The organism is Pseudomonas mucoides (assembly GCF_015461845.1).
GTDB classification, from domain to species: Bacteria; Pseudomonadota; Gammaproteobacteria; order Pseudomonadales; family Pseudomonadaceae; genus Aquipseudomonas; species Aquipseudomonas mucoides.
The window spans coordinates 57,672-288,357 of sequence record NZ_JACOPW010000003.1 but is presented as its reverse complement, the minus strand read 5'-3'; the positions used below and the strand labels follow the sequence as shown (position 1 = coordinate 288,357).

The following is a 230,686-nucleotide window of genomic DNA, read 5'->3' as shown; positions in this document are numbered from 1 at the left end:
CGAACACGGTTTCGACGTAGCGGTTGAGGCCTTCCGCATCACGGGCGGCGGAGTCGTTCTTGAACAGAATGCCGCTTGGCTTGAGCACTTGGGTCAACGCGGCGATCACGTCTTCTTTATGGGCTTCCATGGTCGCCGAGGCGATCTGCACCACGAGGATGTCGCCAAAACGGTCGACCACCAGGCCTGGCAGCAGGTCGGAATCGCCGTAGACCAGGCGATAGAACGGCTTGTCAAACAGGCGATCGCGCAGCGACAGGGCGACGTTGATACGGTGGACGAGCAACGACTTGTCCAGCGGCAACTTGATGTCGCGCGACAGCAGGCGGGCGCAGATCAGGTTGTTCGGGCTCATGGCAACAATGCCCAGCGGTTTGCCGCCGGCGGCTTCGAGGATCGCCTGATCACCGGCCTTGAAGCCGTGCAATGGGGTGGCGGCGACATCGATTTCGTTGCTGTAGACCCACAAGTGGCCGTTTCGCAGGCGACGGTCGGCGTTGGCTTTGAGGCGCAGGCTAGGCAGGGACATGACGTCGCTCCGGAAAAAAGAGCGGGAGTATAGCGTGTTGCGCAAGGCCACGGTTTGGTGGATGGACATGCGGTGAAGGTCGCGCCAAAGATGAAACTTCAGCAGATGCGCCCTCCAAGGTGTCGGATCCAACTTTTAGAAGCTAGAATCTGCGCCTGGCCCAGAGTGTGTACTTATGTCCCAAGAGCTGACTACCGAACAGATCCAACAGTCCCTGCAAGGCATCAGCGTGCCCGCCCAGCCGCAAATCATGGTGGATTTGCAGATGGAGCAGTACATGCCCGACCCGGACCTGGAAGTGATCGCGAAGCTGATCTCCCAAGACCCGGGCCTTTCTGGCGCCTTGCTGAAGATCGTCAACTCGCCGTATTACGGCTTGAGCAACAAGATTGCTTCGATCCAGCGGGCGGTGAACCTGCTGGGCAGCCGTTCAATCATCAACCTGATCAACGCCCAGTCGATCAAGGGCGAGATGAATGACGACACCATCGTCACCTTGAACCGCTTCTGGGACACGGCTCAGGATGTGGCAATGACCTGCCTGACGCTGGCCAAGCGCATTGGTGCCCAGGCCGGCGACGAAGCGTACGCGCTGGGCCTGTTCCACGATTGCGGTGTGCCGCTGATGCTGCAGCGTTTCCCCAACTACATGACGGTTCTGGAAGAGGCATATGCCAACGCCAGCGCCGAATGCCGGGTGGTGGACACCGAGAACCGCGTGTTCAACACCAACCACGCCGTGGTCGGTTATTACACCGCCAAATCCTGGCGCCTGCCGGACCACGTAACCGCCGCAATCGCCAATCACCACAACGCGTTGGCGATTTTCAGCGATGAGTCGTCGCGCAATGCCCAGCTCAAGAACCTGCTGGCGATCCTCAAGATGGCCGAACACATTTGTGCGTCCTATCGAGTGCTGGGCAACCAGAACGAAGACCACGAATGGAACAGCATCGGGCCTCTGGTGCTCGACTATGTCGGCCTCTCGGATTACGACTTCGAGACGCTCAAGCAAACCATTCGCGACCTTGGCGCTCATCGCTGAGAGCCGGATAGCCTGATTCGAGTGCACCATGCCTGAACTGCCGGAAGTCGAAACCACCCGCCGCGGAATTGCGCCGCACCTGGAAGGCCAACGGGTCAGCCGGGTGATCGTGCGTGACCGGCGGCTGCGCTGGCCGATTCCCGAAGACCTTGATGTGCGGTTGTCCGGGCAGCGCATCGTGCTGGTGGAACGGCGCGCCAAGTACCTGTTGATCAATGCCGAAGTCGGCACGTTGATCAGCCATTTGGGCATGTCTGGGAATTTGCGGCTGGTGGAAGCCGGCCTGCCGGCGGCCAAGCATGAGCATGTGGACATCGAGCTGGAATCCGGCCTGGCACTGCGTTACACCGATCCGCGACGGTTTGGCGCGATGCTCTGGAGCCTTGACCCGCTCAACCACGAATTACTGATTCGCCTCGGGCCTGAGCCATTGACCGACCTGTTCGATGGCGAGCGCCTGTTCCAGCAGTCTCGCGGACGCTCCATGGCGGTCAAGCCGTTCATCATGGATAACGCCGTGGTGGTGGGCGTTGGCAATATCTATGCGACCGAAGCGCTGTTCGCCGCCGGCATTGATCCGCGCCGCGAAGCCAAGAGCATTTCCCGGGCGCGTTATTTGAAACTGGCGATCGAGATCAAACGCATCCTCGCCGCCGCCATCGAGCGCGGCGGCACCACGTTGCGCGACTTTATCGGCGGTGACGGCCAGCCGGGTTACTTCCAGCAGGAACTGTTCGTGTATGGCCGGGGCCATGAGCCCTGCAAGGTCTGCGGCACGGAGCTGCGGGATGTGAAACTCGGGCAGCGCGCCAGCGTCTTTTGCCCTCGCTGTCAGAGCTGAAAACTCGCGCGGTCTATAGTCAGTGTTCTCACTGCCTCGCATAAGGACCGTGCCATGAACCTGTTTCGAATCCTTGTCGTTGTCTGCCTGCTGGGCGCCAATGCCGGCGCGTTTGCGGCAGAGAGCGGCAGCGGCGACCCGCTCTACACCCTCCAGAATCCCCCGGCGTACGCCATGATCGGTGATTTGCTGATTGCCCGACCGTTGCTGGTCGTGGCGACGGTGATCGGTGCTGGCGTGTTTGTGGTGTCGTTGCCGTTTACCGCGCTGGGTGGCGGCGTTGGCGATGCGGGGCAGGCGTTGGTGGTTGACCCGGCGAAAGCGGCGTTTGTGCGGTGTCTGGGGTGTGTCGGCGAGGGGTTTGAGCGGCGGAAGTGAAGGCAGTTACGTCTTTGGTGTGGCTGATGGCCTCATCGCGGGCAAGCCCGCTCCACATTGGTTTTGCGTACGACACGAAACACGGTGGGAGCAGGCTTGCCCGCGATGAGGCCCGAACAGGCTCTACAAAACTATCTGACTCAAGCCTTGCCGGTAATCTTCCGGTACTTCTCCATCAACTCGTCTTCAGTCTCCGGATGCGCTTCGTCCAGCGGAATGCAATCCACCGGGCACACTTGCTGGCACTGAGGTTCATCGTAATGGCCGACACACTGCGTGCACAGGTTCGGGTCGATGACGTAGATCTCTTCGCCTTGGGAAATGGCGGCGTTCGGGCACTCGGGTTCGCAGACGTCGCAGTTGATGCAATCGTCGGTGATGATCAGGGACATGCTAACTCCAGCCAGGGCGACAGGCCCGGGCGCAATAAACCAATGCGCGCAATTGTGCCGCATTGGCGCCCGCAGTGCACGCGGGCGCCGCTTGAGCGGTCTTTACTTCTTGAAGCGCTCGGTGAGAGCGTCCGCCACCGCAGGGTGGACGAACTTGGTGATATCACCGCCCAGCGCCGCGATTTCACGGACCAGCGTTGAGGAAATGAACGAATAACGCTCGGAAGGCGTAAGAAACAGGCTCTCCACATCCGGCGCCAGCTGACGGTTCATGTTGGCCAGCTGGAATTCGTATTCGAAATCCGAGACCGCACGCAAACCACGCAGGAACACGTTGGCGTTCTTCTCTTTGGCGAAATGCGCGAGCAGCGTCGAGAAACCGACGACTTCAACGTTCGGCAGATGTTTAGTGACCTCGCGGGCCAGCTCCACACGCTGTTCCAGAGGAAACAACGGATTTTTCTTGGGGCTGGCGGCGACGGCAATGATCACATGATCGAACAGGCGCGCGGCGCGTTCGACCAAGTCGCCATGGCCCTTGGTAATAGGGTCGAAGGTACCTGGGTACAACACTCGGTTCATCGCGTCGTCCTGGCGGGAGTCCGTTGGGGAGTCGGATGGTATCGCAGCCTTCCCGGTCGGCCAAGTCGCCTGTTGGGTAAGAAAGCACTATAGACGATACGAATATTCTCCCTTTTCATGGGTTTTTCAAACGTTCGGCCAGGGCAGTGGCCAGTTGTGCTGTCAGCCCGTACACCGACAATTGTGGGTTTGCGCCAATGCTGGTGGGAAACAGCGAGCCGTCATGGATCGACAGATTGCTCAGCTGGTGATGACGGCCGAGGCTGTCGGTCACGGCGTTTTTCGGGTCTTCGCCCATCGCACAACCACCCATCACGTGGGCGCTGCCCAGGCGTGTGCGATACAACTCAAGGCTCAAGCCATCAATCAGCGTGCGCGCTTCAGCCAGGGTTTTCACGTAGCGGGCATCGGCGTGCATCGGCATCACTGCATTGGCCCCCCCGGCAAACTGGATTTCGGCCATGCTGTGGAAGGCTCGGCGCAAACCGTCCCACGCGTAGGGCGAGACCTGATAGTCGAGCACCGGCGTATTGTCGCCGCGCAGTTCGACGCTGCCGCCGGGGCTGTCCGGGTGGAAACCGTCGCGCAACAACGCGAGCATGGCGTGGGTATGGGGCAGGTGCTCCATGTGCTGGGCGTTTTCCTTGCCGAAGCCGCCCAGCAGGGTCGTCGCCAGCGCCGGGTGCAGCGGCGGGACTTCGAGTTTGTAGGCCATCTTGCCGGTGGTGCCGTCTTGCCATTGGAAATGGTCGGAATAGATCGACTGTGGCGCGCCGTAGAAGGGGTTGATCACCTCGTCGAACAGCCCGGCGGACATGTTCACCAAATGCAGGAACGTGCGCTTGCCCAGACGTTTGTGCGGATCCGGCGCATCAGAACGCAGGAGCAACGCGGGGCTGTTGATCCCGCCGCCGGCCAGTACGTAATGGCGCGCCTTGACCGTGATCGTGCGCCCGGTCGGCGCGACGCAACGGTCGTCCATCGCCACGCATTGCAGGCCAGTGACTTTGCCATCCTTGATCGACAGTTTTTCGGCGCGAGCCAGGTACAGAAGCTCGCCACCTTTCTCCAGCGTCGCCGGAATGGTCGTGACCAGCATCGATTGCTTGGCGTTGGTCGGACAGCCCATGCCGCAGTAGCCGAGGTTCCAGCAGCCGCGCACGTTGCGCGGGATGACGTGCCAGCTGTAGCCGAGTTTTTCACAGCCTTTGCGGATCACGTCGTTGTTGGCGTTGGGCGGCACCCTCCACGGCGCCACGCCGAGGCGTTGTTCCATTTTCTCGAACCACGGCGCCATGTCGGCAGGCGAGTGACCTTTAACATCGTGTTCGCTGGCCCAGTGTTCGAGTGTCGGGGTAGGCGTGCGAAAGCTCGAAGTCCAGTTGATCAGCGTGGTGCCGCCTACTGCGCGGCCCTGGAGGATGGTGATTGCGCCATCCTTGCTCATGCGCCCGATGCCTTCCTGATAGAGGCTGGTGTAAGCCTGGTCTTCGAGCATCTTGAAGTCGCTGCTGGTCTTGAGCGGGCCTTCTTCGATCAGCAGCACTTTGTAGCCGGCCGCGCTGAGGATTTCCGCCGTGGTGCCGCCGCCGGCACCGCTGCCGATGATCGCGACGTCCGCTTCGAGGGTCAGGTCTTGGGTCAATTGCGCGCCGTTGTAGGTTTTCCAGCCACGGGACAGGCCTTCTCGGAACGGGTCGGGTACAGGCATTCTCAGGTTCTCTTGTTGTTTTTATTGGCGGTGATGAGGCGGCTGACGCCATCGCGGGCAAGCTCGGCCCCCACAAGGTTTTGGGTTGTTCACAAAAGGATGGCTCGCCTCAAACCCTGTGGGAGCGTGGCTTGCCCGCGATGGCGTCGACTCGGTCTCAAACTGTAGGCGGCCCGGGATACCCGCAATGCACCCAAGACTCCGCCCGGGTGTACCACGCCATCATCACCAGTTGCTGTAGCGAGCTATGGCCCATGCGCAACAGGCTCAACGAACTGTTTTCCCAGCGATCGAGAAAGTGCCGGATCTCATCAGCACTGGCATTTTCCCAGCTGCCCCAGATCCCGGTCAGCGGTCCGCGCGTCACGGCCATCCCCAGCACATCGAACAGTTGCTGGGTCAGCTTGAGCATTTCCGGCGACAGGTGATTCAGGCTGTTATCCAGGCTGTGCAAGGTCTGGTCGACCGATGCCGGCATTTTCTCGGCAGCGACCGCACCCTCGAGCATCACCGGAGTCAGTGCGCGCAAAAACAGCAGGTCGCCGCTGCGCAGGATCACGAAGCCGTTCGCTGCGGTACTCGACGAGCAGCCGCTGAGGCTTGCGCCCAACCCGGCGGTGGCCAGGAAGGCGCTGGCGCCGAGGCTGAATTTCAGCAGGCCGCGCCGTGACAGCGCGGGTGTATCGGACAGGCTTGGGCTCATTATTGTTGTTACCCGGTGGTGGTGAGCGTTAGCGGATGAACAGCTTCTGGATCAGTTTCTGGATGGATTTTCCGTACGGCGGGTAGATCAGCTTCGCAGCATTGAAGCGCTGCTTGATCAACACCCCTTTGGCCTTGCTGAAGGTCAGGAAGCCTTCATGGCCGTGGTAATGGCCCATGCCCGATGCACCGATACCACCGAATGGCATGTCGTCCTGAGCGACGTGCAGCAGCGTGTCGTTGAGGCAGACGCCGCCGGAGTGGGTTTCGTGGAGCACGCGGTTCTGTTCGCGTTTGTCGTAGCCGAAGTAGTACAGCGCCAATGGGCGAGGGCGTTGGTTGATGTAGGCAAAGGCCTCATCCAGATGCTTGTACGGCACGATCGGCAGCAGCGGGCCGAAAATTTCGTCCTGCATCACGGTCATATCGTCGGTGACGTCAAGCAGCAGGCTGTGGCTCATGCGTCGGCCCTGACCCTGGTCGAACAGCGGAATCAACTGTGCCCCTTTGCTGGTGGCATCGCTGATGTAGCCGTTGAGACGCGCCAGTTGCCGCTCGTTGATGATGGCGGTGTAGTCAGGGTTGTCAGCCAGCGTCGGATAAAACCCGCGAACCACCTGACGATAGGCTTCGACGAAACCATCGACACGGTCTTCGGGCACCAACACGTAGTCCGGAGCCACGCAGGTTTGCCCGGCGTTCAGGGTTTTACCGAAGGCGATGCGTTCGGCGGCGTCTTTCAGCGGCACGTCATGGGACACGATGGCTGGGGACTTGCCGCCGAGTTCGAGGGTTACCGGGGTGAGGTTCTCGGCCGCCGCACGCATCACGTGTTTGCCGATGCTGGTGGCGCCGGTGAACAGCAAGTGATCGAAACGCAGGCGGGAGAACGCGACACCGACATCGGATTCGCCCAACACCACGCACACCAGGTCTTCAGGAAAGACCCGGGCGAGCAATTCCTTGAGCAGCAAACCGGTGGCCGGGGTCGATTCGCTGAGTTTGAGCATCACCCGATTGCCGGCCGACAGCGCGCCCACCAATGGACCGATGGCCAGGTACAGCGGGTAGTTCCAAGGCACGATCACGCCGACCACGCCCAACGGTTGGTAAACGACTTTGGCCGCCGCCGGTTGAAAAGCGATGCCCACCTTGCGCCGCGAGGCCTTCATCCAGCCTTTGAGGTGCTGGCTGGCGTAATGAATGCCGTGCAGGCTGGGCATCAGTTCGGCGAGCAGGGTTTCATCGGCGCTGCGGTGACTGAAATCCTGGCTGATCGCCTCGATCAGTGCCTGGCGCTCGCTGCTCAATAGATCGCGCAAGGCTTTGAGCCATTGCTGGCGCTGGGCGGCCGGCGGCATCGGGTTGGCGGCGTAGGCGGCGCGTTGGGCGTCGAACAGGGCCTGCATTGCTTCCAGAGGCTGATTCAAGTTCTGAAGGTAGGCGATGTCAGCAGTCATTGTCGGCTCCGGATTTATTGTAATGAGTGACTTTTTAGAGTCTATGCTCTAGAAAGTCAAATGGCATCCTGGAACAGCTTTGTTTTATCCACTCGCGGATAGGTCGTAAGATGCCTGTCATCGCACTCTGAATTAAAGCTCAAGCCATGGCCCCTCGGATCAAAACCAGCGAGCGCATCGTGCAGAACAGCCTGGAGCTGTTCAATCAGCAGGGTGAGCGCAGCATCAGCACCAACCACATTGCTGCCCACATGGAAATTTCACCGGGCAACCTGTACTACCACTTCCCCAACAAGCAGGCGATCATCGCCGTGTTGTTCAGTGAGTACGAAAGCCTGGTGGACAGCTTCCTGCGCCCGCCTCAGGGGCGTGCGTCGACGGTGGACGACAAGCGCTTCTACCTTCAGGAGCTGCTGGCGGCGATGTGGCGCTACCGGTTTTTGCATCGCGATCTTGAGCACTTGCTCGACAGCGATCCGGAATTGGCTGCCCGTTACCGACGGTTTTCCCAGCGCTGCCTGATCCATGGCACGCACATCTACGCGGGTTTCGTCGAGGCCGGCATCCTGCAAATGGATAAGGTCCAGATCGAGTCCCTGACGCTGAACGCGTGGATCATCCTGACGTCCTGGGTGCGGTTCCTGTGCACCACGCGGGAAAACTCCAATCACCTGAGTGAACAAGCCATTAAACGAGGTGTGTATCAGGTGTTGGTGCTTGAAGCCGGTTTCGTCACGGATCAGGCGCGTGATGCGGTGAATGCGCTGTACGAAGAGTTTTACGTGCCGTTGGCCCAAGCCCTTGAAGAAGTGCAGTAGGATCGAACACCGACTTAGTCACAGGAGCCCGCTATGCCCATTGCGCAATTGATCAGCCCGCAAGCACTGGACCTGAAAAAGGACCAGCCGGGGTTGGTGATTCTCGATTGTCGTTTTGCCCTCGAAGACCCGGATTACGGCCAGCGTAGTTATGCCGAAGGGCACATCGCCGGTTCGAAGTTTGCCGATCTCGAGCGTGATTTGAGCGGGGCGGTGGTCAAGGGCGTGACCGGGCGTCATCCGCTGCCTGAAGCGGATGACTTGATCGAGCGCTTGCAAGCCTGGGGCATCAACGCCGACAGCGAAGTGGTTTTGTACGATGACGGCCCCGGTGCTTTTGCGGCGCGGGCCTGGTGGTTGCTGGCATGGCTGGGCAAGCGTGACGGCGTGTTCATTCTGGATGGCGGGCTCAAGGCCTGGCATGCGGCGGGTTTGCCGCTGAGTCTGGATGCGTGCGACACCAAACGGGGCACCTTCAGCGGGACGCCGGATAACGCGTTGATCCTCAGTGCTGAACAGCTTCAGAAACGCCTCGGTCAACCCGCGCTGACGTTACTGGATGCTCGTGCCTTGCCGCGTTTCAAAGGTGAAGTGGAGCCGATTGATCCGATTGCCGGACACATTCCGGGGGCGCAATGTGCGGCGTTTACCGACAACCTCGGCGGCGATGGGCGGTTTTTACCGGCTGATCAGCTCAAGCAGCGTTTTGCCGAGAAACTGGGGGATCGTTCGCCGACCGATCTGGTGGCGTACTGCGGTTCCGGGGTGACGGCTTGCCATAACCTGTTTGCACTGTGCCTGGCGGGTTATCCGTTGGGGGCGTTGTATGCCGGGTCGTGGAGCGAGTGGATCAACGATCCCGCACACGGCATCGCCATCGGCGAATAACCCCGAATCCCTGTGGGAGCAAGCTCGCTCCCACAGGGGTATCAGGCGATTCAAAACAGTCGGGCACTTCGATACGCCCCCGGTCCCACCCCGTAAACCTGCTTGAACTGCCGGCTCAGGTGACTCTGGTCGGCATACCCCAATTGCGTGGCCACTTCCAGCGGCAAACAACCGTTCTGCAACAGCGCCCGGGCCTGGGCGATGCGTTGTTGCATCAGCCAGGTGTGCGGCGGCATGCCGGTGGCTCGGCGAAACACCCGGGCAAAGTGAAAAGGCGAAAGATTCACCGCCGCCGCCAGCTCTTCAAGAGACGGTGGCGCCGCCAATTGCGCATGCAGCAATTCCTTGGCCCGTGTCACGGCGCGGTGCTCCTTGCCGGGTTGGCCGGCAATCGGCACGGCCGCGTGTCGTTGCAGCAACGACAACATCATTTCCCGCCAGACCGTTTGCTGTTGCAGCGCTGTGGACGGACTTTCCAGCAAGCGATGCAGTTGGCAAAAACCCTTCACCAGGTCCGGGTCGCGGTACAGCGTGGCGCCAAACATGGGCAAGTGATGGGTCGGCAATTCCAGTTCGGCCAGCAACGACAGTAACTGCCCGCTGTCGGGATAAAACGCCCGGTACAGCCAACCATCCTCGGTGCCTTTGTGGCCTGTATGCAGTTCATCCGGATTGATCAACACCAAGGTGCCGCTGCCAGCCAGGTGTTCGACGCCGCGATAGCGATAGCGCTGGGCACCGGCCATGATCATGCCGATCACATAACCATCGTGCACATGGGGTGCGAAGCGGTGTTCGATATAGCGCGCGGACAGTAACTCGACCCCGGCCAGCGGCGCGGTTTGCCAGAAGCGGATCGACTCGCCCTGATCGACGTCCATCGGCTACATGCGCCCCACGGCGGCCAGCCACTGCGGGATACGCCGTTCCAGGTAATAACCCGGTTGCCGGAACGAGCCATCGACGAAGCCGACATGCCCGCCCTTGGTTTGTAATTCCAGTTGCGTGCAGGCCGACAATTCGTCGGCCTGCGGCAGGCTGTGGGGGAAGACGAAGGGATCGTCGGCCGCCTGAATGATCAGGGTCGGTGTGCGAATCTCCCCAAGAAAATAACGGCTCGAGGCGCGACGGTAGTAATCCTCGGCATCGATAAAACCATTCAACGGCGCCGTGACCCGGCCATCGAAGTCCCAGAAGGTGCGCATGTTCTCCAGCGAACCCAGTGCCGCCAACGCCGCGAGGCCATCTTCGCGTCCGTCATGCTGGAACTGGCGTTGTTTGTTCTTGATGTAGGCGAGCATCTCGCGCATGAAATGCGCCTGATAGACCCTGGAAAAACCTTGGCCGATACGATCCGCGCACTGGTCGAGGCGAAACGGCACCGACACCGCCACCGCGCCGGTCACGCCGCTGTCACTGCCGGACTCGCCCAAGTGCTTGAGCAAGACGTTGCCGCCCAGGGAATAACCCACCGCATACAGCGGCGCCAACGGACGTTTGGCCCGCAGGTGTCGGATGGTTTCGGCGAGGTCTTCACTGGCGCCGGAATGGTAACTGCGCGCCAACAGATTCGGCTCGCCCGAACAGCCGCGCCAGTTCAACGCGACACTGGCCCAGCCTTGGGTGGCGAGGGCCTTTTGCACGCCGGCCACGTACGGTGAGTTCGACGAACCGGTCAGCCCGTGCAACACCAGCACCAGAGGCGCTGTCGCGCTGTGTGGGCCGTGCCAGTCGAGGTCGAGAAAGTCGCCGTCTTCGAGCCACAAGCGTTCGCGCTCGCGTTCGATGTGCGTGGTTTTGCGCCAAAGCGGTCCCCACAAGGTTTGCAAGTGCGGATTGCCCAGGCCCAAGGCGGGGGTGAAGCGGTCTGGCGGATGGGACACGATTGCTCTCGATGCAGCGGTGCGCAACGGGTGCGCACCTTTTCAGGCCGGTCGATTAACCGGCGATCTCTGCCATACGTTGCCACAACGCGTAGTAAACCCGCCCGGATTTCTGCTCACGGTGCAGGCGCCAGTTGCCTGGCAAACCAAGGGACGACGGCGCGTTTTCGCTTTCAGTGTAGATCCAGGCCTCGTCGGCCAGCCACTGACGCTCTTCCAGCAGCGTGCAGACGCCCGGCAGCAGGTTCTGGTTGAACGGTGGGTCGAGGAACACCAGGTCGTACGCCGTGGCGGTCTGGGTTTCCAGGTAGCGCAGGGCGTCGGCGGTCTGAATCTGGCCCGTGGTGCAACGCAGTGTGCCCAGATGCTCCTTGATGCTGGCGACCGCGATGTTGCTGGCATCCAGCGCTTGGCCCATGGCCGCGCCACGGGACAGGGCTTCGAGGAACAGTGCGCCGCTGCCGGCGAACGGGTCCAGCACCTTGGCGCCCGCGACATACGGCGCGAGCCAGTTGAACAGGGTTTCACGCACCCGGTCCGGGGTCGGGCGCAGGCCTGGGGCATCGGGGAAGCTCAGCTTTCGGCTGCCCCATTCGCCGCCGATGATGCGCAGTTGATTCACGCCGTTATGGACGTTGTGAACAGGTTTTTTAGGACGCGTGGCCATTAATGCTCCGGAACCCCGAGCGGCTGCTCGGCAGGTTTATCAGATGGGGCCGGTAACGGCTTTTGTGGCACGGTCGGGCCAGCGCTGACGATGACCATTTTGTCCGTGCTCAAGTGTTTGTTCAGTGCGGTCTTGACCTGGTCGACGGTCAGGCTCTGGGACTCACGCATGAAGTCATCCAGATAATTGAGCGGCAGGTTGTAAAAACCCATGGCGCCCAACTGGCCGACGATATCGGCGTTGCTGGCGGTGGACAGCGGGAAGCTGCCGGCCAGTTCACGCTTGGCGTCATCGAGTTCTTTCTGCGTTGGGCCGGTTTTAAGGTAGTCGGCCAGCACGTCCTGCACCAGTTTCAGCGTGCCTTCGCTCATCTCGGCGCGGGTCTGCAGGTTGATCATGAACGGGCCACGCGCCTGCATCGGGGTGAAGCCCGAGTACACGCCGTAGGCCAGGCCGCGTTTTTCCCGCACTTCGCTCATCAGACGGGTGCCGAAACCACCGCCGCCAAGGATCTGGTTGCCCATGGACAGTGCGGCGTAGTCCGGATCTTCACGGTCGATGCCCAGTTGGGCGAGCATCAGGTTGGTTTGCTTGGACGGAAACTCGATGTGGCCGACGCTGGCTTTCGGTTCCTGCGGCTGTGCAATTTTCGCCAGTGCCGGGCCTTTTGGCAGTGCACTGGAGACTTGCGCAGCAATCGCTTCGGCCTCGGCGCGGGACAAGTCGCCGACCAGCGCAATTACCACGTTGCCGGCGGCGTAGGCTTTCTCATGGAACGCTTTGAGCTGCGCCAAGGTGATCGCAGGAACGGTTTTCGCCGTGCCATCGCTGGAGTGCGCGTAAGGGTGATCGCCGTACAAACGGTTCATCAACTCCAGGCTCGCCAGTTTGCCGGGGTTCTGTTTCTGGTATTCGAAACCGGCGAGCATCTGGTTCTTGATGCGCGCGAAGGAGTCGGCGGGGAAGGTTGGTTTGCCGATCACTTCGGAAAACAGCTTCAGGGCGGGTTCGCGTTTGTCCTTGGCGCTGAGGCTGCGCAAGGAAGCCAGAGCCATGTCCTTGAACGCGCCGTTGCCGAAGTCAGCGCCCAGGCCTTCGAAGCCCTGAGCGATGGCGCCGACATCTTTGCCGGCCACGCCTTCGTTAAGCATCGCGTTGGTCAGCAAGGCCAGGCCCGGTGCATTGCCGTCCTGGCTGCTGCCGGCGGCGAAAATCAGGCGCATGTCGAACATCGGCAGCTCACGGGCTTCGACGAACATCACCTTGGCGCCTTCTGCGGTGTTCCAGGTCTGTACGTCGAGCGTGCGGTGGCTTGGCGCCTTGCCGTCGAGTTCAGTCAGCGATTGCAGTTTCTGGCTGGATTTGGCTTTGTCCAGGGCCTCGCTGGCGTTGGACTCATCGGTTCTGGACAAGTAGAAAGCCGCGGAGCCGATCAGGGCGACAGTGATCAGACCGATCAGGGCCAGGCGTGGTTTTTTACGCTCACTCATGAGTCGTCTCCAGTGGCAGGACATGGGCGACGCTGAGACGTTCGCGGGTGAAATACAGCTTGGCGGCGTTCTGGATGTCTTGCGGGGTCACGCTTTCCAGGTCGCTGAGTTCGGTGTCCATCAGCTTCCAGGACAGGCCGACGGTTTCGAGTTGGCCGATGGACGTGGCCTGGCTGGTGATCGAATCACGCTCAAAGACCAGACCGGCAATCACTTGAGCTCGCACGCGCTCCAGCTCTTCGGCCGACGGCGCAGTGGTTTTGAGTTGTTCAAGCAGCTTCCACAGGCCGGCTTCGGCCTGGGCCATGGTTTTCTTTTTCTGCGTGTTCGGTGTGGCCGACAAGGTGAACAGGCTGTCGCCGCGGGTATAGGCGTCGTAACTCGACGAACCGCCGGACACCAGCTCTTCGCCGCGTTCCAGCTGCGCCGGAATGCGACCGCTGTAGCCGCCGTCGAGCAGGGCCGAGATCAGGCGCAAGGCATTTACCGAGCGTTTGTCTTCGGCGGTCGCGATGCTGGGCACGTTGAAGCCCAGCATCAGACTCGGCAATTGGGTTTGCACGTGCAGGGTGATCTGGCGCTCGCCTGGCTCGGCCAGTTCCAGCGGGATTTTCGCCGGGGGCACGTCGCGCTTGGCGATAGGACCGAAGTAACGCTGGGCCAGGGCTTTGACCTCGTCCGGGGTTACGTCACCGACCACCACCAGCGTGGCATTGTTCGGCACGTACCAGGATTGGTACCAGTGACGCAGCTCTTCGACTTTCATGCGGTCCAGGTCGGCCATCCAGCCGATGGTCGGCGTGTGGTATCCGCTGGCCGGGTAAGCCATCGCCTTGAAGCGTTCGTAGGCCTTGGACATCGGTTTGTCGTCGGTGCGCAGGCGACGTTCTTCCTTGATGACTTCGATCTCGCGAGTGAACTCGTCAGCCGGCAGGCGCAGGCTGGCCATGCGGTCGGCTTCCAGTTCGAAGGCCACGCCCAGGCGGTCGCGGGCCAGCACCTGGTAGTAGGCGGTGAAATCGTCGCTGGTGAACGCGTTCTCTTCGGCGCCGAGGTCACGCAGGATCAGCGAGGCTTCGCCGGGGCCGACTTTCTCACTGCCCTTGAACATCATGTGTTCCAGCGCATGGGAAAGACCGGTCTGCCCCGGTGTTTCGTAGCTGGAGCCGACCTTGTACCAGACTTGGGACACCACCACCGGCGCACGATGGTCTTCGCGCACGATAACTTTCAAGCCGTTATCGAGGGTGAATTCGTGGGTGGGTTGTGGATCGGCAGCCAAGGCTGACAGTGGCAGACAAACTGTGCTGAGCAGCAGGCCTGCAGCGCGGCGGGCTAGAGCATTCATTCGTTTTTTAAACCTGTTGGGCTGCCCGCTTGGTCTTAGCGTCAGCGGGCGAGAGGGTGCTAGGATAACGGTCCGTTTTACTGGCGGCCACGCCTATCAGGCCTTTGATCGGTTTGCAGGTTGTTTGGGTTCGCGGCGCAAGCTATGAGTTTGACAGCTAAACTCTGCGTTTTCGCCGACGATGCCGTTCCAGTCCTTCGTATTAGTCGACCTTTGGGGTGCGGTTTGCACCTCGACAAAATGTTGCGCGTGAACAAGCTGGATCAATCGCAGTCTGTTCTGCATCGAATATTTATTTGCCGAGGCGCCCTTTGGCGCGTCGCTACCGTGAGATAGCCGTCCTCCATGTTTGGTTCCAACGACGACAAGAAAGCCCCAGCTGCGGCTGGCGAGAAGAAAAGCCTGTTCGGATGGCTGCGCAAAAAGCCGCAGGAACCCGCCGTCGAACAGCCACAGCCACTTTCTGAGCCCACGCCGGCGCCGGTAATAGAAGAAGAGCTCGCGCCGATTGTCTTGCCGATCGCCGAGCCGGTGTTGCAACCGGTGGTCGAGCCGGATCACGTTGCCGAAGCCGTTGCACAACCCACCCTGACCCCGATTGCCGAGCCCTGGCTGACGCTGCCGGTGGCCGAAGAGCCGGTTGCCCTCGTTGAAGACGAGTTGGCACCGCACGTTACGCCGCCGATTCCAGCCCCGACTGCGTTTGTGCCTGAGCCAGTTCAGGTTCCGGTGGTTGAACCGGTTGTGGCGCCAGTGGTTGTGGCCGAGCCTGAACCGGTGGTTGCAGAGCCTGTGGTTCCTGCTTTCGTTGCTCCGGTTGCTCCGGTTGCTCCGGTTGCTCCGGTTGCTCAAGCACCTGCACCCGTCGTCGCGCCCGTCGAAACGTCCGTCGAGCCGCCGCGTACTGAAGAATCCAAAGCCGGTTTCTTCGCCCGCCTCAAGCAAGGCCTGTCCAAGACCAGCGCCAGCATCGGCGAAGGGATGGCCAGCTTGTTTCTGGGCAGAAAGGCCATCGATGACGAACTGCTCGAAGACCTCGAAACCCGCCTGCTGACCGCCGACGTTGGCGTTGAGGCCACCTCGGTGATCATCCAGCGCCTGACCCAAAAGGTCGCGCGCAAGGAACTGGCCGATTCCGATGCCCTGTATAAATCTCTGCAAGCCGAACTGGCCGCCATGCTCAAGCCGGTCGAGCAACCGCTGAAAATCACCTCGCAGAACAAGCCGTTCGTGATTCTGGTGGTGGGCGTCAACGGCGCCGGCAAGACCACCACCATCGGCAAACTGGCGAAGAAACTGCAGCTCGAAGGCAAGAAAGTCATGCTCGCGGCCGGTGACACCTTCCGTGCTGCAGCGGTCGAGCAATTGCAGGTCTGGGGTGAGCGCAACAAGATTCCGGTCATCGCCCAGCACACGGGCGCCGACTCGGCTTCGGTTATCTTCGATGCCGTGCAAGCCGCCAAGGCCCGTGGCATTGATGTGCTGATCGCCGACACCGCCGGTCGTCTGCACACCAAAGACAATTTGATGGAAGAACTGAAGAAGGTTCGCCGGGTGATCAGCAAGCTCGACGCCGATGCGCCGCACGAAGTGCTGTTGGTGCTCGATGCCGGCACCGGCCAGAACGCGATCAGCCAGGCCAAGCAATTCAACCAGACCGTCGAACTGACCGGCCTGGCGCTGACCAAGCTCGACGGCACCGCCAAGGGTGGGGTGATTTTTGCCCTGGCCAAGCAGTTTGGCCTGCCGATTCGCTACATCGGCGTCGGGGAAGGCATCGACGATTTGCGTACTTTTGAAGCAGAACCCTTTGTCCAGGCACTGTTTGCCGAGCGGGAGCGTTCATGATTCGTTTCGAACAGGTCGGTAAACGCTACCCGAACGGTCACGTCGGCTTGCATGAGCTGAGCTTTCGAGTCCGTCGGGGCGAATTCTTGTTTGTGACCGGCCACTCTGGCGCCGGTAAAAGCACCTTGTTGCGCCTGCTGCTGGCGATGGAACGTCCGACCACCGGCAAATTGCTGCTGGCCGGCCAGGACCTCGCCACCATCAGCAACGCGCAGATTCCTTACCTGCGCCGGCAGATCGGCGTGGTGTTCCAGAATCACCAGTTGCTGTTCGATCGGACGGTGTTCAACAACGTCGCGCTGCCCTTGCAGATACTGGGTCTGTCGAAGGCCGAGATCGTCAAGCGCGTGGATTCGGCCCTGGAGCGCGTGGCGCTCTCGGACAAAACCGATTTGTACCCGGGCGACTTGTCCACCGGTCAGCAACAGCGCGTCGGCATCGCCCGCGCCATCGTTCACCGCCCGGCCTTGCTGCTGGCGGACGAACCGACCGGTAACCTCGACCCGCGACTGGCCGCCGAAATCATGGGCGTGTTCGAAGACATCAATCGCTTGGGCACCAGTGTGCTGATCGCCAGTCACGACCTGGCGCTGATCGCCCGTATGCGTCACCGCATGTTGACGCTGCAGCGTGGCCGATTGATCGGCGACGGGGAGGCGGGCGAATGAGTGCGACACGCAGCCCCAAAGTTTCCGAACGGGTAGCCCCGAAGGCCGCCGATCCGCAACCGCAGAAGAAAAAACGCGACGATGACGACGGTCCGGACTTTGCAACGTTGTTCCGTGCCTGGGTTGAAAGTCACCGCGCGAGCCTGCTCGACAGTTTGCGTCGCTTGGGCAAACAGCCGATTGGCAGCTTTTTCACCTGCATGGTGATGGCCGTTGCGCTGAGTTTGCCGATGGGCCTGTCACTTTTGCTAAGTAACGTCGAGCGTCTGGGTGGATCCTGGCAGCGTGCTGCGCAGATTTCCCTGTACCTGCAACTGGAAGCCAGTCCAGAACAGGGTGAGGCGCTGCGTGAACAGATCAAAGGCATGCCGGGCGTAGCTGATGCTGAATATGTCGGTCGCGACCAGGCGCTGGAGGAGTTTCAGCAGCAGTCCGGTTTGGGCGAAGCGCTGAAGGAGTTGCCGGAAAACCCGCTGCCGGGCGTGGTCCTGGTGACGCCGAACGAAGTCGACAAGCCCGCGCTTGAAGCATTAAGACAAAAACTATCCGAGCTGCCGAAGGTACAACAGGCGCAACTTGATCTAGTCTGGGTCGAGCGTCTGGCAGCGATCCTCAAGCTGGGCGACCGTTTTGTCTTCGGTCTGACCGTGCTTCTGGTTTCTGCATTACTTTTGGTGATAGGCAATACCATTCGTCTTCATATTGAAAACCGCCGCACAGAGATAGAAGTGATTAAACTCGTCGGTGGCACTGACAGCTATGTGCGCAGGCCCTTTCTCTATATGGGCGCGTTGTATGGCTTCGGTGCGGGGATGCTGTCTTGGGGCGTGCTGGCGTTTGGCCTGAACTGGCTGAACGACGCTGTGGTTGGACTGGCCGGTTTGTACGGCAGTGATTTCGCGCTGGCCGGAGTGCCAGTTGCCGACGGTCTGTCTCTCTTGCTTGGTGCAGTGCTGTTGGGGTATATCGGTGCATGGATTGCAGTCGCACGCCACCTGAGGGAGCTTGCGCCTAAGTAGTATCATTTTGCTCGTATTGACCTTTCAGCGTTTATGGGAACTTGTCTTTCGGTTTCCGGTCAATTTTCGCAGTGCTGAACTGCACGAGTTTGTAAGTCGGAGGTTTTGTCGTATGACCAATTCTTTGCAACCTGCATATGCTCTGGTCCCGGGTGCGAACCTGGAGGCCTATGTGCACACCGTGAACAGCATTCCATTGCTGACGCCGGAGCAGGAGCGTGAACTGGCCGAGAGTCTCTATTATGAGCAGGATTTGGGGGCGGCTCGGCAGATGGTGCTCGCCCACCTGCGTTTTGTCGTACATATCGCCCGTAGCTATTCCGGCTACGGTCTGGCTCAGGCTGACCTGATCCAGGAAGGCAACGTCGGCCTGATGAAGGCCGTGAAGCGCTTCAACCCGGAAATGGGTGTGCGTCTGGTGTCGTTCGCCGTGCACTGGATCAAGGCGGAAATCCACGAGTTCATCCTGCGCAACTGGCGTATTGTGAAAGTCGCGACCACCAAGGCCCAGCGCAAACTGTTCTTCAACCTGCGCAGCCAGAAGAAACGCCTGGCGTGGCTGAACAACGAGGAAGTCCACCGTGTGGCGGAAAGCCTTGGTGTAGAGCCTCGGGAAGTGCGCGAGATGGAAAGTCGCCTGACCGGCCACGACATGGCCTTCGACCCGGCCGCAGAAGCGGACGACGACAGTGCTTTCCAGTCGCCAGCCAACTATCTGGAAGACCACCGGTATGACCCGGCCCGTCAACTGGAAGACGCCGACTGGAGCGACAACTCCAACCACAACCTGCACGAAGCGCTGGAAGTGCTGGACGACCGCAGCCGTGACATCCTTTATCAGCGCTGGTTGGCTGAAGAGAAAGCCACGCTGCACGACCTGGCGCAGAAGTACAACGTGTCGGCCGAGCGCATCCGTCAGCTTGAGAAAAGCGCGATGAACAAGCTCAAGCTGTCGATCGCGGCATAACCTGCGAACCGGCAATAAAAAACGCCCCGATCATTGATCGGGGCGTTTTTGTTTGGGCCCGGTTTTCTGCTTCACCTCAGCCTCCTACAGAAGAGGGCTTTGAGTGTTCAGAAGAATGTGTTCGGCTACTGGGCCCAAGGCGCCCGCCGTGAATCATTGAGGCCCAACAGATAACTGTCACCCCCCAACTGACTCATCTGCTGCCGAATCCACCCGGCCCGTCGTGCGACGTAGTTGGTCGGATGGCTCGCACTCCACACTCTTGGGTTGGGCAACACGGCAGCCAACAAGCTCGATTGCTGGCGGCTCAGGCTTTTAGCGCTCACGCCAAAGTGATGCCGTGCCGCAGCCTCTGCTCCAAACACCCCGTCATCCCACTCGACGCTGTTGAGGTACACCTCAAGAATCCGCTGCTTGGGCCAGAACACCTCAATCAATCCGGTGAACCAGGCTTCCAGACCCTTACGCAGCCAACTGCGCCCCGACCATAAAAACAGGTTCTTCGACACCTGCTGGCTCAGGGTGCTGGCGCCGCGAATCGAGCCGCCCAACTCGTTATGAGCCAGTGCCGCCTGAATCGCCCCGAAGTCAAAACCCCAGTGCTCCGGGAATTTCTGATCCTCACCAGCAATCACCGCGACTTTCAGGTCGTCGGAGATTTCATCCCACGGCTTCCAGGTCCGTTGCAGGTCGATCGGCTCGCCGTCGAACCAGGATTCGATCTTGCGTTCGACCATCAGCGCGGTTCCCGGCGGCGGCACCACGCGAAAGATCAGCACCAGCAAGACGCTGCCGCCCGCGAACCAGAGCACGGCCTTAGTGAATCGTCGTAAAAATATACGCAGCATAGAGATGGCTTGGCCGAACCCGTTGAGCGGGCCATTATACAGACCCTGTTGATCGAGTCTGACTGGAGTTCTTCATGCTGCGTGGCTTTTTGATGCTGGCCGCTTTCTTTGGCTTCACGGGCGTTGCCCTCGGCGCGTTCGCCGCGCATGGCCTGAAAAACCGTCTGACCCCCGAGTATCTGGCGATTTTCCATACCGGCGTCACCTATCAACTGGTGCACACCCTGGCGTTGCTGGGCGTAGCGCTGCTGGCCACGCAGATTCCCGGGCGTTTGGTTACGTGGGCCGGGGCCTCGTTTGTCATCGGCATCCTGCTGTTTTCCGGCAGCCTGTACCTGCTGACCCTGACCGGTATCAGCAAGCTCGGAATCATTACGCCGTTCGGCGGGCTCGCATTCCTGGTGGGCTGGGCGTGCCTGGGGCTTGCCGCCTGGCGGTTGAGCTGACCGGGTGGTCCATTTCATGACGAATGGCTTGGGTCGCCAAGACTGATCGGGCTAGAATGCCAGCCCCTAAAAATGATGGCGGCTTCCGGCATGCGCATTCAGTTGAACGGCGAATCCCTTGAACTGCCCGACGGTGAAACCGTTGCGGCCCTGCTGACCCGTCTGGAACTGACCGGACGTCGGGTGGCGGTCGAACTCAATCTGGATATCGTCCCGCGCAGTCAGCACGCTGAAACCACACTGAACGACGGCGATTCCGTCGAAGTGGTTCATGCCATCGGCGGCGGCTAGCCGCCCGGCCCGCAAGGGCACAGAATTCTGCAAGAACCTCACCCCAACAGAGGATTTCCCATGAGCATCGTTCGTAGCGACAAGCCCTTCGTCCTGGCCGGTCGTACTTACCAGTCGCGTTTGCTGGTAGGCACCGGCAAGTACCGCGACATGGAAGAAACCCGCCTGGCCATCGAAGCCTCGGGCGCCGAGATCGTCACCTTCGCCGTGCGCCGTACCAACCTCGGCCAGAACCCGGGCGAACCGAACCTGCTCGAAGTCCTGTCGCCGGATCGCTACACCTTCCTGCCGAACACTGCGGGTTGCTTCGACGCTACCGAGGCCGTGCGCACCTGTCGCCTGGCCCGTGAGTTGCTCGGCGGCCACAACCTGGTGAAGCTGGAAGTGCTGGCCGACCAGAAAACCCTGTTCCCCAACGTGATCGAAACCCTCAAGGCCGCCGAAGTGCTGGTCAAGGAAGGTTTCGACGTGATGGTCTACACCAGCGATGACCCGATCATTGCCCGTCAACTGGCGGAAATCGGCGTTATCGCAGTGATGCCGCTGGCCGGTCTGATCGGCACGGGCCTGGGGATCTGCAATCCGTACAACCTGCAGATCATCCTCGAAGAAGCCAAGATTCCTGTGCTGGTGGATGCGGGTGTCGGCACCGCGTCCGACGCCACCATCGCCATGGAACTGGGTTGCGAAGCGGTGCTGATGAACTCGGCCATCGCCCACGCCCAGCAACCGGTCATGATGGCTGAAGCCATGAAACACGCCATCGTTGCAGGTCGCCTGGCCTACCTCGCCGGCCGCATGCCGAAAAAACTCTATGCCAGCGCCTCCTCGCCGCTGGATGGTCTGATCAAGTAAGAGCCATTGATGACTGAATCAAACGAAACGCCTGTCCAGCCGGAAGAAGGCGAAGAGCGCCAACACCGCCGCATCAAGAGCTTTGTGATGCGCGCCGGGCGCATGACCGAAGGCCAGCAAAAAGGTCTGGAGCAGGGCACGCCACTGTTCGTCCTGCCTTTGGCTGACTCGCCGGTGGACTTCGATAAGGTGTTCGGCCGTTCGGCGCCGCGCTCGCTGGAAATCGGTTTTGGCATGGGCCATTCGCTGCTGGAAATGGCCGCGGCCTCGCCGGAACAGGATTTCATTGGTGTGGAAGTTCACCGTCCGGGTGTTGGCGCGCTGCTCAATGGCGTTCTGACGCAGGGCCTGACCAACCTGCGGGTCTACGATTGCGACGCGATTGAAGTGCTCAACCGTTGCATCGCCGACAACAGCCTCGACCGTCTGATGCTGTTTTTCCCAGACCCGTGGCACAAGAGCCGTCACCACAAGCGCCGTATCGTTCAGGCATCGTTCGCTGAACTGGTGCGCAGCAAGTTGAAGGTCGGCGGTGTGCTGCACATGGCCACCGACTGGGAACCGTACGCCGAGTACATGCTGGAAGTGATGAGCGTCGCGCCGGGTTATCGCAACCTCGCCGAAGACGGCAAGTGCGTACCGCGCCCGACCGAACGCCCAATCACCAAGTTCGAACGCCGCGGCGAACGGCTTGGACATGGCGTGTGGGACCTGAAGTTCGAAAAACAGTCCTGAGCTGTAAAACTGTAGGAGCCAAGCTTGCTCGCGATGAGGCCCTGACATTCAACATTTATGCTGACTGTTAAACCGCCATCGCGAGCAAGCTCGGCTCCTACAGTTGTTTTGGGTGTGACCAAAGATCAGCGGCGGTCGGCGACTACACCGATCAGCACCAGCACCACCAACAACACCGGCGCCAGGCTGTAGTTGTTGAACTGGCTCAGGCCGCGCACGACCCACGGCGTGGCGTAGATCAGCGCGGCGCCGCTGCCGATCATGCACAACAGGGCCATCAGCGGGACGCGCAAGGCACCGGCGATGCTACCCAGGCGTTGCTCGACCCAGGTTTTGAAATCCGAACCGAACAGCACCAGCAAGCAGCCCACCAAGGCCAGGGCAATTTCCGACAGGTTACTGCGGCTCCAGCGGGACACGGTGGCGAGCAGGTCGAGTATCAAATCCATTCGTTTTCCCTTAAGGCTGAAATCAGCTCAGAAATGTCTGCAGCAAGTCATTGAGAAACAGCTGTCCGCGCTCGGTGGCCGCCAGACGTGACGGTTCGACCTGCAACAAGCCACTTTGTTCGGCGACCCGGCGGCCTTCGGCGAGGCTTTCCAGGGACATCCCGGTGCGCTCCGGATACAGCCGCGATTCGACGCCCTCGGTCAGGCGCAGCGCGTTCATCAGGAACTCGAACGGCATCTCATCATGGGTCAGCGCTTTCTCGCCGGCCTTGAAGCTTTTCGCCGGGTTGAGGTAATCCTTGGGCAGGCGGGTCTTCCAGGTGCGCACGATGCGCCCGTCCGGATGACTGAGCTTGCCGTGGGCGCCAGCGCCGATGCCGATGAAGTCGCCGAAACTCCAGTAATTGAGGTTATGCCGCGCCGGGCGACCCGGTTGCGCATAGGCCGAGACTTCGTATTGCGCGTAACCGTGTTCAGCAAGCAGCGCCTGACCCGCTTCCTGAATGTCCCACAACGTGTCGTCTTCGGGCAGCGTCGGCGGCTGATTCCAGAACACCGTGTTCGGCTCCAGCGTCAGCTGATACCAGGACAGATGAGTCGGTTTCAGGGCGATGGCTGTACGCAGGTCGTTCAGGGCATCTTCCAGCGACTGATCGGGCAAACCGTGCATCAAGTCCAGGTTGAAGTTATCAAACCCGGCCTGACGGGCCATGCCGGCGGCACGCACCGCTTCGTCACCGTTGTGAATCCGCCCCAGCGCCTTGAGTTTCTCTTCCTGAAAGCTCTGGATGCCGATCGACAGGCGATTGATGCCCAGTGCGCGGTAGGCGACGAATTTCTCTTGCTCGAACGTCCCCGGATTGGCTTCCAGGGTGATTTCGATGTCACTGGCAAACGGAATCCGTTGCTCGACGCCTTTGAGCAAGCGGCCCAAGGCCGCGGCGCTGAACAGGCTAGGCGTGCCACCGCCAAAGAAGATCGAGCTCAGCTCACGGCCGTATACCGCGTGCAGGTCCTGATCGAGGTCAGTGAGCAAGGCGTCGACGTACTCTTCTTCCGGCAGCACCGGGCTGGCGGTGTGGGAGTTGAAGTCGCAATAAGGGCATTTGCGCACACACCACGGGATGTGGATGTACAGCGCCAGAGGCGGCAGCACGGGCAGCGCTGCCCGTGGCGATTGGGCGTCGCCGCCGAAGATCAGCGGTGACGCGGATGAGTCGTGGGTCATTTCAGTCCCAGACGCTGGCGCAGCAGATCCATTGCACGGGCGCGGTGGCTGATCTGGTTCTTGTCGCTCGGGCTCAGCTCGGCGCTGGAGCAATCGCGCTCCGGGACCCAGAACAGCGGGTCGTAACCAAACCCGTGCTCGCCACTGGCGGCCGTCAGGATCCGCCCGTGCCACAGGCCTTCGCAGAGGATCGGCAATGGATCATCGGCGTGGCGAACCAGCGCGAGGACGCAGACGAACTGCGCGCCGCGTTCGGCTTGCGGCACGTCTTTCAAGGCGTCGAGCAGTTTGGCGTTGTTCGCCGCATCGCCCTTGCCGTCAGCATAACGAGCCGAATAGATACCCGGCGCACCGCCTAGGAAATCCACCGCCAGCCCGGAATCGTCAGCCAGCGCCGGCAAACCGGAAATGCGTGCGGCGTTGCGGGCCTTGAGAATGGCGTTCTCGACGAACGACAGGCCGGTTTCTTCAGGCTCGACGCTGCTGAACTCGCCGATCGAGCGCAATTGCACCGAGTCGCCGAGCATGGCCTGGAGTTCCTTGAGTTTGCCGGCGTTATGGCTGGCCAGTACGAGTTGCGTGAAATTGATCATTCGCCGGGGAAAAGCTCTTGGTTGAAATTGATGGTGTTGATTTTGTCGCCGTTCTGCACCTTGATCTCGAAGGTGCGGATTTCCTGCTGGTCCACCGGGTATTGGGCGATGTAGTAGATCGCGCCCTGTTCGGTGATCTGTTTGAAGTTCAACGGCACGCTCTGGCTGGTCAGGTCTTTGACCGAGCCGGTCACTGAAGCTACCAGCGGCTTGCCGTCCTTGATCACGGACACATTGATCACGCCCTGATTCTTGCTGCGAACCAGCTCCGCCGCTTTGGCGATGTCCGGGGTGAGGTACGTGGAGTTGAAGGTGTTGTAGTGCACCGTCACGTCGCCGAAGGTTTCCTGGCGTTCGCCCTTGATGACGTCAGCGGCCATGGCAGTGATACTCAGGCAGGCAGTAAGTACAAACAGCGCTAGACGACCCATGTTCTTTCTCCTTGGAATGTCGTAGTTCAGACCGCGACCTTGTGATCCTGCAGCCCGGGGCTGCTGACGCGGTAAATACCGATCTCACCTAACAGATTAGGCCATAGCTTACTGGCCCACCCGTGCCGATGCTGTTGATCCACGGCAAGCCGATCAATGACCTTGGCTTCACGTTCGCGACACAACGCCTCAAAGTCTTCAAAAGTGCAGAAGTGGATGTTCGGCGTGTTGTACCAGGTGTACGGCAGAAACTCGGAAACCGGCATCCGGCCCTTGCTCGCCAGGTACCAGCGGCAGCGCCAGTGACCGAAGTTGGGGAAGGTGATGATGCACTGGCGGCCGACCCGCAGCATTTCGTCGAGGATCTTGTCCGGGTAATGCACAGCTTGCAGCGCCTGGGTCATGACCACGATGTCGAAGCTGTTGCTGGCAAAGTTGCCAAGGCCCTTGTCCAGGTCCTGCTCGATGACGTTGATGCCCTTGGCCACGCACTCGGCGATGTTGTCCGGGTCGTTTTCCAGGCCGTAACCGGTGACTTGCTTGTTGTCGCGCAGCCAGGTCAGCAGTTCGCCATCACCGCAGCCGAGGTCGAGCACGCGACTGCCAGCGGGGATCCATTCCTGGATGATTTCCAGATCAGCTCTCATGGCTTTCTCACAACTTGATTCGGTTCATGTAGTTGCTGAACGCCTGCAAATAACGCGGGATCGGAATCAGGAAGGCGTCGTGGCCTTGCGGAGCGTCGATCTCGAGGTAGCAGACGTCTTTCTTGGCCGCCATCAGCGCATCCACCAGTTCCCGCGAGCGGGCAGGGGAGAAGCGCCAGTCCGTGGTGAAGGACATCACGCAGAACTTGGCCTGGGCGTTGGCGAAAGTTTTCGCCAGGTCATCGTCGAAGTTCGCTGCCGGGTCGAAGTAGTCCAGCGCCTTGGTCATCAGCAGGTAGGTGTTGGCGTCGAAACGCCCGGAGAACTCTTCACCCTGATAACGCAGGTAGCTTTCGACCTGGAACTCGACGCTGTGGAAGTCGTAGTTGAGCTTCTCACTCTTGAGGCCGCGACCGAATTTTTCACCCATGGAATCGTCGGACAGGTAAGTGATGTGCCCGACCATCCGCGCCAGCATCAAGCCGCGCTTGGGGATCACGCCCGCTTCCTGAAACGAGCCGCCGTGGAAATCGGGGTCGGTGAGGATGGCCTGGCGTGCCACTTCATTGAAGGCGATGTTCTGCGCCGACAGCTTGGGTGCCGAGGCGATGGCCAGGCAGTGGCGAATGCGTTCCGGGTAGGTAATGCTCCATTGCATCGCCTGCATGCCGCCGAGGCTGCCGCCAATCACCGCCGCCCATTGGCTGATGCCGATACGGTCGGCCAGTCGCGCCTGGCTGTGCACCCAGTCTTCCACGGTCAGCACCGGGAAATCGGCGCCAAACGGCTTTCCGGTTTCCGGATTGATGCTGCTCGGGCCCGTGGAACCGTTGCAACCGCCGAGGTTGTTCAGGCTGACCACGAAGAATTTGGTGGTGTCGATCGGCTTGCCGGGACCGATGCAGCTGTCCCACCAACCGGGTTTACGGTCGTCGGCGCTGTGAAAACCGGCAGCGTGATGGTGACCGGACAACGCATGGCAAATCAGCACGGCGTTGCTCGCCGTGGCATTCAGCGTGCCGTAGGTTTCGTAGATCAGGTCATAGGCTGGAAGCGAACGCCCGCAGGCCAGGGCCAGGGGGTCGCTGAAGTGCGCCACTTGCGGCGTCACCAGACCAACAGAATCGGGGGGAAAGGCAGTTGGCATCGACCCTGCTCTCGTTGAAATGAGGCGTAAGTCTAAAGACCGGTGGGGTTAGCGGCAAGCAAAGGGCTGAGCTGATTTTCCCTGTCAGACCGAGGCACGGCCATCGCGGGCAAGCCACGCTCCCACAATGGAATGCGATCCCCTGTGGGAGCGTGGCTTGCCCGCGATGAACGATGACGCGGTCAGTCCGCCGGACGCACCAGATCAGGCAACTCCGGCAGTTTCTTCGGCGAACAAATCCGCACCCGTTTCTGCCGGTTCAACTCACCGCTGATCAAACTGACCTGGCTCTTGGGCACACCAAACGCCTTGGCCAAAAACGCCATCAGATACGCATTGGCCTTGCCTTCAACCGGCGGCGCGGTCAGGCGGATCTTCAGGCGATCGCCGTGCAGCCCGCAGAAATCATCGCTGCGGGCCGCCGGTTGCAGGTGACACTCCAGAATCAGGTCGTCACCTTCCCAGCGAAAGTAGCTCATCAGATCAGGCCGAGCAGCCCCTGCGGCATGAAGGCAAAGTACGCCAGGCGCGGGATCAGCCAGCTTTGCAGCAGTTGGATCACGATGAAGGCGAAGATCGGCGAGATGTCGAGACCGCCCAGGTTCGGGATGATCCGGCGGAACGGCGCGAGCACCGGTTCAGTAATCTGCGCGACCAGCTCGGCGCCAGGGTTATGGCTGCCCGGGGCGACCCAGGACAGGATGACGCTGATGATCATGGCGTAGAACAGTATGTTCAAAAACAGCGAGAACAGCGCAATCAGGGCCCATGGCACCAACAGCAGCCAGTCGACCATGAAGCCTTTGAGCGCGAGGATGACGGCGATCAGCAGCATCTGGATGATCAGCGCCAGCACCAGCGACGACATATCGAGCCCGAACATGCTCGGGATCACCCGACGCAGCGGCTTGAGCAGCGGTTGCGTGGCCTTGACGATGAACTGGCAGAGCGGGTTGTAGAAGTTCGCCCGAACCAGTTGCAGGATGAAACGCATCAGTACGATCAGCAGGTACAGGCTGCCAAGGGTTTTAATGATGAAAATGGCAGCGTCATTGAGTCCGAGCATCGTTGATTCCTTTGTAAGAGCTGATTAGCGACCGAGCTGCTCAGCCATCTCGGCCGAGCGATGCGCGGCGGCGCCGAGTGCTGTTTCGACCAGGGCTTCAAAGCCACCGGCCTGGAACGACTTGATCGCAGCTTCCGTGGTGCCCGCAGGCGACGTGACACGACGACGCAGTTCGGCGGCATCGACATCGCTGGCAACCGCCATGTGCGCGGCGCCCAGCGCGGTTTGCAGGGTCAGTTGTGCGGCGATGTCTGCTGGCAGGCCAAGTTTCACGCCGGCGGCGGTCATGGCTTCGATCAGCAGGAAGAAGTACGCCGGGCCGGAACCGGACACCGCGGTGACTGCGTCCAGTTGCTGCTCTTCGTTCAGCCACAGGGCAATGCCCACGGCCGAGAGCAGTTCTTGAGCTTGCTGGCGTTGATCGGCGTTCACTTCCGCGGTGGCATACAAACCGCTCACGCCCTGACGCAGCAGCGCCGGGGTGTTGGGCATGCAGCGTACGATCGGCTGGGCGCCGAGCCAGTTGTTCATGCTGGCGCAGGTGATGCCCGCGGCAATTGATACCACCAGTTGATTCGGCTTGAGGCTCGGGCGAATCGCTTCGCACACGGCTTTCATCGCCTGAGGTTTGACCGCCAATACGACGACATCGGCGTCCTGGATGGCGTCAGCGTTGTCAGCGAAGACTTCGATGCCGTGTTCGGCGGCCACCTTGGCGCGGGTTTCTGCACCCGGATCGCTGGCGCGGATTTGCGAGGCGTCCAGACCTTTGGCGCGCAGGCCGCCGATCAGGCTGGCGGCCATGTTGCCGGCACCGATAAAGGCAATACGGGTTTTGCTCATGTCAGGTCCTTATAAATAGAAGAGTCGGCCATTGTTCATGGTTGACCGTAGTCGCGGGCGCCGAACAGGGCCGTACCGATGCGGACCCATGTGGCGCCCATGGCGATGGCCGACTCGAGGTCATGGCTCATGCCCATGGAAAGTGTGTCCAGCGGCAGATCCAGGCTGGCTTGCAGGCGTTGTACGGCAGCAAAAGCGGCATCCTGTTCGGCACGATCATCCGTCGGCTCGGGAATCGCCATCAGCCCGCGCAAATTGAGGCGCGGCAATTCGCTGATGGCCTTGGCCAGGGCCGGCAGGTCGGCCGGGGTGCAGCCGGATTTGCTGGCTTCACCGCTGACGTTGACCTGGATGCAGATGTTCAGGGGCGGCAGATCGGCAGGACGTTGTTCGGACAGGCGTTGTGCGATTTTCAATCGATCCACGGAATGCACCCAGGCGAAGTGCTCGGCGATAGCGCGAGTCTTGTTCGATTGAATGGGGCCGATGAAGTGCCAGATCAAGGGCAGGTCGGCCAGTTCGAGCTGTTTGCCCAAAGCCTCCTGCAGGTAGTTCTCGCCAAAGTCACGCAGGCCGGCGGCGTACGCTTCGCGCAGGGCTTGGGCGGGTTTGGTCTTGCTCACGGCCAGGAGCTGAACGCTGTGCTCATCGCGCTGGGCGGCCAGGGCGGCGGCACGGATGCGTGAACTAACCTGAGCAATGTTGTCTGCTATCGTGGACATTCAATGTGCGCCAGCGGTCTGAAGGTTCGCGGCATTCTACTGGAATTGAGGGGCGCTATGGATATCACTGAACTGCTGGCTTTCAGCGCTAAACAGGGCGCATCCGACCTGCACTTGTCCGCCGGCCTGCCACCGATGATCCGTGTCGATGGCGACGTGCGACGCATCAACCTGCCGGCCCTCGACCATAAACAGGTGCAGGCGCTGATCTACGACATCATGAACGACACCCAGCGGGTGGACTTCGAGAAACACCTGGAAACCGATTTTTCCTTTGAAGTGCCCGGCGTGGCGCGTTTTCGGGTTAACGCCTTTAACCAGAATCGTGGCGCAGGCGCAGTGTTCCGGACCATTCCGTCAAAAGTCCTGAGCATGGACGACCTCGGCATGGGTGAGGTATTTCGCAAAATCACCGACGCGCCACGCGGGCTGGTGCTGGTGACGGGGCCGACCGGCTCCGGCAAGTCCACTACGTTGGCGGCGATGATCGATTACCTGAACAACCATCGCCATCACCACATCCTCACCATCGAAGACCCGATCGAGTTCGTCCACGAATCGCGCAAATGCCTGATCAACCAGCGCGAAGTGCATCGCGATACGCGCAGTTTCGCCACGGCGCTACGCTCGGCGCTGCGGGAGGACCCGGACGTGATTCTGGTGGGGGAGATGCGGGACCTGGAGACCATTCGCCTGGCGCTGACCGCCGCCGAGACAGGGCATCTGGTGTTTGGCACGCTGCACACCACCTCAGCGGCGAAAACCATCGACCGGGTGGTGGATGTGTTTCCGGGGGATGAGAAATCGATGGTGCGCTCGATGCTGTCAGAGTCGTTGCTGGCGGTGGTGTCGCAGTCGCTGGTGAAGAAGATCGGCGGCGGGCGAATTGCGGCGCACGAGATCATGCTCGGCACGTCGGCGATTCGTAACCTTATCCGCGAAGACAAGGTTGCACAGATGTACTCGTCGATTCAGACCGGCGGGAACCTGGGGATGCAGACGCTGGATATGTGCTTGAAGGACTTGGTGACCAAAGGCTTGATCAGCCGCGAGCAGGCGCGGGAGAAGGCGCGGTCACCGGATAACTTTTGAGGGGTGAACGCGGACCTGTGGCGAGGGAGCTTGCTCCCGCTGGGCTGCGAAGCAGACCTAAAAACGGGGAGCGCTGCGCACTCCAGCGGGAGCAAGCTCCCTCGCCACAAAAGCCGCGAAGGCGTCAGCAGATCAGCGCTGAACAACCTGAAGTGTGTTCTTCTCTTTCGGCAGGACCCGCTTGGCAACCACGTAGTGGCTTTCCCAGTACGGTTTTTTCAGCGTGTCGATGGTCACCGACTTGCCACGGCGTGGCGCGTGGATGAAGCGGTCGTTGCCCAGGTAGATGGCAACGTGATTGACCCGACGACTCTTGATGTTGAAGAAAATCAGGTCGCCCGGCTTCAAATCGCTGCGATCGACTTTCTCGCCGTGACCACTGGCCATGGCGTTAGAGGTGCGCGGCAGGTCAAACGTGGCGTCGTTAAACGCGTATTTCACCAGGCCACTGCAGTCGAACCCTTTACTTGGGCTGCTGCCGCCCCAACGGTAAGGAGTACCTAGGACGTTTACAGCGCGGCTCAGCACGTTGCTGCTGGTCTTGCTCGCCATCGGCGGAACAAGCTTGCTGTTGTCGCTCAGCTGGGCCGAGTGTTTTGTATTTTGTTTGTTTTTGCTCGAAGGAGCAGAAACATGGGATTTTGGGGTGTAACCATTAACGTTTGGAAGACGTTGCTCACGATTGGTGGCGTGGGCGGCCAGTGGCATCAAAAGGCAAATGGTTAGCCATGTCTTGAAAAATGGACGCATTAGGCAGGGCTCGAATAGGTGAACGCGCAACTTTATAACAGCTTTTTTTGTCCTTCCGAGGCCGTTGGTCGATTCAACCTGGGGGTCAATGGAACCAAACAAGCGGAAAATAGACGCAATTGTCGGACAGAAGTCAGGTGCTATAAGGCTTTGACGGACATCACGGTACCATTTGCCATACGTCGGCAACCTGTAAAAAAGTCACAAAGATTTAAAGAATATTTATCTATCGTGTGAATCGAGGTGCTCCATGAACAGCTATCAACAGTCCGCCGCGCATCAAGATACGCACAGCAAAGTGATCGGATATCTGCTGTGGATTTTCGGTTTTACCGGCGCTCACCGCTTCTATTACGGCAAGCCGGTGACCGGGACGATCTGGTTCTTCACCCTTGGCTTGCTGGGAATTGGCTGGCTGATCGACGTTTTTCTGATTCCGGCAATGGACCGTGAAGCAGACCTTCGGTTCACCGCGGGACCGATCGAATACAACGTGGCGTGGATTCTGCTGACGTTTCTCGGGGTGTTCGGCGTACACCGGATGTATCAGGGGAAGTGGATCAGCGGGTTGCTGTACCTGGTGACGGGCGGGTTGTTCTTTGTCGGGGTGCTGTATGACTTCTGGACGCTCAATGACCAGGTTTCGGTGCGTAACGCCCAGAACAGAGGCGCTTTCCAGTAAGCCATCGCTGGCAAGCCATGCTCCTACAGGGTGTTCATACACAATCCCGTAGGAGCAAAGCCTGCTCACGATTGCAGCGACGCGGTATTACGCCTGGTGGCTAATCCGCCCATCCACCAAGGTGTAACGCACCACACCCGGCAGGCTATGCCCAATGAACGGGCAGTTCTCACCCTTGGACAGCCAGGTTTCACCCGCCACGGTCGACGCTGCAGGGTCGAACAGCACGATATCCGCCGGCCCACCCACTGCCAGCTTACCGGCCGGCAAACGTAGCGCTTCGGCAGGCCCGGCACTCAACCGCGCCAGCAACGTCGGCAGGTCCAGCAAACCATCCTCCACCAGCGTCATTGCCAGCGGCAGCAGCAACTCAACACTGCTGATGCCCGGCTCTGTCGCGCCGAACGGCGCCAGTTTGGCGTCGCGCTCATGCGGTTGGTGGTGGCTGGAGATGGCCGAGATCACCCCCGATTTCACCGCCGCACGCAGGCCGTCGCGGTCGGCGCGGGTGCGCAGCGGCGGCTGGACGTGGTAGAGGCTGCTGAAGTCGATCAAGGCTTCATCGGTCAGGATCAGCTGATACAGCGCCACGTCGGCGGTCACCGGCAGCCCACGGGCCTGGGCCTGGGCGATCAGGGCCACACCGCGAGCGCTGGTGAGCTGGCTGAAGTGCGCACGTACGCCGCTTTGCTCGACCAGCAACAGGTCACGGGCCAGGGCCACGGTTTCAGCGGTTTCCGGAATGCCCGGCAAACCGAGGAAACTCGCGGTCGGACCTTCATGGGCCAGGCCACCTTCGGCCAGGTCGTGGTCCTGCGAGTTGAAAATCACCGTCAGGTCGAACGTCGCTGCGTATTCCAGCGCCCGGCACAGGGTGCGGGTGTTGCGGAAACTGTCCAGGCCGTTGCCGAAGGCCACGCAACCGGCATCGCGCAGGGCAACGAGCTCGGCCAGTTGCTCGCCGTCCAGGCCTTTGCTCAGGGCGCCAATCGGGAAGACTTTGGTGTTGCCGGCTTCACGGGCGCGGTCGAGGATCAGTTCGGCTACGGCCGAGGTGTCCAGCACCGGTTTGGTTTTCGGCGGGCAGCACAGGCTGGTCACGCCACCCGCGGCCGCGGCGCGGGTTTCGCTGATGATCGAGCCTTTGCGGCTGTAGCCCGGCTCGCGCAGGGCGACGTTCAGGTCAACCAGCCCGGGGGCGGCCACCAGGCCTTGGGCGTCAAGGGTGTCGACCGCGACAAAACCGGCTGGCGCGGCGCCCAGGGCGACGATCTTGCAGGCTTCAATGTGGATGTCAGTCACTTTATCCAGGCCAGAGGCTGGATCAATCACGCGTGCGCCGAGAATGCTGAGCTTCACTGGGCGTTCTCCTGCTCGAATTGGCCTTGCTCGAATTGACGTTGCGCAGTCTGCCCGCTCATGGCCATCGACAGCACGGCCATACGAATCGCAATACCGTAGGTGACCTGGTTGAGGATCACCGAGTGCGGACCGTCGGCCACCGCCGACTCAATTTCCACGCCACGGTTGATCGGCCCCGGGTGCATGACGATGCAATCCGGCTTGGCCCCGGCCAGGCGTGCGGTGGTCAGGCCGAACAGGCGGTAGAACTCGCCTTCGCTCGGCAACAGGCCGCCGGCCATGCGCTCGCGTTGCAGGCGCAGCATGATCACCACGTCGACGTCTTTCAGGCCTTCGGTCATGTCGGTGTAGACCTTCACGCCGTATTGCTCGATACCGATCGGCAGCAGGGTTTTCGGCGCGATCACGCGAATGTCCGGGCAACCGAGGGTTTTCAGCGCGAGCATGTTCGAACGTGCCACCCGCGAATGCAGGATGTCGCCGACGATGGCCACCGAGAGGTTTTCGAAGCCGCCCTTGTGGCGACGGATGGTCAGCATGTCGAGCATGCCCTGCGTCGGGTGCGCGTGCCGGCCGTCGCCGCCGTTGATGATCGCCACTTGCGGGCAGACGTGCTCGGCGATGAAGTGCGCCGCGCCGGAATCACCGTGACGCACGACAAACATGTCGGCGGCCATGGCTTCCAGGTTGCGCAGGGTGTCGAGCAGGGTTTCGCCCTTGCTGGCTGACGAGGTCGACACGTTCAGGGTGATCACGTCCGCCGACAGCCGCTGGGCCGCCAGTTCGAAGGTGGTGCGGGTGCGGGTGGAGTTTTCGAAGAACACGTTGCACACGGTCTTGCCGCGCAGCAACGGGACTTTCTTCACCGCCCGGGCACCGACTTCAAGGAACGAGTCGGCGGTGTCGAGGATTTCCGTCAGCAACTCGCGGCGCAAACCGTCGAGCGAGAGGAAGTGGCGCAGCTGGCCCTGATCATTGAGCTGCAGCGGGCGCTTGGTATCTAGAGGCGTCATCGCGAGGGGGACTCTCAATAGGGCGGATTAAAGGGCGAGGTCTTGCAGTTCAAGCTTGAGCTCGGGACCGGACAGCTTGACCCGTTCGTGAGCGGCCAGCGACAGCGTCGCGCCAACCACATCCGGACTGATCGGCAACTCGCCGGCGTCGAGGTCCAGCAGGCAAACCAGCGTTACGCTGGCCGGGCGGCCGTAGTCGAACAGTTCGTTCATGGCGGCGCGGATGGTCCGGCCGCTCATGAGCACGTCGTCGATCAGCACCAGGTGCTGGCCTTCGATCTCGAACGGCAGCGCCGACGGGCGAACTTGTGGGTGCAGGCCGTTCTGGCTGAAGTCGTCACGGTAGAAGGACACGTCCAGGGTGCCGAGCGGCGAGTCGCTGCCCAGTTCTTCGAGCAACGCCTGGGCGACCCAGACGCCGCCGGTACGGATACCGATGTAACGCGGTTCGCTGATGCCACGGTGTTCCAGGTGGGCCTTTAGACGGATCGCCATCTGGCTGATCAGTTCGGCGGGATTGGGCAGGCTCATGGTTGCTCCTTCTTGGGCCCGAGCCGGGTGCTGCTTGATGGGTGGCTCGGGGTGTCGCTATAGAGAGTCGCCTGCGGCGGCTCTTGAGGATTCGTTGCTTCAGGATTCGAACAGCGCGCTGTTCTCGTCGAGCCAGCCTTGCAGCAGCAGGGCGGCGGCGATGGCGTCGACCGGGTTGTCGCGGTAACTGCCTTTTTGCCCGCCGCGATCACGTCGCTCGCCTTTGGCTTCAAACGTGGTCAGGCGTTCATCGTGGGTATAGAAGGGCAGGTTGTAGCGGCCATTCAGGCGGCGGGCGAATTTTTCCGCGCGCAGGCACATGTCGCTCGGGGTGCCGTCCATGTTCAAAGGCAGGCCGACCACCACTGCGTCGGGTTTCCACTCCTTGATCAGGGCTTCGACCTGATTCCAGTCGGGAACGCCGTTCTGCGCCTTCAAGGTGCACAGCTCGCGGGCCTGGCCGGTAATCACCTGGCCGACCGCGACGCCGATCTGTTTGGTGCCGTAGTCAAAACCCAAGATCAGGCGCAGGGCCATCAGGCGTGCCCCGCCTGACTGGTCAGCAGGCTGAGATTGACGCCCAAATGTTTGGCCGCCGCTTCCAGGCGCAGTTCGCTGCTGGTGTTGAACAGGATGTCGGCGTCGTACGGGCAGGTCAGCCAGGCGTTCTGCGCCAGTTCGGCATCCAGTTGCCCGGCTTCCCAGCCGGCGTAACCGAGGGCGATCAGGCTTTTCGCCGGACCCACGCCGTCGGCAATGGCGAACAGCACGTCCTGGGAAGTGGACAGGGACAGATCGTCTTCCAGATCAACGGTCGCCTGATAGCCCTGGCCCTTGGGATGCAGGACAAAACCACGATCGGTCTGCACCGGTCCGCCGATGAAAATCGGCACATGCCGGCACAGCGCTGGCGGCTCGATGTCCGGGCGCAGTTGCTCGAGGATCTCGGCCAGGTTCAGGTCTTGCGGGCGGTTGATCACCAGCCCCATGGCACCATTGGCGGTGTGCTCGACGATGTAGGTCAAGGTGTGCGCAAAGTTCGGGTCGGCCATGTGAGGCATGGCGATCAGGAAGTGATGCTTGAGGTAGCTGGGGCTGACGTTCTTCATGAGCGCTAGTGTGGCGTTGGAGGGGCAAACTGACAAGCTGGGGATGCATAGGAAATGCCGCAAAAAACCGCTAACAACACAGATTCCTGTGGGAGCGGGCGTGTCAGTTACTGGACAGTCTGTCCCCACGCGCAAACTTCCACGTGCGGATGATTTCCAGGCGGTCGATGTCCGAAAGGTCCCCGGTAAACGGCGCAAACGGCGCGGCGAGCCTGACGATCCGCTGCGCCGCCTGATCCAGCAACGGCTGCCCGGACGACTCCAGCACCAACACTTCATACAGCGAGCCATCGCGGTTGATCGAGACCATTAAGCGCAAATTGCCGTAAATCTGTTGGCGGCGAGCTTCATCGGGGTAGTTGAGGTTGCCGATGCGCTCGACCTTCTTGCGCCATTCATCCTTATACCAGGCACCTTTGTCGCGCATGGTCGAGGCCGCGCTCAAGCGGTGGATGCGCGGGCGTTTGGCATACAGCTGTTGTTCGTTGGCCAGTTCCGCTTCGAGGCTGGCGATGTCGCTGGACAGCTGGGAACTGTCAAACGTCGGCGCGGCCACTTCCGCTTTGGTCTGAGGTTTGACCTCTTCGTTCTTGGCCGGGGCTTTTTTCGGCTTCGGTGCGATGGTCGTCACGGCAGCCTTGGGCGGCGCTTCCTGCACTTCAGGCTTGGCGGCGGGCGGTGGCGTGACTTTTTGTACCTTGTTGTCCTGGAACGGCGCGACCTCGGTGGTCTTGGGAATGGCCTTTTTATCCAGGGTGCCGCTGCCTTGCTGATTTTCCTGGGCGAGGAAATCAGCTTTCTCGGGCTTTTTTTCGCTTTTGAAGGTGGCGAGGGTGATTTCCAGGGTTTTGCTGATCTGTTTGGGCTCGACCATCGTAAAGCCGACGCCCAACAGCAAGGCCAGGTGAATCAACGCTGCAAGAAACAGGGTAAAACCGAGGCGATCGGCCGGGCGCACGCCACGATGGGCGAGTTCAGCGGGCAGATCGGACGGGAGTGTCATGGCAGAAAAACCAACATCGCGTTTTTACGGGCTCGGCATGATAACGCAATGTTGGTTTTTAGCTTCAAGCTTCAAGCAGTAAGCGACAAGCTGCCGGCGTGCGTTTCAAACTTGAGGCTTGCGGCTCGCAACTTGAAGCTGCTTCTGTATCGCATCCATCAGCAGACCACCAATGTCGGTGCCGAACGCATTATCAATCTCGCGAATGCACGTCGGGCTGGTGACGTTGATTTCGGTCAAATGTTCGCCGATCACGTCCAGACCCACGAACAGCAGGCCTTTCTCGCGCAGGGTCGGGCCCACTTGTGCGGCGATCCAGCGGTCCTTGTCGGTCAATGGGCGAGCTTCGCCACGACCGCCGGCCGCCAGGTTGCCACGGGTTTCGCCAGCGGCAGGAATGCGCGCCAGGCAGTAATCCACGGGCTCGCCGTCGATCATCAGGATGCGCTTGTCGCCATCGACGATGGCCGGCAGATAACCCTGGATCATGATTTGCTGCTTGCCATGCAGGGTCAGGGTTTCGAGGATCACCGACAGGTTCGGGTGGCCGGCGGTGTGACGGAAAATCGAGGAACCGCCCATGCCGTCCAGCGGTTTGAGAATCACATCGCCATGATGGTCGGCGAATTCGCGCAGCACGTCAGGGCGACGGCTGACGATGGTCGGCGGCGTGCACTGCGGGAACAGCGTGGCGAACAGCTTTTCGTTGCAGTCACGCAGGCTCTGCGGTTTGTTGACCACCAGCACGCCATCACGCTCGGCCTGCTCCAGCAGGTAGGTGGAGTACACAAACTCCATGTCGAACGGCGGATCCTTGCGCATGAGGATCACGTCCAGATCGCTCAGCAGCGCATCGGTCTCGGCTTCCAGTTCGAACCACTTTTGCGGGTTGGCGAAGACTTTCAGCGGTCGCATCCGCGCTCGCGCCTGGCCTTCAGCCTGGTACAAATCACCCTGTTCCATATAGAACAGTTCCCAGCCGCGCTTCTGCGCGGCCAGCAGCATGGCCAGCGAGCTATCCTTTTTATAGGAAATGCTGGCAATAGGATCCATGACAATCCCGACGCGAACGCTCATGGGTTTTTCCTCGAAAATGGATGGTCCGAACGGACATGAAAAAGTGGCGTCAGAGTGGCGCTGAGTGTGTTCCCGGTCAAGGAAAAACCACCGCAAAGACCGGCCGATAGATTGCATTTGGAGACTGTGCTAAAAAGGCTGCCATGCCGTGCTGGCCCTTGAGCATCAAGGGTTTCCAGCCACCAAACGGACAATTTGTTTCGCAAAGGCGACGGTAGAGCATTTATGGATCAGCATTCCAGCGCCTTGAAGGTCATGGTGATCGACGATTCGAAGACGATTCGTCGCACCGCCGAAACGCTGTTGAAGAATGTGGGTTGTGAAGTCATTACGGCCATCGACGGTTTCGATGCGCTGGCCAAGATTGCCGATAATCATCCCGGCATCATCTTTGTCGACATCATGATGCCGCGTCTGGATGGCTATCAGACCTGCGCTTTAATCAAGAACAACAGTGCGTTCAAGTCCACGCCAGTGATTATGCTGTCGTCCAAGGACGGGCTGTTCGACAAGGCCAAGGGGCGCATCGTCGGCTCCGACCAGTTTTTGACCAAGCCTTTCAGCAAGGAAGAACTGCTGAACGCGATCCAGGCCCATGTTCCGGGCTTCGCCGCCGTTTTGCCGCAGTAGGACACGCACAGTGACGCTCGGCCAGCGGGCCCGGCGTCGACAAGAATGGGGAAGACCATGGCACGTATTCTGATCGTCGATGATTCGCCGACCGAAATGTACAAACTGACCGGCATGCTGGAAAAGCACGGTCACGAAGTGTTGAAAGCCGAGAACGGCGCCGACGGCGTGGCCCTGGCCCGTCAGGAAAAACCTGACGCCGTGCTGATGGACATCGTCATGCCTGGCCTCAACGGTTTCCAGGCGACCCGCCAGCTGACCAAAGACCCGGACACCGGGCACATCCCGGTGATTATCATCACCACCAAGGATCAGGAAACCGACAAGGTCTGGGGCACGCGCCAGGGCGCCAAGGACTACCTGACCAAACCCGTCGACGAAGAGACCCTGATCAAAACCCTCAACAACGTACTGGCCGGTTGATCGTCCGGCCATGACCGAGTCGCTGACGGCTTTCGAACTGCTGCTGCAGATCGACCAGCGCTGTCGTCTGCTGGCGGCGGACCTGCCGTCGCAACCGACCCGCCAGGACAGTTGGAGCGGCATCGGTTTTCGCATGGGCGAGGATTGGTACGTCGCGCCGATGGGCGAAGTCAGCGAAGTCCTGCATGAACCGCGTTTCACTCAGTTGCCGGGCGTCAAATCCTGGGTCAAAGGGGTCGCCAACCTGCGTGGGCGATTGCTGCCGGTCATGGATTTGTGCGGTTTCTTTGGCCACGAAGTCTCGGCGCCGCGCAAGCAGCGGCGGGTACTGGTGGTGGACCATAACGAGGTGTTTGCCGGGTTGCTGGTCGACGAAGTCTTCGGCTTGCAACACTTTGCCCAGGACAGCCTGGAGCCGGCAGATCAGGCGAGCGGGCCGATGTCGGCGTTCGTCAAAGGCCGGTTCCAGCGCGAGCAGGCCTGGCAAGTGTTCAGTCCGTTTGCGCTGGCGCAGTCGCCAGGTTTTATGCATGTGGCGCTGTAAACCCCATCCCCTGCTCCTGCAGGGTTTTCGGCAAGCATTAAAGGGTGTTGGTTAACAGGCGAGGACTGATGATAAAAACAAAAACAGGCAAGCCAGAAGGATCGCGCAGTCGCTCGCAGATCATCGTGCTGTTTATCGCGTTGATCGTGTTCATCATGCTGCTGTTCGCCAATTTCGCTTACCTCAACACCCAGGCCACGTACGACAAACAGTACATCGGCCACGCCGGTGAACTGCGCGTGCTGTCCCAGCGCATCGCCAAAAATGCAACCGAAGCCGCCGCCGGCAAAGCGGCGGCGTTCAAGCTGCTCAGCGATGCGCGCAACGACTTCGCCCAGCGCTGGGGCTACCTGAAGAAGGGCGACCCGGCCACCGGCCTGCCACCCGCGCCGTCCACCGTGCGCCCGGAAATGCGCGCCGTGCAGCTCGATTGGGAACGCCTGCTGAAAAACACCGACGCCATTCTCTCCAGCGAACAGACCGTGCTGTCCCTGCATCAAGTCGCCGCAACCCTGGCCGAAACCGTGCCGCAGTTGCAGGTCGAGTACGAGAAAGTCGTCGAGATCCTCTTGCAACGTGGCGCCCCGGCAGCGCAGGTAGCGATGGCCCAGCGTCAATCGCTGCTGGCCGAGCGCATTTTGGGCGCGGTGAACACTGTGCTGTCCGGCGACGAAAACTCGCAGCAAGCCGCGGATGCCTTCGGTCGCGACGCCGCGCGTTTTGGCCAGGTGCTCAACGGCATGCTTCAGGGCAACGTGGCGCTACGCATCAGCCAGGTCGAGGACCGCGATGCGCGCGCCCGTTTGACCGAGATCTCCGAACTGTTCGAATTCGTCTCCGGTTCGGTGGATGAAATCCTCGAAACCTCGCCGGAACTGTTCAAGGTCCGCGAGTCGGCCTCCAACATTTTTACCCTGTCGCAAACCCTGCTCGACGAAGCCTCGCACCTGGCCACCGGTTTCGAAAACCTCGCCGGCGGGCGCAATACCGACACCATCGGCGGCTACGTGCTGGGGTTGCTGGCGCTGACGTCGATCATCCTGATCGGCCTGGTGATGGTTCGCGAAACCAACCGCCAGCTTCAGGAAACCGCCGAGAAGAACGAACGCAACCAGAACGCGATCATGCGCCTGCTGGACGAAATCGAAGACCTGGCCGACGGCGACTTGACCGTCACGGCCTCGGTGACCGAAGACTTCACCGGGACCATCGCCGATTCGATCAACTATTCCGTCGACCAATTGCGCGACCTGGTGGCGACCATCAACCTCACCGCCGGCCAGGTCGCCGCCGCCGTGCAGGAAACCCAGGCCACCGCCATGCACCTGGCGCAGGCCTCGGAGCATCAGGCGCAGCAGATTTCCGAAGCCTCCACGGCTATTAATGACATGGCCCAGTCCATCGATCAGGTCTCGGCCAACGCCGCCGAATCGTCGGCGGTGGCCGAGCGCTCCGTGGAAATTGCCAACAAGGGCAACGAGGTGGTGCACAACACCATCCACGGCATGGACAACATTCGCGAACAGATTCAGGACACCGCCAAACGCATCAAGCGTCTGGGGGAGTCTTCCCAGGAAATTGGCGACATCGTCAGCCTGATCGATGACATTGCCGACCAGACCAACATCCTTGCGCTCAACGCGGCGATTCAGGCGTCGATGGCCGGTGACGCCGGGCGTGGTTTTGCGGTGGTCGCCGATGAGGTGCAGCGCCTGGCCGAGCGCTCGTCCGCCGCCACCCGACAAATTGAAACCCTGGTGCGGGCGATCCAGACGGACACCAACGAAGCGGTGATTTCCATGGAGCAGACCACCACCGAAGTGGTGCGTGGCGCGCGGCTGGCGCAGGATGCCGGTGTGGCCCTGGAAGAAATCGAAGGGGTATCGAAGACCCTCGCCGCGTTGATCCAGAGTATTTCCAACGCGGCGCAGCAACAAACCTCTTCGGCCGGGCAGATTTCCCTGACGATGAACGTGATTCAACAGATCACCTCGCAGACCTCGTCCGGCTCCACCGCCACCGCCGAGAGCATCGGCAACCTGGCGAAAATGGCGAGTCAGCTGCGGCGTTCGGTGTCCGGCTTCACCTTGCCGGCCGCCAAGGCGCAGGCGGCAGACAAAGCGTGAACCGTCCACAGGCGTATGATTTTTGATTGGCGTAGGGACTGGAGTGGTTATGGGTGATCGGCACGACTATGTGGCCCTTGAGTGGGTCAAAGGCGAGATTGCCGAAACGCTGAAGCTGGCTCATCAAGCCATCGAAACCCTGCTTGATGACCCACAGGCGTTGTACGCCTTGAACGATTGCCTGGCGTATATCCATCAGGTTCACGGCAGTTTGCAGATGGTCGAATTCTACGGCGCAGCGTTACTCGCCGAAGAGATGGAACAGTTGACCAGCGCCTTGCAGCAGGACCGCGTCAGCCATCGTGACGAGGCGCTGCACCTGTTGCTGCAAGCCCTCGGGCAACTGCCGATTTACCTCGACCGGGTGCAAAGTGCGCGCCGGGACTTGCCCTTGGTGGTGTTGCCACTGCTCAACGATTTGCGCAGTGCCCGAGGTGAAACCCTGCTCTCGGAAACCAGCCTGTTCAGCCCGCAACTGGCGGATCTGCCGCCGTTGGACGAAGCTTCACTGACACGGCTGGAACCCGCGGACTTCGCCAACGTGTTGCGTAAATTACGGCAGATGCTGCAGGTGGCGCTGGTCGGGTTGCTGCGCGAACAGGATGACCAGACCCACCTCGATTATCTGGCGAGGGTTTTTTCGCGCCTCGAAGGGCTGTGCGCAGGGGCGCCCCTGAGCCCGCTGTGGCAAGTCGCCTCGGCGCTGGTCGAAGGCATGTGCGCCGGTGTGATCGCCAACAGTCCGGCGTTGCGCAGCCTGTTCAAGGAAGCCGACCATGAGCTCAAGCGTCTGCTGGAGCAAGGCTTCCACGGCATCAATCAACCGGCACCGCCGGAGCTGCTCAAGAGTTTGCTGTTCTACATTGCCAAGGCCGACCATCCCACCGGGCAGATGCTGACCATGAAAGATCGCTACTCACTGGACGATGCGTTGCCCGACAGCGCGATGGTCGATGAAGAACGGGCACGGCTGGCCGGCCCCGACCGCGATGCCATGCGTTCGGTGCTGGCTGCGCTTTGCGAAGAACTGGTGCGGGTCAAGGAGCGCCTCGACCTGTTCGTGCGCAGCGACCGCCAGCACACCTCGGACCTCGACAGCCTGCTGGCGCCGCTGCGGCAGATCGCCGACACCCTGGCGGTGCTGGGGTTTGGTCAGCCGCGCAAAGTCATCATCGATCAGCTGGCAGTGGTGCTGAGCCTGGTTCAGGGCCAGCGCGAACCCAACGACGCGATCCTCATGGACGTTGCGGGCGCCTTGCTCTATGTCGAAGCCACCCTGGCCGGCATGGTCGGCACCGTGGAGCCCGAGAGCCGGGAAGAAAGCCGCCTGCCGACCACCGACCTGACGCAGATTCACCAGATCGTCATCCGCGAAGCGCGCATCTGCCTGCAAGAAGCCAAGGACATGATCGTCGACTACATCGACGCCGACTGGGATCGTCAGCATCTGCAGGCATTGCCGGCCTTGCTGACGCAGGTGCGCGGCGCGTTGGCGATGATCCCGTTGAGCCGCGCGGCGAGCCTGATCGAAACCTGCAATCACTTTATCCGCGAGCATCTGCTGCTGGAGCCGGACCAGCCCGGTTGGCAGGAACTGGACAGCCTCGCCGACGTGATTTCCAGCATCGAGTATTACCTGGAACGCCTGAGTGACGACCCCGAATCCCCGGGCGAAAAGCTCCTCGATGTCGCCGAAAAAAGCCTGGCATCGCTCGGGTTTTTCCCCAGCGAAACGCATGTGCCGATGCTCGATGAGGTGCTCAGCCCAAGTGAAGCGCAGGTCATGCAGGACCAGCAGGGGCTCGATGACCCCGAGACCGTGCAGTCGCTGGCCGATGTGCTGGCCAGTCCCGTGTCTTCGGTCAATCCGCCGGCCCTGACCACGCCAGGCAGCCTGTTACCGCCCCCCGTCGGTGAAGAGCCGGTCGACGATGAGCTGCGCGAAGTCTTTCTCGAAGAGACCGATGAGGTCCTCGATATCCTCCAGGAATTCTTGCCGCGCTGGGCCGCCAACCCCGACGACAAGCCTGCCCTGAGTGAGCTGCGCCGCGCCTTTCACACGTTGAAAGGCAGTGGCCGGATGGTTCGGGCGCTGGTCTTGGGCGAGCTGGCATGGGCGGTGGAAAACCTGCTCAACCGCGTGCTGGAAGACAGTGTCGCGCCAGGTGCCGCCGTGCAACAACTGCTCACCGATGTACTGAATTTACTGCCGGAGCTGGTGGCCGAGTTCGCCGGAAATACCCAGCGGCAACGCAACGATGTCGACCAATTGGCGGTGCGAGCGCACGCCCTCGCCAAGGGCGATGCGCCGGCCAGCGATGAAGACACGCAGGACGTCGCGGCCCTCGATCCGCTGTTGCTGGAGATCTTCCGCAAAGAAGCCGAAACCCATCTGGCCAGCCTCAACCGCTTTCTCGATCAGGCCGCCGAGCATGTGCCGCTGCAGGCCAGCGATGAGTTGCAGCGCGCCTTGCACACGCTCAAGGGCAGCGCCTCGATGGCCGGTGTGTTGCCGATTGCCGAACTGGCGACGCCGCTGGATCAACTGGCTCGCGAATACAAGGCGCACCTGATTGCGCTGGACCTCGACGAAGTTGAGCTGTTGCTGGAAGCCGAAGGGCTGTTTCGGCTCGGCTTGCGCCAGCTCAAGACCGATCCGCTGGCCGGGATTCGCGGTGCCCGCTCATTGATCGAACGCACCCAGTCGTTGCTCGCCGAACGTCTGCAATCTCTGCTGAGCACACCCAATACCGCGCTGCGAACCAAGCGTGATCCGCAGTTGATCAACAACTTCCTGGCCCAGGGCATGGACATCCTGCTGGACGCCGAAAGCCTGTTGCAGCGCTGGCAGCAGCACCCCGGCGAACGTCAGGAACTGACCGCGCTGCTTGATGAACTGACCACCCTCGGCGAAGGCGCGCACCTCGCCGACTTGCATCCGGTGGACGCGCTCTGCGAAGCCTTGCTCGACCTGTACGGCGCAGTGGAAGAGAGCAGCCTGGCGGTCAGCGAACGGTTTTTCCATGAGGCGCAAAGTGCTCACGAAGCGCTGATCAACATGCTCGACGAACTGGCCGCCGGCCAGGAGGTCAGCCCGCAGCCGGAACGCATCCGGGCCTTGCGCGGGTTGCTCGATGAAAGTCTGGATCCGTCCTCCATGGGCCTGATCCGCAGTGATGGCAGCCGGACCCTGAGCATTCGGGAACTGAGCAGCGCCACCGCCGAACTGGAGCAGGCCGCAACCCAGGTGGATCTGGACGATGAAATCGTTTCGATCTTCCTCGAAGAAGCCGTGGATATTCTCGAAAGCGCCGGCCAGGCCCTGCAACGCTGGTTGAGTGACCCGGACAACGCCGCGCCGCTGTCGTCCTTGCAGCGCGATTTGCACACGCTCAAGGGCGGGGCGCGGATGGCTGAAGTCGAGCCGGTCGGCGACCTCGCACATGAATTGGAAAGCCTGTACGAAGGCTTGGTGGACCGCCGTTACACCTACAGCGAAACCCTGGCGCAGTTACTGCAAAAGAGCCATGACCGGCTCGCGGTGCTGCTGGAGCAGTTGCAGAATCAGCAATCGCTGGGCAACCCGGGCGAGCTGATCGAGGCGATTCGCGCGTTTCGTCAGGGCAATACGAACACCGCCGAAGTGCCGGAGCCAGCGCCAGCGCCAGCCAAGGATTCGCCGGGGCATGATCCAGAGTTGCTGGAAATCTTCCTTGAGGAAGGTTTCGACATCATCGAAAACTCCGGCGCTGCGCTTGTGCGCTGGCAAGCCGAACCGTCGAACCGGCAGGAAGTAGAAACCCTGCTGCGTGATCTGCACACGCTCAAGGGCGGTGCACGCATGGTCGAAATCGCCCCGATTGGCGATCTGGCCCATGAGCTGGAATTTCTCTACGAAAGCCTCTCGGCGGGCACCCTGCAACCGAGCGCGGCGTTGTTCACCTTGTTGCAAAGCAGTCACGACCGCTTGGCGCAGATGCTCGATGCGACCCGCGCCGACCAGCCATTGCCGCCGGCCGACCGACTGATCGATGCGATCAAGAATTTCAGCCATCCGGCCGTGCTTCAGCCGGCCGCTGTAACGCCTGTTGTCGCCAAGCCCGAGGCGCCCGCGCTGCAAGCCGACGCGGGCGCCGACATGGTCAAGGTCTCGGCGGAGCTGCTCGACGACCTGGTCAATCTGGCCGGTGAAACCTCGATCTTCCGCGGCCGTATCGAACAACAGGTCAACGATGCTCGGGTCACCCTGAGCGAGATGGAAACCACCATCGAGCGGATGCGCGACCAATTGCGCCGGCTCGATACCGAAACCCAGGGGCGGATTCTCAGCCGCCAGCAAGTCGACGCCGAACGCCTGGGCTACGAAGAATTCGACCCGCTGGAAATGGACCGCCACTCGCAATTGCAGCAACTGTCGCGGGCGCTGTTCGAGTCGGCCTCTGACTTGCTCGACCTCAAGGAAACCCTCGACCGGCGCAACCAGGATGCGGAGAACCTGTTGCAACAGCAGGGCCGCATCAATACCGAGTTGCAAGAAGGCCTGATGCGTACGCGCATGGTGCCGTTCGAACGGATGCTGCCGCGCTTGAAACGCATCGTTCGCCAGGTCTCCAGCGAGTTGGGCAAGGACGTGGAATTCATTGTCGGCAACGCCGAAGGCGAGATGGACCGTAACGTCCTCGAGCGCATGGCACCGCCGCTGGAGCACATGCTGCGCAACGCCGTGGACCATGGGCTGGAATCGGCCGAGGTGCGCATCGCTGCCGGCAAACCGGCCAAGGGACGGATCACCCTCGATCTGTCCCGCGAGGGCGGCGACATGATTTTCGACATCCGCGACGACGGTGCCGGCGTGCCGCTGGACGCGGTGCGGCGCAAGGCAATCAAGCGCGGTTTGCTGGCTGCGGACGCTGAGATCAGCGACCGCGACGTGTTGCAGTTCATCCTGCAACCGGGGTTCTCCACGGCCGAGAAGATCACCCAGATTTCCGGACGTGGCGTGGGTATGGACGTGGTTCATGAAGAAGTTCGCCAGCTCGGCGGCACGATGGTCATCGACTCGGTGCCGGGGCAGGGCGTGCATTTTCGCATTCGCCTGCCGTTCACCGTGTCGGTCAACCGCGCGCTGATGGTGCAGTGTTTTGATGATCAATACGCGATCCCGTTGAACACCATCGACGGCATCGTCCGCGTGCTGCCCAACGAGCTGGAAGGGCATTACCGCCTCGATCCTCCGCGGTACAAATACGCTGGGCAGGATTACGAACTGTGCTACCTGGGCGAGCTGCTGAAAACCAGCACCCGCCCGAAACTGTTGGGCCAAAGCCTGCCGTTGCCGGTGTTGCTGGTGCAATGCAACGAGCGGCACATTGCAGTTCAAGTCGACTCCATGGCCGGTACCCGCGAGATCGTGGTGAAAAGCCTCGGCCCGCAGTTCGCCGCGGTGCAGGGATTGTCCGGGGCGACGATTCTGGGCGATGGCCGGGTGGTGCTGATTCTTGATTTGCTGGCGCCGATCCGCGCCATGCAGGTGCCTGCGCCGCAACAGGTGCAGACCCAGGACACCGAAGTCGAGCCACACAAGCCCTTGCTGGTGCTGGTGGTCGATGACTCGGTGACCGTGCGCAAGGTCACCAGTCGTTTGCTCGAACGCCACGGCATGAACGTGCTGACCGCCAAGGACGGAGTCGACGCCATGTTGCTGCTCGCAGAACACATGCCGGACGTGATGCTGCTGGACATCGAAATGCCGCGCATGGACGGCTTCGAAGTCGCGACCCAGGTGCGCGCAGACGAGCGTTTGCAGCACCTGCCGATCATCATGATCACCTCACGCACCGGCCAGAAACACCGCGACCGCGCGATGGCCATCGGCGTCAACGACTACCTCGGCAAGCCGTACCAGGAATCGGTGCTGCTCGAAAGCATCGCCCTGTGGAGCAAATCCCATGCTTGAGCATCGCGCCAGCAACCTCACGGGCCTGTTGCTGCCCTTGGCCGACCGCAACCTGATCGTGCCCAATGTCGCGGTGGCGGAGCTGATCGACTATCAACCGGGGGCGTTCGACCTCGATACACCGCCGTGGTATCTGGGCTTGGTGAAGTGGCGGGACCGGCAGATTCCGTTGCTGAGTTTTGAGTCAGCGTGCGGCCAGAAAATCGTCATCGGCGAGCGGGCGCGGATCGTGATTCTCAATGCCCTCGGTGGACGACCGGAGCTGAAATTCATCGCGCTGCTGGTGCAGGGGATTCCACGCTCCTACAAACTCGACAGCCAGTTGAGCTATGTGGATGTGCCGTTGTGTCCGCTGGAACAGGCGGCGGTGCAGGTGGGGGAGCAAGTGGCCAAGGTGCCGGACTTGCTGGCGCTGGAGGAGTTGCTTGTGAGTGCAGGGTTGATCAATTGATCCTGGATTTGCGTTATTTGTGCTGGCCTCATCGCGGGCAAGCCCGCTCCCACAGGTATTGTGATTGCCTCGGATAGCGGGCTCAGCACGGACCTTGTGGGAGCGGGCTTGCCCGCGAAGACGTCAGCCCAGTCAACCATTACTCCAAGCGTAACGATCCGTCTCTGTGCTTGATTGATGCCGCCGACCCAACACTCCTAAGGTGACTCCCACGACAGCGAACCCGTGGAGTGGTCATGACAACAACAATATCCCCCGACTCGCGATGGACGCGGCGGCGCAGCGAAAAGCAGCGGCGTCTGGCGTTGGTCAAGGATCTTGCCGACGGTGTGGTGTTGCCCACCGACAACATCGTCGCGGCGCTGGAAGCCTTGATCCTGCCCGGCGACCGTGTGGTGCTGGAGGGCAATAACCAGAAGCAGGCGGATTTCCTCTCCCGCTCCCTGGTCAAGGCCGATCCCGCCAAGCTCCACGACTTGCACATGATCATGCCCAGTGTCGGCCGCGCCGAGCATCTGGACCTGTTCGAACGCGGCATCGCCCGTAAGCTCGACTTCTCCTTCGCGGGTACACAAAGCCTGCGCATCAGCCAGTTGCTGGAAGACGGTTTGCTGGAAATCGGCGCAATCCACACCTACATCGAGCTCTATGCGCGGCTGGTGGTCGACCTGATTCCCAACGTGGTGCTCTCGGCCGGTTTCATGGCCGACCGCGCCGGCAACATCTACACCGGGCCGAGCACCGAAGACACCCCTGCATTGATCGAACCGGCGGCGTTCAGCGATGGCATCGTCATCGTTCAGGTCAACCAGTTGGTCGACGATGTCAGCGACTTGCCCCGCGTCGACATCCCCGCCTCGTGGGTCGATTTCGTGGTGGTGGCCGACAAGCCGTTCTACATCGAACCGCTGTTCACCCGCGACCCACGGCACATCAAGCCTGTGCACATCTTGATGGCGATGATGGCGATCCGTGGCATCTACGAAAAACACAACGTGCAGTCGCTCAATCACGGCATCGGTTTCAACACCGCGGCCATCGAATTGATCCTGCCGACCTACGGCGAATCCCTCGGCCTCAAAGGCAAGATCTGCCGCAACTGGACGCTCAATCCGCACCCGACCTTGATCCCGGCCATCGAAAGCGGCTGGGTCGAAAGCGTGCATTGCTTCGGCACCGAACTGGGCATGGAAAACTATATTGCCGCACGGCCGGACGTGTTCTTCACCGGGCGAGACGGCTCGCTGCGTTCCAACCGGATGTTCAGCCAGCTCGCCGGGCAATACGCGGTGGACCTGTTCATCGGCGCGACCCTGCAAGTCGATGGCGACGGTCATTCCTCCACCGTGACCCGCGGACGCCTCGCCGGTTTTGGCGGTGCGCCGAACATGGGCCACGACCCGCGCGGTCGCCGTCACGGCACGCCCGCCTGGCTCGACATGCGCCACACCGACGTGGCCGAACCGATGCTGGAACGCGGCAAAAAACTCGTGGTGCAAATGGTCGAGACCTTCCAGGAGGGCGGCAAACCGACCTTCGTCGAAACCCTCGACGCGATTGATGTGGCGAAGAAAAGCGGCATGCCGTTGGCGCCGATCATGGTCTACGGCGACGACGTCACTCACCTGCTGACCGAAGAAGGCATCGCCTATTTGTACAAGGCGCGTTCGCTGGAAGAACGCCAGGCGATGATCGCCGCCGTCGCCGGGGTGACCGCCATCGGCCTGCGCCACAACCCGAAAGACACCGCACGCATGCGCCGCGAAGGTCTGATTGCCTTGCCCGAAGACCTCGGCATTCGCCGCACCGACGCCACCCGCGAACTGCTCGCCGCGAAAAGCGTGGCCGATCTGGTCGAGTGGTCCGGTGGCCTCTACAACCCGCCCGCCAAGTTCAGGAGCTGGTAATGCACGCACTCAACCTGCAACCGAAAACCCTGACCCTCGCGGAACGGCTGGCCGATTGGGCGGTGGACGCGCTGATCGACGAAGCCGACCTGTCGCCGAAACCGGCACTTGTCGACCGCCGCGGAAACGGCGCGCACACCGACTTGCACCTGGGGCTGATGCACGCTTCGGCGTTGTCACTCTGGTCTGCGTTCAAGGAAATGGCCGAGGCCGCTATCGAGCTTGGCGAAATCGGTTTGCCGCTGCGCGAAGCGGTGGGGCGGATTGGCCGGGAAGGGGAGCAAGCGATGCTCGCTACCACGGAAGGGGTGAATACCCATCGCGGGGCGATCTGGGCCTTGGGCCTGTTGGTCACGGCTGCCGCGCTTGAGCCCGAATCCAGCGCCGCCGGTTCCATCACTCTGCGCGCCGCACGCCTGGCGTTGCTCGACGACCGTTATGCACCACGACCTTTCAGCCACGGCGCCCAAGTCGCCCAGCGTTTCGGCGCCCGTGGTGCCCGTGAAGAAGCGCAGCTGGGTTTTCCTTCAGTGGTGCAACGGGCATTGCCGCAACTCAAACACAGCCGCGCCGCCGGCCACGGTGAACAGAACGCCCGGCTCGATGCCTTGCTGGCGATCATGACCCGACTGGCCGACACCTGCGTGCTCTACCGCGCTGGCGAAGCAGGCCTGCAGACCATGCAACTCGGCGCACAAGCCGTGCTCGACGTGGGCGGCAGCGCCAGCCTTGCCGGTCGCCGCCGTTTGCATGAGTTGGATGAACAATTAATCGCGTTGAATGCCTCGCCCGGCGGCGCCGCCGACTTGCTCGCCGCCTGCCTGTTTATCGACCGCCTCGAGTCCGGAGCTTTCTGATGGAAACCTTATCCTTTGAATTCCCCGCCGGGCAGCCGCCACGCGGTCGCACGCTGGTGGGTTGTGTCGGCTCGGGCGATCTGGAAGTGCTGATCGAACCGGGTCAGGCCGGCAAGCTGACCATCAACGTACAGACCTCGGTCAATGGCGCGCAGCAGCGCTGGCAGCATTTGTTCTCGCGGATGTTCGACGGTCAGACACCGCCGGCGATGGACATCGCCATCCACGATTTCGGCGCGACACCGGGCGTGGTGCGCTTGCGTCTGGAACAAGGCTTTGAGGAGATCGGTCATGACTGATAACGCAGAACTCCTCCACAAACACAGCTTCATCGAACTCGGTGCCCGGCAACGCGCGAAAGCCTTGCTCGACCCCGGCACCTTCCGCGAATTGCTCGACCCGTTTCAACGCATCATGTCGCCATGGCTTGAGCGCCAGGGCGTGGTGCCGCAAGCCGATGACGGCGTGGTGATCGCCAAGGGCAGCCTCGGTGGTTTGCCGGTGGTGATCGCGGCCATCGAAGGGGCCTTCCAGGGCGGCAGCCTTGGTGAAGTCGGCGGGGCGAAGATGGCGGGCGCGCTGGAACTGGCCGCCGAAGACAACCGCAACGGCATTCCAACCCGCGCCGTGCTGCTGTTGGAAACCGGCGGCGTACGCTTGCAGGAAGCCAACCTCGGGTTGGCGGCGATTGCCGATATTCACGCAGCGATTGTCGACCTGCGCCAATACCAGCCGGTGATTGGTGTGGTGGCCGGCAGCGTCGGCTGCTTTGGCGGGATGTCGATTGCGGCTGGGTTGTGCAGTTATTTAGTGGTCACCCAGGAAGCGCGTCTGGGCCTGAACGGCCCGCAAGTCATCGAACAGGAAGCCGGGCTTGAGGAATACGACTCCCGTGACCGTCCTTTCATCTGGAGCCTGACCGGTGGCGAGCAGCGTTTTGCCAGCGGTCTGGTGGATCGTTATGCCGCCGATGATGTGGCGCAGATTCAACAAAAAGTCAGTGAATTGCTGCAGCAAGGTTTGCCAGCGCACCAACGCAGTCGCCAGGCCGATCTGTACCTGCAACGGCTGGCCCGTCTGGACGCCGCGCCGCAAATCGAAGCGGCGACGGTTCGTGATCTGTATCAAGGAGCGCGCTCATGAACAGCTATTCACTGAGAGGTTTGAACTGGTTCAACGCGTTGAGCGCCGGGGCGAAACCGGTCGAAGGCTTGCCGGCATCATTGAAGGTGGCCGATGGCGTGCTGGATGATCAGCCTGTCCGTTTTATCGCGGTGGTGGCGGATCCAGACAACCGTTTTGTCCGTGCGCGCAACGGTGAAGTCGGTTTGCTGGAAGGTTGGGGGTTGGCCAAGGCGGTGGATGAAGTGATCGCCGCGGATGTGGATAAACCGCACAAGCGCGCCGTGATCGCCCTCGTCGATGTGCCGAGCCAGGCCTATGGTCGACGCGAAGAAGCCCTCGGCATCCATCAGGCATTGGCCGGCGCGGCGGACAGTTATGCCCGCGCCCGGTTGGCGGGCCACGCGGTGATTGGTTTGCTGGTGGGCAAGGCGATGTCCGGCGCGTTTCTGGCCCACGGGTATCAGGCCAATCGGCTGATTGCCCTGCGTGATCCGGGAGTGATGGTGCATGCGATGGGCAAGGCGTCGGCGGCGCGGGTGACCTTGCGCAGTGTTGAAGAACTTGAGGCGTTGGCCGCCAGCGTGCCGCCGATGGCCTATGACATCGACAGCTACGCCAGCCTCGGTTTGCTGTGGGAAACCCTGTCGGTGGAACAGATTGAACAGCCGACGGCGGCCGATCTGACGCGGGTGACTGAATGCCTGAATCAGGCGATTGGCGATGTGGCGGCCAGCGGTCGCGACCTGAGCAGCCGCTTGGGTGCGAGCAACCGTGCCGCCTCGAGCAAGGTTCGCCAACTGCTGAGAGCGCAGTGGTGAATACGTTTATGGCCCACGATCTGCTCTGGGGCTTGACCCCGGAGCTGTTGCCTGCGGACGCGCCTGCGTGGGTGACCGAATCCTTGAGCGCGGGCCAGCCCGTGGTGGTTCGGCGTGCGGTGAGTGCGCCGGGTCTGGTCGCGGTTGGTGTGCGTGGACGTTTGCGTGAACAGCGTTTTGCGACGGTGATGCCGGTCGATGGCATTCAGCGTCGGGTCAAGCCGGAAGACCTTTGCCAAGTCTCGATTGGTCGGAATTTGCCGGCCGTGCGTGCCCTCAATCAACTGCGGCCGCTACTCGATGACTGTGGTTGGGTGTGGGGTGTCAGCGGCAGTGCCGGGTTTGAATTGGCCAGCGGGTTTGCAGCGTTGCACGAGAGCAGTGATCTCGACTTGATCCTGCGTACCCCGCATGCGCTGGGCCGTTCTCAAGCGCAGGATCTGGTGAAGATTCTGGAGGCTGCCGAATGCTTGGTGGACATGCAGTTGCAGACACCGTTCGGCGCTGTGGCCCTGCGCGAATGGGCCGGTTCGGCTCGTCGTGTGTTGCTGAAAAATGCCCGTGAAGCCTGTCTGGTGATCGATCCTTGGAACCCACAGGAGCAAGCTGCGTGAGCAGTCTGTTGGTGTTTCCGGGCCAGGGCGCGCAGCAGCCGGGCATGCTCCAGCGTTTGCCTCGCGAAACGCTGAACGAGGCGAGTGAAGTGCTGGGTGAAGACGTTTTACGGCTCGATTCGGCAGAGGCGTTGAAGTCGACTCGTGCGGTTCAGCTTTGCCTGTTGATCGCCGGAGTCGCGGCTTCTCGTCAATTAACCCTGGCGCCGGATTACGTGGCCGGATTGTCCATCGGCGCTTACCCGGCGGCGGTGGTCGCCGGTGCCTTGAGCTTTAGCGATGCGCTGCATCTGGTCAGCCTGCGCGGTGAGTTGATGCAGCAGGCTTATCCACAGGGCTACGGCATGACCGCGATCATCGGTCTGGAGTTGTCCACAGTGGAAAGTTTGCTGGCGCAGGTCCACAGCCTCGATGCGCCGGTTTACCTGGCCAACATCAACGCCGATAACCAGGTGGTGATTGCCGGCAGCGACGAGGCCATGAAAGCGGTGGCGGCGATGGCGAAAGGTCACGGTGCAGGCTTGGCCAAACGGCTGGCGGTCAGCGTGCCTTCGCACTGCCCGTTGCTGGAGGGTCCGGCAAAAATTCTGGCGGAAGCATTCGCCAAGGTGTCACTGAAAACGCCGACTTTGGGTTACCTGAGCGGCAGCCGCGCCCGCCTCATCATCAATGCCGACGCCTTGCGCGATGACCTCGCGTTCAACATGTGCCGCATCGTTGACTGGCGCGGCACGGTGCAAAGCGCTTATGAGCGCGGCGTAAGACTTCAGATTGAACTGCCGCCCGGTGCGGTGTTGACCGGGCTGGCGCGCCGGGTATTCGAGCAGGGCACCGTGATTGCATTCGACGGTGCGCGGCTCGACACCTTGCAGGCGCTGTTGCGTGAGGAGGGAAGCCGCCAACTCTAGACCCGGACTCAGGCCTTCGAACAACAAAAACAACATTCGACGATGCACTTTGAGGACTACAACAATGATTATTTACGGTGTGGCGCTGTTGGCGATCTGTACGCTGGCAGGGGTGATCATGGGCGATGCGCTTGGCGTGTTGCTGGGCGTCAAATCCAACGTCGGCGGGGTCGGGATCGCGATGATCCTGCTGATTTGCGCGCGGTTGTGGATGCAAAAACGCGGCGGCATGACCAAGGATTGCGAGATGGGCGTCGGCTTCTGGGGCGCCATGTACATTCCGGTGGTGGTCGCAATGGCCGCGCAACAGAACGTCGTCACAGCACTGCACGGCGGCCCGGTGGCGGTGCTCGCGGCGATTGGTTCAGTGGTGATCTGCGGCTGCACGATTGCCTTGATCAGCCGGACCCACAAAGGCGAACCCTTGCCCGATGAACCGGTGGAAGTCACCCCGGTCGGCACACCGGTAGGAGGTCGCTGATATGTGGGAACTCATTGATAAAGGCTTGACCGCCAATGGCCTGGTCACCGCGTTCGCGTTCGTTGGCGTGATCATGTGGGTGTCGGTGGTGTTGTCCAAGCGCCTGACCTACGGGCGGATTCACGGCTCGGCGATTGCCATCGTCATTGGCCTGGTATTGGCCTGGGTCGGCGGCACCATGACTGGCGGGCAGAAAGGCCTGGCGGACCTGACATTATTCTCGGGCATCGGTTTGATGGGCGGCGCGATGCTGCGGGACTTTGCCATCGTTGCCACGGCATTCGAAGTGCAAGCCACGGAAGCGAAAAAGGCCGGGCTGATTGGCGTGATCGCGTTGCTGCTGGGCACGATCCTGCCGTTCATTGTCGGCGCGAGCATGGCCTGGGCGTTTGGTTACCGCGATGCGATCAGCATGACCACGATTGGCGCGGGCGCGGTGACGTACATCGTCGGGCCGGTGACCGGGGCGGCGATTGGTGCCAGTTCCGATGTGGTGGCGCTGTCGATTGCCACCGGGTTGATCAAGGCGATTCTGGTGATGGTCGGCACGCCAATGGCGGCGCGCTGGATGGGCCTGGATAACCCGCGTTCGGCGATGGTGTTCGGCGGGTTGGCCGGGACGGTCAGCGGCGTGACTGCCGGGCTGGCGGCGACGGATCGGCGATTGGTGCCTTATGGCGCGTTGACGGCGACGTTTCACACCGGGCTTGGGTGCTTGCTGGGGCCTTCGCTGCTGTACTTCATTGTTCGCGGGATTGTGGGCTAGACCGCGGGATCCTGGCTGACTGTACCGACGTCATCGCGGGCAAGCCACGCTCCCACAGGGACAGCGCAGTTCCTGTGGGAGCGTGGCTTGCCCGCGATGCAGGCGACGCGGTCTTAAGCCTGGCGATTGGCGTACATCCGGCACTCAGCCAGCAGCGCCAGCAAATTCGGATCACGCTCTTTGGCCTTCAGGAACACCACGCCAATGTGCTGCTGCAACCGATAGCGTTCCTGCAACGGAATCAGCTTCACCCGGTTCTCATACACCGCTGCAATCCTTCCTGGCAGTAAGGCATAACCCACCCCTGAGCTGACCATGCTCAGCAGGGTGAAGATGTCGTTGACTTGCATCGCCACCTTCGGCTCGAACCCCGCCTGCTTGAACACCCGATTACCGTCCTGGTGCGTGGCAAAGCCTTGGGTCAGGGTAATGAACGTCTCGTCGCGCACTTCAGCCAGGTCGACCTCCGTGCGTTGGGCAAACTTCGAATCCGCTGGCGTCGCAAGAAAGATGTCGTCGGAAAACAGCGGGATCTGCTCACAGTCCGGGTCGTTGACGCTCTCGTCCAGCGACACCAGGATCGCGTCGACTTCCATGTTCTTGAGCTTGTACAGCAAGTCGAAATTGGAACCGAGGATCAGGTCGATGTTGAGTTCGCTGCGGCGGATCTTCAGGCCCATGATCAACTGCGGCACGGTCTTCACCGTCAGTGAATACAGTGAGCCCAGCTTGAAGCGTTCCGCAGAAAAGCCGGCGGCTTCGCGGGTCAGACGCACGGTTTCGACCACGTCCTGAATCAGCTTCTGCGCCCGTTCTTCAAGTACGTAAGCGCTCTCCAGCGGTGTGAGGTTGCGGCCCTCATGTTTGAACAACGGGCAACGCAAGGCGCTTTCCAGGGAGTGGATGGCGCGGTGCACGCTGACGTTGCTGGTCTGCAACTCGGCGGCGGCGCGGGCCAGGTTGCCGGTGCGCATGAAGGCCAGGAACACCTCGAGTTTTTTCAGGGTCAATTCTTCGTCGATCAGCATGGCCCGGACTCTTATTCGAATGGCTCGATTGTGCGCGCATGCGACCTTTTGTAGCAGCCGCCGAGTGAAACGAGGCTGCGTTTTTTTTTAGATCAAAAGGTCACTGAGGTAGTCTTGCGCGATGTTGCAACGAATGTTGAGGTGAGCGACGCATGTATCACGGGGAACGATTGAACGCCTGGACGCATTTGGTCGGGGCGGTGGCGGCAATGGTCGGGGTGGTGTGGATGCTGGTGATCGCCAGCATGGACGGCAGCCCATGGAAGATCGTCAGCGTGGCGATTTACGGTTTCACCTTGATGGTGTTGTACAGCGCCTCGACCGTTTACCACAGCGTGCGCGGGCGCAAGAAAGCGATCATGCAGAAGGTGGATCACTTTTCGATCTATCTGCTGATTGCCGGCAGCTACACGCCGTTCTGCCTGGTGACCCTGCGCGGGCCGTGGGGCTGGACGCTGTTCGGGATTGTCTGGGGACTGGCACTGATCGGCATCCTGCAAGAGATCAAGCCGCGTTCGGAAGCGCGGATTCTGTCGATTGTGATTTACGCGGTGATGGGCTGGATCGTGCTGGTCGCGGTCAAACCGCTACTGGCGGCGTTGGGCACTGCGGGGTTTGCGTGGCTGGCGGCGGGCGGGATTTTGTACACCGTGGGGATTATCTTTTTCGCCCTCGATCATCGGCTGCGCCATGCCCACGGAATCTGGCATTTGTTCGTGATTGCCGGGAGCTTGCTGCACTTCGTGGCAATTTTCTTCTACGTCCTTTAAACCACCCCAATCCCCTGTGGGAGTGAGCAGGCTCACTCCCACATTTAAGGTTGCGCAGGGATCAAGCGATCCAGTTGTTCCTGGGCCCTGCGACTGAACACCTGCAATAAGTCATTCAACGTGTGGGGCGGCGGTTCGGTGGCGCGGGTTACCGCGTACAGCGTGATGGGCAGCGGCGGGGTCAACGGGCGAATCGCCGTCGCGGCGGGGGAGGCGCCGAGGGCCGTGAACGGGTCGATCACCGCCAGCCCAGCGCCGGATTCCACCATCGCCCGGGCCAGTGAATAGGTCTGCACCGCGATGCGCACCCGAGGCGGAGGCTCCACCGCTTCGAGGTAACTGTCGAGTCGGGCGGCCAACGGGTCGGCGCTGGACAAACCTATCAGCGGGGCATCTGCCAGCGCCATCAACGGCAACGGTGTGCCGACCTCTGCCGCCGACCAGTAACCGGTGGGCGCCAGCGCCACCAGCACGCCGGACGCCAGCGCCTGGGCCTTGAGCCCAGGATGATCCGGGCGTTGCAGGGTCAGGGCGACATCCACTTCACGCATCAGCAGGTTCTGCACCAGTTCGCGGCTATGGGCGCTGGACAGTTCGCAAGCGATGTCCGGGTAGCGCTCGGTCCACTCGTGAATGGCCGGCGGCAGCAATGACAGGGCTAGCGCCGGAGTGGCGCCAATGCGCAGGCTATGGCCGGGCTCGCGGCGCAAGCTCTGGGCCAGGCGCCGCACCCCTTGCAGGCTTTCGGTGACCTTGTCGACTTCACGCTCCAGTTCCAGCGCTTCCGGCGTTGCCTGCAATTTGCCGCGCACTCGCAGGAACAATGGAAAACCCAATTGCTGTTCGGCGTGCTGTAACACCTTGGTCACCGCCGGCTGGGAGACATGGAGCAATTGCGCGGCCGCACTGATCGAACCGGTCTGGCGAATGGCCTGGAATATCTCGATATGACGAAGACGCATGGCAAGTCCATAACCTTTGTTTATGGGTTCGGCATCTTTATTCATTGTTCGCCGCCTGTCACCTGGCTCTAACCTCGGCCTCGCCTTCACAACGGTTTTAGGGACGGACATGGTTCAGCGTGTGTGCATCATCGGCGGTGGCGTGATTGGCCTGGCAACGGCGTATGCGCTGGTGCGCGACGGCATTGAGGTGACGGTGGTCGAGGCCCGGAATTCGCTGGGCAGCGAAACCAGTTTCGCCAACGGCGGCCAGTTGTCCTATCGCTACGTGGCGCCACTGGCGGACGCCGGTGTGCCGTTGCAGGCCATTGGCTGGATGTTGCGCGGCGACTCGCCGTTGAAACTACGCCCACGGCTCGATCCGGTGCAATGGCGCTGGATGGCGTCGTTCCTCGCCGCGTGCCGCCGCTCGGTCAACCGTGAAAACGCCGCGCACCTGCTGCGCCTGGCGCTGTTCAGCCAGAGCACACTGAAAGCCTGGCGCGAAGACGATGGGCTGAACGATTTCCAATGGCGGCGCAACGGCAAACTGGTGACCTTCCGCAACCCGGCCAGCTTCGGGAAAGCGCGCCAAGGCCTGGCCGATCCGCAGCAACAGCAGGTGTTGTCTGCCGCCGAGTGCATGCGGCTGGAACCAGCGCTGGCGGGTGCGCCTTTTGTCGGCGCGATCTATACGCCGGACGAAGAGGTCGGCGATTGCCATGGTTTTTGCCAGCAACTGGTGGCGCGACTGAAGGCGTCCGGCCGTTGTGAATTTCGCCTCGGCCACGCGGTAACCGCGATTCAACACAGCAATGGCACAGTCACCGGCATTGAATTGGGCGCAGAGGCATTGCCCGTCGAGCAACTGGTGATCGCCGCCGGCCATCGCAGTCCGTTGCTGGCGCTGCCCCGTCTGCGGCTGCCGCTCTATCCCCTGAAGGGTTACAGCCTGACGCTGCCGATTGGTGTCGAACACCGGGCGCCTGAGCTGAGCATCACCGACTACGACCGCAAGATCGTGTACGCGCGCATCGGCGAGCAATTGCGCGTGGCGGCGATGGTCGACATTGTCGGCTTTGACCCGGCCGTCGATCCAGAACGCTTGAACCTGATCAAGCGCCAGGCCCGCGACACGTTTCCGAATGCCGGCGATTACGACGCCGCCGTGGAGTGGGCCGGCATGCGTCCGGCGACCCCCAGCGGCGTGCCGCTGCTGGGCGCTACGGCCTACCGCAATCTGTGGCTGAACCTCGGTCATGGTGCGCTGGGTTTTACCCTGGCCTGTGGCAGTGGCCAGTTGCTCAGTGAGTTGATCAGTCAGCGCCAGACGTCCATTGACCTGCTGGGTTTCAGCCACCCTGGCGCTTGAATTTCCCTCTTGGAAAAGGACCCCGTCATGACCATTAAACGTTTTCACAGCAACCCACGCCTGTCAGGCGCCGTGACCTTCGGCGATCTGGTGTTTCTCTCCGGTCAGGTGCCGGGCGATGCCCTGGATGCGGGCGGTCAGACCCGGGAAGTGCTGGCGAAAATCGACGCTCTGCTGGCCGAGGCCGGCAGCGACAAAGATCATGTGCTCAGCGCGACGATTTATCTGAAAGACATCAATGCCGATTTCGCGGCAATGAATGAAGTCTGGTCAGCCTGGCTGTCACCGGGGCAAGCGCCGAGCCGCACCACGGTGCAGGCCGATCTGGCGCGGCCGCAGGTGCTGGTGGAAATCACCGTCACCGCCGCCCGCATCTGAACCCATCAGGACCCAATACCCACAACGGAGAATAACAATGCAAAAAATCACGTTGCTCGGCTGCACCCTCGGGCTGTTACTGGGCGGTCAGGTTCACGCCAATGAAGCGCCGCTGACCGGCACACTGGACAAGGTTGCCAATGCCAAGAGCATCACGCTGGGCTACCGCGATGCGTCGGTGCCGTTTTCCTACGTGGGTGATCACACGGGTCAGCCGATGGGTTATTCCGTGGATCTGGCGAGCAAGATAGTCGAGCGCATCCGTCAGCAATTGAAGCTGCCTGAGCTGAAAGTGAAATACACCCTGGTGACCTCGCAGACGCGGATTCCACTGGTGCAGAACGGCACCGTCGACCTCGAATGCGGCTCCACTGGAGTAACCGCCGAACGACAGAAGCAAGTGGCGTTTTCCTACGGCTTCATCTACGTCAAAGGCCAGTTGCTGACCGCCAGGGACAGCGGGATCAAGAGCTTCGCCGATCTGCGTGGCAAGAACGTGGTGACCACCGCCGGCACCACCAACGAACGCTTTCTGAAGAGCTACAACGTCGACAACAAGATCGACATGTTCGTGATCAGCGCCAAGGACCACGGCGAAGCGTTCCAGATGCTGCAGTCAGGTCGGGCGGCGGCGTTCTACATGGATGACGCACTGCTCTATGGCGAACGCGCCAAGGCGCATGACCCGCATAAATGGGTGGTGGTCGGGGAGGAGCAATCGCGGGAAATCTACAGCTGCATGGTGCGCAAGGATGATCCGCAATTCCTTGCCCTGGTGAATGGCGCGTTGGCCGATCTGTACAGCTCGGGCGAGATCAACGGCATCTACCAGCGCTGGTTTGAACAGCCGATCCCGCCGAAAGGGTTGAACCTTGAGTTCCCGATGACCAGCGAACTCAAGGCCATCATCGCCCACCCGGTGAGCGATCCGGTTCAGTAGCCGCCAGATCGGTCGCTAGACTGTGTCGCGGCCATTCGCGAGCAGGCTCGCTCCCACCATGGAATGCATTTCCTGTGGGAGCGAGCCTGCTCGCGAAAGGGCCCTAGAAGTCACCCCATAATTGCTGGGCAACCGCCAACGCCACCACCGGCGCAGTCTCTGTGCGCAGCACGCGCGGGCCGAGGCGGGCGGCGTGGAAACCGGCGGCTTTGGCCTGCTCGACTTCAGCGTCGCAGAGCCCGCCCTCCGGGCCGATCAGGAATGCCAGGCTTGAAGGTTTGGCGTGACTGACCAACGGCTCGGCCACCGGGTGCAGCACCAACTTCAGCTCGGCTTCAGTCTGCTTCAACCAATCCGCCAATAGCAGCGGCGGATGAATCACCGGTACCCGCGAACGCCCGCATTGTTCACAGGCGCTGATCGCCACTTGGCGCCAATGCATCAGGCGTTTGTCGGCGCGCTCGTCCTTGAGGCGGACTTCGCAACGGTCGCTGAAGATCGGGGTGATTTCGGTGACGCCCAGTTCGGTGGCTTTCTGAATCGCCCAATCCATGCGCTCGCCACGGGACAGGCCCTGACCGAGATGGATCGCCAGCGGCGACTCGACTTGCCCGGCAAAGCTTCCATCGATCTGCACCACGACGCGCTTCTTCCCAACCTCCACCAGCGTGGCGCGAAACTCGTGGCCCGAGCCGTCGAACAGCTGCAACGCATCGCCCTCGGCCATGCGCAGCACGCGGCTGATGTAATGGGCCTGGGCTTCGGGCAACTCGTGTTCGCCGGTGCTCAGGGGGGCGTCGATAAAGAAGCGGGACAGTCTCATGCGGGTTCTCTTTAATTTGATCGTTCCCACGCTCTGCGTGGGAATGCCTCATCGGACGCTCCGCGTCCGCTTTTGGGACGCGGAGCGTCCCCGGCTGCATTCCCACGCAGAGCGTGGGGACGAGCAGTGCTAGCCCGGATCACGGAAACCGGGGTGGAAGTCCTTCGGCACCGCCACGCTGACGCTGTTACGCGTCGCGATGTCGATCCCTTCGCTGGCCACTTCGGCCAGAAAGTCGATCTGCTCCGGCGTGATCACGTACGGCGGCAGGAAATACACCACGCTGCCCAACGGACGAAGTAAAGCACCCCGGTCCAGTGCGTGCTGGAACACCTTCAAGCCGCGACGTTCCTGCCACGGATAGGCTTCCTTGCTGGCCTTGTCCTTGACCATCTCGATGGCCAGCACCATGCCGGTCTGGCGTACTTCCGAGACGTTCGGATGGTCAGCCAGGTGCGCAGTAGAGGACGCCATGCGCTCGGCCAGGGCCTTGTTGTTCTCGATGACGTTGTCTTCTTCGAAGATATCCAGTGTTGCCAATGCCGCCGCGCACGCCAGCGGGTTGCCGGTGTAGCTGTGCGAATGCAGGAAGGCGCGCAGGGTCGGGTAGTCGTCGTAGAAGGCGCTGTAGACGTCTTCGGTCGTCACACAAGCCGCCAGCGGCAGGTAACCGCCGGTCAGGGCCTTGGACAGGCAGAGGAAGTCCGGGCGGATGCCGGCCTGTTCGCAGGCGAACATCGTGCCGGTGCGGCCGAAGCCGACGGCGATTTCGTCGTGGATAAGGTGCACGCCATAACGGTCGCAGGCATCGCGCAGCAGTTTGAGGTACACCGGGTGGTACATGCGCATGCCGCCAGCACCCTGGATCAGCGGCTCGACGATGACTGCCGCGACAGTGTCATGATGCTCTGCCAGGGTCTGTTCCATGGCCGCGAACATGTTGCACGAATGTTCTTCCCAGCTCATGCCATCCGGGCGCAGGTAGCAATCCGGGCTCGGCACCTTGATGGTGTCCAGCAGCAGGGCCTTGTAGGTTTCGGTGAACAGCGGCACGTCGCCGACCGACATCGCCGCCATGGTTTCGCCGTGGTAGCTGTTGGTCAGGGTGACAAAGCGCTTCTTGTTCGGCTGGCCGCGGTTGAGCCAGTAGTGAAAGCTCATTTTCAGCGCGACTTCGATGCAGGATGAACCGTTATCGGCGTAGAAGCACCGGGTCAAGCCTTCCGGGGTCATCTTCACCAGGCGCTCGGACAGCTCGATCACCGGCTGGTGGCTGAAACCGGCGAGGATCACGTGCTCCAGCTGATCGACCTGGTCCTTGATGCGCTGGTTGATGCGCGGGTTGGCGTGGCCAAACACGTTGACCCACCAGGAGCTGACAGCGTCGAGGTAGCGCTTGCCTTCGAAGTCTTCCAGCCACACGCCTTCACCACGCTTGATCGGGATCAGCGGCAGTTGTTCGTGATCTTTCATCTGGGTGCAGGGATGCCATAACACCGCGAGATCGCGTTCCATCCACTGTTTATTCAGGCCCATTTTATGTCTCCTCGAGGCTACCCGTGACGTAGGCGGGTAAACAATCGCGCAAGCCTATGCAATGCGTCGCGCCGGGACAACCCATTGTGACGATTGAGCTACTTTGTATGGGGCGATAGACGTTGCTGGCGGGCGTCTGAAGCCTGACGTATCCTTCGCGGTTCCTGGAGTCGCCTGACTCGTAAAAACTGCTATTTCCTCATGTATTTCCGGAGTTCGCTGAATGTCTGTCGGTTGGCTGCGCGCCTGTGCGCTGGTGATGTTGGGGCTGTTCAGCGTGTCTGCGCTGGCCAAGGATAAAACCGCGATCGTGATCGGCGGCGGGCTGTCTGGCCTGACGGCGGCTTACGAGCTGCAGAACAAAGGCTGGCAGGTCACCCTGCTGGAAGCCAAACCGAGCCTGGGCGGTCGCTCCGGCATGGCCACCAGTGAGTGGATCGGCAACGACAAGACCCAGCCGGTGCTGAACAAATACGTATCGACCTTCAAGCTGAGCACTGCGCCGGCCCCGGAATTCGTGCGTACCCCAAGTTATCTGATCGACGGTGAGTACTTCTCCGCGGCAGATCTGGCGACCAAGCAACCGGCCACCGCCGACGCGCTCAAGCGCTTCGAAAAAACCCAGGATGATCTGGCGCGCTCGATTGACGATCCGCAGAACCCGCTCGCCACCAGCACTTTGCAAACGCTGGATCAGATCAACGTATCCAACTGGCTCGACAAGCAGAACCTGCCTGCCACTGCGCGTCAGCTGATCAACCAGCAGATTCGTACCCGCTACGACGAACCTTCGCGCCTGTCGCTGCTGTATTACGCGCAGCAAAGCCGTGTTTACCGTGGCACATCCGATCGTGACCTGCGTGCTTCGCGACTGGTGGGCGGCAGTACAGTGCTGGCCCAGGCGTTTGTTAAACAGCTGAAAACCATCAAGACCAACTCCCCGGTCTCGTCGATTACCCAGGACAAGGACGGCGTGACCGTCAAAGTCGGCTCGGTCGGTTATCAGGCAGACTACGTAGTGTTGGCGGTGCCGCTGCGCGCACTGAACAAGATCCAGATGATCCCGTCGCTGGATGCCCAGCACATGGGCGCTATCAAAGGCACCAACTACGGTTGGCGCGACCAGATCATGCTGAAGTTCAAGACGCCGGTATGGGAACCCAAGGCGCGCATGTCCGGCGAGATTTTCAGCAACACCGGCCTCGGCATGTTGTGGATCGAGCCGGCGTTGAAGGGTGGCGCCAATGTGGTGATCAACCTGTCCGGCGACAATGCTCGTGTGATGCAGGCGTTCGGCGACAAGCAGATGGTCGATCAGGTGCTGATTCGCCTGCACGCCTTTTATCCACAGGCGCGCGGTTCGTTCACCGGTTATGAAATCCGCCGCTATAGCACCGATCCTTCGATGGGCGGCGCCTACCTGGCCTTCGGCCCGGGCCAGATCAGCAAGTACTGGCGCCTGTGGGAACGCCCGATCCAGCGCGTAGCCTTTGCTGGCGAACACACCGATACCTTGTACCCAGGCACCCTGGAAGGCGCATTGCGCACCGGCCAGCGTGCGGCCAGTCAGGTAGAAGACCTGGCGGCGGGCAAGTCGTTTGAACCGGCGAAAGTGGTGCCGGCAGCAGCGGCCGGTGCAGTGGCGGCGAAGAAAGGTAACTTCTTCAGCAACCTGTTCGGTGGTTCGGATGACGACAAGAAGGCAGAGCCGGTCAAGGCTCCTGCGCCTTACACGCCACCGGCGCCGGATCCAGCCCCGGTTGTTGCGCCAGCGCCGGTCGAAGCACCGAAGCCTGCAACACCAGTGAAAGCCGAGCCTGCCAAAAAGGCACCGGCTAAAAAGCCTGCCGCCAAAACCGATACCAAAAAGGCTCCAGCCAAGGCCCCGGTGAAGAAAACCGAACCGGCGAAAAAACCAGCCGCCAAACCGGCTGCAACCCCGGCAACGGAGACCAAGGCGCAGTAAGCGTCTGGACTAAAAAACGCGGCAGAGATGCCGCGTTTTTTTATGCCTGAAGAAAAGCCGGTACTAAGAATCGAATAAAACCAGGGGCGAGGGTGTTCTTTAGTTGGGCTTCATCTTTTCTTACGCATGGGTCTTTAATCTTTCCTTAACACGCCTATTTCAAGCTCTTGATCGTATTTCTCGATATTTCAAAGCGAAATTTTCCGCTTTAATTCGATAGATAACTCGATAGTCTTGGGCCAGCACTTACAGGGACTCGGCAATGCAACTACGAAACTCTACCTCTCGCTACGGCTGGGTCAGCATCTTCATGCACTGGGGCGTAGCGCTGGCAGTGTTCGGTTTGTTCGGTCTGGGTCTGTGGATGGTCGGTCTCGGCTACTACGACCCTTGGCGCAAGGCAGGACCTGACCTGCACAAGAGCATCGGTCTGATCCTGCTGGCTGTCATGGTGTTACGCGTGGTGTGGCGCTTCATCAGCCCACCGCCGCCAACGCTGACCAGCTACAGCCGCATGACGCGTCTTGGCGCCAAGTTCGGGCATGCTTTTCTGTATCTCTGTTTGTTCGCTGTGATGATTGCCGGTTACCTGATTTCCACCGCAGAGGGTGTCGGGATTCCGGTGTTTGACTGGTTTGAAGTGCCTGCACTGGTTTCCGGGCTACCGGACCAGGCAGATAACGCAGGTGCGATTCATCTCTACCTGGCATGGGCATTGGTAATTTTTTCCGGTCTCCATGCGTTGGCAGCATTGAAGCACCACTTTATCGACCGTGATGTGACCCTGAAACGAATGCTGGGTCGCAAAGCCTGACGTTCAACTTAGCCCTCAAGGAATACAAGACATGTTGAAAAAGACTCTCGCCGCTCTGGCAATCGGTTCTGCCCTGTTGTCCGCCAACGTAATGGCTGCTGACTACGTCGTCGACAAAACTGGCCAGCACGCCTTCGTCGACTTCAAGATCAGCCACCTGGGTTACAGCTACATCACCGGTACTTTCAAGGACATCGACGGCAAGTTCAGCTTTGATGCTGCCAAGCCAGAAGACAGCAAGATCGAGTTCAACGTGAACACGGCGAGCGTTTTCACCAACAACGCTGAGCGTGACAAGCACATCTCCAGCAAAGACTTCCTGAAAGTGGCTGATTTCCCTAAAGCCACCTTCGTGTCCACCAGCGTTAAAACCACCGGCAAAAACGCCGACGGTAAAGTCACTGCCGACGTGGCCGGCGACCTGACCATTGCGGGTGTCACCAAACCAGTTGTGGTCAAGGCTACTTTCCTGGGTGAAGGCAAGGATCCATGGGGCGGCTACCGTGCCGGCTTCGAAGGCACCACCAGCATCAAGCGTTCTGATTTCGGCAAGATGATGGACCTGGGTCCACAGTCCGACGCGGTTGATCTGTACGTCACCTTTGAAGGTGTGAAAGCGAAGTAATTTTCGCCGCAGACACAAGAACGCCCCCGACCTCACGGTCGGGGGCGTTTTTTATTGCCCACCAAAACCTGTTCAGACAATGCGAAACATTGTGGGAGCGGGCTTGCCCGCGATTACGGTGGATCAGGCAACATAGGTGTTGGCTGGACTGACGCCATCGCGGGCAAGCCCGCTCTCACAGGGTTTTTCATCAGGCTAAAAAAATGCCCCGGATCGTGAGATCAGGGGCATTTTTCATTGCGGCGATAACTTAGCGATTGCGGGTCAGCAACGCTGGTTTTTCGCCACGCGGACGGCCTGGCAGTTGATCAAGTTGCTCGGGAGTCGGGAAACGATCGGTTTTCGACTCCTTGTGAATGATCTTCGGCGCCGGACCGCGCGGGTTTTGCACGGCCGGTTCCGAACGCGGCTGATCGTCACGGGCCGGGCGACGGTTGCGGCCTTCTTCGCGACGGGCCTGACCGTCACGTGGAGCGCCACTGCGTGGACCGCTGCGCTTGGCCGGCGGCGTGCCGGTGGTGGCGCCGTCGCTGCTGCGCGGACCGCTTTGGCGACCCTGAGGCTTGCCGCCGGTGCGCGGAGCACCTGCACCAGCCGTCGTGCCTTGTGCCGGAGCACCCGGACGGCGACCACGGCCCTGAGCCGGTTTGGCTTGAGGGACGTAATCAACGCGGTTACCGAAGTTATCGATATCGTCGTCCAGGAACTCGTCTGGAGCACGGTCAGCCGCGGCAGCGCGTGGCGCCGGACGCTGTTGCTCGCGCGCCGGAGTGCCTTCGCGTGGCTTGTGTTCACGGGCCGGGCGATCGCCACGGCCAGTGGCGGCAGGTTTTTCCTTGCCGCCCTTGTCCTTGCCTTTGTCCTTGCGACCGCCACCACCACCGGTGCCGTTCGGGCCGTCGCCACGCGGGCCACGTGGGTTGCGCGGGTTACGCACATCCGGACGCTCGCGAACTTCAGGTTTCTCGGCTTCTACGGCGCTGGAGTCGAAGCCCATCAGGTTGCCGTCGGCAATCTTCTGCTTGGTCATGCGTTCGATGCTTTTCAGCAGCTTCTCTTCGTCCGGAGCGACCAGCGAGATCGCCTCGCCCGAACGACCGGCACGGCCAGTACGGCCGATACGGTGCACGTAGTCTTCGTCGACGTTCGGCAGTTCGAAGTTGACCACGTGTGGCAACTGGTCGATGTCCAGGCCGCGAGCGGCGATGTCGGTGGCGACCAGGATGCGCACTTCACCGGCCTTGAAGTCGGCCAGGGCTTTGGTGCGGGCGTTCTGGCTCTTGTTGCCGTGGATCGCAACGGCGCTGAGGCCATGTTTGTCCAGGTACTCGGCCAGGCGGTTGGCGCCGTGCTTGGTGCGGGTGAACACCAGCACCTGTTCCCAGGCGCCTGCGGTGATCAGGTGGGCCAGCAGCGAACGCTTGTGGTTGGCTGGCAGGCGGAATACGCGCTGTTCGATACGCTCGACCGTGGTGTTCGGCGGCGTGACTTCGATGCGTTCCGGGTTGTGCAGCAGCTTGCCGGCGAGGTCGGTGATGTCCTTGGAGAACGTCGCCGAGAACAGCAGGTTCTGCCGTTTGGCCGGCAGTCGGGCCAGGACCTTCTTCACGTCATGGACAAAGCCCATGTCGAGCATGCGGTCGGCTTCGTCCAGCACGAGGATTTCCACGTGGGACAAATCGACGCTGCCTTGGCCGGCGAGGTCGAGCAGGCGGCCAGGGCAGGCCACCAGCACGTCAACACCACGGGACATGGCCTGAACCTGCGGGTTCATGCCGACGCCGCCGAAGATGCAGGCGCTGACGAACTTCAGGTCACGGGCATAGACCTTGAAGCTCTCGTGGACTTGAGCCGCGAGTTCGCGAGTAGGGGTCAGGACCAGGACGCGCGGTTGGCGCGGGCCGTGACGCTGGGATTTGTCCGGGTGACCGTTAGGGAACAGCCGTTCCAGGATCGGAAGGGCGAAGCCACCGGTTTTACCAGTACCTGTCTGAGCCGCAACCATCAGGTCGCGACCTTGCAACACGGCGGGAATGGCCCGCTGTTGCACCGGAGTAGGCTCGGTATAGCCCGCTGCCTCGATGGCGCGGACTAAAGCCTCGGAGAGACCGAGGGAAGCAAAGGACATGAGTAATCCTGTTTTAGTTAGGGCTTGGCCCAATGGGAGTCTTGCCTGGCGCGAATGGCGTTTAAGAGGAACGCAATCCCGTCCGGTCCTGCTGGGCCTTGAAAGCTCGTCTGGAGCGCTCGCGCGGGCTGAAAAGCTGCGCTGTAGCGGGATCGAGATGCCTTGAACAAGTCCGAGCGTCCGGGCGTGAGCCTGGCGGGAAGGCCGGAGTATAACAGAGCAATCACTGCGCGCCGCTTTCCTGCTGCTCAACGGTTTTTATGGTGGCCGAAGTGGCGGTGGTGGCTTTCACATCGGGGCCAGGATCGGTGCCATAACGGGCGCTCAACTCCGCGTAGGCGGGCTCGCGTTTGAAACGCTTGAGTTCGGCACCGAAACGCTGCACCAGCAGGTCCATGCCGGCATTTTTGCGTACTGCCAGAAACTGGCTCTGGTGGCTGATAACGGTCGGGTTTTCAGTGATGCTGCCGCGGATACCCAATTCATCGAGCAAATGCTGGCCAACCCGGCGATCAGTGATTAACAGGTCAATCCGTCCACGTACCAGCTTGCCGAAGTTGGCTTCATGGGTCGGCGCCGGCTCGCGGATGAACAGCGTTGAGTCGCTGAAATCCTTGCTATAGAGATAGCCCGGTGAAGTGCCGATGGTCAGGCCTTTCAGGTCGTCGAGGGTACGAAACGGATGGGGCCGGTCATTGGCGTAGAACATCACGAATTCGACTTCCGAGAGCGGTTCCCCGGGGTAGAGCAGCGTCGCGTCACGCTCATCGCTGTGGAAAATGTCCAGCGCGCCGTCTGCCTGACCGGTTTCGAGCATCGACAGGCAGCGTTTCCACGGCAGGAACTGCCAGTCTACTTCGATCCCCAGGCGTTTGAAGACGATGGCGGTGGTTTCGTAATCCAGTCCCAGGGCTTTGCCGTCTTCCTCGTAGACGTAAGGCGCCCACGGTTCGGTGACAATGCGCAGCTTCTCGCCCCGGGCGGCGAAGCTCAGGCAAGTAAAAAGCAGCACGGTCAGACATCGCGAAATCAGGGGCATGGCTTGAGATTACGACGAGAAATCATAAAGAGCCAGAAACTGGATCCAGAAGCTCTGGCGCAAGGCATCTTCCATAAAAAAGGCCCTGGATTTCGCCAGAGCCTTTTCGGGGTTTTGCACTGTTTCAGCGCGGCAACTTCAGGTTGTTCCACACCGCCAGACTCGCTTCAGCCTGATTCAGTGTGTAGAAGTGCAGGCCCGGTGCACCACCTTGCAGCAGGCGTTCGCACATTTCGGTGATGACTTGCTCACCAAAGCCTTGAATGCTTTGGGTGTCGTCGCCGTAGGCTTCCAGCTGTTTACGGATCCAGCGCGGGATTTCTGCGCCACAGGCGTCAGAGAAGCGCGCCAGTTTGCTGTAGTTGGTGATCGGCATGATCCCCGGCACGATCGGGATGTTCACGCCCGCTGCCCGTACACGCTCGACGAAGTAGAAGTAGCTGTCGGCGTTGAAGAAGTACTGGGTGATCGCGCTGTTCGCGCCAGCGTTGGCCTTGCGCACGAAGTTGGCGATATCGTCTTCGAAATTGCGCGCTTGCGGGTGCATTTCCGGGTAAGCGGCGACTTCGATGTGGAAATGATCGCCGGTCTCTTCACGAATGAATTCGACCAGGTCATTGGCGTGGCGCATTTCGCCGCTGGCCATGCCCATGCCCGAAGGCAGGTCACCGCGCAGGGCAACGATACGCTTGATGCCGGCTGCTTTGTATTGAGCCAGCAGGCCGCGCAAGTCGTCCTTGCTGTCGCCGACGCAAGACAGGTGCGGTGCGGCAGGGACTTTGACTTCGCTTTCGAGCTGCAACACGGTGTTGAGGGTGCGATCACGGGTCGAACCGCCAGCGCCATAGGTGCAGGAGAAGAAATCGGGGTTATACGTGGCCAGCTGACGAGCAGTGGCAAGCAGCTTTTCATGCCCAGCGTCGGTCTTCGTAGGGAAGAACTCGAAGCTGTAGCGACGGTCTTGGGACATGGAGGGCACCTCCAGCTACAAGCTGCAAGCTGTGAGCTGCAAGAGAAGCGGAGGTGCGCTGATCTCTTGTGCCTGGAGCCTGCTGCCTGAAACTGTTTTGGAATAGGGGCAGAGCTCTCGAGCTTCGCGCGGCAAGTTCGGCTTTTGACCTTGCTTGCCGCTTGAAGCTTAAAGCTCGCAGCTGCTGTGTCTTAGTAGCGGTAAGCGTGCGGCTTGAACGGACCTTCGACGGTCACGCCGATGTAGTCGGCCTGGGTCTTGGTCAGTTGAGTCACAACGCCGCCGAAACCGCGGACCATTTCCAGGGCCACTTCTTCGTCGAGTTTCTTCGGCAGTACTTCAACCGTCAGGCGCTCGGCTTTCTGGGCTGGCGACAGGTCGGCGTACTTCTGGCCGAACAGGAAGATCTGCGCCAGCACCTGGTTGGCGAACGAACCGTCCATGATGCGGCTTGGGTGACCGGTAGCGTTACCCAGGTTAACCAGACGGCCTTCGGCCAGCAGGATCAGGTAGTCATCGTTCTGAGCGTCGAAAGCGCCCGGGCCGGTGCGGTGGATTTTGTGAACCTGTGGCTTCACTTCTTCCCACGCCCAGTTTTTGCGCATGAAAGCGGTGTCGATTTCGTTGTCGAAGTGACCGATGTTGCAGACAACAGCACGCTTCTTCAGGGCTTTGAGCATGTTCGAGTCGCAAACATTGACGTTACCGGTGGTGGTCACGATCAGGTCGATCTTGCCCAGCAGCGCTTTGTCGATGCTTGCTTCGGTGCCGTCGTTGATGCCGTCGATGAACGGCGAAACCAGCTCGTAGCCATCCATGCAGGCTTGCATGGCGCAGATCGGGTCAACTTCGGAGACTTTAACGATCATGCCTTCCTGACGCAGGGACTGAGCGGAGCCCTTGCCCACGTCACCGTAACCGATGACCAGCGCTTGCTTGCCGGACAGCAGGTGGTCGGTACCGCGCTTGATCGCGTCGTTCAGGCTGTGACGGCAGCCGTACTTGTTGTCGTTCTTGGACTTGGTTACCGAGTCGTTGACGTTGATGGCCGGGATTTTGAGCTCGCCCTTCGCCAGCATGTCCAGCAGGCGGTGAACGCCGGTGGTGGTTTCTTCGGTCACGCCGTGGACGCGGTCCAGAACCTGTGGGTACTTGTCGTGCAGCAGTTGAGTCAGGTCGCCGCCGTCGTCGAGGATCATGTTGGCATCCCAAGGCGCGCCATCTTTGAGGATGGTTTGCTCCAGGCACCACTCGTACTCTTCTTCAGTCTCGCCTTTCCAGGCGAAAACCGGGATACCGGCAGCAGCGATAGCGGCAGCGGCCTGGTCTTGAGTCGAGAAAATGTTGCAGGACGACCAACGTACTTCGGCACCCAGGGCAACCAGGGTTTCGATCAGCACGGCAGTCTGAATGGTCATGTGGATGCAGCCGAGGATTTTCGCGCCTTTGAGTGGCTGCTCACCGACGTATTTACGGCGCAGACCCATCAGGGCAGGCATTTCGGATTCGGCGATGATGGTTTCGCGACGGCCCCAGGCAGCCAGGGACATGTCGGCCACTTTGTAATCGTTAAAATCTGCAGGCGTGATAACAGCGCTCATGATGAGCCTCCATTCGTAATGTATGCGAATGGGCGCCGTTGTGCGTTTAGTGTCTGGTCGATAACGACCAAGCAACGCCCCATCCGAGCCTGACAGGTCGAACCTGCTGCAGCGCCCCTCGGACAGGTGGCGGGAAAACGGCAGTAGCCGTTCTAAATCGGTGGCGATTATAGCTTTCTTTGTCCGGCTAGTGGCAAGTGACAAGCTACAAGCGGCAAGTAACAGCGAATCTGCTTTTACTTGCAGCTTGTCGCTTAAAACTTGAAGCTGGGGGCAGAACCCTAGCGCTCAAACGCCTCGAACCCGGAGCCCCCTATGAATTTCCACACCCGCAAATGGGTTAAACCTGAAGACCTCAACCCCAACGGCACGCTGTTTGGCGGCAGCCTGTTGCGCTGGATCGACGAAGAAGCGGCGATCTATGCCATCGTTCAGCTGGGCAACCAGCGCGTCGTCACCAAGTACATTTCCGAAATCAATTTTGTCAGCGCCTCTCGCCAGGGCGACATCATCGAGCTGGGCATTACCGCCACCGAGTTCGGTCGCACCTCCATCACGCTGACCTGCGAAGTGCGCAACAAAATCACTCGCAAAAGCATCCTGACAGTAGAGAGGATGGTGTTCGTCAACCTGGGCGAAGACGGCTTGCCTGCACCGCACGGGCGTACCGAGATCAAGTACGTCAAAGATCAGTTTCAGGATGATGTGGCGAGCGAGTAATGCGAGCCCTGTAGGAGCCGAGCTTGCTCGCGATCGATTCACGTCGGTTTCGGCGGTGATGCGAATGACGCCATCGCGAGCAAGCTCGGCTCCTGCGGAAATGGCTTCGTTTATTCGAACACTGAACAGCGCCGAATCGCGCGTGTCGTACCTACATGACACGCCACCGGTTCAGGAACGCTATGGACACCCCAAAAGACGGCAAGACCCCGAACCTCTCGGCTGAAGAACAGCACGACGTCGACAAAAACCAGCCGCCCCGTGCGGCCGTACTGCACGAAATCATTCGGACACAGGGTGACCAGGAACTCGAGCGCAGCATCGCTGCGTTGTGGTGGTCGGCGCTGGCCGCCGGCCTGACCATGGGCCTGTCGCTGATGGCCATGGGATTGCTCAACTCGCGGCTGCCGGACGGCGAGCACTTCAAGGTGATCGCCAGTTTTGGCTACTGCGCCGGTTTTCTTGCGGTGATCCTCGCCCGCCAGCAGTTATTCACCGAAAACACCCTGACCGCCGTGTTGCCGGTCATGACCCAACCCACACTGAACAACTTCGGCCGATTACTGCGCCTGTGGACGGTAGTGCTGGGAGGCAACCTGTGCGGCACGTTGCTGGTGGCCTACGTGATGCTGAACCTGCCGATTTTCGACAGCAAAACCGACCTGGCCTTCCTCGAAATCGGCCGCAAAGTCATGGAAAACCACGCCAGCCAGATGTTCGCCAAGGGCATCGTTTCGGGCTGGATGATCGCCACCATGGTCTGGATGATTCCGTCCATGGAGAGCGCGAAAATGTGGATCATCATCCTCATCACCTACCTCATGGCGCTGGGTGACTTCACTCACATCGTGGTCGGTTCGGCCGAGGTGTCGTACCTGGTGTTTGCCGGCGAGTTGCCGTGGAAGGATTTCTGGCTGGTGTTCGCCGGGCCGACGCTGGCGGGGAATATCATCGGCGGCAGCTGCATCTTTGCGCTGATCAGTCATGCGCAGATTCGCAGCGAGAGTGGGCCGCCAAAGAAGGGTGCCGATCAGGCGCCGGATTCACGCGGACGCGAAGAGAAGTAAAGACAGGTGTACCGCGTCAGCTTCATCGCGAGCAGGCTCACTTCTAAAGGGAAGGACGCGGTCCCTGTAGGCGTGAGCCTGCTCGCGATAGCCGTGTGCGAAACGATGCAGCTATTCAGCCGGACACATTCACCGCAGCCGCACTCCGACGCTGCAGGTAAATAAAGAACAACGCCGTCAGCACCGTCAAACCGCTGACCAGCGCGCCGGTCCACGGCAAGTCCGCCAGGTCGGCGCCACTGGCAACTACCAGCCCACCAATCCACGCGCCCGCTGCGTTACCGAGGTTGAACGCGCTCTGATTCAGCGTCGAGCCGAGGTTGGGCGCTTCGTGTGCCTGATCGATGATCAGCAGCTGCAGAATCGGGCACAGGGCGAACGCAAAAACGCCCCACAGCACCAGCGTGATCGCCGCAGGAATCACCGAATGGCTGGTCTGCGTGAATGCCGCCAGCACCACCAGCACAGCGAGCGCCATGCCCACCAGCGAAGGCAGTAAGCGACTGTCCGCCAGTCGACCGCCGAGCATGCTGCCAGCGGTCAGGCCGACGCCAAACAACAGCAACATGATGGTCACGCCATGCGGGCTGACGCCCGTGATGTCTTGCAGGATTGGCGCGATGTAAGTGAACACGCTGAACAGACTGGTCGACGCCAGCACGCTCATGCCCAGCGCCAGCAACACATTGACCTTGCCCAGCACCTTGAACTCGCTGGCCAGATTGGCCTTGTCCATGGCGATGTGTTTCGGCAGCCAGAGCCATTGTGCGATGGCGGCAATCACACCAATCACCGAGACCGCCCAGAAGGTCGAGCGCCAGCCGGCGTACTGCCCAAGCGCGGTGCCCAAGGGCACGCCCAGCACATTGGCCAGCGTCAGGCCGGTGAACATCATCGCAATGGCTTGCGCCCGTTTGTTCGGTGCGACCAGACCGGCCGCGACCACCGAACCGATGCCGAAGAACGCACCGTGGCACAACGCAGTGACCACGCGAGCCGCCATCAAGGTGGCGTAGTTCGGCGCCAGGGCACACAGGACGTTGCCGAGGATGAACATCAGCGTCATCCCCAGCAATGTTGCCTTGCGCGGCATGTTGGCCGTGCCGACCGCAAGGATCGGCGCGCCGAACACCACGCCCAGGGCGTAGCCGGTGATCAGCAGGCCGGCGTGTGGAATGCTGACGGCGAGGTCGCGAGCGACGTCGGGCAGCAGGCCCATGATGACGAATTCAGTGGTGCCGATGCCGAACGCGGCAACAGCGAGGGCAAGCAAGGCGAGTGGCATGCGCAAGGTCTCTGTCGGTAGTCTTGACGCTTTGATCAGGCATACGCATGCCGTTGACCGTTCTCGGTGAGAGCGGGCATGGGCAGAAATTTTTGGAATTAGTCTGTGCGCAACTGAGTGCGGCGTGGTCGCTTGCAGTATAAACAGCTGCTGACATATCGCGAATCAATTATCCGGGCGCGTCCCGCCGGAAATAAAAACAAATGAAGGAGTAGGCCGTGCTTGCAACAGCACTGGTGTTAGTCGCGGCACTGTTGCATGCGGCGTGGAATACCCTGATCAAATTCAGTGCCGAACGTTTGTTGGTGGTGGCCTGCATGGACAGCGTGGCAATGTTGTTTGTCGCCGTGATGCTGCCGTTTGTGAACGTGCCGCCCATCGACATCTGGCCGTGGATTCTAGCCTCGGCGGCGTTCGAATTGCTGTATCGCTATCTGCTGATTCAGGCCTATCGGGTCGGTGATCTGGGGCTGGTCTATCCTTTGATGCGCGGGCTGTCGCCGTTGGTGGTGCTGGCCTTGACACTGATCTTTGCCGGGGAAGTGCTGACGAATCAGCAGATCTTCGGAATCCTGCTGATCCCGTTCGGCATGCTGTGCCTGCTGTGGCAGGGCGGTGGCGGCGCACGTTTGCCGTGGTCGATGCTGCCGGTGGTGGCGCTGATCGGTCTGTGCATCGGCTGCTACACGTTCATTGACGGCCAGGCGTTGCGGCGCTGGTCACACCCGCTGGATTACCTGGTCTGGGTCACGTTGCTGAGTGCCTGGCCATTTCCGTTGCTGGCGCTGGTGCGCAAGCGGCCGGCGTTCATGCTGTTCTGGCGGGAGCAATGGCGGCTGGGGCTGGCGGTCGGGTTTTGCGTGTTGTTCAGTTACGCTTTGGTGCTGTGGGCCATGCAGCTGGGCTCGATTGCCGAAGCGGCGGCGTTGCGTGAGATCAGCGTAATACTGGTGGTGCTGTTCGGCATGCGCTACCTGAAAGAACCTTTCGGCCGGCCACGGCTCTTAGCCTGTGGGCTGGTGCTGATCGGCATCCTGGTGATGAAGTTTTAACCGAAACCCGAATTTCCAAACTGAAGAAAGGACTGCTTTATGACGGTTGCGCTGTGGTGCATTTTGATCGCGATTTTCCTGCCTTATGTCTGCACGGCGATTGCCAAGGCCGGTGGTCGGTATGGGCTGAGAGACAACCATGATCCCCGGGACTTTCTCGAGTCACTCAATGGTTTGGCTCGACGCGCGCATGCTGCGCAACTGAACAGTTTTGAAGTGACCCCGGCGTTCGCGGCAGCGGTGATCGTGGCGCACCTGGCTGGCAATGCCGAGCTGGTGACGATCAATGTGCTGTCGGTGTTGTTCATCACCAGCCGGTTGCTGTACATCATTTGCTACCTGGCGGACTGGGCGGTATTGCGGTCGTTGGTGTGGTTTGTGGGGATGGGGTTGATTGTGAGTTTCTTTGTGGTGTCTGTTTAAAAGTCGGTGATTTTGCTGGCCTCATCGCGAGCAGGCTCACGCCTACAAGGTTTGTGATCACTGAAGATCAATTGTAGGAGTGAGCCTGCTCGCGATAGCTATCTAATTGCCCATGCACATCTCAGGGGTTGGTGTTCGCCGCATCAGCTACCTGAGGCACCTGTGGCAACGCCGCACCTTTAGGCCACAACATCCAGATCTGCCCCTGCTGCTTCATGTCCCCGGCCAATTGCCCGGCCGCCTCGCCTGTGCCCCAGAACAGATCCGCACGTACTTCGCCGGCAATCGCGCCGCCGGTATCCTGAGCCGCCACCGGGCGAACCAGTGCAGTGCCATCCGGTTTGGTGGTGGATAACCACAACAGACTGCCCAGCGGAATGACCTTGCGGTCCACCGCCGCGCTAAAGCCGGCAGTGAGCGGCACATTCAACGAGCCGCGCGGTCCTTCGTTACTGTCCGGGTTACGGGTGAAAAACACATAGCTGGGGTTGCTGCCGAGCAGTTCGGGAATGCGCGTCGGGTTGGCCTTGGCCCAATGGCTGATCGCGCCCATGGTCACGTCTTCTTTCTTCAGCTCGCCTTGCTCCACCAGCCAGCGGCCGATGGGACGGTACGGATGGCCGTTCTGGTCGGCGTAAGCGATGCGCAGCTGGCGACCGTCATCGAGCTGAATACGCCCCGAGCCCTGGATTTGCAGGAATTGCAGGTTCATCGGATCGGTCAGCCAGGCCACCACCGGGGCCTTGACCCCTTTGGTCTCAATAGTTGCCGCATCGTCATAAGGCTTGAGCACTCGCCCTTCCAGTCGACCGCGCAGGCGCTTGCCCTTGAGTTCCGGGTAGAGGCTGTCCAACGAGACAATGATCATGTCTTCGGGTACGCCATACACCGGGATATTTGCTGCTGCGGTTTGGGTCAAGCTGCCGGGGTAGACCGGTTCGTAGTAGCCGGTGATCAAGCCGTTGGGGTTGTCATTGGCGGCACGCAGGCCATAGACGTCCAGATTCTGTTTGAGGAAATCGCGAATATCGGTGGCGGTTTGCGGCACGTTGGCGGAGGCGGTGCAGGTTGCACCCCAGACCGGGTCGGCCTTGAGCCGGGTGCACGCGCTGCGCCACGAACCGAAGCCGGCGACCAGATCGCTGTCGGACACCGCCGGCAGCGCTTCCCAGGTGGCACTGGAATAGGTAGCGAGTGCATGGGTTTTTGGCTTGTTGTTATCGCCGCCGGTGCAGCCGGCGAGGACGGCCACCATTGGAAGAGTCCACGCGAGGTGGTGACGCCATGCCTTGAAACGGCTGTTCATGGAGTAATTCCTTTGCCGGTCGCCTGAGTGCTCCATGCGCTCAAACAACCCGTATTGATAATAGGGCTATTGGTCTTTGTCGATGACGCGAGGATACTGGCGGCCGTTCCCGTGACCTGAAGCCACCATGACTCTTAAAAGACTTTCTGTTGTATTGCTGGCCTGCCTGACGTTGTCCGCTTGCGGCGGTGTCGATCCGAATTCGCCGCTGGGTCAGCGCAAGGCGATTTTCAAGCAGATGCTCAAGACCGGCGAAGACCTGGGCGGCATGTTGCGTGGCCGCATTCCGTTTGATGGTCAGAAATTCGCCGACGGCGCCGTGAAACTCGATGCGCTGTCCCATGAGCCGTGGAAACATTTTCCACAGGTGCGCGAAGAAGATCACACCAGCGCCAAGGACAACGTCTGGCAACAGCAGGCTCGTTTTCAGGAAATGTCCCGCAACCTTGAAGCCGCCACCGGTGAATTGGTGATCGCCAGCCAGGTTCAACCTTACAAGGCCAGCAACCTGGGGCCGGCGGTGCAGAAAGTCGAAGATGCCTGCAGTGCTTGCCATAAACAGTTTCGGGATCATTGATTCTCGCTGGCTAGTTGATCGTTCCCCACGCTCTGCGTGGGAACGATCACTACCGAGCTACTTATCCAGTTCGTCGAGTGCGTCCTGCAATTCCTTGCGGGACTCGGCGAGTTTGTCTTTGCGTTTGTTGATCTTGTCGGGGTCGCCTTTTTTCATGGCGCTGTCGAGGTCGGCCTGACGTTTGCTGACTTCATGCTTGGCGTCGAGGACTTTGTTTTCCCGTTCTTTCTTCAGCGAGGCGTCGGTGCAATGCGCCGTGACTTCGCTCAAGGCGGTTTCCAGGCCAGCTTGCTGATCGGCGTTGCCGTGTGACTTGGCCAGTTCGATCTGGTTGATGATGCCCTGTTTCTTGGCTGCGCAGCCGGTCAGTTCCGGCGCTTCTTCGGCCGCCATCAGTGGAGCGGCCAGCACGCTGCAGAGGGTCAACAGGGCTAGCGGTGAAAGAAATTTCATAAAAGCTCCATGCGCAAAGGCAAGCGGGTCGGTGTGGCAATGGGCGTTGGAGCGCATCGGCCCCTGGGGGTTCCCGGCTGCCGTGGATTGTAGGTCTCTAGAAACCGTCAATCCCGGCAACCCTTAATGTTTCACTCAAGGCCAGGACCTGCGGGTCGCGGAAAAACGCGCTCAATTGCGCCGCACGTCCCGGGCCGATACCGGCTTCAGCCTGCCATCGTTCGGTGTTTCGGTTCGCCATTGCCTGCCATGAATCGGCAAGCTGCGCCTGCCCCATCGGTGGTAAACCCAAGGCTTTCAGCCAACGACTGAAGGGACGCTGTCGAGCACTGTTGAAACTGTTCAAAAGACGAGCGCTGCTGCGTTCGCCGAAGCCGTTAATGGTAGCAAGCTCTTGAGCATCGAAGGTCAACCAATCCAGAAGGCTATTCAGACGGCCTGTTTCTAAAAGTTTCTCCCAGGTGCCGGGGCCGACATGGGGCAAAGCCAGCCCCTGCTTGCCGCTGAGCCAGGTTAGTCGTGCGAGGAATTGGCTTTCACACCCCGGCGTCGGCTGCCAGCAACTCAAATGATGGAAGTCGGCTGCCAGCGGGACGTTTACCTCAGCCCGTTCGGTACTGCGCAGTACAACGCTGTCGAGTCTGGGAATGGTCAGTCCGGCCAGGCTGATGGACACCTGATCGCCGGGGCGGATGTCCAGTTTCTCCCAGCGCTGCAAGGAGCTGACGCTCACGCGTTTGATCTGTCGGTCATCGAGCGTCACCGGTTTCAGGTTCAGTACCGGTGTGATTCGTCCGGTGCGCCCAACCTTGAAGTCGACTGTTCGCACCTCGGCCAGTACCTGCGCGAAAGGGTATTTCCAGGCGACGGCCCAAAAGGGTGATTTCGCCTGCCAGCGTTCGGCCGAGGGGCGCAGGCTTTGGCGCAGGACGACACCGTCGCTGGCAAACGGCAGCGGCGAGCGATACCAGTGATCGCGCCAGCGTTGCGCATCAGCCATTGTCCTGACCGGTTGGCTATAGGGCAAAGTGCCTGGGAACCCCAGCCCATCCAGAGCCGCTATTCGTTCAGGCAAATGGGTCGGACCTTGTGGCCAGTCCCAGACAAACAATCCGATACCGGCGGCTTGTTCAGGCGCGAGTACCTTGCGTGCCATCAGACCGGCTACGGTGGAGCGGGCATTTTGGCTGCCGGCCTTGACTTGTATGTGGTCGGTCAGCTGCCAATAGAGTTCGCCTTGCACCAGTATGTCCACGGGTTGTGCGAGTTGCCGGGGGATACCGGGGATCAGGCGAGCCGAGGCCGTCCAGTCCTGGCCATTGATGCCATCGCCACGGCTGATTGCCTGATGCAGCAAGCCGTTGCGATAGGTCAGTGTCACGGCCACGCCATCGACTTTGGGTTGTACCCAGATGTCTTCGCGACCGCGCAGCCAGTTTTCCACAGTCTGTCCATCGCGGAGTTTGTCGAGGCCGGTGTGGGCGATGGGGTGGGCGATCTTGCCAGCGGCAGTGCGCAAGGGTTCGGGTGCGAGACCCAAGTCAAAGCACTCACGCCATTCAATCAATTGTGCGCGGGACTGATCGTAGATTTCATCGGCGACCAGCGAGCGTCCTCCCCGGTGGTAGTGGTCGTCCCAGAAATCGATTTGTTTTTGCAGGGCGGTGATTTCGTCCAGGGCGCGTGCGGGTGGCCAGTCGGGGCAGTCGGCAGCGTTTGAGCTCAGGCAAAACACGGTCAGGAAGACAGCGGGCATCAGGCGTAGAAGCATCGTGAGCATCCTTGCTCAAGTGGGATGCTGGAAGGCTAGTCAATATTTTCGGGCGGGAAGGGTGGGTGTTTTGCCTGGTGTTTCAGGGGTGACCGGGCGGGCCTGCTCGCGATGGCAGCGACTCGGTGCAAAGCGAAAGACAATAAAAAGCCCCGCACGGCGAACCGTGCAGGGCTTTGGGTACCGCCGGGGAAGTCTTACAGACCGGCAGCCGAACGCAGGTCGTCGGCGCGGTCGGTTTTTTCCCAGGTGAACGTGGTGAAGGTGTCTTCGCCCACGGTCTTGGTCGCCGGGGTGCGACCGAAGTGGCCGTACGCAGCGGTTTCCTGGTACATCGGGTGCAGCAGGTCGAGCATGGTGGTGATTGCGTATGGACGCAGGTCGAATACTTCGCGAACCAGTTTGACGATTTTGTCGTCGCTGATTTTGCCGGTGCCGAAGGTGTTCAACGAGATCGACGTAGGCTGGGCAACACCAATCGCGTAGGAAACCTGAATCTCGCAGCGCTCGGCCAGGCCGGCAGCCACGATGTTCTTGGCCACATAACGACCGGCGTAGGCGGCCGAACGGTCAACCTTCGATGGGTCTTTACCGGAGAACGCGCCGCCACCATGGCGAGCCATGCCGCCGTAGCTGTCGACGATGATCTTGCGACCGGTCAGGCCGCAGTCGCCAACCGGGCCACCGATGATGAACTGGCCAGTCGGGTTGATGTGGAACTGGGTGTCTTTGGTCAGCAGTTCGGCAGGCAGTACGTGCTTGACGATCAGCTCCATCACGCCTTCGCGCAGGTCTTTGTACGACACTTCAGGGTTGTGCTGGGTCGACAGAACAACGGCGTCGATACCGACAACCTTGCCGCCTTCGTAACGGCAAGTCACTTGCGACTTGGCGTCCGGGCGCAGCCAAGGCAGCAGGCCGGATTTACGGGCTTCGGCTTGGCGTTGAACGAGCTGGTGCGAGAAGGTGATCGGTGCTGGCATCAGCACGTCGGTTTCGTTGCTCGCGTAGCCGAACATCAGGCCCTGGTCGCCGGCACCCTGATCTTCAGGCTTGGCACGGTCAACACCCTGGTTGATGTCTGGGGACTGCTTGCCGATGATGTTCATCACACCGCAAGTGGCGCCGTCGAAGCCGACATCGGAGCTGTTGTAGCCGATGTCCAGAATGACGTTACGCACGATTTCTTCCAGATCGACCCAGGCCGACGTGGTCACTTCACCGGCGATGATTGCAACGCCGGTCTTTACCAGAGTCTCGCACGCCACACGGGCGAACTTGTCTTCAGCAATGATGGCGTCCAGCACCGCATCGGAAATCTGGTCGGCGATTTTGTCCGGATGTCCTTCAGACACGGACTCGGAGGTGAAGAGGGAGTATTCGCTCATCTCGATGTTTTCCTGAATTTACCGATGGTGAGTGTCGCCAGCCGGTCGCTGAAAATGGCGGACCTGGATCTGGAAACCATTACGTAAGCCTACATAGAGGCTTTCCCCGGGAACGAGTCCCGCAGCGGTGGCCCAACGGGCCAAATCGTCCTGTTCAAACCCCAACCAGAGATCACCGCAGGCCTCCCTGGCCCAACTCTGGTTGTGGCTACATAACTCTGTCACGAGCAGGCTACCGCCCGGTTGCAGCAAGTCGGCCATGTGCTTGAGCGCTTCGGCCGGCGCGGCGAAATGGTGCAATACCATGTTCAGTACAACGCAATCGGCCTGAAGACTGACACCGTTCAATGCATCGGCCAATTGCAGGCTGACGTTAGCCAGCTTTTCACGTTCGCAGACCTGGCGCGCCAGTTCGAGCATCGCCGGGCTGTTGTCCAGCGCAGTGACTTCAGCGAAACGGCGCGCCAGTTCCGGCAGAAATTCGCCGTCACCGGGGCCGACTTCAATGGCCGTGGCGCCTTTGCCGAAACCCAGCTTGTCGAGCAAGGCCACCACGCTTTCGCGGTATTGCGGCAGGCCGGCGATCAAGTCTTGCTGGGCGCGAAATTTCTCCGCAACCCGTGAGAAAAAGTCCTGGCTGGCCGCCGCTCGTTGCCCGTGCACCTGACCAATCCGCGACTGCACATCAGTCGGCAGGGTCAGGTTGTCCACTTCTTCCAGCAGGGCGGCGTGCAGCTTGCCGCCCAGCAGGTCGGTGTGGGGCAGCGCACGACGGTAGAAAATCGCGTTGCCTTCACGGCGGGTCGCCACCAGGTCGGCCTGGGCCAAGACCTTGAGGTGATGACTCATGCCGGATTGGCCGATGCCGAAGATCTGCGCCAGTTCCAGCACACCGAACGAATCGTTGGCCAGGGCGCGCAATACATTCAGACGCAGAGGGTCGCCGCCGGCCTTGCAGAGGGCCGCCAGCTCGTCGCAATCGTCATGTTGAATGGAAGGCACGCGTAAATTCATAAGGCCAGCAGTCTAGTGACGGGTCGAAATCACTGCAAGAGCAATATCAAAAAGTTTTGATATTGCTCGATAGATGGCACTTCTCGACGTTAGGTTCTGTCAACAAACGGACAGCGGAAAGGTTTCACCCGTCGAAACCGCCGTTATCACATGGAAAAACGCCTCCAGATGACTATCTGTCATTGCCCCGAGGCGGCCCGGTGAGGGAAAATGCTCGCCTTTTTTCCGATTCGTTTTATTCACTCTCGATTCAATATCCGCAGGAGAACAGCGATGCCCAGCCGTCGTGAGCGTGCCAACGCCATTCGTGCCCTCAGCATGGATGCCGTGCAAAAAGCCAACAGCGGCCATCCCGGTGCCCCTATGGGTATGGCGGATATCGCCGAAGTACTTTGGCGTGACTACCTGAAGCACAACCCGAGCAATCCATCGTTCGCCGACCGTGACCGCTTCGTGCTGTCCAACGGCCACGGTTCGATGTTGATCTACTCGCTGCTGCACCTGACCGGCTACGACCTGTCGATCGATGACCTGAAAAACTTCCGCCAGCTGCACAGCCGCACCCCGGGTCACCCGGAATTCGGCTACACGCCAGGCGTTGAAACCACCACCGGTCCACTGGGCCAAGGCCTGGCGAACGCCGTCGGTTTTGCCCTGGCAGAAAAAGTCCTGGCGGCGCAGTTCAACCGTCCGGGCCACAACATTGTCGACCATCACACCTACGTGTTCCTGGGTGATGGTTGCATGATGGAAGGCATTTCCCACGAAGTCGGCTCCCTGGCCGGTACTTTGGGCCTGGGCAAGCTGATCGCTTTCTACGATGACAACGGCATCTCCATCGACGGCGAAGTCGAAGGCTGGTTCACCGACGACACGCCGAAGCGATTCGAAGCCTACAACTGGCAAGTGATCCGCAACGTCGACGGTCATGACCCGGAAGAGATCAAGACCGCGATTGAAACCGCGCGCAAAAGCGATCAGCCAACCCTGATCTGCTGCAAGACCACCATCGGTTTCGGTTCGCCGAACAAGCAAGGCAAAGAAGACTGCCACGGCGCCCCGTTGGGTGACGCGGAAATCGCCCTGACCCGCAAGGCACTGAACTGGAACTACGCACCTTTCGAAATTCCAGCTGACATCTACGCCGAGTGGGACGCCAAGGAAGCCGGTCGCGCGACTGAAGCCGAGTGGGATCAGCGTTTCGCTGCTTACTCCGCTGAATTCCCTGAACTGGCCAACGAACTGGTGCGTCGCCTGAGCGGCGAGCTGCCGGCTGACTTCGCTGAAAACGCCTCGGCTTATATCGCTGAAGTCGCGGCCAAGGGCGAAACCATCGCCAGCCGTAAAGCCAGCCAGAACGCGCTGAATGCCTACGGCCCGCTGTTGCCTGAACTGCTGGGCGGCTCCGCTGACCTCGCCGGTTCCAACCTGACCCTGTGGAAAGGTTGCAAAGGTGTTACGGCTGAAGACGCCAGCGGCAACTACATGTACTACGGCGTTCGCGAATTCGGCATGAGCGCGATCATGAACGGCGTGGCGCTGCACGGTGGTCTGGTGCCTTACGGCGCGACCTTCCTGATGTTCATGGAATACGCGCGCAACGCAGTACGCATGGCTTCGCTGATGAAGAAGCGCGTGGTGTTCGTCTACACCCACGACTCCATCGGTCTGGGCGAAGACGGCCCGACTCACCAGCCAATCGAGCAACTGACCAGCCTGCGCAGCACGCCGAACCTCGACACCTGGCGCCCGGCCGACGCCGTTGAATCGGCCGTGTGCTGGAAGCTGGCACTGGAACGCAAGGACGGCCCTTCGGCGCTGATCTTCTCGCGTCAGAACCTGCAGCACCAGGATCGCAATGCCCTGCAAATCGCCGACATCGCCCGTGGCGGTTACGTGTTGAAGGACTGCGACGGCGAGCCTGAGCTGATCCTGATCTCCACCGGTTCCGAAGTCGGCCTGGCGGTTCAGGCTTACGACAAGCTGACCGAACAGGGTCGCAAAGTGCGCGTTGTCTCGATGCCTTGCACCAGCGTGTTCGATGCTCAGGACGCCGACTACAAGCAAGCGGTTCTGCCGTTGCAAGTCAGCGCCCGTATCGCCATCGAAGCCGCTCACGCGGACTACTGGTACAAGTACGTGGGCCTGGAAGGTCGCGTGATCGGCATGACCACCTACGGCGAGTCGGCGCCTGCGCCTGCCTTGTTCGAAGAGTTCGGTTTCACCCTGGAAAACATCCTGGGTCAGGCTGAAGAGCTGCTGGAAGACTGATCCGGATCAGGTGTCGCCTGAGCGACGCCTTCGCGGGCAAGCCCGCTCCCACAGTGTTTTCGGTTGCTCACACATGTTGTGTACACCAACGAACCTGTGGGAGCGGGCTTGCCCGCGAAAGCGGTGGTTCAGGCAACACCACGCTAACGGTTTCACCACGGTAATCGAGAACCCCATGCCTCAACCGCGTCCTTACAAAGTTGCACTCAACGGCTACGGCCGGATTGGTCGTTGCGTCTTGCGTGCGTTGTTTGAGCGAGGCGAAAAGGCCGGGTTTGAAATTGTCGCGATCAACGATCTGGCTGACATGGCCAGCATCGAATACCTGACACGCTTCGACTCCACTCACGGGCGTTTTCCCGGCGAAGTGCGGGTTGAGGGCGATTGTCTGCATATTAATGGCGACTGCGTGAAGGTCCTGCGCAGTGCTACCCCCGAAGGCATCGATTGGGCGTCGTTGGACGTCGATCTGGTGCTGGAGTGCTCCGGCGCTTATCACACCCGTGAAGACGGCCAGCGGTTCCTCGACGCCGGCGCGCCGCGCGTGCTGTTTTCCCAGCCGATGGCCAGCGAGGCGGATGTCGACGCCACCATTGTCTACGGCGTGAACCAGGATTGCCTGACCGGCGACGAACTGCTGGTGTCCAACGCGTCCTGCACCACCAACTGCGGCGTGCCGCTGTTGCGTCTGCTGGATCAGGCCATCGGCCTGGAATACGTGTCGATCACCACTATTCACTCGGCGATGAACGATCAGCCGGTGATTGACGCCTACCATCACGAAGACCTGCGCCGTACCCGTTCGGCGTTCCAGTCGGTGATCCCGGTGTCCACCGGTCTGGCGCGCGGCATCGAACGCCTGCTGCCGGAACTTGCCGGGCGAATTCAGGCCAAAGCCGTACGAGTGCCGACGGTTAACGTGTCTTGCCTCGACATTACGATGCAGACCGTCAGCGACACCGACGCCACCGAGGTCAACCGGATTCTGCGCGAGGCCGCCACCAGTGGCCCGCTCAAAGGCTTGCTGGCCTATACCGAGTTGCCTCACGCCAGTTGTGATTTTAACCATGACCCACATTCGGCGATCGTCGATGCCAGTCAGACTCGAGTTTCCGGCCCGCGGCTGGTGAACATCCTGGCCTGGTTCGACAACGAATGGGGGTTTGCCAACCGAATGCTGGACGTTGCAGAACACTATCTGCAAACAGCTACTCCAACAGCTTCTCCAAAACAGTAACTCAGGAATTGCGACCCATGACCGTGTTGAAGATGTCCGACCTCGATCTGCAAGGTAAGCGCGTACTGATCCGCGAAGACCTCAACGTCCCAGTCAAGGACGGTGTTGTCACCAGCGATGCGCGAATCCTGGCCTCGCTGCCGACCATCAAGCTGGCCCTGGAGAAAGGCGCGGCCGTGATGGTCTGCTCGCACCTTGGCCGTCCGACCGAAGGCGAATTCTCGGCCGAGAACAGCCTCAAGCCAGTCGCTGACTACCTGAGCAAGGCCCTGGGCCGCGAAGTACCGCTGGTCGCTGATTATCTGGGCGGCGTCGACGTGAAAGCCGGCGACATCGTGCTGTTCGAAAACGTGCGCTTCAACAAAGGCGAGAAAAAGAACGCTGACGAACTGGCCCAGCAATACGCCGCCCTGTGCGACGTATTCGTGATGGACGCCTTCGGCACCGCGCACCGTGCCGAGGGTTCGACCCACGGCGTGGCCAAGTTCGCCAAAGTCGCTGCCGCTGGCCCGTTGCTGGCCGCCGAGCTGGACGCACTGGGCAAAGCCCTCGGCGCCCCGGCCCAGCCAATGGCTGCCATCGTTGCCGGCTCCAAGGTCTCGACCAAACTCGACGTGTTGAACAGCCTGAGCCAGATCTGCAACCAGTTGATCGTTGGCGGCGGCATTGCCAACACCTTCCTGGCCGCTGCCGGTCACCCGGTCGGCAAGTCTCTGTATGAACCGGACCTGCTGGACACCGCTCGCGAAATCGCTGCCAAAGTCAGCGTGCCATTGCCGGTGGACGTTGTGGTTGCCAAGGAATTCGCTGAAAGCGCGACCGCTACCGTCAAGCTGATCGCTGATGTGGCTGCCGACGACATGATCCTGGACATCGGCCCGCAGACCGCAGCGAATTTCGCCGAGCTGCTGAAGTCGTCCAAGACCATTCTGTGGAACGGCCCGGTTGGCGTGTTTGAATTCGACCAGTTCGGCAACGGCACCAAAGTGCTGGCCCAGGCTATCGCCGAAAGCTCGGCGTTCTCCATCGCTGGCGGCGGCGACACCCTGGCGGCCATTGATAAATATGGCGTTGCGGATCAGATCTCCTACATTTCTACCGGCGGCGGCGCTTTCCTCGAGTTCGTCGAAGGCAAAGTGCTGCCAGCCGTTGAAGTCCTGGAAAGCCGGGCGAAGGCCTGAGGCCGCCCATTTGACCAGGCAAAGGAGTGTTTACATGGTCAAGACGTTAACGCTGTTGATCGCAGCGGGCATGCTGGCGGCTTGCGGGAGTAACCCGAAAGCCACGCCGGAGCCTGCGCCGCAGTCGCAGGAAAAAGGCTGCTACCAGGCCGACTGGCAAGCGGAAACCAATCCTGTGCTAAACAAGCGTTCCGGTCCCGATGGCCTGGATAAATACGAGACACAGACACCCGCCAAGGAACATGGTTGTCCTTGACGGGTCTGACTCATTACTCAGGGCTGGCGGCGTGCGCCGTCAGTCGAGGAACATGGATGAAAGGTTTTATCGCCGTTACGGCGTTGGCGTTGCTGGCCGGTTGCGCTCAGTTGAACCTGTTCCAGTCGTCCGCCCCCGTGGATAACTGGACCACCTGGACCTGTGACAGCCAGGCCAAAGTGCTGTGGCGCTACACCGACGACAGCCGCAAGGAAGTCGACGTGCGCCTCGGCGGAGCCGATCAGGTGTACCGCTTGAAGCAGGAGCCGGGCGCCGAAGGTTCGCTGTACAGCAATGACATGCTGGCGTTTCACATAAAAGGTGAGGAAGGCCTGGTTTACTGGGTCGCCACCAATGATTTGATTGGCCGCGGTTGTAAAGCGCAGTAATTGACAGATTCAGGCAACACCCGAATTCGCAGCCCGGGCTTTACCCCCGATCTGCAATAACTTGAATAGCCGCCGCCGCTACGGCAGGCTGGCACGATTAACGACCCAAACCGGGAGAGACACACACAATGGCACTTATCAGCATGCGCCAGATGCTGGACCACGCAGCCGAGTTCGGCTACGGCGTTCCAGCCTTCAACGTCAACAACCTTGAGCAGATGCGCGCCATCATGGAAGCCGCTGACAAGACTGACTCTCCGGTGATCGTCCAGGCCTCGGCCGGTGCTCGCAAATACGCCGGCGCCCCGTTCCTGCGCCACCTGATCCTGGCGGCGATCGAAGAATTCCCGCACATCCCGGTGTGCATGCACCAGGACCACGGCACCAGCCCTGACGTCTGCCAGCGCTCCATCCAACTGGGCTTCAGCTCGGTGATGATGGACGGTTCTCTGGGCGAAGACGGCAAGACTCCGACCGACTACGACTACAACGTCCGTGTTACCCAACAAACCGTGGCCATGGCTCACGCCTGCGGCGTTTCGGTAGAAGGCGAGTTGGGCTGCCTGGGTTCGCTGGAAACCGGCATGGCCGGTGAAGAAGACGGCATCGGCGCCGAAGGCGTTCTGGATCACAGCCAAATGCTGACCGACCCGGAAGAAGCCGCTGACTTCGTCAAACGCACTCAGGTTGATGCCCTGGCCATCGCCATCGGCACCAGCCACGGCGCGTACAAATTCACCAAGCCACCTACCGGCGACGTGCTGGCCATCGACCGCATCAAAGAAATCCACAAGCGCATCCCGAACACCCACCTGGTGATGCACGGTTCCTCTTCGGTTCCGCAAGAGTGGCTGGCGATCATCAACCAGTACGGCGGCGACATCAAAGAAACCTACGGCGTGCCGGTTGAAGAGATCGTTGAAGGCATCAAGCACGGCGTGCGTAAGGTCAACATTGATACTGACCTGCGTTTGGCGTCGACCGGTGCGATGCGTCGCCTGATGGCCACCAACCCGAGTGAATTCGATCCACGTAAATTCTTCGGCGCGACTGTGACTGCGATGCGTGATGTTTGTATTGCTCGTTATGAAGCGTTTGGTACTGCGGGGAATGCTTCGAAGATCAAGCCGATCTCGTTGGAAGCGATGTATCAGCGGTATTTGAAGGGTGAGTTGAACGCTAAGGTGAACTAATTCTTCCGTGTTTCAGTAGTTAAAAAAACCCGCCGATCGGCGGGTTTTTAATGGAGTTACTCTTGGTTTCAAAGAAACAATAGAATGTTTTGTATTTAGTTATATAAGTCAAATTTAATTTGGCACCCAGTCAATACGGGCCCCTTCGCGTCGAAAATCCTCATACGCTGCGTTGAATCCTTCATATTCACCGCTTGCCTTTATTCGCTGTAGAATTTTACCTGCATCTTCTATCTCTGATTCGGTGGGTTGGTTTATATCAAGTCCAAATTGTGCGTTCTTTGCTCTAATGTAATCTATTTGGGAAGCCCCTGTGTTGCGTCCGGATAGTTTTTTATGATGAGTTTTCATCATTTCTTCCGCAGCTTTTTTAGTAGCTTCATTTTCCGCGGATGCAAGTTGCTTAAATGTCTGAAATTGGTTGATATTAGAGAGGGGGTGTAATTTTTTCAATAAGTCGTAAATATGGAGGTGCTGATGGTCATCCTCTTTGGGTAAGCAAAAGTCTAGTTGTTCCTCTGATTGTTCCTCTGATTGTTCCATAGAGCGTAGTTCTTTCTCGGAAATTAATGTTTGTATATCGCCGCGTTCGAGCTGGGACTTGATAAGTGAGGCAACATAAGATTCGTGGTAATACGGCAAGCTGGCCATGGAAGTGTTCCCTCACTAATTAAGTTAGAAAATCAGAAGCTAAGAAAGAGTTGGGTTGGCTTTTTTATTCGTTTTTCTTTAGCAGTGCTGCATGGAAGAGAATAGGTGTCGGTCTCTCTATCCGCACCTGTAAAATCTGACAGTTTTTAATATCCTTTTGCTATAAATAAACCAGCTTGCACTTAGCGGATGGGACGAAAGCGTACGAACAAAAAACCCGCATAAATGCGAGTTTTTATTGCTTGAAAATCGGCTACTTGGCTTTAGGTGTATCTAACCTGCGGATTCCACGCGCATTTGGACACCCATTCCACGAACACTTGGACAGCGATTCCACGCTGACTTGGACACTCATTCCACGGCCACTTGGACACTGATTCCACGAGCACTTGGACAGTGATTTCTCACTGATCCGACCCACGCTCAGGCAGGCGGCAACGTAGGACTATTCACTACACGCTGAAGGGTATAGCGAGCAAGGCGTACATTGTGAGTTTTACCGAGTTCGGTGAAATAGAGATCTTCATCCAGCCAATGATTTTCAGCCGATTCGTTGAGACAGACTAAAAGGGGACAGATTTATTTAATAATCGTCCCCGGCGTTATTTTATTCGAGTTGCTTCGCAGGTCTGCCTTGCGCTCGATGAGATATTCGCAGGCCAGTAATTTTTTCAATCTCGTCTGTGAATCGTGGATTGCCCGTCAATTGTCCGCGCTGAAGGGCTCCTCGGATCAACTGCAACTCCGAGGAGGGAATCCTCTGCTCCATAAAGGAGGTATAGCGAGCAAGTCGCTCGGCGTGAGTATTACCCAATTCGGCAAAGCAAAGATTTTCATCCAGCCAATGATGTCCGGCCGCTTCGTTGAGGCGCAGGTGCAAGCTCGACCAGGGGTAATCCTGTGCACGCTGTACCATTTGCGCTCGTACCGGATTTAGCTCGATGTATCGACTACAAGCCAGCAAATAGGTGTCGGATTGAACCACGCTGGATTTGTATCGACTCTCCCACAAGGTACCGGAGCGTCCCTCCAGCTTGTTGCGATAGCGCGTCATACGGCCCGCCAGGCCTTTCATCAATTGCCCGAGACTCGCGTCTCCTGGTGCGAGGAGTAAGTGGACATGATTGGTCATTAAACAGAAGGCATAGACTTTAACGTCATATAGCGTTTTGAGCTCTCGCAGATCTTCGAGATAGCGCTGGAAGTCGCCCGCTCGGATTTGTTTTCAGTCTCGTCTGCTTTTCAGTTATCTCTGCTATCGCAAAAACGTATGAAAAACTGTCATTTATTACAGGTGATTTAATGCTGGTTGCTGCCTATTGTTTGATATGTAAGTCGAGAGGAAAGGGGAAGAGGTGGATTAAATAATCTGCTCCATTTTTCTTATTGGTCCTTTATTTGTTGTGTGTGAGGTGAGTTATGAAAAAAACTACTGCAATTATGTTTCTAGTTATGAGTCTTTCCGCCGCGTGTGGATTGGCTGTTGCTAAAGATACAACTCAGGGCGCGTCTTATGACGAAACAGGACATTCTTCAAAAAACGTCTTTGCTGCTGAGTGTACCAAGGAGAATTATGATCCTAAAAATGAAAACTGTAAAAAGAAGTAGAGGGCTAAATGGATCTCTCCCTGAGAGATCCCCGCAAATTTACTCTAGATTCTGCGCCTGTTGATGTACTTCGTTTCTTGACGATAATTAAATAAATGTGTCCCCATTGTTCTCATCTTCATATTTTAAGTAAGGGGGTTGCAATATGTATCTGCCAAGAAAAATACTTGTTTTATTCGTCACGTTTTCTTTAATGCTGTTTCTATCTCTCAGCTTGAGAGCTGAAGACTCAGAGTATACGTGTAGTTATAGGTCTCATAATGGGGAGGTTTCTAAAGCCTTTAAAGCTGGCTCAGTTGATGAGGCAAGAGATAAGGCGCATGCGGAATGGGAAACACGAACGAGCCCTTATCTCCTTAAGCGAGAGATTTATTGTGGTAAGAAATAGAGTGTTAAACAGGTCTGTCTGTGGAGCATGTGTAGCAGACTATCACTGTCTATCAGCAGGACGGGGCAGTCGGTGGTGTAATTAAATAAATCTGTCCCCATTGTTGTTCCAGTTGGTCCTCCGTTGAGTAGGCGTTGTTTGAGTGTTGTTGGCGAACTTCGAGTTTTAAGTATTAAGATTTGGTGTTTGTGCCTTTAATAAAAACCCGCTATGCGCGGGTTTTTATTGCGTGAATATTTGCTAGCGAACTTTAGGTAATTCGAACCCTCGCTGCTCGATTACCCCAAACACGTCAGCGATATCCTGGACCAGGATTCGCGCAATGTGGTGACGGTGTTGATATCGTTTTCGGCGTAATCGGGGAGGCTGGTGCAGGCCATCAGGTTCAGGTACTTGAGGACGGCGTTGAGACGTTCACTGACGCAGTTGTGGAGTTCGCGTAGCGGGGCGTCGCTGTCGATGAGAAGGACGGGATAGTCGGTGGACAGCTGGGACATTGGGGTAAAGCGGCGTGGCGGTTGCTGATTGCTCATGGAAAATCCTTAACTCAAAAAAAGAATTTGCCACCGTCTGCTGCGAAACAAATTGGGTGGCAACTGCGCGCGGGTTCGCAGACCGAGGAGTTAAGACCCGGCAGACCAGATGGTCTCCCACGCACAGCCGCCATAAAAAGAGCACAGGCAAAGTTGCCGCGCCGTATTTTGACGGTTGTGGATCTAACTCGCTAGGGCTGCGAAACCCTATCGCCAACAATGGTCAGCGACAGGCCAACTTTAGGCAGCAATTTCGGCATTCACAACCGGGCTGTAGGACGTACATGCGGTCATTGTGGCGAGGGAGCTTGCTCCCGTTCGGCGGTGCAGCTTCCGTAAACCGGGCGGTGTGGCGTGTCTGTGGGAAAGGAGTGGCAGGGTTTGGGGCTGCTTCGCCGCCCAGCGGGAGCAAGCTCCCTCGCCACGGCCGGAGGCGTCCTACAAGTTTTTCGGACGCTCAGTTGGTCGGTAGCAGCTGTCGAGCGTGCAAGACTGAGTTCAGCAGCGCAGCAGTCGTCTATCAGGCAACGTATTCATTCAGGCGGGCGGGGTTTACCGGGATTGCGTGGACTTCGTCCTCGGACGCAGCCTCGCAGGCTCGGCAGCTGCTACAGGGGATGAGGTGTATTTAGGATGGTGAGGGACGCGTTACCACGCCGGAGCGTGGGAACGATCAAAGGATTACTTGTCGTGATCAATATCCAGCTTGCTGAACGTCACTTTCCCGCCTTCGCTGGTGTACCCGGTGTGGTCTTGCACATAGACCCCGGCCTTGAAATACAGCGGCTTGTCGCGCCACGTCGCGCTGATGTTGGTGTCCCACTGGTAGCCAGCCGCGCTGATGCCCAATGCACCGCCGGGGCTCAGGTGGATGAGGTAGGAAAACTCCTGATCAAGTTTCACCCCGGTGGCGATGGTGATCACCCGACCTTCATCGTCATCCGGATGCATGCGCACTTTGGCAACGATGTTGCCGGTGGCGGTGCTGGTCTTGTACTGATACTCGACCTTCACCATCGGTCTTTGGCTTTCATACGCATGGATCTGGCCAATAACGATCTTTCCTGAACTCGGTACCTGATTCACCGCCAGCGTCGCCCGCAGGGAGTTGTCGGCGTCCGGGTAGAGCCAGTTTTTCAGGGTGCCGTTGCTGTAGGTTTCTCGAAGTTCAGTGCGGGGATACTTTGCATTGGCTGTTTTAGAGCCGGTGACGGGTGCCCAGAAAAACAAGGTGCCGGTGTCTGAGTGGAAGTATTGGTCCTTGAAGCCGTCCACCAGTTTGGCGGTTTCAACGGTATACGGCGGATTGCCAACGGGAACGCTGAGGTTCCAGGTTGCGAGATCGATCATAGACAAAGCTTCCACAAATTTTTGCTGCACGCGCGTGCCAGAAGCTCTAGCCCGCGCATCGGGGGGCGGTCTTTATAAGCGTACGAGGCCACTTTGTTAATGCCCATCCGGCAGAGATTTGGCGTCAACGTCCTGTCGAAATGCCATCTTTCCCGGTTTTCGGGGCTTTCAGGACCGACCGTTAGTCGGCAAATGAACGCGTTAGTTAAATGATGGCGCTCTGATGGCTTCTGCTTTTGTGGATCCCGGTCTAGAGTGAAGGCCTAGTATTTGTCCGGTTTTCACGAGAAACCGGCCTGACGTCCCCGAACAAGAGAAGCAGCATGGAATGCGCGCAACCCACGCCAGCCGAAGGCAACTCGGTCCTTTTAATCGTCGATGATTACCCTGAAAACCTGATCAGCATGCGCGCGTTGCTTCAGCGCCAGGACTGGCAGGTGATGACCGCAGCCTCCGGCTTTGAAGCGCTAAACCTTTTGCTCGAACACGATGTCGACCTGGTGCTGCTCGATGTGCAAATGCCGGGCATGGACGGTTTTGAAGTCGCGCGCCTGATGCGCGGCAGCCAGCGAACCCGCCTTACACCAATCATCTTCCTCACCGCCAACGAACAATCCCCGGACGCGGTGATCAAGGGCTACGCCAGCGGCGCGGTGGATTACCTGTTCAAACCGTTCGATCCGCAAATCCTCAAGCCTAAAGTCCAGGCCCTGCTGGAACACCAGCGCAATCGCCGTGCCTTGCAGCGCTTGAGCCACGACCTGGAAGTCGCACGCGCGTTTAATGCCTCGGTGCTGGAGAACGCGGCCGAAGGCATTCTGGTGGTGAGTGAGGACGGGGTTATCCAATTTGCCAACCCGGCGATGTCGCGGCTGCTGAACGCAACGGTGCAGGAGCTGCAAGGCAGGGATTTTCTGGACTTCCTGCAAAAACCGCACATCCCGGTCTGGCTGGAATCCGAAATTTATACCGGTTACCGGCGCGGCGAGACTTTGCGCCTGCATGATGCGCTGTTGCGTACTGCGCCCGGCCAACAGGTGCCGGTGGCGCTGTCATGCGCGCCATTGCCTGCGGAGCAGCACGCGATGGTGGTGACGGTGCTGGACATGTCGGTGGTGCGCCACCTGCATCAGCAGCTGGAGTTCCAGGCCGTGACCGATCCATTGACCGGCCTGCTCAATCGTCGGGGTTTCTACCAGACCGTGGAAAACCTGTTGCTGCGCGGTGAACGCACCGACAGCGCCTGGGTGCTGCTGTACCTGGACCTCGACGGCTTCAAACGGGTCAATGACTCCCTCGGCCACGATGCCGGCGACCGCGTGCTGCGCTGGGTGTCCGAGCAGTTGAAGGCCTGCTTGCGGCCGTTCGACATTCTGGCGCGGATGGGCGGCGATGAATTTACGGCGCTGCTGGACCTGGAGTTTCCCGAGCAGGCGGCGAAGATTGCGGAAAAACTCATCGAGCGGGTATCGATCTGTCAGCAGATCGATGGCCTGGAAATCACTTTGGGCGCCAGCATCGGGATTGCGACGTTTCCGGATTGCGGGGCGAACCTCGACGGTTTGTTGCGGGCCTCGGACATTGCCATGTACGAAGCCAAGCGCGCGGGCCGTCAGCAGTACCGTTTCTACGATCACGAGATGAACGGCCGGGCGCGTTCGCGGCTGATGCTCGAAGAGAGCGTGCGCACGGCCATCGAAAACCGTGATTTCAATTTGGTGTACCAACCTCAAGTGTCCATTGCCAATGGACAGGTTCGCGGGTTCGAGGCGTTGCTGCGCTGGCAGCACCCGAGTGTCGGCGATGTGCCGCCGGGGCTGTTTTTGCCGTTGCTGGAAGAGGCGCGACTGATCAGTCGACTGGGCAGCTGGATTTACCAGCGTGGAGCCGGGCAGCGAAAGGCCTGGGAAACCCTGTTTGCCGAAGATCTGGTGCTCGGCGTCAGTCTGAGCAGCACTCAGTTCGGCATGCCCAACCTGGTCACCGAGTTGCGCCAGGTGCTGGAGCGCCATGGCCTGCAACCGCGTCATCTGGAAGTCGAAGTAACGGAAGAAGCGCTGATGCAAAACCCGGAAGAAACCCATAAGACCCTGCGTCTGCTGCGCAATCTTGGGGTGCGGGTGGCTCTCGATGACTTTGGTTCCGGGCCCTGCTCGCTGGCGCATCTGCGGGACCTGGAACTGGACACGCTCAAGCTCGACCGGCATTTGATCTCCCGGCTGCCCGAGTCCTCCAGGGATGCCGCCCTGGTGCGCACTGTGATCGACCTGTGCAAGCAATATGGAATGCTGGTGATCGCCGAAGGGGTGGAAACCGTTGCGCAGTACCAATGGCTGCAAGCGAATGGCTGTGAGTACGTGCAAGGTTTTCTGGTGGCGCGGCCGATGATGGCCGAGGACGTCGGCGACTTTGTGCAGCCGTTCGACTGGAGCGCACTGAACAGTTGAATTCGCTACACTGGCGACCTTTTCGTGATTCGTGTTGCCGCCCCAATGACCGCGTTGAAATACCTCCAGGCCTATCCTGCTGCATTGCAGGATCAAGTGCGCCAGTTGATCGCCGACGATCGGCTGGGCGATTACCTGACCAAGCGCTACCCGGAAAAGCACGGTGTGCAGAGCGACAAGGCGCTGTACACCTACGCGCTGGATCTCAAGCAGGAATACCTGCGCAATGCTCCAGCCATCGACAAAGTGTTGTTCGATAACCGTCTGGACCTCACGCATCGCGCCCTTGGCTTGCACACCACGATCTCGCGGGTGCAGGGCGGCAAGCTCAAGGCCAAGAAAGAAATCCGTGTGGCCTCGCTGTTCAAGGAAGCGCCTTCGGAGTTTCTGAAAATGATCGTGGTGCATGAGCTGGCGCACTTTAAAGAGTCGGATCACAACAAAGCGTTCTACAAACTCTGCGAACACATGCTGCCGGGCTATCACCAGGTGGAGTTTGACCTGCGGGTGTACCTGACCTGGCGGGACATGCAATAACGGATCAACGGCCGGGAGTGTTTGAATGGAAGTCAGCAAGACCAAGAGCAGTTTTTACCGCCGGTTGTACGTGGCGTACTTGATCGACAGCGGGCTGGCGAGCAGCGTCCCGGCCTTGACCGAAGTCACCGGCATGCCCCGGCGCACGGCGCAGGACACGATTGCGGCGTTGGCGGACCTGGACATCATTTGCGAGTTCGAACAGGAAGAAGGTGCGCGCAATCATGCGGGGCGTTATCGGATTCGTGAGTGGGGGGCGATTGATCGGGGGTGGATCGAGCGGAATTTGCGGCAGATCAAAGAGGTGCTTGAGTACCCCTAGCTTTTGCGGTGTTGCAGCTGATGCCATCGCGAGCAAGCTCGGCTCCTACAGGATTGAGGTGATCCCTGTGGGAGCGAGCTTGCTCGCGATGGGGCCCTTAAGGCCGACGCATCCCAATGTGCGGAATGCCATCCTCGACATACTCCTCACCCGCCACCACAAACCCGTACTTCCCGTAATACCCCTGCAAATGCGCCTGGGCCGACAGGTAAACCGGCATGTCCGGCCAATGTTTCTCAGCCTGCTTCAACGCCTGCGCCATCAGCTCATGCCCAATCCCGGTGCCACGGGCCGTCGGGGCAACGATCACCCGGCCAATCACCACATCTCCTCCTTGTAGCTGCGGATCGAGCAATCGCAGGTAACCCACCAGCCGATTCTCTTCCCATGCCATCAAATGGCAGGTGTCACCTTCCAGGTCCTGGCCATCGATGTCTTGATAGACGCATTTCTGCTCGACGACGAACACCTCTGAGCGCAGTTGCAGAATGGCGTACAGCTGTTCCTTGCCCAAATCGCTGTGGTGTTTGCAGATCCAGTCAATTGTCATATTCACTTTCCTTGAGCATCGTCGCTCGATACTAAGCGTCCTGAGGATCATTGTCTTTATGGCGGGGAAATCTGTGACAAAGGCCAAAATGCCATCATTCATTTCGCGCGGCGCCGTCTTCTTTGTGTAATCTTCGATGACGCGCTGTGCAATGGCTTCAATGAGCTAATGTTGAGTACCTGGCTGCCGGTACACGGGTCTTGGAGTTTGGGCTGAAAAACACGTCGGGCTACCCGCTCGCTAAGGATTTTCTAGCATGCCGCGATTGCATCGAGCTTCTGCTTTGATCGTATTGCTGTGGCTGACACAAGGCGCGGCAGCGGAAAAGCTGCGACTGGTCGCCGACGCCTGGCCGCCCTTTACCGACGCGACGCTGGTCAACGGCGGTTTGGCGACGGACATCGTCACGACCGCGCTGGCACGCGCAGGCTATGCCAGTGATTTCGAGCAGGTGCCCTGGGCCCGAGCGTTATTGGGTGTAGGCGAGGGGCGTTATGACGTGCTGGTCAACGCCTGGTACACCGCTGATCGCACCAAGCTGGGCCAGTTCTCCGGCGAATATCTGGTGAATCGTGTGCGCTTCCTGAAACGCAAAGATTCGCCGATCGAATACAACAACTTGCAGCAACTGCACACCTATCCGATTGCGATCGTGCGCGGCTACGCCTATTCGCCAGAGTTCGATGACGACGCATCACTGCAGAAAGTCCCGGTGCATAACTTTTCCATGGCCGTGCGCATGGTCGCGGCGGACCGGGTCAAGTTGACGCTGGAAGATGAGTACGTCGCCCGTTATTACCTGGCGCGTGAATCATCCAAAGTGCGTAATGCGGTGGAGTTTCTGCCCAAGCCGTTGAGTGAGAACAGCCTGCATATTTTGGTCAGTCTGAAGAACCCGCAGCATGAGCAGATCGTTGCCGGGTTTGACCGTGAGATTGCCGAGATGAAGGCGGATGGCAGTTATCAGCGGTTGATGAAACAGCATGGGATGTGAGGCTGATCCGATGCCTCCGCAAGTCTCAAGCCTCACTGGTGTCTTTGATCAAATGCGCCGCCAATGTTCGCAGCGGCCCCAGTTGCCGACAAATCAACGCCAACTGCGTCTGCACCAACCGTTGCCCTTCATCGATTTCATCGGGCATCTGCTCAAGCGAATTGGCCAGGGCCTCTTCTTCATCACTCTGAATCGCCACCGGCGTTTTGCTCGCCAGGCCTTGGGCGATCTCATCGATGCTCGCTGCCAGGCTCACGCCGGCACCCTCAATCAACTGCTCGCGAACATCCGCCGGTAGCGCCGTTTCACGGTGCGCGCCCAGCCCGGACAAATAGCTGAGCAAGGTGTGCGACAGCACCAGGAAACGAAACCCGACATCCGCTTCTTTTCGGAAGTGCCCAGGCTCCATGAGCATGTTGGCCAGCGTCGTCGACAATGCTGCGTCGGCGTTGTGCGCGTTGCGTCGAGCCAGGCGATACGCCAGGTCGTCACTTTTGCCGGCGGCGTATTGCTGCATGATCTGGCGCAGGTAAATGCTGTTGCAGGTCAGGGTGTTGGCCAGAACTTTGTTCAGGCGTCGGCCCTGCCAGTCCGGCAGGAACAGGAACACCGCCAGCCCGGCGATCAGGCTGCCGAGCAACGTATCGAGCAGTCGTGGCAGGAACAGTCCGTACCCGTCGCCGACCTGATTGAAGCAGAACAGCACCATCAAGGTAATCGCGGCCGTGGCCAAGGTGTAGCGGGTGGTGCGGTTGATAAAGAACACGACGCCAGCGGCGATGGCGAAGCACGACTGAATCAGCGGATTCGGGAACAGATCGAACAGTGCCCAGGCCAAGGTCAGGCCGATCGCCGTGCCGATGATCCGCTGGCCGAGCTTGCGTCGGGTAGCGCCGTAGTTCGGCTGGCACACGAACAGCGTGGTGAGGATGATCCAGTAGCCTTGCGAGGGGTGAATCAAATGCACCATGCCGTAGCCGATGCTCAGCGCCAGGGGCAAACGCAGTGCATGGCGGAACAGCAGCGACGTTGGCGTCAGTTGTGTGCGCAAGCGTATCCACACATCTTTGAGGCTGCGCGGCGAACGGTCGAGCAGGCTGCTGTCGGTGGCATCGGCCAGGGCGTCCGGGTTGCTCGCGTCGCTGAGCAAGCGGTCGAGTGTCGAGAGGTTGGCCGTGAGCGCCCGCAGCGAGCGCAACAGGCCGCGCCAGGCCGGGTTGCTCTGGATGCGCAGGTGTTCGATGGAGGCGTTCAGGTCGCCCAGGGCTTCGGCGAAGCTTGCGTCGTAGACGAACGGCTGACGCATCTGGATCGATTCGGCCAAGGCGCGGCACGCCTTGCCTTGTTGACGCAGCAGGCGCTGACAGCGGAACAGCACGTCGCTGTGGAAAAACGCCTCGGCGAGTGCGTTGTAGGGGTAGTGTGACGAACTGGCGCGCTCGTGGATGTCCTGGGCGAGGAAGTACAGCTTCAGGTAGCGGCTGACTTTCGAGCCCGGCCGTCCGTTGCCGACCCGGTGCAAAATGATTTCCTTGGCGGCGTTCAACGCTGCCACCACCCGACCGTTCTGCTGGGCCAGTTCCAGGCGCCGGGCTTCAACGTCCATCTGCCGGATCGGCTCGAACAGCGACGATTTCAGCTTCAGGTAGAAACCCAGCTCACGGAACAACCGCGCCAGGCTCTGCTGCACTGGCTGGTTGGAAAACATTGCCTGCCACAGCACTGACAGCAAACCGTACCAGGCCGCACCGGCCACTAGCAGCACCGGTTCATGCCAGAAGTCGGTGACGGCGCCACCGCGCTGGTCCACGCCGATCATCGTGTAGACCGACAGAATCAGCGTCGCCGAGGCAATGGCGCCATAGCGTTCGCCGAGGGCGCCAAGCATGGTCAGGCCGAAACTGGCGAGGGCCAGGGCGATGATGAAGAGGTAGGGGTAGGGGAACAGCAGTTCGACGGAGAACGCGGCGACGCTGAAGCACACCAGTGTCACGGCGAGCGCATTGAGGCGGCCCTGCCAACTGTCGTCGGTTTCGGCCAGGGCGCTGGCGATGATCCCCAGGAACAACGGGATCAGCAGGCCCATTTCATCCTGATACCAACAGACCGCCATGCTGCCGGTCAGGGCGATGAACACCCGCACGCTGTAGCTGAATTTATCCAGCGCCCAGAGGCGACGCAGAGACTGACTGAGAGGAGTCGATGACATGAAGTGCGAAGGCCTTCCGAGGCAATGACGCTAAATTGAGCCAGTAATGACGCCGACGCAATGGCGTCGATCACATCTGACAGCAAAATCTGTTCCTTGATATCACACAGGGTCAATGTAGGAGTGAGCCTGCTCGCGATGAGGACGCTACATTCAACATCTCTGTCGACTGTTACACCGCTAGCGCGAGCAGGCTCACTCTTACATGGATTTTGTGTTGCTTCAGGCGTACTGCGCGGCAGCGTAGCCTGAGGCCCAGGCCCACTGGAAGTTGAAGCCGCCCAGATGCCCGGTCACGTCGAGCACTTCGCCGATGAAGTACAGGCCGGGGCTTTTCAGCGATTCCATGGTTTTGGACGACACTTCGTGGGTGTCGACGCCGCCCAGGGTCACTTCCGCCGTGCGATAGCCTTCGGTACCGGCCGGCACCACTTTCCAGCTCGCCAGTTTTTCGGCGATGTCGGCGATTTCCGCGTGGGTGTACTGCTTCATCGGTTTGGACACGAACCAGTTGTCCGCCAGCAGATTGGCCATCTTCTTGGTGAAGATTTCCCCCAGAAGGGTTTTCAGTTCGCTGTTCGGGCGTTCGGCTTGCTGCTGTTGCAGCCACTCATGCGCGTTGTGGTCCGGCATCAGGTTGATCTCGACCGTGTCGCCAGATTCCCAGAACGAAGAAATCTGCAAAATCGCCGGGCCGCTGAGGCCGCGGTGAGTGAACAGGATGTTCTCGCGGAAACTCTGCTCGTTGCAGCTCACCAGGCAATCCACCGACGTGCCTGACAGCTCGGTGCAAAGCTCTTTCAACTGATCGGTAATGGTGAACGGCACAAGGCCGGCGCGGGTTGGCAGCAGTTGGTGGCCGAACTGTTTGGCAACCTGATAACCGAAACCGGTCGCGCCCAGCGTCGGGATCGACAGTCCGCCTGTGGCGATGACCAAAGACTCACAAGTGATCTGGCCCATCGTGGTGTCCAGCAGGTAACCGCTTTCGAGCTTTTCGATGGTCTGGATCGAGGTGTCCAGGTGCAGGCTGACGCCCACCTGATCGCACTCGTTGAGCAGCATCTCGAGGATGTCGCTGGATTTGTTATCGCAAAACAACTGCCCGAGCTTTTTCTCGTGATACGGCACGCCATGTTTGGCGACCATGCCGATGAAATCCCACTGGGTGTAGCGCGCCAGTGCGGATTTGCAGAAGTGTTCGTTCTGCGAGAGGAAATTGCCAGGTTCGGTGTACATGTTGGTGAAATTGCAGCGGCCACCGCCCGACATCAGGATTTTCTTGCCAGCCTTGTTCGCATGGTCGAGCAACATCACCTTGCGCCCGCGCCCGGCGGCGGTCAGCGCACACATCAACCCTGCGGCGCCAGCGCCAATGATCACGACTTCGGTAGAGCGCAAAACGGTGTCCTCTTGGTGTGTCACCACAAAACAAACTGTGGGAGCCGGCGTTGCGCCGGCTCCCACAGGGGAAGTGCGTTGTTCTTACAGGATACGAACGCGCAGCGAACGGCCTTTGATCTTGCCGTCATTCAGGCGTTGCAAGGCCTGCTTGGCGATCCCGCGCTCCACGGCCACATAGGCCTGGAAGTCGAAAATCGCGATCTTGCCAACCTGGGCGCCCGGAATGCCGGCATCGCCAGTCAGTGCGCCCAGGATGTCACCCGGACGAACCTTGTCTTTACGGCCAGCGCCGATGCACAGCGTGCTCATGACCGGCAGCAGTGGACCGCCGCCCTGGGACGTGAGGTTGTCCACCTGGTCCCAGTTCAACGGCGCCTTCTGCAGTTGCTCGATGGCTTGGGCGCGGTGCGCTTCGGACGGTGCAACCAGGCTGATCGCAATGCCTTTCTCGCCAGCGCGGCCGGTACGGCCGACACGGTGAATGTGAATTTCCGAGTCACGGGCCAGCTCGACGTTGATCACCATGTCCAGCGCATCGATGTCCAGACCGCGCGCGGCGACGTCGGTGGCGACCAGTACCGAGGTGCTGCGGTTGGAGAACATGGCCAGCACTTGATCGCGATCACGCTGTTCCAGATCGCCATGCAGGCCGACGGCCGAGATGCCTTTGGACGTCAGGTGATCAACGGTTTCCTGAACCTGCTGCTTGGTGAAGCAGAACGCCACGCAGGACGCCGGGCGGAAGTGGCCAAGGACTTTGGTCACCGCGCTCATGCGGTCATCCGGGGAGATCTCGTAGAAACGCTGCTCGATCTGCGTGTCGTCATGGAACGCCTCGGCCTTCACGATCTGAGGGTTGCGCATGAATTTCGCGGCGAGTTGCTTGATGCCCGACGGGTACGTGGCCGAGAACAACAGGGTCTGGCGACGTTCCGGGGTCTGGGCAATGATTTCTTCGATGGAATCGTAGAAACCCATGTCGAGCATGCGGTCAGCTTCGTCGAGGATCAGCGTGTTCAGGCCATGCAGAACCAGCGAACCTTTGCGCAAATGCTGCTGGATACGGCCCGGGGTGCCGACGATGATGTGCGCGCCGTGTTCCAGCGAGCCGATCTGCGGGCCGAAGGACACGCCGCCGCACAAGGTCAGGATCTTGATGTTGTCTTCGGCGCGGGCCAGACGACGGAGTTCCTTGGCGACCTGGTCCGCCAGCTCGCGCGTCGGGCAGATGACCAGTGCCTGGCAACCGAAGAAGCGCGGATTGATCGGGTTCAGCAGGCCGATACCGAAGGCGGCGGTCTTGCCGCTGCCGGTCTTGGCCTGGGCGATCAGGTCCATCCCCTTGAGGATCACCGGCAAGCTTTGCGCCTGGATCGGCGTCATCTGGGCATAACCGAGGGAGTCGAGGTTAGCCAGCATGGCGGCGGACAGCGGCAAAGTATTAAAAGCGGTGGCGATGGTGGTCACGGGACTGGCCTGCAAAACAAAATGTCGCGCAGTGTACCAGTCTCGCTCTATCTACCTGCAAATTCTGGACGAATAGCCGTAGCAGCTGTCGAGGCACGAGGCTGCGTTGGGCTGCGAAGCGGCCCCTCGAGGGCGGTCCTGCGGAGGCGCAACGCAGCCTCGTGCCTCGTCAGCGGCTACAGGTCAGTGTTCTATATCGTGCTCGCGGGTGACCATCCGTCGGCCGTCCGTTGGTGAGAGCTGGGAAAAGATCGTGGCCGCCAGCATGGCCATGATTCCGACCGTGACAAACGTCAGCTGGAACGCGCCCAACACCGTTTCCACGCCATCGTTTCCGATCTCGGCGGTAAAGCCGCCGAGCAACGCACCGGCGCAGGCAACGCCCAGGCTCAGGGACAATTGCGCGACGACCGACAACAGGCTGTTGCCGCTACTGGCGCTGGCATCGTCGAGGTCGATCAGGGTGACGGTGTTCATCGCGGTGAATTGCAGCGAGTTGATCGCCCCGAGAATCGCCAGCAGGCACAGCAGCAGCCAGTACGGTGTCTGTTCGCTGACCAGGCCCATGCTCGCGAGCATGATGCCCAGCGCCAGGGTGTTGCCGGTCAGCACGATGCGATAGCCCAACCGCTCGATCAGCGGACGTGCGACCCACTTGGCAACCATCGCCGCCGCCGCCAGCGGCAGCATGCTCATCCCCGCCTGTGACGGCGAATACCCCAGCGCCACTTGCAGCAGCAAGGGCACGAGGAAGGGCAGGGCGCCGCTGCCGAGGCGGGCAAACAGGTTGCCGAGGATGCCCACGGCGAAGGTCCGGGTCTTGAACAGTGACGGCGCGAACAGCGGGTTTTCAGTATGCCCGGCGCGTAACCAGTACGCCGCCAGACAGGCCATGCCAGCGAACAACAACAGCATCACGCGCAGGTGGGGCAGGTGCAGCTCGCCCAGACCTTCCATGGCGACGGTGATCAGAATCATCGCCGCGCCGAACAGCACGAACCCAAGGCTATCGAAACGGGTGCGCTCGGTGCCGCGTAGGTCCGGGATGAATTTCCACACGGCGTAGCAACCGACCAACCCGACGGGCAGGTTGATCAGGAAGATCCAGTGCCAGGTCAGGTACTCCACCATCCAGCCGCCCATGGTTGGGCCGATCAAGGGGCCGAGCAAGCCGGGAATGGTGATGAACCCCATGATCCGCACCAGTTCCGAACGCGGGTAAGCGCGCAGCACCACAAGGCGCCCGACCGGCAACATCAATGCACCGCCCAGGCCCTGAATGATCCGGGCACCGATCAGCAGGCTCAGGCTCGTCGAAATGGCGCAAAGCAACGAACCGAGGCTGAACAGAAGGATCGCGCCGAAGAATATTTTCTTGGTGCCGAAACGGTCGGCGATCCAGCCGGAAGCGGGGATCAGCAAGGCGACGGTGAGCATGTAGGCGATGATCACGCCCTGCATCCGCAACGGATCTTCCGCCAGGTCGCGGGCCATGGCGGGCAGTGCGGTGTTGAGGATGGTGCCGTCGAGGGACTGCATGAAAAACGCGATGGCGACGACCCACGGCACCCAGCGGGCGGTGACAGCGTCGAGAGGCGGGCGGTTGGGCATGGGACCTCTTGCGGGTTGGAGTTGTTAATGCAAGGTCATTGCAAGCCAGAATCTCTGTGGGAGCGGGCTTGCCCGCGAAGGCGGTGTGTCAGTCAACATTAATGCTGAGGCTGATGGCCTCTTCGCAGGCAAGCCCGCTCCCACAGAGGTTTTGTGTTTACAGGGTCAAGGTGAGTTTGCTGATGAGTGCGCCCGGCAATAACGCCGAAGCTGTGGCCCGCTGACTGTAGGTACTCGCCGACAGCAACAACTCGCGCTCCTCGGTCAACGCCTCCAACTGCGAACCCAGCAAGCTGTAGGCGCTGTCATCAAAACGCATGGTGCTCACCGGCGACTGAATCTCGCCGTTCTCGACCCAGAACGTCGCAAACCGGGTCATTCCGGTCATGCGTGCCCCCGGTTGGTCGGAGTAGTTCAGGTACCAGAGGTTGCTGATGTACAACCCCGTGCCCAGTTGCTTGAGGATTTCGGCTTCAGGCAACGTCCCGGCCGCCATGTTCAATGCACTGGGCATCTCCCCACCGCCCGCGCCGTTGGCAGTCAAGCCGTATTCCGCCGCGCTGCGGGAACTGACCATTTGCGCGCCGGCCTTGCCTTCGACGATCAACCCCAGATCACTGCGGGGATAACCTTCGCCGGAGAATGCCGGGCTCAACGAGCCACTGACTTTTTCATCAATGGACACCTGCGGGCTGAACGCACTGTCCCCCGCATACAGCTTTTGCAGTGGGCTGGTTTTGCTGGCAATCGACTGCGCTGAAAAACCACCCCAGCCGAGCATGCCCATGATTTCTTCAAGGGCTGCCGGTGCGAGGTAGGCGCGGTACTGACCCGGTGCCAGCGTGCGCAACGGCCGACCGAGAAACGCCAGTTGCTCGCGCGCCAGAGCGAAGCGCTTGGCAAACCCTTCGCTGCTCCAGTCATGTCCGGCATAGCTGGCTTTCACGGCCTGACCATTTTCATGAAACAGGCTGAAGTCGAAGTTGAAACTGTTGGCCTGATGCCAGCCAAACGCACCCGAAGAGCTGGCGAAACCGCGACTGATCGGGCCCGCCGCATAGAAGCCCACCAGGTCCAGCCCTTCCGCGGCCTGAGTGATTTCAGCGACCACCTGCCCGGTGTCCGGCAGTGGATGTTCCTGCACATTCTTGCTCTGCCAGCTGTTGTGGTTGATCAGCAGGTACGGATCCTGCGGCAGCAACGGCAGAATTTCGCGCAACTGTTGCAGACCTTCGGCCAGACGCTGCCGGTCCACTTCCGGGTCGCCAGCCAAGGTGATGTCGAGGTCGGCATGCCGGCCATCGTTGATCAGCTTGAGGCCGATGCTCGCTTGCTGCACCTGCCCGGCCTGGCGCACCTTGGCGTGGTTGAAACGCACGAAGGCCGATGACTCGGCGGCGTAGCTGAGGGTGAATTGTTCCGGCTCGCCAATGGCGTCGCGTAGCCAGTTGACCAAGGCCTTGAAGCCATCGGCCTGATTTTTCGACGTACTCATCAGGCGTCTCCCCCAAACACATCCACGTTGCTGAACACACAGGCTGGCGACGCGTGGCCGACGCGGATCACCTGGTTCGGTTCGCCCTTGCCACAGTTCGGCGTGCCCAGGACCTTGACGGTGTTGGCGTCGCCGACGGCGCTGAGGCTTTTCCAGAACTGCGCGGAAATCGCCCGGTAGTTCGGGTTTTTCACCACGCCCTTGAGTTCGCCGTTTTCGATCAACTGCGCCCATTCGCAGCCGAACTGGAACTTGTTGCGCGCATCGTCGATGGACCAGGAACGGTTGGTGGACATCATGATGCCGTGCTCGATGTTGCCGATCAGTTGCGCCAGCGGTTGATCGCCGGGCTCGATGTTGAGGTTGGCCATGCGGTCGATCGGTGGACGGTTCCAACCACAGGCGCGGCTGTTGGCGACGCCGTTCATGCCCGCGCGAAATTGCGAGAGCGCGCCGCCCAATGGGCGCAGCAACACACCTTCCTTGATCAGGAATTGCTTGCTCGCGGCCGTGCCGTCGTCGTCATGACCGTAGCTGGCGAGCTGCTCGGGGATGTCCGGGTCGAACGTCACGTTGAGCAGTTTCGAGCCGTATTGCAGATGACCGAAGTCTTGTGCCTTGACGAAACTGGTGCCGGCGTAATTGCGCTCATCGCCGAGGATGCGGTCCAGTTCCAGCGGGTGGCCGATGGATTCGTGGATCTGCAGCATCATCTGGTCGGGCATCAGCAGCAGGTCGCGCGGGCCTTGCGGGGTGTTCGGCGCCAGCAGCAATTGCAGCGCCTGATCGGCGACTTGCGGGCCGGCGCCGATCAAGCCGCACCGGCTGATCACATCCGCGCCGCCCTGCTGGCCGAAGTTCTCGCGGCCAAGGCTGCGGGTCTGGCTGTCGCTGCCGTCATAGGCCGTGACGTCGAGGCCCGGGTAGACGAAACGTTGGGCCTGGCGCAGTTCGGCACCGGCGCTGTTGAGGTAGATCTGCTCGACGTGGGTGATGCCGATGCTGACCTGCCAGTTCACCAGCCGCTCGTCCTTGGGCACGGACGCAGATTCGGCGCCGAGCAATTGGTAGCAATCACTCAGGGACGGGAAAGGCTGGTCGAGGTTGGGCGAAAAATAGTCGGCGCGGTCGCTGGAGACGGTTTGGTCGCGCAGGTCGAGCAACGCATGGGGCTTGAGTCGGCGGGCTTGTTGTTCGGCGCGGTCGAGGGCCGATTGCAGGCCGTGTTGCGACAGGTCGTTGGTCGCGGCGTAGGCTTCGACGCCGTTGATGCGCACGGTCAGCATCGCGCCTTCATCACGGCTCAGGCTGGGAGGTTCGGCGACATTCTTGCGCACCGACAGGTATTGGCCGGACTCGCGCACATAACGCAGCGAAAAGAATTCAGCGCCCGTGCGCAAGGCAGCGAAGCGCTGCTTGAGCTGGGGGTGGAAATCGAACATTCGGGAACCTCCTTGGTATGGAGTGGCGGTGTTGCGGTGTTGCGAAGGGGGAGGTGAAACGTTTGCGTGGCGCTAGATTAGGCCTGTGCGGGGAGCGATATCAAGGGTGGAGCGGTGTAGGAAAGGATTACGTCGGTGTGTCAGCCAGGGATGTGTTGTCTGGTAGGACCCATCGCGGGCGAGCCCGCTCCCACAGGTTTTCGGTTTGATCACATATCTGCAATCCAACCGAAAACCTGTGGGAGCGGGCTTGCCCGCGATTGGCCGCGACGCGGTGTAACGGTCTTACTGCGCCGTAGGACTCACATCACGCATCGGCTTGCCACGCACCGGTGCATCACCGGCCACGAAGTAGGCAGCCTTGCTGCGCGGCAGCGGCTGGCGGCCACGGATCTTGTCGGCGATTTTCTCGGCGATCATGATCGTCGGCGCGTTCAGGTTGCCGGTGGTGATGATCGGCATGATCGAGGCATCGACCACACGCAGACCTTGCATGCCATGCACACGGCCTTCGCCATCAACCACGGCCATTTCGTCGGTACCCATCTTGCACGAGCAGGACGGGTGGAACGCGGTTTCGGCGTGTTCGCGGATGAACTTGTCGAGCTGCTCATCGGTTTGCACGTCGATGCCCGGGCTGATTTCGCGGCCACGGAAAGCATCCAGCGCAGGTTGCTGCATGATTTCACGGGTCAGGCGGATGCCGTCGCGGAATTCCTGCCAGTCCTGCTCGGTGGCCATGTAGTTGAAGAGGATGCTCGGGTATTCGCGCGGGTCTTTCGACTTCGCTTGAATACGGCCACGGCTCGGCGAACGCATGGAACCCATGTGCGCCTGGAAGCCGTGCTCTTTCACACCGTTGCTACCGTTGTAGTTAATCGCGACCGGCAGGAAGTGGTACTGGATGTTCGGCCAATCGAATTCCGGACGGGTACGAATGAAACCGCCGGCTTCGAACTGGTTGCTGGCGCCGATGCCGGTGCCGTTGAACAGCCACTCTGCACCGATGGCCGGCTGGTTGTACCAGAGCAGTGACGGGTACAGCGAGACCGGTTGGGTGCAAGCGTATTGCAGGTACAGCTCTAGGTGATCCTGCAGGTTTTCGCCGACGCCTGGCAGGTCATGGACCACCGGGATGTCGAGCTTGTTCAGCAGTTCGGCCGGGCCGACACCGGAGCGTTGCAGGATCTGCGGCGACGCGATGGCGCCGGAGCACAGCAGCACTTCTTTGCGGGCACGGGCTTCAACGCGCTCTTCGGCGGCGCCGATCAGGTAACGCACGCCGACCGCACGCTTGCCTTCGAACAGGATCTTGTCGGTCAGGGCGTGGGTGACGATGGTCAGGGTCGAACGCTTCTTGGCGACGTCCAGATAACCGCGAGCGGTGCTGGCGCGACGGCCGTTCGGCGTCACGGTACGGTCCATCGGGCCGAAGCCTTCCTGCTGGTAACCGTTGAGGTCTTCGGTGCGCGGGTAACCGGCTTGCACGCCGGCTTCAACCATGGCGTGGAACAGCGGATTGTTGCCGGCTTTCGGCGTGGTCACGCTGACCGGGCCGTCGCCACCGTGGTAGTCGTTCGGGCCGATGTCGCGGGTTTCGGCTTTGCGGAAATACGGCAGGCAGTTCAGGTAATCCCAGTCTTCCAGGCCTGGCAACTTGGCCCAGTTGTCGTAGTCCATCGCGTTGCCGCGGATGTAGCACATGCCGTTGATCAGCGAGGAACCACCGAGGCCCTTGCCGCGACCGCATTCCATCCGGCGACCGTCCATGTGTGGCTCTGGATCGGTTTCGTATGCCCAGTTGTAGCGACGGCCTTGCAGCGGGAACGCCAGGGCGGCCGGCATCTGCGTGCGGAAGTCGAAACGGTAGTCCGGTCCGCCGGCTTCGAGCAGCAGGACGGTGACGCCTTCGTCTTCAGTCAGACGGGTCGCCAGGGTGTTACCGGCCGAACCGGCACCGATGATGATGTAATCGAATTCTTGGGACATTGAATGCACCCTCTTTGAAGTTGGTCAGGTCAGCGAGTGCTTCGCACTCGATCGCGGGCAAGCCACGCTCCCACAGGGATCGGGGGGCACCGCAGATTTGGCGAACGACGCCAAACCTGTGGGAGCTGGTTTGCCTGCGATAGCGATCTCGCAGGCGAAGCAAATACCGCCTTAGAAAACCGAGGCGTAATCGCCCAGTTCGACCTGTACCGATTTGATGCGGGTGAAGTTGTTCAGCGAGCTGATGCCGTTCTCACGGCCAACACCCGACTGCTTGTAACCGCCAACTGGCATTTTCGCGTCGGACTCGCCCCAGGCGTTGATCCAGCAGATACCGGCTTCCAGTTGATGAATCACGCGGTGAGCGCGGTTCAGGTCCTTGGTGACGACGCCAGCGGCCAGGCCGAAGTCGGTGTCGTTGGCACGACGGATCACTTCTTCTTCGGTTTCGTAGGTCAGGATGCTCATCACCGGGCCGAAGATTTCTTCGCGCACGATGGTCATCTCGTCGGTGCAGTCGGTGAACACGGTCGGGGCCACGAATGCGCCTTTGGCGAATTCGCCGTCGGTCAGACGAGCGCCGCCGCACAGCACGCGAGCGCCTTCTTCCTTACCTTTGGCGATGTAGCCCAGCACGCTTTCCATGTGGGCGAAGCTGACCAGAGGACCGAAGTTGGTGTTCTCGTCTTCCGGGTTGCCGACGCGGATGCGCGCTACGCGTTCAACGATCTTGGCTTCGAAAGCGGCTTTCAGGTGGCTCGGTACGAACACGCGAGTGCCGTTGGTGCAGACCTGGCCGGAGCTGTAGAAGTTGGCCATCATCGCGGTGTCGGCGGCGCGATCAAGGTCGGCGTCGTCGAAAATGATCAGCGGGGATTTGCCACCCAGTTCCATGGTCACGTCTTTCAGCGACGAGGCAGAAGCGCTGGCCATGACTTTCTTGCCGGTGTCGGTGCCGCCGGTGAAAGAGATTTTTTCGATGCGTGGGTGTTCGGTCAACCAGGTGCCGACTTCACGGCCGCTGCCGGTCAGTACGTTGAACACACCGGCTGGCAAGCCTGCTTCGGTGTAGATCTCGGCCAGTTTCAGGGTCGTCAGGGACGTGACTTCGCTTGGCTTGAAGATCATCGCGTTACCGGCCGCCAGGGCCGGTGCGGATTTCCACAGGGCGATCTGGATCGGGTAGTTCCACGCGCCGATACCGGCCACGACGCCCAGCGGCTCGCGACGGGTGTAGACGAACGAGGTGGTGCGCAGCGGAATCTGCTCGCCTTCGATGGCCGGGACCAGACCTGCGTAGTACTCCAGCACGTCCGCGCCGGTGACGATGTCGACGTACTTGGTTTCGGAGAACGACTTGCCGGTGTCCAGGGTTTCCAGGGCGGCCAGTTCATCGTTGCGCTCGCGCAGGATGTCGACGGCGCGACGCAGGATGCGCGAACGCTCCATGGCGGTCATCGCGGCCCAGATTTTCTGGCCCTTTTCGGCGCTGACCACAGCACGCTCAACGTCTTCCTTGGTCGCGCGTTGTACTGTTGCGAGGACTTCACCGTTAGCCGGGTTGATGGCTTCGAAAGTGGCGTCGCTGCTGGCGTCGGAGTAACCGCCATCGATGTAGAGTTTTTGCAGTTCGAAACGGGCCATAAAGTCCTCGCAAGTGCATAAGTTAGTTGGCGTTAACCACTGGGCGTGCCGTGTTGCGCTGGCACGCGGGTCAGTGGCGGTTCGGGGGTTGAGCGTTTTGTGTGTGCTCTAACTCACCCGCTTGGCCAGTTGGAAATCCATGTATTCGTAAGCGATCCGGTGCGCCTGCTCGGTGTCGAAAGCATCTCCCGACAGCGCGCCGCGCAACCACAAACCGTCAATCAACGCTGCCAGGCCACGGGCTGCACTGCGCGCATCATCGAGCGGCAATACGCGGCGGAACTGGCAGCACAGGTTGGAATACAGACGGTGATCGTTGATCCGCTGCAACCTGTGCAAAGACGGGTGGTGCATGCTGGTGGCCCAGAAGGCCAGCCAGGTTTTCATTGCCGGACCGTTGACCTGGCTGGCGTCGAAGTTGCCTTCGATGATCACCTGCAGATGCGCCCGCGGGCTGTCATCTGTCAGCGCCTGACGGCGTGCGGTGACGTTCTCGCTGAGTACACTCATCAGGTACTGCGCCGTGGCAGCGATCAGGCCGTTCTTGTCCTGAAAATAGTGACTGATGATGCCATTCGAGACACCGGCCAAACGGGCGATCAGCGCAATGCTGGCGTCCCCCATACCGACCTGATCGACGGCCAGCAAGGTGGCTTCGATCAATTGCTGGCGGCGGATGGGTTGCATACCGACCTTGGGCATCTTGCACATCTCCTTAGGCCTTCCGGCGGACGTAAGACGTCCATCGGTTTGAGGGCCAGTCTATTTTGTTTTGATTGAACGTTCAATCAACAAAGAATAAGATCTGCGACAATTCGTCGCTGCTTACAGATTTTTCCTACGTGTAAATGACGATAAACCGACATCCAAAACGGCTCGAAACCCCTACGCCTTGGCGTTCCGGGCTTCGGGCTTTTTTCGGGGTGTCTTTATATCACCCGTCGGTCGGCTGCCCACTAACCGATTAGTCGGGTACCGCGTTGCCTTGTGTTCTTCTCTCGCACTGCCTGGAGCATCTGTGCCATGAGTTCTGCCTCTCTTATAAAGACCCCACCCGATAAGGTGACGGTCAACGGTTGGGTGTTCTACACCTCTACCGCGCTGATCCTGTTGTTGACCGCCATTCTGATCATCGCCCCGCAAGAGGCCGGCAGAGTGCTCGGTATTGCCCAGGCCTGGTTGTCCCGCAGCTTCGGCTGGTACTACATGGTGGTGATCGCCGCTTACCTGGTGTTTGTGGTGGGCCTGGCGTTTTCGTCCTACGGCAAACTGAAACTGGGCAGCAAGGACGATACCCCGGACTTCAGCTACGGCGCCTGGGCGGGGATGCTGTTCTCGTCGGGTATCGGCATTTCGCTCCTGTACTTCGGTGCCTCCGAGCCGCTGGACCACTACTTCAACCCGCCCGAAGGCGTGGCCGCGAGCAACATGGCCGCCCGTCAGGCCGTTCAACTGACGTTCCTGCACTGGGGCCTGCATGGCTGGGCGATCTACGCACTGGTCGGTCTGGCCGTGGCTTACTTTGCCTACCGTCACAACCAGCCGCTGGCGCTGCGTTCGGCGTTGTATCCGCTGGTGGGCGAGCGTTGGGTCAAAGGCGCGGCCGGTCATGCGGTGGACGGCTTTGGCATGTTCGTGACCTTGCTGGGGCTGGTGACGAACCTGGGGATTGGTTCGCTGCAAGTGTCTTCCGGGTTGGAAAACCTGTTCGGCATGGAGCACAGCAACACCAACCTGCTGATCGTGATCATTGTGATGAGCACCGTGGCGACCATCGCCGCCGTGTCCGGTGTGGAAAACGGTATCCGCCGTTTGTCCAACCTGAACATCGTGCTGTTCAGCGGTTTGCTGATTTTCGTCCTGTTGTTCGGCCCGACCCTGCACCTGCTCAACGGCTTCGTGCAGAACATTGGCGACTACCTGAACGGCGTGGTCCTGAAGACCTTCGACCTCTATGTGTACGAAGGCGACAGTGAGAAGTCCGACCGCTGGTTGGGCCTGTGGACCCTGTTCTACTGGGCCTGGTGGATTTCCTGGGCGCCATTTGTGGGCATGTTCATCGCGCGTATTTCCCGTGGTCGCACGGTGCGTGAACTGGTGGCCGGCGTGCTGCTGATTCCGCTGGGCTTCACCCTGGCGTGGCTGTCGATCTTCGGTAACTCGGCCCTCGACCTGGTGATGAACCATGGGGCGGTGGAGCTGGGGAAGACGGCGCTCGAACAGCCGTCCATGGCGATCTACCAGTTGCTTGAGCATTACCCGGCGTCGAAAGTTGTGATCGGCGTGTCGATTTTTGTCGGTTTTGTGCTGTTCCTGACCCCGGCGGATTCCGGCGCGGTGATGATGGCCAACCTTTCGTGCAAGGGCGGTAATGTCGACGAAGATGCGCCGCACTGGCTGCGGATTTTCTGGTCGGCGGTGATTACCCTGGTGACCATCGGCCTGCTGTTCGCCGGTAACTTCGAAGCCATGCAAACCATGGTGGTGCTGGCCGGTTTGCCGTTCTCGGTGGTGCTGGTGTTCTTCATGTTCGGCTTGCACAAGGCCATGCGCCAGGATGTGCAGATCGAGCAGGAGCAAGCGGAGTTGGCTGCGCGCGGTCGTCGTGGTTTCAGCGAGCGTTTGACTCAGTTGGACCTGCAACCGAACCAGTCGATTGTTCAGCGTTTCATGGACAAACAAGTCAGCCCGGCGCTGGAAGATGCGGCGGTGCAATTGCGCGGTCAGGGTCTGGATGTGCAGACGTTGCTGGGCAAGTCGAAACGCTGCATGGGCGTGCGGATCGAGATGGAAGAGGGCAACCCTTTTGTCTACGAAGTGAGCCTGGACGGCTATCTGGCGGCGGCGAGTGACACGGCGTCGGCTGAAAGCGCTGATGAACCGCGCGCACGCTACTACCGCGCCGAGGTGTACCTGCACAACGGCAGCCAGGATTACGACTTGATGGGCTTCACCCAGGATCAGATCACCCGTGATGTGCTCGATCAGTTTGAAAGCCATCGGCAGCTCCTTGGCCGTGTCTATAGCTAAACCTTGATAGGACGCGGTATTTCAGTCTGAAACGCCGCGTCCTATCCATCGCGGGCAAGCCCGCTCCCACAGGATTGTCACCGTCCTTGTGGGAGCGGGCTTGCCCGCGAAGGGGCCATCACTAGCAAAGCAGCTTGACCCGATGTCCCGATAAACAAAAACGCCGCGATCCTCTCGCGGCGTTTTTGTGTCTGCTGCCTTACCCCAGGTTCTTGCCGAGCAGCGCGTGATACAGCTCGCTGTCGCCGAGAATCCCGACCACTTTGTTGTTGTCGTGAAGCACCAGTTTGTTGCCGGTCTGATAACGAATCTGCAACGCATCGCGCATGCCGATGTTCGAGTCCACCAGCGTCGGCCGACGACCCAGACCTTCCACCGCTTGCCCTGGAATCCAGTTCTGCAGGTCCAGGCTCGCGCCGTTCTGGCGGGCGCCCTTGATGGTGTTGCCTTCAGCCAGGTCCAGCCACGAATCGCCGCCCGGATCGAGGCACACCGAACCGTTGATGCGCTTGCAGTTGTCCAGCGTGCGCATCAGGCTGCGGCCGCACAACACGTTCAGCGGGTTGGTGTGCGCGACGAAGGTCCGCACGTAGTCGTCCGCCGGGTTCAGCACGATCTCTTCCGGCTTGCTGTACTGAATGATCCGGCCGTCTTTCATGATCGCAATGCGGCTGCCGAGCTTCAGGGCTTCATCGAGGTCGTGACTCACGAACACGATGGTCTTGCTCAGCTTGCGTTGCAGTTCCAGCAATTCGTCTTGCAGGCCCTGGCGGATCAGCGGGTCGAGTGCCGAGAACGGTTCGTCCATCAGCAGAATGTCGGCGTCCATCGCCAGTGCGCGGGCCAGGCCCACACGTTGCTGCATACCGCCGGAAAGCTCGTTGGGTTTCTTGTTGCGCCATTGGGTCAGGCCCACCAGCTCAAGCTTGTCGTCCACCAATGTGCGGCGTTCCTTCTCGGGACGCCCCTGCATTTCCAGGCCGAAACTGATGTTTTCACGAACGGTCAACCAAGGCATCAGGGCGAACTTCTGGAACACCATCGCAATGCGCTTGGTGCGCATCATTTTCAGTTCTGCCGGGGTGCAGGAGGCGATGTCGATCTGCTTGCCTTCGTGCTCGACGAACAGCTTGCCGCGGCTGACGGTGTTGAGGCCGTTGATGCAGCGCAGCAGGCTGGACTTGCCGGAGCCGGACAGGCCCATCAGTACGCAGATTTCACCTTTTTCGACGTCCAGGCTGGCCTTTTCCACACCAACGATCTGCCCGGTCTTTTTCAGGATCTCGTTACGGGTCATGCCTTGATCCAGCAGTTTGAGTGCCTCGCGTGGATCTTTGGAGAAGATTACGTCGACGTTATCGAAGCGAATAATGCTCATGCGTCACCCCCTACTTTGGCGTCGGGTTGTTTGCAGATACGGTCGAGCATGATCGCCAGCAATACGATCGCCAGGCCCGCTTCGAAGCCCAGGGCGATATCAGCAGTGTTCAGTGCGTTGACCACGGGTTTGCCCAGGCCGTCGGCGCCTACCAGTGCCGCGATCACCACCATCGACAGCGACAGCATGATGCACTGGGTAATGCCGGCCGCGATGCTTGGCATGGCGTGGGGCAATTCAATCCGTGAGAGCAGTTGACGTCGCGAGCAGCCAAAGGCCTTGCCAGCGTCCATCAATTCTTCCGGTACATCGCGAATGCCCAGGTAAGTCAGGCGGATAGGCGCGGCAATCGCGAACACTACCGTCGAGATCAAGCCCGGGACCACACCCAGACCGAAGAGGGTCAGGGTAGGAATGAGGTACACGAAGGTCGGTACGGTCTGCATCAGATCGAGCACCGGACGCATCAATGTGTAGAACATCGGTTTGTGCGCGGCGACGATGCCCAACGGCACGCCGATGACCACGCAGACCAGGGTGGCGAACAGCACCTGGGCGAGGGTTTCCATGGTTTCCTGCCAGTACCCCAGGTTGAGGATCAGCAGGAAGGAGGCGATGACGAAAACCGTCAGTCCCCACTTGCGTTGAATGAAGTGTGCCAGTAGTGCGATGAGGCCGATCAATGCCAGCGGGTTGAACCAGGTCAGCGCAAAAGTCACGCCGTGGATCATCGTTTCCAGTGTCACGGCGATTGCGTCGAAGGTGTTGGCGCCGTGTTGCGTCAACCATTCAACGAAGCCCGCGATGTACTGGCCTAAAGGGATTTTCTGATCAATCAGCATGGTAGTGAACGTCCGCATGCAAGGAAATAAACAGCCCGGACGGCCGAAGCCGTCCGGCGTAAGCGATTACTGCGCGAGCTTGGCTTTCACGGCCTCCAGGCCTGGTTTACCGTCAATGGTGGTCACGCCAGCGAGCCAGGTATCGAGGACCTGTGGATTCTTTTTGAGCCAGGCCTTGGCGGCCGCGTCAGGCTTCATCTTGTCGTCCAGGATGTTGCCCATCAGAGAGCTTTCCATGTCGACGGTGAATTCCAGGTTCTTCAGCAGTTGGCCGACGTTGCTGCATTCCTGGGTGTAACCCTTGCGGGTGTTGGTTGCCACGGTGGCGGCGCCGAAGTCGGGGCCGAAGAAGTCGTCACCACCGGTGAGGTACTGGATCTTGAAGCGCTTGTTCATCGGGTGCGGCGCCCAGCCGAGGAAGACCACGGCGGTGTCGCGCTTCTGCGCGCGATCGACCTGCGACAACATGCCGGCTTCGCTGGACTCGACCACTTTGAAACCAGCGTCTTTAAGGCCGAAGGCGTTCTTGTCGATCATACTCTGGATCAGGCGGTTACCGTCGTTACCTGGCTCGATGCCGTAGATCTTGCCGTCGAGCTCTTTCTTGAATTTAGCGATGTCGGCGAAGTCATGCAGCCCTTTGTCGTACAACGCTTGCGGCACGGCGAGGGTGTACTTGGCGCCGGTCAGGTTGGTGCGCACCACATCGACGGTGCCGGCATCGCGGTAGGCCTTGATGTCGTTTTCCATGGTCGGCATCCAGTTACCCAGGAAGACGTCCATGTTCTTGCCGTCGGCCAGGGACTTGTAGGTCACCGGCACGGAAATCATCGTGGTTTTGGTCTTGTAGCCGAGGGCGTCGAGCACGACGCTGGTGGTAGCGGTTGTCGCGGTAATGTCGGTCCAGCCGACATCGGAGAAGTTTACGGTACTGCACTGAGCGGGTTCTGCAGCGTGAGCCAGTAACGGCAGACTCAGCATGGCGGCCAACAACAACGACGGGGAACCTTTCATGGATGGACTCCTTGGTGTTTTTTTTGGCAGTGTTCCGACTGGACCACCGCACTTATAGGTTGCGGTTGGATGGCGTTTTGGAGACAGCTCTACCACGGCGCCTTGCAATCGAGTCGATACGATCATGTACCAGTGAAAATCTGACGCCTACAGGGTGCGTCGTAACCAGTACAGGGAGGGTCGCATCCAGTGTCGGTGACGTCGTTTACAGCTTTTTTCAGCCCTCTTTTCCCCTCTGATCCGCTAAAAAACGGCGAAAACATTGCGTCGCCGCCCTGCGGCGTTGGTGGGCATGAGTGCGTCGGTGTGAGACGTCGAACGACATGACAAAAGCCTGATGATGCGGCCATCTCGGCGGATTGCAGCTTGAGCGTAGCAGCTCCGCCACTGGGCGCCTTTGCGTCTGGAGTCGGCACATCCAGGAGTTCGGCAGTAATGGCTATCAGTGTTTTCGACCTGTTCAAAATCGGCATCGGTCCTTCCAGTTCGCACACCGTGGGGCCTATGCGGGCCGCCGCGCTGTTTGTCGAGTCGCTTCGGGACAAGCATCTACTGGAGCAGGTGCGACGGGTCGAAGTTCAACTTTATGGTTCGCTGTCGGCCACCGGCATCGGTCACGGCAGCGACAATGCCGTCATCATGGGCCTGATGGGCGAATGGCCGGATGCGATCGATCCGTCGCAAATCGGCATTCGCATCGAAACCCTGCGTGAAACCCACATGTTGCTGCTCGACGGTCGCTTGTCGGTGCCGTTCATTTGGGCGCGGGACATGCGCCTGATCGACGAAAACCTGCCGTTCCACCCCAATGCCATGACCCTGATCGTCGAAGGCGATCACGGTGAGCTGCATCGCGACACCTACTATTCCGTCGGCGGTGGTTTTGTCGTGGATGAGGCCCAGGCGTCCAGCGGCGTGGTCGATCTGGATCGCACCGTGTTGCCGTACGATTTCTCCAGCGCCGTCGAACTGTTGAGCCTGTGCCAGACGCACAACCTGCGCGTGGCTGAATTGATGATGGCGAACGAGAAGGTCTGGCGCAGTGAAGAGGAAATCCGCGCCGGTCTGATGAAGTTGTGGCGTGCCATGCAGGATTGCGTCGACCAGGGCCTCAAGCACGAAGGCATCCTGCCCGGCGGCCTGAATGTGCGCCGTCGCGCGGCGAAGTTGCACCGTAGCCTGCAGGAACTGGGCAAGCCCAATGTGATCGGCTCGACCTTGAGCGCCATGGAGTGGGTCAACCTGTTTGCGCTGGCGGTCAACGAAGAGAACGCCGCGGGTGGGCGCATGGTCACGGCGCCGACCAACGGCGCGGCGGGGATCATTCCGGCGGTGTTGCACTACTTTATGAAGTTCAGCGAGGCGGTGACGGACGCCAACGTGGTCGACTATTTCCTCAGTGCTGCGGCGGTGGGCATTCTGTGCAAGAAGAACGCCTCGATCTCCGGCGCCGAAGTCGGTTGCCAGGGCGAAGTGGGTTCGGCTTGCGCGATGGCGGCAGCGGGGCTGGCGGAGATCCTCGGTGCCACGCCGGAGCAGTTGTGCAATGCGGCGGAAATCGGCCTGGAACACAACCTCGGCCTGACATGCGACCCGGTGGGCGGGCTGGTGCAAGTGCCGTGCATCGAGCGCAACGCGATTGCCGCGGTGAAAGCGATCAACGCGGCGCAGATGGCGCTGCGTGGGGATGGTCAGCACTTTATCTCGCTGGACCGGGTGATCCGCACCATGCGTGATACCGGCGCGGATATGCATGACAAATATAAAGAGACATCGCGGGGTGGGTTGGCGGTGAGCGCGGTGGAGTGTTGAGACCGAGTTGACGCCATCGCGGGCAAGCCCGCTCCCACAGGATTTGTTGTGTATTCAAAAACTGATGCGCACCACAAATCCCTGTGGGAGCGAACTTGCTCGCGATGGCGTCAGACCAGTCAAAACTGCGCGCTAAATGAACACCCGATTCAAAACACGCCACCTTTTAGCGCGTCGCTTACAGATAAGCCCCTTTCCGAATCACAGGGATCCAAACCGGCCCTGACCACTCGTCACCCGTGCTTGCGGTGACACTCTGTCCCGGCACCTCGCAGCCCTGTTCCCACAAGTGCTACCGATTTGCTCACGCCCCGCAAGGCAGGGCGTCTATCGCCGATAATGGCACTTATATCCACCCGTCGCCGCGCGGCTTATATAGACATGTCGCGACGTCGTTTTCAGGAGTTATTGAACGCGCATTCAATTTTAGGCATGGCATTTGCTCTGTCATTACAAAGCCCGTCTCCCACGCGAGAACGATGGCAATAACAAGAGCCTCCGCCTGAGGCCATCACCCGCTTTGTGTGAGGAGATACCGCGATGACGACGTCCAACTCCGGGGCTCAACCCCAGAACCGTGCGCCTCAATCCATCGGCTTTCTGCTGTTGGACAATTTCACGCTTATTTCTCTGGCCTCCGCAGTTGAACCCCTGCGCATGGCCAACCAATTGTCCGGCCGCGAGCTGTATCGCTGGTCCACACTCACCGTCGATGGCGGCCAGGTCTGGGCCAGTGACGGTCTGCAGATCACCCCCGACTGCTCCATGCACAAAGCCCCACCCCTGGACACCATCATCGTCTGCGGCGGTATCGGCATCCAGCGCACCGTTACCCGTGAACACGTGTCGTGGCTGCAAAGCCAGGCGCGTCAGTCCCGTCGCCTCGGCGCGGTCTGCACCGGCAGCTGGGCCCTGGCCTGCGCCGGCCTGCTGGACGGTTTCGATTGCAGCGTGCACTGGGAATGCCTGGCCTCGATGCAGGAAGCTTTCCCGCGTGTGGCCATGAGTACCCGCTTGTTCACCCTCGACCGTAACCGTTTCACCAGCTCCGGCGGCACCGCGCCACTGGACATGATGCTGCACCTGATCAGCCGCGATCACGGCCGTGAACTGTCCGCCGCGATCTCGGAAATGTTTGTCTACGAACGCATCCGCAACGAGCAGGACCATCAGCGTGTGCCACTCAAGCACATGCTCGGGACCAACCAGCCGAAATTGCAGGAAATCGTTGCGCTGATGGAAGCCAATCTGGAAGAGCCGATCGACCTCGACGAACTGGCGGTGTACGTCGCCGTTTCGCGTCGACAGCTTGAGCGCCTGTTCCAGAAATACCTGCACTGCTCGCCGTCGCGCTACTACCTGAAGCTGCGCCTGATCCGCGCCCGGCAGTTGCTCAAGCAAACGCCGATGTCGATCATCGAAGTGGCATCGGTGTGCGGTTTCGTGTCGACGCCGCACTTCTCCAAGTGCTACCGCGAATACTTCGGCATTCCGCCGCGTGACGAGCGCGTAGGTTCCAACACCACGCAACAGGTGGCGATGATGCCGCTGCCGCAAGCACTGGTGCTGTCGCCATTGTCGGGGCCGTTGTCGGCGTTGAGTCAGGCGCGTAACGAGTCGACTTTCGCTAGCGTACGGCTCTAGACCGCGCTGGCTTCATCGCGGGCCAGCCCGGCTTCTACAGGATCACGCTGTACTGTAGGAGCCGGGCTTGCCCGCGATGGCGGTTTATCAGGTTCTAGGGCTCTGTTGATACTCCGCCAACGCTGGCAGCAATTGCCTGTCGATCGCCTGACGCACTGCCGGCAGGATGGTCGCGCTGCTGGTGTACATATCCTTGACCATCTTGCGCAGTTCATATGCCCGGGCATCGTCTAATCCCCTTACCGCACACTCGCAAGCCTGTTCGGCTGTGGCACCGCTCGGCACTTGAAAACCCAACGATTTCAGCTGGCCCAACAGGTCTTCCTGGTCGATCAAATCGGCGTACATCATGACGCAATCCTTCTTCAGGGAACGGTGTCTTGGCTCGATTCTGGTAGGGGGACGAAGTGGCGGCAAGGGTGATTTGTCGCAATGGCCGCAATACCTATGAGCATGTCGTTTTCGGCTAACTTGTGAATCAAGGGAGTGGGCACACTGGACTCAGCTGGCAACACGAAGGTTTGGTCACCCTCGCGCAACGGCTCCTCAACAGTACCCTCCTCAGCTCCGATCCTGTCACGGCTTGATCGGGGTTTTTTTTGCCTGTGAATCAGGGCGGGATGGGGTGTCTGGATTTAAGCCATCGCGAGCAGGCTCACGCCTACACTCAACCGCATTCCTCTGAAAGAACCCGGTCAACGGCAGGAGTGAGCCTGCTCGCGATGAACGATGACGCGGTCTAGCGTTGCAACACCAGGATCCGCGACAACAACTCATCACGGTCGACATAGCACCCCTGAAAATGCCGGGCGCCACTGGCGGGATCAAACGCATTGCGCGCATGCAGCGTACGACGGTTATCAAAACACCACAGCTCGCCCGGATTCAGCCGCGTCATCACCCGAAACCGTGCTTCCCGAGTCATCGCGATGAACCGCCGGTAAGCGTGATACAGCTCGGGCATCTGCTCCACCGACGCATCAAACGGTCCGCGCAGGAAGTTCGCCATGCGGATTTCCGACACCTGCCCCCGTGCATCCAGCGCGATGATCGGCGCCAGGCAACGGTAGTCGCTGTGACGGTCCTTGTTGCGGAACTCCACAGGGATTTCACAGAGACTTTTAAACGCCTCGGGGTCCTCATTGCGCAAGGCATCGGCGATGGCAAAACCGTCGACAAAAATACTCTCGCCACCGTCGGCATCATTGACCAGGCAATGCAGGAATTGCAGCCCTGGTTGCAGCTCCCGGGTCGGCAGATCGCTGTGCAACGGCAGGTTGAAAGCGGTGTAGGCATTGCTGTCGGCATCGGCCTTGGATTGCACGTTGAACAGCACGCCGAAATTGCTCTCGCGGATGAAGGAAATCCGCTGGGCGATCAGCTTCAGCGAGCCCGGTTCAGTGGGTACGCCGCGCACTTGAGTCAGGCCGATATCGCGCACTGCCAGTAGCCATTGCAGCAGGGCGTCGTTGTCATTCATCAATGCCTGGTAATCGAACACCGGCAGCTGCAAATCCTGCTGCCACAGCCTGGCCTTGGGTTTACGCGCCTCCCGTTCGGCGCGGGATTCATCGTCATAGGCATGGGCGCGCAGCCAGCCGGGGTCGAAGCGGCTGAGATGGCCGTCCTGCCAATCGACGCAGAGACAACCTTCAGCATCGACGCGAGAGTCGGAGGGCAACAGGGTTTCGGCGACATCGACGATTTCCAGCACTTGCTCGCGGGTCACGGTATAGACGCATTGCGGGCAGGGGCAGTTGTCGCGCAACCACTGATGATGAAAGGGGCTGACGCGACCGTCCGCCCAGCTCACTTGAATTCGGTCCGCCAGGGTGTGCACGGCGGTCAACGCGCTGATCAACGGGTAGGTACGGAAGTCGGCAAAAGCGGCGGCGGTGTTCAATGGCGATCTCCTTGTTATTTTTTTTGGGGTAAAGCGATCACTCGACCAATGTACTCGGGGGTGGGCAAGTCAGTCTGCTCGGCGACGATGGCTTGCAGCTTGCTCAGCGACAGTTCACTGAAGGGCGCGGATCGCGGCCCGGCAAGGTCGACGTGCAGCAACATTTGCTCGTTGCCGGCCAGCTCCTTGTCGTCACCGACCCGATGCAGGCTGTGGTAGAGGTGCAGGCGTTTGCTGTCGTGACCGATGATTTGCGTGTGCACTTCGACGTCGGCGTCGAGCTTCACTTCGTGCAGGTAATTGAGGTGCAGTTCGAGGGTGAACAGCGAGTGGCCGCTGGCTTCGCGGTTGTTGCTGTCGAGCCCTAAGCGATCCATCAGCGCGTCGGTGGCGTAGCTGAAGATCAGCAGGTAGAAAGCGTCGCGCAGGTGGCCGTTGTAGTCGACCCAGTCGGGGATGATGCGTGTTTGGTAGGTGGTGAGGGTGGGCATGATGAGGATCCAGAATATAGGGTGATCGGGCTGCCGCTATCGCGAGCAAGCTCGCTCCCACAAGGACTGCGCAAAACCTGTGGGAGCGAGCTTGCTCGCGATGGGGCCAGTCCTGCCAGTTCATTACTCGCTGAAGGCCATCCCATGCTTTTCTTTGGTGGTCTTCACCGCTTCCAGCACCGCCAGCAGGCAATCATCACGATAGCGCTCCAGCGCCGAAATGCTGTGCGTGCCCAACTGATCAGTGGTGCCATCCACCACATCATCGATCAATTTGTCGGTCAGCTCCGGCGCTGGCAAATAGGTCCACGGCAACTGCAACGCCGGACCGAACTGCGCCATGAAGTGGCGCATCCCGGCGTCACCGCCGGCCAGCGTGTAGGTCAGGAACGTGCCCATGAATGACCAGCGCAACCCCGCGCCAAACCGAATCGCGTCGTCGATTTCACCGGTGGTTGCCACGCCATCGTTCACCAGGTGCAGCGCCTCACGCCAGAGCGCTTCGAGCAAGCGGTCGGCGATAAAGCCGGGCACTTCCTTGCGCACATGCAGTGGACGCATGCCTAGGGATTCATACACTTTCATCGCCGCTTGAACGGCTTCGGGCGCAGTGTTTTTGCCACCGACCACTTCCACCAGCGGCAGCAGGTAGACCGGGTTGAACGGGTGGCCGACCACACAGCGTTCCGGGTGGGTTGCGCTCTCGTAGAACTCGCTTGGCAACAGGCCAGAAGTACTCGAGCCGATCAAGGCATTGGGCTTGGCGGCGGCGCTGATTTTGCTGTGCAGTTCCAGTTTAAGATCGAGGCGCTCGGGGGCGCTTTCCTGGATGAAATCGGCGTCGCGTACGCATTCTTCAATCGTCGCGACAAAGCGCAGGCGATCCTGAGAAGCACCAGGCGCCAAGCCTTGTTTCTCCAGTGCGCCCCACGCGTTGGCGACGCGTTTGCGCAGGGCGGCTTCGGCACCGGGCGCCGGGTCCCAGGCGATCACGTCAAGGCCATGGGCGAGGGCGCGGGACACCCAGCCGCTGCCGATGACACCGCTGCCCAGGGCTGCGAAGGTTTTGATTTCGGTGATAAAAGTCATGGCGACGTCCTGAAAGAATTCGGTGGTCCCGTAGGAGCCGAGCTTGCTCGCGATGGCGTCGGTAAATCCGGCACATTTTTGCGGCCGGGATACCGCAATCGCGAGCAAGCTCGGCTCCTACAGAGAGAGGGTTTGGGTTAACCGCGCTTGGTCAGGCCCATTTTTTCCCGGCCTTGCGCCGGCGTCAGAACCCGGGCGCCGAGGCGGCTGAGGATTTCGCCGGCGCGTTCGACCAGTTGGCCGTTGGTCGCCAATACACCCTTGTCCAGCCAGATGTTGTCTTCCAGACCCACCCGAACGTTGCCGCCGAGCAGCACCGCTTGCGCTGCCATCGGCATCTGCATGCGACCGATACCAAAGCCTGCCCACACGGCATTGGCCGGCAGGTTGTCGACCATGGCTTTCATGGTGGTGGTGTCGGCCGGTGCGCCCCACGGGATGCCCAGGCACAGCTGGAACAACGGGTCGTCGAGCAGGCCTTCCTTGATCAACTGCTTGGCGAACCACAGGTGACCGGTGTCGAAGATTTCCAGCTCGGCTTTCACGCCCAGCTCTTGAATGCGTTTGGCGCCGGCACGTAGCTGGGCCGGGGTGGACACGTAAATGGTGTCGCCATCGCCGAAGTTCAGGGTGCCGCAATCGAGGGTGCAGATTTCCGGCAGCAGTTCTTCGACGTGGGCCAGGCGGGTCAGCGGCCCGACCAGGTCGGTGTTCGGGCCGAACTCCATCGGGTTCTCGCCGGCACCGATTTCCAGGTCGCCGCCCATGCCGGCGGTGAGGTTGACGATGATGTCAACGTCGGCCTCGCGAATGCGCTCCATCACTTCACGGTACAACGCCACGTCACGGCTGAACTTGCCGGTTTCGGGGTTGCGCACGTGGCAGTGGACCACGGTGGCACCGGCCTTGGCGGCTTCCACGGCGGCGGCGGCGATTTGTTTCGGGGTGACCGGCACGTGTGGGCTCTTGCTGGTCGTGTCGCCAGCACCGGTGAGTGCGCAGGTGATGATGACGTCGTGGTTCATGAGGCGGTTCCTTACAGGCGAGTGTTTTTCAGGAGAAAAGCCGGACGTAATAGTCCCGTTCGCAGCCCGCTCGGGCTGCGAATCGGTGGTTCGGTTCCAGGATTTATTTACTGGTCAGTTGCAGGTTTTCAGCCGCTGGTTTGCCATCGAAGGTGGTCACGCCTTCGAGCCAGCGCTGCTTGTCTTGCGGGTGATCTTTCAGCCATTGCTTGGCCGACTCGAAGGCGTCCTTGTGATCCAGCAGCGGCTGCATCATCCGGCTCTCGTCTTCGGCGGTGTAGGTCAGGTTGCTCAGCAAGCGACCGATGTTCGGGCACTGCTCGGCGTATTTCGGCGCGGTGACGGTCCAGACCGTGGCCATGCCTTCGTTTGGACCGAGGGCGTCGTCACTGCCGGTGAGGTAGGTCATCTTCACGTTGACGTTCATCGGGTGCGGCGCCCAGCCGAAGAACACCACGGCCTCGTTGCGGCGCACGGCGCGATCCACGGCGGCCAGCATGCCGGCTTCGCTGGACTCGACCAGCTGGAATTTGCCGAGGCCGAACTGGTTCTTGGCGATCATCGCCTTGATCTGGGTGTTGGCGCCCGAGCCAGGCTCGATGCCGTAAATCTTGCCGCCCAGTTCCTTCTCGAACTTGGCGATGTCGGCGAAGGTTTTCAGGCCCTTGTCGGCGAGGTACGTCGGTACGGCGAGGGTCGCGCGAGCGTCTTTCAGGCTCGGGGCTTGCAGCACTTTGACCTGGTTGCCATCGACGAACGGGGTGATGGTCTGGGTCATCAGCGGGTTCCAGTAGCCGAGGAACAAGTCCAGGCGCTGGTCGCGGATCCCGGCGAAGATGATTTGCTGGGACGCGCTGGTTTGTTTGGTGTTGTAGCCGAGGCCATCGAGCAGGACCTGGGTCATGGCGCTGGTGGCGATTACATCGGTCCAGTTCACTACGCCCATGCGTACGTTCTGGCACGATGCGGGTTCGGCGGCCATGACGCTGGCGCTCAGCAAAGCGGTACCACTGAGTGCAAGAACACAGCTGCTGATCAGTCGTTTCATCTCAGGTTCCTCGGCAGTTCGTTTATTGTGAGTTCCGGTGTCTGATGCGCCGGTGATGCCAAGTTACGCAGCTAAGCCCCCATGAAAGCGCACCACGGCGACCAGCTCTTGCACTGCAGCGACCTGTCCTCTTGAATGCCGCTTGCAAGTGGCGTATCAACGTCAAACGCTACCCGCCCTGACGTTACCCGCCTATCGAGTGCGCTCCATGTCCCAGGATTTCTACTTCTTGTTGATGCCGGGTTTCTCGGCGATTGGATTTATCTCGGCCATCGAGCCGCTGCGGGTCGCCAATCGCTTTCGCGGCGAGCTGTATCGCTGGCATGTATTGAGCGCCGACGGCGGGGCGGTGCTGGCCAGCAACGGCATGTCGCTCAACGCCGACGCGGCGCTGGAGCCGCTGAAGAAAGGTGCAACCCTGTTGGTGGTCGCCGGTTTCGAACCGCTGAAATTCGCCACCCCGGCGCTGGAACACTGGTTGCGCCGGCTGGACAACGAAGGCGTGACCCTCGGCGCCATCGACACCGGCAGCTTCATTCTCGCCGAGGCCGGCCTGCTCGACGGCCATCGCCTGACGCTGCACTGGGAAGCCATCGACGCGTTCAAGGAATCGTATCCACAGCTGAGCGTCACCCAGGAGCTGTTCGAAATCGACCGCCGCCGCATCACCTCGGCCGGCGGCACCGCCTCCATCGACCTGATGCTCGACCTGATCGCCCAGGCCCATGGCCCGGAACTGGCGATCCAGGTCAGCGAACAATTCGTACTCGGCCGCATTCGCCCGCGCAAAGACCACCAGCGTATGGAGGTCGCCACGCGGTATGGCATCAGCAACAAGAAGCTGGTTCACGTGATTGGGGAGATGGAGCAGCACAGCGAACCGCCGCTGAGTACGCTTGAGTTAGCCGAATCGATCAAGGTGACGCGGCGCCAGTTGGAGCGCCTGTTTCGGTTGCACCTGAACGACACGCCGAGCAATTTCTACCTGCGCTTGCGGCTGGAGAAGGCCCGGCAGTTGCTGCGACAGACGGACATGAGTGTGCTGGAGGTGAGCATTGCGTGCGGTTTTGAATCGCCGTCGTATTTCACCCGCAGCTATCGGGCGAAGTTTGCGCGGTGCCCGCGCGAGGATCGCCGACGGCTAGGGGATGGGCGAGAGCTGGTCTGAGCACAGATTCCAACAACAAGAAAACCTGTGGGAGCGAGGCTGCTCGCGAATGCAATCTGTCAGCCGCCATTGATGTCGACTGACCCACCGCTTTCGCGAGCAGGCTCGCTCCCACAGTTATGATTTGGTGTGGATCTTATTTCTTCATTAAAGCCGAGCAGGCTGCTTTGTAGGCTTCATGCTGATACTTGTTCAGCGTCGCCGGCAGTTCCACGTTGTGCTTCTTGCTCTGCGCATTGATCGTCTGCGGCGACAGCAGCGTCACCTCGCAATTTTCCAGCAGCTGAAACACACCCTCGATCTTGAACGTGGTCGGTCCACCGGCGAACTCGCCTTTCTTGCTGCGCTTCTTGATCGCGATCCGGTCGATGGAGTTCTCGCGTACAAACGACGCCACCTGAGCGGCGAAGACTTTGACGTTCGCGGCTTCGTCGTCATCGTCGAGGGCGATTTTCTTGGTGGGCAGGGCTACGTGACTCAGCGTCTGACCGTCCAGGGACGCGACGGCAATGATCGCTTCGCTGCCTTTGATTTCGATGCCGCAGATTTTCATTTCGATCCCTTTCACAAATGGTTGTGTGCAGCCTACAGCTCAAGTTGATTAGCCGTGATGCCAAACGCCGCGGCAATTTTCTCGCGGGTGGCCTTGCGAGGCTTCGCTACAGTCTCTTGCTGGGCAAAAGCAGGTTGAGAAATGCCCATGCGTTTGGCCACCTCATCCTGTGTAAGGTTCAGGTGCTCACGCCAGGCGCGAATCGGCGTCGCGCCATCGACGATGCGGCTGACCACTTCATGGGGAATCAGATCGGGCTCAATCTTCTGCGCCACATATTGCGCATAGGGAATGACCACAAACGCAGGATTCCCCTCTGCGTCATTGATGATTTGAACGTCAGTAGGTGCGTTCATCGCGTTTTTTGACCTCTTGAATACTGACCACTTTGATTGCGCCATCCCAGTCGAACATGACTCGATAGTTACCCACTCGAAGTCGATAGGCGTAGTCATGACCGACCAGTGCTTTGACATTGCCTATATCAGGCATGTCAGTCAGCACCGTGACGGCATCACGAACCTGGATCTGGTGAACGGAATGCAATTTCAGAAGCTGCTTAACGGCCTTTCGAGTCCAGTGAATGCTGTTCATGGGAGAATATAAGTCTTTTATAAGATTTTCCAATCGTTACTTATATTTCTCTCTCGGCCAATTAACGAAGCATGTCGGGATGTTACCCAGGCAATAGGGTCTGCTGCGAGGTGTAGGGAGTGCTGTAGGTTCAGTCAGCAAGGTTTGTAGGAAACAGCATCTCTTGAGAATCGAAAGCCGGCGAAGGTGCCAGCTTCTGACGGAAATACAGCGTCACTCCTGCCCGATCGACTCCAAAAACTCCGACCGCTCATCACTCATCCGCGCCACGCAATCATTCTGCGCAATGGTGAATGCCTTGCTACCACTGGTCGCCGGAAACGCTTCCACCGCGCAATCCGCATCCCGGGTTTTCAGCCACTGCTGCTGCGCGGCTTTGAGTTTGGCGGTGATGTCGGCCAGTTGTGCCGGGTTCTTGCCGTAGGCCGTTTGCATGCGTTCGGCCAGGCCCTGGTAGTTTTCTTTGAGCAGGTCTTCGGCGGTGGTTCGGCTAAAGGCCGAGCATTCGAGGGTCTGGACGTCGTTTTCGACTTTGTCGCAGGGGTTGTCGTCGGACTCTTCTGCCGCGTGTACGCCGGTCGCTATCAGTGCCAGAGCCAGGAAGATCGATTTCATTGCGTCGCCGCCTCAATCCAATAGTGCATTCAGTAATGCCGCGAATTCTGGCCCATGCGCAGGCCCTTGAACAGGTGGGCAATCGTGCCCCGCGGCGACCCTTTGTCGCGGATTGACGCTTTCGGCAAACCCCCTGTCGTTTTTGCACCCGGCTGCCCCGTCCCTCAGGCATATGCTGGCCCCAAAGCGCCGGCACACGATTCGGCGCATGAATTGCCAATAGGGGACAGCCTGATGAGCCCAGCCGAATTGCACGCCGACAGTATCGTTATCGACGGGCTGATTATCGCCAAGTGGAACCGTGAACTGTTCGAAGACATGCGCAAGGGCGGTCTGACCGCAGCCAACTGCACCGTGTCGGTGTGGGAGGGCTTCCAGGCCACCGTCAATAATATCGCCGCCAGTCAGAAGCTGATCCGCGAGAACAGCGACCTGGTGATTCCGGTGCGCACCACCGCCGACATCCGTAAGGCCAAGGAGCAGGGCAAGACCGGCATCCTGTTCGGCTTCCAGAATGCTCACGCGTTTGAAGACCAGATCGGCTATGTCGAGGTGTTCAAGCAGCTCGGCGTCGGCATTGTGCAGATGTGCTACAACACCCAGAACCTGGTGGGCACCGGTTGCTACGAGCGCGATGGCGGCCTGTCGGGTTTCGGCCGTGAAATCGTCGCCGAGATGAACCGTGTGGGCGTTATGTGCGACCTGTCCCACGTCGGCTCGAAAACCTCCGAAGAAGTCATTCTCGAATCGAAGAAGCCAGTGTGCTACTCGCACTGCCTGCCGTCGGGCCTGAAAATCCACCCGCGCAACAAGTCCGACGAAGAACTGAAGTTCATCGCCGATCACGGCGGTTTCGTCGGCGTGACCATGTTTGCGCCGTTCCTGGCCAAGGGCATCGATTCGACCATCGACGACTACGCCGAAGCCATCGAATACACCATGAACATCGTCGGCGAAGACGCCATCGGCATCGGCACCGACTTCACTCAGGGCCATGGCCAGGACTTCTTCGAATACCTGACCCATGACAAGGGCTACGCCCGCCGCCTGACCAGCTTCGGCAAGATCATCAACCCGCTGGGCATCCGCACCGTCGGCGAGTTCCCGAACCTGACCGAAACCTTGCTCAAGCGCGGTCATTCCGAGCGCGTGGTGCGCAAGATCATGGGCGAGAACTGGGTCAACGTCCTCAAGGATGTCTGGGGCGAGTAAACCCCTTTCAAACAACGATTCCTGTAGCAGCTGCCGAGGTACGAGGCTGCGTTGCGGTCCGCAGGACCGCCCTCGGGGGCCGCTTCGCAGCCCAACGCAGCCTCGCAGGCTCGACAGCTGCTACGGGACAACAGCACAACGAATTTTTCTGGAGTTAAGTTTCCATGGCCAAGATCGCCCCGCAATTGCCAATCGAAGTCGACAGCGAAACCGGTGTCTGGACCTCCGACGCCCTGCCAATGCTGTACGTACCGCGTCACTTCTTTGTGAATAACCATATGGGCATCGAGGAAGTGCTGGGCGCCGAAGCCTACGCCGAAATCCTTTACAAGGCCGGCTACAAATCCGCCTGGCACTGGTGTGAAAAAGAAGCCGAATGCCACGGCCTGGAAGGCGTCGCGGTGTTCGAGCACTACATGAAGCGCCTGTCGCAACGCGGCTGGGGCCTGTTCAAGATCCAGGACATCGACCTCGACAAAGGCACTGCCAGCGTCAAGCTCGAACACTCGGCGTTCGTCTACGTCTATGGCAAGGTCGGGCGCAAGGTCGACTACATGTTCACTGGCTGGTTTGCCGGTGCCATGGACCAGATTCTGCAAGCCCGCGGCAGCAAGATCCGTACGGTTGCCGAGCAAGTCTACGGTGGCTCCGAAGAAGGCCACGACGACGGTTTGTTCACCGTCAAGCCGTTGTAAGTCGAGGACCCTGCCATGGCTTTCGAAGCAATGTTCCAGCCGATCCAGATCGGCAAACTGACCATCCGTAACCGCGTGCTCAGCACCGCGCACGCCGAGGTCTATGCCACCGACGGCGGCATGACCACCGACCGGTACGTCAAGTATTACGAAGAGAAAGCCAAGGGCGGGATCGGCCTGGCGATTTGCGGCGGTTCCTCCAGTGTGGCCATCGACAGCCCGCAAGGCTGGTGGAAGTCGGTCAACCTGGCCGACGACCGGATCATTCCGCATTTCCAGAACCTGGCCGATGCCATGCACAAGCATGGCGCCAAGATCATGATCCAGATTACCCACATGGGCCGTCGTTCGCGCTGGGACGGCGAGCACTGGCCAACCCTGCTGTCGCCATCGGGCATCCGTGAACCGGTGCACCGCGCGACCTGCAAAACCATCGAGCCGGAAGAAATCTGGCGGGTGATCGGCAACTACGCCAGCGCCGCAGCGCGGGCCAAGGCCGGTGGCCTGGATGGCGTCGAACTGTCCGCCGTGCACCAGCACATGATCGACCAGTTCTGGAGCCCACGCGTCAACAAACGTACCGACGAATGGGGCGGCAGCTTCGAGAACCGCATGCGTTTCGGCCTGGAAGTCCTTAAAGCGGTACGCAAGGAAGTCGGTCCGGACTTCTGCGTCGGCATCCGTCTGTGCGGTGATGAATTCCACCCGGACGGCTTGTCCCACGAGGACATGAAACAGATCGCCAAGTACTACGACGACACCGGCATGATCGACTTCATCGGTGTCGTGGGCTCGGGTTGCGACACCCACAACACCTTGGCCAACGTTATCCCCAACATGAGTTATCCACCGGAGCCGTTCCTGCATTTGGCGGCCGGTATCAAGGAAGTGGTCAAGGCCCCGGTCCTGCACGCGCAGAACATCAAGGACCCGAACCAGGCGACCCGTATTCTGGAAGGCGGTTACGTCGACATGGTCGGCATGACCCGTGCCCACATTGCCGACCCGCACTTGATCGCCAAGATCAAAATGGGCCAGGTCGACCAGATCAAACAATGCGTCGGCGCCAACTACTGCATCGACCGTCAGTACCAGGGCCTGGACGTGCTGTGCATCCAGAACGCCGCGACCTCCCGTGAATACATGGGCGTGCCGCACATCATCGAGAAGTCGACCGGTGTGAAGCGCAAAGTCGTGGTGGTCGGTGCCGGTCCTGCCGGGATGGAAGCGGCGCGCGTGTCGGCGGAACGTGGCCACGACGTGACCCTGTTCGAGAAGAAAGAATTCATTGGCGGCCAGATCACCACCGCTTCGAAAGCCCCGCAACGGGACCAGATCGCCGGTATCACCCGCTGGTTCCAGCTGGAGCTGGCACGTTTGAAAGTCGACCTGCGCCTCGGCGTGGCGGCGGATGCGGCGACCATTCTCGACCTGCGTCCGGACGTGGTGGTACTCGCTGTCGGCGGTCATCCGTTCCTGGAGCAGAACGAGCATTGGGGCGCGGCTGAAGGCCTGGTGGTCAGCAGCTGGGACATCCTCGACGGCAAAGTGGCGCCGGGCAAGAACGTGCTGGTCTACGACACCATTTGCGAGTTCACCGGGATGTCGACCGCCGACTTCCTCGCCGACAAGGGCAGCCAGGTTGAGATTGTCACTGACGACATCAAGCCGGGCGTGGCGATTGGCGGCACCTCGTTCCCGACGTACTACCGCAGCATGTACCCCAAAGAAGTGATCATGACCGGGGACATGATGCTGGAGAAGGTCTACCGCGAAGGCGACAAGTTGGTGGCGGTGCTGGAAAACGAATACACCGGCGCCAAAGAGGAGCGGGTGGTGGACCAGGTCGTCGTCGAAAACGGCGTGCGTCCGGACGAAGAAATCTACTATGCCCTGAAGGAAGGCTCGCGCAACAAAGGCCAGATGGACATCGAAGCCCTGTTCGCGATCAAGCCGCAACCTTCGTTGAGCGAGGCGGGCGATGGCTACTTGCTGTTCCGCATCGGCGACTGCGTGGCGCAACGCAACACCCATGCGGCGATCTACGACGCGCTGCGGTTGTGCAAGGATTTCTAACGGCTTGCACATGACCCTGTGGGAGCGGGATTGCCCGCGATAGCGGTGGGTCAGTCAATGCAGATGTGACTGACAAAATGCAATCGCGGGCAAGCCCGCTCCCACAGGAACCGAGTCAGGCATCTCGACCTGCAAGACCCCGAGGTCTTTGGGAGCTCCACCATGTTGAACACCCTTCTTCCAATCCTGTTGTTCGCCGCCCTGGGCCTTGCGGTCCTGGGCGCGTTGCGGCGGGTGGCCATGTGGCGCCGGGGCCGAGCCTCGAAAGTCGACCTGATCGGCGGCCTGTTCGCCATGCCCAAGCGCTACATGGTCGATTTGCACCATGTCGTCGCGCGGGACAAATACATCGCCAACACCCACGTCGCCACGGCCGGTGGTGCGGTGGCGTCCATTGTGCTGGCGATTCTGGTGCACGGTTTCGGCCTGCATAACCGCATCCTCGGTTACGCGCTGCTGTTGATGACGGCCGTGATGTTCGTCGGCGCGATCTTCGTTTACCTGCGTCGACGCAACCCGCCGGCGCGCTTGTCCAAAGGCCCGTGGATGCGCCTGCCGAAAAGCCTGTTGGCGTTCTCGGCATCGTTTTTCCTGTTGACCCTGCCGGTCGCCGGCATCCTTCCGGAAAACTTCGGTGGCTGGCTGGTGACGGCGATCCTCGGTGTCGGCGTGCTGTGGGGCGTTAGCGAACTGTTCTTCGGCATGACCTGGGGCGGGCCGATGAAGCACGCCTTCGCCGGTGCCTTGCACCTGGCCTGGCACCGTCGCGCCGAGCGTTTTAACGGCGGCCGTTCCACCGGTTTGAAACCGCTGGACCTGAACGATCCGACTGCGCCACTGGGCGTGGAAAAACCCAAGGATTTCACCTGGAACCAACTGCTCGGCTTCGACGCCTGCGTGCAGTGCGGTAAATGCGAAGCCGCGTGCCCGGCCTATGCCGCCGGCCAGCCGCTGAACCCGAAAAAACTGATTCAGGACATGGTCGTCGGCCTGGCCGGTGGCACCGATGCGAAATTCGCCGGTAGCCCGTATCCAGGCAAAGCCATTGGTGAGCACGCGGGCAATCCGCATCAACCGATCGTCAACGGTCTGGTGGACGCTGAAACCCTGTGGTCCTGCACCACTTGCCGTGCCTGCGTCGAGGAATGCCCGATGATGATCGAGCACGTCGACGCCATCGTCGACATGCGCCGCCATCTGACTCTGGAAAAAGGCGCGACCCCGAACAAGGGCGCCGAAGTCCTGGAAAACCTGATCGCCACCGACAACCCGGGCGGCTTTGCGCCGGGCGGGCGGATGAACTGGGCGGCGGACCTGAACCTGACGTTGATGAGTGAGAAGGCATCCGTCGATGTGCTGTTCTGGGTCGGCGACGGCGCCTTCGACATGCGCAACCAGCGCACCCTGCGCGCCTTCGTCAAAGTGCTGAAAGCGGCCAAGGTCGACTTCGCGGTGCTCGGCCTGGAAGAGCGCGACAGCGGTGACGTGGCCCGGCGTCTGGGCGACGAAGCAACGTTCCAGCTGTTGGCCAAACGCAACATCCAGACCCTGGCCAAATACAGCTTCAACCGCATCGTCACCTGCGACCCGCACAGTTTCCACGTGCTGAAAAACGAGTACGGTGCCTTCGACGGTAACTACCTCGTGCAACACCACAGCACTTACATGGCCGAAATCATCGGTGCTGGCGCCCTGAACCTTGGTCAGCACAAAGGCAGCAGCGTGACCTATCACGACCCATGCTACCTCGGCCGCTACAACGGCGAATACGAGGCACCGCGTGAAGTGCTGCGTGCCCTCGGCATCGAAGTGAAAGAAATGCAACGCTCCGGTTTCCGCTCGCGCTGCTGCGGCGGCGGTGGCGGCGCGCCGATCACCGACATTCCGGGCAAGCAACGGATCCCCGACATGCGCATGGAAGACATCCGCGAAACCGGCGCCGAGCTGGTGGCCGTGGGTTGCCCACAATGCACCGCGATGCTCGAAGGCGTGGTCGAACCGCGTCCGCTGATCAAGGACATCGCCGAACTGGTGGCCGACGCGTTGCTCGAAGATGCCGCACCAAGCAAACCGGCTGCACCGGCCCAACGTGAACCTGCGGAGGCCCACTGATGAGCGACATTATCCGCCGCGACCCCCGCGCCGAATGGATTGCCCGTAACCGCTTGCACCCGCTGCACGCGGCCATGCAACCGGCGCAACACAGCTGGATGGGGCCCAACGGCGTCATCCGCAAGAATCTGCACGGCATCGGTTTTATCGGTCCCAACGGGATCAAGCGCATTGACCGCAGTGGCGCTCAGCAGGGCGGCGCGACCAAGCGCACGGCTGCTGTTGAAGTGCAATTGCCGCTGCATCAAGTGCCGGCACCGGCGTTCTACATCAGCGTGGTGCCGGACATGGTCGGCGGCCGCCTGAGCAGCCACGACCGCGACTTGCTCGGCCTGGCTCATCAGTTGGCCGGCACGGACGGTGCGGTGTTGGCCGTGGTCTTCGGTGAACACAAGGAAAACGCCTTTGCGACGGCGGGCGTTGATCGCTTGCTGGTGCTGGAAGGCGAAGAATTCAGCGGTTATGCACCGGAACAACGAGTCCAGGGCCTGCGGGCTGTGGATAACCAGTTCAACCCACGTCATTGGTTGTTGCCGGACAGTCGTAGCGGTGGCGGTGAACTCGGTCGGCGCTTTGCCGCCGCACTGGGCGAACGCCCGGCCACGCGGGTCTGGCAGGTCAAGGACGAGGAATGCATCGGCCGCGCCGGTGCGGGGTTGCAAGACCTTGCGCGCCCGGTTGCACGCTTGATTCTGGCGGCGGCCGAATGCGCCGAACCGGTCAGCGAAACCCGTCACGAAGCACTGCCGGTGGAGTTATCCACAGCCGTGGCACGTAGCCTGTCGCGCATCGAAGACTTGGGCGCGGTAGCGGTGGACCCGGCGGCCATTCCCATGGCCGAAGCCGAGTTCATCTTCTCCGGCGGCAACGGGGTCAAGGACTGGGGACTTTTCCACAGGACCGCCGAGGCGCTGGGCGCCACCGAAGGCGCGTCCCGTGTGGCGGTGGACGATGGGTTCATGGCGCGCGACCGTCAGGTCGGCGCGTCCGGCACCTGGGTCACCGCACGGGTTTATGTGGCGGTGGGCATTTCCGGGGCAATCCAGCACCTGCAAGGCATCGGTGCCTGCGACAAGGTGGTGGCGATCAACCTCGACCCTGGCTGCGACATGATCAAACGGGCCGACCTGTCGGTGATCGGCGAGAGCGCCGAGATTCTTCAAGCCTTGATCGATGCGGTAGCGGCTTACCGCAACGACGCCAAGCGCGATGCGGCTTAAGGGAAGGAAAGGGTTATGAGCACGAAAATCATCAGCCTGGTGTCCATCGGCGCCCACCCGACCTCCGGCCGGCCACGTCGCGCGGAGCAGGATGCGCGAGCGGTGGAACTGGGCCTGCAACTGGCTGGGGATCACCTGCAAGTGCTGCATGCCGGCGACGTCGCGGAACCGGCGCTGCGCGCTTATCTGGGTATGGGCCTGGAGCAATTGCATGTGCTGGAACAACCGTCAGGCGCCGATGCCTTGCCGGCGTTGACCGCTTATTTGCGCGATGCCGGGGCGCAAGTCGTGCTGACCGGCAGTCAGGCGGAAACCGGTGAAGGCTCGGGCATGTTGCCGTTCCTGCTGGCGGAAAGCCTCGGCTGGCCGCTGGTGGTCGGTTTGGCGCAGGTGGAATCCATCGACGGCAATTCGGCGCTGGTGCTTCAAGCCTTGCCGCGGGGTCAGCGTCGTCGCTTGAAAGTGCGCCTGCCGTTTCTCGCGACGGTGGATAACGCTGCACCGAAGCCTCGGCAAAGCGCTTACGGCCCGGCGCGACGGGGTGTGCTGCAAGCCGATGAAGTCGAAGTGATCGACGATGAACTGTTGGCGGTCGCCACGTTGCAACCGGCCAAACCCCGGCCTAAGCGCCTCAAGGTGATCAAGGCCAAGAGCGGCGCCGACCGGATGAAAGCGGCGACAGCCAAGGCCAGTGGCGGCGGCGGGCAGGTGCTCAAAGGCGTTACGGCGCAAGCGGGGGCCGAGGCCATTCTCAAGTTACTGATCGAAGAAGGCGTGGTCCGCTAACCGATCACCCCCACACCTTTAAAACTGTAGGAGTGAGCCTGCTCGCGATCGCGGTGCTTCAGTCGACATTTATCTTGAATGTCCGTCCGCCTTCGCGAGCCGGCTCGCTCCCACAAGGAAAAACAATGACTGTTGAATTTCGTTCGGCCCTGCGCGCGGATGCGCGGGAGATTGCTCGCTTGTTCCAGATTTCATCAGAGGGCGCTTCGGATTACATCTGGAGCCAGATGGCAGAGCCTGGCCAGGACCTGTTGGACGTTGGTGCCCTGCGCTATGCCCGCGACGATGTGGACTTCTCCTGGCAAAATTGCCTGATCGCCGAGGCAAACGGGGAGGTCATCGGGATGATGCACAGCTACGTGATGCGCCATGACCCGATGGCGGCGCCCGTCACCGACCCGGTACTGGCGCCGTACGCCACCCTGGAAATCCCCGACACCCTCTACATTTCCAGCCTGGCGCTGCATGAGGGCTGGCGGAACCAGGGTCTGGGCAAACAATTCCTCGCTTACGCCTACGACCGCGCCAACCAGTTGGGCCTCAATGGCCTGAGCCTGATCGACTATGCGGCCAATACCGGCGCCCGGCGGTTTTACGAGCGGCATGGCTTCCGTATCGTCGACACCTGCCAGATCACGCCCCACCCGATGATCCGGGTCACAGGCGAAGCCTATCTGATGTACCGGCCGTAGGGCTGCCTTCCGCCCTACCGCTCGGTGAACTACAGTTTTGCTGTGCGCTGGTTAAGGGTGCAGCACGGTTCACGGAGCTTTCAGACGTTCAGCGCTGAGTCGTAAAACCCGTTTTCAGGCGTGGGTTGAACATGAAGGCGTTGCGTTGGCGTGCGGCCTGGTTGCTCTGTGGGGTGATGTGCGTGCCGGCCGGGTTGATGGCGGCTGCCAACACTGAAGCCGATCAGGATTTTTATCAGTGGCTGGAGTCGGACCAAGGGCAAACAGCCTCCTTGGCCCAACTGCGCCAGCGCTGCGACAAGGTCGTGGACGCTACAAACAATCTCAACTGTTCAGTGTCCGTGTTCGCCCGCATGTTCGAGGCCAAAGCCGCCAATCAATTGCCTGATTACTATCTGGCAATCAAGCGCCGCCATGCTCAGGCCATTGCGAGTGACCCCGAGCTCAACGTCCTGTTCTCCATGTTTGGCCGTCAATCGATCGCGACCCTGCGCGCGGTCGGCGATTTTTCGGTGTCCAGCACCAAACGGCATGAAGTCCTTACGGTTTATCCGCTCCCCAGTGACGGTTACGTCACGGACGAAGTGCTGCCGTACATCGACGTCAAAGCTGCCAATGGCGTCTCTTCACGCTTTATTGTCGATACCGGCGCACCGCAAACCCGGGTCAACGCCGAAACTGCGAAGCGCATGGGCATCACGCTGTTAACCGACTCCCATTACGGCTACAGCACGTTTTATGGCGAACATGACCTGTCGGCCAAGCTCGGGGTTTTTCATTCGTTGACGGTCGGCGGGAGCGAGTTCCGCAACGTCCTGGTGTTTGTCAGTGACCGGGATAACTTGTTAGGACTGGATCTGGTCGGCAAGCTGGGGCGTTTGAAGCTCACGAAAAAAACCCTGGAACTCAACGCGCAACCTCCCGCGCGGTGCGATTCGCCGGTGACCTATTCGCGCGCAGACATCAATCAACGACTGACCATTGCTGCACGGCTGGATCGTCGGGCGACGCTGGCGATTCTTGATACAGGTAATGTGGATTACTTGACGTCGGCCTCCCCCGGTGACTTGCCTGTTCACGTCGCCGAAAACTCGCGACACCAGACGTTCAAAGGCGAGTTGGATTTGTCTGGCGACGTCCGGGCAATCACCTACAAATACTATCCAGGCTTCACCATTCCTCCGTCTTTGGTGTCCGGGCAGTACGTGCCTTCGATTTTGCTCGGGTGGCGGGCATTCAATGACTATGAATTGAACCTGGACCCGCTTTCGGGTCGCTCGTGCCTGAATAAAATCTGATTTACCCACAAAGCCTGTTAGCGCTTCTGTGGATAACGTGTTCGCCCCTCGCTACGACCTATGCAAATCAAGGCCTGTAAGCCTTCGTACAAAAAACAACCAACCTAACGTGCGGTTTTTACAGGCTTTTTGCGGTGGATAAGGTTTCTCACTGTTCAATACTTGCCCCCAATCTCTGTTGGCGCTTCTGTGGATAAGATGTTTGCTAACCGCTACAGGCTATATAAACCGGGCTATTCGGGTGCTTGGTTAAAAAATGATCAAATCATGGGTTTGGACCGCTAAACATGCCGAATACCCCTATTTATCGCGGCTTTCAGCGGTTTTCCACAGATGTGCAGAAGTTGCCCCCAAAGTCTGTTGGCGCTTCTGTGGATAAGGTGTTTGCCATCCTCTGCAGGCCACGTAGAACGTGCCCCACAAGCTTTCGATCAAAAAATAACCAGCGACTGTTAAAAACCAGGCTTCTGGATAAGTCACGGATTTTCTTCGGTTTATGTGGAGAAAGTTTTGTGTAAAACCACACTTGTCCCCAATAGCTGTGGGTGGAGGTGTGGATAACTTGTTTGTGGAAGGCTGGGAGGTGCGTAGGGCATAGCGCTGAACGGAATAGATCATATTTCGTACAGTTCTGAATCGGGGAAAGGGTATCGGGGGCGGGGAAGGATGGGTTGTTGGGGAGGGCGCCATCGCGAGCAGGCTCGCGCCTACATTTGATCTGTGTCGGTCACAAATCCCTGTAGGAGTGAGCCTGCTCGCGATGCTTTTAGCTCTGTCAGCCTTGTACAGGAACACCTTTGAGGTACGGTGCCGGCTCGGCCCCGAGGTTATTCAGCAAACGCTCGCTGTACCAATCCACAAAGTTCACCACGCCAAACTCATAGGTCTTGGAGTAAGGCCCAGGCTGGTACGCCGTGGAGTTGATGCCGCGCTGGTTTTCTTCCGCCAGACGCCGGTCCTGGTTGTTGGTTTCATCCCACACTTTGCGCATGCGTTCTACGTCGTAGTCCACGCCTTCGACTGCGTCTTTGTGCACGATCCACTTGGTGGTGACCATGGTTTCCTGAGCGCTGATCGGCCACACGGTGAAGACGATGATGTGATCGCCCATGCAGTGGTTCCACGAGTGCGGCAGGTGCAGGATGCGCATCGAGCCCAGGTCGGGGTTCTTGATGCGGCCCATGAGCTTGGCGCAGCCCTGTTTGCCGTCCATGGTCATCGACACGGTGCCTTTGAGCAGCGGCATGCGCACGATACGGTTACGCAGGCCGAAACTGGCGTGGGCGTACGGGATCTTCTCGGCTTCCCAGGCAGCGGCGGAGGCGGCGACGTGGTCCTTGAAGGCCTGGTCGGCGCGCGGGTCGGTGACGTCGTCCCATTCCAGCAGGGTTTTCAACAGTTCCGGGTGCGATGCGTTGCAGTGGTAGCACTCGCGGTTGTTTTCCAGCACCAGTTTCCAGTTGGCTTTTTCGTACAGGTTGGTCTGGATCGCCACCTTGGTGTTTTCCATGTCGTACGGTTCCATGTAATGGCTCAACGTCGACAGGAAGTCATCAATGGCCGGCGGGTTCTCCGACAGGCTGATGAAGATGTAACCACCGGCGGTCTTCACGTTCACCGGTTTGAGGCCGTACTGCTTCATGTCGAAGTCGGCGCCCATTTCGGTGCCGGCGAACAGCAGGCGGCCGTCCAGTTCATACGTCCACTGGTGGTAATGGCAGACCAGTTTGGCGACCTTGCCTTTTTCACTGGTGCACAGACGCGAACCGCGGTGGCGGCAGACGTTATGGAACGCATGCACCACGCCGTCGGCGCCGCGAATCACGATGATCGGGTTCTTGCCGACTTGCAGGGTCAGGTAGTTGCCCTTGGTCGGGATCTCGCAGGTCATGCCGGCGATCAACCATTCTTTCTGGAAGATTTCCTGCATGTCGATATCAAACAGCCGCTCGTCAGAGTAAAACGGCTGCGGCAGCGAGAAAGTCCGCTCGCGCTCTTGCAGCATCTGCGCGGTGGCCTTGCGTGCGGGTTCCAGTGGATCGCCCAGGCTCAGGGTAGTGGTGACGTCCATCGTGTATTTCCTCAAGGCCATCTGCGTGGCCGCGAAAGTGGCTGATCAGGTTTGCTACGCAAGGTGTAAAGGATGTGTCTTGGTATGGGGCGAGTGTGGGGCCGGCGTTGCCCGGAACCTTATCTACGAGCGACATGGCCCACTCTGTTCCCGACGCGCAACCCCCGGTAGTTGGGGCTTGGTCGCGATAAGTATGTGAATGTCGCAGATAGGTAAATGGGTGGTTCGCACGTTACGCAGAATCGCCAACATAAGGCCGAGCATCGGCGGTGGAGAACAGCATGTCCAACAGCTTCCTGAATCCGGTAACGACCCAGACCTGGGCCAATGGTCGTCACATCGTCCGTTGCGTCAAAGTCATCCAGGAAACCTGGGATGTGCGCACCTTCTGCTTTATGGCTGACCAGCCGATCCTGTTCTTTTTCAAGCCGGGGCAGTTTGTCACCCTGGAGCTGGAAATCGACGGCGTGCCGATCATGCGCTCCTACACCATTTCCAGCTCGCCATCGGTGCCTTACAGCTTCTCGGTGACGATCAAGCGCGTGCCCGGCGGCAAGGTCTCGAACTGGCTGCACGACACTCTGCATGAAGGTCAGGAGCTGGCGGTGCATGGCCCGGTCGGGCTGTTCAACGCCATGGACTTCACCGCGCCGAAGGTGCTCTACCTCAGCGGTGGTGTCGGCATCACGCCGGTCATGTCCATGACGCGCTGGTTCTATGACACCAACGGCAACGTCGACATGGTGTTTATCCACAGCGCCCGCTCGCCCAAAGACATCATTTACCACCGCGAGCTGGAACACATGGCGTCGCGGATCGACAACTTCAGCCTGCACCTGATCTGCGAGAAGCATGGTCTTGGCGAACCGTGGGCCGGTTATCGCGGTTACCTGAACCACAAGATGCTCGAATTGATGGCGCCGGACTTCCTCGAACGCGAAGTCTTCTGCTGCGGCCCGACGCCCTACATGAATGCGGTGAAACGCATGCTCGAGACCGCCGGTTTCGACATGTCGCGTTACCACGAGGAATCGTTCGGTGCGACGCCACCGGAAGCCCGCGCAGACGCCGTGGAGCAAGCCGAGCAAGCAGCGGATGCACCGGAAATCGACGTGGCAGACCTGCATCAGGTGGAATTCACCGCCTCCGGCAAAAGCATTCGTGTGGCGCCGGGCGAAACGGTGCACGCGGCTGCGGCCAAGCTTGGGCTGTTGATACCGAAAGCGTGCGGGATGGGGATTTGCGGTACGTGCAAGGTGATGAAGCTGGGTGGCGAGGTCGAGATGGACCACAACGGCGGGATTACCGAGGAAGACGAAGCCGAAGGGTTCATCCTGTCGTGCTGCAGCGTGCCGAAGGGCGACGTGCGTATCGAGTTCTAAACCTGTGGGAGCGAGCTGGCTCGCGATAGCGTTGGATCAGTCAATATCAATGTTGAATGTTCCGGCGTCATCGCGAGCAAGCTCGCTCCCACAGTGGTTTGTGTTTCAGTCCACGAATAAGTCGGGCATCAGCTTGTCGTTGGTGCCGGGCTCAAAGCGGTAGTGATCGAATTCGGTCACGCCATGCTCCCGTAGAATCTCCTCATCAATCAGCAATCGCCCGGTGATGCTGCGACCGCTGCTGTCCAGAATGACGTGGGCGGCATCGGCCATGATTTCGGGCGTTCGCGCATGCTTGAACGATTCCCGTGAGCCAAGCTGAAACTCAATAGCGGCGGTGGCGATCATGGTCTGTGGCCACAGCGAATTGACGCTGATGCCGTAATTTTTGAATTCCTCGCTCATGCCAATCGTCAGCATGCTCATGCCGTATTTGGTCACGGTGTAGGGGCTGTACTGGGCAAACCATTGGGTCGCCAGGTTCAGCGGCGGCGACAGGTTGAGAATGTGCCCACCGGTTTTTTTCAGATAGGGCAGGGCAGCCTGGCTGCACAGCAACACGGCGCGGGTGTTGATCTGGTGCATCAGGTCGAAGCGCTTGAGTTCGATGTGTTGAACCCCGGTCAGCTTGATCGCCCCGGCGTTGTTGATCAGCGCATCGATGCCGCCGAAATGTTCGTTGGCCTGGGCGAGCGCGTTGCGCACGGCATCTTCGTCGCGCACATCCACCTGCAAGGCCAGCGCCTTGCCTCCCGCTGCCTCAACTTCCTGCGCCACGCTGAAAATCGTGCCCGGCAACTTCGGGTGCGGCTCGGCGCTTTTGGCCGCAATCACAATGTTGGCCCCATCCCGCGCAGCTCGCAGCGCGATCTCACGACCAATCCCACGGCTGGCACCGGTAATGAACAGGGTTTTGCCTTGTAAGGACATGCGTACGCTCCTGATTATTATTGTCTGAGCGGATAGAAATGGCTCGCCAATCAATGTAGACCAAGAGTTTCAGGGTGAGTGATCAGGGGAGGGGGAAAGGGGTTTTGTGGCGAGGGAGCTTGCTCCCGCTGGGCTGCGAAGCGGCCCCGAATACTGAGAATGCGGTCTGTCTGGCAGACCGCATTGGCTGGTTCTACGACGGCTGCGCCGCCGAGCGGGAGCAAGCTCCCTCGCCACAGGGGATCGGGTTGCTGTTTGAAGGAATCAGTGGGGCATGACTTCGCGGATGTCGGCGGCCAGTTCGCGTACGCGTTCTTCTTCGGTGTCCCACGAGCACATGAAGCGTGCGCCGCCGTTGCCGATGAAGGTGTAGAAGCGCCAGCCCTTGGCGGTCAGTGCGGCGATGGCCGGTTCCGAGAGTTGCAGGAACACGCCGTTGGCCTGCACCGGGAACATCAGTTCCACGCCCGGGATGTCGCTCACCAGTTCGGCCAGCAACTGTGCGCAGCGGTTGGCGTGGTGGGCGTATTTGAGCCAGGCGTCGTTTTCCAGAATCCCGACCCACGGGGCCGAGAGGAAGCGCATCTTCGAGGCCAGTTGACCGGCCTGTTTGCAGCGGTAGTCGAAGTCTTCAGCCAGTTTGTGGTTGAAGAACAGAATCGCCTCGCCGACCGCCATGCCGTTTTTCGTACCGCCGAAGCACAATACGTCTACGCCGGCCTTCCAGGTCAGGTCTGCCGGGGAGCAGCCGAGGAACGCACACGCATTGGAGAACCGCGCGCCGTCCATGTGCAGGTTCAGGCCCAGCTCTTTGCAGGTGGCGCTGATGGCGCGAATTTCTTCCGGGGTGTAGACGCTGCCGACTTCGGTGGCCTGGGTCAGGGTCACGACGCGCGGTTTCGGGTAGTGAATGTCCTGGCGCTTGAGAGCGACTTCGCGGATCGATTCCGGGGTCAGCTTGCCGTTTTCAGTGCGGGCGATCAGCAGTTTGGAGCCGTTGGAGAAGAATTCCGGTGCGCCGCATTCGTCGGTTTCGACGTGGGCGGTTTCCGAGCAGATCACGCTGTGGTAACTCTGGCACAGCGACGACAGGGCCAGCGAGTTGGCGGCGGTGCCGTTGAAGGCGAAGAACACTTCGCAGTCGGTTTCGAACAGTTTGCGGAAATCGTCGGACGCGCGAGCGGTCCATTCATCGTCGCCGTATGCGCGCTGGTGGCCGTGGTTGGCCTGTTCCATGGCCGCCCAGGCTTCAGGGCAGATACCGGAATAGTTGTCGCTGGCGAATTGTTGGCTCTTATCGGTCATGGCCCTGCTTTCCGTGGTCGAGACGCCTATGGTGAAGCGACTCGTGGTCAATGATGGTGCGCACTTTACCGAAGATCATCCGGGGAGCACACGCGATGCGTCTGACAGAAAAATACAAAGACGACGGGCAATTATGCACATGACTCAACGGGATGGGGCACTGGATCTGCTCAAGTGGCTGGCGCTATTGAGCATGGTGCTCGATCACCTGCGATATGTCGGTTATTCCGTCGATCTGCTGTATGTGCCGGGGCGGCTGGCGTTTCCGTGGTTCTGTCTGGCGATGGCGGTGAATGTTTCCCGTGCACGGGAAGTGCCCCATCAGTGGCGTTATCTGGGCTGGTTGCTGCTGTTCAGTGCCATCAGTGAGATCCCTTACAGGTTGTACATTCCTGATCCCGACACCTTGAACGTGTTGCCCACGTTGGCGCTTGGGCTGTTGGTCGCTCGGGGCTGGCAGCACCCGACGCTGCAATCGCGACTGTTGGCGGTCGCCGCTTTGACGCTGGCGGCAGTGTTCCCGGAGCGACTGATGTTTGGTTTCTTCGGGGTGTTGTTGCCGCTGGCGATGTTGCTGGTGATCCGGCGTCCCTGGTATTTCGCGCTGCTGCCGGGGCTGGTGTGCCTGGCGGCCAATGAATGGCGGGTGCTGATTCAAGCCGCGAAGCTGGGCAATAGTGCTGCGGTGCCAGGCATCGCCGCTTGTCTGATTGCGCCACTGTTGGGGACGCTGCTTTTGCGACATGCCAAAGGCATTCATCCACTGCCGATGCGGCGTTGGGCCTATGCCCTCTATCCGCTGCATTTTTTCCTGTTGCTACTCGTCCGCCAAATCGTCACCTGACCGCTGTGGGAGCAGGTTTGCTCGCGATATCGGTTTGTCATTCAACAGGGATATCGACTGACCCGCCGCCATCGCGAGCAAGCTCGCTCCCACAGGGATCTCTGGTGGTTCGGGGACCGTGTCCGGTCAGGCATTTCGGCTCATGTCGTAAACGCACCTTTGCGTGGCGTCCGTAGGCATTTGGCCTGTCTGCGCCGGTCATACCATCGCATCCAAAGGGCACTGTCGAAACACCAGTGCCTTACCGAGACGAATGGCGCATAGATGCCGCTGGGAGAGACGCGATGTTCAGCAAGCAAGACCAGATCCAGGGTTACGACGATGCACTGCTGGCGGCGATGAATGCCGAAGAGCAACGTCAGGAAGATCACATCGAGCTGATCGCGTCAGAGAACTACACCAGCAAACGCGTCATGGAAGCGCAAGGCAGTGGCCTGACCAACAAATACGCCGAAGGCTATCCGGGTAAGCGCTACTACGGTGGCTGCGAGCACGTCGACAAGGTTGAAGCCCTGGCCATCGAACGCGCCAAGCAACTGTTCGGTGCCGACTACGCCAACGTCCAGCCGCACTCCGGCTCTTCGGCCAACAGTGCTGTGTATCTGGCGCTGATCCAGCCAGGCGACACCATCCTCGGCATGAGCCTGGCCCACGGTGGTCACCTGACCCACGGCGCCAAAGTGTCGTCCTCGGGCAAGCTGTACAACGCCGTGCAGTACGGCATCGACACTAAAACCGGGTTGATCGATTACGACGAAGTCGAGCGCCTGGCCGTCGAATGCAAGCCAAAAATGATCGTTGCCGGCTTCTCGGCTTACTCCAAGACTCTGGACTTCCCACGTTTCCGTCAGATCGCCGACAAGGTCGGTGCGCTGCTGTTCGTCGACATGGCGCACGTTGCCGGTCTGGTGGCTGCTGGTCTGTACCCGAATCCGCTGCCGTACGCTGATGTGGTGACTACCACCACTCACAAGACCCTGCGCGGTCCACGTGGCGGCCTGATCCTGGCCAAGGCCAACGAAGAAATCGAGAAGAAGCTCAACGCGGCAGTGTTCCCGGGTGCCCAGGGCGGCCCGCTGATGCACGTGATCGCTGGTAAAGCGGTGTGCTTCAAGGAAGCGCTGGAGCCGAGCTTCAAGGCTTACCAACAACAAGTGATCGACAACGCCCAGGCCATGGCCGGCGTGTTTATCAAACGCGGCTACGATGTAGTGTCCGGCGGTACCGATAACCATCTGTTCCTGGTCAGCCTGATCCGTCAGGGCCTCACCGGCAAAGACGCGGATGCAGCACTCGGTCGCGCCCACATCACTGTGAACAAGAACGCTGTCCCGAATGATCCACAGTCGCCGTTCGTCACCTCCGGCCTGCGCATCGGCACCCCGGCGGTGACCACGCGCGGCTTCAAGGTGACCCAGTGCGTCACGTTGGCCGGCTGGATCTGCGACATCCTCGACAACCTCGGCGATGCCGATGTCGAGGCCAATGTTGCGCAGCAAGTATCGGCCCTGTGCGCGGACTTCCCGGTTTATCGCTGAGCGCGGTTTTGGAGTAAATGACTATGCAACGCTACTCGGGCTTCGGCCTCTTCAAACACTCCCTCAGCCATCACGAAAACTGGCAGAAAATGTGGCGCACGCCGACCCCGAAAAAGGTCTATGACGTAGTCATCGTCGGCGGTGGCGGGCATGGTCTGGCGACCGCCTACTACCTCGCCAAGGAACACGGCATCACCAACGTGGCCGTGGTCGAGAAAGGCTGGCTGGGCGGCGGTAACACCGCGCGCAACACCACCATCGTTCGCTCCAACTACCTGTGGGACGAGTCGGCGCACCTGTACGAACACGCGATGAAACTGTGGGAAGGCCTGTCCCAGGACCTGAACTACAACGTGATGTTCTCCCAGCGCGGCGTTTACAACCTGTGCCACACCCTGCAGGACATTCGTGATTCCGAGCGTCGGGTCAGTGCCAACCGCCTCAACGGCGTGGACGGTGAACTGCTCGATGCCAAACAAGTAGCCGACGAGATTCCGTACCTCGACTGCTCGAAAAACACCCGCTACCCGGTGATGGGCGCGACCGTCCAGCGTCGCGGCGGCGTGGCCCGTCACGATGCCGTGGCCTGGGGCTTTGCCCGTGCCGCCGACGCCTTGGGCGTGGACCTGATCCAGCAGACCGAAGTGATCGGTTTCCGCAAGGAAAACGGCGTGTGCATCGGTGTTGAAACCAACAAGGGCTTCATCGGCGCCAAGCGCGTCGGTGTGGTCACTGCCGGTAACTCCGGGCACATGGCCAAACTCGCCGGTTTCCGTCTGCCGATCGAATCGCACCCGCTGCAAGCGCTGGTGTCCGAGCCGATCAAGCCGATTATCGACAGCGTGATCATGTCCAACGCCGTACACGGTTACATCAGTCAGTCCGACAAGGGCGACCTGGTGATCGGCGCCGGTATCGACGGCTACAACGGCTACGGCCAGCGCGGTTCGTACCCGGTGATCGAACACACCATCCAGGCCATCGTCGAGATGTTCCCGGTGTTGTCGCGCGTCCGCATGAACCGGCAGTGGGGCGGCATCGTCGACACCACGCCGGATGCCTGCCCGATCATTTCGAAAACGCCGGTACCGAACATGTTCTTCAACTGCGGTTGGGGTACCGGTGGCTTCAAGGCGACACCTGGCTCGGGCAACGTGTTTGCCGCGAGTCTGGCCAAGGGTGAAATGCACCCATTGGCTGCACCTTTCTCCATCGACCGTTTCCACAACGGTGCGTTGATCGATGAACACGGCGCTGCTGCGGTTGCCCACTAACAGGAGAAATCCCCATGTTGCATATCTTCTGTCCTCACTGCGGCGAACTGCGCTCCGAAGAGGAATTCCATGCATCCGGCCAGGCGCACATCCCGCGCCCACTGGACCCGACCACCTGCACCGACGAGGAGTGGGGCGACTACATGTTCTTCCGCGATAACCCTCGCGGCCTGCACCACGAGTTGTGGGACCACGTTGCCGGTTGCCGTCAGTACTTCAACGTCACCCGCGACACCGTGACCTACGAGATTCTCGAGACCTACAAGATCGGCACCAAGCCGCAGTTCACCGACAAGACTGAAAGTCCGAAAGCGGCCGCGCAGGCTCTGGGAGCTAAGGTATGAGCCAGATCAATCGCCTGTCCAACGGTGGACGGATCGACCGCAACAAAGTGCTGAACTTCACCTTCAACGGCCAGAGCTACAAAGGCTTTGAAGGCGACTCGCTGGCCGCTGCACTGCTGGCCAACGGCGTCGACATCATCGGTCGCAGCTTCAAGTATTCCCGTCCGCGCGGCATCTTCGCGGCGGGCGCTGAAGAGCCAAACGCCGTGCTGCAGATCGGCGCGACTGAAGCCACGCAGATTCCAAACGTACGCGCCACGCAACAAGCGCTGTATCAAGGCCTGGTCGCCACCAGCACCAACGGCTGGCCAAGCGTGAACAACGACATGATGGGGATTCTCGGCAAGGTCGGCGGCAAGCTGATGCCACCGGGCTTCTACTACAAAACCTTCATGTACCCGCAATCGTTCTGGATGACTTACGAGAAGTACATTCGTAAAGCCGCCGGTCTTGGCCGCTCGCCAACCGAGAACGATCCGGACACCTACGACTACATGAACCAGCACTGCGACGTGCTGATCGTCGGCGCTGGCCCTGCTGGCCTGGCGGCTGCACTGGCTGCTGCGCGCAGCGGTGCCCGAGTGATTCTCGCCGATGAGCAGGAAGAGTTCGGCGGCAGCCTGCTCGACTCCCGCGAAAGCCTCGACGGCAAGCCTGCTGCCGAATGGATCGCCAGCGTCATCGCCGAACTGAAAGACACCCCGGACGTGCTGCTGTTGCCGCGCGCCACGGTCAACGGTTACCACGACCACAACTTCCTGACCATCCACGAGCGCCTGACCGATCACCTCGGCGACCGTGCTCCGATTGGCCAGGTGCGTCAGCGCATCCACCGCGTTCGCGCCAAACGTGTCGTGCTGGCGACCGGCGCTCACGAGCGTCCGCTGGTCTACGGCAACAACGACGTGCCGGGCAACATGCTTGCTGGTGCTGTGTCGACTTACGTGCGCCGCTACGGCGTGGCACCGGGCAAAAAACTGGTGCTGTCGACCAACAACGATCACGCCTACCGCGTTGCTCTGGACTGGCTCGACGCCAGCCTGCAAGTCGTCGCTATCGCCGACGCCCGCAGCAATCCTCGTGGCGCTTTGGTTGAAGAAGCACGTGCCAAAGGCATCCGCATCCTGACCGGCAGCGCCGTGATCGAAGCCCGTGGCAGCAAGCACGTGACGGCGGCTCGTGTGGCGGCGATTGATGTCAAAGCACACGCCGTGACCAGTCCTGGCGAGTGGCTCGAATGCGACTTGGTTGCCAGCTCCGGTGGTTACAGCCCGGTGGTTCACTTGGCGTCGCACTTGGGTGGCAAGCCGATCTGGCGCGAAGACATCCTCGGTTTCGTACCGGGCGAAGCACCGCAAAAACGCGTGTGCGTCGGTGGTATCAACGGTGTCTACGGCCTCGGCGATTCCCTGGCCGACGGTTTTGAAGGGGGCGCTCGCGCCGCTGCCGAAGCCGGGTTCCAAACGGTCGAAGGCGTACTGCCAAAAGCCTTGAGCCGTCTGGAAGAGCCAACGCTGGCGCTGTTCCAGGTGCCCCACGAAAAAGCCACCGCACGGGCGCCGAAGCAATTCGTCGACCTGCAAAACGACGTCACCGCTGCCGCCATCGAACTGGCGACCCGCGAAGGCTTCGAGTCGGTCGAGCACGTCAAACGCTACACCGCACTGGGCTTCGGTACCGACCAGGGCAAGCTCGGCAACGTCAACGGCCTGGCCATCGCTGCCCGTTCGCTGAACGTGACCATCCCGCAGATGGGCACCACCATGTTCCGCCCGAACTACACGCCGGTGACGTTCGGCGCCGTGGCCGGTCGTCACTGTGGGCACATCTTCGAGCCGGTCCGTCACACCGCACTGCATCACTGGCACGTGAAAAACGGCGCTGAGTTTGAAGATGTCGGTCAGTGGAAACGTCCGTGGTACTTCCCGAAAAGCGGTGAAGACATTCATGCCGCGGTGAAACGCGAATGCAAAGCCGTGCGCGACAGTGTTGGTCTGCTGGATGCGTCGACCCTGGGCAAGATCGATATCCAGGGCCCGGATTGCCGTGAGTTCCTCAACCGCATCTACACCAACGCCTGGACCAAGCTCGACGTAGGCAAGGCGCGCTACGGCCTGATGTGCAAAGAAGACGGCATGGTCTTCGACGACGGCGTCACCGCTTGCCTCGCCGACAACCATTTCGTGATGACCACCACCACCGGCGGCGCTGCACGCGTGCTGCAATGGCTGGAAATCTACCACCAGACCGAATGGCCGGAGCTGAAGGTGTACTTCACCTCCGTGACAGATCACTGGGCAACCATGACCCTGTCCGGGCCGAACAGCCGCAAGCTGCTCAGCCACGTCACCGACATCGACCTGAGCAACGAAGCCTTCCCGTTCATGACCTGGAAAGAAGGTCTGGTCGGTGGTGTGCCGGCGCGGGTGTTCCGGATTTCGTTTACCGGTGAGCTGTCGTACGAAGTCAACGTGCAAGCCGACTACGCCATGGGCGTGCTCGAGAAAATCGTCGAGGCCGGCAAGCCATACAACCTGACGCCGTACGGCACCGAGACCATGCACATTCTGCGGGCCGAGAAGGGTTTCATCATTGTCGGCCAGGACACTGACGGCTCGATGACGCCGGATGACTTGAACATGGGCTGGTGCGTCGGTCGCACCAAACCGTTCTCGTGGATCGGTCAGCGTGGCATGAACCGCGAAGACTGCGTGCGTGATCAACGCAAGCAACTGGTGGGCCTGAAGCCGATCGATCCGACCAAATGGCTGCCGGAAGGTGCGCAACTGGTGTTCAACACCAAGCAAGCGATCCCGATGACCATGGTTGGCCACGTGACCTCCAGCTACTTGCACAACTCCCTGGGCTATTCATTTGCCATGGGCGTGGTGAAAGGCGGGTTGAAGCGTATCGGTGAGCGTGTGTTCGCACCGCTGGCGGATGGCAGCGTGATCGAGGCGGAAATTGTTTCTTCGGTGTTCTTCGATCCTAAGGGTGATCGCCAGAACATCTGACACCACAGAACCTGTGGGAGCGTGGCTTGCCCGCGATGAACGATAACGCGGTGCCTCAGGCAGACCGAGTTGCTCCCATCGCGGGCAAGCCCGCTCCCACAGGGAAACGAATTCAGGAAAGGTGCTTTATGACCGCAGCCAATGTTTACCAACAACGCCCAACCACCGGCGCCAAGGCCGAGTCGTCGCTGCATCATGCCGACCTCGCCAGCCTGGCGGGCAAGGGCCGCAAAAACGCCGGCGTGACCGTGCGTGAGAAGAAACTCCTCGGCCACCTGACCATCCGTGGCGATGGCCACGATGCTGCGTTTGCCGCCGGCGTACACAAGGCGCTTGGCATCGAATTGCCGGGTGCGCTGACCGTCGTCATCAAAGGCGAAACCAGCCTGCAATGGATGGGGCCGGATGAGTGGCTGCTGATCGTGCCGACCGGTGAAGAATTTGCCGCCGAGCAAAAACTGCGTGAAGCGCTGGGCGACCTGCACATCGCAATCACCAACGTCAGCGGCGGCCAGCAGATCCTCGAACTGAGCGGCCCGAACGTGCGCCAGGTGCTGATGAAATCCACCAGCTACGACGTGCACCCCAACAGCTTCCCGGTGGGCAAGGCCGTGGGCACGGTGTTCGCCAAGTCGCAACTGGTGATTCGCCATACCGCTGAAGACACTTGGGAACTGCTGATCCGCCGCAGCTTCTCGGATTACTGGTGGTTGTGGTTGCAGGATGCGGCCGCTGAATACGGCCTGAGCGTCCAGGCTTAATGATCGTTCCCCTGTGGCGAGGGAGCTTGCTCCCGCTCGGCTGCGCAGCAGTCGTAAAACCTGAGCCCGCATTCCTCCTGAGTGAATGCGGTCGCTGATTTTGGGGTCGCTTCGCAACCCAGCGGGAGCAAGCTCCCTCGCCACAGGTCTTCGCAGCCGTGTAGGTATTTTCGAACAGGAGTCACCGCACTATGAGCCGCGCCCCAGACACATGGATTCTGACCGCCGACTGCCCCAGCGTCCTCGGCACCGTGGACGCGGTGACCCGCTTTCTGTTCGAGCAGGGCTGCTACGTCACCGAGCACCACTCCTTCGATGACCGGCTCTCGGGCCGCTTCTTCATTCGCGTGGAATTCCGTCAGCCCGAAGGCTTCGACGAGCAAGCCTTCCGCGCCGGACTGGAAGAACGTGGCAAAGCCTTCGGCATGGTCTTCGAACTGACACCACCGAACTACCGGCCAAAAGTGGTGATCATGGTCTCCAAGGCCGATCACTGCCTCAACGACTTGCTCTATCGCCAGCGCATCGGCCAGTTGTCGATGGACGTGGCCGCCGTGGTTTCCAACCACCCCGACCTCAAGCCGCTGGCCGACTGGCACCAGATTCCGTACTACCACTTCCCGCTGGACCCCAACGACAAGCCGTCGCAGGAGCGTCAGGTATGGCAGGTGATCGAAGAGTCCGGCGCCGAACTGGTGATTCTTGCGCGCTACATGCAAGTCCTGTCGCCAGAGCTGTGCCGCAAACTCGACGGCAAGGCGATCAACATCCATCACTCCCTGCTGCCCGGTTTCAAGGGCGCCAAGCCGTATCACCAGGCCTACAACAAGGGCGTGAAACTGGTTGGCGCGACGGCGCATTACATCAACAACGACCTGGACGAGGGGCCGATCATTGCCCAGGGCGTGGAGGCGGTGGACCACAGTCATTACCCGGAAGACCTGATCGCCAAGGGGCGGGATATCGAAGGGCTGACCCTGGCGCGGGCGGTGGGTTATCACATTGAACGACGAGTATTTTTGAACGCCAATCGCACCGTCGTTCTCTAGATTGCTATCGCGAGCAAGCTCGCTCCCACAGGGTTTTGTGTCGTTCACAAGTCTTGTGGTCAAGCGCTGCCACTGTGGGAGCGGGCTTGCCCGCGATGAGGCCCCAACAGACAAAGCAAAGACACACAGGCAATAACCCGAGCAATCAACGCGCCGCCGCTCCATGGCGACGCGACCGCTACATAAAAACAACAGCGAGGTGAAAGCATGTCTGGCAATCGTGGTGTGGTGTATCTCGGCAATGGCAAAGTCGAAATACAGAAAATCGACTATCCGAAAATGCAGGACCCGCGCGGCAGGAAGATTAATCACGCTGTCATCCTGCGTGTGGTTTCCACCAACATCTGTGGTTCCGACCAGCACATGGTGCGCGGCCGTACCACCGCTCAGACCGGTCTGGTGCTCGGCCACGAGATCACCGGCGAAGTCATCGAGAAGGGCAGCGACGTCGAAAACCTGCAAATCGGCGATCTGGTGTCCGTACCGTTCAACGTCGCTTGCGGGCGCTGCCGTTCCTGCAAAGAGATGCACACCGGTGTCTGCCTCAGCGTCAACCCGGCCCGTCCGGGCGGTGCTTATGGTTATGTCGATATGGGCGACTGGACCGGCGGCCAGGCCGAATACGCGATGGTGCCGTACGCCGACTTCAACCTGCTGAAACTGCCGGATCGCGATCGCGCGATGGAAAAAATCCGCGACCTGACCTGCCTCTCCGACATCCTGCCCACCGGTTACCACGGCGCCGTGACGGCGGGTGTTGGCCCAGGCAGCACCGTGTACATCGCGGGTGCCGGTCCGGTCGGTCTGGCAGCCGCCGCTTCCGCTCGCCTGTTGGGCGCGGCAGTGGTGATCATCGGTGACGTCAACACCGTTCGCCTGGCCCACGCCAAGGCGCAAGGTTTCGAAATCGCCGATCTGTCCCTGGACACGCCGCTGCACGAACAAATCGCTGCGCTGCTGGGCGAGCCGGAAGTGGATTGCGCTGTCGACGCCGTAGGCTTCGAAGCGCGCGGTCACGGCCATGACGGCGTGAAACACGAGGCCCCTGCCACCGTGCTCAATTCGCTGATGGGGGTGGTTCGTGTCGCCGGTAAAATCGGTATTCCAGGCCTCTATGTGACTGAAGACCCGGGTGCTGTAGATGCCGCCGCGAAAATGGGCAGCCTGAGCATTCGCTTTGGTCTGGGCTGGGCCAAATCCCACAGCTTCCACACCGGCCAGACGCCGGTGATGAAGTACAACCGCCAACTGATGCAGGCGATCATGTGGGACCGCATTCACATTGCCGACATCGTTGGCGTGGAAGTCATCAGCCTGGATGACGCGCCACGTGGTTACGGCGAGTTCGATGCGGGCGTGCCGAAGAAGTTTGTGATCGATCCGCACAAACTGTTCAGCGCGGCGTAAGCGTTACGCAAGACGGGAGAAGGGCGACAGAGATGTCGCCCTTTTTTATTTATTGCTGCTGTTGAATGAGCACTCGCTGATGGACTTCGTGCAGTGATTTGATTTGTCCCAAACTCCAGGTGCTGGCTTCCAATCTTTCACATTATCGAGAACCATCGCTATTTTCCCGTAGCGACAGCTCATTTGACTGACGGTTATGGGGAGGCCGTCCTCGCCTTCGTCTTCGGTGATGTAGGCCGCGCTTTCGAAGCTGAAAGAGGGGGCTTCGGTCTGCCAGTACTCACCTTTCCAGATCCGGCCCGACTTGTCTTTTGCGGTAAAAACGTTGTCTGCCTGTTTGAAAGTTGATGGATCAGGACAGGTGTCTGCGTAGGCGAAGTTGCTGATGGTCAGAATCGCAAAGGTGCTTGAAATAATAGTTGTGCGCAAAACGCTCTCCTTGTGTGTTTAATGTCCATGCGGCACACAAGTAATGTTGAGTGCTGTGGAGTTGTGAAGTTATAGGCAGGTAGCTAAGTGCCGACTGTCAGAGCTAACTCAAGTTAATTGGGTTTTTTGCGTCTAACTATTTGAATGTTTGTCGCGTAGTACCGGCCGTTATCACCTGGGACGATGTCATACGTTACGGTATCCCCTGCAACTGGGAGATTAAGTTGTGCGATGGTGGTTGGCTACTGTCAGATCTAACAGTTTTTTATGAAGGTTCGGCGTAATAAATAACCTTTTTATAATTTGAGACAGACATTGATGTTTTCATTGCTACTGGTCTTGCTTAGTTACAGCGAAAAAAATGGCAACGCCAGCAGGAACAACACCGCCAAAACCCCGGTCAAACCGGCAGTTTTCCCGTCCGCTCACAGGCGGTTTTCATGGCACAAGAGGATGTCTGGATGAAGATTTCACGCGGTTTTGCACTGGCTTCGCTGATGACCCTTGCGGCCAGCCCGGTCTTCGCAGGCTTCAGCCTGGACGACGTGACTAAAGCGGCCTCAAGCATGCAGGGCGGTAATACAGCCGCCGCCGCGGCGCCGACTTCAGAAACGGCCGGTTTGTTGAGCGCGCTCAGCCAATTGAACGTGACACCACAACAGGCCGTCGGCGGGACTGGGGCGATGCTGGGGCTGGCGAAGAATCAGTTGAGCTCGACCGATTACTCGGAACTGGCCAAAAGCGTTCCGGGCATCGACAAGTTGTCCGGCGGCGGTGAGCTGGGCGCGCTGGCCGGCCTGCTTGGGTCTTCCGGCAAGGCGGCCGGTCTGGACAATGCCTTGGGTGCCGTGAAGAACACCAATGATCTGAACAACGCTTTTAGCGAGTTGGGCATGGACAGCGGCATGATCGGCCAGTTTGCCCCGGTGCTGTTGCAATACCTCGGTCAGCAGGGCGTTGGTGGCTCGTTGCTGGAAAGCCTGGGCGGGATCTGGGGCGCTGGCACCGGCAGTTGATTCAACGGCGCTCGGCGCGCAATGCGTCGATACGCTGGTCTTTTTCGATCCAGAGCTGGTTGACCCAGTTCTGGATTTTTTCGCGAAACAGCGGATCGTTTTCGTAATCGCCTTGCCACAGCGCGGGGTCTAGTTCGCGGGTCTTGATGTCGATGATGACCCTCGGCACATTACCGCTGATCAAATCCCAGAACCCCGGAATCGCCTGTTGCGGATACACCACCGTCACATCGAGCACGGCATCCAGCTGTTCGCCCAATGCCGCCAGCACAAACGCCACGCCGCCTGCCTTGGGCCGAAGCAGGTGAGTGAAGGGTGATTGCTGCTGGGCGCTTTTCGCGGCGGTGTAGCGAGTGCCTTCGAGGTAGTTGACCACCGTCACCGGCTGACGCTTGAACAGCTCGCACGCCGCTTTGGTGATCTCCAGATCCTTGCCGGCCAACTCCGGGTGCCTGGCCAGGTAGGCCTTGGTGTAACGCTTCATGAACGGGTAATCCAGCGCCCACCATGCCAACCCCAGGAACGGCACCCAGATCAGCTCTTTCTTGAGGAAGAACTTGAAGAACGGCGTGCGCCGGTTGAGGGTCTGGATCAACGCCGGGATATCAACCCAGGATTGATGGTTGCTGATCACCAGGTAAGACGTGTCGACGCGCAGGCCTTCGCCGCCGCGGATGTCCCAGCGGGTCGGGATGCATAGACGGAAGATCAGTTTGTCGATCTCGGCCCAGGTCTCGGCGATCCACATCACGGCCCATGAGGCGTAGTCGCGATAGCGACCGGGCAGGACCAGTTTGAGCAGGGCAAATACCATCAGCGGCCCGATCAGGACCAGGGTGTTGAGCAACAGCAGCAGGGTGACGAAACAGCCGGTGAGCAGGCGGCGCATAAGTAACTCTTGGGATCATGTGGGCGCGCCATGATAAGCAGCTTCGGGCGGGAGGCCAAATCGGGGGTGACGAATGTTTCACCTTTGGGGCGTTAATCTTGCGACACGCTCGCTCCCACGCAGAGCGTGGGAACGATCTACTCGACAACGGTCTAAAATCCCGCTGCCCACTCCTTATGGATGCCCATTACGTGAAATCGATCCTCGCACTGCTTTCCCTGATGGCCCTGCCAGTCCTGGCCGCCGAGCCGACCCTGTACGGGCGTTACGAATACATCGCACTGCCGGAAATCGGCGGCGAAGTGCTCAAGGCCAAGATGGACACCGGTGCCCTGACCGCGTCGCTGTCGGCCAAGGACATCGAAACCTTCACCCGCGACGGCGAAGACTGGGTACGTTTTCGCCTTGCCACCAAGGACGCCAGCAACAAGGTCTACGAACACAAGGTCGCGCGGATCAGCAAGATCAAGACCCGTTCCGAAGAAGAGGACGATGACAAGGAGGCGACCGAGCCCACCAAGCGTCCGGTGGTCGATCTGGAGCTGTGCCTGGGCAACGTCAAGCGCACCGTCGAGGTCAACCTGACCGACCGCAGCAGCTTCAACTACCCTTTGCTGATCGGCGCCAAAGCCTTGCGTGAATTCGGCGCGGCGGTGAACCCGGCACGCCGTTTTACCGCCGACAAACCCGATTGCTGAATTCAAGTGGTCTCATTGACGTGACGTGAGCCTTGGGGCACCGTTCGCCCACTTCATAACCGGGCCAGGACGCCATGCCTCATATCTTGATTGTCGAAGACGAAGCGGCGATTGCCGACACCCTGGTTTTCGCGTTACAGGGTGAAGGCTTCACCACGACCTGGCTGAGCCTGGGCGCGGCAGCGCTGGATCATCAGCGTGCCATGCCAGCCGATTTGATCATTCTCGACATTGGTTTGCCCGACATCAGCGGCTTCGAGACCTGCAAGCAATTGCGCCGTTTCAGCGAAGTGCCGGTGATTTTTCTCAGTGCCCGCGATGCCGAAATCGATCGTGTGGTCGGCCTGGAAATCGGTGCCGACGATTACGTGGTCAAGCCGTTCAGCCCGCGGGAAGTCGCCGCGCGGGTCCGGGCCATTCTCAAACGCATGGCGCCAAGGACGGTGGCCGAATCCTCATCGGCGTTGTTTCGGATCGACAACGAACGGGTGCAAATCAATTATCGCGGTCAGCCGCTGAGCCTGACCCGTCACGAATTCCGCCTGCTGCAATGCCTGCTGGAACAACCCGAGCGGGTGTTCAGTCGCGAGCAATTGCTGGATGCGCTGGGCATCGCCGCCGATGCCGGTTACGAGCGCAGCATCGACAGCCACATCAAGAGCGTGCGCGCCAAATTGCGTCTGGTACGGGCAGACGCGGAGCCGATCCAGACCCATCGCGGCCTCGGCTACAGCTACAGCCCGGGGCACAGCTGATGCCGCTGGGGATCCGGATTTTTCTGGTCTATGTGTTGTTCATCGGCCTGACCGGTTACTTCGTGCTCAACACCGTGATGGAAGAAATCCGCCCCGGTGTGCGCCAGTCCACCGAAGAAACCCTGGTCGACACGGCCAACCTGATGGCCGAAATCCTGCGCGACGACTTCAAGGCCGGGACCCTCAACCAGAATCGCTGGCCCGAGTTGCTCAAGGCCTACGGCGAGCGGCAACCGAAAGCCAGCATCTGGGGCTTGTCGAAGAATCAGGTCAATCACCGCATCTACGTCACCGACGCCAAAGGCATCGTGGTGCTGGACTCCAGCGGGGCGGCGGTGGGGCAGGATTACTCGCGCTGGAATGACGTTTACCTGACCCTGCGCGGCGAATACGGCGCTCGCTCCACGCGTAGCGACCCGAACGACGCCCACTCTTCGGTGATGCACGTCGGTGCACCGATCCGCGACAACGGCCAGATCATCGGCGTGGTCACCGTGGCCAAGCCCAACAGCTCGTTGCAGCCTTACGTCGATCGCACCGAACGAAGATTGCTGGCCTATGGCGCCGGGTTGATCGGTCTTGGTCTGTTGTTCGGAGCGTTGTTGTCATGGTGGTTGAGCGCGGCACTGCGCCGGTTGACCGCGTATGCGCAAGCGGTGAGTGACGGCCGTCGGGTCGAGGTGCCGCATTATCGCGGCGGTGAGCTGGAGCAACTGGCGACAGCGGTGGAGCACATGCGCACGCAGCTCGAAGGCAAGGCCTACGTCGAGCGTTATGTGCACACGCTGACCCATGAGTTGAAGAGCCCGTTGGCGGCGATTCGCGGGGCGGCGGAATTGCTGCAAGGCGAGATGCCGTTGGCGCAGCAGCAGCGGTTCGTCAGCAATATCGATAGCGAAAGTGTGCGGATGCAGCAGTTGATTGAGCGGCTGCTGAACCTGGCTCAAGTCGAACAGCGGCAAGGTCTGGAGGAACGGGTAGCGGTGCCGTTGGCCGGGTTGGTGGATGAAGTGTTGAAGGCTCAGGCGGCTCGGATCGAGGGTAAGCAGTTGCGTGTGGAGCAACGGATTTCGGCGGACCTGACGCTAACCGGTGAGCCGTTTCTGTTGCGTCAGGCGTTGGGGAATTTGTTGGAGAATGCGCTGGATTTCACCCCGGTTCAGGGTGTGCTGCGTTTTAGCGCCGAGCGAATTGGGGAGCAGATTGAGTTCAGGCTGTTTAACCAGGCGGAGGCGATTCCTGACTATGCCTTGCCGCGTCTGAGCGAGCGGTTTTACTCATTGCCGCGTCCGGACAGTGGTCGCAAAAGCACTGGGCTGGGGCTTAATTTTGTCGAAGAAGTGGTCCAGTTGCATGGCGGGACATTGAGCATTGGCAATGTCGAAGGTGGTGTTGAGGTCAGGTTGCGCCTGGTTTAGGACCGAGTCGTTGCCATCGCGAGCAGGCTCGCTCCCACAGGGGGCGGTGCAGTCTCCACATAATCTCCACATTCCCCCCATAAATCCCCCACACAGCCCTCCCAGACTCTCCCCATCCAAACAGGGAGAGTCCCATGAACCGCAGCCTGACCCTAAAACTCGGGGCCATTGCCCTTCTGATTTTGTTGCTACTGATTCCGCTCTTGATGATCAACGGCCTCATCCAGGACCGCCAGCAACGGCGTGACGGTGTACTCGAAGACATCGCCCGCAGCGCCAGCTTCAGCCAGCAACTGAGCGGCCCGCTGATGGTGGTGCCGTATCGCAAAGTGGTGCGCACCTGGAAGCTCAACGAGAAAACCAACCAGCGCTACCAGGACATCGGCGAAGAGCGCGGTCGTTTGTACTTCCTGCCAGAGCGTTTCGAGCTCGATGGCCAGATCCAGACCGAGCTGCGCTCGCGAGGCATTTACGAGGCGCGCCTGTTCCACGCGGAAAACCACATCAGCGGGCATTTCTCGGTGCCGGCGCAATGGGGCATCAAGGAAGACTTCGCGGATTACCGGTTCGACCAGCCGTTCCTGGCGGTGGGTATCAGCGACATTCGTGGCATCGAAAATGCGTTGAAGCTGGACCTGAATGGCCAGACGCTGGACTTCGTTCCGGGCAGTCAGGTGGGTTGGCTGGGTGAAGGCGTACACGTGACGCTACCGGCTTTGGACACTAAACGAGTCACGGAACTGGCCTTCGGTTTTGACCTGCGGTTGCAGGGCACCGGGCAGTTGCAAATTTTGCCGGTGGGCAAGACCAGCAAAGTCTCGCTGAGCGCGAACTGGCCGCATCCGAGCTTTATCGGCAACTACCTGCCGGCCCAGCGTGAAGTCACCGATCAAGGTTTTACGGCCAACTGGCAGACCTCGTTTTTCTCCACCAACCTGCAAGAAGCGCTGAGCAGTTGTGTGTCCGGCGGTGGTTGCGAGGCGTACAACGGGCGCAGTTTCGGCGTGAGCTTTATCGATCCGGTGGATCAATATCTGAAGAGTGATCGGGCGATCAAATACGCCTTGCTGTTTATCGTCCTGACCTTCGCTGGGTTCTTCCTGTTCGAAGTGCTGAAAAGCCTGGCGGTGCACCCGGTGCAATACGCGTTGGTCGGCGTGGCTTTGGCGTTCTTCTATCTGTTGTTGCTGTCGCTGTCCGAGCACATTGGTTTTGCCCTGGCGTATCTGTTGTCGTCGGCGGGCTGTGTGTTGTTGATCGGGTTCTATGTCTGCCATGTGCTGCGCAGCGTGCGCCATGGCTTGAGTTTTTCGGCGGGGTTGGCGGCGTTGTACGGCTTGCTCTATGGCTTGCTGAGTGCCGAGGATTACGCGTTGCTGATGGGCTCGTTGTTGCTGTTCGGGTTGCTCGGGGTGTTCATGGTGCTGACCCGCAAGCTGGACTGGTACGGGATCGGGCAGAAAAGCGCCAAGCCGATGGTGTTTGATCTGGGGGCGGTGGAATGAGCCGGTCGATTGGGTTGCGTGAGGATCAGCGTGAAGGGGAGGTATTGGCGACGCTGATTTTTGAGCTGTTTCCGGTGGATTCGGTGTGGTGCCATCGCGAGCAAGCTCGCTCCCACAGGGGATCTCCAGTTAACACAAAATCTGCGCACACCAAAGAACAAATGTGGGAGCGAGCTTGCTCGCGATGAGGCCAGTGCAGTCAGCGAAAATCTAAACCTTAGGCATCGTCGCCAACATCGAAGGCCGCTGACTTACCTCGAAATACCACGCCGCCAACTGCGGATTCGCCTCGCGCCATTCCAGATCCGGATGGCGCAAGTCGATGTAGCCCAGCGCACAGGCCACGCTGATCGCCGCCACATCGAAATGGCTGGTCAGCTCGGCAATCGCGTCTTTTTCGAGCAATGCCAACCCGCGACGAATCTTGTCGCGCTGGGCATCCAGATACTCGTCCCAGTGCTTCTGCGGGTCGCGCAGGACCATTTCGTAACGAACCAACACCGACGCGTCCATGATCCCGTCGGCCAGGGAGGCCAGGGTCAGGCGCCGCCAGCGGGCCGAGCCTTCGCGCGGAATCAGCGGGTTGCCGACGTGCTGGTGATCGAGGTAATCGAGGATCACCCGGCTGTCATGGATGACACTGCCGTCGGCCAGGCGCAGGGCGGGAATTTTGCCCAGCGGGTTGTCTTCGTTGAGTGACTGGTCCGGGTTGACCGGCGTGAGCACACAGTCCTGCAACGCCACGCGGCCGGTCTGACCGGTCTCGTGCAGCAGCACCATGACTTTACGAACGAAGGGCGATAGCGAGTTGTGGTACAGGGTCATGCTGGGGGCGGACATGGCAACGTCTCGGTCGGTGGCAGTGTCGGGCAGCATAGCGCGTTGACCCGATAGCTCAAGCTCGCTCCTACATAGTTCAGTGGCGTTGCAGCAGGCCGCGCAGGGCAAAGAAGGCGGGCACGCCCAGGCCGAGCCAGCTCAGGGCGTCCCACACGCCATCACCCAACAGCGCGGCGAACAATCCGGCGGCGCTGAGCAAGGCGATGAACGCGGGCGTGCCGAAGACCTTCCAGAAGTTCGATTGCCTGCGCTTCATGCATGAGCCTCGGCAGGTTCGAGCACAGGTTTTGCCGCTTTGCGCCGCACCACCCACAGGTAAACCCCGCTGCCGAGCACGATGATGGTCAGCACGTCGAGGGTCGCCCACAGGATCTTCATCGGCAGGCCGCCGTAGTCGCCAAAGTGCAGGGGCTGCGACATGCCCATGGCGTCCATGTACCACGGTCTTTCAGCCACCGCCGTGACTTGCAGGGTGCTGGCGTCGATCAGCACCGGTGTCAGCAAATGCGAAGTCAGGTGGGTGCTGCCTTTCATGAACACGGCGTAATGGTGTTCGCTGGAAAACCGCGTGCCAGGGAAGGCGATGAAATCGGGCGTCATGTCCGGTGCCACCTCCGTGGCAATGTCGAGCAGACGGCTCGCCGGTGCGAGGTGCGTCAGTGGTGGCGCGTCGCGGTACGGCGCGACCATCGCGGTCAGGCTGTCGTTGCGCCAGGCAGCAATCAGCAGGTCGGCACAGGCGCTGATCACGCCGGTGACGCCGACGACCAGCGCCCAGGTCAGTGTGACCACACCAATCAGGTTGTGCAGATCCAGCCAACGCAGGCGGGTGGATTTGTCCTGGCGCACGGTGGCGAACTTCAAACGACGCATAAACGGCAAATACAGCACCGTCCCGGAAATGATGGCCGCCACAAACATCAACCCCATGAACGCCAGCAGCAACTTGCCCGGCAGACCGGCAAACATGTCCACGTGCAGGCGCAGCATCACCATCATGAAACCGCCATTGGCCGAGGGCATTTCCACGGCTTCACCGGTGCGGGCATCGAGCATGAAGGTGTGCGAGGCGTTCGGCTCGGTGCCGGCGGTTGCCGCCATGATCGTAACGGCGCCGTTGGGCTCGTCGTCCTCAAAACCGAAATACTGCATGACTTCGCCGGGGCGGTGCTTTTCAGCCGCCTGCACCAACTGCTGCAAGTCCAGCCTCGGCGTGTCCGCCGGCATCGACTTCAACTCGGCGGCATCGCCCAGCAGATGGTCGATCTCGTGGTGGAAGATCAACGGCAACCCGGTCAATGCCAGCATCAGCAGCAAGACCGTGCAGATCAGGCTGGTCCAGGTGTGGACGAAGGACCAGCGGCGAATTGTTTTACTTTTCATTTCCAGGCCTTCAGAAATACCAAAGCCGTCCTGAAGAGGACGGCCTGGTTGTGGGGCATGTCAGGTCAGACGATTACCACTTGTAGGTTGCACTGGCGACGACGCTGCGCTGGTCACCGTAGTAGCAGTAGAAACTGTCACAAGTCGAGATGTAGTCCTTGTCGAACAGGTTGGTGGCGTTCAGCGCCAGGGACGCACCTTTCAGGGTGTTGTCCAGGCGGCCGAGGTCGTAATGAAGGGCGGCGTCGAACACGGTGTAGGCATCTGCCTTGCCCAGTTCGGTGTTGGCCTGGTCACCGTAGGTATTGCCGGTGTAGCGAACGCCGGCGCCTACGCCGAAGCCGTCCAGCACGCCGTTGTGCCAGGTGTAGTCAGTCCACAGCGAGGCCTGTTGGTTAGGCATCAGCTGCAGGCGATTGCCTTTGAAGTCGCCATCCTGCACTTCGGATTTGGCCAGGGTGTACGCGGCGATGAGCTTGAGGTTTTCGGTCACGTCGGAAACCGCTTCCAGTTCCAGGCCTTTGACTTTGACTTCACCGGTCTGGCTGGTAATTGGCGTGGCGCCGACGGTGGTGGTGACGGAGACGTTTTTCTGGGTCAGGTCGTAGATTGCAGCGGTCAGCAGGGTATTGCTGCCGGGCGGCTGGTACTTGATGCCCAGTTCCCACTGTTTGCCTTCGGTGGGTTTGAACGATTCAGTGGACGAGGCCGCTGCACCGGTGGTCGGCTGGAAGGATTCGGCGTACGACAGGTACGGCACAAAGCCCGAATCAAACACATAGCTGATCGCTGCGTTGCCGCTGAAATTCTTGTCGCGCTCGGTGTTGGTGGCATCGCCCTTGTTGAAGAACTTGGTGCCGGTGTGCACCCAGTCTTCACGGCCGCCGAGGGTCAGGCGCCATTGATCGAGGGCCATTTGGTCCTGCACGTACAGGCCGGTCTGGTAGGTCTTCTGGTCATAGTCGTAGAACGCGGTGGAACGGTCCGGACGCTCGATCGGCAAGCCATGGATCGGGTTGTTGACGTTGATCGGCGGTGCGCTGCCGAAAATGGAGAGGTAGTTGGTGTTGCTGCGCTGGTGGTCGAGACCCAGCAGCACGGTGTGATTCACTTCGCCGGTGGCGAAGTCGGCCTGGAAGTTGTTGTCCACGGCGAACTGGCTGATGTCTTCTTCGACGCTGGTGGTGGAGCGGCCCACGTTGCCGGCGTCATCCACCTGGGTGAACGGATACGAGCCAACGGTGACGGCCTGGAACGACAGGTCCGACTTGGTGTAACGCAGGTTCTGCCGGAATTGCCACACGTCGTTCAGACGATGTTCGAACGCATAGCCCAGCGCGTAGTAGGTGCGGTCGTAGTATTCCCAGTCCGGATCACCGAGGTTCTTGTGATGGGAAATATCGCCGAACGGCATGTCGATTTTGGTGCCTTGCACCGGCAGGAACTGGCTGGTGATGCCGGTATCGTCACGGGTGAACTGGGTCAGCAGGGTGAACCGGGTGTCTTCGTCGATGTTCCAGGTCAGGCTCGGCGCGATGTTGTAGCGCTTGTTCTCGACGTGGTCTATCTGCGTATCGCTGTCGCGCACCACGCCGCTCAATCCGTAGAGAAACTGGCCTTCGTCATCGATCTTGCCGGTGCTGGCGAAGTTGATCTGGCGATGGTTGTCGCTGCCGTATTGCACCTCGATCTCGTGGCTATCCACCGCTGATGGGCGGCGGCTGACCATGTCAAGCAGGCCGCCCGGCGGGGTCTGGCCGTACACTGAAGACGCCGGGCCGCGCAGCACGGCGAGGCGATCGAGGTTCCAGGTTTCCTGTTTCGGGTTGGCGTACACGCCTTTAGGCAGGGGCAGGCCGTCGAGGAACTGGGTCGGTTCGAAACCACGCACGCGCAACCAGTCGGCGCGGGTGTCGCTGCCGTAGCTACTGGCGGTGGTGCCGGGCATGTAGCGTACGGCGTCATCGAGGTTCTGGACGTTGCGGTCGTCCATTTGCTCGCGAGTCACGACGGAAATCGAGCGCGGTGCTTCGACCAGCGCGGTATCGGTCTTGGTGCCAGCGGCGGTGCGTTTGGCGAGGTAGCCGTCTACCGGGCCCCAGGCGCTTTCGGTATTTTCCACACCAATGACCGCGGTTTCCGGCAGGGCCAGTGTGCCCTCGGGAATGGCGACCAGGCTGTACGTGCCGGCGCTGCTCTGTTCCAGTTGCAGACCGGTGCCGCGCAAGGCTTCACGCAGGGCGGCGGCCGCGTCGAACTGCCCCTTCACCGGCGCCGAGGTCTTGCCTGCGGCCAGGGATGGATTCAGCGACAGCGCCAGGCCGGCCTGGCTGGCGATCTGGTTCAGGGTGCTGGCCAATGGCGCGGCCGGCAGGTTGTAGGCGTGAACACTGGAGGCCTGTTCAGCGGCGATCAGCTGAGTGCTGGCCAGAGGGGCGCAAAGGGCAATGGCAATTGCCAGCAGACTGGGGCGCAACAAGGTGTTCAGCGAACGGGACATACGGCGGCTCCTGAATGGAAACATTTCTCAATTGCTTAGGTGCCGGACGAGAATTGAAAAGTGATAGGGCTGGATGAAAATAATTTCGATTCAGAAATCGGGTGCTGATCTGTCGACATGATCGTTCCCACGCAGAGTGTGGAGCGATCATCACTTAAGGCCGGGCGTCAGCCTTCGCCACCGTCACCCACCACGGCGTGTGCTGTTCGATCTGCACCGGCAGGGTCGGCAACAGGGCGCTCAAGGCTTTATCGGTGTCGTGCAGCGGGAAGCTGCCGGTGATCCGCAGGTCGGCAATCTCGGGCGCAACCCCCAGGTGCCCGGGCCGATACCGGCCGAGTTCGTGCACCAGGTCTTTCAGGCGCGCGTTATCGACCACCAGCATGCCGCGAGTCCACGCATCGGCGCCGGCATTCACGGCGACAATCGGTCCCAGGCCATTGCTGCGCATCAGCACTTGCTGACCTTCTTGCAGAATCTGTTCTTCAGCGCTCGACTCGGGATGCGCGGCGACAGCGGACTTCAACACGCTCAGACGTGTGCCTTCTTCCTCGCGCTTGACCAGGAACAACGTCCCGAGGGCGCGCATGCTACCTTCGCGGGTTTCGACGATAAACGGTCGGGCATCGCCATGACCGGTTTCGACGAGGATTTCGCCTTCCTGAAGGATGATCCGCCGCCGCTTCTCATCAAAACGGATGTCCACGGCACTGTGGGTGTTGAGGTTGAGCAGCGTGCCGTCCGCCAGGCGCAGGGTGCGCTGCTCGCCCGTGGCGGTGCGCTGGTCGGCCAGCCAGTAGTCGAGGGGCAGATAACGCTCACCGGCAAACAAGGCCAGCCCGATCACTGCGATAACACTGGCCACGCCGTTGCCCAGTTTGCGCACGCGGCGGCGAATGCTTTCACGTGATTGCAGCAATGCCGTACGGGCCGGGCCGTTGGCGACGCTGAAACGCTGGTCGAGCATGCCCAACTGGCGCCAGGCGCGGGCATGTTCCTCGTGGGCTGCGTGCCACTGGCTGAACGCTTCGCGCTCCACCGGGCTGCCGGAGTCGAGGGACAATTGCCAGGCAATCGCTGCATCCAGCACCTTGGCCGACACGGGTTTGGAACTGACCGGGCTCATACCGGTTCACCGTACAACGCGATGTAGCACTGACGAATCCCCTGGGCCAGGTATTGCCGGACACGCGGCACCGAGACGCCCAGTCGTTCGGCGATTTCGGCATGGGTGAGGCCGTCGAGGCGGTTATAGAGAAACGCGGCGCGAGCCTTGCTCGACAGCTGACCCAGCAAACGGTCGATGGCTTTGAGGTCTTCGAGGATTAACTGCTGCTCCTCGATCGACGGTTGTTCGCCTTCGGGGAGCAGCATCAGTTCGGTGAGGTAGGCCTGTTCCAGCGCGGCGCGGCGGAAGTAGTCGAACAGCAGGCCTTTGGCAATCGCCACCAGAAACGCCCGCGGCTCGCGAGGTTCTTTCAGCTCATCGCGGCCCAGTAACCGTACAAAGGTGTCCTGGCTCAGGTCTTCGGCACGCTGCGGGCACGCCACGTTACGTCGCAGCCAGGCCAATAGCCAACCGCGGTGGTCGCGATATAACGCACCAACGAGCTCACTGTGGGGGCTTTGGATTGACGACACGCAGCATCACCGATTGGGAAGTGTTAACTAACGAGAATTGTTCGCGATTGTGGCAGAGGCGGGGAAGGTAAGCAATTGGCGCTGGTCGGGCGAATTGTGGCGGTAGGCATGCAGTTCGACCGCGTTATCGTTCATCGCGGGCAAGCCACGCTCCCTGTGGGAGCGAGCTTGCTCGCGATGAGGCCAGAAAAGTCACTGCATAGTTAAAAGGACGGCGCATGTTGCCGGCGTTTCCACTGACTCAACCGCTGCTGCAAGTTCAACGGACTATGAATCTGCTGCTGCCGCGCCCGGCTAAACAGGATCAACGCCAGCTCAGCCGTCGCCAACGCGTCGGCACTGGCGTTATGTCGCTCGAACACTTCCAGTTTGAACCAGTCGATCCACTCATCCAGACCGGCCTCGCGAATGTGCGCCTGAGGGCACAGCAGCGGGGCGATGTCTGCCACGTCCAGAAACGGATGAGTCAACTTGTAGCCCAAGTGGTCTTTCAGCGCGCGGCCCAGCATGTGCTGATCGAACGGCGCATGAAACGCCAACACCGGGCTGTCGCCGAGGAACTCCATGAAGTCGAGCAAGGCTTGCGCCGGATCGCTGCCGGCCGCAATGGCGCTGGGGCCGAGGCCATGAATCAGCATGCTGGGCGCGAGCTTCAGGTCGGCGCACTGCAGCGTGCGTTCGAACTGCTGGCTGAAGTCGATGGCGCCGTCCTCGATCACCACGGCACCAATGGACAACACCCGATCTTTGTTCAGGTTGAGCCCGGTGGTTTCCAGGTCGAGCACCACCCAGCGCTGTTCACGCAGGCTGCATTCACCCAGCTCGGTCACCGATGGCAAGCGCTTGAGTCGTTGCTGCAACTCCTCCGTCAGCAGCGGCGTGGCCGGGCGCAGCCATGAAAACAGGCTCATAGCTGATACCGCAGGGCCAGGCTGCTTTGCAGGCGTTGCGCCTGGCGCAGGGATTCCCGCAGGATCCGCCGGTCCAGATGATTGAGGCTGTCCGGATCGACCCGGTTGGAGTAGGGCAAGTTCTCCCGCGTTTGCAGCTGATGTTGCTGCATACGGGTTTGCTGAATGAAGTGGTACGCCTCTTCATAGGCGGCACCGTCCAGCGGCTGAATGATTTCCTTGGCCACCAGTTGGCGAAAACGCTCCAGGGTATTGTTGGTCTCGATCCCGTGGGCCAATGCCAGCAACCGTGCGCCATCGACGAATGGTGTCAGGCCCTGCACCTTGAGGTCCAGCGTGGCTTTTTCACCGTTCTTGCGCGCCAGTACGAACTCACGGAAACGCCCCACGGGCGGACGATTGCGCAAGGCGTTCTCGGCCAGCATCCGCTGGAACAGCCGGTTATCGGCGACCTGCTCGAGGATCCCGCGACGCAGTTGCTCGCACCCTTGTTCGTCGCCCCAGACCACGCGCAGGTCGAAATAGATGCTCGAGCCCAGCAGGTTCTCCGGCGTCGCCTCGCGGATAAACGCCGCAAACCGTCGCGCCCATTCGGCCCGCGACAAGCACAACTCCGGGTTGCCAGCCATGATGTTGCCCTTACACAGCGTGAAGCCGCAGAGCGCCAGGCTCTGGTTGATCTGCTGGGCAATAGGCAACAGCTTGCCGCGAATCTCGGCAGCGTGCGCGGCGTCTCGGGCCTCGAACAGAATGCCGTTGTCCTGATCGGTATGCAGCGTTTGCTCACGGCGGCCTTCGCTGCCGAAGCACAACCAACTGAACGGCACACCGGGGTCACCTTTATCGGCGAGGGTCAGCTCGATCACCCGGCACACGGTGTGGTCGTTGAGCAGCGTAATAATGTGGGTGATCTGCGTCGACGAGGCGCCGTGAGCCAGCATGCGCTCGACCAGTTGGCCGATCTCGCCACGCATCAGCACCAGGTTTTCGATGCGCTGGGCGCTGCGAATCGTCCGTGCCAGGTGTACCAGATCCACCCGTTGCAGGGAAAACAGGTCACGTTCCGAGACCACGCCGCACAGGCGCTGATCTTTCACCAGGCAGACGTGAGCGATGTGCCGCTCGGTCATGGCGATGGCCGCGTCGAAAGCGCTGTGGTCCGGCGACAGGAAAAACGGCGCCTGGGTCATGTGCCGCTCGATCGTTTCATTGAAGTCATTGGTACCGGCCGCCACCACATGGCGCAGGTCGCGCAGGGTGAAGATTCCCAGCGGGGCTTTGTGTTCATCGACCACGACGATGCTGCCGACCTGTTGCTCGTGCATCAGCGTCACCGCTTCACGCAGCGGCGTCGCCGGGCTGCAGGTCACCGGGTGGCGCATGGCCAATTCGCCCAGGCGTGTGTTCAGCGAGTACTGCGTGCCGAGGGTTTCCACGGCTTTTTGCTGGACTTGCTGGTTGACCTGATCCAGCAGACTGCTGACGCCGCGCAGGGCAAAGTCGCGAAAGGTGCTGGAAAGCGCGAACAGTTTGATGAACGCCAGCTTGTTTAGCTGAAGGCAAAAGGTGTCTTCGGCGGCGAGGTGTTCGGTGCGGGTCGCACGTTCACCCAACAACGCGGCGAGGGGGAAGCACTCGCCGGTGGTGATTTCGAACGTGGTTTCGGTGCCGCCTTTGGCCGTGTGCGGGCGCTCACCGACGACGCGGCCCTGTTTGACGATGTAGAAGTATTCAACCGGGCCATCGGCGGGCTTGATAATGCTGTCGCCGGGGGCATAAAAACGCAGCTGGCATTGTTCAACCAGGTACGCCAGGTGAGCGTGTTCCATCTGATTGAAGGGCGGGAACCGCTGAAGGAATTGCAAAGTGCCCTGGATGTTTTGCAATACGGCGGTTTTCCCTGCCTGTGTGAAGGCGTCCGTTTTACTCATAACCATTACCGCAGTCTTTTTTGAATTGTTGTTGTCGGATGACGCTGTCATCGTCCGCCCCTGCGTGCGGGGTGCCCATTGGACGTAAGTCTAGGTAGGCCATGCAGGTGTCGGAAGTTAGGAAATGTCTGACGCAAATGTGGGAAAAACCTCCTACATTGGCTATAGAAATACTTTCCGACGAAGTGCACATTGATGGTCTGCTTAGCGGTGTCTGACGATTGAGCTAGGGGATTGCATTGAAAACGTAGAGAACGCCATGTCCGACCACGATATTTTGAGTGATGCCGAGCGCGAGGCGCTGAGTGCCGTCATGCTCGAACCCGATTTGCCGGCGCAGCGGGTGCTGATCGTTGACGACGATAAAGACGCGCGTGAGCTGTTGTCGGAGATTCTTGCGTTGGACGGTATTCGTTGCATGACCGCCGCCAGTGGCGAAACCGCACTCAAAATGCTGGACGAGAAACCCTCGATCGGCCTGGTGATTACCGATCTGCGCATGGGACACATCGATGGCCTGGACCTGATCCGCCAGGTTCGCCAGTCGGAAAGGGCGGCCATGCCGATCATCATCGTTTCCGGCGACGCCGATGTACAAGACGCGATTGCTGCAATGCACTTGAGCGTGGTCGACTTCCTGCTCAAACCTGTCAATACCGGCAAGCTGTTGGCGCTGGTCAAGCATGAGTTGGGAATGGATGCACCGGAATCTGAAATAAAAAGGCCCTGATCTTTCGATCAGGGCCTTTTTTTTGTCCGGCGTCAGTGCTCAGTTACAGGCCATTGGCAGCCTTGAACTCGCGACGACGACGGTGCAGGACCGGCTCGGTGTAGCCGTTTGGCTGCTTCGTGCCTTCAACCACCAGTTCGACCGCCGCCTGGAAGGCGATGTTGCTGTCGAAGTTCGGGGCCAGCGGACGATACAGCGCGTCATTGGCGTTCTGACGGTCGACTACCGGCGCCATGCGCTTGAGGCTTTCCATGACCTGGTCATGTGTGACGATGCCGTGACGCAGCCAGTTGGCGATGTGCTGGCTGGAAATCCGCAGCGTTGCACGGTCTTCCATCAGGCCGACGTCGTTGATGTCCGGTACTTTCGAGCAACCCACGCCCTGGTCGATCCAGCGCACTACATAACCGAGAATGCCCTGGGCGTTGTTGTCCAGTTCGTTCTTGATCTGTTCTGCGGTCCATTGCGGGTTCACCGCCAATGGGATGGTCAGGATGTCGTCCACCGAAGCACGGGCACGTTTGGCCAGTTCGGCCTGACGGGCGAACACGTCGACCTTGTGGTAGTGCAACGCGTGCAGCGCTGCGGCGGTCGGCGATGGTACCCAGGCAGTGTTTGCGCCGGCCAGCGGGTGGGCGATTTTCTGTTCGAGCATCGCCGCCATCAGGTCGGGCATCGCCCACATGCCTTTACCGATCTGCGCGCGACCTTGCAGGCCGGTGCTCAAACCGATATCGACGTTCCAGTTCTCGTAGGCACCGATCCACTTCTCGGCCTTCATGTCGGCCTTGCGCACCATCGGGCCGGCTTCCATGGAGGTGTGGATTTCATCGCCTGTACGGTCGAGGAAACCGGTGTTGATGAACACCACGCGCTCGCTGGCAGCCTTGATGCAGGCCTTGAGGTTGACCGTGGTGCGGCGCTCCTCGTCCATGATCCCGACTTTCAGCGTGTTGCGCGGCAGACCGAGTACGTCTTCGATGCGACCGAACAACTCGTTGGTGAACGCGGCTTCTTCCGGGCCGTGCATTTTCGGCTTCACGATGTAGACCGACCCGGTGCGGCTGTTCTTGCGCGAGCTGTTGCCATTGAGGCTGTGGATCGCGGCAAGGCTGGTCACCAGACCGTCAAGGATACCTTCCGGCACTTCGTTGCCGTCCTTGTCGAGAATCGCGTCGATGGTCATCAGGTGACCGACGTTGCGCACGAACAACAGCGAACGACCGTGCAGGCTCAGTTCTTTACCATCGACACCGGTGTAAGTGCGATCAGCGTTCATGGTGCGGGTAAAGGTCTGACCGCCCTTGGAGACTTCTTCCGACAGGTCGCCCTTCATCAGGCCGAGCCAGTTGCGGTAGATCACCACTTTGTCATCGGCATCGACAGCGGCGACGGAGTCTTCGCAGTCCATGATGGTGGTCAGTGCGGCTTCCATCAGGATGTCTTTGACGCCGGCAGCATCGGTCTGGCCGACCGGGGTGCTGGCATCGATCTGGATTTCGAAGTGCAGGCCGTTGTTCTTCAGCAGAATCGCGGTCGGTGCGGCCGCATCGCCGTGGAAACCGATCAGCTGAGCGTCGTTGCGCAGGCCGGTGTTGCTGCCGCCTTTAAGGGCGACCACCAGTTTGCCGTCAACGATTTTGTAGCCGGTGGAATCGACGTGGGAGCCGGCTGCCAATGGCGCGGCTTCGTCGAGGAAGGCGCGAGCGAAGGCAATCACCTTGTCGCCGCGAACCTTGTTGTAGCCTTTGCCTTTTTCCGCGCCGTCAGCTTCGCTGATGGCGTCGGTGCCGTAGAGCGCGTCATACAGCGAACCCCAGCGGGCGTTCGAGGCGTTGAGCGCGAAACGGGCGTTCATGACCGGAACCACAAGTTGCGGACCGGCCATGCGGGCGATTTCGTCATCGACGTTTTGCGTCGTTGCCTGGAAATCGGCTGCTTCTGGCAGCAGATAACCGATGTCTTGCAAGAAGGCTTTATAAGCCACAGCGTCGTGTGGTTGACCGGCACGGGATTGGTGCCAGCCATCGATACGAGCCTGGAAATCATCGCGTTTGGCGAGTAGGGCTTTGTTCTTCGGGGCCAGGTCGTGAATGACCTTGTCGGCACCGGCCCAGAACTTATCGGCGGTGAGGCCGGTACCGGGAATGGCTTCGTTGTTCACGAAGTCGAACAGGACTTTGGCGACCTGCAGGCCACCGACTTGAACGTGTTCAGTCATTGCTTGCCTCACTCTGCTCAGCTATTTCGCTTTTCAGCTCTTCAATTTTGACAATGAAGCCTCAGGCCATTTAAACCACAAACCCGTCCGCCAGTACATGCCCTTGCGGGCGGCTGGGTTCGGTCCGATCAACGGCTTGTAGGCCTTGCTGACAGGGCTTTTCAGGGTTGCGAGTGTGCCGGTGGCAGACATCGATCCAACGTTATGTAGTGCGCGCTGCGGCATACTACATGATGAATTGCGCTTGTGAAAATTAGACTAATTACGTCGTTCTGCGACCCCATGACGCATTGCAGTCATGTCGGGGAACGGGATGTTCTCAAAAAACCATTGGATTGTTCCAGTTAAATATAAAAAGTTGTACACGATTTGTTGTTGGCAGGATCTTCAGCGGCGCTCCCATCGCGAGCAGGCTCACTCCTACAGGATCGCGCAAGACGTTGTAGGCGTGAGCCTGCTCGCGATGGCGTCAGACGAATCAACGCAGTATCAGCCCTTGCCTATACTTCTGTTTCTATAACAAAAGAGGGCTGCGCCATGGACCACCTCGTACTCACAGTGTTTGCTCCGGACAAGGCTGGGCAGGTCGAGCGCATCGCCCAGTGCATTGCCGAACACGGCGGCAACTGGCTGGAAAGCCGTATGTCGCGCATGGCCGGGCAGTTCGCCGGGATTCTTCGGGTGGGGGTGCCGGCCGAGGCCTACGATGAATTGGTCGATGCCCTGCAGGCGCTGTCCGCCCAAGGCATACGCGTATTGATTGCCGAAAGCGGCATCGAACAATCCTGCACCTGGAAGCCGATTGCGATGGAGTTGGTGGGCAACGATCGTCCGGGGATCGTGCGTGACATCACCCGTCTACTCAGCGAGCAGGGTGTGAACCTGGAAAGATTGGTCACAGAAGTGCGCCCGGCGCCGATGAGCAGCGAGCCGCTGTTCCACGCTGAAGCAATCCTCGCCGTGCCACTGACCTTGTCGCTGGACGTATTGCAGTCGCGCCTGGAAACCCTGGCGGACGATTTGATGGTCGAACTGGTGCTGCGCAGTGAACCGTGAAAGGGTTATCCAAGTTAAACGTGCACCTGCCTGTGGATAACCTGTAGAGACAGCCCGCCAGCCCACGCCGGCCGGGCTTCTTCAGGATCTGATCAAAAAACCATCAGTTTCAACAAGTTGCGCACAAACAGCGGGGATCACGCTGTGGATAACCTTGGGAAGAATCGATGCAGGCCACGGAAGACGTGGTCTGTAGAGGTTTGTGTGTTTTTTGATCAGCTGCGACGACGCAAACTTATCCACGCATCAACGCTGTACACCGCCAGGCCTGCCCAAATAAAGATGAACGCAACCAGCGTGCTGGACGACAGCTTTTCGCCAAACAGCAGTACGGCTTGCAACAGCACCAACGTCGGCGCCGTGTACTGGAGGAATCCCAAAGTTGTGTAGGGTATATGCCGTGCGGCGGCGTTGAAACAGATCAGCGGCACCAGCGTGACCGGGCCGGCGGCCACCAGCCACCAGGCTTCGGAGGTGGTCCAGAACTCGGGTTGCGCGCTGGCCGCCGTCGGGTTGAACAGCAGCCAAGCGACCGCAATCGGCACCAGCATCCAGGTTTCCACTACCAGACCGGGCAGCGCTTTGACCGGTGCCTGTTTACGGATCAATCCATAGAATCCAAACGTCAGCGCCAGCACCAGCGACACCCACGGCAGGCTGCCGACTTGCCACACCTGTTGCGCCACGCCGACCGCCGCCAGACCCACCGCCAGCCATTGCATGCGCCGCAGGCGTTCGCCAAGGATCAACATCCCCAGCAACACGTTCACCAGCGGGTTGATGTAGTAACCGAGGCTGGCCTCAAGCATCCGCCCGTTGTTCACCGACCACACGTAAGTCAGCCAGTTGGCCGCGATCAGCGTGCCGCTCAAGGCCAGGATCCCCAGGCGTTTCGGGTTGTCGCGCAACTCGCGCCACCAGCCGGGATGTTTCCAGACCATCAGCAACAAGGCGCCGAACAACGCGGACCACAACACGCGATGGATGATGATCTCCACGGCGGGTACATTGGCGATGGCTTTGAAATAGAGCGGGAACAATCCCCAGATGATGTAGGCGCTCAGGCCCAGAATGTACCCGCGACGCGGGTTGGCAGCTTGCATGCAGAATCCTTGCTTAGGCAGCTAACAAAGAAGGGATTGTAAGGAGATTTGTCTAAGAATGTCCTGCCTGAATAGGTTGGGCAATTGTGAACACAGTCCTGTAGGAGTGAGCCTGCTCGCGATAGCGGTGTGTCAGCCACTGATGTGCTGAATATTTCGCCGCCATCGCGATAAGGCTCACTCCCACAGGTGGGAACTGTGCGAGTCAGAAAAGTTTGAGGGGTTCTTCGTTCAGGGCTGCAAGTTGCTCACGCAACGCCAACACCTGGTCACCCCAATACCGCTCGCTGCCGAACCACGGAAAACTGTGCGGGAACGCCGGGTCGTCCCAGCGGCGGGCGAGCCAGGCGCTGTAGTGCATCAGGCGCAAGGCGCGCAGCGGTTCGATCAACGCCAGTTCCCGCGGATCGAAATCGTGAAACTCGTTGTAGCCGTCCATCAATTCCGACAATTGGCCGAGGCACTCCTGGCGGTCACCGGCGAGCATCATCCAGATGTCCTGCACCGCCGGGCCCATGCGGCAGTCATCGAGGTCGACGATGTGGAACATTTCGTCACGGCACATCATGTTGCCGGGGTGGCAATCGCCGTGCACGCGGATGTTCTGGTGCGGCGTGGCCTTGTAGACCTCTTCCACTCGCTTGAGCAGATCGCGGGCCACGGACTCGTAGGCGGGCAACAAACTCTTGGGGACAAAATTGCCTTCGAGCAAGGTGGTCAGCGAATCGTGACCGAAGTTCTTCACGCCCAGCGCTTCACGGTGCTCGAACGGTTTGGTGGAGCCCACGGCGTGAAGGCGACCGAGCAACTGACCCAGGCGATAGAGTTGATCGAGATTGCCCGGCTCTGGCGCACGGCCACCGCGGCGCGGGAACAGGGTGAAACGAAAGCCCTTGTGTTCGTGCAGGCTGGCGCCGTTGTGAATCATCGGCGCCACCACTGGCACGTCGCACTCGGCGAGTTCGAAGGTGAACTGGTGCTCTTCGAGAATCGCTTCGTTGGTCCAGCGCTGCGGGCGGTAGAACTTGGCGATCAGCGGTTCGGAGTCTTCGATGCCGACTTGATAGACGCGGTTCTCGTAGCTGTTGAGCGCCAGAATGCGCGCGTCGCTGAGAAAGCCGATGCTTTCGACGGCATCGAGCACGAGGTCTGGGGTGAGGGTTGCAAACGGGTGGGCCATGCTGACTCCTGCGCGCAGCAGGCTGCCGCGTCCGGCCAAGCATGGTAGCGCAGACCGGGCTTCTTTAGGGGGATCGTTCCCACGCGAGCGTGGGAACGATCCTTAGGGGGGACGTTGATCAGGCGCCGACGACCCCGCCATCTTCACGGGAAATCGCCATCACCGAAGACCGCGGTTTGCCATTCGGCAGATGCTCCGGGAATGTCGACCCCCCGTTCTCCCCCGGGTGCTGAATCCCGACAAACAACGTCTTCTGGTCTGGCGAGAAACTGATCCCCGTCACTTCGCAACCAATCGGCCCGACCATGAACCGGCGAATCTCCCCGGTCACCGGGTCGGCACATAGCATCTGGTTGTTGCCCATCCCGGCGAAATCACCGGCATTGCTCGAGTCGCCGTCAGTGAGAATCCACAACCGCCCGGCCTTGTCGAAACCCAAGCCATCCGGGCTGTTGAACATGTTCTGCGGCGTGATGTTCGACGAGCCACCCTTCGGCGTGCCGGCGTGGACGCCCGGGTTGCCGGCGACCACAAACAGGTCCCAGGCAAAGCTTTTCGAGCCATGATCATCGCGGTCGGTGCGCCAGCGCAGGATCTGCCCGTAGACGTTTTTCTCGCGCGGGTTTGGCCCGCCCACCGGTTGGCCATCCTCACCGCGCTTGGCGTTGTTGGTCAGGGTGCAATAAACGTGGCCGTCCTTGGGGCTGACCACAATCCATTCCGGGCGGTCCATGCGCGTGGCTTTCACCACGCTGGCAGCGAGACGTGCATGGATCAGCACTTCGGCCTGATCAGCAAAACCGCTGCTGGCGTCGATGCCGTTTTTGCCGTGGGTCAGCTCCACCCACTCACCTTTGCCTTTCGGGTGATCGGCATTGCCGTCGCCGGCATCGAAGCGCGCCACGTACAAGGTGCCGTGGTCGAGCAGGTCGCGGTTGGCCTTGGGGTTTTTGTGGTTGATCTTGTCGCGGCTGACGAACTTGTAGATGAACTCGCCGCGCTCGTCGTCGCCCATGTACACCACGGCGTGGCCGTCATGGGTTTCTGCCAGGGCGGCGTTTTCATGCTTGAAGCGGCCCAGGGCCGTGCGCTTGACCGGGGTTGATTGCGGGTCGAACGGGTCGATTTCCACCACCCAGCCGTGACGGTTGAGTTCGTTCGGGTTTTTCGCCAGGTCGAAACGTTCGTCGTGCTGGTGCCAGTTGATCTCTTTACTGGCCGCCACCGCGCCGTAGCGTTTTTGCGCCGCGTCGAATTTTTGTTCGGCATTGCTGCTGCCGAAGCAGTCGGTGAAGTTCTCTTCGCAGGTCAGGTACGTGCCCCATGGCGTCTTGCCGTTGGCGCAATTCTGGAAGGTGCCGAGGACATTTTTGCCATGCGGGTCAGCGCTGGTTTTCACCCGTTCATGGCCAGCAGCCGGGCCACTCAGGCTGATCGGAGCGTTGCCGTGAATACGACGGTTGTAGCGCGAGCCCTGGACGAACTGCCACTGGCCGTTCTTGCGCTGCACTTCGATCACCGACACGCCTTCGCAGGCCAGTGCCTTGCGCACTTCTTCGGCCGACTGCGGCATGCCGCCATGTGCGTAGAGGTAGCGATAGTTGGTGTATTCGTTGTTGATTGCCATCAGCGCCCGGTCTTTTTCACCGGGAAATTCGAACAGGCTCATGCCGTCGTTGTTGTCACCGAACTGGACTTCCTGATGCTCGGCCGTGCCGTTGCCACTCGGGTCGAAGGCCGGACCGTTTTTTTGCAGAGGCTGGCCCCAGCTGATCAACACCGAGGACTTGTAGCCGGCCGGCAAGGTAATGGCGTCGCTGGTGGCGGCGGGGATGCTGTCGAAACCCAACAGTTTGCTGGTGCCGGCGCTGACACTCGCGGCCATGACGCTGCGGCTCAGCAGGTTGCCCCCGAGGAACATGGCGGCACCGCAAAGGGCGCCGGCGCTGATGAAACCGCGACGGCTGAGGCCGACCATTTTTTCGAGGTCGGTGGACTGGTTTTCTTCTAATAGGCTCACATCAGGCTCCCTGCGGTTTTTGCAGTCACCTTAGTGAGCGGACATGACGCTTTTGTTTCAGAGCGGAGTACCCAACAGGACGTTGGAGGGTAAAAACTGCACCAGCACCGGTTTGTCAGTGGTCAGCCCTTGGGTTCGCAAGTGCAGTGGCTCGGCCAAGGCGCACAGCGTCTGGCCATTGGGCAGGCTGATGCGCACTTCGCTGGGCCCGTCTTCGGCGTCGAGAATTTCTTCGATAATGCCCTTGAGGCAATTGTTGCCGGGTGTTGCGTGTTGCTCGATAGCCAGCACGTCCAGCCAACCGGCCTTGATCAGGGCGACGACCTCGGTGCCGGTTTCCAGCTCCAGGCGCAGGGTGCTGTCGTGGGTGATCTGCGTATCAATATTCAAGCCTTCGGCCAGTTCGAGCCGGATCCGGTCGTTGCGCCCCTGAGCTTCGATCTCGACAACCCGGCCGTGCAATTGATTGCGCGCGCTGGTTCTGAGCATCAGGCGGCCGAGCAGGTCCAGATCGCTGGCATCTTCGGCGGCCTCCAGCACCTGGGCCTGGAGGACTTGCAGCTTTTGATAAAGGCGCAACACGCGCAAGCCTTCGCTGGAAAGTTTGGCACCACCGCCACCCTTGCCGCCGACGCTGCGCTCCACCAACGGCTTCTGCGCCAGGTTGTTCAGCTCGTCGATGGCGTCCCATGCTGCCTTGTAGCTCAGGCCCGCGCTTTTAGCGGCGCGGGTGATCGAGCCTTGTTCGGCGATGTGTTGCAGCAACGCGATGCGCTGCGGACGACGGACAATGTGCTGGGACAACAACGTAGGCAAGGACATGGCGAGGCGCTTTGGCTGTGACAATTGAGAAGACGTTGGCCGCTTGCAACTCGGTAGTCAAGTCAGGTCGCAATCCCTGTAGGAGTGAGCCTGCTCGCGATGGCGGTTGGACGTTCACCATTGATGACGCCTGACTCACCGCTATCGCGAGCAGGCGCACTCCTACAGGTTTTGTGTTCGCGGGTTAAGCCGTGTCGCCCGGTTTGGGTGTGCGGGCCAGGCAGTAGACGTCAACCCGCGCCGCCCCTGCGTCCATCAGCAGCCGGGCGAGGGCTTGTGCGGTGGCGCCGGTGGTCAGCACGTCGTCCACCAACGCCAAATGGCGCCCCTTGATCTGCGCGCCGGGTGTCAGGGCGAACGCGTTGCACAGGTTCTTCTTGCGGGCCTCGGCATTCAAATCCTGCTGTGCGCTGGTGTCTTGAATCCTCAACAGCAGCGTTTCGTCGCAAGGAATGTCCAGATGGCCGCCGAGCCAGCGGGCGAGCATCGCGGCTTGATTGAAACCCCGTTGGCGCAGTCGTTTAGCGGCCAGCGGCACCGGAACCAGTGCGTCGGGCCGATTCAGGTCTTCGTCGAAGCGATGTTGCAGGTATTGCGCGAGAAGATCGGCGAGCAGGCGGCCAAATGGCCATTTTGCCGAATGCTTGAAGCGCGTGATCAGCGTGTCCAGCGGAAAGCTGTACGACCACGGCGCGGCGACTCGCTCGAAAGCGGGTGGCTGTTTCAGGCACTGACCGCAGGTCAAGCCTGTGCCGGGCAAGGGCAGGGCGCAGGTCTGGCAGTGGTCGCCCAGCCAGGGCAACTCCGTTTCGCAGGCCATGCAGATCGGAGTCTGCTCCTCGGCCGGTTCAGCACAGAGCAAACAGTGCTGTATGTTTTTTAACCAGATGTAAACCGGTCCATCGTATCGTGGTTGACAGCGCATGAGTCTTCCTTAAATATGCCGAACATCCGTGTCGCGTCTGTGGGTATTCCATCCCCCAGCCGCTTGCCAAGCATAAAACAAAGGAAACGCCCATGAGCGCCAGCACCTCTGCAACCCTGCGTCATGACTGGTCTTTGGCCGAAGTCAAAGCACTCTTCGTTCAGCCATTCAACGACCTGTTGTTCCAGGCACAGACGGTGCACCGCGCGCATTTCGACGCCAATCGCGTCCAGGTTTCCACGCTGCTCTCGATCAAGACCGGCGCCTGCCCGGAAGATTGCAAATATTGCCCACAGTCCGGTCACTACAACACCGGCCTGGAAAAAGAAAAACTGATGGAAGTGCAGAAAGTCCTCGAAGAGGCTGCTCGCGCCAAGGCCATCGGCTCGACCCGTTTCTGCATGGGCGCGGCGTGGAAACACCCGTCGGCCAAAGACATGCCGTACGTGCTGGAAATGGTCAAAGGCGTGAAGGCCATGGGCCTGGAAACCTGCATGACCCTTGGTCGCCTGGATCAGGACCAGACCGTTGCGCTGGCCGACGCCGGCCTCGACTACTACAACCACAACCTCGATACGTCGCCTGAGTTCTACGGCAGCATCATCACCACCCGCACCTACAGCGAGCGCCTGCAAACCCTGGCTTACGTGCGTGAATCGGGGATGAAGATCTGCTCCGGCGGCATCCTCGGCATGGGCGAGTCCCTCGATGACCGCGCCAACCTGCTGATCCAGTTGGCCAACCTGCCGGAGCATCCGGAATCGGTGCCGATCAACATGCTGGTGAAAGTTGCTGGCACGCCGCTGGAAAATGCCGAAGACATCGATCCGTTCGACTTCATCCGCATGCTCGCCGTTGCCCGCATCCTGATGCCGCAATCCCACGTACGCCTGTCCGCCGGCCGCGAAGCGATGAACGAACAGATGCAGGCCCTGGCGTTCTTCGCTGGCGCGAATTCGATTTTCTACGGCGAAAAACTGCTGACCACCGCCAACCCGCAGGCTGACAAGGACATGCAACTGTTCTCGCGCCTGGGGATTCTGCCGGAAGCGCGCGAAGAGCACGCGGACGAGGTGCATCAGGCTGCGATTGAGCAGGCGCTGGTTGAGCAGAAGAGCAGCGAGCAGTTCTATAACGCGGCTGTTTGAAGCCTCCACCGATTCCTCTGAAGGAATGCAAAACACTGTGGGAGCGAGCTTGCTCGCAATGGCGCCAGGTCAGTCGACATCAATGTTGAATGCGGCACCGCAATTGCGAGCAAGCTTGCTCCCACAGGGACCGCATTCACTTTTATACATGTGAACTGACCGCCCGAGGCCTGCATGTCTTTCGATCTCGCCGCACGCCTTGCTGCCCGTCGTGCCGAAAATCTCTACCGCCAGCGCCCGCTGCTCGACAGCCCTCAAGGCCCTGAAGTGGTGGTCGATGGCCAACCATTGCTCGCGTTCTGCAACAACGATTACCTGGGCCTGGCCAATCACCCGCAAGTGATCGAAGCCTGGCGCGCCGGTGCGGCTCGCTGGGGCGTGGGTGGCGGGGCGTCGCACTTGGTCATCGGTCACAGCACCCCGCACCATGAACTGGAAGAAGCCCTGGCTGATCTGACCGGACGCCCGCGTGCGTTGCTGTTCACCACCGGTTACATGGCCAATCTCGGCGCGGTCACCGCGCTGGTCGGGCAGGGCGATACGGTGCTCGAAGACCGGCTCAATCATGCTTCGTTACTGGATGCCGGTCTGCTGTCCGGCGCGCGCTTCAACCGCTACCTGCACAACGACGCGGACAGCCTGGCCAAACGCCTGGAGAAAGCCACCGGCAATACGCTGGTGGTCACCGACGGCGTGTTCAGCATGGACGGCGACATTGCCGACCTGCCGGCACTGGCGCGCGAAGCCAAGGCCAAAGGCGCCTGGCTGATGGTCGATGACGCTCACGGGTTTGGTCCGTTGGGTGCCAATGGCGGAGGGATCGTCGAGCATTTCGGTCTCAGTCAGGAAGACGTACCGGTGTTGGTCGGTACGCTGGGCAAGGCGTTCGGTACCGCTGGGGCTTTTGTCGCGGGCAGCGAAGAGTTGATCGAAAGCCTGATCCAGTTCGCCCGACCCTACATTTACACCACCAGCCAGCCACCGGCGCTGGCTTGCGCGACACTGAAAAGCCTCGAACTGCTGCGCACCGAACATTGGCGACGTGAGCATCTGAAAACGTTGATCCGCCAGTTCCGCCAAGGCGCCGAGCAAATCGGCCTGGAGCTGATGGACAGTTTCACGCCGATCCAGCCGATCATGATCGGCGATGCCGGGCGTGCGGTTCGACTGTCGCAGATGTTGCGTGAGCGCGGCTTGATGGTGACCGCGATCCGTCCGCCGACCGTGCCCACCGGCAGCGCCCGCTTGCGGGTGACGCTGACCGCCGCGCATAGCGAAGACCAGGTGCAACTATTGTTAGATGGACTGGCCGATTGTTTTGCCCAGCTGAAACCGGAGCCAAGCCATGCGTGATCGATTGATTCTGTTGCCCGGTTGGGGCCTCGGGATTTCGCCATTGGAACCGTTGGCGGCGGCCTTGCAGGGGTTGGATGAACACCTGCGCGTCGAGATCGAGCCGCTGCCGGAACTGGAGTCGAGCGATCTGGAAGAGTGGCTCGATGAACTCGATGCGACAGTGCCTCAGGATGCCTGGCTCGGCGGCTGGTCCTTGGGCGGCATGCTGGCGGCCGAATTGGCGGCACGTCGTGGTGATCGTTGCTGCGGCTTGCTGACCCTGGCGAGTAATCCTTCGTTTGTCGCCCATGAGCAATGGCCGAGCGCGATGCCCGGCGAGACGTTCGATGCCTTCCTGGCTGGCTGCAAGGCTGATCCGCGCATGACGTTGAAACGGTTTTCGTTGCTGTGCGCACAAGGGGCCGTAGACTCGCGTGGCCTGTCGCGGTTATTGCTCGCTGGCGCGCCAAACGCTTCTGCATCGATATTGATGAGGGGGCTGGAAGTCCTCGCACAACTGGATACCCGTCAAGCTTTGCAGGCGTTTCGCGGCCCTCAACTGCACTTGTTCGCCGGCCTCGACGGCCTGGTCCCGGCCGAAGCGGCGGGGGACTTGCTGGCGCTGCTGCCGGATGTCGAAATCGGTCTGATTGAACAGGCCGGCCACGCGTTTCTTCTGGAAGACCCTCACGGTGTGGCGGGGGCGATTCAGGCCTTTTTGCATGAGTCCGGTGATGACTGATTTATCCCTTCACAACCTGTCCGGCGGATTGCCCGACAAGCGCCAGGTGGCGGCCTCTTTTTCCCGTGCCGCGGCGAGTTATGACAGCGTGGCCGAGTTGCAACGTGATGTCGGCAGCCAGTTGTTGAGTCGCTTGCCCGCGGATTTTGTCCCGGGTCGCTGGCTCGACCTGGGCTGCGGCACCGGCTATTTCAGTCGGGCGCTGGGTGAGCGTTTTCCGGCCAGTCACGGCGTCGCACTCGACATCGCCGAAGGCATGCTCAATCACGCCCGGCCGTTGGGGGGGGCCTCCCACTTCATCGCAGGTGATGCGGAACGCTTGCCGCTGCAGGATTCGACCTGTGACCTGATCTTCTCCAGTCTTGCCGTGCAGTGGTGCGCGGACTTCGGCTCGGTGCTGAGCGAAGCGCAGCGTGTGCTGAAACCGGGCGGGATTTTCGCGTTTGCTAGTCTTTGTGTAGGGACGTTGTTTGAGCTGCGTGACAGTTGGCGTCAGGTCGATGGCATGGTCCACGTCAATCGGTTCCGCGAGTTGGGTGTTTATCAGCAACTGTGTGCGGCCAGCGGCTTGAAAACCGTCAGCCTGCAAACCCGTCCTCATGTGTTGCATTACCCGGATGTGCGCAGCCTGACCCATGAACTCAAGGCATTGGGTGCGCACAACCTGAACCCTGGGCGGCCGGGTGGTTTGACTGGCCGGGCGCGGATCCTCGGTTTGATCGAGGCGTATGAGCAGTTTCGTCAGGCCGAAGGTTTGCCGGCGACTTATCAGGTGGTCTATGCCGTGTTGGAGAAGCCTTTATGAGCGCAGCCTATTTCATCACCGGCACTGACACCGATGTCGGCAAGACCACCGTGGCCGCCGGCTTGTTGCATGCCGCACGGTCGGCAGGCTTGAGCACGGCGGCTGGCAAGCCGGTTGCCTCGGGCTGCGACGTGACGTCCAAGGGGTTACGCAACGCCGATGCGCTGGCGCTGTTGGCCGAGTGCTCGTTGCCGTTGACGTATGCACAGGTCAACCCGGTGGCGTTCGAGCCAGCCATCGCGCCGCACCTGGCCGCGCGCGAAGCTGGCGTGGCGCTGACGGTGCAATCGCTGTTGACGCCCATGCGCGCGATTCTCGACATGCAGGCGGATTTCACCCTGATTGAAGGGGCGGGCGGCTGGCGTGTGCCGTTGGCGGATCAGGACAATTTGTCTGACCTGGCGATGGCGCTGGGTTTGCCGGTCATTCTGGTGGTCGGTGTGCGCCTGGGTTGCATCAATCATGCGCTGTTGACGGCCGAGGCGATTGCCCAGGATGGATTGCAGCTGGCGGGTTGGGTGGCCAATATCATTGATCCCAAAACCTCGCGGCTGGAGGAGAACCTCGCGACACTCGCCGAGCGAATCCCCGCGCCGTGCCTTGGGCGGGTGCCGAAACTCAAGGCGGTCACCGCTGAATCCGTGGCGGAGCATTTGCAGCTGGATTTGCTGGACTAGGTTTTAGCTATCACAAGGCACAGTGCCATTAGTGTTTTTGTCGGGCGTTTTGCCATCATGTCTGATTCAATGCCCGCTATTGATCCTCTTGCCGGACGAGTTCTCCCATGCAGATTTCAGGTAACACTGCTTTTTATGCGGGTCTGAGCACCATTCAGACAGGGCAGAACCGCGTCGATCAAGCGGCCGGACAGATCGCCAGCAATACCATCGAACGGTCGGTGACCAGCCAGTCTTCCGACGTTCAGGTGGATCGCCTGCGTTCGGTTGATCGCAGTCAGCGATCCGACCTGACCAGTAATGTCGTCGAGATGACCCAAGGCAAATTTCAGGTGGAAGCGGGCGCTAAAGTCGCCAAGGCTTCAGACGAAATGCTCGGAACGTTGATCGATACATTCGCGTGATCCCTCGCTGAATCCGCTTTCTGAACGCCGCGATTTTTCGCGGCGTTTTTCTGCGTAAGTCCTTCTCCCTCAACTAATCTTTTCTACACGGCACCTTTGCTTGAGCATCGGTGGTGCGCTGCTGCGTGTCCGGCAGATCGATGAGTCGATGACAAACGGCCAAAGATCGACGCTTGACAAGATTTGGGCGTAAACGTATGTTTCAAACAACTGTTTGACCGCCACAACAAATCAACGCGGTCGTTCATTCCCGGTTACATCAGCAGAGGTTTATCGCTATGCCTGACTACAAGGCCCCCTTGCGTGATATTCGCTTCGTTCGTGACGAACTGCTCGGCTACGAAGCGCACTATCAGAGCCTTCCGGCTTGTGCGGACGCAACTCCGGACATGGTTGACGCCATTCTCGAGGAAGGCGCCAAGTTTTGTGAGCAGGTACTGGCTCCGCTGAACCGCGTGGGTGACACCGAAGGTTGCACCTGGAGCGAGTCCGGCGTTAAAACCCCGACGGGTTTCAAAGAAGCCTACAAGCAATTCGTCGAAGGCGGCTGGCCTAGTCTGGCGCACGATGTAGAGCACGGTGGCCAAGGCCTGCCGGAGTCTCTGGGTCTGGCTGTCAGCGAAATGGTTGGCGAGGCCAACTGGTCGTGGGGCATGTACCCTGGCCTGTCCCATGGCGCAATGAACACCATTTCCGAACACGGCACGCCTGAGCAACAAGACGCGTACCTGACCAAACTGGTATCCGGCGAGTGGACCGGCACCATGTGCCTGACCGAACCGCACTGCGGCACCGACCTGGGCATGCTGCGCACCAAGGCCGAACCTCAGGCCGACGGCTCCTACAAAGTCTCCGGCACCAAGATCTTCATCTCGGCCGGTGAACACGACATGGCCGATAACATCGTCCACATCGTACTGGCCCGCCTGCCGGACGCACCGGCTGGCACCAAAGGCATTTCGCTGTTCATCGTGCCGAAGTTCATGCCGAACGCAGACGGTTCGATCGGCGCACGCAATGCGGTGACCTGTGGTTCCCTGGAACACAAGATGGGCATCCACGGTAACGCGACTTGCGTGATGAACTTCGACGCGGCCACCGGTTTCCTGATCGGCCCGGCGAACAAAGGCCTGAACTGCATGTTCACCTTTATGAACACCGCACGTCTGGGCACCGCGCTGCAAGGTCTGGCTCACGCCGAGATCGGCTTCCAGGGCGGCCTGAAATACGCGCGTGATCGCCTGCAAATGCGTTCGCTGACTGGCCCGAAAGCGCCGGAAAAAGCCGCCGACCCGATCATCGTTCACCCAGACGTACGTCGCATGCTGTTGACCATGAAGGCATTCGCCGAAGGCAACCGTGCAATGGTTTACTTCACCGCCAAGCAAGTCGACATCGTCAAGTACGGCGTGGATGAAGAAGAGAAGAAGAAAGCCGACGCACTGCTGGCCTTCATGACGCCAATCGCCAAAGCCTTCATGACTGAAGTCGGTTTCGAATCGGCCAACCACGGCGTACAAATCTACGGCGGCCACGGCTTCATCGCCGAGTGGGGCATGGAGCAGAACGTTCGTGACAGCCGCATTTCGATGCTGTACGAAGGCACCACCGGTATCCAGGCCCTCGACCTGCTGGGCCGTAAAGTGCTGATGACCCAAGGCGAGGCCCTGAAAGGCTTCACCAAGATCGTCCACAAGTTCTGCCAGACCAACGAAGGCAACGAAGCCGTTCAGGAATTCGTCGCACCGCTGGCTGCACTGAACAAAGAATGGGGCGAGCTGACCATGAAGGTCGGTATGGCTGCCATGAAGGATCGCGAAGAAGTGGGCGCGGCCTCCGTGGACTACCTGATGTACTCCGGTTACGCCTGCCTGGCCTACTTCTGGGCTGACATGGCGCGTCTGGCTGCCGAGAAACTGGCTGCCGGCACTTCCGAAGAGGCGTTCTACACCGCCAAGCTGCAGACTGCGCGCTTCTACTTCCAGCGCATCCTGCCGCGTACCCGCACTCACGTTGCAACCATGCTGTCGGGCGCCAACAACCTGATGGACATGAAAGAAGAGAACTTCGACCTGGGCTACTAAGCCTTAACGCAGTTGCTTCAAAAAAACCGCTGCTCCTTCGGGAGTGGCGGTTTTTTTTGCGTTGTGTAAACAGTAGGCGCTCGCGAGTAGTGCAACTAAACCTTTGTGTCTAGTTAACTAACTGGGCGCAATTGTTTTCGGTGTCAAATAAGTAAAATAACTTTGTTTGCAATTACGGGGCCAAGGTTCAAGGTCTCGCAGGTACGTGGGCTTTGGCGGTGAGGCCCACTGTGGCTGGGGGATTGGCCCCCGGTAATGGGGGATTTTCACCAAAGTTGAGGCTTGTATAAAAGCTCAGAATTAATTCGTGTTTTTGCTGTTGAAATCTTTTGTAACAGCTACAGTTCGATTAAGCGCCTGCTACGGTGCCTCCCATAGCGTTTCAACTTCGGCGACGACAAAGTCTAACTTTGCCAGTTGAGTGACGCCTCATGCCCGGCAACTCCATCACTGAATCGGGGTGTCATCATGGTGAACTTGAGCCTTTTTGTTCGAACTGTCCGTCTGCCCTGCGTGATCGTCTGCGGGCTGCTCGTTATCAGTCTGTCCGCCAAAAATGCTTTCGCGGCGACGGCGGCGGAAGTTGATCTGCCCGTGCCGGAAGTCCCTTCCCTGCAGACGCTGCACGGCATGACACCCCCTGACCCTTCCGGCATCGAAGGCGGGCGCAAAGTCGACCTCATGACTGATTACGTGCTCAATCGCTCGGCGGCGATTCTCCTGGGCAAGGCGCTGTTCTGGGACATGGAGATCGGCAGTGACGGTTCGACGGCGTGTGCCTCCTGCCACTTTCATGCGGGTGTCGATCACCGGATCACCAATCAGATCAACCCAGGCCAGGCCAGCACCCATGCCAACGTTTCGTCGATCTTCAACAAACCGTTTGTAGCCTCCGATATTCCTGGCGACGTCCCTTCTTATGCGACCCTGTCCGCCGGCAAGGGCGGCCCGAACTACACGCTGAAGAAAACCGACTTTCCGACCCACGTGCTGGCCGATCCGCTGGATCGCAACTCGCCGATTGTCTATTCGACCGACGATGTGGTCGGCTCGCAAGGGGTGTTCGACGCCAACTTCGTCAAGCCGAATCAACCGCGCTTCGACAAATGCACACAGCAACCGGACGGCGTGTTCCAGGTCGGCGGTATCAATGTGCGGCGCAGCACCGGACGCAATGCCCCGACGGTGATCAACGCCGCGTTCAACGTGCGCAACTTCTGGGACGGTCGGGCTAACAACGTGTTCAACGGCTTTTCGCCGTTCGGTAATCGCGACCCTGATGCCGGGATTTTCGTCACCAGCGATCGCAGCGGGGTGGCCACCAAAGTTCGGCTGGCCCTCAACGATGCCTCTGCCGCCTCGCAGGCTGTCGGACCACCGGGTAGCCCTGTGGAGATGTCCTGCGGCGGGCGCACCTTCGCCGACATTGGCCGACGCATGCTCGACACGCTGATGCTCAAGCAGCAGCGGATTTCATCCGCCGACTCTGTGCTCGGCCCGGTTTCCGGTGCCCGCCGCCCGACCTACAGAGAATTGATCAAGGCCGCTTTCCAGCCTCGGCTGTGGAACGCCACACAACAGGTTTCGCTCGGCGGCGCGCCGTACACTCAGATGGAGGCCAACTTCCCGCTGTTCTTCGGACTGGCGATTCAGATGTACGAATCCACCCTGATCTCCGACCAGGCTCCCGTGGATGCTTATTTGCAAGGCAATCAGCAGGCGATGAATGCGCAGCAGGTCGAGGGGATGAACCTGTTCCTTGGCAAAGGCAAGTGCGTCAATTGTCACGGCGGTGCAGAGCTGACCAACGCTGCCAGCCGCTTGCTGTTCCATCCCCGTGAGCGGATCGAACGGATGCTGATGGCTGACAACCTCACCGCGCTGTACGACAACGGCTTCTACAACACCGGTGTGCGCCCGACGTCGGAAGACCTGGGGCTCGGCGGATCTGATGCATGGGGCAACCCGCTGTCGTTTACTCGCGAATACAACACCCAGTTGCAGGGCATCCATGTGCCGGATCCACTGGACGTGGATGTGTGCACCTTCGAAGCGCTACTGAGCACGGGATTACCCTGCGATTCGACGCTCAAACCTAATGTCGGCTTCCATGATGCGGTGGATGGCGCCTTCAAAACCCCGACGCTGCGCAACATCGCGCTGACCGGGCCGTACTTCCACAACGGCAGCCGCTCGACGCTCAAGCAGGTCGTCGAGTTCTACAACCGCGGTGGCGACCGGCGCGGCTCGGAAGCGAACAACACCAGCGGCTTTGATCATCCGAGTGTGAATCAGCACAACACCTCCAACCTTGATCCGGACATGACCGCCCTGAACCTGACGCCTGATGAAGTGGATGCACTGGTCAAGTTCATGGAAGTCGGGCTGACCGATCCGCGCGTGGCGTGGGAACAGGCGCCTTTCGATCATCCGTCGCTGGTCATTCCACAAGGCCATATTGGTGATGAAAACGCCGTGACGTTGAAGCCCGTCAGTCCAAAAATCACTACCCGACAAGCGGCAGATGCGCTGATTACACTCAAACCGGTCGGTGCGGAAGGGCGCCCGGCTACGGAAGGGCCACTGTTGCCGTTCTACAACGACCTCTGATGGACTGAGGTGACTGGCCGCGCTGTTCGCGGCCAGTCATGCACCCGCTAAAAAAACCTGACATTTCGCTCAGTAAGTCGACGTTTCTGCCGTTACAGTAGGTGGGCACAATGCCATCTATTGTCGTGACGGTCGGAGCTTTACCCTTGCCGCGTTCTTCCGCTGTGCGTTTCAGCCATTTCCTACCGTCGTTACTGCTTTTACTTGCGGGGCTTGCGGCTGCCTACATCAAGGAACTGAACGTATTCTTCACCTCGCTGTTCAACGTCCTGCCGACGTTGGTGCTGTTGCTCGGTGGTGCGTATTGCGCGGTTTACCGACGTCAGCGCGAGCTGTTTCTGATGGTCACGGTGTACATCGCCTACTTTTTGCTCGATACCCAGACCGACTATTACCGCGACAACGGCAAAGTCCGTGAAGACGCCGCCGTGGTTTTCCATCTGTGTTGCCTGTTGCTGCCGCTGTTGTTCGGGGTGTTCGGGGCCTGGCAGGAACGCACGCATTTGTTTCAGGACATGGTGGCGCGCTTCGCGGTATTGCTGGCCGTCGGCAGTGTCGCGTTGGGGCTGGAGCAAAGTTACCCACAGGCCTTGCTGATGTGGCTGTCGGAAATCCGCTGGCCAGCGCTGCATGGCGCCTGGATGAGCCTGATCCAGCTGTCTTATCCGGTGTTCCTCGCGTCGTTCCTGTTGCTGAGCTGGCAATACTGGCGCAACCCGCGACCGTTGCATGCCGCTCAACTGGTGGGTTTGCTCGGGTTGTTCTGGGCGCTGCCGAAAACCTTCATTCTTCCGTTTACCCTCAACATCATGTGCAGTCAGGTGATGCTGATGATTGCCGCGGCGGTCGCCCATGAGGCCTACCAAATGGCCTTCCGCGACGAACTCACCGGGCTGCCGGGCCGGCGCGCCTTGAACGAGCGGATGCAGCGCCTGGGGCGTAATTACGTGCTGGCCATGAGCGACGTCGATCACTTCAAGAAATTCAACGACACTCACGGTCACGATGTCGGCGACCAAGTGCTGCGACTGGTCGCCAGCAAACTGTCGAAAATCGGCGGCGGCGGTAGGGCCTATCGTTACGGCGGTGAGGAATTTGCACTGGTGTTCGCAGGCAAGACGCTCGAAGAGTGCATGCCGCACCTGGAAGTCATCCGCGAATCCATCGCGACCTACAATATTCAGCTGCGCAATCAGGACAACCGGCCTCAGGACGACCAGCAAGGTCGTCAGCGTCGCTCGGGTCCTGGGGCTTCAAGTGTGTCGGTCACGGTCAGCATCGGTGTCGCCGAACGCGTCGAGCAGCGCACCCCTGAAAAGGTGCTCAAGTCGGCGGACGAAGCGCTCTACAGCGCCAAGGGCGCCGGACGAAACTGCGTGGTGGCGTTCGGTCAGACCCGTCGTGGCGCCGTGCGAATGGACGCCGCCGCGGGTTGAGTGATGATGGCGCATTCAGCGTCTGGACTGTGATTGTGAGGCGTGGTGGCCGGCAGTAGGTTTGAAGCCTCTGCTGACGGAGAAACGACCATGCCTGAGTACAAAGCTCCCCTGCGCGACATGCGCTTTCTGATCGACCACGTCTTCGACTTCCACAGCAACTACGCTGCGCTGGGCGCCTCCGAGGCCAGCCCGGACATGATCAACGCCATCCTCGAAGAGGGCGCGAAGTTCTGTGAGAACGTTCTGGCCCCATTGAATCGCAGCGGTGACGAAGAGGGCTGCCATTTCGACAATGGCGTGGTGACAACGCCTACAGGCTTCAAGCAGGCTTTCGCACAATACGTCGAGGGCGGCTGGCATGGTCTGGCGGCGGACCCGGCATACGGCGGCCAGGGCTTGCCGAGTTCGTTGGGTCTGGTGATCAGCGAAATGGTCGGTTCCAGCAACACCTCGTGGGGCATGTACCCGGGCCTGACCCACGGCGCGATGTCGGCGATCCACGCCCACGGCACCGAAGACCAGAAAAACACCTACCTGAGCAAACTCACCGCGGGCCAATGGACCGGTACCATGTGCCTGACCGAAGCCCATTGCGGCACCGACCTGGGCATTATCAAGACCCGCGCCGTGCCTTCAGCCGATGGCAGCTACGCGATCTCCGGCAGCAAGATTTTCATCTCCGCCGGCGAGCACGACATGAGCGACAACATCATTCACCTGGTGCTGGCGAAACTGCCGGACGCGCCGGCGGGCACCCGCGGCATCTCGCTGTTTATCGTGCCTAAATTCCTGCCCGATGCCGAGGGTGAGGCGGGCGAGCGCAATGGCGTTTCCTGCGGTTCGATCGAACACAAGATGGGCATCAAGGCTTCGGCGACGTGCGTCCTGAACTTCGATGGCGCCAAGGGTTTCTTGATCGGGGAGCCGAATAAAGGCCTGAACTGCATGTTCACCATGATGAACCACGCGCGCCTCGGCACCGGGATGCAGGGTTTGTGTCTGGGCGAAGCGAGCTTCCAGGGCGCGATCAAATACGCCAACGACCGCCTGCAAATGCGCTCCCTGACCGGCCCGAAAGCACCGGAGAAAGCCGCCGACCCGATCATCGTCCACCCGGACGTGCGTCGGATGTTGCTCACCATGAAAGCCTTCAACGAGGGCAACCGAGCACTGACTTACTTCACCGCGCAGTTGCTGGACGTGGCGCACCTGAGCGCGGATGAAAGCGCTCGCCAGGACGCCGAAGACCTGCTGGCCTTCCTGACGCCGATCTGCAAGGCCTTCATGACTGATACCGGGCTGGAAGTGACCAACCATGGCATGCAGGTGTTTGGCGGGCACGGGTTCATTCGTGAATGGGGCATGGAACAGTTGGTCCGCGACTGCCGGATTGCGCCGATCTACGAAGGCACCAACGGTATCCAGGCGCTGGATTTGCTCGGGCGCAAGGTGCTCGGCAGTCAGGGCAAACTGCTGCGTGGCTTCACCAAAATCGTCCATAAGTTCTGTGCGGCGAACGCTGAACACCCGCAGCTTGGCAGCTATGTGGCGCAACTCAACACGCTGAATCAGCAGTGGGGCGAGCTGACCACCCAGGTCGGCATGGCCGCGATGAAGAATGCGGACGAAGTCGGCGCGGCATCCGTGGACTACTTGATGTACAGCGGTTACATCATCCTCGGCTACCTGTGGCTGCGCATGGCGCTGGTGGCTCAGACGCAACTCGATTCGGGGAGCGGTGATGCCGATTATTGCCAGGGCAAACTCGCGACCAACGAGTTTTACTTCAAGCGATTGCTGCCACGCACAGCCGCTCATCGGGCCGCCATCGAAGCGGGCAGTGATTGCCTGATGAAATTGCCGGCGGAGTTGTTTGCACTTTAGCCTTTTAGATGAGCAACAAAGAAAGCTCGCGTAACCGCGGGCTTTTTTTATGACCCGATAGTCAATGACCAATCATTACAAAACGGTCATGGGCTGACCCTATGTGTCGTAAAAGTTGTTGGGTTACACTCGGACCCAACGAATGCACCACCCTACGAATCACCTGTTTAGATCTTGCGAGGTTTGCCATGGCTGACTACAAAGCGCCGCTGCGCGATATGCGCTTCGTTCTCAATGAAGTTTTCGAGGTCACCAAACTGTGGGCCGAACTGCCCGCGCTGGCCGAGACCGTTGATGCGGAAACCGTCGAAGCCATTCTTGAAGAAGCCGGCAAAGTCACCAGCAAAAGCATCGCGCCCCTGAGCCGTGCAGCTGACGAAGAAGGTTGCCATTGGGCGGACGGTGCCGTCACCACGCCGGCAGGTTTCCCACAGGCTTATCAGACTTACGCTGAAGGCGGTTGGGTTGGCGTCGGCGGTGATCCGACCTACGGCGGCATGGGCATGCCCAAGGCTGTTTCGGCTCAGGTCGAAGAAATGGTCAACTCCGCCAGCCTATCGTTCGGTCTGTACCCGATGCTGACGGCCGGCGCCTGCCTGTCGATCAACGCCCACGCCAGTGACGAGCTGAAAGCCGCGTACCTGCCGAACATGTACGCCGGCATCTGGGCCGGTTCCATGTGCCTGACCGAGCCACACGCCGGTACTGACCTGGGGATCATCCGCACCAAGGCTGAACCTCAGGCCGACGGTTCCTACAAAGTCAGCGGCACCAAGATCTTCATCACCGGTGGCGAGCACGACCTGACCGAAAACATCATTCACCTGGTGCTGGCCAAACTGCCGGACGCACCGGCTGGTCCGAAAGGCATTTCGCTGTTCCTGGTGCCGAAGTACAGGGTCAATGCCGACGGCAGCCTGGGCGCACGCAACCCGGCGAACTGCGGTTCGATCGAACACAAGATGGGCATCCAGGCGTCCGCGACTTGCGTGATGAACTTCGACGAAGCTGTGGGTTATCTGGTCGGCGAGCCGAACAAAGGCCTGGCGGCGATGTTCACCATGATGAACTACGAGCGTCTGGGTGTCGGTATCCAGGGCCTGGCCACCGGTGAGCGCTCGTACCAGAACGCCGTTGAATACGCTCGCGATCGTCTGCAAAGCCGTTCGCCAACCGGTGCGCAGAACAAAGACAAAGTCGCCGACCCGATCATCGTCCACCCGGACGTGCGTCGTATGCTGCTGACCATGAAAGCCTCGAACGAAGGCGGCCGTGCCTTCTCGACTTACGTCGCCATGCAACTGGACACCGCCAAGTTCAGTGAAGACGCGACCACCCGCAAGCGCGCTGAAGATCTGGTGGCGTTGCTGACCCCAGTGGCCAAGGCGTTCCTGACCGACCTCGGTCTGGAAACCACCGTCCACGGCCAGCAGGTGTTTGGCGGCCACGGTTACATCCGTGAGTGGGGCCAGGAACAATTGGTGCGCGACGTGCGCATCACCCAGATTTACGAAGGCACCAACGGCATCCAGGCGCTGGACCTGGTCGGGCGCAAGATTGTCGGTACCGGGGGGGCTTTCTATAACTTGTTCGCTGACGAGATCCGTCACTTCACCGCGACCGCCAGCGCCGATCTGGCCGAGTTCACCAAGCCGCTGAACGACGCCGTGACCACCCTCGACGAGCTGACTGCCTGGTTGCTCGACCGCGCGAAAAACAATCCGAATGAAATCGGCGCGGCGTCGGTCGAGTACCTGCAAACCTTCGGTTACGTGGCGTACGCCTACATGTGGGCGTTGATGGCCAAAGCCGCGCAGGGTAAAGAAGAGCAGGACGATTTTTACGCCAGCAAGCTGGGCACGGCGCGCTTCTATTTCGCCCGTCTGTTGCCACGCATTCACTCGTTGAGCGCGTCGGTGAAGGCGGGTAGCGAGTCACTGTTTTTGCTGGATGCTGCGCAGTTCTGACAGATGTGACGTCATGTAAGCATTCTCTTACATGACGTGCTGCTGTTTTCCCATAGGCGTAGATTGGATCCACAGCTAATCTACTTCACATGGACGTCGCGCAGGAAGCGCAAAGCAACAACACGGACACGTAGGATTCTGCCAGGACGGCGGAGTGAAATGGATGTCAGGGAAACAGTCTGCAAAGCCCCGCTTCGGCGGGGTTTTCTTTTGCCCGCAGAAAAGTGTTCAGCTCAACTCGTCGAGGGTTTTCGAGCTGTTCAAGCGTTCCTCGGGCCCGTTCATCACGTCCTCCAGCAGCGTGCGTAACAAGGCCATCGAGGTCTGTTGCCGCTGTACATCCCGGCAGACCAATCCGACTTTCAGCGGCACCCGCGGCTCAGTCAGCGGTTTCCACAGCAGTTCGTTATTGCCGAGCGCCTTTTGCGAGCGCCCGGGCAGCACAGTCGCCAGCCGGGTATGTGGCAAGCTGTCGAGAATCCCCGCCATGTTGTTCAACTCAGCCTGCACCTGCGGGCGCCTGCCGAGGCTGGCCAGTTGCGTCTGCCAGATCTGTCGCACCTGGAACTCTTCTCCCAGCAACAGCATCGGTAATTCGGCGGCCTGACTCATGGAGACTTTCTTGAATTCGCGCAGCGGGTGATCGGCGGGGATGACCAGGGTCAGCTCATCTTCGTACAGCATCACGCCATGCAACCCTGGCTGACGCGGCGGCAGGTAACTGATGCCGATGTCCAGCGAACCATTAAGCAGTCGTCGCTCGATTTCCAGCCCGGTCAGTTCGTAGATCTGCACCACCAGGTGCGGTTGAGCCTTGCGCACGCGTTCGAGCATCTGCGGCACCAGGCTGGTGTGCACGGTTTGCAGTACACCGATGGCCAATGTGCGTAGCGCCTGTCCCTTGAAATTGCCCAATGCCTCGCGTGCCCGCTGCATGCCGTCGAGTAGTGGCACTGCGTGGTTATACAAGGTGTGAGCGGCCAGGGTGGGCAACAGGCGTTTGCTGCTGCGCTCAAACAGGCTCACATCGAGGTTCTGTTCCAGATGGCGAATCTGCTGGGACAACGCCGGCTGAGAGATTGAAAGCCGCTCGGCGGCCCGGCCGACGTGGCCTTCTTCGTAGACCGCGACGAAATAACGCAGTTGCTTGAAATCCATAAGGTGCGCTTATCGAAAATACTCGGAAATCGAAATGGCTCAAGGCCGTGCAAGCGCCTAGTCTAACCGCATTCACAAGGCTTACAGGGCCATAGAACGCGATGAATATCGTTTGCGCCGAAGGTGTTTGCATAGGTAAGGCAAAAAACCTCAATCGAGGTTTTTTTGGATGAATCTGTTCAATTTGCGGCGTCATCCGCCGAGTCTTGATGACCTGGCGGTGGACACTTTCCAGCCATCCCACCGCGACAATCTTTCCAGCGAGTACCTGATGCCCAGCGTCGAGCGGCCGAAACAGATTTTCGTGCGTGGTCAAGGCTCCTGGTTGTGGGACAGCGATGACCGCGCTTACCTGGATTTCACTCAAGGTGGGGGGGCCAACAGCCTGGGGCACAGTCCCTCGGCAGTGGTCCAGGCGATTTCGCAACAGGCTCAATCACTGATCAATCCCGGTTTTGCTGTGCACAATCGCGGCATGCTCAACCTTGCCGGGCGCCTCTGCAGCGCCACTGGCAGCGATCAGGCGTACCTGCTCAACAGTGGCCGCGAAGCGTGTGATGCGGCGATCAAACTGGCGTGTAAGTGGGGCCAACGCTATCGCGGTGGGGCTTCGCGCATCATCATGGTCGGCAACGGCTGCCCAGGCCGTGGTTTCGGAACGCTGGCGGATTTTCACCCCGTTCCCTTCAATGATCTGGCGGCAATGCATGCAGCGGTCGACGCCGGGACCGTAGCCATCATGCTTGAGCCGATCCAGAACGCGGCGGGAGTGATCCCGGCCACCGAGCATTACCTCAAGGGTGTGGAGCGCCTGTGTCGTGAGCTGGGGATTCTGCTGATTCTCGACGAAGTGCAAAGCGGTATCGGGCGTTGCGGCGCCTTACTCGCAGAACAGTCCTACGGCGTTCGGGCAGATATTGTCGTCCTCGGCGAAGGGCTGGGCGGTGGCGTGCCGCTCGCTGCGTTGCTGGCGCGAGGCAAGGCCTGCTGTTTCGAGATCGGCGAATTGAGCGGCACCCATCACGGCAATGCCCTGATGACAGCGGCCGGGCTGGCGGTACTCGACAGCGTGCAGGACAAGGGATTTCTTGAGCATGTCAGGGAAGCCGGGCAGCACCTGAGTGAAGGCCTCGGGCGTCTGGCTCATCGTTATGGCCACGGCGAATTGCGTGGGCAAGGGCTGCTTTGGGGGCTGACGCTGTCGGACGATTCGGCCGACGCCGTGGTCAATGCTGCGCTGTACGAAGGCCTGTTGCTCAGCGCCCCGCAACCCGACTGCCTGCGCTTCACCCCCGCACTGACGGTCAGCAACGCCAACATCGACGAAATGCTTCTGCGCCTGACTCGCGCCTTCTCCCGTGTACGCACCGCGCAATTGCAGTGCCGTAAAGGGATTGCGGTCTGATCAGACCTGTCCCACGCACATTCCAGAACCGTCTCGCGGTAATAACGCATCGCCCCACGTTTGATTCTTTTCGCGTGGGGCGTTTTTTTGTCCGCAAAGCACGGCGAAGTTTTGGCTGAAGGGGGAAGGGACTGAACCCTGACGAACGGCACAGGTCGATTAACTGTAGGGCTCACACGAGCCACTTCCCATCAGGAGCTGCCCCATGGACTTTATTCGAATCATCATCGCCATTCTATTGCCGCCATTGGGTGTGTTTCTGCAAGTCGGATTCGCCGGCGCGTTCTGGCTGAATATTCTGCTGACGTTGTGCGGTTATATCCCGGGGATCGTGCATGCGGTTTATATCATCGCCAAGCGCTGAGGTTTGCTGGGTCAGATAGGCCGCTATCGCGAGCTGGCTCACTCCAACATTGGATCTAAGGTGTACAGAAATCCCTGTGGGAGCGAGCTTGCTCGCGCTGCTAATCAGGCAGTGTCCCCAAGCTCCATCACCCGCCGATAAAACAACCACTCCTGCTCCAGCGCATGCGCCTGATTGCCCGCCTTGCGAAAGCCATGGCGTTCGTCTGCGTAGTAATGCGCTTCAACCAGAATGCCGTTGTCCCGCAGCGCCGTAACCATGTCTCGGGTCTGTTGCGGCACGACCACGGCGTCCAGTTCCCCTTGAAAGAAAATCACCGGCACGCTGATGTTGCTCGCATGCAGCAGCGGCGTGCGCGCGGCATAGCGCTCAGCATCCAGCACCGGATCGCCGATCAGCCAGTCCAGATAATCGCCTTCGAATTTGTGTGTGGCACGCCCCAATGCCACGGGATCGCTGACGCCGTACAAACTGGCGCCGGCGCGGAACACCTTCTGAAACGCCAGCGCACAAAGAGTGGTGTAGCCGCCAGCACTGCCGCCGCGAATGAACGCCTTTCCACCGTCGACCAATCCACGTTCGGCGAGATGGGCGACCACCGCACAGGCGTCTTCAACATCGACGTCGCCCCAACTCAAATGCAGTGCCTGGCGATAAGCCCGACCATAGCCGCTGCTGCCTCGGTAGTTGAGATCGGCCACGGCAAAACCGCGTTGCGCCCAGTATTGAATGCGCGGATCGAGCATCGGGTAGCACGCCGATGTTGGGCCGCCGTGAATGAACACCACCAGCGGCGGCGTTGCATCCCCGTTCATTGCTGGATAGTAGAAACCGTGGGCTTCACCTGAACCGCTCGGGTAGCACAGGGTTTGCGGGACGCTGATCAGCTCGGCGGGTAACGGGGCAATCCCGCCGGCCAGTACCTTGACCTGTCGGCTGTGGCGGTCGATGGCGATCACCGCCGATGAACTGATTGGCGATGCAGCGATGCAATAAATGAACTGCTCATCCAGTGCCAGATGGCGGAAGCGACTGTAGTCACTGGTGAACTCTTCGGTGGTTTCACCGCAAAGACCCAGGCGGCCGAAACCCTGTTCGGTCCAACTGGCCAGGTAGTTGTCTTCACCCAAAGGCAGCCAGGTGCAACCACCGAGTTGCCAGGGCGCCGGCCCATGATCCGCTGCGGCACAGGGCAATGGGCTCAAACCGTCTGCAGACTCCACCCATGGCTGCCAGAAACCGCCACGGTCCGTCAGACAAAGCAGTCGACCACTGTTATCGAATCGAGGCTGTTGCAGTGATTCCTGAACACCCTCGCCAGCCACGCAGCGTGGCGATGCAAACCCGCCATCGCTCTGACGTTCGGCAACCATCAGCCGCGTCGCGGTCCAGGGCTGATCCGGCCGGCTCCACTCGATCCACGCGAGGCGTTGCGAGTCTGGGCTCAGGGTTGGCGCTGCATAGAAGTCGGCACCTTCTGCCAACAGGTGACGCGTGCCGTCTTTCACATCAATCGCCACCAATCGATGCCGGTCGTGGTTCTCTTCAACCGCTAAAACCTGTCCGTTGGCGAATTGCAGGTCACCGAAACGGCATCCGCCTGAGGTCAGCCCTTCGGGCGTTTCACCCTTCAGCGATTGCCGATACAACTGCTGGTCCGCCTCGTTGACGAACACTATCCCGTCATCGGTCAGGCAAAACGCGCCACCGCCATATTCGTACACCCGACTGCGTACGCTGAAACCCGCGGGGGTCAGGCAATGTGCCTGGCCATCGCGCCAATGCCAGATCCGGCAGGCGGCGTCTTCAGGCCGGTATTCGTTCCAGAGCAAGCCATTGCGGCCGACCTGCAACTCGGCAAAATCGACACCGGCAGCGACAGCTTTAGCCGCGCTGAAGGGCTCAGCTTTTTGCGATGAGGCGTGAGTTTCGTTCATTGCGAAAGGCCAGTTGTTCAATGGTCTGGGTCGCGTGCTCGGCTTCTTCGCGGGCCTTGAGGATCACGCCGTGATGTTCGGATTTGCTGCACACCGGGTCGGCATTGCTCGCATCACCCGTGAGCATGAACGCCTGGCAGCGGCAGCCGCCGAAGTCCTTTTCTTTCTCGTCACAGGAACGGCAAGGTTCGGGCATCCAGTCGTAACCGCGAAAGCGATTGAAGCCAAACGAGTCGTACCAGATGTGCTGCATGCTGTGGTCGCGCACGTTGGGAAACTGCACCGGCATCTGCCGGGCACCATGGCAGGGCAGGGCGGTGCCGTCCGGCGTGACCGTCAGAAAGATGCTGCCCCAACCGTTCATGCAGGCTTTCGGCCGCTCTTCGTAATAGTCCGGCGTGACGAAAATCAACTTGCACGGATGCCCTTCGGCTTCGAGCTTGGCGCGATATTCATTGGTGATGCGTTCGGCTCGGACCAGTTGTTCCTTGGTCGGTAAAAGGCCGACCCGGTTGAGCTGCGCCCAACCGTAAAACTGGCAGGTGGCGAGCTCGACGAAGTCCGCCTCAAGGGCGATGCACAGCTCGATGATGCGGTCGATCTTGTCGATGTTGTGCCGATGGGTGACGAAATTCAGCACCATCGGATAGCCATGGGCTTTCACCGCGCGGGCCATTTCCAGCTTCTGCGCAAAGGCTTTTTTCGAGCCGGCCAGCAGGTTGTTCACCTGCTCATCGCTGGCCTGAAAGCTGATCTGGATATGGTCCAGGCCGGCCTTCTTGAAGTCGCTGATTTTCTGTTCGGTCAGGCCGATGCCAGAGGTGATCAGGTTGGTGTAGAAACCCAGCTTGCGCGCCTCGGCAATCAACTCGGCGAGGTCCTGGCGCACCAGCGGTTCACCACCGGAAAAGCCCAACTGCGCCGCGCCCATCTCCCGCGCTTCGCGGAACACCTTGATCCACTGCTCTGTGCTCAGTTCTTTGCCTTGCTCGGCGAAGTCCAGTGGATTGGAGCAGTACGGGCATTGCAGCGGGCAGCGGTAGGTCAGCTCGGCCAGCAACCACAGTGGCAGGCCGATTTCCGGTTTGGGCGGTAACGTGCCTGACGCGGAATCAGGCAAGTTCGATCCAGTGCTGAGCACGGGCGACCTCCATGAATTGCTCGATGTCTTCACCGAGCTCGGGCACGCCGGGGAACTGCTTGTCCAGTTCGGCAATGATCGCAGCGACATCGCGTTCGCCGTCGATCAAGCCGCCGATCAGCGCGGCGCTTTCATTGAGTTTGATCATGCCTTCCGGGTACAGCAGCACATGGCCTTTCTGCGCCGGTTCGTACTGGAAACGGTAGCCGGTTCGCCAGGTCGGGGTCTTGCTGCGGTCGAAACTCATAAGGTGATTCCTTTGTGCCAGACCCGTTGTTCGGTCACGCTGTGATACGGCGGGCGTTTCAGTTCGTAGGCCATGCTCATGGCATCGAGCATGCTCCAAAGAATGTCCAGTTTGAACTGGAGAATTTCCAGCATGCGCTCCTGGCCTTCCCGCGTCGTGTAGTGCTGCAAGGTGATCGCCAGACCGTGTTCCACATCGCGACGCGCCTGGCCCAGGCGAGTGCGGAAATACTCGTAGCCGGCCGGGTCGATCCACGGGTAATGCTGTGGCCAACTGTCCAGGCGCGATTGGTGGATCTGCGGTGCGAACAGTTCGGTCAGTGAGCTGCTGGCGGCTTCCTGCCAACTGGCCCGGCGGGCGAAGTTGACGTAGGCATCCACGGCGAAACGCACGCCGGGCAGGACCAGTTCCTGGGAGCGCAACTGATCCGGGTCGAGGCCGACGGCCTGGCCCAGACGCAGCCAGGCTTCGATGCCGCCGTCTTCGCCGGGGGCGCCGTCGTGGTCGAGCAGGCGTTGAATCCACTCGCGACGGATCTCGCGGTCCGGGCAGTTGGCGAGGATCGCGGCGTCTTTCAGGGGAATGTTCACCTGATAGTAGAACCGGTTGGCGACCCAGCCCTGGATCTGCTCACGGGTCGCCCGGCCGTCATACATCGCCACGTGGTAGGGGTGATGGATGTGGTAATAGGCGCCTTTGGCGCGCAGGGCGGCCTCGAATTCGGCGGGGGACATTGGGGTGTTGGTCATTGCGGTTCTCCGGGTATGACCGTAGATGTGTAGCGCTTGTGCCGGCCTCATCGCGAGCAAGCTCGCTCGCGATAGACCGCAAAGCGGTCTCGACTCTTAAAGCACAATACTCATGCCGTCATACGCCACTTCAACACCCCGCCGAACCAGCTCGGCACGCTCCGGCGAATCCTCATCCAGAATCGGATTGGTGTTGTTGATGTGGATAAGCACCTTGCGTTGCTTGGGCAATTGCTCCAGCACTTCCAGCATGCCGCCGGGGCCGTTCTGTGCCAGATGGCCCATTTCCCGACCGGTGCGAGTGCCGACGCCACGGCGCTGCATTTCGTCGTCGTCCCACATTGTGCCGTCCACCAGCAGGCAATCGCTGCCGGCCATGATCTCGAGCAGCGGCGCGTCGACCTTGCCCAGCCCCGGTGCGTAGAACAGCTTGCCGCCAGTGCTCAGGTCTTCAACGATCAGGCCGATGTTGTCGCCGGGGTGCGGATCGAAACGGTGTGGTGAATAGGGCGGGGCGGCGCTGCGCAGCGGCAGCGGGGTGAAACGCAGGTTCGGGCAGGCCGCAATGCTGAAACTGCGGTCAAGCTCGATCCGGTTCCAGTCCAGCCCACCGTTCCAGTGGGTCAGCATGGTGAACAGCGGAAAACCGGTGCTCAAATCTTCATGGACCATGTCGGTGCACCAGACCTGATGCGGACACCCTTCGCGCAGGCTGAGCAGGCCGGTGGTGTGGTCGATCTGGCTGTCCATCAGGATGATCGCGCTGATGCCGGTGTCGCGCAGGGCCCGGCCCGGTTGCATCGGGGCGAAACTCTGGAGTTGGGCGCGAATGTCCGGCGAAGCGTTGCACAGCACCCAGTTCACGCCATCATCGGAAATGGCGATGGACGATTGGGTCCGCGCCTTGGCGTTCAGGCTGCCATCGCGAAAACCGGCGCAGTTCACGCAGTTGCAGTTCCACTGGGGGAAACCGCCGCCGGCGGCGGAACCTAGAATCTGGACAAACATGGCCGCTCCATCATTCGAAAACTGAAAATAAAAACGCCTCGGCGAGCCGAGGCGTTGGCACTGCGATACAAAAAGATTAGCGGCTTGCGAAGTACATGGTGACTTCAAAGCCGATACGCAGGTCGGTGTAAGCGGGTTTGGACCAGGACATGGGAGCGCTCCTTCAGGTGATGGGACAGTTGAGGTCTATACATATAGTCCACCTCCAGCCGGAGATGTTCAGATAGTTAGGTTGCTATGTTACTCAAAATTACAGCGTGGTTGCCCGTGAAACTTTGAGAAAGCTAATTGCAGCGCCTGTAATGATCATTTTGTCGCTTGCCAAACCGCGCTCGGGCTTGGGCCGGTGGCCAGGCAGCACCATCCGCCGAGCGCTTGATTCAATCGCTTTGCCGCGCCCAGTAATGCGTCGCGATCGATCAGCAAAATGGTTTCAGGCAAACGCTCCAGATAATCCGACGAGTGGCCAGCCAGTTTGCCCTGCCAGAGCAGTTCGGCGGCCTGAGGGGCGGGCAGAGTGTTCAGGTCCAATTGGTTTGCCAGGGATTGACGTTGGGCGGTGAACGTCGCCTCGTCCATGCCTTCGATCATGCCTGGCAAGTCGCTTAGAAAGTGTTCGATGTGTTTCAGCAACCCAGCCGGTGCAACGCTCGGTGATTGCACGCCGAACAGAAGCCCGGTCTGCCCATGGATCTGGCGCAAGGCGCTGAACACGGCATAGCCCAGTTGCAAGTCCACCCGCAGGCGCTGATAGAACGGTGTCTGGCACAGGTGCGCGAGCAGGCGCCAGGCGGCTTCGTCGGCGATGTCCTGCGTGGCGGTCGGACAGAACAGCAACAGCGCGTGTTCGCTGGAGTCGGCGTCGAGAGTTGTCCACAGACGCTGCGCGTTGATCGAGGACGGCGCCGATGGTTGATCCGCAACACCGGGCACGCGGCTCAGCGCCAAACCCATCGCCGCTTGGGTCTGTGCCGACAGGCCAACGGCCAGACCTTCCCAACGTGCGTTCGACCAAAGCTGCTGCAAATCCCCTGAGTCAGCCGCGGGTTCAAGGCAAAGACCAGGCAGCGCCTTCAGCAGTTGCTTGATCGGCATCAATGGGGTGTTTGGCGGTTCATTCTGTGAGAAATCTGCTGTTGGCGTGGTCAGCACTTTCAATGCGTGTTCGAGGACAGTTGGCATCGGTGCCTGTAGCCCGGTCATCTTCAGCAGCCATTCTTTGCCTGATGCGCTGAAGGAAAAGTCGACACCGGCCTGATGCGCATCTTCGCGCAAAGGTTTCAACTGGTTCTCCAATGTCGACTGAAGACTGGCAAGAGGTGTGAAGTCGAGTCGCCAGCGCAGATAAATCGCGCCTTCATCGGTGTTATCTGGCAGCGCCGAACTGAACTGCATCGGGGAGTTTTCACGACGACTGCGTGAGCGGTCCTGGGCAAACGTGCGCAGACCACGGTGTTTGCTGGTCTGGCCGCGAATCAGCCCGGCATTGGCCGCGGGCGTTTCGCTGCGTAAAAACGGATTAGGCGTCGGCAGTTGCCATTCGCCGCTGAAGTTATCCACAGCACCGATTTTCTTCAGGATGTCTTTCAGAGCAAGAACGCCCTGCGCGGATAACCCGGTCTCCAGTTGCTCACTGTCCCGTTGGGCCAACTGCAAGGCACCGCTGACTTGCTGCTGGCGTTGCAGCATGGCTGCGTATTCTTCGCGCAAGCCGGGCCAGTCTTGATGGGAGGCAAAAAAGCCCAGCCAGTCGAGAAGTGTTTGGCGAATCACGCTTTCCGATTGAGCGTTTATGAATTCAATGTGCAGCAAGGCTTGCCCGGCGAATTGATACAGCGGCGCAGCGTTCAGGCTGTCGGCCAGACCCTGTTCTCGCAGTGTCGCCACCAGCCCACCGGGTTTCTTGGCGTTCAGCCAATGACACAGAAATGCCAGTGCCTCAGGCGATGACTCAGGTAACGCTTCGAACGCGAACAGAAGATCCAGCCGGCGCTCGCCAGCCTGGTGATAAGTTGTTTGCGAAGCGTTCATCAGCGCGTCAGGTGCTTGTTGCGGGACTCGTTGCCCGACTGGAATCCCGGTGCCGAAACGCTGAGCCATCTCACGCAGCTCATCGAGAGTCTGCGGTCCGGCCAGGCTCAGTGTCATCTGTCCGATGAGGTAGAACCGCTGATGGAAATCCTGCAACGCTTGCTGAAACTCAGGCTGTGGCACCGGCAGGCTATCGCGGTTGCCGGCATGAAAGCCGCGCAAGGGATGCGTCGAAGAAAGCCCATCGAACAACGCCAATTGCTGTTGCTTCACCGCATCCTGCGACCAGGCGAGGAACTCGGCGTGCAGCACTTCCCGTTCCCGCAACTGATCGTCCGCATTCATACGCGGATGAGCGAGCATGTCTGACAGACGCTCCAGCCCACCGGCAAACGCCTGAGTCGGCAACTCGACAAAGAAGTCGGTTGTGCGCTCATTGGTTCGTGCGTTGACCTGACCGCCATGTCCCTGAACGTAGGCCATTAATCCCTGGCCTGCAGGAAAGCGCTCGGTGCCGAGAAACAGCAAATGCTCCAGAAAATGCGCCAGACCGGGCCACGCCAGTGGCACATCGTGACTGCCCGCCGCGACGCGCAGCACCGCCGCACAGCGCTTCAAATTCGGGGCATGACGCAGCGTCACCCGCAAGCCGTTAGCCAGGGTTTCAGTGTGGGGGCGGGGGTGATTCAGCGCAGGCATGAGCACTTCCAGTACAGAGAAGCGCTAATGCTAGCGGATTACAGGGGATCAGCGCTTGTTAAGGTCGCCATAAAGCTCGGGACGACGATCAATCAAGTAGCGATTGGCCGCGCGTGAATCGGCCATCAATTGACGATCCAGTTCGCCGACAATCAGCGCTTCATCCAGGCCGGCCTGAGCGATGCGACTGCCATCCGGTGCGGCGATGCTGCTCTGGCCGCAGTAGTGGATCTCGCCTTCATGGCCGCAGTAATTGGCGTAGGCCACGTAGCACTGATTCTCGAAAGCGCGGGCGCGGACGGTGACGTCGGCGACGAAGTCGAAGGGAATCATGTTCGCCGTCGGCACCACGATCAGCTCGGCACCGGCCAGGGCCAGGCGCCGGGCGTTTTCCGGGAACTCCATGTCGTAGCAAATCAGGAAGCCAAGCTTCCAGCCGTTGAGCTCCACCAGCGGAAAATCATCCTGCCCGGCGCTGAACATCGAGTGGTCGAGGTCGCCGAACAAGTGCGTCTTGCGGTAGTTGCACAACCGCTCACCGTGGGCGTCGATCAACTGCACGGCGTTGTAGATCTGCCCGTCCTCGGTGCGCTCCGGGTAGCCATACAAGATGGCAATCCCGGCGGTCTTGGCAATGCGCGCAATTTGCTGCGCCGACTCACCGTTGTGCACCTCGGCGAGGATGCTGACCGCATCGACGCCGATGTTGTAGCCGGTCAGGAACATCTCCGGCACCACCAACAGGTCGGCACCTTTGGCCTCCAGCGCCAGTTGATGCAGGCGTTGCAGATTGCCGGCGACGTCCAGGGGCAGCGGTGGACATTGGTAAAGGGCTACGCGCATTTCGGATTCCTCTTACTCGGGCAGGGCGATCGGACCGATCTCGTTGAACACATCACCTGGACCCGGGTTCTCGGCGTGAGTTTCACCGCCGAAGTGTTTCATGATGCCCCACACCGCGTTGAGCGAGGTCTGCACCGCGCCTTCAACCCAGGCCGGCGTCCATGAAACGTCGTCGCCGGCGATGAAAATCCCGCGTTGCTCGGCCGGCATGTCGTCCTGCATGAAGTGTGCGTACATCCGTTGGTTGTAGCGGTAGTGGCCGGGCAGGGCGCCTTTGAAGGCCCCAAGGAAATGCGGGTCGGCTTCCCACGACACGGTGATCGGATCGCCGATGATACGCGCGGCGATGTCGACTTTCGGGTAGATCTTCTTCAACGCGTCCAACGCCAGTTTCACGCGTTTTTCCACCGGATGCGGGAGCATCTTCAGCGCGTCGCTCATCCACGAGTACGACAGGCAAATCACGCCGGGCTTGTCGTCACCGTTGTCGAACAGGTAGGTGCCACGGGTCAGGCGGTCGGTGAGGGTCATGCTCATCAGGTCGCGTCCGGTTTCCGGATCCTTGTCCTTCCAGAACGGGCGGTCGACCATCACGAAAGTCTTCGACGACTGCATGTAGCGGGTGCGGTCGAGGGCCATCCACATCTTTTGCGAGAACAGGGTTTCGTCGCATTCGATCTGAGTGGTCAGCAGCCAGCTCTGGCACGTGGTCAGTACAGCGGCGTATTCGCGGGTGTCGCCGTTGTTGTCGGTGACCGCGAAACGACCGTCAGCGGCGTGGGCGATTTTTTTAACCCCGGAGCGCGGCGCGCCTCGGTGCAAAGACTTGAGACTGGTGCCTTCTGGCCAGTGCACGCAGCGTTCTGGCACATGGCGCCAGATGCCTTGCGGGACTTGTTCGACGCCGCCGACGACCAGGTGCTGGTGATCATCGCAGTTGGTCATCACCACCCGGAAAATTTCCAGCATCGAGTTCGGGAAGTCAGAGTCCCAGCCGCCGGTGCCGAAGCCGACTTGACCGAACACTTCGCGGTGATGGAACGAGAGTTTGGCGAAGGCTTTTGAGGTCGCGACGAAGTCGTAGAAGGTGCGGTCGTCCCACAGCGGAACCAGGGTGTTCCACAATTCTTTGAGGCGCGGCACGTCACGGTCACGGATCGCTTGCTGGATATCGGCGAACTGTGAACCGGCTTCCAGTGCATCCGCCCACGCGTCAGCCACTTCCTGGAACAGTGCAGGAAGATCCGCCAGTTTCTGTGCGTAATGGGTTTTGCCTTCGATGTCGATCACCGTGCTGCCCGACGCGGGCGTCAGCGGGTTCGGAAAAGGCTTGGTCTGCAGGCCGAGTTTGTCGACGTAGTGATAGAACGCGGTAGACGATACCGGGAAGCGCATCCCGCCCAATTCGGCGATGATTCCATCGGTCCCGTTGAACGCCTGGGAGCGCAGACGACCGCCCATCTTCGAGGCTTCGTAGACGACGGGTTTCAAGCCCAGCTTCATCAACTCGTAGGCCGCCACCAAACCGGCGATGCCCGCGCCGACAATCGCTACTTCGGCACCGTGGTTGTGCGCAGGAATGCTGCCCAGGCCAGCCGGGTGTTCGATCCAGTCGTCGAAGGCGAAAGGAAAATCCGGACCGAAAATGGTGACTGGTTTCTTACCGTCTGCAGGATGGCGATTGTTCTTGTTCATGGCTGACCTTGCTGGCGACCCGACGCAGGATGCGCGTCTGAGTATAGGAAAAGATGGCAGCCATTCTAGTGAGCGTAGAACACGTTAATAAGACGCAATGTGTCGTCGTTTTGATAATTGTTTGATCAGAATGACGATTGAATGCTACACACCGTCAATGTGGGAGCGGAGCTCGCTCGCGATGAGGCCCTTCCAGACACCAAACAGCTATCGGCAAACACTCAAACCGGCTGCCCCCGATCAATCTTGCTACTCAAAATAATCGACGTCGTCGTCTTCTCCACCCCATCCACACTGCCGATCTGATCCAGCAACTGATCCAGCTGCTCTGGCGAGTCAGTCCGCAGCCACGCCACATAATCAAATTCGCCACTCACGGCACACAACTGCTGAACCTGCGCCATCGTACTGAGCCGACGCAGCACTTCCTTGCCCGAGCGCGGTTGCACGGTAATCCCGACGTACGCCTGCAATCCGCCATCCACCACGCGCTGACCGAGGCGCACCCCATAACCGGTGATGACCCGGGTCTTTTCCAGTCGCGCCAATCGTGAGGTGACGGTCGTGCGAGCGATACCCAATTGCCGGGCCAGCATGGCCACGCTCTCGCGGGCGTTGATCTGCAGGGCGGCGATCAACTGGCGGTCGATCTCGTCAAGAACCGGTGGGCGTGTGTCAGGCAAGGGGCGTCTCCAGTGGCGTGGAACAATGGTTGAACATGTTACAGGCTCGTTTGACGCGACGCTTGTGGGCGATATTCGAACTTGGGCTATGTGATTGCATAGACATTGCCCAAGTGACGGCTGAATCACGGGCATGAAAAAGCCGCGCATTTGCGCGGCTTTTCTGATTGGCCAATTCAGCAGCCAGGAGTCGGCAGTTCAGTACCGATGGTAATCGCAGTGACTTGCACAGCGGAAAAGCTTTGCTGTGCCTGCGCGTCGAAATTTCTCTCACAGTTGAAGCGGGTGTCTGTTACAAAATCTTCGCCCTTGACCTTGGTCATGCTGGCCTGCCACTGGTTAGAGGCCTTTAGCGCCTGATCGCTGACCAGCACAACTTCCAGCAACACCTGACGAAAGTCCACTGCTCGCGGGCCGTCCCATTTTGCAAAAACCGACGGATCGGCAGCGTTGCCGCACATGGTCAGGCAGTCCGCGTAGAAATTCAGGTCCCCAGCCGCTTGCTGGAAGTTACCGAAGGTCAGGGGCTTGTTGGCAGCCGGAGCGAACGATTCACCAATGAAGGACTTCAAATCGGCTTGGCAGGTCGGCGAAAGCTCCATGCGCAGTTCACTGATCGTGCCGCCACCGGCAGTCGCCGTGATTTGGCAGCCTTGAATCTCATAAGAGTGATGATCGCCCAAGCTCTCACGTGCGACGCCGGCAACCGATTCAAAGTGACGCAGATTGGTGCCCAACATTTTTCCATTAAAAACATCGGCGACACTGGCTTTTGCTTGGGCAATCGCAGGGCTGGCTACAACAATCAATGCTGTAAACAGGCTGGAAGAAATGGCTTTGTTCATCTGCAAATTCCTTTTGTCTCGATTGAGTCGAACGTCATCCTTCGACGATGAGACGCGACCATACACAACGTTGATGGTGATTGGCCAGCAGTGAGTGCCATGTCGCCTATCGGAGGGTGAGTCGCGACACACCGTGACGATGAACTGACGGCCCCGAATGATCGAGGCACCATCCTGCGGAGTGCTGTTGCTCGGATTCCGTCGCGGTCCGCGCAGGTCGCGGCGAAAGCACCGTCACCACATCGTCAATCAACGCCTTACCCAAGCAAGCCCGAGAAGCTGACCATGTTCACGCTGAAACGAGATAACGGCGAGTTGGCCAGGTCGTTAACGGGTTTGCCCCTTTATGCGCTTAAGCGTTTCGAGGGTGAGTGTCTGCAGCCTGGGCGTTAGCGGCGTTTCAGCTTCAAGTTGTTCGGTGATGCCTCGCAGGAAGTCCTGCTGCAATCGTTGAGCTTCAGGCGTTCGGCTTCGCCAAGTACTTACAAAATCATCGGAAACAAAAAAGGCCAACCGCAATGGTTGGCCTAACTTGTTGACTCATATGGTGGGCCCACACGGACTTGAACCGTGGACCAAAGGATTATGAGTCTCTTTTTCTTCGTTTTGCCCAGTTTTACCAATATCTATAGAGCCTTGTATTTATTGGGCTTCAGCCATATTCTTGCTTTACGAAGTTTAACGGTTTTCGACCTTCGGTGATTGACCGGTGATTGACAGCCCAGCTCGGAAAGCAAGCAGTGAACACGACAGAAACCGCCTTCAGTTTTACCAAGACAGCCTTGGACGGTATCAAACCGACCGATAAACGCGCTTGGTTTCGAGATTCCAAAACTCTAGGGCTTTCCATTTGCGTTACTCCGGCGGGCTCCAAGACCTTCTATGTAATTCGTCGCGTCGCGGGCATGGGACGCAAGGGCAATAACGAGTTCATACGCTTGGGGGTGTTTCCTGACATGACCGTCGAACAGGCCCGCGTTGGAGCTCGGCTGAAGCTCAAGAGCCTGAATGCCGGCGAGAGCGTTCGTGCCGCTGCCACTGCTAGAAAGGAAGAACTGACCGTTGGTGACTTATGGGGTGTCTGGAGAGAGGAGCGGGCAGTCGGGCCGACCCCTGACAGGCCGATCAAGCGCAGTTGGAGAAAGGATCAGCGGCTGTATGACTGCCATTTGAAAGATCGCGCCAAGCGTCGAGTAAGTGAGATCACCTCCACCTTAGCTGGGAAGATTTTCCGCGATGTGACAGTTGTGAGCGGGCCGGTGGAGGCGAACCACGTGAAACGGCTGGCCCGTGCCATGTGGAACCATGCCATCAAGCATCACGGGCTGGACCTCCGTAATCCTTGGTCAACGCTCAAGGACAACCACGAAGTTCGGCGAGAAGAGTGGATCAAACCCTCGCAAATGCCGGCTTTGTTCAAGGCCATCGACTCCGTGGGTAATCAGGATGTAGCGGACATGGTTAGGCTGTGTCTGTTCACGGGGGCGCGGTCGGGAAACGTCAAGGCGATGCGCTGGGACCAGTTGGATCTGGATACTGCTATTTGGACGATTCCCAGCAGCCATCACAAAAACAAATTGATCCATACGATACCAGTGCCGCCACCTGCTCTGGAGATTCTGCGCCAGCGTGTCGGTGTGAGCCGGGATTGGGTTTTTCCTGCGCCGACTAAGGCTGGTCATATAGGGGAAATTCGCAAGACTTGGCATGCCATGCTCAAGGCTTTTGCTGCGGAGTTGGCGTTGCCAGAAATCCCGGACCTTCACATTCATGATCTTCGCCATACAACAGCAAGTTGGCTGGTCGGCCAAGGTGTGAGCCTGCCGATGGTTGGCAAACTGCTAGGGCACACGACGACGGTGACCACCGCCCGCTATGCCCATTTAGCCACTGATCCGGTGCGCGAAGCGTTGGAGAAGATCACGGCAGCGATGGGGCGCTCTGGCCCCGTATGACCAAGTTACGGTCAGCTTAGCCCGACGGAGCGAAGGCGGACCACCTACCAGCCTAATTGGTTGCCTTTTGTAGGACGCCTGAAGGAACGTTATGGATTTGGATAGCAATGAATGGGAAGGCATGGAGCTGGGATATTCCGAGTTCATGGAATTTGCCGAAGCGGACTACTCGGGTCACCTTGATCCCGAAAATTTCGGCAGTGGTTTTGAAATCAAAGCCGATGGCATATATGTAAAAAAGCCCCCAGAAGGTATCGATCTGACACCAAAGGAACTTGCTGCAATCACCCAGCACCCCAGAGGCAGGATAAATGAGCCAGCGTTGGGCTTTCCCTTCGCTCCTCGAGAGCTCAAAGCATTTTTTGATTGGGCTGCAAGGGTCGGTCATGACATACCTATCGATGAGGATGCGCTGGAGCAGTTGATTATTGCTCAGAGGACGCAACCGACACTGACCACCGCCGGCCTTGCTCCAAAAGTCAGTGAGTCTGACGCGGCTCTTGGGGCCTACGTACGCCTGCGACAACAGGCTTTCTCTGAACGAGTGCACGAGGATCGAGATGTCCGAGCGGTGGAGCATCAACGCTGGCGCGACGCTGGAGAGGAGATTAAACAAGGGAGACAAAATCCGGTCAGCCTTCGCCAGTTAGCTGAGCTGGTAAAAGAGTGTCTCGATCTACCAGACAAAGTCGAAACGATCCGCAAGCGTCTCGCAGAGCCGCAAAGTGGTGGGTGAGTGGGTGAGTGGGTGAGTGGGTGAGTGGGTAGTGGGTTGGGTACGTCAGCCTTACCCACCGCAGACCATAATTCTTGGCTCCGTCATTACCAGCTAATACGGAGCTATCCACATGACCACCACCCATGCCGCCAATATTGCCCTGATCAAACTCGAGATTGCCGCACAACTCGGCTACGACCCGAAAAATCCGCCCGTCCACGTAGATCCTGCGGAGGCCGCGGATGTCCTCACGGTGAAGGAGACCACCCTCGCAGTGTGGCGCTCCACTGGCCGCTACAATCTGCCCTTCGTGAAGGTTGGCCGTCTGGTGCGCTATCGCGTGAATGATCTGGCGCAGTTTCTGGTCGATCGCACTGCGGGCCATACCGGCGAGGTTGCCTAACATGACGGAGAAAAATACTGCCGTCCAACAGGCCACTCCCAAGAAGGAAACCTTGACGGATATCAGTGCCGACGCAGAGCGCACCCGCCTTCTGGCTCGCCTGCATACTGGCGCGCCGGCTACGGTTACCGCCCTTGCGCTGAGCATCCCGATGCCTGCTGCGTCTGTTAAGGCGTTGCATATTCAAGTGCCCGCGCTCAAAACCCCACGTATCAAGCTGACCGATAATCACCGCCGCCCCCGTCATGGCGTGGCAAGTCAATACTTCGGTGCCCAGGCCGACTCCAATATCGCCGCTCGCAACGAGCGTAACGCCGTTCAGCCAGGGGTTTAAACAATGGAGGATTTTCAACGCTGCCCAGAGGTGGTGACGGTCCCGGCTTGCCCGTTGAAAGTAACTGTTTCGATGCACCTTCGGCCGCTCGCCGTCGATTGGGTGACGCTGGTCGTTGCAGCTAGCCTGATCGCACTGGAGGACAAACTGACCAAAGCCTTGGTGCTCCAATGACCGTTACAGTCGGGAAGTTGCTCAGCCGAGGAGACGAAATCAGAATCGAGCTTGGCCGGCTTGTCATCCGCCCATCCAGTGGTAAGCCCGTGCCTCAGGACTGGATGGACAAACATTCACCCGCTCTCCTGCGCGAAATCCTGCACACGATGGGGATCGATGCATATGAGTATGGCGGTTATTCGACCGGCAAGTTTGGTCATCAGAAGGCGTCTGGTGTGGCGATCCAGCTTCCGTCGTTTGTCGATGGTCTGGATACCCACGCAATCTTCAACGCGGAGCTGAATCGTGACCGTACTACCAAGGCGGGGGCAAAAGGCTCTGATCTTCCGAAAGGACACTTTCGCATTGGCAAGCGCAGCCATCTCTATCGTTTCTGGCAGTCAACCGGCCTCCCCACGCCAAAGCGCCTTTCGTCGCTCCATGACTACCTGGGTAACCTGCGGGGCATCCTGTTCGTTGCAGATCTGGTAGTCGGGCAAACAAAACGGCTGGACACTGCATCGCTCCGCCCTCTTGCCATCACTTTTGCTGAGGTGCATAACGCCTTTCAGCCGGACAACTACCGGACAATTTCCGGACAACCAGCGGGCAACTGCCGGACAAAAGTGCCGGACAAGGTTTCGGCTCCAGACCAGCAAAATCAAGGCCTCCAGGGGAATCAAACCACGGGGACTGAAAACCACGGTAAAACGGTAATCAGTAAAGACGGGTACACGGCAGTCAATGAATCTGCCCCGTCGCGCAAGCCACCACAAGAACAATCAGTGGAGGAGTGGCTAGCTGATTACTCTTCACCATCTGGCGACAACAGCTGAATGTTCCCATGCATGAGGGCATTCAAGCATCGCTACACACTTGAGCAAGCGACGTTCCGAGCATGCCTGCTTTCTGAAAAAGCCTCACTGTCGTGAGGCTCATTTACAAGGGTAGCCCGATCAGTCGATCACCTCAGGTGCTTTGAGTAAACGTCTTTGCCAACACAACCACTATCCCCTGGAGCATCCCGCATGACACCTCGCTCTGGTCGAGGAGAAGCTTGAACTGGTTCGATGGCAGAACCACTGAAGTGTTTCCAGTCGTCGCCAAGTGATGATTTATAACCGCTCTAGCGGGTGAGAGAACCTGCTAGTTTTCGGAGCAGTACGCGCGCGCGTACGCGCGACTAACCACTACCAACCAATCTGTCAACTGTACAGCCAGCTGGGGCGAGCGATCACTATCCAAGTTTTCACTTGGGTTGACCGCTGCGCGCCGAGAAGAGGCGGCCGGCAGCGAACGGCCAGAAGTAGGTATCGAGGTGAGATTTTCTGGGGAGTTTTGCGCGCTCATCTCGGCTACTCGCAAAGTCGATACCTACCGACGAAAGCGGCCACGCTATTGGCCTCTGCCTTCGCACTTCATTCTTCGAAACTCAACATTACAGATGAGGGAGCTTTTTCACCGAACAGCTTCTCTTGGCGCTTTTTCTGGACCTTAATTGCTCTGTTGCTGATCTCCCGACTTATCGTCGGCATAAACGCCGTGAAGATCGCTGTTGGTGCTCTCGAGGCTTCGGACCATATGTCGAAACGGCCATCGACTATCTTCATAAACAGAATGGACGCGCTCCAGAAATCCTCCTGCCGTTGGGCATTTAGCATCTTTGCATACCAAGTCTTTGCCCAAAGATTCCTTGCATACGAATCGCTCGCAGTTGAGTGGGCATTGCCAATGAAGCCCTCGGTGCCGTCGAAGCGGGACAGAACCGCCTCAGCGTGGACGCTATCGTCGCAAAAGCCTGCAATCATGAGCGCAAGTGCTGTCTCGTACGGCCGGTCCGTGGCAAGAAGTTCATCAATGTAGGTCTGTAGAATTGCCACCTTTCCGCAGAGATGGGCCGCGATGACCTCGCGCGCGATGTCGCTGTTGCTTTGCGGTGTTCGTAGGCGCCTTTTGCATATGTCCACCATCGCCGGGCTAGCAGTGTTGCTCCATAGGACAATGGTCTCTACAGGGATTTTTGCAGCGCCGGTGACACGACGTATGGTTGGGTCCAATGCCAAAATGCGGGTAATGAACTCAGGTGCTAACGGATTGCCGCTGGCGCCGAGTGCGACCGCTACCTGTAGGGCGACGTGGTGAAGATGACGGAGCTTTCGATCGGAGGTGGTGACCAACATGCGGAGCCAGCGCTGATCGCGATCAGCATCCTGTCCGATGATCGATTTGATGCCGTCGAACGTGAGGTCGGAGAGTATTAGGTCTGCTTCAACAGCCGTGAGCTCACCGGCAAAGCGTTCATAGGCGTTGTTCATGCGGCGTTGGCGCTCGTCGAACTGTTCTTCCGTTTCCGAAAGCCGATTCATCTGGGATGTGAAGTCGTTTTCCGACGGAGCCCGTTCCGTTAACGAAACCAGGGGAGGCGCGAGGTCGGACACTGTCGGCGCCCCAGTCTCAATCTCCGGCAACTCCACATCACCCTCATAGTCCAATGCCTTCACAAGCGCGGCTTCGATGCGAGCGGCGATGGCATCATCCTGTTCGGCAGGTAGCGTTTCGGCGGCGAACCCGTAGTGGGACACGTTCATTCGATCAAGCGCGGACTCCGTCTCTATCAGGCCCGCTTCCAACGCTTTCAATATCGCGGTGGACCCGTGCCACTCCTCGAAACTGCTGTCGCGCTTGTTCGGCTTTTCCGCGCTCCATCCACTATCTATGACTTCCTGTAGTAATGAAGTGTCGCCGCTCGATGCGGCGAGGGCGAGTGCTTCATGCCGGAGATTTTTGAATGGAGATCGGATGAAGCCTTTGACAATACCGGCAGCGCGCGGTGTGAGCGGCGATTCAGAATAGTGGATTGAGGCAAGAACTGCTGTCTGCGCATGCTCATTTCCACTCTGCAGAACACCCTCCAGCACCTGTTCCACTTTTTCCGGTGTGGCACTGCGCACGCATGAGAGCAGCTCCAGCAGGAGGGTCTCGCCCTGCATTTTTGCGATCGCGTCGAGCTGCTCGTCGGCGGTGAAATGCGGCAATGCGATGATCGCGGAAAACTGTGCCGTAAGGAATTCGTCCCGATCGTCTTGCCCGTCTTTATGCGACGCGGTGCTAGATACACTGGCCGAAAGGAAGCGTTGGGCAAGGTCTTTTGTGAGAGCCGCACTATGCCGTAAAAGCATTAATACGCCCTGAAGCCGTGCATGCCCGCTACGGCCGAGCACTTCGCTCGCGAATGCACGGTGCGTGTGTATCGCGTCATCAGGTACAAAGCGTGCGACAGCGGCCCGAGCGCCGCAGAAGTAACGGTCCTCTTGGGCCATTCCCCGGCTCATGGCAATCTTTTCTGGGTCAATCTGTCGATAGTTTTGGGCTGTCGCGATAACGTTCTCTGGTTCAATGGTATTGGGATTGCAGGGATCAACAGCGCTGTAATTTTCTTTTATAGACCAGCCTTCAAAGCGTTCTTGGTCGCGTGTGAGCTCATCGCGGATACGGGCCCCCTCTTTGGCGTCGCCGACATCCCCGGTGCCGTACAGGATGCCAACGCGTGTCCACGTCCCCACGCTGGACGAGTGTTCCGCCGGCAGCGCTTCCAATCCCTTCAGGATTGCTGATCGAGTCTCCTGCCAATCGGCGCGGTTGTAGTGAAGAACCTGCTCGAATTCTGCATAGGGCACCGACGTTGATGAATTGAGTGCGGCAGAAAACCGCCAACGGACAAGATAGGTTGCGATCTCTTCTAGCGGCATACCAGCCAGAAGATAGAGAGCGAAGCGACATATGCCATCGAACCTAGGGTGCGGAGCGATTACGAGGTTCCTAGTCATGAAGGATCGCTCGACTTCAGTGAGGGCAGCCTGACGTTCTTGAATGATGGCCAAGACTCTATTGCGCTCTTCGTCAGCCTGAGTGACAGATCCATGGCCCGACGTCCGGTGCATCCCTCGTTCTGGTGCAAGCGAATAGAAGGACAGCCACCGCTTCGTAGATTCCAAAATGTGTTGCCAAATTCCCGGCTCGTTGCGCCGGTTGAGTAGCGCGTAAAGCAGCCACTCTTTGCTGGCGATGTGCTCTTGAGACAGATATACATTTTCAGCGGCTTGCAGGAAAGCGAGCGGAGCCGATTTTGCTAGCACGGCGAAGGCGTCGGCCTGGCTGTTCGGAAGATTTTGCAGTGATACGAATTTTTCGATCAGCGCGGAGCGTATCTCGGGGCTCGTTTCATCTTCAAGGCAAGCGATCTGCGTTGCGAGCAAGATAACCTTGGCCGTTTCATCAAGTGCGCTGATCGGTTCCAGTATTGTCGCTAGCTTTTCTCGCGGGTCGCGGTCGTTGCGCAACTCGCGTTCGAGTTGGCCGACGAGGTAGAGCGCGAGTGCCAGGTTGAGGCCGTCGAGTTTTATCTCATACTTTGACGCGCTTCCTTTCACCGAGGAGAAGAACCGGCTCGATGCAACAGCTTCGAGTTGGGCTTCTTGGACGGCATCGAACAACCTTAGATCATCCGTATTCTGCGCATTCGCTCGAGCCAATACCTTAGCTGCGAGATCTTTCAAAAGGTCGGCGAATGCGGGCGCCGAAACTGTAGCCGCCCCGTGCTGCTCCATCCTGCGCATATGCTCAAAGAGCAGCCGCCCGACGCTTAGCTCATCCAAAAGCTCGATGGCCTTGGCTTCTATCAGCTCAATAGCGATACCAAGAAGTCGGGGATTTCGAACGGATTCGAGAACCTCGATCCTGGTGTTGGAGAAGTCGATGTCGCGACTGCCCAATATCTGTTTCACGTCATTGATGGACCACTCGGCGAGCGTGATCGTCTTTACTGCACAAAATAGCGTTTTTTTGAGATACGCCCAGTGCTGCGTGCGGGTGGTGACCACCAGGCAGCCGCCCAGCTCCTTCAAGCGTAGCGCGGCGCGATCGAGCCAACGCCCCCAGTTCGACTTGAGCGGTTGGTTGAGCCCGTCCGCTATCAGGGTTACGCGGACGGAGCTTGCCGGGATGTTCGTGCGCCAATCTTTGAAGCGGCGCCGCCAGCGCGCGAACACTTGCGGCGTAACATCTCCATCTGTCTGATAGATCAGTTTGCGAATTAGGAAGTCATCGAAGTCTTCTGCATCATCTCCGGTCAAATCGTCGGCAGGACACAGGACGAGAAGTGATTTGGGATCAGACAGACTCCAGCTCTGGACAGCCAGCCAGGATTTTCCGACTCCCTCTTCGCCGACAATTGCGTAGATTTCGCTTTCTGGAGCTCCGGAGAATGCCTTTGTAAGGAGCGCACGCTCAGGTCGGTCGAGTGCCGAAGGGCCGGACGGATCAAATGGGGAGAGTGGTTGGCCGAGCTCGGCGCGCGCCTGCACTTTGTCTGTGAACAACCGGTCCAGCCATTCTTGGTTCAGCGTCTTGGCGTGGCCCAACCCAACGTCTGTGGCGAGTGATTTTCTGAGCGCACTCAGCCTTGAGGGATAATCCCCGTGTTTTTCAAAGTGGTCGATTGCTTTGATAGCGGGTGCGATAAGACCCGCTCCAGGCTTTCCGGTGAGTCCTTGTTTGATAATTTCTTTGGATTTTGAACCTGCCGCAACAGTGGCGACGAGCAGCGCCCCGAGATCGTTATTTGACCAGTCCAATACCGTGAAGCCGAAGCCGTTCTTGGCCGAAAATTTCCGCCCGTCTTCGACTGTTTGGGATGCCACCTCGCATGTTGCTCCGAGTATCCAGAGATCCACCACGCCGGTGTCGTCGTTCGCAACGTCGAAAAGCTTTGTCGAAATATCGTTCTTCGAAAGGCCTTCTTTGTAGCGTTTGCCCTCGAAATATGTGGCCCCGCCATCGAACGCCGAATCCCCGTCTCGTCCTCGCTGCGTACCTGACTTTGCGAGACGGAAAGATTGCCCTGTGATTTCACCCAGTACGACTCCGAGTAACCCTTCAAATCCTTCTGGGCCTGAAGGGTCGAGGGCTAAAAGGGCGTCCTGTAGAGCCTTTGCATGCGTTTTATCTGCTGTGTTCATGCTGGAATGACGCTTCCACAAGTGTTGCAACCAATGGGAGTTAAGGGGGGGGCGTAGCTATGTCAGGTGGACGCTTTGCCTCACCTATTTGGCTAGGTTCTGAAGAATAGAGGTGTCGGGTGCAGAGCGACAGTGCCGTTCTAAAAATCGACGAATGATTCCTGCCGGCCGGTATGTGAGCAACTCTAGCGCCTGCTTGATCAATTCATAACTCTAGCTCGCTGGGTTTCGCCACTTGACGGTGAAAATTAGCACTCATATATTGAGTATCAGTATTGGTACGCATAATGTGAGTGTTAGCATGAAGGCTGATCGGCGTGGTAAATACAAGCGCTTCGGTGACGAGCTAAAGCGCCTCCGCCAAGAACAAGGCATCTCCACCCACACTGAGCTTGCCAAGCTTCTGGGCGTTGCCCAGCAGACCGTCACTCGATGGGAGGCTGGCGAGTCACGCCCGCGCGCTGATCAGGTCGCGGTCGTGGCCAACGCTTTACGTGCCGATCCGCAGCGGCTTCTCGTCGTTTCGGGCCATGTAACTGAACAAGTAACGGTATCGTTTGATCAGCCGCTCCCGCTTGCATCTCTCTCGCCTGAAGGATTTCAACGCATCTGCCGTTCACTCCTAGAGGCAATTTATCCGGGGGGTAAGGTGCACGCGGCCGGTAAAACTGGGCACGAACAGTTTGGGATCGACATCGACGTCGAGCTCAAAAGCGGCGAGGTGCATTCATTTCAATGCAAGCGAGAGGCCCAGTTCGGAGCAGCAAAGGTGAAAGCCGCAGTTGAAGCGCACAAAACAGAGGCAGCACAGAAGTTCATCCTCCTTTCACGCGTCGCGAGCCCACTAGCGCGCAGCGAGGTGAAGAAACACCACGGATGGGACATATGGGATCAGGACGATCTCTCGGAGAAACTGCGCGAACTGCCAGTAGATGTAAAACGCCGCTTGGTTGATACCTACTTTCCTGGGCAGCGTTTCGCTCTTTTGGGTGAGCCATCGCCCGGTCCTTGGCTCACTCCAAACGACTTCTTCGCACCACTTGTAGTTGCCGACCGGCCATTCAGCCATCACTGGGGTCTCATTGGGAGGGGTAAGGAGTGCGAGCAGCTCGCCATTGCCCTAGAGGATCGGAAGCAGACAGTCGTGTCGTTGGTGGGGCCAGCCGGTGGAGGTAAGTCGCGCACTCTGCGAGCAGCAATCGATACCTTTACGCAAACGCATACCGGCCACACGACCCTAATTCTCTCTCCAACTGAACAAATTACGACGAAGAGCCTCGAGGACTTGGGGTATGGCGAAAAACTCCTCGTCGTTGATGACGCGCACGATCGCACTGACCTTGAGCTTTTGGTGCGCTATGCCGCGAGCCCGCATTCGAATGCGCGGCTCGTATTGGTGTATCGCCCATATGCGCGAGAGGTCATTGATCGCCAGTTGGCCCGCTATGGGTTGATGAGCGCGCCGGTGGTGCTGGAGAAGCCCACCAAGGCTGAAGGGGTTGAACTTGCTACGCATGTCTTGGAGTCACTTGGTGGGCCAACACACGCGGCCACGCTGATCGCCAACGTGGCTTATGACAGCCCGCTTTCTGTGGTAGTCGGTGCCTGGATTGTTGCCAAAGACGGAATGCATCCTGAGCTGTTCGGCTCGCACGAGGTGTTCCAGCGAACAGTCCTTCATCGATACAAGGAAGCAATTGCAAAGAGCGTTTCAACCAGTCCCAAGGATCAAGATCATATCGAGGGTATGTTGCGCGTGATCGCGCTCATCCAGCCAGTCGTGCCCGATGACCCCAAGGTGCTTGCACTCTACGAGTCAATCGAAGGGGTGAGTGCGCCAGATGCCACTCGATTGACCAAGCTCCTGATTGCATCGGGTGTATTGTTCAAACGAGGTGCGAGCTATCGACTCTCTCCTGATCTCCTGGCGGACTCAATCATCGAGTCCGGGTACATCATCGGAAGTGGCGCCTCAAATGGGCAAGCCGAGCGAGTATTTGAGGCGGCCATACCCGAGCATAAAGCCCATCTCCTCTTAAACCTAGGCCGCCTTGATTGGCGGCGTAATGAAGGTGACACGTCCAATAGTCCACTGCTGGACGCGCTATGGCGTAGCCTAAAGTGGGAGGGTGACTATGTGCAGGCGCACCTCAAGGCAGCTGTGGAAGCAGCGTATTATCAGCCGCGCCAAGCACTCGCATTTGCTCGCCGATTGATTGAGGAGGGGCATGGGGCGCACGTAGATGTTTGCCGATTGATCCGCAGCGCGGCATACAGCCTGCAGTATCTCTGGGACGCCTCGGAACTGCTCTGGGACCTTGGGCGTAATGATCGGCGCCAAATCAACCAGCACCCGAATCATCCGCTTCGGCTTCTGAGTGAGATGGCGACACCTGAGCCACGAGTTCCAATCGCATACATTGAGGGTGTCCTCGATTTCATGCTCTCGCTCGTGCCGTACGTAGATACTTGGACTGGGGTATTCACTCCGTTCGCTGTACTCGAAGGCGCCCTGGCAACGGAAGGACACTTCACTTCCAAAGCCTCCAGCCGCGCCATTACGCTCACATCCTATGGTGTTGACATTGAGTCGGTGCAGGCAGTCCGGCGCCGAATCATAGACGTCATTTTGGAGAGCTTGACGAGCGACAACAAGCGTCGCGCCTACGATGCTGCTGAGACCCTCCACAATGCGTTGCGTGGACCGATCGGAGTAATGAATCGCGCGCCCAGCGATAAGGAGGGCGCTGATTGGGAGGAGGAATTCACTGATACGCTTGAGCGAGTTAACTCCCTGATCGAACGCCAGTCCCTGCCGCCTGTAGTGCTGATACGTATCGCTGAGTCGGTGGGGTGGCATGCACACTACGCTATTGGAACAACCAAGGAGCCAGCAGCGCGCATTTTGCGCCAGCTCGACCGAGATCTGAACACTCGTGTCACTCGTGTGCTTATGGATGCTTGGGGAACCAGCACTTGGAGGCACGAGGCTGACAGGCAAGACCACAACGATGAAATTCAGGCAAAGCTTGTCGAGGAGCTTGTTCAGGCGTTCCCTGATGAGAAAGCGCTTGGGTTGTTCATTAATGAGCGCCTGGACGAACTCAAAACATATCGTCGTGACTCAGCCCAATCGACTCATGTTTTCGTTAATCGGCTGTTGAACGACCGGCCTGCATTCGCTCGTGTGGTTCTTGATGCAAGAGTTGAATTCCCTGAGAGCTCAATCGCAGAGTTCGCCTCAGTTGCACTTGCAGTGCTAATAAAACACGCACCAAGCGAAGCTAACGCTCACATTGAAGCGCTGCTAACTTCTGGGGATGCGGAGCTTTCTCTAGTCGCGCGTGCCTACACGATGGGTCTAGTCAAACTCCGCGGCTTGACCGAGTTCGATCGCTCTATTTTGAGACGCATCTTCGGCTCAAGCGACCCCGCGGTGCTGGCTAGTTCCTCGTGGCTGTTTCGCGACGTAGCCGAGCGGGACAAAAGCTTTGCAATCGAGCTTTTGGTCAATGCGAATCCTGCGTTGGCTGCTGAGTCGCCGTTGGGTATCTTCATGTGGTTCGACGATGACAAGCTCATCCCGCTTGACTCGATCGGTGAGAACGAGCTCAGTCGCATTCTCAAGTTATTTCTAAACTTACCGCGTCTGGACGACCATATCGTCCATGGGTTTTTCATGCGCGTGGCCAAACGAAGCCCTCGCTTGGTAGTTGAGCTTATAAAGGCACGCCTCAAGCAGGCAGTCGATCGAGATGACTGGCGAACGTTGCCAGTCGGCGGCACTGCATTCAACCAGCCGTCTTTAGATGTTCTGGAGCATCCCGATGGGGCTGTGCTGTTGCGAGAGGTGCTTGACTGGGCGCTCCCACAGATCGACGTGTATCGCTTCGCGCACAACCTATCTGATGTCGTGTCAGGTGTGTTCGGACTTCGGCACCCGGCGTGTACGAGCATCCTTGAAGCGTGGTGTGCTGGTGGCAACAGCCAGCACTTCAGAGTGCTCTCTTATGTGCTTCGAGACGCTCCACCATTATTTGTGTTTGAGGACAGCGCATTTGTCGCGCGAACATTGAAGGTGGCGCGCTCGCTTGGTGTATCCGTCTATCGAGCACTCAGTTCTTCGCTCTTCGCGTCTGCTGTCAGTGGTGTGCGAGGAGGTACTCCTGGTGAACCGTTCCCTGAAGACTTGAGGATGAAGGCGCAAGCTGAGGAAGTGCTTGCCACATTGAGCAGAGCTGATCCGGCGTTCGCTCTTTACGACGATATTCGCAGGCATGCTGAGGGCAATATTGAGCGCTCTCTTGCTGAGGGGCGAGCAATGGCAGAAGAGGATGCCGATGAATAGTCATCGCGATTGTTCATTCACGGCGGCTTGTCGGTTGTGTTCCTCGGATGCGCCGGTCTGGCTGCCCTCTGGCTGGTCTTTGCTGCTACCATGCGCTACAGAAGTAGCCCCTGCTTGCTGGGCTGTCTTGATGTGTAAGGTAATGAGCTACGAGTGAGTAAATAAAAAGATTTTGTTGCTTGGTTTATTGCTAGGCACAAAAAAACCCCGTCCCGTGAGGGACAGGGTATCGCGTTGTTGTAGGGGGAAGACTTGGCGGTACTAGCCCTGCAACGACTAAACCAATGCCAGTGGCAAGGGTCGTGAACGAAGTGTGGGCTATTAGGTATAGTATTACAATACCGTAAAAGCTATTGGCGGATAGCTGGCACTCGTTCTCGACACTCTTGCTATGGCGTTCTATTAAAGGAATCAGCCATGAGAGATACCAAATCTCGACGTGTTCGGCGTCGCACACCGCAGTACCTAAGAACAGTCCACGTTAGCTCCTATAACCGCACTCGCTATGGGCATCGAGAAAGTGTGTGTGAGCATTTTCGGAGCCCTCCTTGGACTCAGTTGGCGCTCGAGTTCTAGGTAACATGGGGGGTGGGAAACTACCCCTCTACCTGGCTTCGGCGTTCAAGTTTCTCTTGTAGTGCTCCCGCTGATCTCGACGATGCACCGTGCTTTTTGGCCTGGCTAATTGCTTGCCTCAAAGAGGGTGCGAATCGTGGTGGCCGCCTAGTCGGTCGCTTTGGGCTTATCGCGCAACGAAGTGGTCTGATCATCCGAGATTTCAGTCGTTCTGACTTTTCTTGCGATCCACGATTACCATTCAGAGTTTCTTAAGCAGTACGCGCGCGAGCTCGTTCGACGGTTTCATCGTGGTCGTTTTCAAAGGGTGGGTGTCAATCTCAGCTCACAAGCTACCGCTCGCCGTTCTGGGGGATTTAGCATCGGCGAAGGGGGGGCAAAGCAAAAGTTGCTGCTGATGATCACGATATGCCAAGTTCGCCGGTCACGATTTCAGTCGTGGTGATTGACCGGTGATTGATGGCAGTTTCAGTTGAGAAGGGGTGACGAGCGTAACCCCTTGATTTGTTTGGTGGGCCCACACGGACTTGAACCGTGGACCAAAGGATTATGAGTCCTCTGCTCTAACCAACTGAGCTATAGGCCCTCAGTAGGCCGCGGATTATAGCGACGGTTTCTCGGCTGTGCTATCCGAAAAATCCGATACGGCCATACGAAGAAACGTCGCGGCGAATTCGTCGGCGGGAAGAGGCGGACTCACGATGTAACCCTGGATCTGTTCGCAGCCTTCGGCGGCGAGGAATTCCTGTTGGGCCAGGGTCTCCACACCCTCGGCGATGACGGTAAATTGCATGCTGCGGCCCAGGGCGATGATCGCGCGAACGATGGCTGCATCATGCGGATCGTCAGGCAGGCCGCGGACGAACGATTGATCGATCTTGAGAATATCCAGCGGCAGGCGCTTGAGGTAGCTCAAGGATGAATAGCCCGTACCGAAGTCGTCGATGGCCAGTTGCACGCCCAGCTGTTTGAGTTGGTGCAACACCTCGAGCGCTTCTTCGGCCTGGCTCATGATGAAGTTTTCGGTAATCTCCAGTTGCAGAAAACCGGGCTGCAGATGGCTGTCCTTGAGCAGTTGCTCGATCCGTCCCAGCAGGTTGGGTTGACGCAATTGGGCGCCTGCGAGGTTGACCGAGAGCGGGCCGAGGCATTCATACACTTGATTCCACTCGTTCATTTGCCGGCAGGCGGTTTCGAGCACCCAGTCGCCGATTTGCAGAATCATGCCGTTTTCTTCGGCCAGGGGAATGAAGTGTTCTGGCGGCACCATGCCGAAGGTCGGGTGATGCCAGCGAATCAGCGCTTCGGCGCCGACCAGTCGATGGTCGTCGAGGCTGATTTTCGGTTGGTAGTGCAAGAACAGTTCGTTGCGCTCGATGGCGCGGCGTAATTCATGTTCCAGGGCCACGCGTTCGCTGGCCTGTGCGGTGAGGTCGCGCGTGTAGCTTTCGACCCGGTTTCGTCCCTTGGCCTTGGAGCGGTACATCGCGGCGTCGGCGTTCTTGACCAGGGTGGCGACGTCGCAGCCGTCCTTGGGGTACAGGCTGGTGCCAATACTGGCGCTGATGAAAAACTCGTGTTCACCGGCCTGGAACGGTGCCCCGAAGCAATTGAGCAACTTCGTCGCGATGTTGTCGGCATCACTGTTCTGTTGCAGGCCCGGCAGCAAGATGATGAATTCGTCACCGCCCAGGCGCGCGACGGTATCGATATCGCGTAACTGCTCCTTGAGGCGCACCGCGATGCCTTTGAGCAGCAGGTCGCCGACCGGGTGGCCGAGGCTGTCGTTGATGTGTTTGAAGCGGTCCAGGTCGAGGAACAGCACGGCGCCCTGGCCACCATTCTCCTGTTGGGTGTTTAGGGCGGTCTGCAGTCGGCTCTCGAACAGTGTGCGGTTTGGCAGGCCGGTCAACGGGTCGTGATGCGCCTGGTAATCGAGTTTGGCCTGAGCGTGTTTGAGGCTGGAAATGTCGGCGAACACCGCTACAAAGTGGGTGATGAACTTGTCCCGGTTGCGCACGGCGCTGATGGTCAGCCAGCTCGGGTATAGCTCGCCATTCTTGCGGCGGTTGGAGATTTCGCCTTGCCAGTGGCCTTCTGCAGTCAGTTGGTGCCACATCGCCGCATAAAACGCGCTGTCGTGAAGGCCCGAGGCAAGCAGGCGAGGGGTGTGGCCCAGTGCTTCGCTCTCGCTGTAGCCGGTAATCTCGGTAAACGCGCGATTGACGGCGCTGATGTGCTGTTGAGTGTCGGTGATCAGCACACCCTCGGCCGTGCTTTCGAACACGGTGGCGGCCTGTTGCAGCTTTTCCTGCATCAGGTGCCGCTCGGTGATGTCCCGGGCAATGGTCAACATGCAGTCTTCATCGCCAATAGGCAAAGGACGGCTCGACACTTCGCAGAGACGAATTTGCCCGTCGCTGCGGCGGATGTGGCAACTGAAATCGCGGACGAAGCCATCCCGGTGCAACAGGTCGAGCATCTGTTTGCGTTCGTTGAGGTTGACCCATATCCCGAGGTCCAGGGCTGATCGATCAACGGACATTGCACTGTTGAAGCCGGTGATGCGGCTAAAACCTTCATTGACCTCCAGCAGCAACCCGTCGCTCTGGCGCGACAACAACAATCCGTCCGGGGAGGCGTGGAAGGCCTTGGCAAATTTCTCTTCGGAGGTTTGCAGTTGTTGCTGGGTTTCCTTGAGCTGACTGATATCGCGCACCACCACCACCAGGGCTGGGGTGGTGTCGAGATCGAAAGGCTCGGCGGAAATCAGGCCGGTGAACACGTGGCCGTTACTGCGGCGAAAAGGCATCTCCAGGTTGCGGATGCTGCCGGCCTGCAATCGCTGCAACAGACCCGGCCCTACGCCGGGAATGCCCCAGATGTTGAGGTCGGTGGCGGTCTGGCCGATGACGTCTTCGGCCCTGAGGCCGATTTGCTCTTCGAACGCTTTGTTCACTTCCAGCAGGCAGCCGTCGGACAGTCGGGCGATCACCAGAATGTCCGGGCATTGCTGGAAGACCGAAGCAAATTTTTGCTCGGACAGACTCAACGCTTCTTCTGTGCGCTTGGCATCACTGATATCGATCATCAGCCCGCGCATGATCGGTTCATGGCCGTGCTCGATCAGGCTGACGATATCGCGCACCCACAGGCAGCGACCATCAGCGGTA

Annotated in this window: 203 protein-coding genes, 1 tRNA gene, 2 pseudogenes and 1 riboswitch (2 of these 207 only partly in view); of the genes and pseudogenes, 101 read left to right on the top strand and 105 right to left on the bottom strand. The window is 59.8% G+C overall.

The window, feature by feature from the left end:
* Window positions 1-529 carry the beginning of a class I SAM-dependent rRNA methyltransferase gene (locus H8F22_RS16205; RefSeq protein WP_007945535.1) on the bottom strand. It extends 668 nt beyond the left edge of the window, so the window shows 529 of its 1,197 coding nt (coding positions 1-529); its start codon is at window positions 527-529; the stop codon falls past the left edge of the window.
* A gap of 229 nt (window positions 530-758) precedes the next feature.
* Here H8F22_RS16205 and H8F22_RS16200 point away from each other — a divergent pair, with 229 nt between their 5' ends.
* The 3 genes from H8F22_RS16200 to H8F22_RS16190 are packed head-to-tail and all read left to right on the top strand — an operon-like array spanning window position 759 to window position 2,793.
* Window positions 759-1,574, top strand: coding sequence for an HDOD domain-containing protein (locus H8F22_RS16200; RefSeq protein WP_172825965.1), 816 nt, complete (start codon window positions 759-761; stop codon window positions 1,572-1,574).
* Window positions 1,575-1,602: 28 nt separating this feature from the next.
* A complete protein-coding gene (gene mutM / locus H8F22_RS16195; protein WP_027926534.1) occupies window positions 1,603-2,415 on the top strand; it encodes a bifunctional DNA-formamidopyrimidine glycosylase/DNA-(apurinic or apyrimidinic site) lyase in 813 nt (270 codons plus the stop codon).
* A gap of 54 nt (window positions 2,416-2,469) precedes the next feature.
* Window positions 2,470-2,793 (top strand): multidrug transporter, encoded by a 324-nt coding sequence (locus H8F22_RS16190; RefSeq protein ID WP_194940454.1) that lies wholly within the window; start codon window positions 2,470-2,472, stop codon window positions 2,791-2,793.
* A gap of 140 nt (window positions 2,794-2,933) precedes the next feature.
* Here H8F22_RS16190 and H8F22_RS16185 read toward each other — a convergent pair whose 3' ends face one another.
* The 5 genes from H8F22_RS16185 to H8F22_RS16165 all read right to left on the bottom strand — a co-directional run bounded on the left by H8F22_RS16185 (window position 2,934) and on the right by H8F22_RS16165 (window position 7,640).
* A complete protein-coding gene (locus H8F22_RS16185; RefSeq protein WP_007945532.1) occupies window positions 2,934-3,185 on the bottom strand; it encodes a YfhL family 4Fe-4S dicluster ferredoxin in 252 nt (83 codons plus the stop codon).
* 102 nt (window positions 3,186-3,287) lie between these two features.
* Window positions 3,288-3,767: a pantetheine-phosphate adenylyltransferase gene (coaD, locus tag H8F22_RS16180; RefSeq protein ID WP_007945531.1), complete on the bottom strand. Its 480-nt coding sequence runs from the start codon at window positions 3,765-3,767 to the stop codon at window positions 3,288-3,290.
* A gap of 115 nt (window positions 3,768-3,882) precedes the next feature.
* Complete coding sequence (locus H8F22_RS16175; RefSeq protein WP_027926536.1) at window positions 3,883-5,478, bottom strand: GMC family oxidoreductase; 1,596 nt, start codon at window positions 5,476-5,478, stop codon at window positions 3,883-3,885.
* A 157-nt stretch (window positions 5,479-5,635) separates the two neighbouring features.
* Window positions 5,636-6,181 (bottom strand): hypothetical protein, encoded by a 546-nt coding sequence (locus H8F22_RS16170; protein WP_027926537.1) that lies wholly within the window; start codon window positions 6,179-6,181, stop codon window positions 5,636-5,638.
* A 28-nt stretch (window positions 6,182-6,209) separates the two neighbouring features.
* Window positions 6,210-7,640: a coniferyl aldehyde dehydrogenase gene (locus tag H8F22_RS16165; RefSeq protein ID WP_059182013.1), complete on the bottom strand. Its 1,431-nt coding sequence runs from the start codon at window positions 7,638-7,640 to the stop codon at window positions 6,210-6,212.
* 146 nt (window positions 7,641-7,786) lie between these two features.
* On the opposite strand from H8F22_RS16165, the gene H8F22_RS16160 reads away from it, so the two are divergent.
* Together H8F22_RS16160 and H8F22_RS16155 are read left to right on the top strand one after the other, a co-directional pair.
* A complete protein-coding gene (locus H8F22_RS16160) occupies window positions 7,787-8,458 on the top strand; it encodes a TetR/AcrR family transcriptional regulator (protein ID WP_027926539.1) in 672 nt (223 codons plus the stop codon).
* 33 nt (window positions 8,459-8,491) lie between these two features.
* Window positions 8,492-9,346 carry a sulfurtransferase gene (locus H8F22_RS16155; RefSeq protein WP_194940453.1) on the top strand — a complete coding sequence of 285 codons (855 nt, stop codon included), beginning with the start codon at window positions 8,492-8,494 and terminating at the stop codon, window positions 9,344-9,346.
* A 50-nt stretch (window positions 9,347-9,396) separates the two neighbouring features.
* On the opposite strand, the gene H8F22_RS16150 is transcribed toward H8F22_RS16155, so the two are convergent.
* From H8F22_RS16150 to H8F22_RS16130, 5 genes are read right to left on the bottom strand one after another with little or no spacing between them, the layout of a single operon-like run.
* The gene (locus H8F22_RS16150) at window positions 9,397-10,227 is read right to left on the bottom strand and encodes an AraC family transcriptional regulator (protein ID WP_194940452.1); all 831 of its coding nucleotides are present in this window, start codon (window positions 10,225-10,227) and stop codon (window positions 9,397-9,399) included.
* 3 nt (window positions 10,228-10,230) lie between these two features.
* Window positions 10,231-11,229 (bottom strand): hydrolase, encoded by a 999-nt coding sequence (locus H8F22_RS16145; RefSeq protein WP_059182015.1) that lies wholly within the window; start codon window positions 11,227-11,229, stop codon window positions 10,231-10,233.
* A 55-nt stretch (window positions 11,230-11,284) separates the two neighbouring features.
* Window positions 11,285-11,896 (bottom strand): 16S rRNA (guanine(966)-N(2))-methyltransferase RsmD, encoded by a 612-nt coding sequence (gene rsmD, locus H8F22_RS16140; RefSeq protein WP_027926543.1) that lies wholly within the window; start codon window positions 11,894-11,896, stop codon window positions 11,285-11,287.
* Window positions 11,896-13,386, bottom strand: a complete 1,491-nt coding sequence (locus H8F22_RS16135) for a M16 family metallopeptidase (RefSeq protein ID WP_027926544.1) — start codon at window positions 13,384-13,386, stop codon at window positions 11,896-11,898. Before H8F22_RS16135 ends, rsmD begins: the two co-directional genes overlap by 1 nt.
* Window positions 13,379-14,734, bottom strand: coding sequence for a M16 family metallopeptidase (locus H8F22_RS16130; RefSeq protein ID WP_027926545.1), 1,356 nt, complete (start codon window positions 14,732-14,734; stop codon window positions 13,379-13,381). Before H8F22_RS16130 ends, H8F22_RS16135 begins: the two co-directional genes overlap by 8 nt.
* A gap of 345 nt (window positions 14,735-15,079) precedes the next feature.
* Between H8F22_RS16130 and ftsY the strand changes: the two genes are divergently transcribed.
* From ftsY to rpoH, 4 genes are all read left to right on the top strand, one after another.
* On the top strand, window positions 15,080-16,582 hold the full coding sequence (gene ftsY / locus H8F22_RS16125; RefSeq protein WP_194940451.1) for a signal recognition particle-docking protein FtsY: 1,503 nt from the start codon (window positions 15,080-15,082) through the stop codon (window positions 16,580-16,582).
* Complete coding sequence (ftsE, locus tag H8F22_RS16120) at window positions 16,579-17,250, top strand: cell division ATP-binding protein FtsE (RefSeq protein WP_027926547.1); 672 nt, start codon at window positions 16,579-16,581, stop codon at window positions 17,248-17,250. Before ftsY ends, ftsE begins: the two co-directional genes overlap by 4 nt.
* Window positions 17,247-18,269 carry a permease-like cell division protein FtsX gene (ftsX, locus tag H8F22_RS16115; RefSeq protein ID WP_194940450.1) on the top strand — a complete coding sequence of 341 codons (1,023 nt, stop codon included), beginning with the start codon at window positions 17,247-17,249 and terminating at the stop codon, window positions 18,267-18,269. The genes ftsE and ftsX overlap by 4 nt, the downstream gene beginning before the upstream one ends.
* A 112-nt stretch (window positions 18,270-18,381) precedes the next feature.
* Complete coding sequence (gene rpoH, locus H8F22_RS16110; RefSeq protein WP_007897890.1) at window positions 18,382-19,236, top strand: RNA polymerase sigma factor RpoH; 855 nt, start codon at window positions 18,382-18,384, stop codon at window positions 19,234-19,236.
* A 125-nt stretch (window positions 19,237-19,361) separates the two neighbouring features.
* Here rpoH and mtgA read toward each other — a convergent pair whose 3' ends face one another.
* The gene (mtgA, locus tag H8F22_RS16105; protein ID WP_027926549.1) at window positions 19,362-20,084 is read right to left on the bottom strand and encodes a monofunctional biosynthetic peptidoglycan transglycosylase; all 723 of its coding nucleotides are present in this window, start codon (window positions 20,082-20,084) and stop codon (window positions 19,362-19,364) included.
* A gap of 74 nt (window positions 20,085-20,158) precedes the next feature.
* Between mtgA and H8F22_RS16100 the strand changes: the two genes are divergently transcribed.
* From H8F22_RS16100 to trmB, 4 genes are all read left to right on the top strand, one after another.
* A complete protein-coding gene (locus tag H8F22_RS16100; RefSeq protein WP_027926550.1) occupies window positions 20,159-20,530 on the top strand; it encodes a DUF423 domain-containing protein in 372 nt (123 codons plus the stop codon).
* A gap of 90 nt (window positions 20,531-20,620) precedes the next feature.
* Complete coding sequence (gene thiS / locus H8F22_RS16095; RefSeq protein WP_007897898.1) at window positions 20,621-20,821, top strand: sulfur carrier protein ThiS; 201 nt, start codon at window positions 20,621-20,623, stop codon at window positions 20,819-20,821.
* A 60-nt stretch (window positions 20,822-20,881) separates the two neighbouring features.
* Window positions 20,882-21,676 carry a thiazole synthase gene (locus tag H8F22_RS16090; RefSeq protein ID WP_027926552.1) on the top strand — a complete coding sequence of 265 codons (795 nt, stop codon included), beginning with the start codon at window positions 20,882-20,884 and terminating at the stop codon, window positions 21,674-21,676.
* Between the two features lie 9 nt (window positions 21,677-21,685).
* A complete protein-coding gene (gene trmB, locus H8F22_RS16085) occupies window positions 21,686-22,411 on the top strand; it encodes a tRNA (guanosine(46)-N7)-methyltransferase TrmB (RefSeq protein ID WP_027926553.1) in 726 nt (241 codons plus the stop codon).
* A 125-nt stretch (window positions 22,412-22,536) separates the two neighbouring features.
* Here the strand turns inward: trmB and H8F22_RS16080 are convergent, their stop codons facing one another.
* The 10 genes from H8F22_RS16080 to H8F22_RS16035 all read right to left on the bottom strand — a co-directional run bounded on the left by H8F22_RS16080 (window position 22,537) and on the right by H8F22_RS16035 (window position 29,537).
* Window positions 22,537-22,860 carry a DUF3392 domain-containing protein gene (locus H8F22_RS16080; protein WP_027926554.1) on the bottom strand — a complete coding sequence of 108 codons (324 nt, stop codon included), beginning with the start codon at window positions 22,858-22,860 and terminating at the stop codon, window positions 22,537-22,539.
* Window positions 22,861-22,882: 22 nt separating this feature from the next.
* Window positions 22,883-24,088, bottom strand: coding sequence for a radical SAM family heme chaperone HemW (gene hemW / locus H8F22_RS16075; RefSeq protein WP_228758820.1), 1,206 nt, complete (start codon window positions 24,086-24,088; stop codon window positions 22,883-22,885).
* Window positions 24,085-24,681, bottom strand: a complete 597-nt coding sequence (gene rdgB, locus H8F22_RS16070; RefSeq protein WP_194940449.1) for an RdgB/HAM1 family non-canonical purine NTP pyrophosphatase — start codon at window positions 24,679-24,681, stop codon at window positions 24,085-24,087. The genes hemW and rdgB overlap by 4 nt, the downstream gene beginning before the upstream one ends.
* Window positions 24,678-25,112, bottom strand: coding sequence for a DUF4426 domain-containing protein (locus H8F22_RS16065; RefSeq protein ID WP_027926557.1), 435 nt, complete (start codon window positions 25,110-25,112; stop codon window positions 24,678-24,680). The genes rdgB and H8F22_RS16065 overlap by 4 nt, the downstream gene beginning before the upstream one ends.
* Window positions 25,113-25,138: 26 nt before the next feature.
* Window positions 25,139-25,759 (bottom strand): methionine biosynthesis protein MetW, encoded by a 621-nt coding sequence (metW, locus tag H8F22_RS16060; protein WP_027926558.1) that lies wholly within the window; start codon window positions 25,757-25,759, stop codon window positions 25,139-25,141.
* A gap of 7 nt (window positions 25,760-25,766) precedes the next feature.
* Window positions 25,767-26,906 carry a homoserine O-succinyltransferase MetX gene (metX, locus tag H8F22_RS16055; protein ID WP_027926559.1) on the bottom strand — a complete coding sequence of 380 codons (1,140 nt, stop codon included), beginning with the start codon at window positions 26,904-26,906 and terminating at the stop codon, window positions 25,767-25,769.
* Between the two features lie 182 nt (window positions 26,907-27,088).
* Window positions 27,089-27,385: a DUF167 domain-containing protein gene (locus H8F22_RS16050; protein WP_194940448.1), complete on the bottom strand. Its 297-nt coding sequence runs from the start codon at window positions 27,383-27,385 to the stop codon at window positions 27,089-27,091.
* Window positions 27,385-27,972: a YggT family protein gene (locus H8F22_RS16045; RefSeq protein WP_027926561.1), complete on the bottom strand. Its 588-nt coding sequence runs from the start codon at window positions 27,970-27,972 to the stop codon at window positions 27,385-27,387. The genes H8F22_RS16050 and H8F22_RS16045 overlap by 1 nt, the downstream gene beginning before the upstream one ends.
* 24 nt (window positions 27,973-27,996) lie before the next feature.
* A complete protein-coding gene (proC, locus tag H8F22_RS16040; protein ID WP_027926562.1) occupies window positions 27,997-28,815 on the bottom strand; it encodes a pyrroline-5-carboxylate reductase in 819 nt (272 codons plus the stop codon).
* 35 nt (window positions 28,816-28,850) lie between these two features.
* Window positions 28,851-29,537, bottom strand: a complete 687-nt coding sequence (locus tag H8F22_RS16035) for a YggS family pyridoxal phosphate-dependent enzyme (protein ID WP_027926563.1) — start codon at window positions 29,535-29,537, stop codon at window positions 28,851-28,853.
* 57 nt (window positions 29,538-29,594) lie between these two features.
* Here H8F22_RS16035 and H8F22_RS16030 point away from each other — a divergent pair, with 57 nt between their 5' ends.
* Window positions 29,595-30,629 carry a type IV pilus twitching motility protein PilT gene (locus H8F22_RS16030; protein WP_027926564.1) on the top strand — a complete coding sequence of 345 codons (1,035 nt, stop codon included), beginning with the start codon at window positions 29,595-29,597 and terminating at the stop codon, window positions 30,627-30,629.
* A 132-nt stretch (window positions 30,630-30,761) separates the two neighbouring features.
* Here H8F22_RS16030 and H8F22_RS16025 read toward each other — a convergent pair whose 3' ends face one another.
* Entirely contained in the window at window positions 30,762-31,379 is a 618-nt protein-coding gene (locus H8F22_RS16025; protein ID WP_027926565.1) for a C40 family peptidase, read from the bottom strand.
* Window positions 31,380-31,629: 250 nt separating this feature from the next.
* Between H8F22_RS16025 and H8F22_RS16020 the strand changes: the two genes are divergently transcribed.
* Window positions 31,630-32,061 carry an NINE protein gene (locus H8F22_RS16020; RefSeq protein WP_027926566.1) on the top strand — a complete coding sequence of 144 codons (432 nt, stop codon included), beginning with the start codon at window positions 31,630-31,632 and terminating at the stop codon, window positions 32,059-32,061.
* Window positions 32,062-32,148: 87 nt separating this feature from the next.
* Here H8F22_RS16020 and H8F22_RS16015 read toward each other — a convergent pair whose 3' ends face one another.
* The 7 genes from H8F22_RS16015 to gshB form a co-directional block, all read right to left on the bottom strand.
* A complete protein-coding gene (locus H8F22_RS16015) occupies window positions 32,149-33,420 on the bottom strand; it encodes a dihydroorotase (protein ID WP_059182019.1) in 1,272 nt (423 codons plus the stop codon).
* Complete coding sequence (locus H8F22_RS16010; protein ID WP_027926568.1) at window positions 33,417-34,436, bottom strand: aspartate carbamoyltransferase catalytic subunit; 1,020 nt, start codon at window positions 34,434-34,436, stop codon at window positions 33,417-33,419. The genes H8F22_RS16015 and H8F22_RS16010 overlap by 4 nt, the downstream gene beginning before the upstream one ends.
* Before the next feature lie 27 nt (window positions 34,437-34,463).
* Window positions 34,464-34,967, bottom strand: coding sequence for a bifunctional pyr operon transcriptional regulator/uracil phosphoribosyltransferase PyrR (pyrR, locus tag H8F22_RS16005; RefSeq protein ID WP_027926569.1), 504 nt, complete (start codon window positions 34,965-34,967; stop codon window positions 34,464-34,466).
* Window positions 34,968-35,066: 99 nt separating this feature from the next.
* Complete coding sequence (ruvX, locus tag H8F22_RS16000; protein WP_007945492.1) at window positions 35,067-35,504, bottom strand: Holliday junction resolvase RuvX; 438 nt, start codon at window positions 35,502-35,504, stop codon at window positions 35,067-35,069.
* A complete protein-coding gene (locus H8F22_RS15995) occupies window positions 35,504-36,076 on the bottom strand; it encodes a YqgE/AlgH family protein (protein WP_027926570.1) in 573 nt (190 codons plus the stop codon). The genes ruvX and H8F22_RS15995 overlap by 1 nt, the downstream gene beginning before the upstream one ends.
* 103 nt (window positions 36,077-36,179) lie before the next feature.
* The gene (locus H8F22_RS15990) at window positions 36,180-37,079 is read right to left on the bottom strand and encodes an energy transducer TonB (protein WP_027926571.1); all 900 of its coding nucleotides are present in this window, start codon (window positions 37,077-37,079) and stop codon (window positions 36,180-36,182) included.
* Between the two features lie 105 nt (window positions 37,080-37,184).
* Window positions 37,185-38,156, bottom strand: a complete 972-nt coding sequence (gene gshB / locus H8F22_RS15985; RefSeq protein WP_027926572.1) for a glutathione synthase — start codon at window positions 38,154-38,156, stop codon at window positions 37,185-37,187.
* 225 nt (window positions 38,157-38,381) lie between these two features.
* On the opposite strand from gshB, the gene pilG reads away from it, so the two are divergent.
* The 15 genes from pilG (at window position 38,382) to madM (ending at window position 55,762) form a co-directional block, all read left to right on the top strand.
* Entirely contained in the window at window positions 38,382-38,786 is a 405-nt protein-coding gene (gene pilG, locus H8F22_RS15980) for a twitching motility response regulator PilG (protein ID WP_027926573.1), read from the top strand.
* Between the two features lie 57 nt (window positions 38,787-38,843).
* Window positions 38,844-39,209 carry a twitching motility response regulator PilH gene (gene pilH, locus H8F22_RS15975; protein ID WP_027926574.1) on the top strand — a complete coding sequence of 122 codons (366 nt, stop codon included), beginning with the start codon at window positions 38,844-38,846 and terminating at the stop codon, window positions 39,207-39,209.
* Window positions 39,210-39,219: 10 nt separating this feature from the next.
* Entirely contained in the window at window positions 39,220-39,753 is a 534-nt protein-coding gene (locus tag H8F22_RS15970; RefSeq protein WP_027926575.1) for a chemotaxis protein CheW, read from the top strand.
* A gap of 68 nt (window positions 39,754-39,821) precedes the next feature.
* The gene (locus tag H8F22_RS15965; RefSeq protein ID WP_027926576.1) at window positions 39,822-41,879 is read left to right on the top strand and encodes a methyl-accepting chemotaxis protein; all 2,058 of its coding nucleotides are present in this window, start codon (window positions 39,822-39,824) and stop codon (window positions 41,877-41,879) included.
* Between the two features lie 49 nt (window positions 41,880-41,928).
* On the top strand, window positions 41,929-47,835 hold the full coding sequence (locus H8F22_RS15960) for an Hpt domain-containing protein (RefSeq protein ID WP_194940447.1): 5,907 nt from the start codon (window positions 41,929-41,931) through the stop codon (window positions 47,833-47,835).
* Window positions 47,828-48,286 (top strand): chemotaxis protein CheW, encoded by a 459-nt coding sequence (locus tag H8F22_RS15955; protein ID WP_027926578.1) that lies wholly within the window; start codon window positions 47,828-47,830, stop codon window positions 48,284-48,286. Before H8F22_RS15960 ends, H8F22_RS15955 begins: the two co-directional genes overlap by 8 nt.
* 236 nt (window positions 48,287-48,522) lie before the next feature.
* Complete coding sequence (gene mdcA / locus H8F22_RS15950; RefSeq protein ID WP_027926579.1) at window positions 48,523-50,193, top strand: malonate decarboxylase subunit alpha; 1,671 nt, start codon at window positions 48,523-48,525, stop codon at window positions 50,191-50,193.
* The gene (locus H8F22_RS15945) at window positions 50,193-51,050 is read left to right on the top strand and encodes a triphosphoribosyl-dephospho-CoA synthase (RefSeq protein ID WP_194940446.1); all 858 of its coding nucleotides are present in this window, start codon (window positions 50,193-50,195) and stop codon (window positions 51,048-51,050) included. Before mdcA ends, H8F22_RS15945 begins: the two co-directional genes overlap by 1 nt.
* Window positions 51,050-51,349, top strand: coding sequence for a malonate decarboxylase subunit delta (locus tag H8F22_RS15940; RefSeq protein WP_027926581.1), 300 nt, complete (start codon window positions 51,050-51,052; stop codon window positions 51,347-51,349). The genes H8F22_RS15945 and H8F22_RS15940 overlap by 1 nt, the downstream gene beginning before the upstream one ends.
* On the top strand, window positions 51,342-52,193 hold the full coding sequence (locus tag H8F22_RS15935; protein WP_194940445.1) for a biotin-independent malonate decarboxylase subunit beta: 852 nt from the start codon (window positions 51,342-51,344) through the stop codon (window positions 52,191-52,193). Before H8F22_RS15940 ends, H8F22_RS15935 begins: the two co-directional genes overlap by 8 nt.
* Window positions 52,190-52,993, top strand: a complete 804-nt coding sequence (mdcE, locus tag H8F22_RS15930) for a biotin-independent malonate decarboxylase subunit gamma (protein ID WP_194940444.1) — start codon at window positions 52,190-52,192, stop codon at window positions 52,991-52,993. Before H8F22_RS15935 ends, mdcE begins: the two co-directional genes overlap by 4 nt.
* Window positions 52,987-53,607 carry a malonate decarboxylase holo-ACP synthase gene (locus tag H8F22_RS15925; protein ID WP_194940443.1) on the top strand — a complete coding sequence of 207 codons (621 nt, stop codon included), beginning with the start codon at window positions 52,987-52,989 and terminating at the stop codon, window positions 53,605-53,607. Before mdcE ends, H8F22_RS15925 begins: the two co-directional genes overlap by 7 nt.
* Window positions 53,604-54,515 (top strand): malonate decarboxylase subunit epsilon, encoded by a 912-nt coding sequence (mdcH, locus tag H8F22_RS15920; protein WP_194940442.1) that lies wholly within the window; start codon window positions 53,604-53,606, stop codon window positions 54,513-54,515. The genes H8F22_RS15925 and mdcH overlap by 4 nt, the downstream gene beginning before the upstream one ends.
* 64 nt (window positions 54,516-54,579) lie before the next feature.
* Complete coding sequence (gene madL / locus H8F22_RS15915) at window positions 54,580-54,996, top strand: malonate transporter subunit MadL (protein WP_027926586.1); 417 nt, start codon at window positions 54,580-54,582, stop codon at window positions 54,994-54,996.
* 1 nt (window position 54,997) lies between these two features.
* On the top strand, window positions 54,998-55,762 hold the full coding sequence (madM, locus tag H8F22_RS15910) for a malonate transporter subunit MadM (RefSeq protein ID WP_027926587.1): 765 nt from the start codon (window positions 54,998-55,000) through the stop codon (window positions 55,760-55,762).
* Between the two features lie 113 nt (window positions 55,763-55,875).
* Here the strand turns inward: madM and H8F22_RS15905 are convergent, their stop codons facing one another.
* A complete protein-coding gene (locus tag H8F22_RS15905; protein ID WP_027926588.1) occupies window positions 55,876-56,790 on the bottom strand; it encodes a LysR family transcriptional regulator in 915 nt (304 codons plus the stop codon).
* A 152-nt stretch (window positions 56,791-56,942) separates the two neighbouring features.
* Here H8F22_RS15905 and trhA point away from each other — a divergent pair, with 152 nt between their 5' ends.
* Window positions 56,943-57,560, top strand: a complete 618-nt coding sequence (trhA, locus tag H8F22_RS15900) for a PAQR family membrane homeostasis protein TrhA (RefSeq protein ID WP_027926589.1) — start codon at window positions 56,943-56,945, stop codon at window positions 57,558-57,560.
* Window positions 57,561-57,604: 44 nt separating this feature from the next.
* Here the strand turns inward: trhA and H8F22_RS15895 are convergent, their stop codons facing one another.
* Window positions 57,605-58,522, bottom strand: coding sequence for a LysR family transcriptional regulator (locus H8F22_RS15895; protein ID WP_027926590.1), 918 nt, complete (start codon window positions 58,520-58,522; stop codon window positions 57,605-57,607).
* A 109-nt stretch (window positions 58,523-58,631) separates the two neighbouring features.
* Between H8F22_RS15895 and H8F22_RS15890 the strand changes: the two genes are divergently transcribed.
* From H8F22_RS15890 to H8F22_RS15880, 3 genes are read left to right on the top strand one after another with little or no spacing between them, the layout of a single operon-like run.
* Window positions 58,632-59,873, top strand: coding sequence for a D-amino acid dehydrogenase (locus H8F22_RS15890; RefSeq protein ID WP_194940441.1), 1,242 nt, complete (start codon window positions 58,632-58,634; stop codon window positions 59,871-59,873).
* Window positions 59,874-59,900: 27 nt separating this feature from the next.
* A complete protein-coding gene (locus H8F22_RS15885) occupies window positions 59,901-60,251 on the top strand; it encodes a RidA family protein (RefSeq protein WP_059182026.1) in 351 nt (116 codons plus the stop codon).
* Window positions 60,252-60,288: 37 nt separating this feature from the next.
* Window positions 60,289-61,191, top strand: a complete 903-nt coding sequence (locus H8F22_RS15880) for a transporter substrate-binding domain-containing protein (protein WP_059182027.1) — start codon at window positions 60,289-60,291, stop codon at window positions 61,189-61,191.
* Window positions 61,192-61,294: 103 nt separating this feature from the next.
* Here the strand turns inward: H8F22_RS15880 and H8F22_RS15875 are convergent, their stop codons facing one another.
* Together H8F22_RS15875 and H8F22_RS15870 are read right to left on the bottom strand one after the other, a co-directional pair.
* Window positions 61,295-62,014, bottom strand: coding sequence for a 16S rRNA (uracil(1498)-N(3))-methyltransferase (locus H8F22_RS15875; RefSeq protein WP_194940440.1), 720 nt, complete (start codon window positions 62,012-62,014; stop codon window positions 61,295-61,297).
* Between the two features lie 129 nt (window positions 62,015-62,143).
* Entirely contained in the window at window positions 62,144-63,550 is a 1,407-nt protein-coding gene (locus tag H8F22_RS15870) for an adenosylmethionine--8-amino-7-oxononanoate transaminase (protein WP_194940439.1), read from the bottom strand.
* 223 nt (window positions 63,551-63,773) lie between these two features.
* Between H8F22_RS15870 and H8F22_RS15865 the strand changes: the two genes are divergently transcribed.
* From H8F22_RS15865 to H8F22_RS15855, 3 genes are all read left to right on the top strand, one after another.
* Window positions 63,774-65,516 (top strand): flavin monoamine oxidase family protein, encoded by a 1,743-nt coding sequence (locus H8F22_RS15865; RefSeq protein ID WP_027926596.1) that lies wholly within the window; start codon window positions 63,774-63,776, stop codon window positions 65,514-65,516.
* A gap of 262 nt (window positions 65,517-65,778) precedes the next feature.
* The gene (locus H8F22_RS15860) at window positions 65,779-66,330 is read left to right on the top strand and encodes a cytochrome b (protein ID WP_027926597.1); all 552 of its coding nucleotides are present in this window, start codon (window positions 65,779-65,781) and stop codon (window positions 66,328-66,330) included.
* Between the two features lie 31 nt (window positions 66,331-66,361).
* A complete protein-coding gene (locus H8F22_RS15855; RefSeq protein WP_027926598.1) occupies window positions 66,362-66,955 on the top strand; it encodes a YceI family protein in 594 nt (197 codons plus the stop codon).
* Window positions 66,956-67,205: 250 nt separating this feature from the next.
* Here H8F22_RS15855 and H8F22_RS15850 read toward each other — a convergent pair whose 3' ends face one another.
* From H8F22_RS15850 to ahcY, 4 genes are all read right to left on the bottom strand, one after another.
* Window positions 67,206-69,083, bottom strand: coding sequence for a DEAD/DEAH box helicase (locus H8F22_RS15850; protein WP_027926599.1), 1,878 nt, complete (start codon window positions 69,081-69,083; stop codon window positions 67,206-67,208).
* Between the two features lie 223 nt (window positions 69,084-69,306).
* Window positions 69,307-70,122: a substrate-binding periplasmic protein gene (locus H8F22_RS15845; RefSeq protein ID WP_027926600.1), complete on the bottom strand. Its 816-nt coding sequence runs from the start codon at window positions 70,120-70,122 to the stop codon at window positions 69,307-69,309.
* Window positions 70,123-70,246: 124 nt separating this feature from the next.
* Window positions 70,247-71,092 carry a methylenetetrahydrofolate reductase [NAD(P)H] gene (metF, locus tag H8F22_RS15840; protein WP_027926601.1) on the bottom strand — a complete coding sequence of 282 codons (846 nt, stop codon included), beginning with the start codon at window positions 71,090-71,092 and terminating at the stop codon, window positions 70,247-70,249.
* 191 nt (window positions 71,093-71,283) lie between these two features.
* On the bottom strand, window positions 71,284-72,693 hold the full coding sequence (ahcY, locus tag H8F22_RS15835; protein ID WP_027926602.1) for an adenosylhomocysteinase: 1,410 nt from the start codon (window positions 72,691-72,693) through the stop codon (window positions 71,284-71,286).
* A 23-nt stretch (window positions 72,694-72,716) separates the two neighbouring features.
* A riboswitch (S-adenosyl-L-homocysteine riboswitch) is annotated at window positions 72,717-72,819 on the bottom strand.
* A 189-nt stretch (window positions 72,820-73,008) separates the two neighbouring features.
* Between ahcY and H8F22_RS15830 the strand changes: the two genes are divergently transcribed.
* Together H8F22_RS15830 and H8F22_RS15825 are read left to right on the top strand one after the other, a co-directional pair.
* Window positions 73,009-73,413, top strand: coding sequence for an acyl-CoA thioesterase (locus tag H8F22_RS15830; RefSeq protein WP_027926603.1), 405 nt, complete (start codon window positions 73,009-73,011; stop codon window positions 73,411-73,413).
* A 182-nt stretch (window positions 73,414-73,595) separates the two neighbouring features.
* The gene (locus H8F22_RS15825; RefSeq protein ID WP_027926604.1) at window positions 73,596-74,480 is read left to right on the top strand and encodes a formate/nitrite transporter family protein; all 885 of its coding nucleotides are present in this window, start codon (window positions 73,596-73,598) and stop codon (window positions 74,478-74,480) included.
* 115 nt (window positions 74,481-74,595) lie between these two features.
* Here the strand turns inward: H8F22_RS15825 and H8F22_RS15820 are convergent, their stop codons facing one another.
* Entirely contained in the window at window positions 74,596-75,765 is a 1,170-nt protein-coding gene (locus tag H8F22_RS15820) for an MFS transporter (RefSeq protein WP_194940438.1), read from the bottom strand.
* Window positions 75,766-75,983: 218 nt separating this feature from the next.
* Here H8F22_RS15820 and H8F22_RS15815 point away from each other — a divergent pair, with 218 nt between their 5' ends.
* Window positions 75,984-76,817, top strand: a complete 834-nt coding sequence (locus H8F22_RS15815) for an EamA family transporter (RefSeq protein ID WP_027926606.1) — start codon at window positions 75,984-75,986, stop codon at window positions 76,815-76,817.
* Between the two features lie 39 nt (window positions 76,818-76,856).
* On the top strand, window positions 76,857-77,240 hold the full coding sequence (locus tag H8F22_RS15810; protein ID WP_027926607.1) for an MAPEG family protein: 384 nt from the start codon (window positions 76,857-76,859) through the stop codon (window positions 77,238-77,240).
* A gap of 121 nt (window positions 77,241-77,361) precedes the next feature.
* Here the strand turns inward: H8F22_RS15810 and mltA are convergent, their stop codons facing one another.
* A complete protein-coding gene (gene mltA / locus H8F22_RS15805) occupies window positions 77,362-78,546 on the bottom strand; it encodes a murein transglycosylase A (protein ID WP_194940437.1) in 1,185 nt (394 codons plus the stop codon).
* Window positions 78,547-78,673: 127 nt separating this feature from the next.
* On the opposite strand from mltA, the gene H8F22_RS15800 reads away from it, so the two are divergent.
* Window positions 78,674-79,123 carry a c-type cytochrome gene (locus tag H8F22_RS15800; RefSeq protein ID WP_027926609.1) on the top strand — a complete coding sequence of 150 codons (450 nt, stop codon included), beginning with the start codon at window positions 78,674-78,676 and terminating at the stop codon, window positions 79,121-79,123.
* Window positions 79,124-79,180: 57 nt separating this feature from the next.
* Here the strand turns inward: H8F22_RS15800 and H8F22_RS15795 are convergent, their stop codons facing one another.
* The 4 genes from H8F22_RS15795 to H8F22_RS15780 all read right to left on the bottom strand — a co-directional run bounded on the left by H8F22_RS15795 (window position 79,181) and on the right by H8F22_RS15780 (window position 83,749).
* Window positions 79,181-79,576, bottom strand: a complete 396-nt coding sequence (locus tag H8F22_RS15795; protein ID WP_027926610.1) for a DUF1090 domain-containing protein — start codon at window positions 79,574-79,576, stop codon at window positions 79,181-79,183.
* Between the two features lie 97 nt (window positions 79,577-79,673).
* Window positions 79,674-81,347 (bottom strand): NAD-dependent DNA ligase LigB, encoded by a 1,674-nt coding sequence (gene ligB / locus H8F22_RS15790; protein ID WP_027926611.1) that lies wholly within the window; start codon window positions 81,345-81,347, stop codon window positions 79,674-79,676.
* Between the two features lie 197 nt (window positions 81,348-81,544).
* Window positions 81,545-82,735, bottom strand: a complete 1,191-nt coding sequence (gene metK, locus H8F22_RS15785; protein WP_008033298.1) for a methionine adenosyltransferase — start codon at window positions 82,733-82,735, stop codon at window positions 81,545-81,547.
* Window positions 82,736-82,753: 18 nt separating this feature from the next.
* A complete protein-coding gene (locus tag H8F22_RS15780) occupies window positions 82,754-83,749 on the bottom strand; it encodes an ArsR/SmtB family transcription factor (RefSeq protein WP_027926613.1) in 996 nt (331 codons plus the stop codon).
* A 273-nt stretch (window positions 83,750-84,022) separates the two neighbouring features.
* On the opposite strand from H8F22_RS15780, the gene tkt reads away from it, so the two are divergent.
* From tkt to fba, 6 genes are all read left to right on the top strand, one after another.
* Window positions 84,023-86,020 carry a transketolase gene (tkt, locus tag H8F22_RS15775; protein ID WP_194940436.1) on the top strand — a complete coding sequence of 666 codons (1,998 nt, stop codon included), beginning with the start codon at window positions 84,023-84,025 and terminating at the stop codon, window positions 86,018-86,020.
* A gap of 175 nt (window positions 86,021-86,195) precedes the next feature.
* Complete coding sequence (epd, locus tag H8F22_RS15770; protein WP_027926615.1) at window positions 86,196-87,257, top strand: erythrose-4-phosphate dehydrogenase; 1,062 nt, start codon at window positions 86,196-86,198, stop codon at window positions 87,255-87,257.
* 17 nt (window positions 87,258-87,274) lie between these two features.
* Window positions 87,275-88,438 (top strand): phosphoglycerate kinase, encoded by a 1,164-nt coding sequence (locus H8F22_RS15765; protein WP_027926616.1) that lies wholly within the window; start codon window positions 87,275-87,277, stop codon window positions 88,436-88,438.
* Window positions 88,439-88,472: 34 nt separating this feature from the next.
* The gene (locus H8F22_RS15760; RefSeq protein ID WP_027926617.1) at window positions 88,473-88,694 is read left to right on the top strand and encodes a hypothetical protein; all 222 of its coding nucleotides are present in this window, start codon (window positions 88,473-88,475) and stop codon (window positions 88,692-88,694) included.
* 56 nt (window positions 88,695-88,750) lie between these two features.
* Window positions 88,751-89,083, top strand: a complete 333-nt coding sequence (locus H8F22_RS15755) for an MliC family protein (RefSeq protein WP_059182035.1) — start codon at window positions 88,751-88,753, stop codon at window positions 89,081-89,083.
* Between the two features lie 128 nt (window positions 89,084-89,211).
* The gene (gene fba, locus H8F22_RS15750) at window positions 89,212-90,276 is read left to right on the top strand and encodes a class II fructose-bisphosphate aldolase (RefSeq protein ID WP_008081027.1); all 1,065 of its coding nucleotides are present in this window, start codon (window positions 89,212-89,214) and stop codon (window positions 90,274-90,276) included.
* Between the two features lie 114 nt (window positions 90,277-90,390).
* On the opposite strand, the gene H8F22_RS15745 is transcribed toward fba, so the two are convergent.
* Complete coding sequence (locus tag H8F22_RS15745) at window positions 90,391-90,927, bottom strand: hypothetical protein (protein WP_194940435.1); 537 nt, start codon at window positions 90,925-90,927, stop codon at window positions 90,391-90,393.
* Window positions 90,928-91,534: 607 nt separating this feature from the next.
* A pseudogene (locus tag H8F22_RS15740) lies at window positions 91,535-92,134 on the bottom strand (transposase); the annotation flags it as partial.
* Window positions 92,135-92,346: 212 nt separating this feature from the next.
* Here H8F22_RS15740 and H8F22_RS15735 point away from each other — a divergent pair.
* Complete coding sequence (locus H8F22_RS15735; RefSeq protein ID WP_156428517.1) at window positions 92,347-92,535, top strand: hypothetical protein; 189 nt, start codon at window positions 92,347-92,349, stop codon at window positions 92,533-92,535.
* Window positions 92,536-93,163: 628 nt separating this feature from the next.
* Here H8F22_RS15735 and H8F22_RS15730 read toward each other — a convergent pair.
* Window positions 93,164-93,456: pseudogene (locus H8F22_RS15730) on the bottom strand (fructose-bisphosphate aldolase).
* A 681-nt stretch (window positions 93,457-94,137) separates the two neighbouring features.
* On the bottom strand, window positions 94,138-94,806 hold the full coding sequence (locus tag H8F22_RS15725) for a polysaccharide lyase family 7 protein (RefSeq protein WP_027926622.1): 669 nt from the start codon (window positions 94,804-94,806) through the stop codon (window positions 94,138-94,140).
* A 323-nt stretch (window positions 94,807-95,129) separates the two neighbouring features.
* Here H8F22_RS15725 and H8F22_RS15720 point away from each other — a divergent pair, with 323 nt between their 5' ends.
* From H8F22_RS15720 to H8F22_RS15710, 3 genes are read left to right on the top strand one after another with little or no spacing between them, the layout of a single operon-like run.
* Window positions 95,130-97,253, top strand: coding sequence for a putative bifunctional diguanylate cyclase/phosphodiesterase (locus H8F22_RS15720; RefSeq protein ID WP_027926623.1), 2,124 nt, complete (start codon window positions 95,130-95,132; stop codon window positions 97,251-97,253).
* Window positions 97,254-97,298: 45 nt separating this feature from the next.
* Window positions 97,299-97,790 (top strand): M48 metallopeptidase family protein, encoded by a 492-nt coding sequence (locus H8F22_RS15715; protein ID WP_027926624.1) that lies wholly within the window; start codon window positions 97,299-97,301, stop codon window positions 97,788-97,790.
* Between the two features lie 25 nt (window positions 97,791-97,815).
* A complete protein-coding gene (locus H8F22_RS15710) occupies window positions 97,816-98,112 on the top strand; it encodes a winged helix-turn-helix domain-containing protein (protein WP_027926625.1) in 297 nt (98 codons plus the stop codon).
* 97 nt (window positions 98,113-98,209) lie between these two features.
* Here the strand turns inward: H8F22_RS15710 and H8F22_RS15705 are convergent, their stop codons facing one another.
* Window positions 98,210-98,662 (bottom strand): GNAT family N-acetyltransferase, encoded by a 453-nt coding sequence (locus H8F22_RS15705; RefSeq protein ID WP_027926626.1) that lies wholly within the window; start codon window positions 98,660-98,662, stop codon window positions 98,210-98,212.
* A 256-nt stretch (window positions 98,663-98,918) separates the two neighbouring features.
* Between H8F22_RS15705 and H8F22_RS15700 the strand changes: the two genes are divergently transcribed.
* Window positions 98,919-99,656: a substrate-binding periplasmic protein gene (locus tag H8F22_RS15700; protein WP_027926627.1), complete on the top strand. Its 738-nt coding sequence runs from the start codon at window positions 98,919-98,921 to the stop codon at window positions 99,654-99,656.
* A gap of 25 nt (window positions 99,657-99,681) precedes the next feature.
* Here the strand turns inward: H8F22_RS15700 and yccS are convergent, their stop codons facing one another.
* From yccS to betI, 9 genes are all read right to left on the bottom strand, one after another.
* Window positions 99,682-101,865 carry a YccS family putative transporter gene (gene yccS, locus H8F22_RS15695; RefSeq protein ID WP_027926628.1) on the bottom strand — a complete coding sequence of 728 codons (2,184 nt, stop codon included), beginning with the start codon at window positions 101,863-101,865 and terminating at the stop codon, window positions 99,682-99,684.
* 222 nt (window positions 101,866-102,087) lie between these two features.
* A complete protein-coding gene (locus H8F22_RS15690) occupies window positions 102,088-103,266 on the bottom strand; it encodes a BaiN/RdsA family NAD(P)/FAD-dependent oxidoreductase (RefSeq protein WP_027926629.1) in 1,179 nt (392 codons plus the stop codon).
* Between the two features lie 84 nt (window positions 103,267-103,350).
* Window positions 103,351-104,736 carry an ATP-dependent RNA helicase DbpA gene (dbpA, locus tag H8F22_RS15685; protein WP_059183049.1) on the bottom strand — a complete coding sequence of 462 codons (1,386 nt, stop codon included), beginning with the start codon at window positions 104,734-104,736 and terminating at the stop codon, window positions 103,351-103,353.
* A gap of 183 nt (window positions 104,737-104,919) precedes the next feature.
* On the bottom strand, window positions 104,920-106,347 hold the full coding sequence (gene mdtD / locus H8F22_RS15680) for a multidrug transporter subunit MdtD (protein ID WP_194940434.1): 1,428 nt from the start codon (window positions 106,345-106,347) through the stop codon (window positions 104,920-104,922).
* Between the two features lie 157 nt (window positions 106,348-106,504).
* The gene (locus H8F22_RS15675; protein WP_194940433.1) at window positions 106,505-107,842 is read right to left on the bottom strand and encodes a TldD/PmbA family protein; all 1,338 of its coding nucleotides are present in this window, start codon (window positions 107,840-107,842) and stop codon (window positions 106,505-106,507) included.
* Window positions 107,842-109,284, bottom strand: coding sequence for a TldD/PmbA family protein (locus tag H8F22_RS15670; protein ID WP_027926633.1), 1,443 nt, complete (start codon window positions 109,282-109,284; stop codon window positions 107,842-107,844). Before H8F22_RS15670 ends, H8F22_RS15675 begins: the two co-directional genes overlap by 1 nt.
* Window positions 109,285-109,569: 285 nt before the next feature.
* Window positions 109,570-111,273: a choline dehydrogenase gene (gene betA, locus H8F22_RS15665; protein WP_027926634.1), complete on the bottom strand. Its 1,704-nt coding sequence runs from the start codon at window positions 111,271-111,273 to the stop codon at window positions 109,570-109,572.
* A gap of 171 nt (window positions 111,274-111,444) precedes the next feature.
* Window positions 111,445-112,917 carry a betaine-aldehyde dehydrogenase gene (gene betB / locus H8F22_RS15660; RefSeq protein ID WP_027926635.1) on the bottom strand — a complete coding sequence of 491 codons (1,473 nt, stop codon included), beginning with the start codon at window positions 112,915-112,917 and terminating at the stop codon, window positions 111,445-111,447.
* A 108-nt stretch (window positions 112,918-113,025) separates the two neighbouring features.
* Window positions 113,026-113,619: a transcriptional regulator BetI gene (gene betI, locus H8F22_RS15655; protein ID WP_027926636.1), complete on the bottom strand. Its 594-nt coding sequence runs from the start codon at window positions 113,617-113,619 to the stop codon at window positions 113,026-113,028.
* Window positions 113,620-113,997: 378 nt separating this feature from the next.
* On the opposite strand from betI, the gene H8F22_RS15650 reads away from it, so the two are divergent.
* Window positions 113,998-115,947 carry a BCCT family transporter gene (locus tag H8F22_RS15650; RefSeq protein WP_231986537.1) on the top strand — a complete coding sequence of 650 codons (1,950 nt, stop codon included), beginning with the start codon at window positions 113,998-114,000 and terminating at the stop codon, window positions 115,945-115,947.
* A gap of 199 nt (window positions 115,948-116,146) precedes the next feature.
* On the opposite strand, the gene choV is transcribed toward H8F22_RS15650, so the two are convergent.
* From choV to H8F22_RS15635, 3 genes are all read right to left on the bottom strand, one after another.
* Complete coding sequence (choV, locus tag H8F22_RS15645) at window positions 116,147-117,325, bottom strand: choline ABC transporter ATP-binding protein (RefSeq protein WP_027926638.1); 1,179 nt, start codon at window positions 117,323-117,325, stop codon at window positions 116,147-116,149.
* Entirely contained in the window at window positions 117,322-118,167 is an 846-nt protein-coding gene (gene choW, locus H8F22_RS15640; RefSeq protein ID WP_027926639.1) for a choline ABC transporter permease subunit, read from the bottom strand. The genes choV and choW overlap by 4 nt, the downstream gene beginning before the upstream one ends.
* 66 nt (window positions 118,168-118,233) lie before the next feature.
* Complete coding sequence (locus tag H8F22_RS15635; RefSeq protein ID WP_027926640.1) at window positions 118,234-119,181, bottom strand: choline ABC transporter substrate-binding protein; 948 nt, start codon at window positions 119,179-119,181, stop codon at window positions 118,234-118,236.
* 435 nt (window positions 119,182-119,616) lie between these two features.
* On the opposite strand from H8F22_RS15635, the gene H8F22_RS15630 reads away from it, so the two are divergent.
* A complete protein-coding gene (locus H8F22_RS15630) occupies window positions 119,617-120,993 on the top strand; it encodes an L-serine ammonia-lyase (RefSeq protein ID WP_027926641.1) in 1,377 nt (458 codons plus the stop codon).
* A 540-nt stretch (window positions 120,994-121,533) separates the two neighbouring features.
* Window positions 121,534-122,637, top strand: a complete 1,104-nt coding sequence (gene gbdR, locus H8F22_RS15625; RefSeq protein ID WP_027926642.1) for a choline metabolism transcriptional regulator GbdR — start codon at window positions 121,534-121,536, stop codon at window positions 122,635-122,637.
* Between the two features lie 87 nt (window positions 122,638-122,724).
* On the opposite strand, the gene H8F22_RS15620 is transcribed toward gbdR, so the two are convergent.
* The 6 genes from H8F22_RS15620 to choX form a co-directional block, all read right to left on the bottom strand.
* Window positions 122,725-122,988 carry a hypothetical protein gene (locus H8F22_RS15620; RefSeq protein ID WP_059182043.1) on the bottom strand — a complete coding sequence of 88 codons (264 nt, stop codon included), beginning with the start codon at window positions 122,986-122,988 and terminating at the stop codon, window positions 122,725-122,727.
* Window positions 122,989-123,376: 388 nt separating this feature from the next.
* The gene (locus H8F22_RS15615; protein ID WP_059182044.1) at window positions 123,377-124,540 is read right to left on the bottom strand and encodes a gamma-butyrobetaine dioxygenase; all 1,164 of its coding nucleotides are present in this window, start codon (window positions 124,538-124,540) and stop codon (window positions 123,377-123,379) included.
* A gap of 14 nt (window positions 124,541-124,554) precedes the next feature.
* A complete protein-coding gene (locus H8F22_RS15610) occupies window positions 124,555-125,031 on the bottom strand; it encodes a thioesterase family protein (RefSeq protein ID WP_027926645.1) in 477 nt (158 codons plus the stop codon).
* A 123-nt stretch (window positions 125,032-125,154) separates the two neighbouring features.
* On the bottom strand, window positions 125,155-126,120 hold the full coding sequence (locus tag H8F22_RS15605) for an L-carnitine dehydrogenase (protein WP_027926646.1): 966 nt from the start codon (window positions 126,118-126,120) through the stop codon (window positions 125,155-125,157).
* Between the two features lie 137 nt (window positions 126,121-126,257).
* Window positions 126,258-127,145, bottom strand: coding sequence for a BKACE family enzyme (locus H8F22_RS15600; RefSeq protein WP_027926647.1), 888 nt, complete (start codon window positions 127,143-127,145; stop codon window positions 126,258-126,260).
* 103 nt (window positions 127,146-127,248) lie between these two features.
* Complete coding sequence (gene choX / locus H8F22_RS15595) at window positions 127,249-128,193, bottom strand: choline ABC transporter substrate-binding protein (protein WP_027926648.1); 945 nt, start codon at window positions 128,191-128,193, stop codon at window positions 127,249-127,251.
* 208 nt (window positions 128,194-128,401) lie between these two features.
* Here choX and H8F22_RS15590 point away from each other — a divergent pair, with 208 nt between their 5' ends.
* A complete protein-coding gene (locus H8F22_RS15590; protein WP_194940432.1) occupies window positions 128,402-129,361 on the top strand; it encodes a GlxA family transcriptional regulator in 960 nt (319 codons plus the stop codon).
* Between the two features lie 136 nt (window positions 129,362-129,497).
* Here H8F22_RS15590 and H8F22_RS15585 read toward each other — a convergent pair whose 3' ends face one another.
* The 4 genes from H8F22_RS15585 to H8F22_RS15570 all read right to left on the bottom strand — a co-directional run bounded on the left by H8F22_RS15585 (window position 129,498) and on the right by H8F22_RS15570 (window position 131,123).
* Entirely contained in the window at window positions 129,498-129,914 is a 417-nt protein-coding gene (locus H8F22_RS15585) for a DUF3010 family protein (RefSeq protein WP_027926650.1), read from the bottom strand.
* A gap of 32 nt (window positions 129,915-129,946) precedes the next feature.
* Window positions 129,947-130,270: a helix-turn-helix domain-containing protein gene (locus tag H8F22_RS15580; protein ID WP_027926651.1), complete on the bottom strand. Its 324-nt coding sequence runs from the start codon at window positions 130,268-130,270 to the stop codon at window positions 129,947-129,949.
* Entirely contained in the window at window positions 130,254-130,508 is a 255-nt protein-coding gene (locus tag H8F22_RS15575) for a type II toxin-antitoxin system RelE family toxin (protein WP_027926652.1), read from the bottom strand. Before H8F22_RS15575 ends, H8F22_RS15580 begins: the two co-directional genes overlap by 17 nt.
* 213 nt (window positions 130,509-130,721) lie before the next feature.
* The gene (locus H8F22_RS15570; protein WP_027926653.1) at window positions 130,722-131,123 is read right to left on the bottom strand and encodes a lysozyme inhibitor LprI family protein; all 402 of its coding nucleotides are present in this window, start codon (window positions 131,121-131,123) and stop codon (window positions 130,722-130,724) included.
* A gap of 234 nt (window positions 131,124-131,357) precedes the next feature.
* On the opposite strand from H8F22_RS15570, the gene H8F22_RS15565 reads away from it, so the two are divergent.
* The 8 genes from H8F22_RS15565 (at window position 131,358) to H8F22_RS15530 (ending at window position 141,214) form a co-directional block, all read left to right on the top strand.
* Entirely contained in the window at window positions 131,358-132,335 is a 978-nt protein-coding gene (locus tag H8F22_RS15565) for a dipeptidase (RefSeq protein ID WP_008033250.1), read from the top strand.
* A gap of 164 nt (window positions 132,336-132,499) precedes the next feature.
* A complete protein-coding gene (locus H8F22_RS15560) occupies window positions 132,500-133,030 on the top strand; it encodes a DUF5943 domain-containing protein (RefSeq protein WP_007947752.1) in 531 nt (176 codons plus the stop codon).
* A gap of 15 nt (window positions 133,031-133,045) precedes the next feature.
* Complete coding sequence (gene dgcA / locus H8F22_RS15555; protein ID WP_027926654.1) at window positions 133,046-135,106, top strand: dimethylglycine demethylation protein DgcA; 2,061 nt, start codon at window positions 133,046-133,048, stop codon at window positions 135,104-135,106.
* A gap of 162 nt (window positions 135,107-135,268) precedes the next feature.
* Window positions 135,269-137,218, top strand: a complete 1,950-nt coding sequence (gene dgcB, locus H8F22_RS15550) for a dimethylglycine demethylation protein DgcB (RefSeq protein ID WP_194940431.1) — start codon at window positions 135,269-135,271, stop codon at window positions 137,216-137,218.
* Window positions 137,218-138,438, top strand: a complete 1,221-nt coding sequence (gene etfA / locus H8F22_RS15545) for an electron transfer flavoprotein subunit alpha (protein ID WP_027926656.1) — start codon at window positions 137,218-137,220, stop codon at window positions 138,436-138,438. The genes dgcB and etfA overlap by 1 nt, the downstream gene beginning before the upstream one ends.
* Window positions 138,439-138,453: 15 nt before the next feature.
* Window positions 138,454-139,224 (top strand): electron transfer flavoprotein subunit beta, encoded by a 771-nt coding sequence (etfB, locus tag H8F22_RS15540; RefSeq protein WP_194940430.1) that lies wholly within the window; start codon window positions 138,454-138,456, stop codon window positions 139,222-139,224.
* A gap of 125 nt (window positions 139,225-139,349) precedes the next feature.
* Window positions 139,350-139,916: a GNAT family N-acetyltransferase gene (locus tag H8F22_RS15535; RefSeq protein WP_027926658.1), complete on the top strand. Its 567-nt coding sequence runs from the start codon at window positions 139,350-139,352 to the stop codon at window positions 139,914-139,916.
* Between the two features lie 131 nt (window positions 139,917-140,047).
* On the top strand, window positions 140,048-141,214 hold the full coding sequence (locus tag H8F22_RS15530; RefSeq protein ID WP_194940429.1) for a retropepsin-like aspartic protease: 1,167 nt from the start codon (window positions 140,048-140,050) through the stop codon (window positions 141,212-141,214).
* Between the two features lie 775 nt (window positions 141,215-141,989).
* Here H8F22_RS15530 and gbcA read toward each other — a convergent pair.
* Window positions 141,990-143,285, bottom strand: a complete 1,296-nt coding sequence (gbcA, locus tag H8F22_RS15525; protein WP_027926660.1) for a glycine-betaine demethylase subunit GbcA — start codon at window positions 143,283-143,285, stop codon at window positions 141,990-141,992.
* Between the two features lie 281 nt (window positions 143,286-143,566).
* On the opposite strand from gbcA, the gene gbcB reads away from it, so the two are divergent.
* On the top strand, window positions 143,567-144,667 hold the full coding sequence (gene gbcB / locus H8F22_RS15520) for a glycine-betaine demethylase subunit GbcB (RefSeq protein WP_027926661.1): 1,101 nt from the start codon (window positions 143,567-143,569) through the stop codon (window positions 144,665-144,667).
* Between the two features lie 105 nt (window positions 144,668-144,772).
* Here the strand turns inward: gbcB and H8F22_RS15515 are convergent, their stop codons facing one another.
* Both H8F22_RS15515 and H8F22_RS15510 read right to left on the bottom strand, forming a co-directional pair.
* The gene (locus tag H8F22_RS15515; protein ID WP_027926662.1) at window positions 144,773-145,597 is read right to left on the bottom strand and encodes an SDR family oxidoreductase; all 825 of its coding nucleotides are present in this window, start codon (window positions 145,595-145,597) and stop codon (window positions 144,773-144,775) included.
* A 264-nt stretch (window positions 145,598-145,861) separates the two neighbouring features.
* Window positions 145,862-146,902, bottom strand: coding sequence for a threonine aldolase family protein (locus H8F22_RS15510; RefSeq protein ID WP_194940428.1), 1,041 nt, complete (start codon window positions 146,900-146,902; stop codon window positions 145,862-145,864).
* 133 nt (window positions 146,903-147,035) lie between these two features.
* On the opposite strand from H8F22_RS15510, the gene H8F22_RS15505 reads away from it, so the two are divergent.
* From H8F22_RS15505 to fdhA, 8 genes are all read left to right on the top strand, one after another.
* Entirely contained in the window at window positions 147,036-147,746 is a 711-nt protein-coding gene (locus tag H8F22_RS15505; protein WP_027926664.1) for a TraX family protein, read from the top strand.
* 284 nt (window positions 147,747-148,030) lie between these two features.
* The gene (gene glyA / locus H8F22_RS15500; RefSeq protein ID WP_027926665.1) at window positions 148,031-149,284 is read left to right on the top strand and encodes a serine hydroxymethyltransferase; all 1,254 of its coding nucleotides are present in this window, start codon (window positions 148,031-148,033) and stop codon (window positions 149,282-149,284) included.
* A 23-nt stretch (window positions 149,285-149,307) separates the two neighbouring features.
* Complete coding sequence (locus H8F22_RS15495; protein ID WP_007947735.1) at window positions 149,308-150,558, top strand: sarcosine oxidase subunit beta; 1,251 nt, start codon at window positions 149,308-149,310, stop codon at window positions 150,556-150,558.
* A 14-nt stretch (window positions 150,559-150,572) separates the two neighbouring features.
* Window positions 150,573-150,902, top strand: a complete 330-nt coding sequence (locus H8F22_RS15490; protein ID WP_007947734.1) for a sarcosine oxidase subunit delta — start codon at window positions 150,573-150,575, stop codon at window positions 150,900-150,902.
* A complete protein-coding gene (locus H8F22_RS15485) occupies window positions 150,899-153,916 on the top strand; it encodes a sarcosine oxidase subunit alpha (RefSeq protein ID WP_027926667.1) in 3,018 nt (1,005 codons plus the stop codon). The genes H8F22_RS15490 and H8F22_RS15485 overlap by 4 nt, the downstream gene beginning before the upstream one ends.
* 128 nt (window positions 153,917-154,044) lie before the next feature.
* Entirely contained in the window at window positions 154,045-154,677 is a 633-nt protein-coding gene (locus H8F22_RS15480; RefSeq protein ID WP_027926668.1) for a sarcosine oxidase subunit gamma, read from the top strand.
* Window positions 154,678-154,868: 191 nt separating this feature from the next.
* The gene (gene purU, locus H8F22_RS15475) at window positions 154,869-155,726 is read left to right on the top strand and encodes a formyltetrahydrofolate deformylase (RefSeq protein ID WP_027926669.1); all 858 of its coding nucleotides are present in this window, start codon (window positions 154,869-154,871) and stop codon (window positions 155,724-155,726) included.
* A 207-nt stretch (window positions 155,727-155,933) separates the two neighbouring features.
* Window positions 155,934-157,133: a formaldehyde dehydrogenase, glutathione-independent gene (gene fdhA, locus H8F22_RS15470; RefSeq protein ID WP_007947729.1), complete on the top strand. Its 1,200-nt coding sequence runs from the start codon at window positions 155,934-155,936 to the stop codon at window positions 157,131-157,133.
* Window positions 157,134-157,178: 45 nt separating this feature from the next.
* Here fdhA and H8F22_RS15465 read toward each other — a convergent pair whose 3' ends face one another.
* Window positions 157,179-157,562, bottom strand: coding sequence for a DUF3757 domain-containing protein (locus H8F22_RS15465; protein ID WP_194940427.1), 384 nt, complete (start codon window positions 157,560-157,562; stop codon window positions 157,179-157,181).
* A 461-nt stretch (window positions 157,563-158,023) separates the two neighbouring features.
* Between H8F22_RS15465 and H8F22_RS15460 the strand changes: the two genes are divergently transcribed.
* Complete coding sequence (locus H8F22_RS15460) at window positions 158,024-158,578, top strand: DUF2780 domain-containing protein (protein ID WP_027926671.1); 555 nt, start codon at window positions 158,024-158,026, stop codon at window positions 158,576-158,578.
* 1 nt (window position 158,579) lies between these two features.
* Here H8F22_RS15460 and H8F22_RS15455 read toward each other — a convergent pair whose 3' ends face one another.
* A complete protein-coding gene (locus tag H8F22_RS15455; RefSeq protein ID WP_027926672.1) occupies window positions 158,580-159,467 on the bottom strand; it encodes an acyltransferase in 888 nt (295 codons plus the stop codon).
* A 191-nt stretch (window positions 159,468-159,658) separates the two neighbouring features.
* Between H8F22_RS15455 and rloA2 the strand changes: the two genes are divergently transcribed.
* The 4 genes from rloA2 to creD all read left to right on the top strand — a co-directional run bounded on the left by rloA2 (window position 159,659) and on the right by creD (window position 163,843).
* Window positions 159,659-160,165 carry a retropepsin-like aspartic peptidase RloA2 gene (gene rloA2 / locus H8F22_RS15450; protein WP_194940426.1) on the top strand — a complete coding sequence of 169 codons (507 nt, stop codon included), beginning with the start codon at window positions 159,659-159,661 and terminating at the stop codon, window positions 160,163-160,165.
* A 74-nt stretch (window positions 160,166-160,239) separates the two neighbouring features.
* Window positions 160,240-160,920, top strand: coding sequence for a two-component system response regulator CreB (gene creB, locus H8F22_RS15445; RefSeq protein WP_027926674.1), 681 nt, complete (start codon window positions 160,240-160,242; stop codon window positions 160,918-160,920).
* Window positions 160,920-162,338: a two-component system sensor histidine kinase CreC gene (gene creC / locus H8F22_RS15440; protein ID WP_194940425.1), complete on the top strand. Its 1,419-nt coding sequence runs from the start codon at window positions 160,920-160,922 to the stop codon at window positions 162,336-162,338. The genes creB and creC overlap by 1 nt, the downstream gene beginning before the upstream one ends.
* Before the next feature lie 134 nt (window positions 162,339-162,472).
* The gene (creD, locus tag H8F22_RS15435) at window positions 162,473-163,843 is read left to right on the top strand and encodes a cell envelope integrity protein CreD (protein ID WP_059182050.1); all 1,371 of its coding nucleotides are present in this window, start codon (window positions 162,473-162,475) and stop codon (window positions 163,841-163,843) included.
* Between the two features lie 210 nt (window positions 163,844-164,053).
* On the opposite strand, the gene H8F22_RS15430 is transcribed toward creD, so the two are convergent.
* The 8 genes from H8F22_RS15430 to H8F22_RS15395 form a co-directional block, all read right to left on the bottom strand.
* Window positions 164,054-164,683: a glutathione S-transferase family protein gene (locus H8F22_RS15430; RefSeq protein ID WP_027926677.1), complete on the bottom strand. Its 630-nt coding sequence runs from the start codon at window positions 164,681-164,683 to the stop codon at window positions 164,054-164,056.
* Between the two features lie 76 nt (window positions 164,684-164,759).
* On the bottom strand, window positions 164,760-164,939 hold the full coding sequence (locus H8F22_RS15425) for a hypothetical protein (protein WP_027926678.1): 180 nt from the start codon (window positions 164,937-164,939) through the stop codon (window positions 164,760-164,762).
* A complete protein-coding gene (locus H8F22_RS15420; protein WP_194940424.1) occupies window positions 164,936-166,066 on the bottom strand; it encodes a PepSY-associated TM helix domain-containing protein in 1,131 nt (376 codons plus the stop codon). Before H8F22_RS15420 ends, H8F22_RS15425 begins: the two co-directional genes overlap by 4 nt.
* Window positions 166,067-166,139: 73 nt before the next feature.
* Window positions 166,140-168,566: a TonB-dependent siderophore receptor gene (locus tag H8F22_RS15415; protein WP_059182051.1), complete on the bottom strand. Its 2,427-nt coding sequence runs from the start codon at window positions 168,564-168,566 to the stop codon at window positions 166,140-166,142.
* Between the two features lie 154 nt (window positions 168,567-168,720).
* Entirely contained in the window at window positions 168,721-169,692 is a 972-nt protein-coding gene (locus H8F22_RS15410) for a FecR domain-containing protein (RefSeq protein ID WP_027926681.1), read from the bottom strand.
* A complete protein-coding gene (locus H8F22_RS15405; RefSeq protein WP_194940423.1) occupies window positions 169,689-170,207 on the bottom strand; it encodes an RNA polymerase sigma factor in 519 nt (172 codons plus the stop codon). Before H8F22_RS15405 ends, H8F22_RS15410 begins: the two co-directional genes overlap by 4 nt.
* Window positions 170,208-170,410: 203 nt before the next feature.
* Window positions 170,411-171,118 (bottom strand): 3'-5' exonuclease, encoded by a 708-nt coding sequence (locus H8F22_RS15400; RefSeq protein WP_027926683.1) that lies wholly within the window; start codon window positions 171,116-171,118, stop codon window positions 170,411-170,413.
* Entirely contained in the window at window positions 171,115-173,055 is a 1,941-nt protein-coding gene (locus H8F22_RS15395; RefSeq protein ID WP_027926684.1) for a putative nucleotidyltransferase substrate binding domain-containing protein, read from the bottom strand. The genes H8F22_RS15400 and H8F22_RS15395 overlap by 4 nt, the downstream gene beginning before the upstream one ends.
* Window positions 173,056-173,308: 253 nt before the next feature.
* Here H8F22_RS15395 and H8F22_RS15390 point away from each other — a divergent pair, with 253 nt between their 5' ends.
* Window positions 173,309-173,779, top strand: a complete 471-nt coding sequence (locus H8F22_RS15390) for a response regulator (RefSeq protein WP_059182053.1) — start codon at window positions 173,309-173,311, stop codon at window positions 173,777-173,779.
* A 43-nt stretch (window positions 173,780-173,822) separates the two neighbouring features.
* On the opposite strand, the gene H8F22_RS15385 is transcribed toward H8F22_RS15390, so the two are convergent.
* Entirely contained in the window at window positions 173,823-176,000 is a 2,178-nt protein-coding gene (locus H8F22_RS15385; RefSeq protein ID WP_194940422.1) for a malate synthase G, read from the bottom strand.
* A 537-nt stretch (window positions 176,001-176,537) separates the two neighbouring features.
* Between H8F22_RS15385 and H8F22_RS15380 the strand changes: the two genes are divergently transcribed.
* Entirely contained in the window at window positions 176,538-177,056 is a 519-nt protein-coding gene (locus H8F22_RS15380; protein ID WP_027926687.1) for a glycine cleavage system protein R, read from the top strand.
* A gap of 215 nt (window positions 177,057-177,271) precedes the next feature.
* Here H8F22_RS15380 and rarD read toward each other — a convergent pair whose 3' ends face one another.
* From rarD to H8F22_RS15355, 5 genes are all read right to left on the bottom strand, one after another.
* Window positions 177,272-178,159 (bottom strand): EamA family transporter RarD, encoded by an 888-nt coding sequence (gene rarD / locus H8F22_RS15375; RefSeq protein ID WP_027926688.1) that lies wholly within the window; start codon window positions 178,157-178,159, stop codon window positions 177,272-177,274.
* Window positions 178,160-178,364: 205 nt separating this feature from the next.
* A complete protein-coding gene (locus H8F22_RS15370) occupies window positions 178,365-179,339 on the bottom strand; it encodes a serine/threonine protein kinase (protein ID WP_059182055.1) in 975 nt (324 codons plus the stop codon).
* A 118-nt stretch (window positions 179,340-179,457) separates the two neighbouring features.
* Window positions 179,458-181,359, bottom strand: coding sequence for a PhoX family protein (locus H8F22_RS15365; protein WP_194940421.1), 1,902 nt, complete (start codon window positions 181,357-181,359; stop codon window positions 179,458-179,460).
* Window positions 181,360-181,416: 57 nt separating this feature from the next.
* The gene (locus tag H8F22_RS15360; protein WP_194940420.1) at window positions 181,417-182,181 is read right to left on the bottom strand and encodes a TOBE domain-containing protein; all 765 of its coding nucleotides are present in this window, start codon (window positions 182,179-182,181) and stop codon (window positions 181,417-181,419) included.
* A 184-nt stretch (window positions 182,182-182,365) separates the two neighbouring features.
* Window positions 182,366-183,106 (bottom strand): ComF family protein, encoded by a 741-nt coding sequence (locus H8F22_RS15355; RefSeq protein ID WP_027926692.1) that lies wholly within the window; start codon window positions 183,104-183,106, stop codon window positions 182,366-182,368.
* Between the two features lie 92 nt (window positions 183,107-183,198).
* Here H8F22_RS15355 and bioB point away from each other — a divergent pair, with 92 nt between their 5' ends.
* The 11 genes from bioB to H8F22_RS15300 all read left to right on the top strand — a co-directional run bounded on the left by bioB (window position 183,199) and on the right by H8F22_RS15300 (window position 198,201).
* The gene (bioB, locus tag H8F22_RS15350) at window positions 183,199-184,254 is read left to right on the top strand and encodes a biotin synthase BioB (protein ID WP_010467114.1); all 1,056 of its coding nucleotides are present in this window, start codon (window positions 183,199-183,201) and stop codon (window positions 184,252-184,254) included.
* A gap of 174 nt (window positions 184,255-184,428) precedes the next feature.
* Window positions 184,429-185,607 carry an 8-amino-7-oxononanoate synthase gene (gene bioF / locus H8F22_RS15345; protein WP_027926694.1) on the top strand — a complete coding sequence of 393 codons (1,179 nt, stop codon included), beginning with the start codon at window positions 184,429-184,431 and terminating at the stop codon, window positions 185,605-185,607.
* On the top strand, window positions 185,600-186,331 hold the full coding sequence (locus H8F22_RS15340; RefSeq protein ID WP_194940419.1) for an alpha/beta fold hydrolase: 732 nt from the start codon (window positions 185,600-185,602) through the stop codon (window positions 186,329-186,331). Before bioF ends, H8F22_RS15340 begins: the two co-directional genes overlap by 8 nt.
* Entirely contained in the window at window positions 186,324-187,136 is an 813-nt protein-coding gene (bioC, locus tag H8F22_RS15335; RefSeq protein ID WP_027926696.1) for a malonyl-ACP O-methyltransferase BioC, read from the top strand. The genes H8F22_RS15340 and bioC overlap by 8 nt, the downstream gene beginning before the upstream one ends.
* Window positions 187,133-187,813 (top strand): dethiobiotin synthase, encoded by a 681-nt coding sequence (bioD, locus tag H8F22_RS15330; RefSeq protein ID WP_027926697.1) that lies wholly within the window; start codon window positions 187,133-187,135, stop codon window positions 187,811-187,813. Before bioC ends, bioD begins: the two co-directional genes overlap by 4 nt.
* A 107-nt stretch (window positions 187,814-187,920) precedes the next feature.
* Window positions 187,921-188,217 carry a hypothetical protein gene (locus tag H8F22_RS15325; RefSeq protein WP_027926698.1) on the top strand — a complete coding sequence of 99 codons (297 nt, stop codon included), beginning with the start codon at window positions 187,921-187,923 and terminating at the stop codon, window positions 188,215-188,217.
* Window positions 188,218-188,495: 278 nt separating this feature from the next.
* A complete protein-coding gene (locus H8F22_RS15320) occupies window positions 188,496-190,301 on the top strand; it encodes a phenylacyl-CoA dehydrogenase (protein WP_194940418.1) in 1,806 nt (601 codons plus the stop codon).
* Window positions 190,302-190,769: 468 nt separating this feature from the next.
* Complete coding sequence (locus H8F22_RS15315; protein ID WP_194940417.1) at window positions 190,770-192,911, top strand: cytochrome-c peroxidase; 2,142 nt, start codon at window positions 190,770-190,772, stop codon at window positions 192,909-192,911.
* 146 nt (window positions 192,912-193,057) lie between these two features.
* Entirely contained in the window at window positions 193,058-194,347 is a 1,290-nt protein-coding gene (locus tag H8F22_RS15310; RefSeq protein WP_027926701.1) for a GGDEF domain-containing protein, read from the top strand.
* A 90-nt stretch (window positions 194,348-194,437) separates the two neighbouring features.
* On the top strand, window positions 194,438-196,234 hold the full coding sequence (locus H8F22_RS15305) for an acyl-CoA dehydrogenase C-terminal domain-containing protein (RefSeq protein ID WP_059182060.1): 1,797 nt from the start codon (window positions 194,438-194,440) through the stop codon (window positions 196,232-196,234).
* A 188-nt stretch (window positions 196,235-196,422) separates the two neighbouring features.
* The gene (locus tag H8F22_RS15300) at window positions 196,423-198,201 is read left to right on the top strand and encodes an acyl-CoA dehydrogenase C-terminal domain-containing protein (protein WP_059182061.1); all 1,779 of its coding nucleotides are present in this window, start codon (window positions 196,423-196,425) and stop codon (window positions 198,199-198,201) included.
* Window positions 198,202-198,429: 228 nt separating this feature from the next.
* On the opposite strand, the gene H8F22_RS15295 is transcribed toward H8F22_RS15300, so the two are convergent.
* Complete coding sequence (locus tag H8F22_RS15295) at window positions 198,430-199,359, bottom strand: LysR family transcriptional regulator (protein WP_027926704.1); 930 nt, start codon at window positions 199,357-199,359, stop codon at window positions 198,430-198,432.
* Window positions 199,360-199,528: 169 nt separating this feature from the next.
* Here H8F22_RS15295 and H8F22_RS15290 point away from each other — a divergent pair, with 169 nt between their 5' ends.
* Entirely contained in the window at window positions 199,529-200,764 is a 1,236-nt protein-coding gene (locus H8F22_RS15290; protein WP_027926705.1) for an aspartate aminotransferase family protein, read from the top strand.
* 205 nt (window positions 200,765-200,969) lie between these two features.
* Window positions 200,970-201,128: a YqaE/Pmp3 family membrane protein gene (locus tag H8F22_RS15285; protein ID WP_007904205.1), complete on the top strand. Its 159-nt coding sequence runs from the start codon at window positions 200,970-200,972 to the stop codon at window positions 201,126-201,128.
* Window positions 201,129-201,232: 104 nt separating this feature from the next.
* Here the strand turns inward: H8F22_RS15285 and H8F22_RS15280 are convergent, their stop codons facing one another.
* The 11 genes from H8F22_RS15280 to H8F22_RS15230 form a co-directional block, all read right to left on the bottom strand.
* Window positions 201,233-203,065, bottom strand: a complete 1,833-nt coding sequence (locus H8F22_RS15280; protein WP_027926706.1) for a S9 family peptidase — start codon at window positions 203,063-203,065, stop codon at window positions 201,233-201,235.
* Window positions 203,031-204,185, bottom strand: coding sequence for a pyrroloquinoline quinone biosynthesis protein PqqE (gene pqqE, locus H8F22_RS15275; protein ID WP_177327636.1), 1,155 nt, complete (start codon window positions 204,183-204,185; stop codon window positions 203,031-203,033). The genes H8F22_RS15280 and pqqE overlap by 35 nt, the downstream gene beginning before the upstream one ends.
* The gene (pqqD, locus tag H8F22_RS15270; protein ID WP_027926708.1) at window positions 204,178-204,453 is read right to left on the bottom strand and encodes a pyrroloquinoline quinone biosynthesis peptide chaperone PqqD; all 276 of its coding nucleotides are present in this window, start codon (window positions 204,451-204,453) and stop codon (window positions 204,178-204,180) included. The genes pqqE and pqqD overlap by 8 nt, the downstream gene beginning before the upstream one ends.
* Window positions 204,450-205,202 carry a pyrroloquinoline-quinone synthase PqqC gene (gene pqqC / locus H8F22_RS15265; protein WP_027926709.1) on the bottom strand — a complete coding sequence of 251 codons (753 nt, stop codon included), beginning with the start codon at window positions 205,200-205,202 and terminating at the stop codon, window positions 204,450-204,452. The genes pqqD and pqqC overlap by 4 nt, the downstream gene beginning before the upstream one ends.
* 96 nt (window positions 205,203-205,298) lie before the next feature.
* Window positions 205,299-206,210 (bottom strand): pyrroloquinoline quinone biosynthesis protein PqqB, encoded by a 912-nt coding sequence (gene pqqB / locus H8F22_RS15260; protein ID WP_027926710.1) that lies wholly within the window; start codon window positions 206,208-206,210, stop codon window positions 205,299-205,301.
* A 76-nt stretch (window positions 206,211-206,286) separates the two neighbouring features.
* Entirely contained in the window at window positions 206,287-206,361 is a 75-nt protein-coding gene (gene pqqA, locus H8F22_RS15255) for a pyrroloquinoline quinone precursor peptide PqqA (protein WP_009045898.1), read from the bottom strand.
* Window positions 206,362-206,516: 155 nt separating this feature from the next.
* The gene (gene pqqF / locus H8F22_RS15250; RefSeq protein ID WP_194940416.1) at window positions 206,517-208,940 is read right to left on the bottom strand and encodes a pyrroloquinoline quinone biosynthesis protein PqqF; all 2,424 of its coding nucleotides are present in this window, start codon (window positions 208,938-208,940) and stop codon (window positions 206,517-206,519) included.
* Window positions 208,941-208,988: 48 nt separating this feature from the next.
* Window positions 208,989-209,783 carry a carbon-nitrogen hydrolase family protein gene (locus tag H8F22_RS15245; RefSeq protein ID WP_027926712.1) on the bottom strand — a complete coding sequence of 265 codons (795 nt, stop codon included), beginning with the start codon at window positions 209,781-209,783 and terminating at the stop codon, window positions 208,989-208,991.
* Between the two features lie 12 nt (window positions 209,784-209,795).
* Window positions 209,796-211,478 (bottom strand): flavin monoamine oxidase family protein, encoded by a 1,683-nt coding sequence (locus tag H8F22_RS15240; protein ID WP_027926713.1) that lies wholly within the window; start codon window positions 211,476-211,478, stop codon window positions 209,796-209,798.
* 221 nt (window positions 211,479-211,699) lie between these two features.
* On the bottom strand, window positions 211,700-212,161 hold the full coding sequence (locus tag H8F22_RS15235) for an Lrp/AsnC family transcriptional regulator (protein WP_194940415.1): 462 nt from the start codon (window positions 212,159-212,161) through the stop codon (window positions 211,700-211,702).
* A 176-nt stretch (window positions 212,162-212,337) separates the two neighbouring features.
* On the bottom strand, window positions 212,338-213,006 hold the full coding sequence (locus H8F22_RS15230) for a hypothetical protein (RefSeq protein ID WP_194940414.1): 669 nt from the start codon (window positions 213,004-213,006) through the stop codon (window positions 212,338-212,340).
* Window positions 213,007-213,746: 740 nt separating this feature from the next.
* Between H8F22_RS15230 and H8F22_RS15225 the strand changes: the two genes are divergently transcribed.
* The 6 genes from H8F22_RS15225 to H8F22_RS15200 all read left to right on the top strand — a co-directional run bounded on the left by H8F22_RS15225 (window position 213,747) and on the right by H8F22_RS15200 (window position 217,408).
* A complete protein-coding gene (locus H8F22_RS15225; protein WP_194940413.1) occupies window positions 213,747-214,961 on the top strand; it encodes a tyrosine-type recombinase/integrase in 1,215 nt (404 codons plus the stop codon).
* A 91-nt stretch (window positions 214,962-215,052) separates the two neighbouring features.
* Entirely contained in the window at window positions 215,053-215,697 is a 645-nt protein-coding gene (locus H8F22_RS15220; protein WP_194940412.1) for a hypothetical protein, read from the top strand.
* Between the two features lie 112 nt (window positions 215,698-215,809).
* Complete coding sequence (locus H8F22_RS15215; protein ID WP_194940411.1) at window positions 215,810-216,082, top strand: helix-turn-helix domain-containing protein; 273 nt, start codon at window positions 215,810-215,812, stop codon at window positions 216,080-216,082.
* Between the two features lies 1 nt (window position 216,083).
* Window positions 216,084-216,416: a hypothetical protein gene (locus H8F22_RS15210; RefSeq protein WP_194940410.1), complete on the top strand. Its 333-nt coding sequence runs from the start codon at window positions 216,084-216,086 to the stop codon at window positions 216,414-216,416.
* Between the two features lie 3 nt (window positions 216,417-216,419).
* Complete coding sequence (locus H8F22_RS15205; protein ID WP_194940409.1) at window positions 216,420-216,590, top strand: hypothetical protein; 171 nt, start codon at window positions 216,420-216,422, stop codon at window positions 216,588-216,590.
* Window positions 216,587-217,408: a hypothetical protein gene (locus tag H8F22_RS15200; protein ID WP_194940408.1), complete on the top strand. Its 822-nt coding sequence runs from the start codon at window positions 216,587-216,589 to the stop codon at window positions 217,406-217,408. Before H8F22_RS15205 ends, H8F22_RS15200 begins: the two co-directional genes overlap by 4 nt.
* Window positions 217,409-217,990: 582 nt before the next feature.
* On the opposite strand, the gene H8F22_RS15195 is transcribed toward H8F22_RS15200, so the two are convergent.
* The gene (locus H8F22_RS15195) at window positions 217,991-222,589 is read right to left on the bottom strand and encodes an NACHT domain-containing protein (protein WP_194940407.1); all 4,599 of its coding nucleotides are present in this window, start codon (window positions 222,587-222,589) and stop codon (window positions 217,991-217,993) included.
* A gap of 301 nt (window positions 222,590-222,890) precedes the next feature.
* On the opposite strand from H8F22_RS15195, the gene H8F22_RS15190 reads away from it, so the two are divergent.
* Window positions 222,891-226,937 carry a helix-turn-helix domain-containing protein gene (locus H8F22_RS15190; RefSeq protein WP_194940406.1) on the top strand — a complete coding sequence of 1,349 codons (4,047 nt, stop codon included), beginning with the start codon at window positions 222,891-222,893 and terminating at the stop codon, window positions 226,935-226,937.
* Between the two features lie 1,085 nt (window positions 226,938-228,022).
* Here H8F22_RS15190 and H8F22_RS15185 read toward each other — a convergent pair.
* Window positions 228,023-228,099: transfer RNA gene (locus tag H8F22_RS15185), tRNA-Ile, on the bottom strand.
* 15 nt (window positions 228,100-228,114) lie between these two features.
* Window positions 228,115-230,686 carry the 3' portion of a bifunctional diguanylate cyclase/phosphodiesterase gene (locus H8F22_RS15180; RefSeq protein ID WP_059182070.1) on the bottom strand. The gene runs 1,175 nt beyond the window's last position, so only the last 2,572 of its 3,747 coding nucleotides appear in the window; its start codon lies off the right edge, out of view; its stop codon occupies window positions 228,115-228,117.

Bases quoted from the DNA above. Each gene is read 5' to 3' on its own strand.
- H8F22_RS15285 (WP_007904205.1), top strand. From the start codon at position 200,970: ATGGACTTTATTCGAATCATCATCGCCATTCTATTGCCGCCATTGGGT.
- bioB (WP_010467114.1), top strand. From the start codon at position 183,199: ATGAGCGCCAGCACCTCTGCAACCCTGCGTCATGACTGGTCTTTGGCC.
- H8F22_RS15765 (WP_027926616.1), top strand. From the start codon at position 87,275: ATGACCGTGTTGAAGATGTCCGACCTCGATCTGCAAGGTAAGCGCGTA.
- H8F22_RS15820 (WP_194940438.1), bottom strand. From the start codon at position 75,765: ATGCCACTCGCCTTGCTTGCCCTCGCTGTTGCCGCGTTCGGCATCGGC.
- H8F22_RS15880 (WP_059182027.1), top strand. From the start codon at position 60,289: ATGCAAAAAATCACGTTGCTCGGCTGCACCCTCGGGCTGTTACTGGGC.
- H8F22_RS15195 (WP_194940407.1), bottom strand. From the start codon at position 222,589: ATGAACACAGCAGATAAAACGCATGCAAAGGCTCTACAGGACGCCCTT.
- H8F22_RS15885 (WP_059182026.1), top strand. From the start codon at position 59,901: ATGACCATTAAACGTTTTCACAGCAACCCACGCCTGTCAGGCGCCGTG.
- H8F22_RS15780 (WP_027926613.1), bottom strand. From the start codon at position 83,749: ATGAATTTACGCGTGCCTTCCATTCAACATGACGATTGCGACGAGCTG.
- etfA (WP_027926656.1), top strand. From the start codon at position 137,218: ATGAGCGACATTATCCGCCGCGACCCCCGCGCCGAATGGATTGCCCGT.
- H8F22_RS15370 (WP_059182055.1), bottom strand. From the start codon at position 179,339: ATGGCCCACCCGTTTGCAACCCTCACCCCAGACCTCGTGCTCGATGCC.
- betB (WP_027926635.1), bottom strand. From the start codon at position 112,917: ATGGCCCGTTTCGAACTGCAAAAACTCTACATCGATGGCGGTTACTCC.
- H8F22_RS15845 (WP_027926600.1), bottom strand. From the start codon at position 70,122: ATGCCCCTGATTTCGCGATGTCTGACCGTGCTGCTTTTTACTTGCCTG.
- gbdR (WP_027926642.1), top strand. From the start codon at position 121,534: ATGACGACGTCCAACTCCGGGGCTCAACCCCAGAACCGTGCGCCTCAA.
- betA (WP_027926634.1), bottom strand. From the start codon at position 111,273: ATGTCCCAAGAATTCGATTACATCATCATCGGTGCCGGTTCGGCCGGT.
- H8F22_RS15600 (WP_027926647.1), bottom strand. From the start codon at position 127,145: ATGAACCACGACGTCATCATCACCTGCGCACTCACCGGTGCTGGCGAC.
- H8F22_RS15425 (WP_027926678.1), bottom strand. From the start codon at position 164,939: ATGAAGCGCAGGCAATCGAACTTCTGGAAGGTCTTCGGCACGCCCGCG.
- etfB (WP_194940430.1), top strand. From the start codon at position 138,454: ATGAGCACGAAAATCATCAGCCTGGTGTCCATCGGCGCCCACCCGACC.
- gbcB (WP_027926661.1), top strand. From the start codon at position 143,567: ATGTCCAACAGCTTCCTGAATCCGGTAACGACCCAGACCTGGGCCAAT.
- H8F22_RS16160 (WP_027926539.1), top strand. From the start codon at position 7,787: ATGGCCCCTCGGATCAAAACCAGCGAGCGCATCGTGCAGAACAGCCTG.
- H8F22_RS15410 (WP_027926681.1), bottom strand. From the start codon at position 169,692: ATGAGCCCGGTCAGTTCCAAACCCGTGTCGGCCAAGGTGCTGGATGCA.
- thiS (WP_007897898.1), top strand. From the start codon at position 20,621: ATGCGCATTCAGTTGAACGGCGAATCCCTTGAACTGCCCGACGGTGAA.
- betI (WP_027926636.1), bottom strand. From the start codon at position 113,619: ATGCCCAAGGTCGGTATGCAACCCATCCGCCGCCAGCAATTGATCGAA.
- H8F22_RS15400 (WP_027926683.1), bottom strand. From the start codon at position 171,118: ATGAGCCTGTTTTCATGGCTGCGCCCGGCCACGCCGCTGCTGACGGAG.
- tkt (WP_194940436.1), top strand. From the start codon at position 84,023: ATGCCCAGCCGTCGTGAGCGTGCCAACGCCATTCGTGCCCTCAGCATG.
- H8F22_RS15945 (WP_194940446.1), top strand. From the start codon at position 50,193: ATGCACGCACTCAACCTGCAACCGAAAACCCTGACCCTCGCGGAACGG.
- H8F22_RS15495 (WP_007947735.1), top strand. From the start codon at position 149,308: ATGCAACGCTACTCGGGCTTCGGCCTCTTCAAACACTCCCTCAGCCAT.
- H8F22_RS15855 (WP_027926598.1), top strand. From the start codon at position 66,362: ATGTTGAAAAAGACTCTCGCCGCTCTGGCAATCGGTTCTGCCCTGTTG.
- mutM (WP_027926534.1), top strand. From the start codon at position 1,603: ATGCCTGAACTGCCGGAAGTCGAAACCACCCGCCGCGGAATTGCGCCG.
- H8F22_RS15865 (WP_027926596.1), top strand. From the start codon at position 63,774: ATGTCTGTCGGTTGGCTGCGCGCCTGTGCGCTGGTGATGTTGGGGCTG.
- H8F22_RS15895 (WP_027926590.1), bottom strand. From the start codon at position 58,522: ATGCGTCTTCGTCATATCGAGATATTCCAGGCCATTCGCCAGACCGGT.
- H8F22_RS16190 (WP_194940454.1), top strand. From the start codon at position 2,470: ATGAACCTGTTTCGAATCCTTGTCGTTGTCTGCCTGCTGGGCGCCAAT.
- creB (WP_027926674.1), top strand. From the start codon at position 160,240: ATGCCTCATATCTTGATTGTCGAAGACGAAGCGGCGATTGCCGACACC.
- H8F22_RS16175 (WP_027926536.1), bottom strand. From the start codon at position 5,478: ATGCCTGTACCCGACCCGTTCCGAGAAGGCCTGTCCCGTGGCTGGAAA.
- H8F22_RS15575 (WP_027926652.1), bottom strand. From the start codon at position 130,508: ATGAACAGCATTCACTGGACTCGAAAGGCCGTTAAGCAGCTTCTGAAA.
- H8F22_RS15240 (WP_027926713.1), bottom strand. From the start codon at position 211,478: ATGAACAAGAACAATCGCCATCCTGCAGACGGTAAGAAACCAGTCACC.
- H8F22_RS15955 (WP_027926578.1), top strand. From the start codon at position 47,828: ATGCTTGAGCATCGCGCCAGCAACCTCACGGGCCTGTTGCTGCCCTTG.
- H8F22_RS15735 (WP_156428517.1), top strand. From the start codon at position 92,347: ATGAAAAAAACTACTGCAATTATGTTTCTAGTTATGAGTCTTTCCGCC.
- H8F22_RS15630 (WP_027926641.1), top strand. From the start codon at position 119,617: ATGGCTATCAGTGTTTTCGACCTGTTCAAAATCGGCATCGGTCCTTCC.
- H8F22_RS16025 (WP_027926565.1), bottom strand. From the start codon at position 31,379: ATGCGTCCATTTTTCAAGACATGGCTAACCATTTGCCTTTTGATGCCA.
- H8F22_RS15190 (WP_194940406.1), top strand. From the start codon at position 222,891: ATGAAGGCTGATCGGCGTGGTAAATACAAGCGCTTCGGTGACGAGCTA.
- ligB (WP_027926611.1), bottom strand. From the start codon at position 81,347: ATGCTTCTACGCCTGATGCCCGCTGTCTTCCTGACCGTGTTTTGCCTG.
- pqqB (WP_027926710.1), bottom strand. From the start codon at position 206,210: ATGTTTGTCCAGATTCTAGGTTCCGCCGCCGGCGGCGGTTTCCCCCAG.
- choW (WP_027926639.1), bottom strand. From the start codon at position 118,167: ATGCTGATTGATCAGAAAATCCCTTTAGGCCAGTACATCGCGGGCTTC.
- H8F22_RS16065 (WP_027926557.1), bottom strand. From the start codon at position 25,112: ATGGGTCGTCTAGCGCTGTTTGTACTTACTGCCTGCCTGAGTATCACT.
- rpoH (WP_007897890.1), top strand. From the start codon at position 18,382: ATGACCAATTCTTTGCAACCTGCATATGCTCTGGTCCCGGGTGCGAAC.
- fdhA (WP_007947729.1), top strand. From the start codon at position 155,934: ATGTCTGGCAATCGTGGTGTGGTGTATCTCGGCAATGGCAAAGTCGAA.
- H8F22_RS15200 (WP_194940408.1), top strand. From the start codon at position 216,587: ATGACCGTTACAGTCGGGAAGTTGCTCAGCCGAGGAGACGAAATCAGA.
- H8F22_RS15760 (WP_027926617.1), top strand. From the start codon at position 88,473: ATGGTCAAGACGTTAACGCTGTTGATCGCAGCGGGCATGCTGGCGGCT.
- H8F22_RS16170 (WP_027926537.1), bottom strand. From the start codon at position 6,181: ATGAGCCCAAGCCTGTCCGATACACCCGCGCTGTCACGGCGCGGCCTG.
- H8F22_RS15490 (WP_007947734.1), top strand. From the start codon at position 150,573: ATGTTGCATATCTTCTGTCCTCACTGCGGCGAACTGCGCTCCGAAGAG.
- H8F22_RS16185 (WP_007945532.1), bottom strand. From the start codon at position 3,185: ATGTCCCTGATCATCACCGACGATTGCATCAACTGCGACGTCTGCGAA.
- H8F22_RS16130 (WP_027926545.1), bottom strand. From the start codon at position 14,734: ATGAATGCTCTAGCCCGCCGCGCTGCAGGCCTGCTGCTCAGCACAGTT.
- H8F22_RS15505 (WP_027926664.1), top strand. From the start codon at position 147,036: ATGCACATGACTCAACGGGATGGGGCACTGGATCTGCTCAAGTGGCTG.
- rdgB (WP_194940449.1), bottom strand. From the start codon at position 24,681: ATGATCAATTTCACGCAACTCGTACTGGCCAGCCATAACGCCGGCAAA.
- H8F22_RS15860 (WP_027926597.1), top strand. From the start codon at position 65,779: ATGCAACTACGAAACTCTACCTCTCGCTACGGCTGGGTCAGCATCTTC.
- metK (WP_008033298.1), bottom strand. From the start codon at position 82,735: ATGAGCGAATACTCCCTCTTCACCTCCGAGTCCGTGTCTGAAGGACAT.
- choX (WP_027926648.1), bottom strand. From the start codon at position 128,193: ATGAAACGACTGATCAGCAGCTGTGTTCTTGCACTCAGTGGTACCGCT.
- dgcA (WP_027926654.1), top strand. From the start codon at position 133,046: ATGGCTTTCGAAGCAATGTTCCAGCCGATCCAGATCGGCAAACTGACC.
- H8F22_RS16135 (WP_027926544.1), bottom strand. From the start codon at position 13,386: ATGAGTGAGCGTAAAAAACCACGCCTGGCCCTGATCGGTCTGATCACT.
- H8F22_RS15795 (WP_027926610.1), bottom strand. From the start codon at position 79,576: ATGAAATTTCTTTCACCGCTAGCCCTGTTGACCCTCTGCAGCGTGCTG.
- purU (WP_027926669.1), top strand. From the start codon at position 154,869: ATGAGCCGCGCCCCAGACACATGGATTCTGACCGCCGACTGCCCCAGC.
- H8F22_RS15245 (WP_027926712.1), bottom strand. From the start codon at position 209,783: ATGCGCGTAGCCCTTTACCAATGTCCACCGCTGCCCCTGGACGTCGCC.
- H8F22_RS15620 (WP_059182043.1), bottom strand. From the start codon at position 122,988: ATGATGTACGCCGATTTGATCGACCAGGAAGACCTGTTGGGCCAGCTG.
- H8F22_RS15565 (WP_008033250.1), top strand. From the start codon at position 131,358: ATGAGCCCAGCCGAATTGCACGCCGACAGTATCGTTATCGACGGGCTG.
- H8F22_RS16050 (WP_194940448.1), bottom strand. From the start codon at position 27,385: ATGAGCTACTTTCGCTGGGAAGGTGACGACCTGATTCTGGAGTGTCAC.
- rarD (WP_027926688.1), bottom strand. From the start codon at position 178,159: ATGCAAGCTGCCAACCCGCGTCGCGGGTACATTCTGGGCCTGAGCGCC.
- pilH (WP_027926574.1), top strand. From the start codon at position 38,844: ATGGCACGTATTCTGATCGTCGATGATTCGCCGACCGAAATGTACAAA.
- H8F22_RS15380 (WP_027926687.1), top strand. From the start codon at position 176,538: ATGGACCACCTCGTACTCACAGTGTTTGCTCCGGACAAGGCTGGGCAG.
- H8F22_RS16100 (WP_027926550.1), top strand. From the start codon at position 20,159: ATGCTGCGTGGCTTTTTGATGCTGGCCGCTTTCTTTGGCTTCACGGGC.
- H8F22_RS15830 (WP_027926603.1), top strand. From the start codon at position 73,009: ATGAATTTCCACACCCGCAAATGGGTTAAACCTGAAGACCTCAACCCC.
- mdtD (WP_194940434.1), bottom strand. From the start codon at position 106,347: ATGCCCAACCGCCCGCCTCTCGACGCTGTCACCGCCCGCTGGGTGCCG.
- H8F22_RS15905 (WP_027926588.1), bottom strand. From the start codon at position 56,790: ATGCTGATCGACGAAGAATTGACCCTGAAAAAACTCGAGGTGTTCCTG.
- H8F22_RS15800 (WP_027926609.1), top strand. From the start codon at position 78,674: ATGACTCTTAAAAGACTTTCTGTTGTATTGCTGGCCTGCCTGACGTTG.
- trhA (WP_027926589.1), top strand. From the start codon at position 56,943: ATGTATCACGGGGAACGATTGAACGCCTGGACGCATTTGGTCGGGGCG.
- H8F22_RS15290 (WP_027926705.1), top strand. From the start codon at position 199,529: ATGAATCTGTTCAATTTGCGGCGTCATCCGCCGAGTCTTGATGACCTG.
- pqqD (WP_027926708.1), bottom strand. From the start codon at position 204,453: ATGAGTTTCGACCGCAGCAAGACCCCGACCTGGCGAACCGGCTACCGT.
- H8F22_RS15850 (WP_027926599.1), bottom strand. From the start codon at position 69,083: ATGTCCTTTGCTTCCCTCGGTCTCTCCGAGGCTTTAGTCCGCGCCATC.
- H8F22_RS16165 (WP_059182013.1), bottom strand. From the start codon at position 7,640: ATGACTGCTGACATCGCCTACCTTCAGAACTTGAATCAGCCTCTGGAA.
- H8F22_RS16150 (WP_194940452.1), bottom strand. From the start codon at position 10,227: ATGGACGTCGATCAGGGCGAGTCGATCCGCTTCTGGCAAACCGCGCCG.
- pqqC (WP_027926709.1), bottom strand. From the start codon at position 205,202: ATGACCAACACCCCAATGTCCCCCGCCGAATTCGAGGCCGCCCTGCGC.
- epd (WP_027926615.1), top strand. From the start codon at position 86,196: ATGCCTCAACCGCGTCCTTACAAAGTTGCACTCAACGGCTACGGCCGG.
- H8F22_RS15745 (WP_194940435.1), bottom strand. From the start codon at position 90,927: ATGGCCAGCTTGCCGTATTACCACGAATCTTATGTTGCCTCACTTATC.
- rsmD (WP_027926543.1), bottom strand. From the start codon at position 11,896: ATGGCCACGCGTCCTAAAAAACCTGTTCACAACGTCCATAACGGCGTG.
- H8F22_RS15635 (WP_027926640.1), bottom strand. From the start codon at position 119,181: ATGAAAGGTTCCCCGTCGTTGTTGTTGGCCGCCATGCTGAGTCTGCCG.
- mdcE (WP_194940444.1), top strand. From the start codon at position 52,190: ATGAACAGCTATTCACTGAGAGGTTTGAACTGGTTCAACGCGTTGAGC.
- H8F22_RS15560 (WP_007947752.1), top strand. From the start codon at position 132,500: ATGGCCAAGATCGCCCCGCAATTGCCAATCGAAGTCGACAGCGAAACC.
- H8F22_RS16045 (WP_027926561.1), bottom strand. From the start codon at position 27,972: ATGCTCGGACTCAATGACGCTGCCATTTTCATCATTAAAACCCTTGGC.
- hemW (WP_228758820.1), bottom strand. From the start codon at position 24,088: ATGACCCACGACTCATCCGCGTCACCGCTGATCTTCGGCGGCGACGCC.
- H8F22_RS15570 (WP_027926653.1), bottom strand. From the start codon at position 131,123: ATGAAATCGATCTTCCTGGCTCTGGCACTGATAGCGACCGGCGTACAC.
- H8F22_RS15510 (WP_194940428.1), bottom strand. From the start codon at position 146,902: ATGACCGATAAGAGCCAACAATTCGCCAGCGACAACTATTCCGGTATC.
- H8F22_RS16155 (WP_194940453.1), top strand. From the start codon at position 8,492: ATGCCCATTGCGCAATTGATCAGCCCGCAAGCACTGGACCTGAAAAAG.
- H8F22_RS15715 (WP_027926624.1), top strand. From the start codon at position 97,299: ATGACCGCGTTGAAATACCTCCAGGCCTATCCTGCTGCATTGCAGGAT.
- H8F22_RS15515 (WP_027926662.1), bottom strand. From the start codon at position 145,597: ATGTCCTTACAAGGCAAAACCCTGTTCATTACCGGTGCCAGCCGTGGG.
- ftsE (WP_027926547.1), top strand. From the start codon at position 16,579: ATGATTCGTTTCGAACAGGTCGGTAAACGCTACCCGAACGGTCACGTC.
- H8F22_RS15385 (WP_194940422.1), bottom strand. From the start codon at position 176,000: ATGACTGAACACGTTCAAGTCGGTGGCCTGCAGGTCGCCAAAGTCCTG.
- mltA (WP_194940437.1), bottom strand. From the start codon at position 78,546: ATGAACAGCCGTTTCAAGGCATGGCGTCACCACCTCGCGTGGACTCTT.
- H8F22_RS16080 (WP_027926554.1), bottom strand. From the start codon at position 22,860: ATGGATTTGATACTCGACCTGCTCGCCACCGTGTCCCGCTGGAGCCGC.
- H8F22_RS16090 (WP_027926552.1), top strand. From the start codon at position 20,882: ATGAGCATCGTTCGTAGCGACAAGCCCTTCGTCCTGGCCGGTCGTACT.
- H8F22_RS16035 (WP_027926563.1), bottom strand. From the start codon at position 29,537: ATGTCCACGATAGCAGACAACATTGCTCAGGTTAGTTCACGCATCCGT.
- gshB (WP_027926572.1), bottom strand. From the start codon at position 38,156: ATGAGCGTTCGCGTCGGGATTGTCATGGATCCTATTGCCAGCATTTCC.
- ahcY (WP_027926602.1), bottom strand. From the start codon at position 72,693: ATGAGCGCTGTTATCACGCCTGCAGATTTTAACGATTACAAAGTGGCC.
- H8F22_RS15220 (WP_194940412.1), top strand. From the start codon at position 215,053: ATGGATTTGGATAGCAATGAATGGGAAGGCATGGAGCTGGGATATTCC.
- choV (WP_027926638.1), bottom strand. From the start codon at position 117,325: ATGAGCATTATTCGCTTCGATAACGTCGACGTAATCTTCTCCAAAGAT.
- H8F22_RS15825 (WP_027926604.1), top strand. From the start codon at position 73,596: ATGGACACCCCAAAAGACGGCAAGACCCCGAACCTCTCGGCTGAAGAA.
- trmB (WP_027926553.1), top strand. From the start codon at position 21,686: ATGACTGAATCAAACGAAACGCCTGTCCAGCCGGAAGAAGGCGAAGAG.
- H8F22_RS15485 (WP_027926667.1), top strand. From the start codon at position 150,899: ATGAGCCAGATCAATCGCCTGTCCAACGGTGGACGGATCGACCGCAAC.
- madL (WP_027926586.1), top strand. From the start codon at position 54,580: ATGATTATTTACGGTGTGGCGCTGTTGGCGATCTGTACGCTGGCAGGG.
- H8F22_RS15430 (WP_027926677.1), bottom strand. From the start codon at position 164,683: ATGTCCGCCCCCAGCATGACCCTGTACCACAACTCGCTATCGCCCTTC.
- H8F22_RS15605 (WP_027926646.1), bottom strand. From the start codon at position 126,120: ATGACTTTTATCACCGAAATCAAAACCTTCGCAGCCCTGGGCAGCGGT.
- creD (WP_059182050.1), top strand. From the start codon at position 162,473: ATGAACCGCAGCCTGACCCTAAAACTCGGGGCCATTGCCCTTCTGATT.
- H8F22_RS16030 (WP_027926564.1), top strand. From the start codon at position 29,595: ATGGATATCACTGAACTGCTGGCTTTCAGCGCTAAACAGGGCGCATCC.
- gbcA (WP_027926660.1), bottom strand. From the start codon at position 143,285: ATGGACGTCACCACTACCCTGAGCCTGGGCGATCCACTGGAACCCGCA.
- H8F22_RS15210 (WP_194940410.1), top strand. From the start codon at position 216,084: ATGACGGAGAAAAATACTGCCGTCCAACAGGCCACTCCCAAGAAGGAA.
- H8F22_RS15870 (WP_194940439.1), bottom strand. From the start codon at position 63,550: ATGGGCCTGAATAAACAGTGGATGGAACGCGATCTCGCGGTGTTATGG.
- H8F22_RS15700 (WP_027926627.1), top strand. From the start codon at position 98,919: ATGCCGCGATTGCATCGAGCTTCTGCTTTGATCGTATTGCTGTGGCTG.
- H8F22_RS15670 (WP_027926633.1), bottom strand. From the start codon at position 109,284: ATGTTCGATTTCCACCCCCAGCTCAAGCAGCGCTTCGCTGCCTTGCGC.
- ftsX (WP_194940450.1), top strand. From the start codon at position 17,247: ATGAGTGCGACACGCAGCCCCAAAGTTTCCGAACGGGTAGCCCCGAAG.
- H8F22_RS15415 (WP_059182051.1), bottom strand. From the start codon at position 168,566: ATGTCCCGTTCGCTGAACACCTTGTTGCGCCCCAGTCTGCTGGCAATT.
- H8F22_RS15305 (WP_059182060.1), top strand. From the start codon at position 194,438: ATGCCTGAGTACAAAGCTCCCCTGCGCGACATGCGCTTTCTGATCGAC.
- glyA (WP_027926665.1), top strand. From the start codon at position 148,031: ATGTTCAGCAAGCAAGACCAGATCCAGGGTTACGACGATGCACTGCTG.
- H8F22_RS15300 (WP_059182061.1), top strand. From the start codon at position 196,423: ATGGCTGACTACAAAGCGCCGCTGCGCGATATGCGCTTCGTTCTCAAT.
- bioD (WP_027926697.1), top strand. From the start codon at position 187,133: ATGAGCGCAGCCTATTTCATCACCGGCACTGACACCGATGTCGGCAAG.
- metW (WP_027926558.1), bottom strand. From the start codon at position 25,759: ATGAGAGCTGATCTGGAAATCATCCAGGAATGGATCCCCGCTGGCAGT.
- creC (WP_194940425.1), top strand. From the start codon at position 160,920: ATGCCGCTGGGGATCCGGATTTTTCTGGTCTATGTGTTGTTCATCGGC.
- bioF (WP_027926694.1), top strand. From the start codon at position 184,429: ATGTCTTTCGATCTCGCCGCACGCCTTGCTGCCCGTCGTGCCGAAAAT.
- H8F22_RS15720 (WP_027926623.1), top strand. From the start codon at position 95,130: ATGGAATGCGCGCAACCCACGCCAGCCGAAGGCAACTCGGTCCTTTTA.
- H8F22_RS15675 (WP_194940433.1), bottom strand. From the start codon at position 107,842: ATGAGTACGTCGAAAAATCAGGCCGATGGCTTCAAGGCCTTGGTCAAC.
- H8F22_RS15960 (WP_194940447.1), top strand. From the start codon at position 41,929: ATGGGTGATCGGCACGACTATGTGGCCCTTGAGTGGGTCAAAGGCGAG.
- H8F22_RS15480 (WP_027926668.1), top strand. From the start codon at position 154,045: ATGACCGCAGCCAATGTTTACCAACAACGCCCAACCACCGGCGCCAAG.
- H8F22_RS15890 (WP_194940441.1), top strand. From the start codon at position 58,632: ATGGTTCAGCGTGTGTGCATCATCGGCGGTGGCGTGATTGGCCTGGCA.
- proC (WP_027926562.1), bottom strand. From the start codon at position 28,815: ATGAGCAAAACCCGTATTGCCTTTATCGGTGCCGGCAACATGGCCGCC.
- H8F22_RS15295 (WP_027926704.1), bottom strand. From the start codon at position 199,359: ATGGATTTCAAGCAACTGCGTTATTTCGTCGCGGTCTACGAAGAAGGC.
- H8F22_RS15590 (WP_194940432.1), top strand. From the start codon at position 128,402: ATGTCCCAGGATTTCTACTTCTTGTTGATGCCGGGTTTCTCGGCGATT.
- H8F22_RS15995 (WP_027926570.1), bottom strand. From the start codon at position 36,076: ATGAAGAACGTCAGCCCCAGCTACCTCAAGCATCACTTCCTGATCGCC.
- H8F22_RS15755 (WP_059182035.1), top strand. From the start codon at position 88,751: ATGAAAGGTTTTATCGCCGTTACGGCGTTGGCGTTGCTGGCCGGTTGC.
- pyrR (WP_027926569.1), bottom strand. From the start codon at position 34,967: ATGAGCCTGCCCAATCCCGCCGAACTGATCAGCCAGATGGCGATCCGT.
- H8F22_RS16020 (WP_027926566.1), top strand. From the start codon at position 31,630: ATGAACAGCTATCAACAGTCCGCCGCGCATCAAGATACGCACAGCAAA.
- H8F22_RS15710 (WP_027926625.1), top strand. From the start codon at position 97,816: ATGGAAGTCAGCAAGACCAAGAGCAGTTTTTACCGCCGGTTGTACGTG.
- H8F22_RS15455 (WP_027926672.1), bottom strand. From the start codon at position 159,467: ATGCGCCGCCTGCTCACCGGCTGTTTCGTCACCCTGCTGCTGTTGCTC.
- H8F22_RS15940 (WP_027926581.1), top strand. From the start codon at position 51,050: ATGGAAACCTTATCCTTTGAATTCCCCGCCGGGCAGCCGCCACGCGGT.
- H8F22_RS15585 (WP_027926650.1), bottom strand. From the start codon at position 129,914: ATGAAAATCTGCGGCATCGAAATCAAAGGCAGCGAAGCGATCATTGCC.
- H8F22_RS15580 (WP_027926651.1), bottom strand. From the start codon at position 130,270: ATGAACGCACCTACTGACGTTCAAATCATCAATGACGCAGAGGGGAAT.
- H8F22_RS15725 (WP_027926622.1), bottom strand. From the start codon at position 94,806: ATGATCGATCTCGCAACCTGGAACCTCAGCGTTCCCGTTGGCAATCCG.
- H8F22_RS15705 (WP_027926626.1), bottom strand. From the start codon at position 98,662: ATGACAATTGACTGGATCTGCAAACACCACAGCGATTTGGGCAAGGAA.
- H8F22_RS15990 (WP_027926571.1), bottom strand. From the start codon at position 37,079: ATGACACTCCCGTCCGATCTGCCCGCTGAACTCGCCCATCGTGGCGTG.
- H8F22_RS15340 (WP_194940419.1), top strand. From the start codon at position 185,600: ATGCGTGATCGATTGATTCTGTTGCCCGGTTGGGGCCTCGGGATTTCG.
- H8F22_RS15280 (WP_027926706.1), bottom strand. From the start codon at position 203,065: ATGAACGAAACTCACGCCTCATCGCAAAAAGCTGAGCCCTTCAGCGCG.
- H8F22_RS15935 (WP_194940445.1), top strand. From the start codon at position 51,342: ATGACTGATAACGCAGAACTCCTCCACAAACACAGCTTCATCGAACTC.
- ruvX (WP_007945492.1), bottom strand. From the start codon at position 35,504: ATGGCCCTGCGCCTGATCTTGGGTTTTGACTACGGCACCAAACAGATC.
- H8F22_RS15535 (WP_027926658.1), top strand. From the start codon at position 139,350: ATGACTGTTGAATTTCGTTCGGCCCTGCGCGCGGATGCGCGGGAGATT.
- H8F22_RS15460 (WP_027926671.1), top strand. From the start codon at position 158,024: ATGAAGATTTCACGCGGTTTTGCACTGGCTTCGCTGATGACCCTTGCG.
- H8F22_RS15325 (WP_027926698.1), top strand. From the start codon at position 187,921: ATGCAGATTTCAGGTAACACTGCTTTTTATGCGGGTCTGAGCACCATT.
- H8F22_RS15965 (WP_027926576.1), top strand. From the start codon at position 39,822: ATGATAAAAACAAAAACAGGCAAGCCAGAAGGATCGCGCAGTCGCTCG.
- H8F22_RS15355 (WP_027926692.1), bottom strand. From the start codon at position 183,106: ATGCGCTGTCAACCACGATACGATGGACCGGTTTACATCTGGTTAAAA.
- H8F22_RS15395 (WP_027926684.1), bottom strand. From the start codon at position 173,055: ATGGTTATGAGTAAAACGGACGCCTTCACACAGGCAGGGAAAACCGCC.
- dgcB (WP_194940431.1), top strand. From the start codon at position 135,269: ATGTTGAACACCCTTCTTCCAATCCTGTTGTTCGCCGCCCTGGGCCTT.
- mdcA (WP_027926579.1), top strand. From the start codon at position 48,523: ATGACAACAACAATATCCCCCGACTCGCGATGGACGCGGCGGCGCAGC.
- yccS (WP_027926628.1), bottom strand. From the start codon at position 101,865: ATGTCATCGACTCCTCTCAGTCAGTCTCTGCGTCGCCTCTGGGCGCTG.
- bioC (WP_027926696.1), top strand. From the start codon at position 186,324: ATGACTGATTTATCCCTTCACAACCTGTCCGGCGGATTGCCCGACAAG.
- H8F22_RS15390 (WP_059182053.1), top strand. From the start codon at position 173,309: ATGTCCGACCACGATATTTTGAGTGATGCCGAGCGCGAGGCGCTGAGT.
- coaD (WP_007945531.1), bottom strand. From the start codon at position 3,767: ATGAACCGAGTGTTGTACCCAGGTACCTTCGACCCTATTACCAAGGGC.
- fba (WP_008081027.1), top strand. From the start codon at position 89,212: ATGGCACTTATCAGCATGCGCCAGATGCTGGACCACGCAGCCGAGTTC.
- H8F22_RS15875 (WP_194940440.1), bottom strand. From the start codon at position 62,014: ATGAGACTGTCCCGCTTCTTTATCGACGCCCCCCTGAGCACCGGCGAA.
- H8F22_RS15810 (WP_027926607.1), top strand. From the start codon at position 76,857: ATGACGGTTGCGCTGTGGTGCATTTTGATCGCGATTTTCCTGCCTTAT.
- H8F22_RS15315 (WP_194940417.1), top strand. From the start codon at position 190,770: ATGGTGAACTTGAGCCTTTTTGTTCGAACTGTCCGTCTGCCCTGCGTG.
- H8F22_RS16010 (WP_027926568.1), bottom strand. From the start codon at position 34,436: ATGACGCCTCTAGATACCAAGCGCCCGCTGCAGCTCAATGATCAGGGC.
- pilG (WP_027926573.1), top strand. From the start codon at position 38,382: ATGGATCAGCATTCCAGCGCCTTGAAGGTCATGGTGATCGACGATTCG.
- H8F22_RS15970 (WP_027926575.1), top strand. From the start codon at position 39,220: ATGACCGAGTCGCTGACGGCTTTCGAACTGCTGCTGCAGATCGACCAG.
- metX (WP_027926559.1), bottom strand. From the start codon at position 26,906: ATGCCAACTGCCTTTCCCCCCGATTCTGTTGGTCTGGTGACGCCGCAA.
- H8F22_RS15230 (WP_194940414.1), bottom strand. From the start codon at position 213,006: ATGAACAAAGCCATTTCTTCCAGCCTGTTTACAGCATTGATTGTTGTA.
- H8F22_RS15610 (WP_027926645.1), bottom strand. From the start codon at position 125,031: ATGCCCACCCTCACCACCTACCAAACACGCATCATCCCCGACTGGGTC.
- H8F22_RS15360 (WP_194940420.1), bottom strand. From the start codon at position 182,181: ATGTCCTTGCCTACGTTGTTGTCCCAGCACATTGTCCGTCGTCCGCAG.
- mtgA (WP_027926549.1), bottom strand. From the start codon at position 20,084: ATGCTGCGTATATTTTTACGACGATTCACTAAGGCCGTGCTCTGGTTC.
- H8F22_RS15420 (WP_194940424.1), bottom strand. From the start codon at position 166,066: ATGAAAAGTAAAACAATTCGCCGCTGGTCCTTCGTCCACACCTGGACC.
- madM (WP_027926587.1), top strand. From the start codon at position 54,998: ATGTGGGAACTCATTGATAAAGGCTTGACCGCCAATGGCCTGGTCACC.
- H8F22_RS15320 (WP_194940418.1), top strand. From the start codon at position 188,496: ATGCCTGACTACAAGGCCCCCTTGCGTGATATTCGCTTCGTTCGTGAC.
- H8F22_RS15215 (WP_194940411.1), top strand. From the start codon at position 215,810: ATGACCACCACCCATGCCGCCAATATTGCCCTGATCAAACTCGAGATT.
- metF (WP_027926601.1), bottom strand. From the start codon at position 71,092: ATGTCCCAAGACCGTCGCTACAGCTTCGAGTTCTTCCCTACGAAGACC.
- H8F22_RS15205 (WP_194940409.1), top strand. From the start codon at position 216,420: ATGGAGGATTTTCAACGCTGCCCAGAGGTGGTGACGGTCCCGGCTTGC.
- H8F22_RS15530 (WP_194940429.1), top strand. From the start codon at position 140,048: ATGAAGGCGTTGCGTTGGCGTGCGGCCTGGTTGCTCTGTGGGGTGATG.
- ftsY (WP_194940451.1), top strand. From the start codon at position 15,080: ATGTTTGGTTCCAACGACGACAAGAAAGCCCCAGCTGCGGCTGGCGAG.
- pqqF (WP_194940416.1), bottom strand. From the start codon at position 208,940: ATGCCTGCGCTGAATCACCCCCGCCCCCACACTGAAACCCTGGCTAAC.